Annotated in this window: 186 protein-coding genes, 8 tRNA genes and 3 rRNA genes (2 of these 197 only partly in view); 73 read left to right on the top strand and 124 right to left on the bottom strand. The window is 39.1% G+C overall.

Annotated elements, in window-relative coordinates; translation table 11 throughout:
- The 4 genes in view from ureG to QGN23_RS13920 are tightly spaced (at most 19 nt apart) and all read left to right on the top strand, a layout consistent with a single transcriptional unit that may run on beyond the window.
- Nucleotides 1–178, top strand: the 3' end of a protein-coding gene (ureG, locus tag QGN23_RS13935) for an urease accessory protein UreG (protein WP_282904849.1). The gene continues 461 nt to the left of window position 1, outside the view; the window shows 178 of its 639 coding nt (coding positions 462–639); the start codon falls outside the window, past its left edge; the stop codon is at nt 176–178.
- Nucleotides 121–978, top strand: a complete 858-nt coding sequence (locus QGN23_RS13930; RefSeq protein ID WP_282904848.1) for an urease accessory protein UreD — start codon at nt 121–123, stop codon at nt 976–978. Before ureG ends, QGN23_RS13930 begins: the two co-directional genes overlap by 58 nt.
- Nucleotides 979–982: 4 nt before the next feature.
- Nucleotides 983–1,684: a hypothetical protein gene (locus QGN23_RS13925; RefSeq protein ID WP_282904847.1), complete on the top strand. Its 702-nt coding sequence runs from the start codon at nt 983–985 to the stop codon at nt 1,682–1,684.
- 19 nt (nt 1,685–1,703) lie between these two features.
- Entirely contained in the window at nt 1,704–2,591 is an 888-nt protein-coding gene (locus QGN23_RS13920; protein WP_282904846.1) for an urea transporter, read from the top strand.
- A gap of 527 nt (nt 2,592–3,118) precedes the next feature.
- Here QGN23_RS13920 and QGN23_RS13915 read toward each other — a convergent pair.
- Both QGN23_RS13915 and QGN23_RS13910 read right to left on the bottom strand, forming a co-directional pair.
- Nucleotides 3,119–4,666 carry an IS1182 family transposase gene (locus QGN23_RS13915; RefSeq protein WP_282906372.1) on the bottom strand — a complete coding sequence of 516 codons (1,548 nt, stop codon included), beginning with the start codon at nt 4,664–4,666 and terminating at the stop codon, nt 3,119–3,121.
- A gap of 119 nt (nt 4,667–4,785) precedes the next feature.
- Nucleotides 4,786–6,213 carry an OmpA family protein gene (locus QGN23_RS13910; RefSeq protein ID WP_282904845.1) on the bottom strand — a complete coding sequence of 476 codons (1,428 nt, stop codon included), beginning with the start codon at nt 6,211–6,213 and terminating at the stop codon, nt 4,786–4,788.
- 603 nt (nt 6,214–6,816) lie between these two features.
- Here QGN23_RS13910 and QGN23_RS13905 point away from each other — a divergent pair.
- From QGN23_RS13905 to QGN23_RS13875, 7 genes are all read left to right on the top strand, one after another.
- Nucleotides 6,817–7,953, top strand: coding sequence for an ATP-binding response regulator (locus QGN23_RS13905; RefSeq protein WP_282904844.1), 1,137 nt, complete (start codon nt 6,817–6,819; stop codon nt 7,951–7,953).
- Nucleotides 7,950–11,534, top strand: a complete 3,585-nt coding sequence (locus QGN23_RS13900) for a response regulator (protein WP_282904843.1) — start codon at nt 7,950–7,952, stop codon at nt 11,532–11,534. Before QGN23_RS13905 ends, QGN23_RS13900 begins: the two co-directional genes overlap by 4 nt.
- 11 nt (nt 11,535–11,545) lie before the next feature.
- On the top strand, nt 11,546–11,920 hold the full coding sequence (locus tag QGN23_RS13895; RefSeq protein WP_282904842.1) for a response regulator: 375 nt from the start codon (nt 11,546–11,548) through the stop codon (nt 11,918–11,920).
- 4 nt (nt 11,921–11,924) lie between these two features.
- On the top strand, nt 11,925–12,743 hold the full coding sequence (locus QGN23_RS13890) for a CheR family methyltransferase (protein ID WP_282904841.1): 819 nt from the start codon (nt 11,925–11,927) through the stop codon (nt 12,741–12,743).
- Nucleotides 12,744–12,765: 22 nt separating this feature from the next.
- Nucleotides 12,766–13,311, top strand: a complete 546-nt coding sequence (locus QGN23_RS13885) for a chemotaxis protein CheB (protein ID WP_282904840.1) — start codon at nt 12,766–12,768, stop codon at nt 13,309–13,311.
- Complete coding sequence (locus QGN23_RS13880; protein WP_282904839.1) at nt 13,308–13,694, top strand: response regulator; 387 nt, start codon at nt 13,308–13,310, stop codon at nt 13,692–13,694. The genes QGN23_RS13885 and QGN23_RS13880 overlap by 4 nt, the downstream gene beginning before the upstream one ends.
- Nucleotides 13,695–14,629: 935 nt before the next feature.
- Complete coding sequence (locus tag QGN23_RS13875; RefSeq protein WP_282904838.1) at nt 14,630–15,988, top strand: PQQ-dependent sugar dehydrogenase; 1,359 nt, start codon at nt 14,630–14,632, stop codon at nt 15,986–15,988.
- Between the two features lie 656 nt (nt 15,989–16,644).
- Here QGN23_RS13875 and QGN23_RS13870 read toward each other — a convergent pair.
- From QGN23_RS13870 to QGN23_RS13840, 7 genes are all read right to left on the bottom strand, one after another.
- Nucleotides 16,645–17,223: a YceI family protein gene (locus tag QGN23_RS13870; RefSeq protein WP_282904837.1), complete on the bottom strand. Its 579-nt coding sequence runs from the start codon at nt 17,221–17,223 to the stop codon at nt 16,645–16,647.
- A 50-nt stretch (nt 17,224–17,273) separates the two neighbouring features.
- Nucleotides 17,274–17,936 (bottom strand): NADPH-dependent FMN reductase, encoded by a 663-nt coding sequence (locus QGN23_RS13865; protein WP_282904836.1) that lies wholly within the window; start codon nt 17,934–17,936, stop codon nt 17,274–17,276.
- Between the two features lie 16 nt (nt 17,937–17,952).
- On the bottom strand, nt 17,953–18,561 hold the full coding sequence (locus tag QGN23_RS13860) for an ester cyclase (protein WP_282904835.1): 609 nt from the start codon (nt 18,559–18,561) through the stop codon (nt 17,953–17,955).
- A 104-nt stretch (nt 18,562–18,665) separates the two neighbouring features.
- On the bottom strand, nt 18,666–19,496 hold the full coding sequence (locus QGN23_RS13855; RefSeq protein WP_282904834.1) for a helix-turn-helix transcriptional regulator: 831 nt from the start codon (nt 19,494–19,496) through the stop codon (nt 18,666–18,668).
- 178 nt (nt 19,497–19,674) lie between these two features.
- Nucleotides 19,675–20,619, bottom strand: a complete 945-nt coding sequence (locus QGN23_RS13850) for an NAD-dependent epimerase/dehydratase family protein (protein ID WP_282904833.1) — start codon at nt 20,617–20,619, stop codon at nt 19,675–19,677.
- A gap of 76 nt (nt 20,620–20,695) precedes the next feature.
- Entirely contained in the window at nt 20,696–21,226 is a 531-nt protein-coding gene (locus QGN23_RS13845; RefSeq protein WP_282904832.1) for a MepB family protein, read from the bottom strand.
- Nucleotides 21,227–21,276: 50 nt separating this feature from the next.
- Nucleotides 21,277–22,311: an alpha/beta hydrolase gene (locus tag QGN23_RS13840; protein WP_282904831.1), complete on the bottom strand. Its 1,035-nt coding sequence runs from the start codon at nt 22,309–22,311 to the stop codon at nt 21,277–21,279.
- A 771-nt stretch (nt 22,312–23,082) separates the two neighbouring features.
- Here QGN23_RS13840 and QGN23_RS13835 point away from each other — a divergent pair.
- The 13 genes from QGN23_RS13835 (at nt 23,083) to QGN23_RS13775 (ending at nt 39,000) form a co-directional block, all read left to right on the top strand.
- Nucleotides 23,083–23,850 carry a sulfite exporter TauE/SafE family protein gene (locus QGN23_RS13835; protein ID WP_282904830.1) on the top strand — a complete coding sequence of 256 codons (768 nt, stop codon included), beginning with the start codon at nt 23,083–23,085 and terminating at the stop codon, nt 23,848–23,850.
- A gap of 817 nt (nt 23,851–24,667) precedes the next feature.
- Nucleotides 24,668–26,923 (top strand): heparinase II/III domain-containing protein, encoded by a 2,256-nt coding sequence (locus QGN23_RS13830; protein WP_282904829.1) that lies wholly within the window; start codon nt 24,668–24,670, stop codon nt 26,921–26,923.
- A 20-nt stretch (nt 26,924–26,943) separates the two neighbouring features.
- Nucleotides 26,944–27,294 (top strand): cupin domain-containing protein, encoded by a 351-nt coding sequence (locus QGN23_RS13825; RefSeq protein WP_282904828.1) that lies wholly within the window; start codon nt 26,944–26,946, stop codon nt 27,292–27,294.
- 147 nt (nt 27,295–27,441) lie between these two features.
- A complete protein-coding gene (locus QGN23_RS13820) occupies nt 27,442–30,324 on the top strand; it encodes a SusC/RagA family TonB-linked outer membrane protein (RefSeq protein WP_282904827.1) in 2,883 nt (960 codons plus the stop codon).
- Nucleotides 30,325–30,334: 10 nt separating this feature from the next.
- Nucleotides 30,335–31,768 carry a RagB/SusD family nutrient uptake outer membrane protein gene (locus QGN23_RS13815; protein WP_282904826.1) on the top strand — a complete coding sequence of 478 codons (1,434 nt, stop codon included), beginning with the start codon at nt 30,335–30,337 and terminating at the stop codon, nt 31,766–31,768.
- Between the two features lie 92 nt (nt 31,769–31,860).
- Entirely contained in the window at nt 31,861–32,721 is an 861-nt protein-coding gene (locus tag QGN23_RS13810) for a PKD domain-containing protein (RefSeq protein WP_282904825.1), read from the top strand.
- Nucleotides 32,722–32,733: 12 nt separating this feature from the next.
- Complete coding sequence (locus QGN23_RS13805) at nt 32,734–33,609, top strand: polysaccharide lyase family 7 protein (RefSeq protein WP_282904824.1); 876 nt, start codon at nt 32,734–32,736, stop codon at nt 33,607–33,609.
- 46 nt (nt 33,610–33,655) lie between these two features.
- A complete protein-coding gene (locus QGN23_RS13800) occupies nt 33,656–34,696 on the top strand; it encodes a sugar kinase (RefSeq protein WP_282904823.1) in 1,041 nt (346 codons plus the stop codon).
- 12 nt (nt 34,697–34,708) lie between these two features.
- On the top strand, nt 34,709–35,158 hold the full coding sequence (locus QGN23_RS13795; protein WP_282904822.1) for a YhcH/YjgK/YiaL family protein: 450 nt from the start codon (nt 34,709–34,711) through the stop codon (nt 35,156–35,158).
- 10 nt (nt 35,159–35,168) lie between these two features.
- Nucleotides 35,169–35,828: a bifunctional 4-hydroxy-2-oxoglutarate aldolase/2-dehydro-3-deoxy-phosphogluconate aldolase gene (locus tag QGN23_RS13790; RefSeq protein ID WP_282904821.1), complete on the top strand. Its 660-nt coding sequence runs from the start codon at nt 35,169–35,171 to the stop codon at nt 35,826–35,828.
- A 127-nt stretch (nt 35,829–35,955) separates the two neighbouring features.
- Nucleotides 35,956–36,660 carry a FadR/GntR family transcriptional regulator gene (locus tag QGN23_RS13785; protein WP_282904820.1) on the top strand — a complete coding sequence of 235 codons (705 nt, stop codon included), beginning with the start codon at nt 35,956–35,958 and terminating at the stop codon, nt 36,658–36,660.
- 70 nt (nt 36,661–36,730) lie between these two features.
- Nucleotides 36,731–38,194, top strand: a complete 1,464-nt coding sequence (locus tag QGN23_RS13780) for an MFS transporter (RefSeq protein WP_282904819.1) — start codon at nt 36,731–36,733, stop codon at nt 38,192–38,194.
- A 41-nt stretch (nt 38,195–38,235) separates the two neighbouring features.
- Nucleotides 38,236–39,000: an SDR family NAD(P)-dependent oxidoreductase gene (locus tag QGN23_RS13775; protein WP_282904818.1), complete on the top strand. Its 765-nt coding sequence runs from the start codon at nt 38,236–38,238 to the stop codon at nt 38,998–39,000.
- A 101-nt stretch (nt 39,001–39,101) separates the two neighbouring features.
- Here QGN23_RS13775 and QGN23_RS13770 read toward each other — a convergent pair whose 3' ends face one another.
- Entirely contained in the window at nt 39,102–39,983 is an 882-nt protein-coding gene (locus QGN23_RS13770) for an alpha/beta hydrolase (protein ID WP_282904817.1), read from the bottom strand.
- A gap of 162 nt (nt 39,984–40,145) precedes the next feature.
- Between QGN23_RS13770 and QGN23_RS13765 the strand changes: the two genes are divergently transcribed.
- Together QGN23_RS13765 and QGN23_RS13760 are read left to right on the top strand one after the other, a co-directional pair.
- Nucleotides 40,146–41,033, top strand: coding sequence for a polysaccharide lyase family 7 protein (locus tag QGN23_RS13765; RefSeq protein ID WP_282904816.1), 888 nt, complete (start codon nt 40,146–40,148; stop codon nt 41,031–41,033).
- A gap of 27 nt (nt 41,034–41,060) precedes the next feature.
- Nucleotides 41,061–42,257 (top strand): T9SS type A sorting domain-containing protein, encoded by a 1,197-nt coding sequence (locus tag QGN23_RS13760; protein ID WP_282904815.1) that lies wholly within the window; start codon nt 41,061–41,063, stop codon nt 42,255–42,257.
- Between the two features lie 161 nt (nt 42,258–42,418).
- Here QGN23_RS13760 and QGN23_RS13755 read toward each other — a convergent pair whose 3' ends face one another.
- From QGN23_RS13755 to QGN23_RS13735, 5 genes are all read right to left on the bottom strand, one after another.
- Nucleotides 42,419–44,662, bottom strand: a complete 2,244-nt coding sequence (locus tag QGN23_RS13755; RefSeq protein WP_282904814.1) for a heparinase II/III family protein — start codon at nt 44,660–44,662, stop codon at nt 42,419–42,421.
- A gap of 100 nt (nt 44,663–44,762) precedes the next feature.
- Nucleotides 44,763–47,087 carry a chondroitinase-B domain-containing protein gene (locus QGN23_RS13750; RefSeq protein ID WP_282904813.1) on the bottom strand — a complete coding sequence of 775 codons (2,325 nt, stop codon included), beginning with the start codon at nt 47,085–47,087 and terminating at the stop codon, nt 44,763–44,765.
- Between the two features lie 342 nt (nt 47,088–47,429).
- A complete protein-coding gene (locus QGN23_RS13745) occupies nt 47,430–48,326 on the bottom strand; it encodes an IS3 family transposase (protein WP_282904812.1) in 897 nt (298 codons plus the stop codon).
- A 23-nt stretch (nt 48,327–48,349) separates the two neighbouring features.
- Complete coding sequence (locus QGN23_RS13740; RefSeq protein ID WP_133439681.1) at nt 48,350–48,616, bottom strand: transposase; 267 nt, start codon at nt 48,614–48,616, stop codon at nt 48,350–48,352.
- A gap of 1,182 nt (nt 48,617–49,798) precedes the next feature.
- Nucleotides 49,799–50,194, bottom strand: a complete 396-nt coding sequence (locus QGN23_RS13735; RefSeq protein ID WP_282904811.1) for a helix-turn-helix domain-containing protein — start codon at nt 50,192–50,194, stop codon at nt 49,799–49,801.
- A 1,028-nt stretch (nt 50,195–51,222) separates the two neighbouring features.
- Here QGN23_RS13735 and QGN23_RS13730 point away from each other — a divergent pair.
- Genes QGN23_RS13730 through QGN23_RS13720 form a run of 3 tightly spaced genes read left to right on the top strand, consistent with a single transcriptional unit; the run spans nt 51,223 to nt 58,084 of the window.
- On the top strand, nt 51,223–54,234 hold the full coding sequence (locus tag QGN23_RS13730) for a SusC/RagA family TonB-linked outer membrane protein (protein ID WP_282904810.1): 3,012 nt from the start codon (nt 51,223–51,225) through the stop codon (nt 54,232–54,234).
- A gap of 12 nt (nt 54,235–54,246) precedes the next feature.
- A complete protein-coding gene (locus QGN23_RS13725; RefSeq protein WP_282904809.1) occupies nt 54,247–55,629 on the top strand; it encodes a RagB/SusD family nutrient uptake outer membrane protein in 1,383 nt (460 codons plus the stop codon).
- Nucleotides 55,616–58,084: an alpha/beta hydrolase family protein gene (locus QGN23_RS13720; protein ID WP_282904808.1), complete on the top strand. Its 2,469-nt coding sequence runs from the start codon at nt 55,616–55,618 to the stop codon at nt 58,082–58,084. Before QGN23_RS13725 ends, QGN23_RS13720 begins: the two co-directional genes overlap by 14 nt.
- Before the next feature lie 34 nt (nt 58,085–58,118).
- Here QGN23_RS13720 and QGN23_RS13715 read toward each other — a convergent pair whose 3' ends face one another.
- From QGN23_RS13715 to QGN23_RS13700, 4 genes are all read right to left on the bottom strand, one after another.
- The gene (locus QGN23_RS13715; RefSeq protein ID WP_282904807.1) at nt 58,119–58,397 is read right to left on the bottom strand and encodes a DUF6520 family protein; all 279 of its coding nucleotides are present in this window, start codon (nt 58,395–58,397) and stop codon (nt 58,119–58,121) included.
- 46 nt (nt 58,398–58,443) lie between these two features.
- Entirely contained in the window at nt 58,444–59,937 is a 1,494-nt protein-coding gene (locus QGN23_RS13710; protein ID WP_282904806.1) for a MauE/DoxX family redox-associated membrane protein, read from the bottom strand.
- 176 nt (nt 59,938–60,113) lie between these two features.
- Complete coding sequence (locus QGN23_RS13705) at nt 60,114–60,911, bottom strand: hypothetical protein (protein WP_282904805.1); 798 nt, start codon at nt 60,909–60,911, stop codon at nt 60,114–60,116.
- A gap of 23 nt (nt 60,912–60,934) precedes the next feature.
- The gene (locus QGN23_RS13700; RefSeq protein WP_282904804.1) at nt 60,935–61,546 is read right to left on the bottom strand and encodes an N-acyl amino acid synthase FeeM domain-containing protein; all 612 of its coding nucleotides are present in this window, start codon (nt 61,544–61,546) and stop codon (nt 60,935–60,937) included.
- 131 nt (nt 61,547–61,677) lie between these two features.
- Between QGN23_RS13700 and QGN23_RS13695 the strand changes: the two genes are divergently transcribed.
- Nucleotides 61,678–62,433: a response regulator transcription factor gene (locus tag QGN23_RS13695; RefSeq protein ID WP_282904803.1), complete on the top strand. Its 756-nt coding sequence runs from the start codon at nt 61,678–61,680 to the stop codon at nt 62,431–62,433.
- A gap of 484 nt (nt 62,434–62,917) precedes the next feature.
- Here QGN23_RS13695 and QGN23_RS13690 read toward each other — a convergent pair whose 3' ends face one another.
- Nucleotides 62,918–63,691: a ThiF family adenylyltransferase gene (locus tag QGN23_RS13690; RefSeq protein ID WP_282904802.1), complete on the bottom strand. Its 774-nt coding sequence runs from the start codon at nt 63,689–63,691 to the stop codon at nt 62,918–62,920.
- Between the two features lie 149 nt (nt 63,692–63,840).
- On the opposite strand from QGN23_RS13690, the gene QGN23_RS13685 reads away from it, so the two are divergent.
- The 7 genes from QGN23_RS13685 to QGN23_RS13655 all read left to right on the top strand — a co-directional run bounded on the left by QGN23_RS13685 (nt 63,841) and on the right by QGN23_RS13655 (nt 70,707).
- Nucleotides 63,841–64,680, top strand: a complete 840-nt coding sequence (locus QGN23_RS13685) for an RteC domain-containing protein (protein ID WP_282904801.1) — start codon at nt 63,841–63,843, stop codon at nt 64,678–64,680.
- Between the two features lie 430 nt (nt 64,681–65,110).
- The gene (locus QGN23_RS13680) at nt 65,111–65,314 is read left to right on the top strand and encodes a hypothetical protein (RefSeq protein WP_133439817.1); all 204 of its coding nucleotides are present in this window, start codon (nt 65,111–65,113) and stop codon (nt 65,312–65,314) included.
- Between the two features lie 1,085 nt (nt 65,315–66,399).
- Entirely contained in the window at nt 66,400–67,431 is a 1,032-nt protein-coding gene (locus QGN23_RS13675; protein ID WP_282904800.1) for an IS110 family RNA-guided transposase, read from the top strand.
- Nucleotides 67,432–67,975: 544 nt separating this feature from the next.
- Nucleotides 67,976–68,734, top strand: a complete 759-nt coding sequence (locus QGN23_RS13670) for a hypothetical protein (protein WP_282904799.1) — start codon at nt 67,976–67,978, stop codon at nt 68,732–68,734.
- A gap of 2 nt (nt 68,735–68,736) precedes the next feature.
- Nucleotides 68,737–69,141 (top strand): DUF5675 family protein, encoded by a 405-nt coding sequence (locus QGN23_RS13665; RefSeq protein ID WP_282904798.1) that lies wholly within the window; start codon nt 68,737–68,739, stop codon nt 69,139–69,141.
- The gene (locus QGN23_RS13660; RefSeq protein ID WP_282904797.1) at nt 69,138–69,356 is read left to right on the top strand and encodes a hypothetical protein; all 219 of its coding nucleotides are present in this window, start codon (nt 69,138–69,140) and stop codon (nt 69,354–69,356) included. Before QGN23_RS13665 ends, QGN23_RS13660 begins: the two co-directional genes overlap by 4 nt.
- Before the next feature lie 1,120 nt (nt 69,357–70,476).
- On the top strand, nt 70,477–70,707 hold the full coding sequence (locus QGN23_RS13655; RefSeq protein WP_282904796.1) for a hypothetical protein: 231 nt from the start codon (nt 70,477–70,479) through the stop codon (nt 70,705–70,707).
- Between the two features lie 525 nt (nt 70,708–71,232).
- On the opposite strand, the gene QGN23_RS13650 is transcribed toward QGN23_RS13655, so the two are convergent.
- From QGN23_RS13650 to QGN23_RS13625, 6 genes are all read right to left on the bottom strand, one after another.
- Entirely contained in the window at nt 71,233–72,378 is a 1,146-nt protein-coding gene (locus QGN23_RS13650; RefSeq protein WP_282904795.1) for a glycosyltransferase family 4 protein, read from the bottom strand.
- A gap of 287 nt (nt 72,379–72,665) precedes the next feature.
- On the bottom strand, nt 72,666–73,232 hold the full coding sequence (locus QGN23_RS13645) for an acyltransferase (protein WP_282904794.1): 567 nt from the start codon (nt 73,230–73,232) through the stop codon (nt 72,666–72,668).
- Nucleotides 73,210–74,112, bottom strand: coding sequence for a glycosyltransferase family 2 protein (locus QGN23_RS13640; RefSeq protein WP_282904793.1), 903 nt, complete (start codon nt 74,110–74,112; stop codon nt 73,210–73,212). The genes QGN23_RS13645 and QGN23_RS13640 overlap by 23 nt, the downstream gene beginning before the upstream one ends.
- 227 nt (nt 74,113–74,339) lie before the next feature.
- Nucleotides 74,340–75,521 carry a glycosyltransferase family 4 protein gene (locus QGN23_RS13635; protein ID WP_282904792.1) on the bottom strand — a complete coding sequence of 394 codons (1,182 nt, stop codon included), beginning with the start codon at nt 75,519–75,521 and terminating at the stop codon, nt 74,340–74,342.
- Nucleotides 75,522–75,734: 213 nt separating this feature from the next.
- Nucleotides 75,735–76,379 (bottom strand): DUF6266 family protein, encoded by a 645-nt coding sequence (locus QGN23_RS13630; protein ID WP_282904791.1) that lies wholly within the window; start codon nt 76,377–76,379, stop codon nt 75,735–75,737.
- A gap of 363 nt (nt 76,380–76,742) precedes the next feature.
- Entirely contained in the window at nt 76,743–77,033 is a 291-nt protein-coding gene (locus QGN23_RS13625) for a GIY-YIG nuclease family protein (protein WP_282904790.1), read from the bottom strand.
- A 312-nt stretch (nt 77,034–77,345) separates the two neighbouring features.
- Here QGN23_RS13625 and QGN23_RS13620 point away from each other — a divergent pair, with 312 nt between their 5' ends.
- Nucleotides 77,346–77,633: a MerR family transcriptional regulator gene (locus tag QGN23_RS13620; protein WP_282904789.1), complete on the top strand. Its 288-nt coding sequence runs from the start codon at nt 77,346–77,348 to the stop codon at nt 77,631–77,633.
- Between the two features lie 190 nt (nt 77,634–77,823).
- Here QGN23_RS13620 and QGN23_RS13615 read toward each other — a convergent pair whose 3' ends face one another.
- The 31 genes from QGN23_RS13615 to QGN23_RS13465 all read right to left on the bottom strand — a co-directional run bounded on the left by QGN23_RS13615 (nt 77,824) and on the right by QGN23_RS13465 (nt 113,815).
- Nucleotides 77,824–78,771 (bottom strand): acyltransferase family protein, encoded by a 948-nt coding sequence (locus QGN23_RS13615; RefSeq protein ID WP_282904788.1) that lies wholly within the window; start codon nt 78,769–78,771, stop codon nt 77,824–77,826.
- A 284-nt stretch (nt 78,772–79,055) separates the two neighbouring features.
- Nucleotides 79,056–79,952 carry a glycosyltransferase family 2 protein gene (locus QGN23_RS13610; RefSeq protein ID WP_282904787.1) on the bottom strand — a complete coding sequence of 299 codons (897 nt, stop codon included), beginning with the start codon at nt 79,950–79,952 and terminating at the stop codon, nt 79,056–79,058.
- On the bottom strand, nt 79,949–81,067 hold the full coding sequence (locus tag QGN23_RS13605; protein ID WP_282904786.1) for a glycosyltransferase family 1 protein: 1,119 nt from the start codon (nt 81,065–81,067) through the stop codon (nt 79,949–79,951). Before QGN23_RS13605 ends, QGN23_RS13610 begins: the two co-directional genes overlap by 4 nt.
- A complete protein-coding gene (locus QGN23_RS13600) occupies nt 81,064–82,101 on the bottom strand; it encodes a glycosyltransferase family 2 protein (RefSeq protein ID WP_282904785.1) in 1,038 nt (345 codons plus the stop codon). Before QGN23_RS13600 ends, QGN23_RS13605 begins: the two co-directional genes overlap by 4 nt.
- A gap of 5 nt (nt 82,102–82,106) precedes the next feature.
- The gene (locus QGN23_RS13595; RefSeq protein WP_282904784.1) at nt 82,107–83,198 is read right to left on the bottom strand and encodes an EpsG family protein; all 1,092 of its coding nucleotides are present in this window, start codon (nt 83,196–83,198) and stop codon (nt 82,107–82,109) included.
- A gap of 12 nt (nt 83,199–83,210) precedes the next feature.
- Nucleotides 83,211–84,377, bottom strand: coding sequence for a glycosyltransferase family 4 protein (locus tag QGN23_RS13590; RefSeq protein WP_282904783.1), 1,167 nt, complete (start codon nt 84,375–84,377; stop codon nt 83,211–83,213).
- A 1-nt stretch (nt 84,378) separates the two neighbouring features.
- Nucleotides 84,379–85,434 (bottom strand): glycosyltransferase family 2 protein, encoded by a 1,056-nt coding sequence (locus tag QGN23_RS13585; RefSeq protein ID WP_282904782.1) that lies wholly within the window; start codon nt 85,432–85,434, stop codon nt 84,379–84,381.
- A 6-nt stretch (nt 85,435–85,440) separates the two neighbouring features.
- The gene (locus tag QGN23_RS13580) at nt 85,441–86,523 is read right to left on the bottom strand and encodes a glycosyltransferase family 4 protein (protein ID WP_282904781.1); all 1,083 of its coding nucleotides are present in this window, start codon (nt 86,521–86,523) and stop codon (nt 85,441–85,443) included.
- Between the two features lies 1 nt (nt 86,524).
- Nucleotides 86,525–87,901 (bottom strand): hypothetical protein, encoded by a 1,377-nt coding sequence (locus tag QGN23_RS13575; protein WP_282904780.1) that lies wholly within the window; start codon nt 87,899–87,901, stop codon nt 86,525–86,527.
- Nucleotides 87,902–88,113: 212 nt separating this feature from the next.
- A complete protein-coding gene (locus tag QGN23_RS13570) occupies nt 88,114–89,013 on the bottom strand; it encodes a hypothetical protein (protein WP_282904779.1) in 900 nt (299 codons plus the stop codon).
- 1 nt (nt 89,014) lies between these two features.
- Complete coding sequence (locus tag QGN23_RS13565) at nt 89,015–90,451, bottom strand: MBOAT family O-acyltransferase (RefSeq protein WP_282904778.1); 1,437 nt, start codon at nt 90,449–90,451, stop codon at nt 89,015–89,017.
- Nucleotides 90,441–91,616 carry a glycoside hydrolase family 88 protein gene (locus QGN23_RS13560; protein ID WP_282904777.1) on the bottom strand — a complete coding sequence of 392 codons (1,176 nt, stop codon included), beginning with the start codon at nt 91,614–91,616 and terminating at the stop codon, nt 90,441–90,443. The genes QGN23_RS13565 and QGN23_RS13560 overlap by 11 nt, the downstream gene beginning before the upstream one ends.
- 11 nt (nt 91,617–91,627) lie before the next feature.
- On the bottom strand, nt 91,628–92,746 hold the full coding sequence (locus tag QGN23_RS13555) for a hypothetical protein (protein ID WP_282904776.1): 1,119 nt from the start codon (nt 92,744–92,746) through the stop codon (nt 91,628–91,630).
- 28 nt (nt 92,747–92,774) lie between these two features.
- Entirely contained in the window at nt 92,775–93,674 is a 900-nt protein-coding gene (locus tag QGN23_RS13550; RefSeq protein ID WP_282904775.1) for an FkbM family methyltransferase, read from the bottom strand.
- Between the two features lie 41 nt (nt 93,675–93,715).
- Nucleotides 93,716–94,906, bottom strand: coding sequence for a glycosyltransferase (locus QGN23_RS13545; protein WP_282904774.1), 1,191 nt, complete (start codon nt 94,904–94,906; stop codon nt 93,716–93,718).
- Nucleotides 94,899–96,080 carry a glycosyltransferase gene (locus tag QGN23_RS13540; protein ID WP_282904773.1) on the bottom strand — a complete coding sequence of 394 codons (1,182 nt, stop codon included), beginning with the start codon at nt 96,078–96,080 and terminating at the stop codon, nt 94,899–94,901. The genes QGN23_RS13545 and QGN23_RS13540 overlap by 8 nt, the downstream gene beginning before the upstream one ends.
- 70 nt (nt 96,081–96,150) lie before the next feature.
- Entirely contained in the window at nt 96,151–97,323 is a 1,173-nt protein-coding gene (locus QGN23_RS13535) for a polysaccharide pyruvyl transferase family protein (RefSeq protein ID WP_282904772.1), read from the bottom strand.
- A complete protein-coding gene (locus QGN23_RS13530) occupies nt 97,320–98,264 on the bottom strand; it encodes a glycosyltransferase family 2 protein (protein WP_282904771.1) in 945 nt (314 codons plus the stop codon). Before QGN23_RS13530 ends, QGN23_RS13535 begins: the two co-directional genes overlap by 4 nt.
- 59 nt (nt 98,265–98,323) lie before the next feature.
- Complete coding sequence (locus tag QGN23_RS13525) at nt 98,324–99,262, bottom strand: glycosyltransferase (protein ID WP_282904770.1); 939 nt, start codon at nt 99,260–99,262, stop codon at nt 98,324–98,326.
- Entirely contained in the window at nt 99,255–99,893 is a 639-nt protein-coding gene (locus tag QGN23_RS13520; RefSeq protein WP_282904769.1) for an acetyltransferase, read from the bottom strand. Before QGN23_RS13520 ends, QGN23_RS13525 begins: the two co-directional genes overlap by 8 nt.
- A 2-nt stretch (nt 99,894–99,895) precedes the next feature.
- Complete coding sequence (locus tag QGN23_RS13515) at nt 99,896–100,978, bottom strand: DegT/DnrJ/EryC1/StrS family aminotransferase (protein ID WP_282904768.1); 1,083 nt, start codon at nt 100,976–100,978, stop codon at nt 99,896–99,898.
- 7 nt (nt 100,979–100,985) lie between these two features.
- Nucleotides 100,986–101,864 (bottom strand): GT-D fold domain-containing glycosyltransferase, encoded by an 879-nt coding sequence (locus QGN23_RS13510; RefSeq protein WP_282904767.1) that lies wholly within the window; start codon nt 101,862–101,864, stop codon nt 100,986–100,988.
- Between the two features lies 1 nt (nt 101,865).
- On the bottom strand, nt 101,866–102,747 hold the full coding sequence (locus QGN23_RS13505) for a glycosyltransferase family 2 protein (protein ID WP_282904766.1): 882 nt from the start codon (nt 102,745–102,747) through the stop codon (nt 101,866–101,868).
- On the bottom strand, nt 102,740–103,324 hold the full coding sequence (locus tag QGN23_RS13500) for an acyltransferase (protein ID WP_282904765.1): 585 nt from the start codon (nt 103,322–103,324) through the stop codon (nt 102,740–102,742). The genes QGN23_RS13505 and QGN23_RS13500 overlap by 8 nt, the downstream gene beginning before the upstream one ends.
- A 37-nt stretch (nt 103,325–103,361) precedes the next feature.
- The gene (locus QGN23_RS13495; RefSeq protein WP_282904764.1) at nt 103,362–104,597 is read right to left on the bottom strand and encodes an ABC transporter ATP-binding protein; all 1,236 of its coding nucleotides are present in this window, start codon (nt 104,595–104,597) and stop codon (nt 103,362–103,364) included.
- A gap of 1,027 nt (nt 104,598–105,624) precedes the next feature.
- Nucleotides 105,625–106,470: an ABC transporter permease gene (locus QGN23_RS13490; protein WP_282904763.1), complete on the bottom strand. Its 846-nt coding sequence runs from the start codon at nt 106,468–106,470 to the stop codon at nt 105,625–105,627.
- A 36-nt stretch (nt 106,471–106,506) separates the two neighbouring features.
- Nucleotides 106,507–107,919, bottom strand: coding sequence for a nucleotide sugar dehydrogenase (locus tag QGN23_RS13485; protein WP_282904762.1), 1,413 nt, complete (start codon nt 107,917–107,919; stop codon nt 106,507–106,509).
- A 355-nt stretch (nt 107,920–108,274) separates the two neighbouring features.
- Complete coding sequence (locus QGN23_RS13480; protein WP_282904761.1) at nt 108,275–109,243, bottom strand: SDR family oxidoreductase; 969 nt, start codon at nt 109,241–109,243, stop codon at nt 108,275–108,277.
- 670 nt (nt 109,244–109,913) lie between these two features.
- A complete protein-coding gene (locus QGN23_RS13475) occupies nt 109,914–112,238 on the bottom strand; it encodes a GumC family protein (RefSeq protein ID WP_282904760.1) in 2,325 nt (774 codons plus the stop codon).
- A 6-nt stretch (nt 112,239–112,244) separates the two neighbouring features.
- A complete protein-coding gene (locus QGN23_RS13470) occupies nt 112,245–113,042 on the bottom strand; it encodes a polysaccharide biosynthesis/export family protein (protein ID WP_282904759.1) in 798 nt (265 codons plus the stop codon).
- 80 nt (nt 113,043–113,122) lie between these two features.
- Complete coding sequence (locus QGN23_RS13465; protein ID WP_282904758.1) at nt 113,123–113,815, bottom strand: outer membrane beta-barrel protein; 693 nt, start codon at nt 113,813–113,815, stop codon at nt 113,123–113,125.
- Nucleotides 113,816–116,668: 2,853 nt separating this feature from the next.
- On the opposite strand from QGN23_RS13465, the gene glyA reads away from it, so the two are divergent.
- Nucleotides 116,669–117,934: a serine hydroxymethyltransferase gene (glyA, locus tag QGN23_RS13460; RefSeq protein WP_282904757.1), complete on the top strand. Its 1,266-nt coding sequence runs from the start codon at nt 116,669–116,671 to the stop codon at nt 117,932–117,934.
- A gap of 1,955 nt (nt 117,935–119,889) precedes the next feature.
- Here the strand turns inward: glyA and QGN23_RS13455 are convergent.
- The gene (locus tag QGN23_RS13455; RefSeq protein WP_282904756.1) at nt 119,890–120,366 is read right to left on the bottom strand and encodes a regulatory protein RecX; all 477 of its coding nucleotides are present in this window, start codon (nt 120,364–120,366) and stop codon (nt 119,890–119,892) included.
- Between the two features lie 269 nt (nt 120,367–120,635).
- Between QGN23_RS13455 and QGN23_RS13450 the strand changes: the two genes are divergently transcribed.
- The 3 genes from QGN23_RS13450 to QGN23_RS13440 all read left to right on the top strand — a co-directional run bounded on the left by QGN23_RS13450 (nt 120,636) and on the right by QGN23_RS13440 (nt 122,457).
- On the top strand, nt 120,636–121,130 hold the full coding sequence (locus QGN23_RS13450; protein ID WP_282904755.1) for a Smr/MutS family protein: 495 nt from the start codon (nt 120,636–120,638) through the stop codon (nt 121,128–121,130).
- An 86-nt stretch (nt 121,131–121,216) separates the two neighbouring features.
- A complete protein-coding gene (locus QGN23_RS13445; protein ID WP_282904754.1) occupies nt 121,217–121,627 on the top strand; it encodes a transposase in 411 nt (136 codons plus the stop codon).
- Nucleotides 121,624–122,457: an IS3 family transposase gene (locus QGN23_RS13440; protein ID WP_317622320.1), complete on the top strand. Its 834-nt coding sequence runs from the start codon at nt 121,624–121,626 to the stop codon at nt 122,455–122,457. Before QGN23_RS13445 ends, QGN23_RS13440 begins: the two co-directional genes overlap by 4 nt.
- 486 nt (nt 122,458–122,943) lie before the next feature.
- On the opposite strand, the gene QGN23_RS13435 is transcribed toward QGN23_RS13440, so the two are convergent.
- Entirely contained in the window at nt 122,944–123,246 is a 303-nt protein-coding gene (locus tag QGN23_RS13435) for a DUF6370 family protein (RefSeq protein ID WP_282904753.1), read from the bottom strand.
- 363 nt (nt 123,247–123,609) lie between these two features.
- Here QGN23_RS13435 and QGN23_RS13430 point away from each other — a divergent pair, with 363 nt between their 5' ends.
- Together QGN23_RS13430 and QGN23_RS13425 are read left to right on the top strand one after the other, a co-directional pair.
- A complete protein-coding gene (locus QGN23_RS13430; RefSeq protein WP_282904752.1) occupies nt 123,610–124,332 on the top strand; it encodes a DUF3822 family protein in 723 nt (240 codons plus the stop codon).
- A 343-nt stretch (nt 124,333–124,675) separates the two neighbouring features.
- Nucleotides 124,676–125,278, top strand: a complete 603-nt coding sequence (locus QGN23_RS13425) for an RsmD family RNA methyltransferase (protein WP_282906407.1) — start codon at nt 124,676–124,678, stop codon at nt 125,276–125,278.
- A 405-nt stretch (nt 125,279–125,683) separates the two neighbouring features.
- On the opposite strand, the gene murI is transcribed toward QGN23_RS13425, so the two are convergent.
- Nucleotides 125,684–126,514, bottom strand: coding sequence for a glutamate racemase (gene murI / locus QGN23_RS13420; RefSeq protein WP_282904751.1), 831 nt, complete (start codon nt 126,512–126,514; stop codon nt 125,684–125,686).
- 260 nt (nt 126,515–126,774) lie between these two features.
- Nucleotides 126,775–127,899 (bottom strand): radical SAM family heme chaperone HemW, encoded by a 1,125-nt coding sequence (gene hemW / locus QGN23_RS13415; RefSeq protein WP_282904750.1) that lies wholly within the window; start codon nt 127,897–127,899, stop codon nt 126,775–126,777.
- Nucleotides 127,900–128,122: 223 nt separating this feature from the next.
- Here hemW and QGN23_RS13410 point away from each other — a divergent pair, with 223 nt between their 5' ends.
- Nucleotides 128,123–128,353, top strand: a complete 231-nt coding sequence (locus QGN23_RS13410; protein ID WP_282904749.1) for a hypothetical protein — start codon at nt 128,123–128,125, stop codon at nt 128,351–128,353.
- Nucleotides 128,343–128,639: a type II toxin-antitoxin system RelE/ParE family toxin gene (locus QGN23_RS13405; protein WP_282904748.1), complete on the top strand. Its 297-nt coding sequence runs from the start codon at nt 128,343–128,345 to the stop codon at nt 128,637–128,639. The genes QGN23_RS13410 and QGN23_RS13405 overlap by 11 nt, the downstream gene beginning before the upstream one ends.
- Nucleotides 128,640–128,938: 299 nt before the next feature.
- On the opposite strand, the gene QGN23_RS13400 is transcribed toward QGN23_RS13405, so the two are convergent.
- From QGN23_RS13400 to QGN23_RS13390, 3 genes are all read right to left on the bottom strand, one after another.
- Nucleotides 128,939–129,883 (bottom strand): PorP/SprF family type IX secretion system membrane protein, encoded by a 945-nt coding sequence (locus QGN23_RS13400; protein ID WP_282904747.1) that lies wholly within the window; start codon nt 129,881–129,883, stop codon nt 128,939–128,941.
- Between the two features lie 234 nt (nt 129,884–130,117).
- Nucleotides 130,118–131,176, bottom strand: a complete 1,059-nt coding sequence (locus QGN23_RS13395; RefSeq protein ID WP_282904746.1) for an RluA family pseudouridine synthase — start codon at nt 131,174–131,176, stop codon at nt 130,118–130,120.
- 64 nt (nt 131,177–131,240) lie between these two features.
- The gene (locus QGN23_RS13390; RefSeq protein ID WP_282904745.1) at nt 131,241–132,320 is read right to left on the bottom strand and encodes a PASTA domain-containing protein; all 1,080 of its coding nucleotides are present in this window, start codon (nt 132,318–132,320) and stop codon (nt 131,241–131,243) included.
- Nucleotides 132,321–132,639: 319 nt separating this feature from the next.
- Here QGN23_RS13390 and QGN23_RS13385 point away from each other — a divergent pair, with 319 nt between their 5' ends.
- The 6 genes from QGN23_RS13385 to lnt all read left to right on the top strand — a co-directional run bounded on the left by QGN23_RS13385 (nt 132,640) and on the right by lnt (nt 139,061).
- Nucleotides 132,640–133,497 carry a YicC family protein gene (locus tag QGN23_RS13385; protein WP_282904744.1) on the top strand — a complete coding sequence of 286 codons (858 nt, stop codon included), beginning with the start codon at nt 132,640–132,642 and terminating at the stop codon, nt 133,495–133,497.
- Nucleotides 133,498–133,797: 300 nt separating this feature from the next.
- The gene (gmk, locus tag QGN23_RS13380; RefSeq protein ID WP_282904743.1) at nt 133,798–134,361 is read left to right on the top strand and encodes a guanylate kinase; all 564 of its coding nucleotides are present in this window, start codon (nt 133,798–133,800) and stop codon (nt 134,359–134,361) included.
- The gene (locus QGN23_RS13375; RefSeq protein WP_282904742.1) at nt 134,358–135,089 is read left to right on the top strand and encodes an NAD(P)-binding domain-containing protein; all 732 of its coding nucleotides are present in this window, start codon (nt 134,358–134,360) and stop codon (nt 135,087–135,089) included. Before gmk ends, QGN23_RS13375 begins: the two co-directional genes overlap by 4 nt.
- Before the next feature lie 3 nt (nt 135,090–135,092).
- Entirely contained in the window at nt 135,093–136,112 is a 1,020-nt protein-coding gene (nadA, locus tag QGN23_RS13370; protein ID WP_282904741.1) for a quinolinate synthase NadA, read from the top strand.
- 191 nt (nt 136,113–136,303) lie between these two features.
- Entirely contained in the window at nt 136,304–136,663 is a 360-nt protein-coding gene (gene folB, locus QGN23_RS13365; protein WP_282904740.1) for a dihydroneopterin aldolase, read from the top strand.
- A gap of 736 nt (nt 136,664–137,399) precedes the next feature.
- Nucleotides 137,400–139,061: an apolipoprotein N-acyltransferase gene (gene lnt, locus QGN23_RS13360; protein WP_282904739.1), complete on the top strand. Its 1,662-nt coding sequence runs from the start codon at nt 137,400–137,402 to the stop codon at nt 139,059–139,061.
- A gap of 495 nt (nt 139,062–139,556) precedes the next feature.
- On the opposite strand, the gene QGN23_RS13355 is transcribed toward lnt, so the two are convergent.
- Nucleotides 139,557–141,677, bottom strand: a complete 2,121-nt coding sequence (locus QGN23_RS13355; protein ID WP_282904738.1) for a helix-turn-helix domain-containing protein — start codon at nt 141,675–141,677, stop codon at nt 139,557–139,559.
- 232 nt (nt 141,678–141,909) lie between these two features.
- On the opposite strand from QGN23_RS13355, the gene QGN23_RS13350 reads away from it, so the two are divergent.
- On the top strand, nt 141,910–142,371 hold the full coding sequence (locus QGN23_RS13350) for a hypothetical protein (RefSeq protein WP_282904737.1): 462 nt from the start codon (nt 141,910–141,912) through the stop codon (nt 142,369–142,371).
- Between the two features lie 25 nt (nt 142,372–142,396).
- Here the strand turns inward: QGN23_RS13350 and QGN23_RS13345 are convergent, their stop codons facing one another.
- On the bottom strand, nt 142,397–142,924 hold the full coding sequence (locus tag QGN23_RS13345; RefSeq protein ID WP_282904736.1) for a gamma carbonic anhydrase family protein: 528 nt from the start codon (nt 142,922–142,924) through the stop codon (nt 142,397–142,399).
- Between the two features lie 207 nt (nt 142,925–143,131).
- Between QGN23_RS13345 and QGN23_RS13340 the strand changes: the two genes are divergently transcribed.
- Nucleotides 143,132–144,010 (top strand): NifU family protein, encoded by an 879-nt coding sequence (locus QGN23_RS13340; RefSeq protein WP_282904735.1) that lies wholly within the window; start codon nt 143,132–143,134, stop codon nt 144,008–144,010.
- Nucleotides 144,011–144,230: 220 nt separating this feature from the next.
- Nucleotides 144,231–145,259, top strand: a complete 1,029-nt coding sequence (gene hemH, locus QGN23_RS13335) for a ferrochelatase (protein WP_282904734.1) — start codon at nt 144,231–144,233, stop codon at nt 145,257–145,259.
- A gap of 46 nt (nt 145,260–145,305) precedes the next feature.
- On the opposite strand, the gene QGN23_RS13330 is transcribed toward hemH, so the two are convergent.
- From QGN23_RS13330 to QGN23_RS13320, 3 genes are all read right to left on the bottom strand, one after another.
- Entirely contained in the window at nt 145,306–146,517 is a 1,212-nt protein-coding gene (locus QGN23_RS13330) for a type IX secretion system plug protein (protein WP_282904733.1), read from the bottom strand.
- Between the two features lie 174 nt (nt 146,518–146,691).
- On the bottom strand, nt 146,692–147,813 hold the full coding sequence (gene ribB, locus QGN23_RS13325) for a 3,4-dihydroxy-2-butanone-4-phosphate synthase (RefSeq protein ID WP_282904732.1): 1,122 nt from the start codon (nt 147,811–147,813) through the stop codon (nt 146,692–146,694).
- 247 nt (nt 147,814–148,060) lie between these two features.
- Nucleotides 148,061–149,068, bottom strand: a complete 1,008-nt coding sequence (locus QGN23_RS13320) for an LLM class flavin-dependent oxidoreductase (RefSeq protein ID WP_282904731.1) — start codon at nt 149,066–149,068, stop codon at nt 148,061–148,063.
- A gap of 157 nt (nt 149,069–149,225) precedes the next feature.
- Here QGN23_RS13320 and QGN23_RS13315 point away from each other — a divergent pair, with 157 nt between their 5' ends.
- From QGN23_RS13315 to QGN23_RS13300, 4 genes are all read left to right on the top strand, one after another.
- Nucleotides 149,226–150,602: a DUF4403 family protein gene (locus QGN23_RS13315; RefSeq protein ID WP_282904730.1), complete on the top strand. Its 1,377-nt coding sequence runs from the start codon at nt 149,226–149,228 to the stop codon at nt 150,600–150,602.
- A gap of 29 nt (nt 150,603–150,631) precedes the next feature.
- Entirely contained in the window at nt 150,632–150,835 is a 204-nt protein-coding gene (locus QGN23_RS13310) for a hypothetical protein (protein WP_282904729.1), read from the top strand.
- Nucleotides 150,823–151,062, top strand: coding sequence for an RDD family protein (locus QGN23_RS13305; RefSeq protein ID WP_282904728.1), 240 nt, complete (start codon nt 150,823–150,825; stop codon nt 151,060–151,062). The genes QGN23_RS13310 and QGN23_RS13305 overlap by 13 nt, the downstream gene beginning before the upstream one ends.
- 48 nt (nt 151,063–151,110) lie before the next feature.
- Nucleotides 151,111–151,181: transfer RNA gene (locus tag QGN23_RS13300), tRNA-Cys, on the top strand.
- 675 nt (nt 151,182–151,856) lie between these two features.
- Here QGN23_RS13300 and QGN23_RS13295 read toward each other — a convergent pair.
- The 6 genes from QGN23_RS13295 to QGN23_RS13270 all read right to left on the bottom strand — a co-directional run bounded on the left by QGN23_RS13295 (nt 151,857) and on the right by QGN23_RS13270 (nt 156,277).
- The gene (locus QGN23_RS13295) at nt 151,857–152,138 is read right to left on the bottom strand and encodes a hypothetical protein (RefSeq protein ID WP_282904727.1); all 282 of its coding nucleotides are present in this window, start codon (nt 152,136–152,138) and stop codon (nt 151,857–151,859) included.
- A gap of 45 nt (nt 152,139–152,183) precedes the next feature.
- A complete protein-coding gene (locus QGN23_RS13290) occupies nt 152,184–153,167 on the bottom strand; it encodes a hypothetical protein (RefSeq protein ID WP_282904726.1) in 984 nt (327 codons plus the stop codon).
- Nucleotides 153,168–153,658: 491 nt separating this feature from the next.
- Complete coding sequence (locus QGN23_RS13285) at nt 153,659–153,811, bottom strand: hypothetical protein (RefSeq protein ID WP_282904725.1); 153 nt, start codon at nt 153,809–153,811, stop codon at nt 153,659–153,661.
- A 2-nt stretch (nt 153,812–153,813) separates the two neighbouring features.
- Nucleotides 153,814–154,098 carry a helix-turn-helix domain-containing protein gene (locus QGN23_RS13280; protein WP_282904724.1) on the bottom strand — a complete coding sequence of 95 codons (285 nt, stop codon included), beginning with the start codon at nt 154,096–154,098 and terminating at the stop codon, nt 153,814–153,816.
- Between the two features lie 100 nt (nt 154,099–154,198).
- Nucleotides 154,199–154,912, bottom strand: a complete 714-nt coding sequence (locus QGN23_RS13275) for a hypothetical protein (RefSeq protein ID WP_282904723.1) — start codon at nt 154,910–154,912, stop codon at nt 154,199–154,201.
- Nucleotides 154,913–154,975: 63 nt separating this feature from the next.
- Nucleotides 154,976–156,277 carry a tyrosine-type recombinase/integrase gene (locus QGN23_RS13270; protein ID WP_282904722.1) on the bottom strand — a complete coding sequence of 434 codons (1,302 nt, stop codon included), beginning with the start codon at nt 156,275–156,277 and terminating at the stop codon, nt 154,976–154,978.
- Nucleotides 156,278–156,916: 639 nt separating this feature from the next.
- On the opposite strand from QGN23_RS13270, the gene QGN23_RS13265 reads away from it, so the two are divergent.
- From QGN23_RS13265 to QGN23_RS13230, 8 genes are all read left to right on the top strand, one after another.
- The gene (locus QGN23_RS13265; protein WP_282904721.1) at nt 156,917–157,501 is read left to right on the top strand and encodes a YMGG-like glycine zipper-containing protein; all 585 of its coding nucleotides are present in this window, start codon (nt 156,917–156,919) and stop codon (nt 157,499–157,501) included.
- A 54-nt stretch (nt 157,502–157,555) separates the two neighbouring features.
- Nucleotides 157,556–159,199, top strand: a complete 1,644-nt coding sequence (locus QGN23_RS13260; RefSeq protein ID WP_282904720.1) for an LIC_10190 family membrane protein — start codon at nt 157,556–157,558, stop codon at nt 159,197–159,199.
- 143 nt (nt 159,200–159,342) lie between these two features.
- Complete coding sequence (aroC, locus tag QGN23_RS13255; RefSeq protein ID WP_282904719.1) at nt 159,343–160,413, top strand: chorismate synthase; 1,071 nt, start codon at nt 159,343–159,345, stop codon at nt 160,411–160,413.
- A 323-nt stretch (nt 160,414–160,736) separates the two neighbouring features.
- Nucleotides 160,737–161,300: a thioredoxin family protein gene (locus QGN23_RS13250; protein WP_282904718.1), complete on the top strand. Its 564-nt coding sequence runs from the start codon at nt 160,737–160,739 to the stop codon at nt 161,298–161,300.
- A 21-nt stretch (nt 161,301–161,321) separates the two neighbouring features.
- Nucleotides 161,322–161,873 (top strand): TlpA family protein disulfide reductase, encoded by a 552-nt coding sequence (locus tag QGN23_RS13245; protein ID WP_282904717.1) that lies wholly within the window; start codon nt 161,322–161,324, stop codon nt 161,871–161,873.
- A 72-nt stretch (nt 161,874–161,945) separates the two neighbouring features.
- Complete coding sequence (locus QGN23_RS13240; protein WP_282904716.1) at nt 161,946–162,287, top strand: YkvA family protein; 342 nt, start codon at nt 161,946–161,948, stop codon at nt 162,285–162,287.
- A gap of 803 nt (nt 162,288–163,090) precedes the next feature.
- Nucleotides 163,091–164,038, top strand: coding sequence for a tRNA (adenosine(37)-N6)-dimethylallyltransferase MiaA (gene miaA, locus QGN23_RS13235; protein ID WP_282904715.1), 948 nt, complete (start codon nt 163,091–163,093; stop codon nt 164,036–164,038).
- Nucleotides 164,039–164,130: 92 nt separating this feature from the next.
- Entirely contained in the window at nt 164,131–164,688 is a 558-nt protein-coding gene (locus QGN23_RS13230; RefSeq protein ID WP_282904714.1) for a thioredoxin family protein, read from the top strand.
- 122 nt (nt 164,689–164,810) lie between these two features.
- Here QGN23_RS13230 and QGN23_RS13225 read toward each other — a convergent pair whose 3' ends face one another.
- From QGN23_RS13225 to rpsU, 25 genes are all read right to left on the bottom strand, one after another.
- Nucleotides 164,811–165,449: an MBL fold metallo-hydrolase gene (locus tag QGN23_RS13225; RefSeq protein WP_282904713.1), complete on the bottom strand. Its 639-nt coding sequence runs from the start codon at nt 165,447–165,449 to the stop codon at nt 164,811–164,813.
- Nucleotides 165,450–165,787: 338 nt separating this feature from the next.
- Entirely contained in the window at nt 165,788–166,288 is a 501-nt protein-coding gene (locus QGN23_RS13220; protein WP_282904712.1) for a thermonuclease family protein, read from the bottom strand.
- Nucleotides 166,289–166,450: 162 nt separating this feature from the next.
- A complete protein-coding gene (locus QGN23_RS13215; RefSeq protein WP_282904711.1) occupies nt 166,451–166,762 on the bottom strand; it encodes a DUF3467 domain-containing protein in 312 nt (103 codons plus the stop codon).
- An 84-nt stretch (nt 166,763–166,846) separates the two neighbouring features.
- Nucleotides 166,847–171,112 (bottom strand): DNA-directed RNA polymerase subunit beta', encoded by a 4,266-nt coding sequence (gene rpoC / locus QGN23_RS13210; RefSeq protein WP_282904710.1) that lies wholly within the window; start codon nt 171,110–171,112, stop codon nt 166,847–166,849.
- A gap of 84 nt (nt 171,113–171,196) precedes the next feature.
- Nucleotides 171,197–175,024, bottom strand: coding sequence for a DNA-directed RNA polymerase subunit beta (gene rpoB, locus QGN23_RS13205; RefSeq protein WP_133439740.1), 3,828 nt, complete (start codon nt 175,022–175,024; stop codon nt 171,197–171,199).
- Nucleotides 175,025–175,763: 739 nt separating this feature from the next.
- On the bottom strand, nt 175,764–176,129 hold the full coding sequence (gene rplL, locus QGN23_RS13200; protein ID WP_133439739.1) for a 50S ribosomal protein L7/L12: 366 nt from the start codon (nt 176,127–176,129) through the stop codon (nt 175,764–175,766).
- Between the two features lie 53 nt (nt 176,130–176,182).
- A complete protein-coding gene (gene rplJ / locus QGN23_RS13195) occupies nt 176,183–176,770 on the bottom strand; it encodes a 50S ribosomal protein L10 (protein ID WP_282904709.1) in 588 nt (195 codons plus the stop codon).
- A gap of 13 nt (nt 176,771–176,783) precedes the next feature.
- Nucleotides 176,784–177,476 (bottom strand): 50S ribosomal protein L1, encoded by a 693-nt coding sequence (rplA, locus tag QGN23_RS13190; protein WP_282904708.1) that lies wholly within the window; start codon nt 177,474–177,476, stop codon nt 176,784–176,786.
- A gap of 11 nt (nt 177,477–177,487) precedes the next feature.
- On the bottom strand, nt 177,488–177,931 hold the full coding sequence (rplK, locus tag QGN23_RS13185; RefSeq protein ID WP_133439736.1) for a 50S ribosomal protein L11: 444 nt from the start codon (nt 177,929–177,931) through the stop codon (nt 177,488–177,490).
- A gap of 216 nt (nt 177,932–178,147) precedes the next feature.
- Entirely contained in the window at nt 178,148–178,690 is a 543-nt protein-coding gene (gene nusG, locus QGN23_RS13180; protein ID WP_133439735.1) for a transcription termination/antitermination protein NusG, read from the bottom strand.
- Between the two features lie 15 nt (nt 178,691–178,705).
- Nucleotides 178,706–178,909, bottom strand: a complete 204-nt coding sequence (gene secE / locus QGN23_RS13175; protein WP_282904707.1) for a preprotein translocase subunit SecE — start codon at nt 178,907–178,909, stop codon at nt 178,706–178,708.
- A gap of 13 nt (nt 178,910–178,922) precedes the next feature.
- Nucleotides 178,923–178,993: transfer RNA gene (locus QGN23_RS13170), tRNA-Trp, on the bottom strand.
- A gap of 56 nt (nt 178,994–179,049) precedes the next feature.
- Nucleotides 179,050–180,237 carry an elongation factor Tu gene (tuf, locus tag QGN23_RS13165; protein WP_282904706.1) on the bottom strand — a complete coding sequence of 396 codons (1,188 nt, stop codon included), beginning with the start codon at nt 180,235–180,237 and terminating at the stop codon, nt 179,050–179,052.
- Nucleotides 180,238–180,569: 332 nt separating this feature from the next.
- Nucleotides 180,570–183,677: an efflux RND transporter permease subunit gene (locus QGN23_RS13160; RefSeq protein WP_282904705.1), complete on the bottom strand. Its 3,108-nt coding sequence runs from the start codon at nt 183,675–183,677 to the stop codon at nt 180,570–180,572.
- A gap of 62 nt (nt 183,678–183,739) precedes the next feature.
- Nucleotides 183,740–184,825, bottom strand: coding sequence for an efflux RND transporter periplasmic adaptor subunit (locus tag QGN23_RS13155; RefSeq protein WP_282904704.1), 1,086 nt, complete (start codon nt 184,823–184,825; stop codon nt 183,740–183,742).
- Between the two features lie 2 nt (nt 184,826–184,827).
- The gene (locus QGN23_RS13150) at nt 184,828–186,069 is read right to left on the bottom strand and encodes a TolC family protein (protein WP_282904703.1); all 1,242 of its coding nucleotides are present in this window, start codon (nt 186,067–186,069) and stop codon (nt 184,828–184,830) included.
- 81 nt (nt 186,070–186,150) lie between these two features.
- Nucleotides 186,151–187,518 carry a sensor histidine kinase gene (locus tag QGN23_RS13145; RefSeq protein ID WP_282904702.1) on the bottom strand — a complete coding sequence of 456 codons (1,368 nt, stop codon included), beginning with the start codon at nt 187,516–187,518 and terminating at the stop codon, nt 186,151–186,153.
- Entirely contained in the window at nt 187,518–188,198 is a 681-nt protein-coding gene (locus QGN23_RS13140) for a response regulator transcription factor (RefSeq protein WP_282904701.1), read from the bottom strand. The genes QGN23_RS13145 and QGN23_RS13140 overlap by 1 nt, the downstream gene beginning before the upstream one ends.
- Before the next feature lie 74 nt (nt 188,199–188,272).
- A tRNA-Thr gene (locus tag QGN23_RS13135) sits at nt 188,273–188,344 on the bottom strand.
- A gap of 50 nt (nt 188,345–188,394) precedes the next feature.
- A tRNA-Gly gene (locus QGN23_RS13130) sits at nt 188,395–188,467 on the bottom strand.
- An 86-nt stretch (nt 188,468–188,553) separates the two neighbouring features.
- Nucleotides 188,554–188,636: transfer RNA gene (locus QGN23_RS13125), tRNA-Tyr, on the bottom strand.
- A gap of 19 nt (nt 188,637–188,655) precedes the next feature.
- Nucleotides 188,656–188,729: transfer RNA gene (locus QGN23_RS13120), tRNA-Thr, on the bottom strand.
- Between the two features lie 201 nt (nt 188,730–188,930).
- Nucleotides 188,931–189,221 carry an HPF/RaiA family ribosome-associated protein gene (locus tag QGN23_RS13115; protein WP_133439728.1) on the bottom strand — a complete coding sequence of 97 codons (291 nt, stop codon included), beginning with the start codon at nt 189,219–189,221 and terminating at the stop codon, nt 188,931–188,933.
- Entirely contained in the window at nt 189,211–190,107 is an 897-nt protein-coding gene (locus QGN23_RS13110; protein ID WP_282906406.1) for a tyrosine-type recombinase/integrase, read from the bottom strand. Before QGN23_RS13110 ends, QGN23_RS13115 begins: the two co-directional genes overlap by 11 nt.
- 82 nt (nt 190,108–190,189) lie before the next feature.
- Nucleotides 190,190–190,387 (bottom strand): 30S ribosomal protein S21, encoded by a 198-nt coding sequence (gene rpsU / locus QGN23_RS13105; RefSeq protein WP_133439727.1) that lies wholly within the window; start codon nt 190,385–190,387, stop codon nt 190,190–190,192.
- 87 nt (nt 190,388–190,474) lie between these two features.
- Between rpsU and QGN23_RS13100 the strand changes: the two genes are divergently transcribed.
- A complete protein-coding gene (locus tag QGN23_RS13100; protein WP_396127328.1) occupies nt 190,475–193,633 on the top strand; it encodes a UvrD-helicase domain-containing protein in 3,159 nt (1,052 codons plus the stop codon).
- Between the two features lie 66 nt (nt 193,634–193,699).
- Here QGN23_RS13100 and QGN23_RS13095 read toward each other — a convergent pair whose 3' ends face one another.
- The 20 genes from QGN23_RS13095 to gcvH form a co-directional block, all read right to left on the bottom strand.
- The gene (locus QGN23_RS13095; protein WP_282906404.1) at nt 193,700–194,209 is read right to left on the bottom strand and encodes a ferritin; all 510 of its coding nucleotides are present in this window, start codon (nt 194,207–194,209) and stop codon (nt 193,700–193,702) included.
- 96 nt (nt 194,210–194,305) lie between these two features.
- Entirely contained in the window at nt 194,306–194,719 is a 414-nt protein-coding gene (locus tag QGN23_RS13090) for a hypothetical protein (protein ID WP_282904700.1), read from the bottom strand.
- A gap of 159 nt (nt 194,720–194,878) precedes the next feature.
- Nucleotides 194,879–195,403, bottom strand: coding sequence for a hypothetical protein (locus QGN23_RS13085; protein WP_282904699.1), 525 nt, complete (start codon nt 195,401–195,403; stop codon nt 194,879–194,881).
- 118 nt (nt 195,404–195,521) lie between these two features.
- Nucleotides 195,522–196,493 carry a hypothetical protein gene (locus QGN23_RS13080; protein WP_282904698.1) on the bottom strand — a complete coding sequence of 324 codons (972 nt, stop codon included), beginning with the start codon at nt 196,491–196,493 and terminating at the stop codon, nt 195,522–195,524.
- Between the two features lie 207 nt (nt 196,494–196,700).
- On the bottom strand, nt 196,701–199,358 hold the full coding sequence (locus QGN23_RS13075) for a 4-alpha-glucanotransferase (RefSeq protein WP_282904697.1): 2,658 nt from the start codon (nt 199,356–199,358) through the stop codon (nt 196,701–196,703).
- Nucleotides 199,359–199,594: 236 nt separating this feature from the next.
- The gene (gene cysS, locus QGN23_RS13070) at nt 199,595–201,061 is read right to left on the bottom strand and encodes a cysteine--tRNA ligase (RefSeq protein ID WP_282904696.1); all 1,467 of its coding nucleotides are present in this window, start codon (nt 201,059–201,061) and stop codon (nt 199,595–199,597) included.
- An 18-nt stretch (nt 201,062–201,079) separates the two neighbouring features.
- Complete coding sequence (gene folE, locus QGN23_RS13065; RefSeq protein ID WP_282904695.1) at nt 201,080–201,745, bottom strand: GTP cyclohydrolase I FolE; 666 nt, start codon at nt 201,743–201,745, stop codon at nt 201,080–201,082.
- Nucleotides 201,746–202,314: 569 nt separating this feature from the next.
- Nucleotides 202,315–209,400, bottom strand: coding sequence for a T9SS outer membrane translocon Sov/SprA (gene sov, locus QGN23_RS13060; RefSeq protein ID WP_282904694.1), 7,086 nt, complete (start codon nt 209,398–209,400; stop codon nt 202,315–202,317).
- A gap of 3 nt (nt 209,401–209,403) precedes the next feature.
- Entirely contained in the window at nt 209,404–209,988 is a 585-nt protein-coding gene (ruvA, locus tag QGN23_RS13055; RefSeq protein ID WP_282904693.1) for a Holliday junction branch migration protein RuvA, read from the bottom strand.
- 41 nt (nt 209,989–210,029) lie between these two features.
- Nucleotides 210,030–212,315 carry an NADP-dependent malic enzyme gene (locus tag QGN23_RS13050; RefSeq protein ID WP_282904692.1) on the bottom strand — a complete coding sequence of 762 codons (2,286 nt, stop codon included), beginning with the start codon at nt 212,313–212,315 and terminating at the stop codon, nt 210,030–210,032.
- Nucleotides 212,316–212,398: 83 nt separating this feature from the next.
- Nucleotides 212,399–213,259 (bottom strand): BadF/BadG/BcrA/BcrD ATPase family protein, encoded by an 861-nt coding sequence (locus QGN23_RS13045; RefSeq protein ID WP_282904691.1) that lies wholly within the window; start codon nt 213,257–213,259, stop codon nt 212,399–212,401.
- A gap of 147 nt (nt 213,260–213,406) precedes the next feature.
- The gene (locus tag QGN23_RS13040; RefSeq protein WP_282904690.1) at nt 213,407–213,643 is read right to left on the bottom strand and encodes a NifU family protein; all 237 of its coding nucleotides are present in this window, start codon (nt 213,641–213,643) and stop codon (nt 213,407–213,409) included.
- A gap of 98 nt (nt 213,644–213,741) precedes the next feature.
- Nucleotides 213,742–214,845: an Mrp/NBP35 family ATP-binding protein gene (locus QGN23_RS13035; RefSeq protein WP_282904689.1), complete on the bottom strand. Its 1,104-nt coding sequence runs from the start codon at nt 214,843–214,845 to the stop codon at nt 213,742–213,744.
- 204 nt (nt 214,846–215,049) lie between these two features.
- Nucleotides 215,050–215,157: ribosomal RNA gene (rrf, locus tag QGN23_RS13030) — 5S ribosomal RNA — on the bottom strand.
- 180 nt (nt 215,158–215,337) lie between these two features.
- Nucleotides 215,338–218,102, bottom strand: a 23S ribosomal RNA gene (locus tag QGN23_RS13025).
- Nucleotides 218,103–218,469: 367 nt separating this feature from the next.
- Nucleotides 218,470–218,543: transfer RNA gene (locus QGN23_RS13020), tRNA-Ala, on the bottom strand.
- A 94-nt stretch (nt 218,544–218,637) separates the two neighbouring features.
- Nucleotides 218,638–218,711, bottom strand: a tRNA-Ile gene (locus tag QGN23_RS13015).
- A gap of 223 nt (nt 218,712–218,934) precedes the next feature.
- Nucleotides 218,935–220,451, bottom strand: a 16S ribosomal RNA gene (locus tag QGN23_RS13010).
- The 16S, 23S and 5S rRNA genes sit together here with 2 tRNA genes alongside, the layout of an rRNA operon.
- A gap of 693 nt (nt 220,452–221,144) precedes the next feature.
- Complete coding sequence (locus QGN23_RS13005) at nt 221,145–221,471, bottom strand: VanZ family protein (protein ID WP_282904688.1); 327 nt, start codon at nt 221,469–221,471, stop codon at nt 221,145–221,147.
- Nucleotides 221,472–221,496: 25 nt separating this feature from the next.
- On the bottom strand, nt 221,497–221,874 hold the full coding sequence (gcvH, locus tag QGN23_RS13000) for a glycine cleavage system protein GcvH (RefSeq protein WP_282904687.1): 378 nt from the start codon (nt 221,872–221,874) through the stop codon (nt 221,497–221,499).
- A 267-nt stretch (nt 221,875–222,141) separates the two neighbouring features.
- Here gcvH and QGN23_RS12995 point away from each other — a divergent pair, with 267 nt between their 5' ends.
- The gene (locus QGN23_RS12995) at nt 222,142–223,428 is read left to right on the top strand and encodes an aldehyde dehydrogenase family protein (RefSeq protein ID WP_282904686.1); all 1,287 of its coding nucleotides are present in this window, start codon (nt 222,142–222,144) and stop codon (nt 223,426–223,428) included.
- A gap of 62 nt (nt 223,429–223,490) precedes the next feature.
- On the opposite strand, the gene QGN23_RS12990 is transcribed toward QGN23_RS12995, so the two are convergent.
- Nucleotides 223,491–225,233, bottom strand: a complete 1,743-nt coding sequence (locus tag QGN23_RS12990) for an ABC transporter ATP-binding protein (RefSeq protein WP_282904685.1) — start codon at nt 225,231–225,233, stop codon at nt 223,491–223,493.
- 91 nt (nt 225,234–225,324) lie between these two features.
- Nucleotides 225,325–226,056: a tRNA pseudouridine(38-40) synthase TruA gene (truA, locus tag QGN23_RS12985; RefSeq protein ID WP_282904684.1), complete on the bottom strand. Its 732-nt coding sequence runs from the start codon at nt 226,054–226,056 to the stop codon at nt 225,325–225,327.
- A gap of 259 nt (nt 226,057–226,315) precedes the next feature.
- On the opposite strand from truA, the gene QGN23_RS12980 reads away from it, so the two are divergent.
- Together QGN23_RS12980 and QGN23_RS12975 are read left to right on the top strand one after the other, a co-directional pair.
- Nucleotides 226,316–226,807, top strand: a complete 492-nt coding sequence (locus QGN23_RS12980; RefSeq protein ID WP_282904683.1) for a metallophosphoesterase family protein — start codon at nt 226,316–226,318, stop codon at nt 226,805–226,807.
- A gap of 237 nt (nt 226,808–227,044) precedes the next feature.
- A complete protein-coding gene (locus QGN23_RS12975; RefSeq protein ID WP_282904682.1) occupies nt 227,045–227,521 on the top strand; it encodes a hypothetical protein in 477 nt (158 codons plus the stop codon).
- Between the two features lie 12 nt (nt 227,522–227,533).
- On the opposite strand, the gene QGN23_RS12970 is transcribed toward QGN23_RS12975, so the two are convergent.
- The gene (locus tag QGN23_RS12970) at nt 227,534–228,418 is read right to left on the bottom strand and encodes a Ppx/GppA phosphatase family protein (RefSeq protein WP_282904681.1); all 885 of its coding nucleotides are present in this window, start codon (nt 228,416–228,418) and stop codon (nt 227,534–227,536) included.
- A gap of 101 nt (nt 228,419–228,519) precedes the next feature.
- Nucleotides 228,520–228,999 carry a cytidine deaminase gene (cdd, locus tag QGN23_RS12965; RefSeq protein ID WP_282904680.1) on the bottom strand — a complete coding sequence of 160 codons (480 nt, stop codon included), beginning with the start codon at nt 228,997–228,999 and terminating at the stop codon, nt 228,520–228,522.
- Nucleotides 229,000–229,306: 307 nt separating this feature from the next.
- On the opposite strand from cdd, the gene QGN23_RS12960 reads away from it, so the two are divergent.
- Both QGN23_RS12960 and namA read left to right on the top strand, forming a co-directional pair.
- Complete coding sequence (locus QGN23_RS12960) at nt 229,307–229,864, top strand: YciE/YciF ferroxidase family protein (RefSeq protein ID WP_282904679.1); 558 nt, start codon at nt 229,307–229,309, stop codon at nt 229,862–229,864.
- Between the two features lie 150 nt (nt 229,865–230,014).
- A protein-coding gene (namA, locus tag QGN23_RS12955) for an NADPH dehydrogenase NamA (protein ID WP_282906403.1) crosses the window boundary here: on the top strand, nt 230,015–230,686 show its 5' portion. The gene runs 375 nt beyond the window's last position; 672 of the gene's 1,047 nt are visible here — the first part of the coding sequence; its start codon is at nt 230,015–230,017; its stop codon lies beyond the right edge, outside the window.

Here is a 230,686-nt window from a genome sequence, read left to right as displayed (position 1 = left end):
CGCCCCCTATGTAGGCGCAAGTCTTGAAGTGATGGAAAATGACTCCCGCCGGATGAGAAACGGATCACCGTTCGTTTTTACCAATCTGAAAACCGAAGAAGGTTTAGACAAAGTCATCGGATGGCTCAAAAAATATGCACTGCTGGAAAATACGGAAGAACCGGAATTACTGAGATAAAAATGGAATGCAGACTGAATATCACCGCCGGATATAAAGAAGGAAAATCCTATATCAAAGATCTTTATGTGGGAACCCCTTTCCGTGTAGTTTCTGTAGGACAAAGGAAAAGAGACAACAAACTTTATCAAATGATCATGAGTACGTCACCGGGAATCCTGGACGGCGATCAGTACATTATAGGGATCAGTTTAGAAGAACAGAGCCGCTTGCAGCTGGCTTCGCAGTCATATCAGCGGCTGTTTGATATGGAAAATAAAGCCACCCAAAATCTGACGGTGGATATCGGCGATCACGCTTTTTTCGCTTTCGTTCCGCACCCGGTAGTTCCGCACGAGAATTCAAATTTTGAAAGCCGGGCAAAAATTACATTGGGAAAGGAAAGCAGCGTATTGATCAGCGAGATCATTACCTGCGGCAGAAAACACTATGGTGAAGTTTTTAAGCTGAAAAAATTCCACAACCTGACGGAGGTTTTCCATGAAGGGAAACTGATCGTAAAAGATAATGTTCTCATAGAACCTGGGCGAATACCCATCCAGAATATAGGCATTCTCGAAGATTTCACCCATCAGGGAAGTTTGATTTTTGTGAGCACCAAAAAAGACACCGATAAAACAGAACTTGTCAATCATCTGATAGAAAAATCAAAAGACTTTCCCAAAGTGGAAATCGGAATTTCTGCTCTGGAAAGCGGTGGATTTGTACTAAGGGCATTATCGCACGGTGCCGAAGTGATGTATAATTATTTTCTCGCAGTGCAGGATTTTCTGTGGGAAGAAAAGATTTTAACTCCTTAAAAAAATGAATACAGCTTTGTGGGCATTGGCTTTGAGCGCGGTGTCTATCAGTTTCATCCATACTGCTTCAGGTCCGGATCATTACCTGCCCTTCATCGTTCTTTCGAAATCGAAAAAATGGAGCAAAAGCAAAACCGTTCTTCTGACGGTTGCGTGCGGCTTTGGGCATGTTTTGAGCTCACTGATGATCGGTGCAGTCGGATTATTTTTAGGCTGGCAAATGACCCGTTTTACCTGGTTTCAGGACATTCGCGGCAATCTCTCGGGATGGGCGCTTTTGATCTTCGGCATCGCTTACCTGGCCTACGGATTTTATCAGGCGCTAAGGAATAAACCGCACAAACATTTTGATGTCATGGGCGAAGAAGTATATGTTTTCGAACACAGCCACGGCGAAATGGTACGCCCGCAAAGCCGGATAAAAGTGACACCGCTGGTCCTTTTCATGATTTTCGTGATGGGTCCGAGCGAGCCGCTTACGCCACTGCTTTTTTATTCGGGGATGAACCGTTCGGTACCGGAAATTCTGGCACTGGTAATTCCCTTTTCGCTGACGACCGTCGCCACGATGCTCGGAATGGTGCTGTTGGGCAGATACGGCCTGACTACCCTTTTTAATTCTGAAAAATTTGAAAAATACATGGGACTTATCAGTGGCGCTGTCATCACGCTTTGTGGAGTAGGCATGGTTTTTTTCGGCTGGTGACATTTAAATTCAAGGAGAAATGGAAAAACTTTTTAAACAAATACCATTTGTTGATCAAATACTTAAAGGTGTGGGGCAGGTCATGCTGCAGGAAAACAGGTGGACGGGACTCCTCTTCATCATCGGGATATTTCTGGGAAGCTGGCAATGCGGTACTGCTTCGATACTGGCAACCGCTACAGCGACACAGACTGCCAAGCTTCTGAAATATGATGAAAAAGAAATAAATGCCGGACTGTACGGTTTCAGCGCAGCTTTGGTAGGCGTGGCGCTGGCGTTTCTGTTTCAAACTACCGTTCTGATCTGGGCATTAATCATTGTCGGCGGGTCTTTGGCGGCAATACTGCAGCACTTCTTCATTCAAAGGAAATTTCCGGCGTTTACGTTTCCTTTTATTCTGGTGACCTGGGTATTTACTTTTACGCTGCATCATTTTACTCAGATTCCGCCTTCAGATTTAATGTCTGTAAAATTCGAAGACTCAAAATTCATTGATGTGCTCACCGCGATCCAGGGTTTTGGTGAAGTAATTTTCCAGGGGAGCCCCCTATCCGGATTTTTATTTTTCCTGGGTGTTTTTATCAGTTCGCCTGTTGCGGCCTTGTACGGTCTGGCGGGCTCGTTATTGAGCGCCTATATTTCGCAGCTTAATGGGGAGGCGCTCGAACATGTGCACATGGGACTTTTCGGGTTCAATGCCGTTCTGTCTGCCATCTTTTTTTCCGGGCATAAAAAGATTGATGGATTATGGGTACTCATCGCGGTTGTTATTACTGCCGGATTAAATGATTTAATAGTTGATTACAAGATTTTAGATGCATTCGGGGGTGTATTTACTTTCCCTTTTGTTGCGGCAACTTGGCTAACCTTACTGCTGAAAAAAGTGGTTTTGAAAAAATCAATTTAGAGCATGATTAAATTTAAAAATACAGGAGTTAAAAGAACAACAGGATGAGGAAAAACTCCTGACGTTCAAAATCAACAATTTTCAAAATTTTGGTATTCTTCTTTTGTTGCTGGTTTATGACGGAGTTATCTGTGAAGAAAAAAAGTTATCTGAATAATGATGGTTAATAAGCTTATCACAGGCGATTAAAGTTGAAAAATGGATATTTTTATTAAATAGAAAGAGATATTCATATTCATGATGATGGTTCTGATGCTCAATGCATCTTCTGCACAACATCATTGCGGGCGTACCGAAGTAAACCCGTCAATAGTATTAATCATTCGAAAACTTTTCTCCAATACCCGATCAAATCAAACAATACAAAGAGAGAAAGGAGCAGATCGGTCGGTTATAAAGCAGTAGTAGAATACAAAAAGAAGCCGTCTCAAAATAAAATTTGAGGCGGTTTTTAATTTTCTTTTTTAAGACGTTAAATTTTTAGATGATAATGTGGTTTTTCAGAATAGTCTAAAAAAGTGCTCCATTTAAGCACTTTTCTTTCTTAGATTATGTGCTAAAGCGTGTAATCCGAACTCCAGTTCTGCTTTTTCTATTCCGATGTGCGTAAAACGCTTGAAGTTCCGGTTGGATTTGATATGCGCGAATACAGGCTCTACATCGGCAGTGCGTTGTCTGCGTTTTATTTCACCTAGTTCACTTAAGAGATTTTCCCGAACTCTGTCCTTATGCCGTTCTAAATTTTGGTTCCGTTCTATTACTCTGTTTCCCTGGGCTTTATGGCAAGTCCCTCGCAGCGGGCAACCATTGCAGTTTTGAGCTTGGTAAAGTGAGCTTGTCTGAGCATAGCCGCTTTTGGTTTTTCGATTTCGGTTGGTGATTTTGTTCATTGGTTGTCCCATCGGACAGATGTATTGATCTTTCTCTTCGTTATAATAGAGTTTATCGCGATGGAAGTCCTCGTTGATTTTCTTTCTTTTCGATTTTAAAATCCCCTGTTCCTTATCGAAGGTGTTGTATTTTACGAAGGTTTCTATATTTTTTTCTTCCAGAAAATCATAGTTTTCTTCACTGCCGTAACCTGCATCAGCGGTGAGTTCTTCCGGTAAAAACTGATAAAGATCTTCAAAAGTATTAAGGTGTGGTTTGAGCGTATTTAAATCGTTGGTGGTTTGGTGCAAACTATAATGAATGACGAACTGGGATTCGGAACTTACCTGCACATTGTAGGCGGGTTTAAGCTGCCCATTCTGCATATGATCATCTTTCATGCGCATAAAGGTAGCGTCGGGATCGGTCTTGCTGTAGCTGCCACGACCTGCTAAAAGTTTTTCCTGCTCCTCGTATTTATCCAGGTTCTGAGAAAAATTCTTTTGAATGTATCTCAGTTTTGCCTTTGCTTTAGTAGAAGCCTTCGGGTTTTTGCTGATAATCTCTTCTATTTTCTTGGCGGTCTTCTCTATTTTATCTTTATCGATGGTTTTAAACTCCGGTGGCGTAGGATCGCTGTCTTCTTCATCAGCAATGCTTTGAGCATAGTTCCACATTTGCTCAAGTTGCTCTGCCATCTTTTCTTTTCTGGTTTTAATGGCATTGCCCCAAACAAAGGTGTACCTCCCGGCAATAGACTCTATCTTGGTGCCATCGGTAAAAACTTCTTTCAAACTAACGAGTCCTTCCTCGGCTAATAACAGGACGACCTGTTTAAAAATATCTTTGAAAATAGTCTTGAGTTTCTTGCTCCGAAAACGGGCAATAGTATTATGGTCTGCAACCTGTTGAGCCGATAGCCACATGAAATTAATATTCTCGCGCATCGCTTTTTCGATCTTCCTGCTGGAATACGTATTATCCATATAAGCGTAAACCATCACCTTAAGCATCATCTTGGGATGAAAGCTTGGTTTGCCATCTTTGCTGTATTCTTCAATGAGCAATTTCAGATCCAGTTGCTCAATTATTCCATTGACAATCCGAACCGGATGACTCTCAGGAATCAACTCTTCGATTGATGGCGGGAATAACCAGTTTTGTTGTTGGTTATAATCCTTAAATTTAATATTCATGTCATTGATTATCAATACTTAAAGATAATAAAATCTAATAATTTCACCAAAAAAAATGTAGAAAAAAAACAAAAAAAACCGTCTCAGTATTGAGACGGCTTCCTTTAGAATCTTAAAACTTAAGAATATTATTTTGCTTCAAAATAAACTCTTCTGTTCGCTCTGTTTTTCCATTCCGGACATTTGCCCGCTGGGTTACATTCCGGATATTTAAGGTTGGTTTCACCTCTTCCTATCGCGTCGATTTTACCTGAAGGTACGCCATTTTGGATTAAATAATTTTTAACGTTATTCGCTCTTTTTTCAGAAAGTCTCTGATTATAAACAGCAGGTCCTGTAGTATCCGCTCCACCAATCACATTATACGCTCCTGCAGAGGAATTAATATAGTTAGCCGCATTATTAAGGATTGGGGTATTAGAAGGCAAAATCCGGTCAGAATTAAAATCGAATTCAATCCCTTCCAAAACTCTTGTGTTATCACCCACTACAGAAGTGGAGTTCGTAGGACAACCGTTGTTTTCAACAGGTCCCGGAACGGTAACACACTTGTCATACAAATCAATAACGCCGTCTAAATCAACATCCAAAGCAACACCTGCACCATCAACTCTTGCTCCCTGAGGAGTATCTAACTGTCTGTCCCAGTCATCACAAACTCCGTCATTATCAGCATCACCTGATTTACAAACTTCAATATCCTGGCTTTTTGCAGCCAAAACATCTGCTCTGTAATACATTTCCTGTAATGGATCATGCCAGAATACATGGGATTCGTGTTTGCCCAAATTCAAGGTAGCTCCTAAAGTCAGGTTAATGAAGTTATCAGAATTACTACCACCCTTGGTGCGTGCACCATCGAAAGTATCATCTCCTGTATACACATACATTCCTCTTGCTTCAAGATCCAGTGAACGGGAAGCACGGTATTTTAAACCGGCACCACCCTGACCGAATAAACTGCCTGCCTTAAATGGTTTGATTTCGGTAACCAACTGTTGGTTATAAGAAGCTCCTGCGTTTTGTCTGTACGCCCTGTAAGCTAAAGTTCCTACCCCTGCATACCCGTGCAAAGCCCATCTGTAAGGAGACTTGTTATCAACTCTTCTCAAAAGGTTTGAAAAGTTCAAATCACCTAAAATTGAAATGGCATCATACTGTGTTCTTCCAGCATCACCATTGGGAGAAGCTACATGGTCTTTGGTGTTTACAGCTCCCTGTCTTGTTTCCCCTTTGTCGTACTGTAACTTAAGACCGAACGCATGTGAAATCGCTTTATCTACACTCAGATAGCCAGACCATCCGATAAGGTTTTGACCTGCTCCAAACTCTTTAAGAGAGTTTAAATCCGCTGAATGCATCAATGGAATACCTGCCCCTGCTGAGATAGCCCAGTCATTGAATCTCTTCGATTCCTGAGTGAAAGGTGAAACACTTGCAGACCCGGAGGTATACGAATTGGGATAACTACCTGTAGAACTCTTTATTGAATCCTGTGCAAATACGGCCGTCGGTAAAACTACCGCTAGTGCCAAACATGTTAAATTTAATCTCATATTACAATTATTTATTAATTTCTATTTTACTGCTCTTTTAAAGATCCTAACTTTAAAATTACAAGTCGCCTAACCCAACTTCAACTTTTATGCCAATTTATGTTAATAATGTAAAATAAACTCATAAAAGCATCTTGTATAAAGGGGAATATGGTATTTACATAAGATAAAAAACCGCGGCATGTTTTCCGCTGTACAAAGCCTCTCAACACGCTGTACGCAAAGCTTTGAAGAAATCCGAGACATCAAGATAAGGTCACGGAATGCATATCCACGGCATCAACAGAAGCGGAGCAAGTATAGTAACCATTTGATGTTGATAATCACTGTAGAAAACGTCACGGATTGCAAATCCGCGACATCAGGAATGATTTTTGCTATACGGGAATGATGTGACAAAATCAAACGTTTTGCAGAGCCCAAAAATGAGCAAAACTTCGACCGGCTTGAAAAAGAGCTCCTTAGTTTTCCGGAGTAAAAAACCTTTATCACGCGAACGCAGTCAAAAAAAATTAAGCCGCGATAAGAATACCGATTGTCAAAAGATTCAAAATTTATATATTTGAGGACTTTTATATTAAATTTTAAAATATTTATTAAAAAATGATTCTGATCGTAGATGATGCTCCCGAAAATATAATATCCTTAAAAAAAGTGCTCGAAAAAAACGGTTTTGAGGTAGATACCGCGTCATCCGGGGAAGAGGCACTGAAAAAAATACTTAAAAAATCATATGTCCTGATCATTCTTGATGTTCAGATGCCGGGAATGGACGGGTTTGAAGTAGCTGAAGCCATTTCGGGTTACAGCAAAGCAAAAGAAACTGCCATCATTTTTCTATCTGCTGCCAGCGCCAACGTCAACCTGATTACCCGCGGATATTCCTCCGGCGGACTAGATTATATCAGCAAACCTGTTGATATGAATATCCTGCTGCTGAAGGTGAAAACCTTCTACCGGATTTATGAGCAAAGCCGTGCGCTGAACGAAATGCAGAAAGCTCTGCGCGAAGAAATTGAGTTCAGAAAAGAAGCAGAACGGAAAAAAGATGAGTTCATCAGCATCGCCAGCCATGAACTGAAAACACCGATGACCAGCATTAAAGGCTATATTCAGCTTTTGGAACGGAGTTTGGATAAAAACGATATTGAAACCGTAAGAACCCGGCTGCATAAAGTACAGAATCAGGTTGAAAAATTAAATTTGCTCATTGCGGACCTTCTGGATATTTCGAAGATTGAAAGCGGAAAATTAAAGTTTAATAAAAAATATTTTTCTTTTGATCATCTGCTTGACCATATTCTTGAAATCATGCAGCAATCGAATCCCCAAATAAAACTCGTAAAGAAAGGAAATGTGGAAGGAAATGTTTACGGTGATGAAATGCGGATTGAACAGGTGATTATTAATTTTATGACGAATGCCATTAAATATGCACCCGACACTGAAGAAATCCACATCAGCTCCATGATATGCGGGGATGAAATTTACTTTTCGGTACGGGATTTCGGAATGGGTATGCCGAAGGAGCATCAGCAAAAAATCTTTGACAAATTTTACCGGATCGAGGAAACTTCCGAACGGTTTCAGGGACTGGGCATCGGGCTTTATATCTGTCAGGAAATCATAGAAAGGCATGAAGGAACAGTAGGCGTTAACAGCGCACCCGGTGAAGGATCTGAATTTTATTTTTCAATACCGGTAAATCCTGTGAAGGAAAAAAATCAATATGTACAATGATGAATTTTAAAAATAATCTTCTTTACGGACTTGGACTGTCTTTAGTCCTTTTATTTATAAGCTCTCTGGCATCGTATATCAGCATCAGAAACCTGATCGAGAACTCTGCGATGATAAAGAACAGCAACCGTATCATTCAGGATCTGGACCATGTTTTTTCGCTCGTAAAAGATGCTGAAACCGGCCAGCGCGGATATCTGTTAAGCGGAGACCTGCGGTTTCTGGAGCCCTACAATAATGCGAAGGAAAAAATATCAGATGGTGTTAACGCGTTATCTTCTGAGGTCACCAATACCAACAGACAAAGCAAAAATCTGGAAAAACTTCAAGCCAGTATTGACTCGAGAATAGATATTCTGGACCGAAACCTGAATTATAAAAAAGAGGGTAAGACCGTACCGCCTGAGCAGCTGCTGAGCGGAAAAAAATACATGGACGAAATCCGCAATACCGTGTCGGTGATGCAGAAAGAAGAACAGGCCATCCTGAAGTCCCGCACAGAAAACATGGACAAGTTTGCGTCATTCACCCCATGGCTGATCATTATTTCGGCGATTTTGGCCATTACCATTACCTTGGTATTTTACCGCAAAGTTTCGCAGGATTTCAGTGAAAAAACGCAACTCACGCAGGAGCTTGAGAAAAAGAACGAAGAAACAGAAAACCGCCTGATCGCCATCGAAAACGTGGCGGCGCAAATCTCCGGCGGTAATTATGATATCCTTTGGGACCAAAACGCTCAGGAAACCCTCGGAAGCGTGGCCGGTCCGCTTAACCACATGGCCGAATCGCTTCAGAACTCATTCAAAACCCTGGAAGAAAGAGAATGGCTCAGTTCCTCCATTGCACACCTGAATGACCGCATGATGGGTGAAAAAAACATGGAAGCCCTTGCGGCAGATGTCCTGGGATACCTTACCACAAACACGCACAGCCATGTTGCTGCCATCTACCTGCAGGCAGAAGATAACCAGCTGCATCTTACAGGCAGTTATGCAATGACCGGCAGTGGCGTAAAGAAAATACTGAAAATTGGAGAAGGCATTGCAGGAGAGGCTTTCCGTTCCGAAAAGGAGATTCTGGTTCAGCACATTAAGGATAACGGGAACACCATCAGTTATGCAACAGGAAACACCAAACCGAAAAATATCATTGCGATACCCATTACCAGACACAACACGCCGCTCGGCGTTATGGAATTGGGTGCAATGCACGATTATTCTCCGCGGCAGCTGGAATTCCTTAAAGCGGTCGCCGGCAACATCGGTCTCGCGTTCTATGGAAGCCTGAGCAGGATTAAACTTCAGGAACTGCTGGAGGAAACACAGGCACAGTCAGAAGAACTGCAAACCCAACATTCTGAACTTGAAAACATCAATGCAGAACTGGAGGCACAGTCGCAGAAGCTTTTGGCTTCCGAAGAAGAACTTCGGGTACAGCAGGAAGAACTCATGCAGAGCAACCAGGAACTTGAAGAAAGAACCGGCTTACTGGAAGAAAAAAATATTCTGATTGAACAGCGCAATATTGACATTCAGCAGAAATCAATTGAACTGGAACAGAGCACCAGATATAAATCTGAATTTTTGGCGAATATGTCGCATGAACTGCGCACCCCGCTCAATTCCATTTTACTGCTTTCGAAATTAATGACTGAAAGCGAAGACCTCGATGAGCAATATGTAGAATATGCCCAGGTAATGCAGAGCTCCGGCCAGGGCTTACTGACGCTTATTGATGAAATTCTGGATCTGTCCAAAATTGAATCAGGCAAAATGACTCTGGAAATCAACGAGGTTCCTGTACAGGAAATCACGGCGGATATGCAGATGCTGTTTAAACCTATGGCAAAGGAAAAGAATCTGGCTTTAAATATAGAGACTGATGCTGAGACTACAAAAATTTTACACACCGACAAACTCCGTCTGGAGCAGGTTCTGAAAAACCTCCTTTCCAACGCCATCAAATTTACTTCGGAAGGAAGCATTACGCTGCACGTTTCCAGTGATGACGCGAAAGAAAAAGTATATTTCAAAGTCACCGACACCGGAATCGGAATCCCTAAAGACAAAATGAGAATGGTGTTTGAAGCATTCCAACAGGCAGACGGCTCTACCCAGCGCAAATATGGCGGTACCGGACTTGGGCTTTCCATCAGCCGCGAACTGGCGCGTTTGCTCGGAGGCGAAATACAGCTGAAAAGTACGGAAGGCGAAGGCAGCGAATTCACGCTCGTGGTGCCGGTAAATTTCGAAGAGGCAGCGGCTTTATCTGCTCAGAAGCAGGAAGAAATTCCCGTTTATGCAGTTCAGGAGGCAGAAATACAGCCGGAACGTTTTGTGACCGACCGTATTCCACAACAGATTGAGGATGACCGGGATGATATTAAGCAAGGCGACAAAGTGATTCTGATTATTGAAGACGACACTGCGTTTGCCAAAATACTTTTAGACTTTTCGAGGACTAAAAATTATAAAGTTATCGTGGCGGTGCGCGGCGACGCAGGCATCGAAATGGCGCAGCATTTCAAACCGCTCGCTATTTTGCTCGATATTCAGTTGCCGGTGATGGACGGTTGGCAGGTGATGGAAGCCTTGAAATCCAATCCGGAAACCAAGCCCATTCCTGTGCACATCATGTCCTCCATGAAATTTAAACAGGAAAGTTTATTGCGGGGAGCGGTAGATTTCATTAACAAACCCTTTGCTTTGGAACAGATGCAGGACATCTTCAGTAAACTGGAAAACGCACTGAACCGTTCGCCTAAAAAAGTTCTGATTGTAGAGGAAAATGAGCAGCATGCCAAAGCCTTAAGCTATTTCTTAAGTGCCAATAACATTACGACCGACATCGCCAATAATGTATCTGACAGCATCGAATCCCTGCACAACCGTGAAATCGACTGCGTGATTCTGGACATGGGCGTGCCCGACAGAAATGCGTATGAAACCCTCGAAACCATTAAGCAAAACAAAGGGCTTGAGCAGCTTCCAATCATTGTCTTCACCGGAAAAAACCTTTCCAAAGGGGAAGAAAGCCGGATTAAGAAATATGCAGATTCCATTGTAGTTAAAACCGCTTATTCGTATCAGCGGATTCTGGATGAAGCCGGCCTGTTCCTTCATTTGGTTGAAGAAAAAAACAGGAAAAAACACGAAAGAATTTCAGGATTCGGAAATGAAGGCGAATTGCGGAACATTCTGAAAGATAAAACCGTGCTGATCGCGGATGATGATGTGAGAAATATTTTCTCCCTCACCAAAGCTCTGGAAATGCACGGGATGAAAGTGCTGCCCGCAATGGACGGTAAAGAAGCCCTGAACGCATTAGAAAAAGAGCCTGCTGTCGATGTGGTGCTGATGGATATGATGATGCCCGAAATGGACGGCTACGAAACCATCCGCGAGATCAGGTCTACCTCTGAGTATAAAAACCTTCCGGTTCTGGCTGTCACCTCGAAAGCCATGATGGGCGACCGCGAAAAATGTATCGCGGTGGGCGCGTCAGACTATATTTCAAAACCTGTGGATATCGATCAGTTGGTTTCTCTGTTAAGAGTGTGGCTGTATGATAAAATCTAAAATTTCAGTGTATGAAAAGTGAAAAGGAAATTCTTATCATCGACGATGATAGCAAAAACATCTTTGCGCTGAACGCTGTTCTGAAAGCAAAGAAATACCAGTGCGTTTCCGCACTAAGTGCAAAGCAGGGTCTACAGCTGCTTTCCGACAATAAAAATATCGGCGTGGTGCTGATGGACATGATGATGCCTGAAATGGACGGTTATGAAGCCATCGGTAAAATGAAAAACAACGAAGAGCTGAAAGACATTCCGGTGATTGCGATTACGGCTCAGGCCATGACAGGAGACCGGGAAAAATGCCTGGAAGCCGGTGCTGACGGCTACCTCTCAAAACCGTTGAATGTAGATGAACTGATGCAGGTGCTTCAACAATTAATCCCATAAAAAAGTGAAATCTGAACAAAGCGACGAAAACATGGAAACCCTGCTTTCCGATGTACTGGAAATTTATGGGTACGATTTTACAGGATATTCGCGGGCCTCGCTGAAGCGCCGTATGGTGCGGCTTTATGAGCTGGACCGTTTTGTAAGTTTTGCAGAATACCGGTATAAAATAAGAACGGAACCCAGCTATTTCAAACGGTTTCTGGAACAGGTGACCATCAATGTGACGGAGATGTTCAGGGATCCTGATTTCTATAAAACCCTCAGAACAGAAATCCTTCCCAAACTCGGAACCTACCCTTTCATCCGGATCTGGATCGCAGGCTGCAGTACCGGTGAAGAGGCCTACTCTGTTGCCATCTTTTTAAAGGAACTGAATCTGCTTCATCAGTCGCTCATCTACGCCACCGACATCAACAGTGCTGTTGTAGAAAATGCCGCTCAGGCAATGGTTCCGCTGAGCAAAATAAAACAGTATACGGAAAATTATATCGCAGCTGGCGGCAGTGAACATTTTTCCGATTATTACGCCGCCAATTATTCCCTGGGAAAACTCAGAGATGAGCTGAGGTCGAAAATCATTTTTTCCACGCACAATCTGGTGACGGATAATTCTTTCAACGAGTTTCAACTGATTTTGTGCCGCAATGTCCTTATTTATTTTGACAGGCCGCTGCAGGACAAAGTCTTTGAACTTTTCGACAACAGTCTGGAAAAATTCGGCTATCTGGCTCTGGGGACCAAAGAGACGCTGGACTTTTCAACAGTCTCTAAGAATTATGAACGGCTGAAATCTGCCAAAATATGGCGTAAAATACATTAAGATGGAACATTGCGAAGCATTGGTGATAGGCGGATCCGCCGGCAGCCTCGACGTACTTCTGAAAGTATTACCGGGCATCGATCCATTGCTTGCATTTCCTATTATCATTGTGCTGCACCGCAAACCCGGTAAAGACAGCATCCTGACCGATATTTTAGCCTCAAAGACCCAACTCAGGGTAAAAGAACTCGAAGAAAAAGAAAAAATATGGCCTGCAACCCTCTACATCGCTCCTCCAGACTATCATTTACTCATTGAAAACGACAGGACCTTCTCTTTGGATGCCTCTGAAAAAGTGAATTTTTCCCGGCCCTCGATTGATGTAACTTTTGAAAGTGCCGCTGAAGTATATGGAGAAAATTTGGTATGTTTGCTGCTTTCCGGTGCCAACAGTGACGGTACTGCCGGGCTGCAGAAAGTGAAAGAAAACGGCGGCAGAGCGCTCATCCAGAAACCCTCGTCGGCGGTGGTGAGTTATATGCCTGAATATGCACTGGAACACGTGGCCATTGATGCGGTGCTTGACATCGCGGAAATGCCCAACTATATTAATAATTTAGGAAAATGACTGAAAAAAATCCAATAAAAGAAACCAAAAAAGTATTTATTTTCGATGACAATCTCGAAATTCTCGAACTGTGTACGGAAATTCTTGAAGATATCGGATGCGAAGTAAAAACCTCGCCTTCCACCAACAGCGTTGAACAGCAGGTCGCAGACTATATGCCTCATCTTATTCTGATGGATAACTGGCTGCCGGACATCAGTGGTATTGAAGCCACACGTCTGCTGAAATCCAACGAGGCCCTGAAAAACATTCCGGTGCTGTACTTTTCCGCCAACAGCAACATCAGTGCACTTGCGGAAGAAGCCGGCGCTGATGATTTTCTTGCCAAACCATTTGATATCGACCTTTTTGAAACGACCGTAAAAAAATACACGGACGGCTGAAATCCAACGCTTTAACACTACCAAGTACCATGTCCACCGAAAAGAAACCCCAGGAAAAGACACGTCTTCATCCGGGATCCTTTCGCGTGGGCGCCGCTCCCGCACAAATCCCTTCGTGTGGTCATCACTACCAAACAAATCTTCGAAATCCGATGGCGCGGATTGGCAATCTGTGATCCGCTCCTATTCCCGCCACTCCCGCACGAATCCCTTCGTGTGGTCAACGCAAAATATTCTTCTACCTGGTTCCAAGTCTTTCACATGCTTCCGTAAATAATAGAATGCATTGATGTATTTTTCCGCACTGAATTTCATGATTTTCCGGTGGTCGGTTTTTGTTCCATTCTCAAAGCCATAAGCGTGTTCCAATACTTTAAACGGAACATCCAAGTAATGATTTGTAACTTTATCTTTTCCTATCCAGTGTAATGTGGGCCTATTTTTAATGTCTCAAATTCTATTATTATAGGTTGTAAAGATAAGTTTGGTTTTTGTGTTCAATTGCCGTCCTATAATGAGGCATAATTCTCCCTTACAACCTTGCAGTTCACCGCTCCCGCACGAATCCCTTCGTGTGGTCACCGCAAAATATTCTTCTACCTGGTTCCAAGTCTTTCACATGATTCAGTAACTAATAGAATGCATTGAGGTATTTTTCCGCACTGAATTCCATGATTTTTTGGTGGTCGGTTTTTGTTCCATTCTCAAAACCATAAGCGTGTTCCAATCCGTGACTAAAAAAAGGGTCTTTTAACCCTTTAATAAACAAAACCCCAACGTCCGTCAGGAATATTCATCAATTTTATATTTTTTTATACCGAAAAACGTCACGGATTACAAGTCCGCGACCTCGGGAAATTCCCAAAAAATCATAAATAATATTTAATTTATAAAAATTATGTCTAACTTCACAAGACCTTAAAAACCACCTTATTATGAAAAAAACACTCCTCCTTTCAGGAATTCTTTCTGCAGCATTATTCTACTCACAGAATATTGTACTTGCCGAATTTGCTTCAGGATTAACAAGCCCTGTTGAGATCGTAAATGCCAATGACAGCAGACTTTTTGTTGTTCAGCAGAATGGCATTATCAAAATTATTCAGCCAAACGGAACAGTCAATTCCACTGCATTTCTGAACATCAGCACGAAAATAACTTTCAATGGAGAAAGAGGACTTCTGGGGCTGGCTTTTCATCCCCAGTATGCCACCAACGGTTATTTCTTCGTTTTTTACAACAACACTGCCGGCAATATCACCGTTGCAAGATATTCGGTGAATTCTGCAGATCCGAATACCGCAGATCCTGCTTCTGAAAAAATAGTACTGAACATCACCAAACCTTTTGAAAACCACAACGGCGGCAGCATTCATTTTGCGCCCGACGGGAAATTATGGATTTCTACCGGTGACGGCGGAAGTGCGGGAGATCCCAATAACAACAGCCAAAACAAAAACTCGCTGTTGGGAAAAATGCTCAGAATTGATGTGAATTCTACCGCAGCGTATAACATTCCACCAGATAATCCATTTGTGGGAATTGATGGTGCGGATGAAATCTGGTCTTATGGACTTAGAAACGCCTGGAAGTTTTCTTTCGATTTAGCAACAGGAAATGCAATGATCGCCGATGTAGGGCAAAGTCAGACTGAAGAAATCAACAGAATGCCGGTAACACAGGCCGGAATCAATTACGGATGGCGCTGCTACGAAGGAAACAGTGCTTACAATACAACAGGCTGCGCAAGCTCTTCCACAATGACTTTTCCAGTTGCAGTGTATAATCACACCGGTGGCAAATGCTCGATAACAGGAGGCTATGTTTACCGCGGAACTACCTATCCGGCCTTAGTTGGCAAATATATCTTTGCTGATTACTGTTCCACCCAAATCGGAATTTTAAATGGAGACAATTCCATTGTTTGGACTTCTGCATTTACAGGAAATAATTTTGCAACCTTCGGAGAAGATGCGGGCAAAGAACTTTATGTAGCTGCCGTGAATAACGGCAAAATTTACAAAATAAGCACCACGTCTCTGGCAACCGGAGAAAATACACCGCATTCCTTTAATATGTATCCGAATCCGGCTTCCGGAAAGATCTTTATTGACGGTTTAAAAACCAGTAATAACACTGCAGAAATCAATAACGCTGAAGGAAGAAAAGTTTTGGAAACCAAGGTTAAAGATGATCAAAGCATCGATATTTCGACCTTAAAACCCGGAGTTTATTTCATTACCATTTCAGCAGATCATCTTAAAATTTATTCTCAGAAAGTAATCATTAAATAAGAATAAGCCACCCTGTAAATTTTCTGATTTATATTAAAATCTTCAAACCCATAATTTTCATCAGATTCAACTTTAAATTCAATCAAAATTCTCTGGTATTCAGTTTTGAAAATTTAACACACTTATTAAATTTTCATAGGGCTCACCGAAGCCACGTACAAGGTGATTTCAGCTCCGCTCAATCACCAGGAAGCAAGAATCGAACAAAAAAAGGATTGGTCTTTAGCGGGAAAGTGACCCCACTGTAAAAGTGTTTCTACACGCGCTTTCCCCTAAGGCGATCCGAAGGATAATGTGCTGATGTGTTGATTTGGCAATGTGCTGATGTGGTAATGTGATGTGATAATGTGCTGATGTGATAATTCTGGATCACCCAGCATCCAACGCCTACAACCAGCATCTAAAAAAAATATTCTGTGTGGAAAACGTCACGGATTACAAAGCCGCGCCTTTAGGTCTTACTTAGAAAATTTATAATTATGAACAGAAAATTGAGTGATGTAACCGGGATAAGGAATTACATTGAGTTTTATGTCCTAAAAATATTGAACCGATTAGAAAGGTTAATCGGCTCAAACATTTGAAATATTTTTCAGTGACGATGGAATGTAATTAAAAAAAAGAAGCCTGCGTTTTGAAAACAGACTTCTTCATTTTTACTGTCTGATGAATTCGCCATCCATCTTAATCATCACATCATTGCTGATATCAAATGGGTCAGCAGGGCCAACCTTAAAGTCACTGCGGTTGATAGTGCCCATGATCTGGAAGCCAGCCTTCGTTTTTTTCGACATGGCATCTACATGGGTTCCGCGGTACCACATATCCAGTGTAACAGTTTTGGTTACACCATGAATGGTAAGGTCGCCAATAATCTTAAACCGGTCTTTCATTCCGGTGGTATTGATCACTGAGGTCGATTTGAACGTCATCACCGGATATTTGGCTACCTCAAAAAAGTGCGGACTTCTTAAATCATCATCTCTCATTTTTACTTCTGTATTTACAGAGGCCATATCAGCAGAAAGTGTAAAGACTGCATCACTGAAATCAGCCTTAGAGGTAACAATGCCGATGTCAAATTTTTGAAACAATCCAAAAACAGATGAAAACCCCTGATGGGTTACGGTAAATGTTAATTTAGAATGCCAGGGATCATCTTTCCAGGTGGTTGTTTGGGCAGATAAAAAATTGACCGAAACAAGAAGGGTCAAAATAAAAAATAGTTTTTTCATGGGTAATAGAATTTAAGAGTTATAAGATCGACGGTTGAATTTTTAAGGCTTTATTCTACCCGTTCAGTAGCGGGATCTGGTTTTTCACCTAAAAATTCTATCCATGCTTTTTTCATCCATGGATAATGTTTGGCCGCTTCTACAAGTTGTATGAAGGCAAGAAGATTGGTTTCAAACCGTTTCGCCAATGTTTCGTCTGCAATATTTCCTTCCGGGGTAAATGCATTGTGGGCCGTTGCCAATGAAAACATGGCCGAAAAAACATCAGCACCAAGTCTCACCAACGGGGTTCTTAAAGACCAAAGCCCCTGATTACCGCCGCCCATCGATGGTGAAGCCGACATTAATAGTACATGGCGCTCATTGAAAGGCTGTGGACGGAATCGTGAAACCCAGTCAATGGAATTTTTCAGAATACCGGGCATACTGCCATTATATTCGGGCGATGCAATAATAAAAGCATCATTATCCAAAATGCGTTTTCTGAATTCTTCTGCTCCGGAAGGGTGAAAATCATTAACTTCGAAATCCTGGTTGAAATAAGGACATTCAAAGTCACTTATATTGGCATAATCTGCCTTGCCTCCATTTTTATCAATAACCTCTGTCGCCAATTTTGCCAACCGTGTATTGAGCGAATCATTTCTGAGTGACGCTGAAAAAACAAGAATGCGTATGGGTTCTTGCTGGCCGTGTTGAAGATTCTCATTCATCTGTATTGAAATTTAATTATTTCGCCAGGCCAATCTGTTTCATAAACGACTGATTATCCCAGAAAAGATGCTCTTCGGTCATTTTTCCGTCTGGTCCCCAATGCGCTATGGTCGCCATTGATAATTTAAATTTTTTATTGGTTGGCGGGATCGTTTTTCCGTTTCCTATGGGCATAGGTTTAGAAAAAGTGCCTTCCATTTCGCCGATCACGCAGGTCCAGTCATCGCTGCCAAATTTTACCGGATGTTTTTTAATTTTGGTGTCGGGGGCAAATACAAACTGACCTTTAATAAGATCAATATGTTGTGGGTATAATCCTGTAGAGGTGCTGCCGTCGGGATAATATACTTTGATGTTGTTGGTATGGTTATGGGTAAATTTGTCCCATTTCTGGTTGCTGTAAAAGTCAAAATCCAGAGAGTCAAATTTAGCGAGCCGCATCTCTGTAAGTTCTTTATCCTTCCTGAAATTTTTGAGCTCTTTTTGCAGCGAATCAATTTGAGCCTGCAGGTTCGCAGGATTGCCGCTGTTTTTAGTTTTGGTGCAGCCTCTTGCAAAAATGAGAATGGATATCATGATCAGCAGAACTGCAAATGCCTGAATGGTTGCTGTTAATTTTTTCATTTCTTTGTGAATAAATGTTTTTGAACGCCAATTGATTAGCGAATGTAAAGTTCATTTTATTCAGAAGATGAAGGGTAACACTTTTAGGAAATAGTGTTGTGAAATCAGGAAATAAGCTTCTTCATTTCATCGCGGAATTCGGACGGAGTTTGGCCGGATTTCTTTTTAAATACACTGGTAAAGTACCCTTTTTCGTTGAAACCTAATTCAAAACCTATTTCCGCAATCGTTTTGTCTGAATTGATTAACAGGTTTTTTGCCTCAATGAGTTTTCTTGCTTCTATGGTTTCCGTTACGGTTTGGTGAAGTATTTTTTCGCAAATTAAGTTCAGATTTCTTGCAGACATCGACAGTTTTTCTGCATAAAAGGCAACTCCTTCGTGGCGGTGAAAATTTTCTTCAAGTAATTCTAAAAATTTTTTGAAAACAGTACTCTGTTTTTTTTGTTTTTCCATTTCACCTGCTTCTGCTTTCTTGCTTTCAGATTCCATGACCAAGAGTAACGCGCAGAGTAAATGTCGGATAACGCCTAAATTCGGGATAGGCTGCTGCATTTCAGTAAACATCATTTCAGTAAGTGCCACCATTCTGTCAAAACCGATTCCGTGCTGTATCATCATATTCGCCCGGTTATGATAACAGGAATAAAGCTGAAAAGTGGTTTCCGGAATAAACTCACTTTTGAAACGCAGCACCCACCATTTGCAGAGGCCTTCCTTCTGTGTTGGAAGCAAACGGTGAAGTTTCCCCTTCGTAATAAAACTTACGAAGGGAGCATCCAGTGCGGTCGTTTTATAATCAATAAAATGTTCGGTATTACCTTCTATCCCAATAACCAGCTCTTCAAAATCATGTTGACAGAGATGTGCCGGAAAAGCTTCTTTTTTATGGATTTCTTCTTCAGTTAACTGAAAAATAGAGAAAGGCTGAACCATCTTTGTGTTGCTTTCTAAGTTAAAGATTTGCCGAATTGCGGATGAAGACTTTTGTATAAAGGACTAATATTTAACAAGGAATAAAGTTAATCATTTTTTCAGCACTGCTTATTATCCCATGCCGTATCTTAACACAGCGAAAACTTAAAACAGGAAAACAGACGCTCCAAGTTACGGCTCAGCGTTGAAGGCCTTTTGAAGTCTTTAAATTTTCAACCAGCATTCTGATACCATCTTTAGGCGCTGTTGCAGTAATGCCAAACCGTTTTTCAAATTTACTGCTGTCGAAGATATAATCCTGTTCATATTGGTAATTCATTTCCGGAAGCTCTTTCATGACAGGCATAAACAATCCGAGTATTCGGATCAGCCAGACAGGTACGGTCTGAATTTTAGCTTCTACCTTCAGTTCGTCAGCAACTAACTGAATCCACTGCCGGTTCGTTAGTTTTTCTTTTGTTGTAGGCACATGCCATACCTGGTTATAGGCATCATTTGTGTTTCCCAATAGTGCAGTTGCCTCAGCAGCATCCGGGGTAAACGTATAGGTATGAACTTTGTCGGGATCGCCCAATGCCTGTGCCTTTTTTCCTTTTAAAAGCTGATCAACAACCATCATATTCAAAGCACTGTTTTTATTATCCGGACCGTAGAAATCAGCTGATCTTGCGATAAGTGCTGTAAGGCTGCCTTTCTCTACTTCATTCATAATCATCTCATGTAGCTGTTGCCTTACTGCCCCTTTTTTACTCGGCGCATGGATGGGAGATGCCTCAGTCATCAAAGGTATTGCCGATCGATTGTACATATATACATTATCAAAGAAGACCAATTTGGCATGATGCTTTTTACAGGCATTAATTACTTCTTTCATAAATGGCGGCCATATATTCTGCCATACGCTAAGCTTATATTCGAAGCCGATAACAACATACACTGTTTCGCTCCCGGCTACTGCTTTGTCGATTTGAGACAGATCATTGACATCGATGGGAAAAAGCTCATCAGTTTCATTCACCTTTTTTGGGGTTCTGCTTACCAGACGAATGTGATCCGTATATTTCTTTAATGCTTTCGCCAACGGTATTCCGATAGCTCCTCCAGATCCAATGATTGTCTGCATATTGATGGTTTAAAAAGTTATTTTGATGAATAGTATGACTTGCCTGCCCCCCAAATATAAGGATTATGGTAATAGTTTATATGATTGGATTATCAGTGTCAAACAATTTTCTCAGCAGGTCAGGACCGGCAGAGTTGCCGTTTTTAATGGTGAAGAAATATTTGGTCTGCCAACTTTGAGTTTTTTCTGCCTGTCTACTGGTCGTAATGTCCCACGACGGATAAACTCTAATTCCGCGTTTTCCGCCTTTTCCGTTTTGTGAGATTATTCCTTTGTCAGCCAAAACTGATTTTGGAAAAATAAACTGTCCAATATTATGGTCACTTTTTGAAGTGATTATTATAAAATCAATATCGTCTAAAATGTCAAATGGTTCGGTTACTCCATTCTTGTTCCGTTTCCAGACCGTTACAAACTGCCCTGTTTTTTTCGGGGTAATTTTAGAAACTCTATATTCAACCTTCTTCCCGTTGAGTTCAAATGAACAGGCACTGTATTCAACACTTTCTGAATGTAGTTTAAGGTTTGTCAACTCAAAACCACACTGGTCATCAATCAATTGTTTCACCACTTTCAGGTTGGAATAAAGCAGGTTTTCGGTTTTCATCATTTAGTTGTTCGCTTCTGTTTGGAGTTGCACTGTAATGACCGATAAGTTTACGGATTGGCAGTTAAAAAATCTTTAATGGTATTGATATATAATTCGGGATGCTCTGCGAAAATTTGGTGCCCTGCATTGGGTACTAATTTGAATTTATTATTACTGAAAAGGTCAAGATACTCTTTCGTGTACCCCCAGTCAATGTTGTCATACTGCCCTTTCATTACCAAAACTGAAATTTTACTGTTTTTTAGTTTTATTCTGGGATCTTTTAAACTGCCATAACTGACACTTGTATTCAAATTACAGTAGCCACCTGCGCCTCCTTCTTCTGGCAAAGCATTAGCAGGATCGTAAACATGACTTTTCGTAAACACGTTAGCCATACTGGTTAGAAAACCATCAACCTCTCTGTCGGAAGCAAGTTTTTTTCCGAAAAATCTTGACCAAATTCCTATGGAAACATATCTTGGATTCAGTACAATTGAAAGTACTTTTGCGTTTGGACTTTCCGTATCTTTTAAATTTAAGCTGTCGGGTGCTTTCATTTTCTCTAACGAGGTATTGGCTGGTTTTATCGCGCCCGGACAGGTAAAAACAATCTTATCTACTTTATCTGAATGGTCAGCAGCATATAAAACGGCTAATGATCCACCCCAGGACTGACCTACAAGAATTACCTTTTCTGCACCTATCTTTCTTATAATTTCTTCAAGATCTTTTACATGCCTTAAAGCAGTATATTCATTAACCTTCTCCAGTCTTTCCGAAAGTCCGCAACCTATCTGATCATATAGATATACATCATACCCAGATTCAGAAAGTGCTCCTAGTGTTTCAATATTTTTAGTATACACATATCCGCCTGGTCCGCCGTGCAGATAAATAATTGGATATGGTTTTTTTATTCCTTTGCCTTCAATGTGGGTATAGGCAATTTTTGAGCCTGTAGGCAAATTCCAATATTGCGTTGTTGCACGGGGTTTAATATATGGTACTTCCAACTTTGCTGCGATACATCCTTTAAATATGAATAACGCAAGGCAAATAAGGGTTAACCATTTTGTAATTTTGAGTAGTTTTTTTTTCATAGTTTTCTTTTAATATTTGTTTCTGATGATCTAATTATTGCTTATTTCGCTTGCCGGAACTGTGATATTACATCTGATATTTCACTGCCATACACAGTTGCGGCTCAGGGAACGAGTTGTCCCCATTGATTAAGACAAAAGATCATCGGGAAAAATTCCTGTCTTTTGGTGTCAGTGTTTAATGATTTTAAAGGGGTCAGCGTTGAGTGGTTTTGAATCTTTATGAACGGTAATCAAAGCATCGTTTTGCACTCTTAATTTCGGTCTGCGAAAAACCTCCGAAAACAATTCTGTAGCGATGACAATTAAACAGCAAAAGTCCGCAATTGGTGCTGAATTTTTATTTGAACGCATTTTTTGGAAGATATAATGGAGCCATGGTGGTCTTTTACTATCTGTCAGATAAATTCCACTTTCGTTACATGAAGTTATTGGGCTTCCCGCTTTTATCATGTGTGAAGCTGACCTACTAAATAGGTGAAGCCCGAATTTCAGATTATTCCTCCGCCTAGAGCCAGAGAAATAAGGATCAGCAGACAGGCAACAACAGTTTGTAAAAAGCTCAGGGTTACCTTTTTTAGCAGCCTGTTTCCAATATAGGCTCCCAGAATTCCGGAGATGGTGATGACTGCCCTCCTCTTTTCTGCCTCGGCAAAATAACCGGCCGCCACCCATTAACATCTGTAACCACAAGGATAAAAACCCAAAGGAAGGCAAGGCCACCATTAGATTTTCGCTTTTAAAACTTACCTTTGCAAAAAATGTAAACTGTTGGAAACAGAACTGTTATTTTATCTCTGCGGCGCGGCATTCTGTGCCGGATTTATTGATGCCATCGTTGGGGGTGGCGGACTCATTCAGACTCCTTTGGCTTTGGTTTTTTTACCGCATCTCCCCGTTTCTACGGTAATCGGAACCCTTAAAATTCCCGCTTTCAGCGGTACGGCTATCGCGACGAGCCAATACCTCAAAAATGTAAAAATCAACTGGAAGCTTTTGGGCATCATGGCGCTTATTGCATTTCTTTCTGCATTTTTAGGATCACAGCTTTTAACGGTCGTCAGCAACGATTTCATCAAACCCGTCCTGCTGTTCATCCTGATCGCTCTGGCTGTTTACACGCTTTTCAAAAAAGACTTCGGACAGGCAAAAGAAAAGCAGATTCCCTGGCATACCGCCGTCATCAACGGATGTATCGTGAGTGTTGCAGTGGGGTTTTATGATGGTTTCATCGGTCCCGGAGCAGGCACGTTTTTTATTCTTGGTTTCGTCACCCTCTTAGGCATGGATTTCCTTCATGCCAATACCAACGCCAAACTGATTAACCTTGCCACCAATGCAGGCTCTATTTCGCTGTTCTTACTGAAAGGAAAAATCATCTGGGCCATTGCGCTTCCCATGGCGGTATGTAACGCACTGGGCGGTTTTGTGGGCGCCAAACTGGCGATTAAAAGAGGCAACCGGTTTATCCGCTATGTGTTTATCCTGGTCATCTTTCTGTCGATCGGCAGATTCGGGTATGAGGTGATGTTTAAATAGCTTTTGCCCTTACTTCCAGCATCAATCATCCCAGCACCTATAAGCAATGAATAATCAGTAAGGAGAACAACCAAATCTTTAAAACCATGGTCGGAGGTCACATAGGAATTTTCACGATAAGGTAATGGAGATCGATTTTATGAGAGGCAGCCATCTTCTGGAACTCCTTCAGCTTGGCGCGGTCGGTGGCCGCATTCACTTATCGTTTGAAATGAATTCAAAACATAATCCGCCGGGGAATGAAAGATTCTGCTTCCAGTCTTGCAGACATCAGTAAGAAAATGATTGAAAAATATTTCATAAGCATGGGAACGTTGAAATTATAATAAAGTATTAATAATTTCTCGCTGATCTTCCTTTACTTTAGGATTTAAAAAAAACATTGTCCTTTGCCAAACAAATAATTCGATGCTGAGAAATATAAATAGTGGTTCCCACCGACCACCGTAAATTGTTTCTTCAAATTATCGTTCCGCATTTGGCTCGCATTATCTTATAGCTGTGTAGAAACTCGTTCATATCCTATAAACATATTTGTGATTGAGATTTGGCCCTATTCTACAAAACGATTAATATTTGTGCACACAAAATAATTTTGCGATTTGTTACTGCGACCCGAAAATTCTGAAGTTGCGTTTCATTACAAAAAACTCACCTAATTGAACCTTGCGCCCAGAAAATAGTTTTAGATTTTTATAATACACTGTAGGCCAAAAAATAAATTCAGTACTTGTTGACAACGTCAAACTAAAACACTACATTTGGTAAACCAATTTGGTAAACCAATAATAAAAATGAGATCAAAAATCTTGAAATTATGGCTATAAGTAAAATTCAAAATATTTTCGGCTTCTTTTTTTTGTTTCTATTCGTACAAAATGTTTTTGCACAAGAACATCCATCGTTAATTTTAACAAAGAAAGCGGTTTTAGATATCCGTTCGCAATTAGGACAAGTTCCTCTTTTTGACCAAACATTAGCAACAGTTAAAGCGGAAGTTGATTCTGAAATTCTGCACGGAATAGACGTTCCAATCCCAAAAGATTATTCCGGCGGTTACACGCACGAACGTCATAAGAAGAATTTTTTCATCATGCAGAAAGCGGGCGTCCTGTATCAGATAACAGAAGAAGAAAAATACGCTGAGTATGTAAAAGATATGCTTCTGCAATATGCGGAAATGTACCCTACCCTACCGCTGCACCCTCAAACAAGATCTTATACGCGCGGAAAACTGTTCTGGCAGTGTCTGAATGATGCCAATTGGCTGGTGTATACCAGTCAGGCCTATGACTGTATCTATGACTATTTAAGTAAAGAGGAAAGAAAAAAATTAGAAACCGATCTTTTCAGACCTTTTGCTGATTTTATTTCGGTACAGAATCCACACTTTTTTAACAGGGTTCACAATCACAGTACATGGGGCACGGTTGCCGTCGGAATGATCGGTTTGGTAATGAAAGACCATAAACTGATCAAAAGATCGTTATACGGAATAAAACATGACGGTATAAAACCCGGAGACCGGGACAACGATGGTGGCTTAATCAAAAAACCCGGCGGGAAATCCGGGTTTCTGGCCAATATTGACGAACCGTTTTCTCCCGACGGGTATTTTACAGAAGGTCCTTACTACCAGAGATATGCGATGTATCCTTATCTGATTTACGCTGAAGCCCTGCATAACTTAAAACCGGATCTTAAAATATTTAAATACAAAAACGGCGTTTTACTTAATTCCGTCAATACCCTATTGAATCTGACAGACACCGATGGAGAATTTTTCCCGTTAAACGATGGGCAGAAAGGAATGTCCTACTTTTCCAGAGAATTGGTTTTCGCGGTCGATGCCGCGTACTATTATGGCGGAAAACGTCCGGACCTGCTTTCCATTGCACAGAAGCAGGGTGAAGTTACTCTTGATGAAGCAGGTTTTACGGTCGCAAAAGCAATCAGAGACGGACTGGCGGCGCCCATTGTACAGAAATCCGTGGAATATACGGATGGACCGGATGGAAAACAGGGCGGAATTGGAATATTAAGATCTAAAGGCGCTAAAGACCCGCTGACTTTGGTAATGAAATATACCGCTCAGGGCTCCAGCCACGGTCATTATGACAAATTATCGTTTTCCTATTACGAAGGGGCCAATGAAATTTTTCAGGACTATGGCCTGGTAAGATTTGTAAATATTGAGCAGAAAGGCGGCGGTAATTATTTGAAAGAAAATTCCTCCTGGGCAAAACAGACCATCGCGCATAACACGGTGACCCAAAATGAAACCTCCCATTTTGGCGGCGATTTCGATATCGCCACCAATCACCATTCCGAAAAATATGTATTTGATGATTCAGATCCCAATATCCAGATCGTAAGCGCAAAGGAACATAACGCGTATCCCGGAACGGATATGCAAAGGGTGATGGCCTTAATAAAGGACGGAAATTTTGAAAACCCTTTTCTTTTAGATCTTATAAAAATAAATTCGGACAAAGAAAACCAATATGATCTGCCTTATTATTATTCCGGCCAGATCATATCCACCAACTTTAAATATGAAACGCCAAAAATATTAGCTCCATTAGGGACTGGAAACGGTTATCAGCATTTATGGAAAACCGCGGAGGGGAACCAACCCGGCGGAAACGCGAAGTTTTCCTGGTTTAATAAGAACCGGTTTTATACGCTTTCCTCCATTGTTACCCCAGCCGACCAACTGATATTGACGAAACTTGGCGCGGCTGATCCGAACTTTAATCTCAGAAATGATCCTGGATTCATGATCCGGAAAACGGACACGAAGGACGCTTACTTTATTTCAGTGACCGAGTCTCACGGTAACTATGATCCGGTGACGGAAATTGCGCGTAATTCTTTCAGCAATATCAAAAATCTCAAAGTACTGTATAGCGATGAGTCGCTGATCGCGGTAAGTATTGAACCTGTAAAAGGTGACCCAATGGTATTCCTTTTCTGTTTCGATGATCCCTCAAAAGAAAGTAAACACGAAATAAAAATAAACGGTAAGGAGTACCAATGGACAGGTCCTTATCAATTAATAAAAAATAATTAAAATAATTAAAACAATAGATTATGGAAAGTTTTGGAGCAAGCGAAGAGTTTTTGTTAGACGGAAACCAGGAATGGGAAAAAGTGAACGAAGGTGTTCAACGGAAAATAATGGGTTATGACGATAAGATCATGCTGGTCAAAGTAAAATTTGATGAGGGCGGAATCGGCTATGAACATTCCCATTACCACTCCCAGACCACTTATGTAGCCAGTGGAGAGTTTGAGTTTATGATCGGCGGCGTAACAAAAACGGTAAAAGAAGGAGATTCAGTTTATATGCCTCCTCACGTTCCCCACGGCGCGACGTGTACAAAAGCAGGGATTTTAATCGATGTATTCAGCCCGATCCGCGAGGATTTTATGGTGAAATAGCCCATGTTTTTATTATTAAATAAGGTAATGAAGCAATTATTTTGAATATCTTTTAAATAGTTGTTAAAAAGCTTTCATAATTCAAAAATTAGATCTATTTTTGGTTTACCAGTTTGGTTCACCAGATTGTAATTAAATGATCATCTTATGAATAACAAAATTCCAGTAGCGGTAGTATTCCTATTTGTCGGCACCCTTCTTTCAGCACAGTCTAAAAAATCTGATACGATTTTAAAGGAGCAGAAAATAGATGAAATAATCATGGTGGGTTATGGAACCCAGAAAAAAAGCCATCTTACAGGTTCAATTTCCAAAGTCGAGAACAAGACTTTAGACCAGATCGCGGTATCCCGTGTCGATGATGCTTTAGTGGGACAGGTTTCAGGTGTCAATGTACAGTCAACTGAAGGTGAAGCCGGTTCCGCGCCGACCATCAGAATCAGGGGAACAGGTTCCATCTCGGGTTCATCGGATCCGTTAATCGTGGTGGATGGTCTGGTAGTCGACAATGATTACCTGGGATCTTTGGACATGAATAATGTTGCTTCCTTTGAAGTGCTTAAAGATGCGGCTTCTGCCGCAATCTATGGTTCAAGAGGTGGAAACGGCGTTATCATGATTACGACCAAGCAGGGTAAATCAGGAAAGACCAAATTTTCTTACAATACTTTTACAGGGGTAAAGAAAGCATTTCACAGCGACGCGTATACGTTCTCGACCGCAGAAACGGCGGCCAGAGAAATGGCTGAGACCGGCAAGATTTCGGACCGCACCAAGTACATGCTGTTACTGAATACCAATACCAACTGGCAGGATGTTGTTTTTGACGGCGGAACTATTGAAAACCACAGTATCAGTGCGAAAGGGGGAAATCAGGACACCAAATTCAACTTCTCTCTCGGATATCTTCATGATGAAGGCGTCCTCATTACTGACGATTATAAAAAATATAATTTTACCGCGAAAGTGGATACCAAGGTCGGTCAGAAAATAAAAATGGGATTTAATTTTTCTCCTTCGTATACCAACAGAAGAAGATTTGACGGATCCGTTTATGACGCTTTACGTCAGGCACCGTGGTTACCGGTGTACATCGACGCGGACAATATCCAATTTGTCAACAGACTGAGAGATAACGGCAGATACGCGAATGTAAAAATTGGTGATTACGCGTGGGAAAGAATGTTTGATAATTACAGTTTAGTCACAGGAATGCCGGTGGCCACTGGCGGCACGAGTATCAGTGATACCTCGAACAACAACCCTGTCGCCAAGATCCTTGAAAAAAACAGAACTGAAAAGAAATTTAAAGTGTATGGAAGTATGTACGGACAGTATGATATTACCAAAAATTTAAATTTCCGAACTGTTTTCTCGGCAGATTTCCAGAATACCGCCGCAAGAAGATATCAGGGTATTTTATCAGGCAATATCGGTCCTTCGGACGCGCAGTTAGATCTGGGTTCGGAGAACAGAATACACCTAGCCAATGATAATTACTTATCCTACAGCAAAGATTTTGGCAAAAGTGACCTGAGTGCTGTTTTGGGTGTTTCCGCGGAAAGCTGGGACACGGTGGGAGACGAAACTTCCGCGGCCGGCTACACCTCTGATATTCTACAAACGCTTGATGCCGGGACCGTCTTTTTAGGGAAAAGATCGTATTCCTACAAGCAGACTTTATTTTCTTATTTCGCAAGAGTCAACTATGCCTATGACAATAAATATTTAGCTTCATTCAGCGTAAGAAGAGACGGAAGTTCCATTTTTGGTTTAGATCAGAAATACGGCTATTTCCCTGCGGGCTCCCTTGGATGGGTAGTGAGTAAGGAAGACTTCCTGAGCGGCAACAGTGTTTTAAATAATTTAAAACTGAGAGTAAGCTACGGGTTTACAGGTAATAAAGATTTAAGAATAGGTGGAAATAACGGCTACCTGACAGAAAACTATCCTTCATTATCTCTTCTGTCCACTTCTTCCTCTGTGGTCAATAATACAGTGGTCAATGCCTATAATCCTATTAACATTGCCAATCCGTTCCTGCAGTGGGAACGTAACGCGGAAGTAAATCTGGGGTTTGACTATGGCCTGTTTAGAAATATCATCAGTGGTTCAGTGGACTTTTACAGAAGAGACAGTGACCAGCTTTTATTAAATAATCCGGTTTCGGGGACTACAGGATTCTCCAACGCTTTAGCCAATCTTGGAAAAGTAAGAAATTCCGGAGTGGAGTTAGAGATCCGGACAAAAAATATTGCCAAACAGGATTTCAGATGGACCAGTACCATTCTTGCATCACAGAACATCAACGAATTACTTAATTTTGGAGACTCCAACGGACTGATCCAGAGCGTCGATGACAAGAGAGCCTCAGAATGGATCAACTTGATTGGAAACCCAATTTCATCCTTCTATGGGTGGGTAGTAGACAGAGAAATCCCAAAAGAATATATTACCAATCCTTACTTTCCTGTCGGCGGACAGGCACAGGATGTCTATGTTAAAGATTTAAACGGCGATGGACTTATCGATGATGAAGATAAAACCATTTTAGGAAATCCTTATCCAAAACTGGTATGGAGTTTTACCAATGATTTTGAGATTGGCAACTTTAACGTCAGTTTTATGTTTCAGGGAAGTCAGGGAGGACAGGTAAGAAATATTGCCGATCAGTATTTGTTCAATCACTTCAACAGTGCCCAGGACTACATTATCGCAACAACCCCGGACCAGGGCTTTATTAAAGAAAAAATCTTTACCAACGCCATCATTCAGGATGCGTCCTATATTTCGTGGAGAAATTTAAATATTGGTTATAATCTCTCTAAAACCACATTGGCGAAATTAGGGGTGATTAATTCTGCGAAGATCTATGCTACTGCCCAAAACCTGCTTTATATCAAAGCAAAAGGATATACCGGTTTTAATCCCGAATCCATAGACAATACATCAGCGACTACGTATGGGTATCAGAGAGGTGGTTCTCCAGCATTCAGAACGGTATCTTTAGGTCTTAATTTAGAATTTTAAAATAAAAGTAATGAAAAAATCAACAATACTTTCAGCGTTTATATTGGTATTTCTGACCACCGCGTCATGCAGTCGTGATTTTTTAAATCCTGAACCGGAATCGGCTATTAACGCGGATAATTATTATCAGAACGAATCGCAGTTGCTGGCGGGGGTGCTCAATATGTATGACGGAATACAGGGCGCAAATGCCCTCGAAGGTGATTTAAATGCCAACCAGGGAGTTCAGTTTGAATTTTACCTGACAGAAATGCGCAGCGATAATACCAGAACGAAAAGCAGCGAAGGTGAAGCGGCGCAGTTTGAAAATTATACCATCTCCGCGACCAATGGGATCGTCTCTGATTACTATTTAAGTTATTACAATATTATTTTCAGAGCGAATACCGTCCTGGAACATTTGGATGTGGCCTCGGACAAAACCCGTGCTAAATATGAAGGGGAAGCAAAATTTGTAAGAGCTTATGCCTATTTCAACTTAGTGAGGCTGTTTGGAGATATTCCGTTTGTAGATCATGTACTGTCCATTGATGATAAACCAACCCAGTTTACAAGAGTACCCCAGGCACAGGTTTACGATTTAATAGTAAGCGACCTGAAAACAGCGGTGGCCTCATTGGATAACACCCACAAAAACAGAGCTTCAAAGGCAGCGGCACAGGCACTCCTGGCCAAAGTGTATTTAACCCTGCGCACCAACTACACGGAAGCCCAGCAGTTATGTGAGGCGGTAATGGCCAGTAATTATTCATTAATGCCGAATTTCAAAGACGTATTTTTTACCGAAAACAATAAGGAAGTAATTTTCTCAATTGGCTTTGTACCGGATAATATATTAGACAGCCAGGGGTTCTCCGCAGAATGGCTGAATTCAGTAGGAAGATCAAGCGGTGTGAATTATGTGACCAATGAGGCGGCGGCGGCTCTGGATTTGGCAGGAGGAAACCGAACGGCGTATTCATACAGAATAGATCCGGCACAGCCTTCCCAAAAACAGGTGGTCAAATATTTACCTGTGGCAGACGCAAGTCTTGGCATACCCGCCACATCAGTTAATCCACGCACTGCAGGGAATGACTGGATCGTTTTACGTTTATCAGATGTTTTACTGATGCATGTAGAAGCGATCATGGCAGGAAACAGCAGTACCACAGCTCCAGCCGCGTTGAATTCTTTCAGATTGGTACGCGAAAGAGCCGGGCTGTCTGCTGATGCCGACGGAGATATTACCCGTCAGGAACTGCTGGACGAAAGAAGGGTAGAATTAGCTTTCGAAAATCACCGCTTCTTCGATTTAGTGCGTTTTGGGCAGGCTCAAACTGTTTTATCCGCTTATTCAGCGGCCAATAACTATGCGTTTACAGGGACTGACCTGCTGCTGCCAATTCCTCAGAGAGAAATTAACATTAGCGGAGGTTTGCTGAAACAGAACCCAGGCTATTAAAAAGAATTTTAGGTTATAAATTCTAATAAAGCTGTTAAATCGCTACCAGCCAGTAACTATAGCACAAGATTTTAAAAATTAAATATCTACTCATGAAAAATAAATTCGAAATAAAAAAAATAAGCAAAATTTCAGTTTTACTGTTCCTTTTGTTAGTGATTTTCACCTCTTGTGATATCAGAGGTTACGATATTGCGGGAGAAGGGTCAAAACCGGATCTTACTCCCCCAAGTGCTGATTTCACCTACACTAAAGGGCAAGGTACTGGTGATGATTATAAAACCTATACATTCGCTAATCAATCGATAAGCGCAACAGACTATCTGTGGGATTTCGGTAATGGAAATACGTTTAAAACCGTAGATGCAAAATTCACTTTCCCCGGTGAAGGTTCTTATGTGGTAAGCCTCACCGCAAGTGACAAACTGGGAAAAACGAATACGGTTAAGAAAACAGTTGAAGTGGTAAAACCGGTGGTACCGGCTGCCTTAGTGCCTGTTATTCTGGCACCGGGCTTTGATTTCGGAAATGTAGACGCGAGTAAAGACCCATGGAGAAACAGTGCTCTTGGCGGGGTGATTCAAATCTCTGCTTCATCAGTTTTTGAAGGTGGTTTTGTTGCAAAATTCCCATCGGGATCAGACCGTAGAATCGCCTATCAGGAATTAACCGTAACTCCAAACACGAATTATATGGTTACCTGTAAATATTCTCAGGAAATTGGTCCGGGAAGCATCAGAATGGCGGTTCTTGCAGGCGCTGTAAATGACCCGGCCCTGATCAACTCCAAAATCATCAAAAAGGAAATAGGAACCAATGCGACCGGAAAGGGAAATTTTACCTCTGTAGTATTATCCTTTAATTCGGGTGCCAATTCAACCATTGCTTTATATGTTGATAATGATGGAGGGACCATTTCTTACGTTGACTCTTTTACAATTGCTCTGAATTAAAAAAACATTAAGATGAAATTACCAAACAGATTCATTCCGTTTATTTTGTGTGGAACCCTTTTACTTTCACTGTCATTAAACTGCTCCGCGCAGGGTAAGAAGGAAAAAACCGCTAAACCGGTTTCAATAGATTTAAGCCATTGGAGCGTCACCACACCGGAACTGGATCCGGCAACCGGAAAAGTGACCAATGTGGAGCCGCCGGAAATTCTGGATTACGCCAATAATGAATTGCTTAAAAAGAATATGTATAACGACCCGAAAACGGGAGCACTGGTATTCTATGCCTACCCTAGCGAAGGTAAAACGGCCAATACCTCGTTTTCCCGCTCGGAACTGAGAGAACAGATGGTACCGGGTAATAATAATATAAACTGGACCTTCAAACAGGGCGGTACGCTGAAAGCTGAAATGGCGATGGGCGAAGTAAGCAGAGAAGGCGCAGGGCAATACAGTAAAGTAATCATTTTACAGATTCACGGAAGATTAACCGATGAGCAAAAAAAACTGATCGGTCAGAAAGATCATAATGCACCGCCGGTTTTAAAAATCCTGTGGCAAAACGGTAAAATCAGAATAAAAACAAAAGTGCTGAAAAATCCAAACGCAACTTATGAAGAAATGCTTCAGACCGATGCGTGGACCGATGACGAAGGCTACAATTTTAAAGAAAAAGTAGATTTCAATAAATTTACTCTTGAAGTGAAAGTGAAAGAAGGCAGAATGGCCATCACCCTGAACAACGACGAGACCAAGGTTTATGAAAATGAAAGTCTGAGAAAATGGAACGTTTTTGAAAACTATTTTAAAGCCGGAAATTATTTCCAGTCCAAAGAACCGGGAACTTTTGCAAAAGTTAATATCTATAAGCTGTCGGTTTCCCACTAATTGAATATAAAATTTAAAAAACTAAAGAAGGTTAAAATTAAAAGTAATGAGTAAAGTAGTAACGTTTGGTGAGATTATGTTGAGATTGGCACCACAGGGATTTTTAAGATTTTCACAGGCGGATAATTTCGATGTGGTTTACGGCGGAGGCGAATCCAATGTGGCGGTATCACTGGCCAATTATGGCATCCCTGTAGATTTTGTAACCCGTTTGCCAAAAAACGATATCGGCCAGTGCGCCATGATGGAAATGCGTAAAAGAGGCGTTGGTGTTGATAAAATTGTCTGGGGCGGAGACCGTTTGGGAATTTATTTCCTGGAAACCGGTGCTGTTTCCAGAGGAAGCAAAGTGGTGTACGACAGAGCCCATTCTGCAATGGCTGAAATTCAGCCGGGAATGGTGAATTGGGAAGAGGTTTTTGCCGGAGCGGAGTGGTTTCACTGGACTGGAATAACGCCGGCGATTTCTCAAAGTTCTGCTGATGTTTGTCTGGAAGCTGTAAAAGCTGCAAGCAAACTCGGACTTACCATTTCTACCGACCTTAATTACAGAGCTAAACTTTGGAAATTCGGTGGTGACAGAGAAAAAATCATGACTGAACTTACCTCCTATTGCGACATCATTCTTGGAAACGAAGAAGATGCAGAAATGCATTTCGGTATCAAACCCGATGGTGCGGCAGTTCAGACTCACGGGCACGATGTAAAGGCGGAAGCGTTTTTATCAGTTTGTCAGCAAATGATGGAAAAGTTCCCGAAAGCTAAAAAAGTAATTACCACACTTCGGGGTTCCATCTCGGCTTCCCACAACACCTGGGCCGGAGTTTTATATGACGGAAAACAAATGTTGCAGACCCGCCAGTATCAGATCACCGATATCGTTGACCGTGTTGGTGGTGGAGATTCTTTCATGGGCGGATTGATTTACGGATTATTAACTTATCCTGATGATGACCAGAATGCTTTGGATTTCGCAGTAGCGGCTTCATGCCTTAAACATACCATTAAAGGTGATGCCAATCTGGTGACCGTGGATGAAGTAACCAAACTGATGGGCGGCGATGCTTCCGGACGTGTTGCAAGATAAAATTCTTTAGCAATGATTATAGATTCACTACATAACGCGGAGAAATATTCCGGACTGCATCCTTTATTTTCCAGAGCTTTTCAATTTATTCAGGAAAATGATCTGATGACTTTGCCTGACGGAACCATTCAGATCGAAGAAGGGCTGAAAGTAATTGTCAGCCAGAAAACCGGGAAAAGCGCAGAGGAAAGTTTAAAAAAATTTGAATGTCACGATGCAAATATCGATATTCAGGTTTGTGTAAAAGGTCATGAAACCATCGGGTGGAAACCGCGCGAAACCTGCGTTTCACCGAAAGGCGAATACGATCCGGCAAAGGATGTTCTCTTTTTTGAGGACCAGCCGGATATGTTTTTCAGTTTGAAAGACAGCCAGTTTGTGATTTTTTATCCGGATGACGTGCATGCACCGATGATTGGTGAGGATGAAATCAGAAAATTAGTATTTAAAGTAAAAATTTAATTCAGATCAAATGAGCAATATTCAGAAAGTTTCCGATGCTGTAGTAAAGCAGGGAATCTTACCCTTATATTTCAATGCCGATGAAACGGTAACTATAGAAACCCTCCGCGCGATTTACCGCGCCGGAATCCGTGCCGTAGAATACACCAACCGTGGCGAAGCCGCTTTGAATAATTTCAAAAAAATGGTGGAAACCAGAAATTCCGAAATGCCGGATTTGCTTTTGGGAATCGGTACCATCAAAAACCTTCAGCAGGCCAAAGATTTTGTGGAAGCCGGCGCTGATTTCTTTATCAGTCCGGGATTTGTACCCGAAGTGGCAGATTTCCTGATCAAACAGGACAAATTCTACAGCCCTGGCTGTATGACTCCCACTGAAATTATCGCGGCAGAAAATGCAGGCGTGAAGTTTATCAAACTTTTTCCCGGAAATATGCTCGGACCTGACTTTTTAAGCGGAATAAAAGATATCTTCCCGAATCTGTTATTTATGCCCACAGGCGGCGTGGATACTACCCGCGAAAACATCGAAGGCTGGTACAAAGCCGGCGTGTCTGCAGTAGGAATGGGAAGTAAACTGATCAGTAAAAAGTTAATGGCAGAAAAAGATTTTGCAACCATTGAATCTGAAACTAAAAAAGTGTTGCAGTTACTCGCGGAATTGAGGTAAGTTGATGTTTTAAAGAGGTTTTGCATACTTTTTAATAAATTGATATTAACAAAAAATAATATATAGAGGTAGACCTCCTATTTGCTAAATTTGCAAAACCAATCTGGTTAACCAAAAAAACATCAATATGAAATTAGATTTAATTACAAAAAAGGAAAATCAAACCACGCAACAGGAAATCATCGCTAAAATCAGAGATTTAATAAACTTAAAAAATCTTGAACCTGGCGATAAACTTCCTTCGGAAAGAATGTTATCTGAAAAATTTGAGGTATCACGCAGTAATGTAAGAGATGCAATACAGAAATTAGAATTTTACGGAATTTTAAAATCCATTGCGCAGAGCGGAACCTTTATTGCGAATATCCGTAGAATTGCGATTAACGGGATGATCGATGATATTCTGCGCTTAGATGAGCCGGATTTCAAATCGCTGGTGGAAACAAGAATCCTTTTAGAATTAAAAACCGTGAAACTTGCCGCTTTAAGAAGAACGGATGAAGATATTAAAAATATAGAAGCAGCCTTAAACGCTTATACGCAAAAAGTCTTAGCGGGCGAAGATGCGGTACAGGAAGATTTGCTGTTTCACCTGGCAATTGCGAAAGCCTGTGGCAACAGCACTATTAATACGTTTATGTTAACCATAACACCGGAAATTATTTCCTATTTTAACAGTATGCCGGTGTGCGACGAAAACCAGCAGATTACCGCTATTAAGGAGCATGAGGCTATTTTCGCCGCGATAAAGAACCAGGATCCGCAAGAAGGAAAATTGAAAATGAAAGAACATTTTAAAGTTCTTTATAAATTCTGTTACGATAAAAGTTAAGATTAATACAATCAGGACAGCCGTCTGAACTTTGGACGGTATCAAAACTCCTGCTATAAATAAGAATAAAATGAAAGTTAAAGGATTAAGATGGTGGATTATCGGCTTGATAATGATCATTACTATTATTAATTATTTGGATAGAGGAACGCTCAATTACATGTGGGTTGCCAATATCGAATATCGATTAGTAGATGAGATTAAATTAGATTCCGGCGATAATCAGGCGCGGTTTATAGCAGAAAACAATACCTACGAACTCGTTTCCAAAAGAGGGGAGAAAATTGTGCAGAAAGCTGCTTTCGTTAATTTCAAAAATGACGGTAAAATTGTTGTCAACAGGCAAGGTATTGCTTACGAATTAGGTATTGTGGACAAAGATGCCGCTCCTGAAGAATCATCGAAACAGGCCAAAGATCAGCTGGGCGTCATTACGATCTTTTTTATGATCGCCTACGGAATCAGCCAGCTTTTTTCCGGCAAATTATATGATAAAATAGGAACACGGCGCGGGTTTGTTGTTTCTGTTTTGGTGTGGGGATTTGCCGACGCGCTTACCTCCCTGTCGCAGGGGAAGGTTTCCTTAACAGGATTCAGAATGATGCTGGGTCTGGGGGAAGCCGGTCCGTGGCCCGGTGCTACAAAAAGCAACGCGGAATGGTTTCCTCAGAAGGAACGGGCCTTTGCGCAAGGTCTCTTTGGAGCCGCCGCGTCGATAGGTTCCATTTTAGCTCCCATCATTATTTTATCCCTGTATATGTCCATTGGCTGGAAGATGACTTTTGTCGTGGTAGGGGTATTAGGAATCCTGTGGATCATTCCATGGCTCATTATTAACAAAAAAGGGCCAAAAGTTCATTCATGGATCACCGATGAAGAGCGCGCCTATATTTTAGACAACCAACCGGAAAACCCGCAAAGTAACGGAGTTGGTAAAACGTGGGGAGAATTGCTTTCCAATAAGAAAAATTATTCCGTCATATTGGGCCGCTTCTTTTTAGATCCTATCTGGTGGATGTTTGTCACCTTCTTACCGATGTATTTGGTGGAGGAATTTAACCTTAATATCAAGGAACTGGCCTACTCGGCCTGGGTACCTTATTTGGGTGCGATGATAGGCAGCATCGCAGGAGGCTGGTTTTCAGGATATTTAATCCGAAAAGGAGCCACTGTGGACCGGGCAAGGAAAACGGCCATGATTTTAGGTGGATGTATCATCATTCCCGCTATTCTGGGGTCGGTCATGGTGCCCAATGCAATTCTGGCTGTAATTCTGATGGCTTTTGTATTGGGAGGTTTCCAGTTTACAATGACCAATATTCAGACCTTACCAAGTGATCTGCATGATGGAAAATCAGTAGGCTCATTAGCAGGACTGGGAGGAGCAGCCGCGGTTTTAGGAACCATCATAGCAATCCTGTTTGCGGGTCAGATCGCGAGCTGGCCATTGTTGTTCGGGTTGCTGTCGGCATTGGTTCCATTGTCTCTGATATCCATATTCTTAACTATTGGAAAAATTGAACGAATAAAATAATAACAATAATAATATTAACAATTAAAAATTAAAGAAGTAAAATGACTGATTTAAAAGGAAAAGTAGCTGTAGTAACAGGCGCAACAGGAGGAATTGGTTTTGCGGTATGCAAAAGATTAGGGAAAGACGGTTATACTGTAATTTTAAATGGTATTCAGAAAGATGGCGGGGCTGAACAGGTAGCGGAACTTGTGGCAGACGGGATCACAGCGGAGTATTTTGGCTTTGATGTTACCAACGAAGAGGAAGTAAACTCCAATATTAAAATGATCGGTGAAAAATACGGTAAAATCGATGTTATCGTAAACAATGCAGGCGGTTTAGGCGGCAGACAAAGGTTTGAGGAAATGACGACGGAATTTTACAGATCAGTAATGGCGTTAAATCTTGATTCTACCTTTTTTGTATCAAGAGCGGCGATCCCTTTTCTTAAAAAAGCGGAAAACGCTTCAATAATCAACTATACTTCCAACGCCACCTGGAATGGCGGAGGTCCGGGAGCTGGGGTATATGCCACTTCTAAGGCTGGGGTACAGGCTATTACAAGAGCAATGGCTAAAGACTTAGCTGAATATGGAATTAGAGTAAACGCGGTTTCTCCGGGAACTATTGATACACCTTTTCATGCTCAGATAAAAGAAACTAAACCTGAAGTGTTCGCAAGCTGGAAAAACAATATAATGCTTGGGAGATTGGGAGAGCCTGAAGAAGTAGCGGCAGTAGTGTCGTTCCTGGCAAGTAAAGATGCTTCCTTTTTAACGGCTGAAACAATCCAGATTGGTGGTGGTCAGGCGTTAGGAATTTAGATTTTTTCTATATCAATTGCTTCATCGCAAAAAAAGAAGCCGTCTCAATATTATTTGAGGCGGCTTCGCTTTTTGTACCGTAACTTTTTTATTTAAAGAAGCTAATTTACATATTTTGATAAAAAAGTAATAATGGCAGTATTAATTTCCCTGTTCTTCTCCTGATCAAATTTGCCATGAAGACCTCCGGACACGCTGATAAACTGCGAGTCTACCCCCATCTCCTGAAGTTTCCGGTACAAGTCAACGGATTGCTGGTAAGGAACGGTGGGGTCTGCGTCGCCGTGAACAATAAATACCGGCGGACTGTTTTTAGTGACAAAATTAATGGGCGATACTGATTTTATAAACTCCTTATCCACTATTTTAGAGCCCAGCCACTGCAATGCTGATTTGCTTTTAAGCTTTCCAAAAGACCAGTCATAGACATCAGTAATACCATATTTATCAATAATAGCCGCAACCCTAAGATCTTTTGAAGTCATACAGTTATGATCAAAACGGCGGTCGTTTCCTAGAAGTCCGCCCATTAAAGCCAGATGTCCGCCTGCACTGCCACCCATGATTACGATTTTTTTGGGATCGATATTCAAATCCTTCGCGTGTTCCACCAGATAGACCAGCATGCAGCGGGTGTCCTCTATTGCAGCGGGAGCAGTTGCCTGTTGAGACAGCCTGTATTCCATATTCACCACCGCATACCCCGCTTTAAAGAAAGTATTGAACCCGGTTTGAGATTCCTTTACACCCTTGTTCCATCCACCTCCGTGAATATTGATGATTACCGGAGTTGGGGTCTTGCTGTTTAGATTTACATATAAATCAGCTTTTCCCTCCCAGTCATTAACTTTCGTATAGATCCTGTTTAACTGTGCTGTATAATTAGGGGGGAAATCTACAGGTTTAAATTCACCACCGGTTTCCTGAGAAAAACAGTGGGACCAAAATAAGACGAGGATAAGAACAAACACATTTTTTTTCATAAAATAGAGATTAAATTAGATGAGGTATATTTTAAAAAGAACACCACCTAAAGCGGTTTAATTTATTTAACAAAATAACACAAATTATTTGGTAAACCAATTTGGTAAACCAACATTTTTATTATACATTTGATATGAAACAGATCCCTAATTTTCATTGGTATGAAATCCGTAATTTTTATCGCCTTAGCTTTTATTACTTTAGGCAGTTGCTCCCGGACAGGAAATACTGTTCCGGATGAGATCATTGATCCAGTCGTGGTCAACGGTTTTGCAGACCTGTCCCTTAGCAACTGGAAAGTTACTTTACCTGTGGATGCGAACAACGATGGAAGCCCCGATGAATATGCGGCCGCGCAAATACAGAATGGCGGCTACAGAAACATACCGGCGATTAAGCCGTTTATGTATGATGACACCAGTGATCAGTCCTTAGTCTTCTACGCTTATCCGTCCACCTCCACCAGTAACAGCGATTATTCCAGAACGGAATTACGGGAAATGATGAATCCCACCAGTACTAAAACCAACTGGACCTTAAGTAAAGGGGGAACCATTCAGGGGAAACTGAAAGTCGTTTCTACCACGCCCGATACTTCCAGTTCAGGAAACAGTTTTCACAGGGTAATCGTCATGCAGATTCACGGAATTATTTCACAGGCTGATATGACCAAATATGGTTTCTCTTCTAATGCCGCACCACCTTTATTAAAGATGTTTTGGATAGACGGTCGTTTAAAGGCATACAAAAAAACACTTGTTACTAACAGTACCGCTGGGATGGATCTATACAGTAGTTCCAGCGCAATATGGACAGATATTTCTTATGATTTCGGAAAAGTGGGATATGATCCTTTCGAAATAAAAATTGTAGCCTCCACAGGAAAATTAGAGGTCACCGTAAATGGCAATAACACGCATGTTTTCCAGGATGTAAGTCTTGCAAAATGGCCCTTTGAAAACTATTTTAAGGCGGGGAATTATTTAATCACCACCGATCCTGCAGCAAAGTCCACCGTAAAATATTATAAACTAAATGTTACACACTAAATTATTAACAATTAAAAATCATTTAAAATGAGAAAAAAACTATTCTTTTTAGCAGCATGCGTGCTTACCGTTGCAAATGCAAATGCACAGACAACATTATTTGCAGACAACTTTGATACGGCAGGTTTGCCAAATCCACCTGTATCTCCTAGCCAGTACCAGGCTTTTTCGGGGGCACCGGGAACAACGTCCACCGTATCATCTGCTGGTCATACGTACACCGGTATTAATACCTCATTATGGAAGCTGGATTCCGGAAACGGAACATCGGGCCTTAATGCGATCTACAATGTTGCTTCTACTTCCTACACTACCAATTTAAGTATTCAGGGTACAAGTGTTACAACGGCTGGCCAGGCAAATAAAGCGACTGCTACGGTTGCTGTACCAGTCCCTTTTTCACCAAAATTAAGTGAGAACACCGATGTTTTAACCTGGTCTTTCGCAATGCGTGTTAATAAAAATGGGCAACTCACCACATTACCATCTGCCTTTAAACCGGCTGGTGCACTTGCAGGCGGCGTTATTCTTGCTACCGATTTACCCGCGGGAGGAAACATCAATACAGCAGGTAATGGATACGCAGTTATACTTTCCGGGGATAGTGGCACTTTAAACGCAATTACTTTAGGATCATTTGCCGGCGGATTGTATGATACCGCCACTTCTACTTCCCATTTTACCCCTTTATTACAGGTTGAAAGCATTGCGTTCTCTAACAGCAGTTCAGTAATTGTATCGTATACTCCATCTACTAATACCTGGACGATGAAGGTTAGACAGGACGGTAGCGCCTCATTGCAGGATCCACAGGAAACTACTGAAAACACTTACACAACTTCTACACCCGCAAGTATTGTTGACAGTTCCCAAACAGGAATAGCCAACTCGAATATGATGCTGTATTTCAATTACAGCGGAACAAACGGTATTTATATGGATAATCTGAAAGTGACGTCGGGCGCTGTGCTCGCAACAGCTACTGCCAAATCAAAAAACAGCTTCTCGATCGCTCCAAATCCTGCAAAAAATTATTTTAATATAGAAAATAACGGCAAAAAAATTAATTCAGTTTTAATTTATTCTTTGGATGGTAAAGTTGTAAAAAGTTTGACAAATCCACAGTCAAAGCAGGTAGATGTTTCAGTCTTACCTAAAGGAACATATCTGGTAAAGGTGAACAGCGAAAATTCAGAGTCCACAAAGAAATTAATGGTCAATTAAATTTATCATGACTTAATGTATCAGCTTCTCTGCAGGCTGGTAGATAAAATCAAAACCTGGAGTAGATCCAGGTTTTTTTGTGCTGTTATGCGGGGAAAATTAAACAATATTGTCACTAAAGAATGAAGATGATAGACAAACACATCTTCAAAATTAGAAGTCTATTTGGTATTAACTTTCACCTCTTCTCCCGGTTTAAGTACGATGGTTTTCTTATTTTTAAGATATTGATAATCCAGTATCAGATCATTTTCGCTTAAAGACTGAATAAGAACTGTATTTCCCTTGGTTTTCACAAAAATATCAGCTTCTTCAGACAAATGGAACTGAGTATTTTCTATTGTCAGACTTTTCACCGAAAAGAAGACTGCAAGGTTTTCCTTGGTTAAAGAAATGGCCCGCGTACCTTCAGTTTTCCATTGAAGGTCATTGATGTTCCATCCTTTTAGTGAAGTATTCTCTTGGTACTGATCAATACTCTGATCAAAAGTTTTAAATGGAACAATAGCAGTGATAAAACTGTAATTTGAATTGTTATTTTTAGACACCACATTCCATTGTTTTCCCTGTGTGCCCGAAGAACTTACAGCGTCAGCAGGCTTAAGCTGGTAAATATCATTACCGGAACCATCATCAAATGCAGAACGTAATAAATCGGGTCCCTTCTGCAAAGTGTAGTGTCCCTGCCAAATCTGTTTGTAAGTATGCGGCGCGTTGGATCTGAAATTATCTTTTACAAGCCAAAAATCATTTTTCACATAAATAACCTGTCTGGAATATTTTACGCCAATATTTTCAAATCCGTTATGACTGCCAATATATAAGTCTAAATTTTCGTTAGTATTCCATGCGATGTTTTGCGGTTGCGGTAACGACCTGAATTTCCCAAACCCACTGCCGCCCTGATTTCCGGTATACTCTTTTCCCTGTAATTCATCATCCACCAAAGCCACATTCTTTACCATTGAATTTTTGAAAAATTCATAATCTTTTTGAGAATAACGGACCTGATAATTAGGCAAAATCACATTTCCGTTTGCCACCGCCTGGATACCTAACATATCACCGTGCTGATGATCTGGCTTATATGGATCAAGTCCGTTGGATATGGCCATTACTTTATCGTCTTTTTTCCAGCCTTCACGCATGATGTAATAACCAGTTTCAGGAAAATCAACAGATTTTACTATTGGTGCCTGGGCTTTTAAATTACTCAACGATTTCAGTTGAGCGTCACTTAAATACCAATACACATCTGCTGGAACGTGATCACTTGCAAAATAACCCATTTCAGGATCTTTAAAAAGTAAAAATCCTAATGTTAAAGCACCGGAAATATCATTTTTTTCCGCCCACGGCGCATTCGTGTCATCTGAGAATACAGGAGCGGATTTGTCCGGATAGGCGATTTTTGGCAATGTTTGAAATAAAGACCTTAGTTTTAATTCCAAGATAGGATTAATATTAACATGACTGTTTTTAGCCAACTGATAAACATAGAAATAATTGTCAATGTCACTGATATGATAATGTACCGTCCGTTCAAACTGAAAACCATCTTTATTGATTTCCTTTGATAAATGTTCGTGAAGGAGACTCATCGCACGGTCTTTCCATAAATCCGCATCCTTAAAATCACTGAACAGAATGGAGAGCATCGCCAACGCCGACATTCCTCTGGTTTGATGATTGCCGGGTACAAATTCCGTATTGGTTTCATATAAATTGGACGCGTGCTGAATCAAAGTGGCAACCGTGAGGAGCTGGTCTTCGTCAGAATACTCTTTTTCTCCTAAAAATAAGGTGTGAATCTGAAGCCAGTTTAAGACCCGGTAGCCGGAACGGAAGGCTTCGTAAACTCCATTTCCGTCATCTATCGTTTCATATCGGTTAAGAGCTAAGGCGGTATTCAATGATTTTAGCTGATCTTTAAAATAGTGAAAATATTCCGGCTTTTTATTTTGAAACTGATAATAAAAGGCAATATCTGCCATCTTATGCTGACGGGCCAAATGACGCATGGCATACGCGTTAACGGGCTCGCCGTTTTTATAATTGAATGGCAGTTTCCACGGGGTTACCGCCTCGAATTTTGCGAGATGATCCAACGCATTTTTGGTGTGCGTGCTTTGGGCGTTGGGATAAATCAGAGCATATTCTTTAAATCTTGCATCATTGGTTTTCCAGTCGTAAAAGTAGCGTTCCGAGAATTTATCTCGAAAATACTGCGCTAACTTTGCATTAGTAATCGCTTTTGTACCTCCTAATTCCTGAACGATTTCCGGTTTTAAATAATATTGCAGATCCTTCGCTCCAATTATTTTTTCTGAAGGAATATTTTGCGCGAAAGTTTTCACTGAAAAAACACAGCTGAACAGGAGGAGAAAAAATTTAGAATACTTCATATTATAATTTATTGGTCGGTAACAGAACTTGTAAATACCACGGGTTATGGTGTAAGATTACCCTAGGTAATGTTAATGTTCAATGACATTTCGAGCAGTTCTAATACATCAGTTTCATCTCTAAGTTCTGAACAACTTTAAATTCACCTGAATCTTCAATGGTATTTTTTCCCGGTGTCTGTCCTTTTTCACCCCATAAAACCGCGATAGTTTTCACCGGATTATTTTTAAAAACATTATTGGTGATTGATACATTTACGATTCCTCTGTTTTTAATCAGAATATTTTCCGGCTGTGCTTTTCCTGAGTTGGTAATGGTATTACCTTCCATTTTTATATTTCCTCCAATAGTGGATTCGTCATAGCCGCCGCGGTAATAATCCAGAATAACGCCGCTAATATGATCAAATTTTGAATTGGTGAAAGTCACAAACTCTGCATTATAATCCCCGCCGTCATTTTTTTCTTTGTTAAGCATAAAACCGTTCTCACAATTGCTGATTTTGGAATTTACAAGCGATATATTGTCGGCAAAGGAACCCTTAGAAACTTCCAGCACGCTTTTGAAGTTGGATATTTCAGAATTTTCAATTGAAATATCATAGGCTTTGCTCATTAATTTATCTAACGTGGTAAATGCATTCTGGGTTTTATTTCCCGTAAGAATGATCTCTTTAAGAATCAAATGACCTTTTGGCTGCATTTCAAAAGCCGTTTTTTCAGAAGTGAAAACAAGTTTTGCTTTATTTTTACTGTTAATGGAAGCAATGGTGATTTGTTTGTTGACCGGCAAAGAGGACTTCAAATGATAGGTGCCGCTTCTTAGCAAAATAATATCACCTGAGCTCGCCTTTTCTAATCGTTTAGCCAATTCCCCGGCCGTGGAAACTGTAATTTTATTTGCAGGCGTATTTGGTTGGTTAACTTCATACCAATCTGTTCCGTATTTACTTCTGTCAACCAAGAGCGGATTACCTTTTACAGGATTTACGATTGCGCCAACGCTGTTGTTGGCACCAGTTCTGCTGTTTCCAAAAAGGTCTTTGGTAATATTTTCAAAATCAAACCCATGGTAGACCTCAGTGTTATTTTCTTTTAAAGTAAACAGACCGTCCGATACCTTGGTGACTCCAAAATTGGTGGTAATTAAGCCTGCAGGTTTTACTTCGCTGTTGTTTACATTATTGATAAAATTGTTCTTAAATGTTACACCATCTACTTTGTCATAATTTACAATAGGATTGGTGTCCGGTAATTCATTGTAAATTAAATTATTGGCGAATAGCACTCGCTCAGGACGGGCGGAACGGATTTCAGATTTAGGCAATACTGCACTTTGACTTACATTTGAACCTACGCTCAGTTGCCATGGCGATACGCAGTCAACAAAAGAATTATGTGCAACTACAACATCAGTTACCTGATTGTATCTGTTTAACGATGATTTCGGAATTCCATTCATTATGGAAATGGCGCTGCGGAAGGCTTCACCTCGTATTTTATAAAAATAATTGTTGGTAATCCAATGGCCCGTATTAACCACCCGGATTCCGCCTATTTGGTTTGATTTATCGTTTCCGATAAAAATATTGCCGTCGACCACATTATAATTTCCGTGTCTGATCACCAGGGAACCTTCTGACTCTAAAAATATATTATTTCGGTATTCATTAAAGTTAGATTTATTTGAAATGACCTCTACTTCACCATTACACTGATCAAATAAATTGTTGTAAACGTTAGTATGGGAAGGTGCCATCGAGGTTTCACTGTCTCCTACCTGGATCGTTTCTCCATGAGGACCACCTTTTCTCGGTCTGGGCCCAAAGTAATTGTTGACGATTTGGTGATAGTTATAAATATTCTCGTTACCATCCAGAAAAACGCGGAGTGTAGGTCCGAAGTTAGACTTTCCAGTGATATAAGAGTTGCTCAGTTCATTGTGCCGTCCCCAAAATTCAATCCAGTGATCGCTTACATCTCTGTCCGGCTGTGTAAATTCCTCGATCACGCATTGGGTAAATTTGCAGTTATTGGCAATCGTATTATTATCAATTTTAAAGGATACCACTGAACTGGAAGGCGTGTATCCGTTTCTAAAATGTAAATCCCGTACGGTTAAATAATTTCCCCCAAATTTTAAATCTGAAGCTCCTTCTATAAAAACTTTTCCGGGAGTTTCACCCCTTAAAACGATCGGATTTTCTTTGGTACCTGTCCCATAAAATCTAATCTGAACATCTTTCCAAATACCGTTTGCCAGGACGATCTGGTCACCTGCAGTTGAATTTTTGATGGCGTTATTCAGTTCATCTATATTCTTTACTTTAATATCTTTTGCACTATTAACAGGATTGGCGAATACCATGAGGTTGCATGTAAACAGCAAAATCACTAAACTTAAAATACGAATACTATTTTTCACTTTGTTAAAATTTTTGAAATTACTTTTACTTTTTACTGCGTTTATTTCCATACTTTAAATTTTATGATACTTCTATATCGGTCGTAATTAACTTTGATTTTTCACGCCATTAAACTTCATGCAAACGTCACCGCAATAAAGTTTTTATTTTTCAGAATTCCAGATTATTTAACTGAAACTTTTGACGCTTTGAAACTGGTTATCCAAATTGGTTTACCAAATATAGCAATACTTTACCTTATACACAATAGCTTCATCAGCTCATCTAGGAAGAACTAAGATAATAATCAACTTATAATATTTGTCAAACATGGAACGTTCTACACTGTAATCTTCCCTTGTTTAGGCACACTCAAAAGTAGAGTTTTTTGTTAATATTTTATTGTTGTCGTTGTTGAAATTTTGTTGGAATGTGGGAAACTCATTTGCGCTATTTTGATTGAGTTTTCCATATTTCAATAAAAAATCCCGTGGCGTAAGGTATTGTAACGCACTATGCGGTCTCTCATTATTGTACATCCACATCCATATTTCTGCATAATTTCTCATTTGTCTGATGTTCTCAAAGAGGTAAACACTTAAAAACTCTGTCCGGAACGTTCTGTTAAACCTCTCAATCAATGAGTTTTGTGTAGGTTTCCCTGGTTGAATGAAGCCCAGTTCGATATTTTCTTTGTTGCAATAATCTTTCATCTTTTCTGCAATAAATTCCGGTCCGTTGTCCACTCTTATCTTTTCAGGTTTTCCCCGCCATTCAATTAATTGTTCCAATTGCGAGATTACTTTTGCAGAGGGCAAGCTGCTATCAATAGTGATGTTTAAAATCTCTCTGTTAAAATCGTCAATGATATTAAGGGTTCTCACGCTTTTGCCATTTTCCAAGCTGTCGTGCATAAAATCCATGCTCCAAGTAACGTTCGGATAGATAGGGCGAACCAGTGGTTGTTTTATCCGTGCTGGAAGCCGCTTTTTCCTTTTACTTCGCAAATTTAATCTCATCGACTTATAAATCCGATAAACCCTTTTGTGATTCCATCCAAAGCCTAAGTTTTTCAACCGATTGTGCATCATCCAAAAGCCCCACGTTTGATTAGAATCTGCAAGTAAAATAAGTTCTGCACGGATCTCATCATCTGAACTTTTAAATACCTGACGATAATAATAAACTGAACTTCTTAAACTGAACACTTTACACGCATTGCGCAAACTCATGTTATGGATTTCTTTCGAATAATCCACCAACTCACGCTTCTCACAAGGCGTTAGAGCTTTTTTTCGATCACATCTTTTAAGACGACAATTTCCAAAGTTTGCTCAGCTACGATCTTTTTATATTGCGAAAGTTGCTTTTCCATCTCTTTCATTTTTGAAAGTTGCTGAACATCCAATCCACCATATTTACTCTTCCACTTGTAAAAGGTTGGCTGGCTAATTCCATGCTCCCGGCAAATCTCATTCACCGTTTTTCCTTGATTTTGTTCAGATAATATCTTGATGATCTGAACTTCTGAAAATTTACTGTTTTTCATAGTCTTTCAAATTTAAAAACTATATTTTTAAATGATCCTATTTTTGGGGAAGATTACAAACCCATTCTACAATAATTTTCATGTAATTATCATGAATCAATTCGTCATCTGTTTTAACGATACTTCATAAGAGCTCCTCACATTCATATCAATGCTCTTCAATGGATTTGTCTTTAGCGGGGAAGTATTTCTTTTCTTCATCATTTGTGTTTTGCTTTCCCCTAAGGCGATCCGAAGAATCAATGGTTTGATGTGGTAATGTGCTGATGTGATAATGGCAATGTGCTGATTTGGCAATGTGCTGATGCGATCATTCGGTGCTCTGGTGAGAATGGAGATTGGTGGCAAAACTGTAAATTAATATCCTGCGCAATCCGTTACCATCCAGCGCCCATTATCAAATAACAAAAGGATTTGTCTTCAGCGGGAAAGTGACCCCACTGTAAAAGTGTTTCTACACGCTTTCCCCTAAGGCGATCCGATAAATTACGGTGGCTGAGCGAAGTCGAAGCCAAAAGAGAAAAGAATAAAGAGAAAAGAATTAAGAGAAAAGAATAAAGAGAGAATAAATTAAAGCCTAATGTGAGGAACAATTCCGCACTTAGTCTATCATCTTTTTTCTTTTTTCTATCCTCTAATAAAAAAACGCCCTTTCCCTAAAGTTTGCAGCCGCAGGAAAGAGATCAGTTAATTAATAAGGAGCAACAAAATTTTCGCCTCTTACCAGACCCGTCCCGCTGTCCGCTATATCCCGCTTTGCGGGGATGCCGCTGCCATCGGGGCTAGAATTTCAGGCATTTCTCCTCTTCAAACGCTACCCCTTCGCCACGAATCCCGTCGGGTGGCTTATTTTTAAAACAAACCACCGCTCTCCGAAGTGTCCTCACTTCGGAGCATTTTGATCAATCTGTACGCGAATTGATCTGCCAGAGACCTACTCTCTTCTTAAAAAAAATATACCATCCCAAAACAAAGCTCCGAAGTCGGGAGACTTCGGAGATCGGGCAAAGCAGCTCCGGAAGGATTTATATGAAACAGATGTTCTGCTGCAACAGTGTTCCGATCGGTATTATGAAGCAATTGGGAAGTAAACCCTTACCTACTCTAGGTTTTCCTTAAAAAAAAGCTCCAAAGTCGTGAGACTTCGGAGAGAAATTTGATTTCGTATTTTAGAGGGAGATTTTAATTATTTTCACTCTCTAAATCATTTATCTTTTCATACCATTCTTTATACAATTTTTCACCTTCTATTGAATAATTAGTACTTGAACTTACAACTTCAATTTTATTATTTCTATAAATAGCACACATCATAAAATTATAGTCACATAATTCATATAATGAAATATTAAAAGCAGCTGCTATTTTATTTAAAGAATCTACTCTTGCATTTGTTTTTGCATTCTCTACTTCACCAATAGTTCTTCGTGACAATCCATCAACAAGCACCTCCATAAGTTGTTGCGTAATTCCTATTTTTGACTCGTCAATATTGACAATACTATCTCTAATACTCTTGACATGAATTCCCAACTTTTGCCTCTCTAAAAGCAAATTTAAAGGCTCTTTCTTTTCCATAATTTTAAAATTGCCATTTAAATGCGAAATAATATGCTTCCTTTAGGCTACATTGATATTATTTTATTATATTTGTAAAATAGTTACGATAAAAGTAACTTTGCGATACTTCAAAAATATATAGAAGCTATTGCTTAGAGTCTCGGATCAGAAAATCGCCAATTTTCAAATTTGCAACGAGAGGATAAGTAAAGTAGTTCACGACCATGGCGTGAACTCACTTTCGGAATCTGTTGCACGGTGTTTGGCGATACCTCTGATTCAGATGTTGATGTTAGTGAGTTCCACGCCGTTTTATTTTTGGTCAACTCCAATCCTAAGCCCCGCTTTTCTATAAAAAATAGTAGACGACACTTACAATGGTGTGCACAACCATTGCGGCTTCATTGCTTCGCGGGAAATCCGGTTTAGAAAAACCCTTGCTACAATAATTTTCATGTCCTCATCATGATTCACCTCGTTATCTGTTTTACCGACACCTCATAAGAGCTCCTCACATTCATATCAATGCTCTTTAAAGGATTTGTCTTTAGTGGGGAAGTACTTCTTTTCTTCATCATTTGTGTTTTGCTTTCCCCTAAGGCGATCCGAGAGGATAATGTGATGATTTGGTAATGTGATGATGTGATGATGGCAATGTGCTGATGCGATCATTCGGTGCTCTGGTGAGAATGGAGATTGGTGGCAAATTAATATACTGCACAATCCCTTACCATCCAACGCCGATCATCAAACAACAAAAGGATTGGTCTTCAGCGGGAAAAGTGACCCCACTGTAAAAGTGTTTCTACACGCTTTCCCCTAAGGCGATCCGATAAATTACGGTGGCTGAGCGAAGTCGAAGCCAAAAGAGAAAAGAATAAAGAGAGAATAAATTAAAGCCTATGTGAGGAACAATTCCGCACTTAGTCTATCATTTTTTTTCTTTTTTCTATCCTCTAATAAAAAAACGCCCTTTCCCTAAAGTTTGCAGCCGCAGGAAAGAGCAGAAATAGTAATTAAAATTAATTAAAAACCAATACAAAACTATGAAAAAAATCCTATCAACCATAGGAGTTGTTTCTTGTTGCCTCGTATTTTCTGCGGTACACTCGCAGGTCAAGGCGCAGACCCGTTTAGTCACGGGACAGGTCAACAACGGAGAAAAACCCATCAGCGGTGCAACCATCACGCAGGAAGGAACCAATCAAATGACTACCACGTCTTCCTCGGGAACGTTCAACCTCCAGATTACTGGCGAAAATCCAGTACTCATAATCAGGCATCCGGAGTACAGTGAAAGAAAAATAACAACTGACGGGAAATCCACTTTTACGATTTCTCTTACAGAAAAAGTAAAGTCGATTGAGGAAGTAGTACTCAATGCGGGGTACTACAAGGTGAAAGCCAAGGAAAGTACGGGAAGTATCGCAAAAGTAACCGCTAAGGATATCGAAAACCAGCCTGTGAACAATGTACTGTCCGCCATACAGGGAAGAATGGCTGGGGTAAACATTACCCAGAATAGCGGCAACGCAGGTGGTGGCTATGACGTACAGATTCGGGGCAGAAATAGTTTGCGCAATCCACTGAACAGTGCTACCGATGGAAATCAACCACTTTATGTTGTGGATGGCGTACCGTTTTCCGGTGAACTTTCTTCTACCTATTCTGTAGGAGTGCTGCCTTTAAAAAATATCAGCCCGCTCAACAGCATCAACCCCAATGACATTGAAAGTATAGAAGTTCTAAAGGATGCAGATGCAACAGCCATTTATGGTTCCAGAGGGGGAAATGGGGTAATTTTAATTACCACGAAAAAGGGAAAATCATCACCTGTTCGATTGAACCTGAACACGAGTACAAGCTTCAGCAAAGTCGCCTCTACACTCAAAATGATGAATACTGCTGAATATATTGCCATGCGCAAAAAGGCTTTTGCCAATGTAGGCATAACAACCTTCCCTGCCAATGCATACGACATCAATGGTGCATGGGATCAAACTCGATATACAGATTGGCAGAAAGAACTCATTGGCAGAACCGCCGGGAATACTACCGTGCAACTTTCCCTATCTGGTGGTTCCGAAAAAAACAGCTTTTTAGTAAGCGCTTCCCATAGTGATCAAACTTCGGTATTTCCCGGTGATCATCATTTTAAGACCAATACCGTTTCTACCCATTTTAACCATCAATCTGCAGACCGTAAGTTTTCACTGGGATTAGCGAATGCTTTTTCGGAAACAAGCAATAACAATCTGGATACCGACTATACCAACAAAGCATTGAGTCTGTCTCCAGATGCACCATCCCTTTATGATGACCTGGGTAATTTAAACTGGCAGAAAAACACCTTTAACAATCCCCTTTCTCAATTGAATGCAAGTTATTCAAACAAAACCAAATACCTGAATCAAAATCTCAATGTAACCTACCAACCTTGGATTGATTTTGCCTTTAAAATGAATGCTGGGATCACTTTTCAGGATATAGAAGAATTTTCTCTTACCCCCAACACCGTTTTTAATCCAGCCTCTCCTTCTGGGGCAAATGCCTCTACCTCCTCTGCTTCACGCGGTACGGGATCTGTTTTTTCCTACATAGCAGAACCTCAAATCTCGTGGACCAAAAAATACAGCCGCCATCAATGGAATATACTGCTTGGATCTACTTTCCAGGAAAGCCAGTCCAAAATTTCCGCCATTCGGGGTACCGGCTTTTCAAGCAACTCATTAATCTATAATATTGCTGCAGCAAATACCATTTCGTTCTCCGATTTCAGAACCATACAATACCGATATGCCGCAGTTTTTTCGCGATTAAATTACCAGTTTGCAAATCGTTATATACTTAATTTAACTGCAAGAAGAGATGGCTCAAGCCGCTTTGGTGCTAATAATCGTTTCGCAAATTTTGGTGCGGTGGGTGCTGCCTGGATACTTTCTGAAGAGCAGTTTTTGAAAAACAGTTCCTGGTTATCTTTTGCAAAACTAAGGGCAAGCTTTGGTCAGTCAGGTAGTGATGCAATCGGAGATTACCAGTTTACTGATACCTACACCTTATCCTCCTCTTCTTATAATAATATTCCGGGGCTCTATCCTTCCCGTTTATACAATCCTGATTTTTCTTGGGAAAAAACGAACAAACTGGAAACCGCACTGGAAATTGCTTTCTTAAAAAATCGCATCTCTTTAACAGCCGCTTGGTACAGAAACAGATCTTCTAATCAATTGGTCGGGATTCCTTTACCTGCTACCACTGGCTTTAGCACTATCCTTTCTAATCTCAATGCAACGGTAGAAAACAGTGGATTTGAAGCAGAGACCTCCATCATTCCTTTGAAATCAGAAAACTTCCAATGGAATGCTTCTTTTAACATCAGTGTTCCCAAAAATAAACTGCTTTCTTTCCCCGGATTGGAAGGTTCTACGTATGCCAATTCTTATACAGTCGGTGAATCGATCTATGCGGTAAAATTGTTTGACTACCAGGGCATCGACCCTGCAACTGGCAAATATGTTTTTACAGATTATAATGGGGATGGTAAAATTACGGCTCCAGATGACGCCCGGGCAATTAAAAATTTAGGACCAAAATATTTTGGTGGATTCCAAAATGAAATCTCCTATAAAAAGGTAAAGCTCTCATTTCTGTTTCAGTTCGTAAAACAGGAGGCCTATAATTATATCAGAACCATGAGCACTCCTGGTGTGATTGTAAACCAACCTGTCGAATTTCTAAATGTCTGGTCTGCAGCCAATCCTTCGGGAATTATAATGCCCTATACTCCAGGGACTGATGCAGCAACGAATGCCCTTACAGCAAATTTTAAAAATAGTACAGGGGCGGTTGGGGATGCTTCTTACATCAGATTAAAAAACCTTCAGCTGAATTACGGTATTCCACTTCAAAGCACATTTGTTCGCGAAGCGACTTTGTATATGCAAGGTCAAAATCTTTTGACCTGGACCAATTATTTCGGTCTGGATCCTGAAATGGTGACCTCTGGATATCTCCCTCCCCTTAAAACGTTGTCCTTAGGATTTCAATTAACTTTTTAAAACAAAATCAACATGATTACCAAAAAAATAATCACCAGAAATACAGTGGTACTTGCCCTTTTTCTTTGCATGATACACTCTTGTGAAGAAGCACTGGAAGTGAACCCGCCAATCAACCAGATCAATGCAAATCAGGTGTTTGAATCGACGAGTACCGCAGATGCTGCATTAAGCAGCCTTTATGCAGAACTACAGGCTTATTCACTATTGAGTGGCTCATCGTCGGGCGCAGGAGCACTTCTCGGCTCGTATACCGATGAATTAGTGAACTACAGCACAGCCTCCAATGCTGATTTTGATATCTTCAGCAATAGCATGGTTTCAACGAACACCAAAATAAAATCGGTCTGGGCAAATGCGTACAAAGAAATCTATATGGCAAATGCCATCATTGAAGGGGTTAATAAAAGCACAGCGATTGCAGATCTGGATAAAAAACGGATAAAAGGAGAAGCGCTCTTTGTTCGCGCACTTATTTATTATTATATCAGCCAGATTTTTGGAGCCATTCCTTATGTAACAACCACCGATTACACCGTAAATCAATCGCTCGCAAAAACCAATGAAACAGAACTTTTAGTTAAAATTCAGAATGACCTGTCCGAATCTTCATCGCTTTTAAACGACATTTATAGAAATCCTGACAGAATATATCCCAACAAAAAAACCGCAGACTTACTCCTTGCTTCCGTTTTGATGACCCAAAATCACTGGCAGGATGCTGAAATCTTGTTGAAAGGAATTATTCAAAATGCCCTTTATACCTGGCAACCCGATTTGTCTAAAACTTTTAAAATGAATGGGAAACATATTTTGTGGCAATTAAAGCCTTTGCAGGCAAATAATGCAACCAGTGAAGCACTCCTGTACTATTTCACAACGGCTTTACCAAATACATACACCCTTTCTGATAACTTGTTTGCTTCTTTTGACACCAACGACCTCCGAAAGCAGCAATGGATAAAAACGCTGACCATTAACCAGAAAAATTACTATCGCACAGATAAGTATCGCAATATCTCAGCGAATACGGATGAATATTCGATTGTATTTCGTTTGGAAGAAACCTATTTACTTTTAGCAGAATCCTTGGCACAACAGGATAAAAAAACAGAAGCCTTAACTTATCTCAATGCAGTAAAAGCAAAAGCAGGCATTACTGCAACTCCTGTTTCGGCGACCAAAGAGCAAATATTGTCCGAAATAATCAATGAAAACAGGAAAGAATTTTTTACAGAAAAGGGGATTCGTTTCCTATCTCTAAAAAGAGCAGGAAAACTGAATGGATTGTTGAGCACCAAACCAAACTGGAAAACGTATCATCAAAACTGGCCGCTACCCAATTCTGAACTGTTATTAAATCCCCATTTAAATCCGCAAAATGATGGTTATTAAAAAGAAAACAATTTTTCTGATGGTTATTTATCTGATGGTTGCAAATTTCAGTTTTGCTCAAATGAAAGATTTTAAAGCAAATGAGTTTGCAGGTCACACGTATAACCTCTCCTGGCTTACGTGGTCTCCGGATAAAAAATATGTTTCTTTTCAGAAAAGCTACGAATATTCCAGTGATACGCTGTCTTTAATAAATGTAAAACATCCTGAAAAAATCATATTTCAGTCGGCAGGAATATATCCTAATTTCCTGCATTACTCCAAAAAAGGTCATCTTTTTATGCGCGGAGCCAAGACGGCTCAACTACTGAAATTACCCTCCGTAAAACCCATAATATGGGAAAATATCACCGATGCCTTTTATCTGGAAAAAGAGGAGAAAATTGCAATATTGCAAAAAGACATCCTACGGATTTATAATGAAGATGCGGAGTTAATTGATGAAATTCATGGAGTGAATGCTATCAAAAAGAATAAGGATATTTTGTTTTTCACAGGTCGAAACAAAAATCTGTACGAGCTGATAAAATGGACTGCCAATCTAAAAACTACACTCAACTCTTCCACACATAAGAGAATGAATATTGTTGGTAATGAGAATCCCATTTTTTTCATCGCAGAACGAGATTCAGCAACCACAAAAAATAGGGTTAAGTATATTAACATCACCACCCGCAAAGAAATAATTTTTCAGCCACCTTCTTCTCACCTTTTAAAAAATGTGGTTCAAGTGTCAAAAATTGGTACAAGCAAATTTCTTATGACCTACACAACCACCCTCCCAAAAAATGAAAAATCTACTGTTGACATATGGTATGTCAATGACCGTAATTTGGCGAAGAAATTCCAGAACAACGTCGGACTGGAGAATGTAATTTGGAATCCGGAAAAATCGGAATATGTACTATTGAATAATGATCGTTTTCCGAAACATATTCCTATCGGACACGGTGGTTACGTGCTTGCATTAGACCCCACTGCAAATCAGGATTACACCCATGATAAAATTGAATCTGAGCTTTATCGATATGACGTAAATACTAATAGATACGAGTTTTTAGGAAAAGTAGGTGTAAACTGCTATATGGATGATAAAGGGAAATACCTTCTCTCTTACCTCAATCAAAATTGGATATTATACACGATTTCTACCATGGAAAATAAAGCTCTGACCCTTGAAGCTGACCTCATCCCTTATTTTAGCTTAAGTGGCGAAAAGATTATTTTTGGAGGACATCAAAAAATAGCAGAATACAATATTTCTGCTTCAGAATTAAAAGCGACCAGAATACCCCAAGGATTTAATGCAGAAATAATAAGTGGATCCAGTGAACCACTGGGCATTGACAGCCGGTTTACAAAAAACTCCTATGATGATAGCAAAACAACCCTTATTAAAATATTAAATCCCGAAACTTCTGACCAGACTTTGGGAACCTACCGTAATCAATCATTTCAAGCACTATACCACTCTTCTGATGATTTGGTATCAATTCCTTTAATGAAGGACGCCAATAGCATCTTATACCTTAAAAGCAATTACAACAAACCACCCGTTTTAATCAGAAACACAAACAGCAGAGAAGCAGCTATTTTTCATTCAAATAAAGAAGACGATGCAGTTTTTAACTATAAAAAAACTCGGACCTATTATCGCAATTCGATGGGCATTCCATTAACTGGATTGCTGTATTATCCTGCGCATTATAAAAAGGGCAAAAAATATCCTATGGTAGTAGGGATCTATGAATTAATGAGAAATCAAAGCAATAAATATTTAAGAGATGGATTTATTGGGAGTGTCGAAGGATTTAATATGAGAAACTTTTTGGATCGTGGTTATTTTATCTATTTACCAGATATAACCTATGACGGCAGAGGTCCCGGTAAATCTGCCGTAGATGCGGTAGAGTCTTCGTTGGACGCCTTAGCAAATATTGGAGAGATTGATTTTTCAAAAGTGGGATTAATAGGGCATTCTCATGGTGGGTACGAAACCAATTTTATTGCCACACAGAGCAAACGTTTTGCTGCCTATGTGAGTGGTGCAGGTAATAGCGATTTAGTACGCTCTTTCCATTCATTCAACTACAATTTTTTAAGTCCTTTTTATTGGCAGTTTGAAGAACAGCAATACCGAATATATAAACCGTTTGCAGCGGATAAAAATTTATATCTAGAAAACAGTCCCATATATCATGCAGAACAAGTAAGCCAGCCTATTTTGCTTTGGGCTGGAAAAGAAGATCGAAATATTGCATGGGATCAAAGTATGGAATTTTATCTTGGCTTAAGAAGAAATGATAAGAAAGTCATTGCTCTGTTTTACGAGAAAGAGGGACACAGTTTTTCAGAGCGGCGCAACAGAGAAGATCTTTTTGTGAGAATAAAAGAGTGGTTTGACTTTCATTTAAAAGGAATTAAAACCCCTTGGATTTCTGAAATGTATCAATAAAAAAAGGGATGCCAATTGGCATCCCCATTTCAGCTTATTGTTGTACTCTTTCAAATAGTTTATCCGGACAGCTGGTTCCGTTCAGTTGATAAAGAGGTTCACCACCCATACCTACATCTGCTGTACAGATTATAGTTCCAGTGGTATCACATGTTTTACCAACGTTAATACATTCTTCCTCTTCGCCAAAATGATAAGCATAACCTGGTTGTACCGATTTTGCATCATCTTTTGTAACATGAGACGCATATGCGCTTCCTGCTCCTGCCAATACCATTACAGCTGGCAATAAGAGCGCCTTTAAATTTTTCATAATAAAAAATATTTAAAATGGTGCCTACTCTTGTAAGGGTTTTCGGCTACTCCCTCTGAATGAAACTGCTGGTCAGCGTCTGCGCACAACGGTACCGTACAATTTCATTTCCAGAAATAATGTAAAAATAATGATCAGTCATAAGCATTTGAGACATTTTATTCTTTTTACGATGCTGAACATAAAAACTTCCCCAATAGCCTCCAGACGATGTCATATATACATCGATGACACTATTTTTTTTCCATAAATCTTTAGATTCATACTTTCCTATCAAATTCGCATGATTGAAAAGTAACCCTTTATAAGCCATCATATTTCTATTGATTAAAAGCGAGGGTTGATTCATCTTCGACCGCCCGTCTTTTAATTTTTTAACTTTCAGTGCTGGCTTATCATAAGGATCAATGGTCTTCATCTTCCGAACAATTTTCGCGCTTGCATTCAGTTTAAGGATCGTGTTTTTATAGTAGAACATATAATAGATATCGCCTAAGGCAGTATCATATAAAAGCTTACCGTCTCCCTCAAATCCACCGTCGGCTTTATTGCTCAGAAGGGTCTGATTAATGGCAACCTGTGGTTTTTCAAGTAGTGACAGTGACGCAATTCCCAATCTCTTCGAAGCATAATCTTCCACACGCAACAGATATTGCGAAGGGGAAACAGCGACCAGTTGATCAAAGTAAACTTGATTACTACTCCTTACAACAAGTGGCATAGAAAGAGAATCGAGTGACTGGCTGTAAATAACTGGAACTGTTCCGTCAAAACCATAGAGATTCCCTTGTACAATGCAATACCTTAAATTTTTGAACCTAAAATTAGAGCCTGGATTAAGATTAATCGTATCCATTTTTTGCATAAGAGAATCTAACTTAAAAATTCTGAACGGATTGCTTGGATTTCCCAGATAAAGATCACCCTTATGGTTTCCCGCAAAATAAAACGAGTTTACACCCAGATCGAAAGACTGCTCTTCCAAAATGGGATGATGCGGAAATCTCCTCGTAAAATTATTCTCCTTTTTCATGATATACTCAGAAGAAAGAAACAGGGCGACCATGCTGCCCGCTGAGAACACTGCGATGAGTGCTGCTGCAGCGATACGGCTCCAGCCGTGCGCCCGTTCTTTCCCCATGAAAACACTTGTTGTTAATGCCAAAACAACGCACACTCCATTGAAAATCAAATGTTCATCCCAACTCATCTTCTCCAGAATTCCACCACAGGAGCATGGTATAAAATCACTATAATTCAGAATTAAATAAATATAAACTGTAAAGGCGACCATCAATCCAAATGAAGCGTACAATCCTATCCGTCTTACTTTTGGATCAGCGAGTACTCCTGCAATCATCACTTCGATAATGATGACCGCATAGGAAATAAATCCTGCATATGCACTCAGCAGAGGCGACTGCGCCAACTGAACCTGGAAATTTTCAAAATCCAACATTTTACTTCCCGCTGCATACGTAAAAAGTAAAATAAAAGCGTACGATGCGTATATAGCCAATTTGTTAATTAAGGTTTTCATGTCTGCATTTTTGATAGAGTAAAATTGCGACATCCCTTTTTTAAATACATGCACATTAGAGGCAGAAGTATGTATAATAAAAACATTCTTATGTACAATAATGACGTTCTTATGTATAATAAAGTCGTTTATATGTATAATAGGGTCAACAGAATAATAAAGTCGGTACGGTAAAGTCACTGTTGTAGCGCGATCCGGAGAATGCGGTGGAATGGAAAATGGTAGGTTCTGTGGAATAGAATATAGAGTTGATAGTAATTTGCAAAGCCGTTTTCATAGGCAATTTCCTTATAGCTCAAAGTACTCAACAGGAGGTCTTCGAGTACAGGAATCATTTTGATTTTAAGATAATGATGGTAAAAGGAACTTTCAAAAAACGAAGAGCTGTCTTTTCTAAACTGGCGGTAAGACAGACCTTTGCTGTTCACAAAAGCCTTTAAGGTCCCATGCTCATCAGGCTCATACGTTTCCAGCAGTTTCAGCAGGTACCGGTACCTGCTATTTCCTATCGATGCGGGAGGCCTGGGGTAAACCGTTTGATGGGTCACAACAGAAATGGTGTAGTGGTACTGCTCTTTGGTGACCACCCCTATAAAAATCTGAATTTCCTCTGAACTGATCTGTTGCACATGAATGGGCAGAAAAAAACGGTCTTTGGAAACCGAGCCGGCCATGCGTTGATAAGCTTCAGTGAGCAGTTTCACAATCTCAGCGTACTCCCCATTGGAGGTAAGTTCTTCTTCTGCCTCCTGATAGGTAAAGACAAATCCCTTATGATAATATTCGGTGTGCTGATCCAGAAAATGAATAGCCTGAAACAGCCTGATATACTGCCTGATAATTTCTTTAGTTTGCGAAAAAACAGTCTCACTCGACAAATACTGGCGTTCCGGTGATGAATCACAAAGCACACAATAACGTTCTAATGCTTTTTTCAAATGCTTTTGTAAAAGATCAAGATGATAAGTATTCATGGCTGTAGGTTCATATTAGGAAACTATTGCCAAAATATCCCCAATTCATTACGCAGCAGATCCCTGTTTCTGTTCAGAAAACTTTGATAGCCCGCCCACGGCAACTGGATCGGTATCGTCTCTGATCCCAGATAGTGAATGGGAGCGCCGATGGCTTCAGCTTCTATTCCCAGAAGCCGGATGGTCCGCAATAATTTCAGGTCACATTCCGCGAAAACAGTTCCGCCTTTTTCCCCGGTCGCAACATTAAGAGCCAGTACCATAAGCGTTTTGAAGATACGGAAGCCCCGGTCATCCGACCCTTTGGCAATGGCAAATCTTCCGATATGGTACATCGGCTCTTCTTCACCAACTAATGCATTGAGCTGGATAGGAAAAAGTTTTTCCGTCGGCAGCTGCTGAGAAGCGGTTTTCTTGAAGATTCTGATACTGCCGCAAATGTGGTCTTCTGATACCGCAACAAAAATATGCGAATTAGAGTACTCTTCTTCCTCCGCACAGAGCGCTGATGTTTCAGCCTCAAGATCTTTACTGCACATACCACCACAGTGATGAAGATAATTTTGAAAGAGGACAAACGAAATCAGTGAATGAGTACACTGGCTTGCAAGCTGATAATAATGGATGCTTTTCATGATAAAACAGTATTTTTAGTAAAATTATTCCCCTTTTATCTCATGGTATCTACACTTTTGTGTAGCTTTGATAAGCAGGTCAGAATACTACACAGGAGTGTAGCGGTATTGCGGGGCATGCTCATAATGATATGGATGATATACAGAAGTTCTTTTTCGGAAAGAATACAGTACGTTCTTTATCCGAAGCCGAGTGTGCCCAAAGCCGGAATTATCTCGAAACCCTGCGTGCAGTTTCAAGACTCACTTACATGAGCATGTACGTGATCGACTACCAACTGAAGGAATTTGAATACGTTTCAGACAATCCTTTTTTCCTTTGTGGCCATACTCCTGAAGAAGTGATGAAGCTGGGATATGCTTTTTACTTTAAGCACGTTTCTCCTGAAGACCTGGAAATGCTGATCAAAGTGAACGAAATTGGCTTTAATTTCTTCGATAGGATCCCGCTGACTGACAGGAAGAGCTACAGCATTTCCTATGATTTTCATTTGCTGAATGCAAAAGAAAAAATATTGGTCAATCATAAACTGACGCCAATTTTTATTACTGAAGAAGGAAAAATATGGAAGGCGCTCTGTTTGGTTTCTCTTTCAGCGAACACTTATTCCGGCAATATTATCCTTTCAAAAGAGGGCGAAGATTCTTTTTGGGAATTAAACATATCCAATGCTGAATGGCATAAAATGGAAAAAATGAAATTAACCGACAGAGAATTGCAGATTCTCCGTTTGCATGCGCAGGGCCTAACCATAAGCCAGATCGCATTACAGATATTTATATCCATAGACACCGTGAAATTCCACCGCAAAAAGCTCTTTGACAAATTACACGTAAAAAACATCGCTGAAGCACTCGCCTACGCAACAAACAATAAATTATTATAAACCTGAGCCAGATTGACAAACTGTTATAAAAAATCAATAAAAAAATCAAATTCATTTGCCCCAACCCTTACTTCGGCAGGCTCAGCATAAAAAAGGGAGTAAATTTGATTTTCCTATAAACCTGCGATTATAAAACGAAATTATATCGACTTAGGAGATTTTTGCGTTAAGAAAAATGAAGATTTCTTCCCATCCCACTCTTTCAACTAGCAAAACTTAAAAATTTCCAGTGTTTGAAGTCTCGTCCTCAAGACGAGACAAGTTTGGGGATTTTCTTAGAAGAAATCTTCATTTTTTAGTAAAAAGATCCAGTCTTGACCTTTTTGTTACTTTTTGTGTCAAGACAAACCATTGAAAATGGTTCGCTGATTCCATTGAAAAATATAAAAGATGAAGCAAAAAGTAAAAGAATAAATCACCACTGATCGAGTGGCAATAATTTCCGATATTTAAAAATAATAAATCAATAATAATCGAACACAGATTACAAGAATGCGGTATCCTGTAGAACCTCTTCCGAAAAAAGCGAACAAAGATAAAATTCAGGAAACTTCTTATAAAACTTTCCCGTAGCCATCTTCACCAAAAGATGCGTACACATAGCAGCAGCATACCAGGAACCGATAGCGAGCTGTGGCGGTGGCAGGTCTGAATTCTCCAGTTTATATTGAGAGAGGATCTCTTCCAGCCATCTTTCGGGTTTTTGCCAGAACCTTCGGTAGCTGGCAGCATATTCTACGACTTCAAGTTCGTTTAAATTTTCAGTCTTTCCGATACTGGTTAGCGGTGGACTGTCAGGTGTCAGGACAGTAACCATACTTCCCCATCCTAAATTGTAAGGATGCACAACCGGAAGCCCGTTTTTTAAGCAAAGCTGATCAAAAACCACAGGAATTTCATCTTGGAAATCCAAAGCATTGATCGCTGCCTTAAATTTCGCAACTTCCGGCATTTGATCCCTTGTAATAAACCGGTTCATAAAACTGATTTCAGCCCTACTGTTAATACTTTTCAGCCTGTCATATAGTGCTTCTGCCTTCGGGGTCCCTATTTGAGTTTCCGTGTAGTTTTGGCGGTTAAGGTTAGAGTCTTCAATGAGATCACCATCCACCACGCATATCTTTTCAAATCCGGTGCGGAGTGCGCATTCTGCAATATTGCTCCCAATCCCGCTCCCGGCAATCAATAGAGAATAATTCTTAATCTTTTTCTGGTCAGCGGTACTGATGTAAATCCGGTTTCTTAAATATCGGTTCATATAAAAAACAGTTTATCAAATCTATCCATTTTTCTTCGGTCACACTACTACACAAAGGGGTAGTTTTCCACTCTTTTTCTTCTAACTAATCTGGAGTGTAGTGCAGGCAGAGATACCGACCCATACATTTGAATTTAAAACCGACTGCCATGATGAAGTTCATTATAAATCTTGAAAATGAATTAGAAAGCAAAATCCTGCTTCTGAATTTAGAGCAGGACAGACCTTTAAAAAGAGCGGAAGCCGCAATACTTGAAATCAACATTGCGCTGAAGAAACTCAAATCGTTTGTATTAAGATACAGATTCACTTCTGAAAGCGAAGAAATAGATTTCTTTAAGAACCGAAAACCATTGGTATTGTCAAAATTGATTTATTACAATGACATTTTCAGAATTGAAACCCGGAAGCCCAGCGGTGGCGAGAAGATGATCCGAAAATATTATCAGACTGAACTCAGTAAACTTAAAGGTTTCTTTGAAGAAAATGTCGATTTCTATGGATATTACCGAACCAACAGCACCTACCTTGACCATAAATATTTTATCCGGAAGAAATTGGATATCCGGCTAAGCCTTGATTCCTTTGTTTTTGAAACAGATTCTAGATTCAGTACTTCACATGATTATAAAGTCGCAAAAATAATGGCCAATGATTTACTGGAAGTTTACCTCAATGATGAACTGATAAAACTCAACCGCCAAAGCGAAGAACACTACTCGATCCTGACACCCAAAACAAAACTCGTGTGGTCAGACAACAAAACTGCCCTGATCGAAATAATTTACGCGCTGCATTATAAAGGATCGTTCAACAACGGAAATGCAGATATCAAAGAAATCAGCGCCTATTTTGAAGCCATTTTCAGCATCGAACTGGGCGACGTGTACCGTACCTATCTCGAAATAAAAAACAGATCAGCCCGCACAAAATTTCTCACGGGTCTGGAAGAACTCTTAAACCGAAAAATGGAAGACAGGGATGCCTGATTTTTAATCTCAACCGTAATTTTTACTGCAGACAGTCAATTCTAAAAACACCCTTTTTAGCAAAACATCCCCGTCAGAAAACTGAAAGTATTTTTACTTTTTATGCATCTCCGTAATTAGTAATTAAAAATACTTTTATTCTGCGCCTTTGCTAAGTGAAATCGAAGATTCGACGAAGTCAAACGCCTTTGCACCTTAAAAAAGTGAGAAAAAAAGCCTATTTGTAAATAAAATCTTTGTCTCGTCCACGACGAGTTTAAAAATTTTCCATGATGATTAAAGACGGATATTAATACTTTTTTAAAGAAATTAGTCCGTCAAAAAAGCTTTCTATTGCACTTCATCAAAAAAAAAACCACCCAACTTGGGGGGACCTTGCGTATTGAATACGAATTCCTATCCCAAATTTGTAAGAACAAAACCACCAACCATGAAACCCAGAATCCCACGCCTCTGCATTTATACCAAAGACGTGCAGTGCATCACCGGAAAAAGCGAAAGATACAGCCGCGACCTCATACACACCATCAAAAAATCACTCAACAAAGAACCTCATCAGGTCCTCACCGTGGCAGAATTCTGCACTTACATGGGAATCCCTCACGAATCCATCCAACACCTCATCATCAACTGAACCACAACTCCCTACTACGCACCCCTCCTATAGCTGAAACGCGCGCTCCCCGGTGGCTGAGGCTCTCCCCGGTGGCTGAGGCTCTCGAAGCCACCAATCGCTCAGTAAAAAATGCAAAGTTATAATAAGACTTTGCGGATCCTCCGCCTTCGGGAGCCTCAGGCATCAGTTGCGTACCCGCATGAAAAAGTTTTGAATACGGTGAGCTCCCCGGTGGCTGAGGCTCTCGAAGCCACCACAATGAGCATTCCCACAGATCACACCCATTCGCTTCCTCCTAGCTCCGCAGCCGGTGGCTGAGGCTCTCCCCGCGGTGGCGGTGGCTCTCGAAGCCACCACAATGAGCATTCCCGCAGATCACCCATTCGCTTCCTCGTAGCTCAGAGGCCGGTGGCTGAGGCTCTCGAAGCCACCACAATGAGCATTCCCGCAGATCACCCATTAGCTTCCTCCTACCTCCGCGGCCGGTGGCTGAGGCTCTCGAAGCCACCAATCGCTCAGTAAAAAATGCAAAGTTATAATAGGGCTTTGCGGATCCTCCGCCTTCGGGAGCCTCAGGCATCGGTTCTATACCGCGATCAAAAGGTTTTGAATACGTGCTATTCCGCTCTCCGAAGTCTCCGACTTCCCCAGCTGGCACTAAACCCCGTCTTAGGAGATTTTTGCGTTAAGAAAAATGAAGATTTCTTCCCATCCAAATCTTCAAACGAACATACCGCCTAAAAATCCCCTTTGTCCGAAGCACGGCCATAATCTCGTTTAAAAGCGATATTTTGTTCCCGTGCAAGTTTGGGGATTTTCTAAGAAGAAATCTTCATTTTTTAGCAAAAAGATCCAGTCTTGAACTTTTGGTTCTCGTATGTTTGCAATAGTATAAATATCAGTTACTTTGGAGAATAAAGCTAAGAGACAGAAGAAATATTTTGTGTCAGGTAATTAAGTTTAATATACCGTAAAAAGAAAGATTCTCTGTCTCTAAGTTTCTCCGAATCTGAACAGTACTTAGGGAGTTTAATACATCCCGTATAAATGCGAGAAAAGATTAAAAGGAACTGTGGCTTTTTTCCAATTAAAATTAAAAAATTATGGAGAAACATTGTATAGGGATTGACGTGTCAATGGACTTTTTAGATTGCTGTTTCGCAACTTCAGATGGTTTTCAGAATCACAAAATTGGAAAGAGTAAAAGGTTTGGCAATAACCGTGAGGGTTTTAAAGAACTTTTGAAATGGACAAATCAACAGAAAGTTTTGGCGGAATTAATCTTTGTAATGGAGGCAACAGGAGTTTATTATGAGCACTTGGCGTATTATTTAAGCGAGCATGATTGCAATTTGTCAGTCTTACTCCCTAACATGGTTAAGCATTACTCTAAGAGTTTAAATGTAAAGACCAAGACGGATCAGAAGGATTCTGAGGTTCTATGCAAGTTAGGATTAGAAAGAAAATTAACTCATTGGAACATGCCGAGTAAAATCATGCGGGAATTAAAGTTTTTCAGTCGTGAATATCGTGAATTAAAGTATAAAATCAACCAAATTAAAAATCAATTACACGCACGCCATCATAGCCACGGATGTCCTTCTTCAACAGAAAAAAGGATGAAAAAGCAACTCGCTTTACTTGAAGCCCAGGGCTTGGAAGTAGAGGCAGAATTAAGAATGTTGATCATGTCCGATTCTGAGTTTTATGAGAAGATTCAAAAGATTTGCACTATACCGGGAGTAAGTTTTATAACGGTAGTATGCATCGTAGCGGAAACCAATGCCTTCGCTCTAATAACGAACACAAGGCAATTGGCGAGTTATGCAGGATTAGATATTCAGCAAAACCAATCTGGTAACCGAATAGGCAAAACAAGAATCTCCAAAAAAGGAAATAGTTTTATCCGTTATGCATTATATATGCCCGCCTTGTGTGCCAGTAGATTTAATCCAGTAATGAAAGATTTTTACAATAATTTGAAGGACAGAAAGCCAGCAAAAAAGATAGCAGTAACAGCTGTGGCTAGAAAGTTATTAATCTTAATGTATGTCCTATGGAAAAGCGATGAAGAGTTTGATTCATCTTATGAGCAAAAAAAAGAAGACAGGATTGCGCCTGCCTACACAGGATGAACATAAAGCTCTCCTTAAAATAGTTTAAACAAATATCGAAAAATATTTGGAAATTAACACAGTACCTTTTGTTTCAAGACAAAAGAACGTAAAGAAAAAAGAAATCACCACTGTTCAAGTGGCAAGCAACTGACCCTATTTGCCAATAAGAAACATCAATGAAAAGCGCTCAGTGGCGCAACCACTAGTTCACACGTTCACAAGCCCACAACCCCACCATTCCACACCCTCTCCACCCATTTTTATGAGATGCTCCAAAGATGCTTCATGGATGCTTCATGGATGCTTCATGGATACTTCATGGATAGTTCATGAGGAGTTCATGAAAACTCCTGCGTAGAAACCGGAACAAACAGCACTTTTCGGCAAATTCGGCATAATCCACCCCATTCCGGAAATAAACGGCGTTACCGGCTAAAAACGGCGCAACCGGTATGAACACTTGCTTCGTATGAATTTTATACCAAATTTTGCCCCGTGATCACAACAGGTTTTACCGGATGTACCTCAACATCTGAATCTTTAATTTTTAAAAACAAACAAAATGGCAAGACAAAAAGGTCTTATTAAATTGAAAGGTACCATGGGGGACATCACCTTCTACCGTACCAAAGACGGCTACATGGCCAGAGAAAAAGGCGGAATCACCGCAGAACGGATGCAGAACGATCCCAGATTCCAGAGAACCCGGGAAAATATGGCAGAATTCGGAAGAGCAGGTAAAGCAGGTAAAGTGCTGCGTTCCTCCATTCAGAGTCTGCTCAGAACTTCGGCAGACCGCAGAATGGTCAGCAGACTCACCAAAGAGATGGTCAAAGTCATCCAGCTGGATGCAGTCAACCCACGCGGGCAGCGGAATGTCATCGACGGAGAGGCTGAATTGCTGCTGGGATTCGAATTCAATATTCACGGAAAATTGGAACATTCAATCTCAGCACCCTTTACCGCAACTTTAGACCGGGTTACTGGCGATGCGGTGGTTGAAATTGAACCGTTCATCCCGACGGAAAGCCTCGGAGCACCCGCAGGCAGCACCCATTACAAACTGGCTGCTGCGGCCATGGACATTAATTTCGAAACCGGAACATTTGTTTCCGAAAAGAATGCAACACCCGTGCTACCGATTGATACGGTACTCACCACAGCGGTGCAGCTGAACAACAACCTGCCGGAAAACTCGGTCAACCCGCTCTTCCTGGTGTTCGGGATCAATTTCTATCAGGAAGTCAACGGTACTTTTTACGAGTTGAAAAACGGGGTCTATAATGCACTGCAGATTGTCAACGTCTCAGGTACCCCATAACCATGGAGCTTCAGGTGATCAGAACATGCTATCCCCAAGGAACCAACGGGGTACTGCTCTTCAACGGGATGGAACTCTGCAAAACGGTGGAACTCCCCTGGAAGAACAACCAACCGCGGGTTTCATGCATTCCTCCGGGAAACTACAGACTGCGCAAACGCTGTAGCCCAAAATTCAAATCCCATTTTGAAGTCATGGATGTTCCTGACAGGAAATACATCCTCTTCCATGCCGCCAATGATGCCGGCAGAGAACTCAGGGGATGCATCGCGCCGGTCACAGAGCATACCGGTGAAGGAAAAGGCAGCGCCTCCAGGGCTGCTTTGCAAAGAATGAAAGACCGCCTTTATCCGCTAATGGATAATGGTCACGAAATAACGCTAACCATAAAAAACGCTGAAAAATGAAAAACATCATTCAGAGAATGCAGGAACCCACGCCACGGTTCTTCCGCAAAATCAGAAATGCGGGCCTCCTGCTCACCGCCATAAGCGGAGCGGTACTCACGGCACCGGTAGCTCTGCCCGCGGTGCTCATCACGGCAGCCGGCTATCTGGCCATCGCAGGCGCCATCGCCAGTGCCATCAGCCAGACGGCCATCACCGATGAAGGGCAGCCATGATCCACTTTGACAGTTCACAGCGCATCAGTGCGTTCAGTGGCGTGGCACTCATTGTCCTGATGCAGATTGAAAGCGGGGAAGTCCTCAAAACCGTCGTTTTGGCAGGCCTCGGAGGAATCTCAAGTTACCTCTTCACCCTCGCGGTCAAATTTCTTCTGATCCGTTTCAGAAAGAAATTCAAATAAAACCAAAACGGAACCAGCCTCCCTCCGGGGAGGCTTTTATTAAAACACCCAAAAAACACCCGCAAAAAAAACAAACAGTCTAACCCTAAAAAACAAAGAAAATGGCAACAATTACCCAAATTACAATGATCGAAAAGACATCGCTACATCACGATTACACCGTATCGCCAGTTGGCACTAAACCCCCGACTTAGGAGATTTTTGCGTTAAGAAAAATGAAGATTTCTTCCCATCGAAATCTTTAAACGAGCACAACACCTAAAAATCCCCTTTGTCCGAAGCACGGCCATAATCTCGTTTCGAAACGATACTTGGTTCCCGTGCAAGTTTGGGGATTTTCTAAGAAGAAATCTTCATTTTTTAGCAAAAAGATCCAGTCTTGACTTTTTTGTTACTTTTTGTGTCAAGACAAAAAGTAAAAGAATAAAGAAAAATCAAATTCATTTCTCCAACCCCAAAAGGAACGACTTCGATTTTTCAACAAAACCTGAATGTAAAAACCAAATTAAAATGACTTAGGAGATGTAAAAAAAAGATGCTTTTGCTACGGGAATCCTCATAATCAGATTATTCCCATCGCCCACAATGACACCGCCTTTTTAATGAAAACTGCTTTTCTTGGAGGGTCGACTTAGGAGATTTTTGCGTTAAGAAAAATGAAGATTTCTTCCCATTCAGCTTTTAACCGAGCATACCCGCCTAAAATACCCACTGTTCGAGGGCGGCAATAACTTTAAATCGATAACAAATCTTGTTTCCGCCCGAGTCTCGTCTTAGGGACGAGATAAATTTTGGGGATTTTCTAAGAAGAAATCTTCATTTTTTAGCAAAAAGATCCAGGTCTTGATTTTTTGGTTCTTTTGCATCAAGGCAAAAGAACTAACAACCAACAATTTACATTAAAAGAAACACTCTAACCCTTAAAAACAAAAAAAATGGCAAAAATCACAAACTTCACTAACTTTAGCGGAACAATAAACGGACTCGTATACTACATGGCCAACGGCAAACAATTCGTCCGAATGGACAAAAAAAAAGAAACTTTTACGAAATTACAAGAACTTCCAAAAGAAACCCTGCCAAGTATAGAGGCCTTCAATATCACCAGTGCAATAAAGTCAATGAACCATCTTATAACCGCCCTGAAAAAGAATTCCAGACTTTAAAAACACCAAAACAAACAGCAGCTGACTTTCATACAGACAACACTAAAAACCCTGGCTTAGAAAATGCAGTAAGAGATCATACTGAAATAAAATTCACGGTCAGGGGAACGAAAACCGATCTATACATCATCATCTTACAGATCAATTTCGAAACCGGAGATTTCCGGCGTAAAAAAATCGCCCTTGACCAGGCGCACTGTATCAGAAAAAACACCTATACAGTTGAAACAAAATATAAAGACAGAAAAGGATACGCCGATTTACTGTTCCTGTACGGTCAACATTTCCTGAAGGCGGCCCCTATCAAAGTAAAAAAAGAACAGGAATTCCTGAACTGAGATTTTAAATGAGAGAAAGGTAAAAAATTGGATTTTGGATTCAGAACTCCATTTCTGATTCCCCTCTCATCCCGACGAAGTCAATGACAGCAGCTGTCATCTCGCACGCTGTCATCCCGAGGAATCGAGGGATCTCAAGATGAAAAGGGATATTTTCTTCTGTTTTGTCTTTTCTTTACTTGCCCGCTCATTTTCTGCGCTCACTCATCTCCGAAACCATTCTATACTCCTCCAAAAGGGCTTCCCAGACTACGATTTGTTCATAAGGCAGGACACTCTTTTGGGCATTGCTTTTCAGACCATCATAAAGAGTCGGATCACTGGAAAGATGTTCCATCGCAGTTTGAAGAGCAGTCTCATCTTTTGGCGGAACCACCAGTCCATTATATCCATTGCGGATGACTTCATTGCAGCCGTTGATGTCGGTCACGATTGCGGGCAGTTCCATGGCTAAACTCTGAAGAACGACATTGGGAAACCCTTCGCGGTAGCTGGGGAAAACCAAAGCATTGCTCACTGCAAAATAAGGCCGCACCTCTTCCTGATAACCGACAGAAATAATATCGGGATTCGATTCTATTTCACTTAAAGTTTCTGTACGCAAAGGATCGAGCTCCTGCTCTAAAGGGCCGACCAGCAAGAGCTTTATATTTCCGCCAACCGGCATCACACTCCCGTCACAGAACAGCGGTCGTTGAGCAAAGTCGAAACGGGCGGAAGCGACCTTTTTAAAAGCCGCAACCAATTCATTAATCCCTTTATCGCAAACCAGCCTGCCTACGAAGATGAAAACAAAATCGTCCGGAGAAAGCCCCAGTTCGGTTCGCAGGTTTTGCTGCTCTTCGGCGGTAATTTGGGCCGGGCTGAAATGGTCGGTATCGATGCCGTTGCTGCTTCCTTGACCGATGACTTTCATTTTATGGGGCGCACAGAATTTGGCCCGCATGATTATTTTCTGAAGTTCAAAAGAATTGGGATAAACTTGGGTCGCCAGCCGGCACGTGAGTTTTTCGATGTGGTTCAGTAAGGTTCTTTTCGATCCTCCCCTTTCCAGAAGAGGTAAACCGGCTACGGTATGCAGGCGATGGGGAACACCGGCCAGCCAGGCAGCCATCATGCCGACAATCCCGGCTTTTGGGGTATGACTGTGTACGATATGGGGCTTTTGCTGCCGCAGAAAACGGTAAAGCTGCCAAACGGCTACCATATCTCTCAGAGGGGAAATGGTACGCGTCATTTCCACATGGTGGTGTCGGACGCCATATTTAGCGGCAACCCTTTCGAGCTCTTTTTGATCCGCAGAAACAGCGGTGACTTCATAAAACTGATTCATATACGTCAGCTGCTCCCCCAGAAGCTTGTCCAGGGAGAGAGGAATGGTCGTAATGCGGATCAGTTTTTTCAAGGCTGTTAATTTGTGTTTTTGTGGATGCCCCCCCTTCCATTGAAGAGTGTTAATTTTTTCATCTATATCACTGCTCAATCTTTTAAGAGCCTGTTTACATTTATTTTAATCACATGAGGTACATGAGTTTAAAATAGCTTCCCTAGTAAGAAAATAAAGTAGTAGGAAAATCATAGATTTTCTAAACTCATGGAAACTTTTGTGCCTTAAATGGGCTAAATCGTTTTGACCATTTTGGCAGGAACTCCTACGACGACCGTATTCGGTTCTACATCCTTATTGACAACAGATCCGGCGGCAATAACGCTTCTGCTTCCAACATGAACCCCCGCCAAAATACGGACACCACATCCAATCCAAACATCATCTTCTATAATGACTTTTTCTAATTGCACTGTATTATATTTAATGGGAACCCTCCTATCCGTCCAGTCGTGGTTGGTCGACAAAATACTGGAACCATGTGCTATAGAAACCTCATTCCCAATTTTTATCCCTCCTTTCGCATCGATATAGCACATGGGGTGAATACTCACATTATTGCCAAGATGTAAATTCTGAACATTAAGCAAATACACCCCCGGTTGTACCGAAACATTCTCCCCTACAAATTCTGCCGCATTTTTAAGAAAAACATACCGAAGAACCAGGCCGACTTTCCCAGAGGTATGGCGAAAACCCTTTAAGAGAAAAAGATTTCCCTTTCGGCCGAACACAGAAAAAAACATCCCTAAAACAGCGATTATCGGATGATATTTTTTAAAACTTTCTCGTCCGGTCATAATTTAATTTATAGAGAAGATAAAAATAGTATAAAAAACCCAAAGGCATGACAATAATCGTTAAAAGCTTATTGGTACTGTCTGACCAAAAACGGTGTTTTTTCAGAATGAGCTGAGCGGTGATGAAATGAACGGTATTCTTAAGGCGCTCACCAAAGGTATAAGAGGAGCTCATTCTGACTTTCCTTTCTTCCAGAAACCCCTGAGGATTCCGGAAATACTGCCTGATCAGATTATGGCTGTTCCCATCTGCCCGATAATCAACGACACAAAGGGGCTCATTGAGGAAAAGCATCTCATAATCGTAATCTATCAACAGATATTTATACCCTAATGGCGTAAAGATCTCCCCTTCAAAGACGGGATAAGGCATGTACTTTTTAATGATTTCTGTGCGGTACACAAACTTAATATCACCCGACAGACCATATTTTCCAGCCAGTTCATAATACTTCCCCGATTTGATATTCTCCGGAAATTTGTTCGCAGAAACAATCGTCCCGTCTTTATACACATCCAGCCCTAAAATACCGGCATATTGATCCCCTTTATTTTTGTCCCAAAAGCCATTAATTATTGCCACTGCATCATCGGTCATCTGGTCATCAGAATCAATGCAGACATTCAGTTCGGTTTCTATGTTTTCATAAGCCAGATTGTGGGCAGTATGCATCCCGCCGTTTTCTTTGTAATGATAGCGGATTTCTATTTTTCCCTCTTCCATCCATCCCGCCACCAAAGCTTCTGTACCATCAGTAGAGCCGTCATCGATCACCAACCAAAGGAAGTCGTCAGAGGCCTGTCTGCAGAGACTCTGGTATAAGTCGCCGAGGCAATAGGCACGGTTATAGGTAGGCGTGAAAACGGTGAGTTTTTTCATGTACGGTTCGTGTCAGAAATAGGGATTATTATTCATATTTACTTTTAATCATGCTTTTGTATATCTCTTGCCTGGCTTTTTACATTAACTTCCTGTTTGTTTTTTTTACCACCCCGACCCTCCGGGTCACCCCTCCAGAGGAGGGGAATAGGGCTTCGCCTTTTTGGCTTCGCCTGTTGCTTCGCAATCATCATTCACCATTGACAACATTCACCCCCTTCACTGGTTCACACGTTCACCCCATTCACCAATCGATACTCTTCCAACAGCGCTTCCCAGACTGCTTTTTGTTCGTACAGGAAGATGCTTTTGCGGGTGTTATTTTTTAAAGACTGATAAAGGCTGGTATCCGTGTATAATGCTTCCATGGCGGCTTGTAGGACTTCCGCATTTTTGACAGGAATGATGAGTCCGTTTTCACCAGGGGTGATGATCTCGTTGCAGCCATTAATATCGGTGACAATGGCAGGCAGTTCCATGGCTAAACTCTGTAAAACGACATTGGGGAAACCTTCGCGGTAGCTCGGGAAAACCAAAGCGTCGCTGAGGGCAAAATAAGGGCGTACCTCTGTCTGGAATCCCACTGAAATAATATGGGGGTTGGTTTCTATTTCCTTTAAAGTAGCTGCTTCCAGAGGATCGAGCTCCTGTTCAAAGGGACCGACGAGGAGGAGTTTGAGATTGTGGGGTGTTGGGGTTGCTTCGTCGTGCCTCCTCGCAATGACATTGAGGTTTTTGAAGGCGGTCACGAGTTCGTTGATGCCTTTGTCACGGACGAGGCGGCCAACGAAGATGAAGACGAAATCTTCCTCAGACAGCCCAAGCTGGAGCCGAAGATTCTCCTGATCGCTCTCTGCAATAGTTTCAGGATTAAAATAGGAGGTATCGATGCCGTTTACATTTCCATGGGCTAATATTTTCAGCGGTTTGCGCGAGATGCGGTAGCGTTCCAGATCTTCTTTTACGCCTTTTCCTTCGGGATAAACATGGGTGGCACTGCTTGCCAGGAGTCGGTCCATCCAGATTAAAATGAATTTCAACAGTCCTTTTTTATAAGGGAAAATAAGGCCGGTGAAGGTATGCATCCGCACGGGAACTCCTGCAAGCCGTGCCGCCATCATCGTCAGCAAACCGGCTTTCGGCGTAATGGAATGTACGATATCGGGTTTTTCTTTTTTGAAAAAGCGGTAAAGCTGAAAGAGCGCCACGAGATCTTTTAGAATAGAAATCTCTCTTGACATCTCAATGGCTTCGACTTTCACACCTTCTCTTTCTCTGACTTCCTCCAAATCACTGCCCGCCCCGGAGATAACAGTCACTTCATAAAACTGATTCAAATAACGCAGCTGTCCCTTCAATAAAAGATTGAGTGACATCGGAATGGTGGAAATGCGGAAGAGCTTTTTCAATGGTTGACGGATGCTTGTTAGAGCAAAGATAAAATATTTCTTTCAATGGAGTGTTTTTGTGTGCGTTTTTAAGGGTTGCTTCGTCGTGACCTCCTCGCAATGACGGTGGTGTGCGGCGGTTGATTTGTTGTGCCTTGTTGCAATGAAGTTTTTGTTCAATAAAAAACTCCTGATCGGGGATCAGAAGTTTTGAGGTTTAAGGTGGTTTGATGTTTAGGTGATGAGGACGTTTCCGGCATAGGAGGACGTGGAGACTCTGCTGAAGTCGTCTTCAAGGAAGGCCATCCAGACATGTACGGTTTTACCCTGCAGGTTTGGTGGTACCTGAATGTCTATCGTGGTGTCTGCCCGCATGGCGACATTCTCCATGAAGATCGGTTTTGATTCTCCTTCTGCGATGAAGAGTACCTGTAACTGGTCTATTTCACGCAGGGGAACCGAACCACTGTTGTCATACCACACCAAGGTGAATGTTGAGGGTGTGTCGGATGTTAAGCCCGTAGGTATTGCTCCCGTAAGTGGTCCTTTGGCAAATTCAATTTCTGAATAAGCGGGCGTGATCTCCAAGAGGATGAAGTCGAGCTTAAAGGCATTCATTACATTGGTCATGGCCAAATTGTACGGGGATTTCATGCCGATTCGGACGCCATAATGGCGTTTGGCAAATTCTTTGTAAGGGCCCATGAAGGCATAACTCTTCTTCATGCGGTCCTGGATAAGAAGTTGCTTCGCAGTAGGTGTTTTCTGTTTTCTGCGTGGTCTGTGCTTCAAGATATCATTTCCAAACATGTTGGCTACGACTACCCGGCCTACTCTACCGGAAGATCCTGCTAAAAGCGAATCAATTAATTTTCCCATTGTTTTAAATTTTAGGGGTTAATAAATTATTTTTTAAATACAGGACAAATGTAGATTGGTGATGGTATTGAAAACCAATGATCTTCCGTCATGTTCCGTAATCTTCCCTTTTGGCAGGCGAAAAGGTAAAGTTGGAGTGGCTGGCTTCTGGTTGGCTTCTGGCTGGCTTCTGGTGTTGGGGTGGCTGTGGGTATAGACGGGGGTGGGGAGGGAGTGGTTGTGTAGTGGATGGTGTGCGCGTTGTTGGGGTTGCTTCGTCGTGCCTCCTCGCAATGACGGTGGTGTGCGCATTTTTAAGGGTTGCTTCGTCGTTCCTCCTCGCAATGACGAGTTTGTGCGCAATGACGGTGGTTTGTGCGGGTGTTATTTTATATTTTCATAGAGGTCCAGCCAGTCGGGGTTGAGTTGATTGATTAGGGCTATTTTCTTTTTTCTGGAACCTGCTTTGAGTTGTTTTTCTCTTGCGATTGCCTGAACTATACTTTGGAATTCTTCAAAGTAAACGAGTTTATACAGGTTGTATTTAGTGCTGAAGCTGTGTGGATTTTGTTTTGAACGGTGCTGTAATATTCTGGTGGATAAGTCGGAAGTCACGCCAACGTATAGGGTGGTGTTGTTTTTATTAGTAAGGATGTATATGTAGCTGGTTTTCACGATACTAAGGTAGTGATTTTTTTTTTGCAAGTGGGGGTGAGCTCGTTTTTAGGGGTTGCTTCGTCGTTCCTCCTCGCAATGACGTTGGTGTGCACATTTTTAAGGGTTGCTTCGTCGTGGCTGCTCGCAATGATGGTGGTGTGCACATTTTTAAGGGTTGCTTCGTCGTGCCTCCTCGCAATGACGGTGGTTGTGGGCGGTGACGGTGGTTTGACCCTAAATGATGGGTGGTTTGACCCTAATTTGGGGATTGGTGTATTAATATTGGGAAATCCTTACTAAGTTTATGTTGTCAATTTTTAAAATATAACTATGAAAAGCTTTAATTTCATCACAGACGGGGACTTTCTGGAGTGGTATCAGGAGGTTTCGAGGGTTCACAAGGAGTTGGCAGAAGGGACTATTCCGCTGACTAAGGAGAATATTCTGATGGAGCACGAGGTGTGCGAGCTGCTGGGTGTTACGGCCCGTACATTGCGCAAGTACCGGCAACAGAAGTATCTGGGTTTTGTCAAAATGGAAGGTCTGATTTTCTATCTTAAACCGCTTCTGTATCTGGATTTATTCCTGCTGTATTACCGTCCAAAAATGGAGCGGTAATTTTTGTATCATCCCGGTAAGGGTAATGAACCATCAGTAAGGGTATTGGTGGTTTTTATATTTATGGGTTGCGGCGCTCGTGATGATGGGGGTTGGTATGCGTTGTTTGAGGTTGCTTCGTCGTGTCTCTTCGCAATGACGTGGTTTTTTAGAAACGGGGAAAATTACAACACAACCTGCTATCAGCGTGTTATTTTGTATCGGATTTGCTGTTTGTTGATTTCACTATTGAAAACTTCTTTTTGAGTTTTAAAAATCTTAATTCAAAATGGAAGTAGCTGATATGTGCAATGAATATCGTTAAGCCTATTATAGCAATATACACGAAAACCATATACCAAAACTCAGAAATCGGAATAGTTGCAGGATCAAACTTTAAATAGGTTGAAAACAGCAATATAATCAACGGATGATAAACATAGATCCCGAAAGAAAGTTTTCCCAAATAGGATATCGCTGAATTTTCTAAATTCACTATTCTGTTTTTAATATTGATCTGTCCAATTATTATAACCAAAGTAGCGAAACCTGTCACAAAGATTTCTATAATTGAATTTAAGAACCAAAAAACATTGATTATCATCGAAAAGATAATTAACCAAGCTAAAGTTTGTGTTATTTTATGATCAATAAAAAAGATGATTTTAGACTGATTAAAAAACAGGTAAGCCCCTAAACTTCCCAATAACATGCAGTCAAATCTGTTCACTACTGAAAACAGAGCTACGGTCGAAAAAGGCGCTGTAAACCATATGTAAATTCTGAAAACCGCCAAAATGAGGATGATTACCGATATGATTTTTATAAAATTCCCTTTAAGGGAAAACAAGAATAAAAGAGGCCAAAATAGGTAGAACTGTTCTTCTACCGAGATCGACCACAGGTGATCCATTGCAGGCAAAGCACTCCCTAAAACAAAAGGGATATTAGCAAAAAAAGTTAAATAATATAGCCATGTACTGCTCCATGAAATAGAGGTTAAAGCTAATAAAGCCACCAAACCAATGTAGAGATAATAGAGCGGCCAAATCCGTAAGATCCTTCGAATATAAAAATCCTTAATTTTTATTGTTTTTGTTTTTTGATATTCCTTCAGTAAAAGGTAGGTGATTAAAAAACCACTTAGAACAAAAAACATGGTCACCCATGTTCACCTAAAACCCAGCCATTTGGTTTCCCTTCTTTATTCCATCCAAATAACGATGAATTATGGATGTTCAATTTTAACAAAGACATGTTGATGTGTGAAACAATAACCCCAAAAGCAGCAATCGTGCGGATACCATTCAGGCCTGATAGAAAGATCGGTTTAGATTTGTTAGAGTTCATATTTATCAATAATTACACTTTCTTATTTGAGCAAAAAATGTATTCATGCCCATCACATTGTTATTTTCTAAAAAACAATTGGTCTTTGATCGTCTAAAGTTCACTAGTATCGATAGCACCTCTGTTTTTAAAAAGTACGATTGCATAGAGCACCAAACCTAAAGGAAAGGCCAAAACGGTCATTGCTTTGCGCGGGGATTCTGCAATGAATTTCCTGTTTCCGGACAGCAAACTGCTGGAAACATAATGAACCGCATCTTTAAACCGCTTGACCGGTGACTTTGACATGACCATTCCCTGCTTTCTGATAAAAGCGAAACCGCGGGGATTGTTATAATACTGGCGAAACATATTGTTGGAAGAACCGCCTGCCTGATAATCGACCAGGACTAAAATCTCATTTAAGGTTACCAATTCGAAATCCTGATCTGCGAGTTGGTATTTATAACCCAACCCTACATACTTCTCCCCTGGAAATAACGGGTAAGGCGGATACTGTTGCATCACTGCTGTGCGGTACACTAATTTTTTATCACCGGTACCGCCCTGAAGGTAAAAGTCTTCCAGTGTGGTGGTTTCGGTGCGAAACCGGGAGCCGATGAGGTTTCCTTTCAGATCAGCATCCAAGCCCACAAGCCCACTGTATTTTTCTTTATTCTCAACCATTTCCCATTTGCGCAGAATTTTCCCGACGGCATCAATGGGCATACAATCATCGGAGTCAATACAGGTGTTCAGTGGGGTAATGATATTTTCATAGGCCGTATTGTGTGCCCCATGCATCCCCTGGTTTTCCTGATAAATATATTGTATTTCTATTGTATCTTCCTGAATAAAAGCAGTGACGACCTGTCGGGTATCATCTACGGAACCGTCGTCTATGATTAACCAGATAAAATCCTGACAGGTCTGGTCTTTCAAACAGGTATAGATCCGCGGCAGAAGGTGCGCACGGTTATAAGACGGTGTAAAGATGGTTAGTGCTTTCATGAAAACTGGTCGATTAGATCACTATATTTCTGCTCCAACTTTGAGGCATTGGTTTTTATATCATACCCCACCTTAGTGATGTGGTGCGAAACATCAGTACGGATAAAAGTAAGATGTCTCTTTATCATCTTTTCAGCCCAGTATTTTGCTGAATCCTGCAGCGAACATACCTCGACAATATCCGGCACCAAGACGGCCTCACGAGGGATGGCATCAGAAACAGCGCAGAGGATCCCAGACGTTTGCGCCTCAACCAATGCTACGGGCAATCCTTCAAACCAGGAAGGAAATACAAATACATCCATCGCCTGCAAAAGATCAGCAACATCACTGCGCAGACCTAGAAATTCAACTTTTTCGGTGAGATTCAATTGATGGATTTTGGTTTCTATTTCTTTTTTAAGCTCCCCTTCACCCACTAAAAATAATTTACTCTGTGGATTAATTTTTACGATTTCAGAGAAAATATGGATTAAAAAGCAGTGGTTCTTTTGAATATTGAAACGACCGACATGGATTACATTAAAGCTATTTTCTGCATGCAGTTTTGAACGCATCCGTTCCCGCAAAGAGGGGTTGAAGACAAAATCGTCCGTATTAACAGCATTATTCATTTGATAAGCCTTCGCTGCCATTTTTTTACCGAAGAGCCATTTCGCAGCATCCTGTCCACAGCTAAAATAGGTATTGATGTATTTCCGCATGCCGTGCTTCCACAAAATCCGGAACAATGCTTTTTGATCCCAATCCATCTTGGAATTATGTGCATGAGCAATAATCACCGGGATTTTTCTTTTCTTCGCTTCCCGGTAGATAAAGATTCCCAATTCGGAGCATTGACCATGAATGATCTGATAACCGGGATTATCATCAAAAAACTTTCTGACCGCAGCTTTGTAGTGTTTAATCTGCATGGGATGAAGAGCAGGCAACCGGAAAATCTCACCGCCCATTTTTTTTATTTCCTGTTCGTAAGCACCCTCTTCCTGCCGGTGTACTAAAAAATCAAAATGCACACGATCCCTATCCATCTGACGGTAGTAATTCATCAGATTGGTTTCAGCGCCGCCGCGGTTGAGGACGGTGAAAACCTGAAGGACTTTTAGGGGTTTCATTTATTTTTTCTGTTAATGTAACGGTAAATCAGATCTGACATCAGCGTTACCGCAAAAGCATTTTCAGTCTTTGCAAAGTAATAGAAAATCCTCCATATAACCGGGATATCATTGATCGCGAAAAACCCAAATGCATTGACGTAGAGTGGATCACTAAGAATTTTTTTAATATTTGCTTTTTTCTCTCCGAAAGATTGACTGCTGTTCATCTCATTGAATGCCAGATTAAGTGTTGTAACGCTGATGCGGTTGCGCAATGCCTCCTCAAAAATTTCAGGTTTATCATGCGCCAGGATGAACGTACGAATCCACTCAAATTTATTTTTCCATTTTTGATACAGTTCGGGTTTATAATTTGTGGTGTAGGTGTTTTGCAGTGGCTTTCGATAGTGATATAATGGCTTGTTGATCACCCGCACTTTACGAGCGTTCTCTAATACCTCTATATTAAAAATACCGTCTTCCCATGTTCCAAAATTCGTCAGATCTTTAAAGCGGATTCCTGCGACAGTTTCCTTTTTATACAGCTTCCCCCAACACGTAATTAACGCATCAAACGAGGTTATATCTTCCAGTTCCTCATCAACCAGGCCAATCATCCGTCTCTGGATATAACCTGAATCGAACATCCCTTCTAACCCCAAATCTTTGGTTAACTGTCCGTGCGCGAAATTACGGTAATACGAAAAACAGATCATATCCTCAGAGCAGTCTTTTAAAACTTTCTCAAATGCATCTGTCTCTAACCAGTCGTCAGCATCAACGAAGGCAATATAATCTCCTGACGCTACATTTAATCCTGCATTTCTTGCGGCAGCAATACCGCTATTTTCCTGAGTAATGATTGTAATCCGGTTGTCCTGATCAGCAAATTGATTTAATACATTAAAAGTTCCGTCCGTAGAACCATCATTAATACAGATAATTTCTAAATGCGGATAGGATTGGGAAATGATACTTCCCACACACTGTGAAATATACTGATCCACATTATAGCAGGGAATGATAATTGAAATACTACGCAATTGATTCATATCTATTATTTGATGACGTTCATAAAATAGGTAAACATAAAATAAGCGAATAATATCCCTCCAAAAACTTTATACTGATCCTGCCACATTTTATAGCGGAACATCGGATAAGCAAAAATAATCGGCATTAGAAACCAAGAGAGGTACGCAAAACGATTGCTGAAAGCAGCAGTGATGACTAAGATCCAGAACGCATTAGCGATGCAATAGATCCCGAAAACATGAATATAAAAAGGATCGGTAATTTTCTTTTTAAAAATAAAATAGGCACCGGCAAACACTGCTGAACCGCTGTAGACCAGAAAATCCCAACGAAAACCGGTTTGCGAGAACTCTTTCATACTTTCGTCAGAATTGGTCAAATAACCTGCGGTTCTGTCTTCAAAACCTAGGGTTGCAAATAAGGTTCCCCACGAACTTCCACCCACCAACGATATCGGAATTGCAAACAGCCAAATATAGATGTAAACTTTTGGGTTTTTATAGAAGCCGGAAACGACAAAGGCTGCAATGGGAATAACAAGTGAAGCGTGCATGAAATAGCCCAAAATAAACCAAAAGTACATCCAGTATTTTTTACTGTAAAAATACAGACCCATAATAAAAAAAGAAGTAGCCAAGCCATTTCGTAACCCATTGGTTCCATAAGTCCAGAAAGAATAGGAGCAGATAAACATAAACATGGCGAAAAACCAATACCGCCCGAAGTATTTCTTTGAAAATAAAAAACAAGGCACGATATATAAAATATCTACCAATAAAAAGAAGCTGTGGATGTCCATAAAGCCACTGCAAAACTTCATCAAATAATTAAACAGATAGTCGTCTTTTATTTTAACGTCAACACCCTGTTGCCATAGATCGTATCCTCTTGCATAGTTAAAAGTATCCCCAAAATATGGGGTGTTAATTTTGCGTAAACCCATATAGAAAATCAAAGTAACCACCACCACATACCCAAAGGAATAAAAAAAATTGATGCTCTGTTCATCTTTAACATCGAAAATAATCGCATGAAAAGTGATCAGTAAGGCAATGACGAGCAATACATGATAGTGAATAGCGGTGTAAGATGCTGCGGGGATCCAGTCGAACAAGGGAGTGTGGTGTTAGGTGTTGGGTGTTGGGTGATGGGTAATGGGTGATGGATGATGGATGCTAGATGTTTTGGTGATTAATGAAGTAAATAGATCTTTCCATTGGTGCATTACTTTTTCAATACTGAAGCGCTTTACATTTTCCCGTCCTTTTTGTCCCATTTCATGGCGGAGGTTTTCATTTTGCATCAGTTCTTTGAGTTTCTTTACAAAAATATCTAAATTTTTATAAGGAACAAGAAAAGAATCCTCGTTATTCATTAAAATATGTTTTGGACCCGTGGGACTATCGTAGGAAATTACCGGCATTCCAACGGATAGCGCTTCCAGTAAGACCATGGGAAAACATTCGGTTTCGGAGGTCATGGCGTAGATGCTGTAATGTTGCATTTCCGTTTTCAAATCAGGGGAAATTCCGATGAATTTGATTTGGTTTTGCAAACCGTATTCCCTGATTTGGTGCTCCAGTTTGGCTTGTGTTCCCAAATAATCTTCTCCAAAGAAAAGCAGTTCCCACTCCGGGAAATCTGGAGCCAGTCTGGCGAATACATGAATGAGGTCTCCGAAATTTTTGACGGGAGAAATCCGTCCGGCTGCCATGATTTTTTTTGAAGCGGGGTTTGCTCTAAGGGGTGAAATTTCATTGGGGTTTGGAATCACCGTTATATTTTTATTCTGATAAAAGTGCTGTTCAGCGTCATTAAGAACAACCAACTGATGGTACTTCTTTTCAGTGGTTGCCGTCAGCATTCTCAAGACCTCACCTTTTGCTGAAGAAGAAGTATTATTATAAAAATACCGCGAAGAATGGAACTCCTTTATTTTTGGAATCTGTTTTTCGACGTAAGGCAGAAAATAAAAATCGGGACCAAAACTGCAGCTGATGATTACATCAGGCTGGATGTCCCGGAGTATTTTTTTTAAAGCAGTCCGGTGTTTGGGAATTTTCTTCAGATTGACAGGATGAAAATAACTTCTTCCAATTTCGTAGTTAATCTCCATATCTACAATCCTTATCTTTTCACTCAAGCGATAAATGGGTTGATTTTGCTGTTGGTTGTAGGTGACAATAGAAACTTCATCATTGCTTACATCCGCAAAATAATTGGCTTTTTGGGAGAGCACTTTTTCGATGCCGCCGTGGAGATAAGTTTGATCGGTGAGGTAGAGAATTTTCATATTAAAGTTTAGCTAAAAAAGCACCAATACTGCGATAAATAAGTCTTTTAAAACGCAAACGATTGGCTTCGGTAGAAATATGCTTATAACAAAGTTCTTTATTTCTTAAATTTAAAAAAAATGTTGCACTTGTTAAATTATATTTAGTGGAAATTTCGATACAGTGTTTAAAAACAGGAAGCACTTTTTTATTTTCTAATTCGATATTGAACTCATCTGAACTCCATCTCTCAATAATTAATCCGTTTAAAAAATAACTGTAGATAGTATTTATATACTCTAGATTTGAATAATTTTCCTTTTCTGAATCAGAACATTTATCTAATAAAGAAGATCTATATTGATATAGTACATCTAAATCAGGTAGAACGAGTTTATTAAATTTACTAGTTCCACCACCATAACGGTAATCTATGATTGGATCTTTAATGAAAACAATCTTATTTACCATTTCAAAAAGTAATAGATTTAATAATGTATCATCAAATGAATGAATTGCCTTAAAGTTAATTGCTTTAATATCATTAAATAATGACATGTGATACAACTTTGCACAAGAACTGACAAATATTGAATGACATCCCCAGAATGCCAATCTGAATTTAGATTTCACAAATATAAATTCACCCTCTAAACATTCCTTCGGCACAACGTTTATAGGCTTACTACGGGACCATCCCAACCGATCGTAAACTTTACAGTATGAACCTAATATAACATGGGGCTGCTTAGCTGTTTGCTCATAAAGCTTCTGAAGCGCATTAGGATAAAAGTAATCATCTGCATCAACAAATGTTACCCATTCTGCTTTTGCTATTCGTACCCCATCAATTCTTCCTATGAATGGCTTTTCATTTTTTTGCTTATCAATAATACGTATTCGTTTATCATGGGATGCTACTTTTGTTAAAATATCTAGTGTCCTATCTGTACTTTTATCATTTACAATTATTAATTCAAAATCTGTAAATGTTTGACTTAGAACATTTTTAATAGTATTAAGAATTGTTTTTTGACCGTTAAATACTGGTATAATAACTGAAATTTTAGGAGACATAAACCTTTATTTTGTTAGTTCATTAAATAACTTATTCCACTTGAAAACAATTTTTTTTGCAGAATACCGTTGGACATTTTCCTGGGCTTTCTCGCCCATTTTCTTTCTTAAATATGTATTTTCAATCAATGCAATAATTTGGTTCGCAAATGAAACAATATCACCATTTTCTATTAAAAAGCCATCCTCATTATCGGTTATGATATCGGACGGACCGTAATTACAATCGAAAGAAACACAAGGCACGCCAAATTCCATCGCTTCGATTAAAACCATGCCGAATCCTTCAAAACGCGATGACATCACATAGATTGAACTATTACTATAGATTGATTTAAGATTTTTTGTTGCAGGAAAATAACTAACATTATCTGGTAACCGGTCTGTGTTTAAAAACTGCTTATTCTCGTTGCCATATAAATGGAGTTGCCACTCCGGATGTTTCGCTGCTACTTTTTCCCAAATTTGCAGTAATAAATCCTGCCCTTTCTGGTAAGAAATTTTCCCAACACAAATTACAATTTTCTCCTCCAGATCAGCAGCTTTTTCAGCAGTAAAAGGCAATGGATTACCGATGACTATTAAATTTTTCAATGTTGACCACTCGGCGCAATTTCCTTCGGTTAATACGACGAATTTGCTAAAGTTTTTGGCGAGGTATTCCATCATTTTCCACTTCGATTTCATCTTCAATGACAAAAAAATATTTTGTTCTCCAGAATTTTCAATCAATTTAGAAACGTGTCTTTCATAAATCCATTTTGCATTTGTGGAAATAAGTCTTGGTACGAAAAAACCTTTAAGGCCATCATCACATACGGAAATCAAATCGGGTTTAAATTTATCAACCACCTTCTGAATTCCTTTTTTATAGTGTAAAAAATATTGGATTGGATTCCCTGTCACTGTGATGGAATGTTGCTGTACTTTATTTGAAAAAGGAAAGAAAGGTTCTTTTCCTACTTCGTTTAAACTTAAGACATGAACTTCATATCCAAAATCTTCTGCAAGCATCGATGCTTTGACCGACAGAACCCTTTCGAGTCCGCCGGAACCGGTGATGCCGTTGGTGATGTAGAGGAGCTTCATGTTATTTGGTAAAAGTCTTATTATTTATCATTTCCGTCCTATTAATTGGCTTTATATTGACCAGCTCCGATTCCAGTAAAATGGAGTCAAATTCCATAGACATATACTGGTCTTTTGTAAGTACTTTCACTTCTGGGTTTAACGAAAAAAGGGTAAAAAAATTACTGGTATTCGCACCACCGCTTTCTGTTGGTATCCGACCAATATCATTAAAATAATAGGTTCTTTTTTTTGATTTCATGACATACTTTTTAACATTTTCTCTTTTTTCCAGGTAATCAAATGATTCAAAATAGGTAACAGAAAAGTTAACCATTAAAGAAAGAAGAACGATAGGGAAAAGAAACCTCTTTCCGGAATAAGAAATTAAAAGCACAAAATAACTACAAAAATATACGGGAAGCGCAAGACGTATATGCAACCCATCAATTCCCGTTGAAAAAGAAGAGTAAACAAGCCCAAGAAAGATTGAAAAAGAGATGTATATCAGGATAATCCTAAAAGGTTCAAGTTGTTTTTTCAATATTAATTTGAATATAAAAAAAGTTACTGCAATAAATGAGGTCAGTGAAATGAGCACCGAAATAATAAAAGTCAGAAAATTTATTCTTATCACATTTAGAATGGGATTCATGGCATTTAAAAATGAGAAAAATATGTTTTTAAGTATAAAACCACCGATTCCTGTTTTTGAAAAGTTTGAACTATTTCTATTATTTTCGCCCATGAAGCCTCCTGTAAAATAATAGTTGAAAAATAGAAAAAGGGAAATACCTATACCTGTTAACAGGATAATTGTTGTTAAAGATTTAATTAATCTAAAATCTTTTTGTTTTTTAATTAATTCAAAACCAAGCATGAAAATAAAACCGCCTATAATAAAAATGGATGAATATCGAATGATGCAAAGGATTATCAGCAATGAAGAAATTGTAAAAATTAGGGATTTCTTTTTATAATCTGACCTAAAAAACTGATATAACAGATAAATTAAAACATAAAAAAAAGGAAGAAATAATGTTTCTGAGTATGAAAACATAAAAACAGTAAAGATCTTCATTCCCATTAATAGGGAAGTTTCTTTAAAGTAGAACTTTTTAGCATACGAAAACAAAACGATAAATAAATAACTTAGACAAGCAATAATTCTTGTTGAAATGTAATAGTCATTTGAAAATATATTCGTCAATTTTATAAAAAGTGGATAGCCTAATGGAAAGACGCTTGAAATTAAATCCGGCAAATAATATGCAATCTTCACATAATTATAGGTATCATCAGACACACCACCGTCAACTCTAAAAAAAGGAGTAATAATAATTGAAATAAAGATTACAATGTTCAATAAAACATAAGGGATGTTATTGTTTCTAGTCATAAGATGCTGATTAAGTAATATTTAGCAAAATTAAAAAGCATTAAATAAAAGTTATGTATTGACTTAGAAATGCCGCTTGAATCATGTTATGTTGGCTATACCAATAAACTTTTGTGTTACCCAAAGAAAAATCGAGACTTTATCTATATTTATAATTTGTTAAAAAACACTGGATTACTGATAGATTCCATCATAAAATTATTATTAAATAGTTACCGCTGAATAACTTGTTTATTATGATTTATTATTACTCGTTTCAAAGCCACAGTAAAATGGGCTGCCCCTTTTGCATTTAAATGGGAATTGTCTGCAAAATTATCATTTTTTAAGGGGTAACCCGAAAAGTCTATATATGCTGCTTCTTTTAAGTGGCTATTCCGAAAGGCGACCTGTTTACTATTTTGGCCAGAAATAGAATGATTCTGTGTTGGGGTAGCAATTAATATTAATTTCACATTTTTAGTTGTACACAAGTCATTAATTTTTTTCAAATAAAGGATGTCTATTTCGCTTTGTTTCCACGTCGTATTGATATTCTTGTTATTTACTGATTTTTCTTTGTTTTCCATCTGTTTTTCCAAAGCCAGAAAGCCACCAATTCCAAATTTATTTATTTTTTCTTTAGCGAAAATACGATAAAGATGGGAGAAATTACGTTTAAAAATGGTTCCTGAAAATTCTAACAGTTGCGTTGGATTAATTTTTATAAAATCACTAAAATCATCCTGATCGAACAGAAAAAAATAAATGGGGAGTTTAAAACTGTTTATGTTTTCACTTCGCAGCCAGCGATCCTGGTTATCCGTAATATTAAAGTCCGCATATCCCAATATAAGGGTATCAATTTGTGGGTTGGCCTTAAACATGCGTTTCAATTTCACATAACTATAGAAATAGGTGTCGGCACTTTCACTAAGGTTCAATGAATGAGGCAATAAAGCATCATCGATACCGCACTGTGTATGGGAATCGCCTAGAATTAAAACATGTACACTTTCCTGCTTAAAGGGAAAATGAGCGAGATCAAAATATTTTGTGCTGATGATCATCCCTGTTACAAAACAGATGATGATCACCATAAAGATCCCTAATCTTTTGAAAAATAGCTTCATATTAAAATTGAAAATAAATAAATTGCTGTTCCTGCCCTCTAAAAACAAAGATTAATATAATCAAAGTATAATAGAATCCCCATCTGATATAGCGTGGGAATTTTAATCCTAAGGACTCGATGGCAAAATGATCTTCGCGGCCTAACCACTCTACAATGAAGAAAAATATGGTCAGAGCAATAATGGGCAGCGGGAAAAGAGTTGGAAAGGTAAAAATTGATTTTGAAAACAGACCGTTAATATACGAAAACGCATGGGTAAGATTCTCTGCACGGAAAAAGATCCACGCAAAAACCGTCAGAGAAAAGGTAAGTAAGATCTTAAAAAAATCTTTTACGGAGGGAAGCAGTTTGCCCATCGCCGCTACCTCTAAATGATTACGGTTATTATTAGTCAGCAATAAAGGTAAAAAATAGAGGGCATTAAGAAATCCCCAGACAATAAAGGTCCAGTTCGCGCCATGCCAGAATCCACTGACGATAAATATAATAAACGTATTTCGTATTTTCATCCAGGTTCCGCCTTTACTTCCCCCCAGAGGGATGTATAAGTAATCCCGGAACCACGTAGAAAGGGAAATATGCCACCGTCGCCAGAATTCTGCGATATCCCGGGAAAAATATGGGAAGGAAAAGTTTTTCAATAGCTCAATTCCCAAAAGCCTTGCGGTACCTAAGGCAATATCACTATACCCTGAAAAATCACAATAGATCTGAATCGTAAAAAACAAGGCACCCATGACCAGATTACTGCCGGACTGATGGGCAGAATCATTGAAAATCATATTGGCATATTCTGCACAGTTGTCGGCAATGACGATTTTCTTAAAGAGCCCCCATAAAATTTGCCTCAGGCCATCAACCGCTTTGTTATAATCAAAAGTTCTTGCTTTTTGAATCTGAGGAAGCAAATGCGTTGCTCTTTCAATCGGACCTGCAACGAGCAAAGGAAAAAAGCTGACGAAGACCGAATAATCTACAAAATTCTTTTCGGCTTTTATTTTCTTTTTATAGATATCAATGACGTAGGAAAGACCGTGAAAGGTATAGAAAGAAATTCCAACAGGCAGGATTATTTTTAAAGTCCATGTATCAATATGTAATCCTAATTCTTCAAAAAGCTGAGCAAATGAATCTACAAAAAAGTTATAATACTTGAAGAACCCTAAGAACCCCAAATTTATTCCGATGCTCAGCCAAAGCCAAAACTTCCTCCAAGTTGGGCTTTTCGCATTTTCTATTTTTAATCCCGAAACGTAATCCAATACGGTGGAGAAAATAAGAAGGAACATAAAATGCCAGTCCCAGTTTGCATAGAAATAATAACTGGCAATTAAGAGCAGAAAATTCTGATATTTATAATTTTTCCTGCAGAAAAACCAATAGAGTATAAACACTATTGGAAAAAATATGGCAAATGCGAGGGAATTAAATAGCATCTGGAGAATAATTTAATGTTCTCAAAACAATTCCCTGTGTAAAAGGTAATATATCAAAATTCTGGGAATACACGCCAATCCCTTTCGTGTCGCCCTGAGAAAAATCAACAGCTCCTGATCTGCGGGTGACCGTCATCAGATAATCCAACGCTTTTTCTCTGGCGAAAAGACATTCTTCTGCAATTTCAGGAATTTCGGAAGCAACCGTGAAAAACCAAGCTAATGTAGCTGCGCTGCTCGAATCCAAATGGGAACCTTTATCAAAAAGCAGCCAGTGAAAGCCTCCGTTCTCTGACTGAAATTTTATCGTGGAGTTTGCCGTGGCCACGACCAATATTTCCAGTTTCTTTTTGTGGGGATGGTTTTCAGGCAGGCCATGCCAGGTATCGGCGAGACCAATAACGTACCATCCCAAACCTCTCCCCCAGCCAAACAGCCCTGCAGGGATTTTAGTCGCGACATGATACGTATGACATGGAATGTTTTCCTGCGGCATCATGCCGTATTTTTGGTATTCCGTGATCTGGTTTACCGCTAAATCAACGGCTTCAGGAACATTGAACTTCAAACCATAACTTACCAAAAAAGGACATATAAACCCAATCGTATCAACAAACCGATATTCACGGACATGGTTTTTGTAAGCCACCGTACCATCTGTCCCTTTTAAAGAAAGAATCATTTGGTAGGTTTGGTCAAAAGCCGCTCTGTATTTTTGATGATCGATAAATTCTGCATTTAAAAAGGCATAGGCCAGCATTGCGTGATCGCTTTCGGTGGGTATAATTTTCCAGGCACCCGAAGTCTCTGTTTTTGAAACGAAGAAGTCATTGATTTCCTTTTGGATCTCGTGACTAGGAGCTTTTTTTATTGATGCCGTCAAGCCCAATACCAAAGCTGCTTCCTGCCAGCATTGAATCGCAGATCGCTTGTATTTACCTTTGATCATGTCAATAATTATAAGCCGATCGTTGTCAGTTAGGGGCACAGTAGGGGTGTTTTTAAGCCATCTCCGTGAAAGCGTAAGCACTTTCATGCGCCAGTCTTCTAGATGCTGAAAACGCCCGATATTAATACGGCTTTGCCAAGTGGTAAACTGGGAAATAGCATCAATCAGGAAAATGATGAGAAATAAAATTAATATAAAATATAGATTCCAGACCATAAAAATTATTTTTATAAAAGTCCAATTTTGGTTAAAGTGTTCTCAATAAGTACGTCTGGTCTTAAGTTACTTTCGTAATATTCACGGTTATTTTTTTCCATTTTGTGAATCATATCTACATTTTCTATTAAATCTGAAAGCGTTTTTATCATCATTTCTGTTCCTTTGAACTCCAAATAATTTTTGTCTTTACGAAATTCGCCCGGAGTTTCATAACTCAATTTGTCTGAAACAATTGCTTTCCCTGCTGCAACATATTCCGCAAATTTCCAACCTATTGAATCATGTAACCCTTTGGTTGAAACGCAGATATTATTTTCTTTGATTGTTTTCAGATAGTTATATTTCATCGAAACATCATCATGAATTAACAATTTCGAAGCAATTTCTTGCGAATAAGGATCTCTTGAAATTCCACCGATAAACCTATCGCCGAAGTTGTCTTTTAACACCTTCACTGTTTCAATTCTTTGTTCAGTAACCTGCTGTAGATCCGCTTTCCATTTTTCTACCACTTCTCGAACTCCATAATCCGATAAGTCAGGGTAGGCAACTCTTATATTTTTATATTCTACAGTTCTGCTGTCATAAAGACGGCAACTGAACAAAATATTATAGTTTTCGTAGCTTTTTCCGTTGCTTTCAAAATTTCTATAATAATATTTATTTTGGAATCTCTTATTGGACCTTAGATAAAAAAGATAATCTTTGATAAGGTCTATTCCTTTCAGACGTTTCGAGTTGTAATATTTGTCATAGGGATTTCCTTTGCAGGAAACATGGTAGTTTAAACCAAGAGAGAACATCTTGTTGCTATTATCAAGATTTGAATTAAGTTCCGGATTATTGCTTCTTTTAAAATAATAATTTACTGAATCAAGTATATTATCTAACTTTCTATAATTGTGCACATTGTGATAACCGTCAGTCAAATCATAAACAATCACCTTTCCTCCAGAAGTGGCTTCAATAATTGCTCGATGACCATAATTTTGCTTAATATATTGTGGGTCAAATGTGATTCGGTAATCCAATTTTCCTTGCATTTTCAGCATTTGAAATCCAGCCAAAATTTGAGCAAGGTGATCTTCAGTAACAATTCCAAAAATTAAATTAAAAAATATTTTCATTTTGCTATTAGTTTTGATTGATAACAAATCAAACTCTTTTAGAATTTTGTTGCAGTTGCGGTTTCAATAATCTTCTATTAATTCCAACGGTCGTCTCTTTTTCATGATACAAAGAAAAACCATAATCATCCAAAATCTTAAGTATTTGTTCTCTACAGTGGAATTCGTCATGAATTTCGATGGCAATACATTTGGTTCGGTTGAGAAAATCCAAATTATTGTTATTTGTTGTGAAAATTTCTTTTTCGGCACCTTCGATGTCAATTTTTAATATATCCACATTTTCCAGATGGTATTTATCCAACAGAAAATTCAGAGTAAAAGCTTCGATTGATCCATTTTCATCTTCTTCTACGCGAAAAGCCCAGTCGGATTTGTCCCGAAAATCATTTAGAATATTGAGCTTGCCATTTTTTTTCCAAAGTGCACCGTTAATTTTTATGATATTCTGATATTTTTCCAGATTAAATTTTAATACCTCAAAGTTCTCCTGTGCTGGTTCGATGATGACAATATTTGGCTGAACAAAATTTTGTAAAAAATAAATAGATGAAATTCCTATATTTCCACCGGCGTCGATAATATTTACACTTTCGGAATCAGAACCAAAATTCTGTTTATAAATACGAACAACCGGTTCATATTCTCTGTAACCGTAAATCTGATTATAAACCAAAATATCGCTGGACGGAAATTTTCTTAGTCTCAGCGTGTGCTGAAAGTTTTTGTTAAATTGAATGTTAAAAAATTTGTCTTTTTCTTGTTTCACAATGCCGTTCTCACTAATAAGCAACATATAGAGAAAGTAAATCTCATCCTCAATCTTTGATGGCTTTATTTTAAAAACTCTCTTAAAGAGATAGCGAATGATGGCGAGTTTACTTCGGTAGTTTACCCTGTACAGATTAGTGATTTTATCTATTGGCATCGATGTTAGTTTTTTTTACTGTATAATTTTTTTGGCCATACTTATTCTTCCATCAGCTGATACAGCTTTTTAATTTCGGATTCTGTACCAAAATTCTCCCGATGCAAATTAGCAGCGAATTTTTCCCGCAGACATTTGTTACATAGCAAATTTTCTACTGCATCAGCAACCTTTTGCGGCTGCGCTTCTACAATTATCCCGTTCATGCCATCCTTAATATGAGAAAAAGCTGTTTCAAAATTAGTTAAGACCATAGGCAGCCCTAATACTTTTGCTTCCGTTATGGACATGCCATCCCCTTCAAAGAGGGAGGTTTGTAAAAATACATCTGCACGAGTGATATAGGCGTAAGGATTTACAAGTGTTCCCAAAAGGAAAACATTTTGCTCTAAACCGTAACTTTTGATATTACCTTCCAATTGGGAACGAAGCTCACCCTCTCCCAAAATAAGCCAAGTAAAGCTAATATTTCTTTCCTTTAAAATTCTAAATGCTTCTAAAGACAAATCATATCCTTTTACAGGTGCAAGTCTTCCAACTGATACTATAACATTTTTATATTTAAAATCAAAAATCTCCTCGGCTGCTAAGTGCAATATATTTTTTTTTGAAATTATATTTTTAAAAATTAAAAATTTTTTGCGCAAATCCGGGAAAACACGCTCCACAGTTTGTAAACTTTCCTGTGAGACCACTAAGATGTTATTAAGTTTGCTAAAATAATAAGTATCCAACTTCCTGTTCATCTTCAACATCTCATAATCTGTATGAATAAAGCCAAACTTCAGATGCGCATTTACTTTATCCACAACAAAGTAGTTCGGTGTCTTCTCCAGAAAACCAATTGCAACATGATACCTTTTCTGTATTGATTTAAGCGTTTTGGAAATAGGTTTCCAGCCAAATTGCTCAGCTTCCGCCTGAGTGCCTGCTTTACGGGTAACCCATTTATACTGTATCCTCCGATAAATAATATTCCACCTGCCATTAAATAAATTTTCTTTAAACATCTGCGAAAATGGCATATCAAAATACTTATAGGTTTCAGGTACCGGTAATATGCATACTTGTGGTGGCACCTGTTTAAGAAAAAGCCCCTCTTTTCTGAACAGCAAAAGGTCTACATTGTATTTGTCATAATCCATTACCTGAAGCAATGAGACCAGCGCTTTTTCTGCGCCCCCCACGTTCAGGTTGTTCATGACAAACAGGATGTCTTTTTTCTTATTCATTGATCAGCTGATAAAATTTTTCTATTTCATGCTCGGTTCCAAAATAATCCGCCCGCAAATTAGCAATTATATGCTCCGTAAAAGAAGCGTCCTCTAAATATTTTATAATTCCTGCCGCAATTGCATCAGGAGTCATCCCAACGATGAGACCGTTCACGTTATTTTCAATCTGGTCTTTCGCGGTGGTAAAATTGGTTAGAATAATAGGCTTTGCCAAAATTTTCGCCTCATCTACGGCTATGGATTTTCCTTCATACCGGGAGGATTGCACAAATATTTTCGCTGTTCTAATGTAGGGATATGGATTATCTTTTAATCCAATAAGAGTAAAATGATTCTGTAAATCATAACGATCAATCAGATTCTGAAGATTCCCACGTTCAGTCCCTTCTCCGATGATGGACCAGTGAAACGCAATATTTTGCTCATTTAAAATCCGGGCAGCCTCAATGGCCATATCAAAACCTTTTACACTTTCTAACCGACCCACCGAAACCAGAGAAGTTTCGTAAACGTCTTCGGGGCTTTCCTGTGCCAATTTATTGATCAGACGCGGCGAAACGATGTTGGGCATCACGTAGACCTTATCCGCAAATTCCGGAAATACTTTTTTAAAATTAGCTGCACAATCGGGTGACACGACCGCAATGTTTTTTGTAACATCGAAATACTTCAAATCGAATGATACATCCATGTTCAGTTCAGAATAAGTAGTATGAATAAAAGCAATTTTCGCTTTTGCTGCTACGCAGTCTACTACAAAATAATTGGACGTTTTTTCGAGGAAACCTATGGCCACATCGTAGTGCTCAGTTGGAGTTTCGCAGGCGCTTCGCAAATGTTTCCAGGCATACTGTTCGGCAATGCCAGGATTTTTTATAAACTTGTTCTTTACATAAAAGAACAACCGGTCTTTTGCGGCTGATAATTTACCTTTCTTAAGAAAGGTAAGCAGCGAATAAAAAAGAGGTTTCTGAAAATTCGCCAGTTCTGCATTCTTTGGGATAACACGAACCCAGTTCGGAATCTGCCCCATAAATAAACCCTCATGAGAAAACATAAAGAGGTCTACCGAAAAACGGGACTCGTCCATCGCGCTGAGAAGGTTAACAAGACTTTTTTCAGCGCCGCCCGCATCCAGGCCTGGAATTACAAAAAGCAGTTTTTTTTTCATCGAGTTTACTATCGTTTTAGATAAAACCCTGTCAAGGTTTCAAACCTTGACAGGGTTGAACTAGATCGTGCTATTTTAGCTCTAAAAGGAATTCTTTCGCCTTCATTGCCCTCCTCTTCAGTTCCGGAACTTTGGCGGAGAGGATTTCCCGCAGCTCTTTTTCTTCCGCTTTCATCTCCTCGAACCTTGCAATGAGCTTAACCGGATCTGAAATTTCAGACAGATCCAACACCAATCTTTCTGTGCTAAAAATGTCTTTTGCAATGCCTTTGGATTTCACACTGTATCCCAGTACCATAGTAGGCACAAGACATGAGTAGGCAGCAATAGTGGCATGCGTTCTTGCCCCAATAAAGAATTTCATTCTGCCAATGTATCCTTTATATTCAGTGGCGTTAAGGTCATTCGGCAGGAGGAGCGTCCGGCGAGAATCTTTGAAATGCGCTTCAAACTCCTGTAATATTTCGTAATCATCATTTCCCGATATGATGACATGTGGAACGAAACAAACAGTGAAATCCGTAGTATCCAGAATATGCTGAACCAGTGCAATGGCTGCATTTTTCGATTCAGGATTTTTCTTAATGACGAGGGGAGAAAAATTGAATCCGACGGTCTTGCCTTCCTGCCAACCCGGAGGGAGGGGGAGTTCGGTTTTTTCCATGAGAAAAGCACCGTCGGCTACGAGTTTGACATTCCGGATGCCTGCTTTTTTAAGCGTTCTTTCTGTAATGGATTCGCGTACCAACAGCAGATCGAAAGATTTCAAATCCTTTAATTTTGCTTCTGACAGATCTTCTTCACCAATGGAAGCACCCCACAGCACAAGCTTTTTCCCTGCTTTTTTAATCTGTCTGTCGATTTCATAGATGCCGGGCTGTTCACCATAACAGTAATTGTCGCCTCCAATCGAAAGAAAAATATCGTACTGAGGAATCAGTTTAATAATGCTTTCGTGGATTTTCCGGTAGGCCAAACTTTCATCCTTAAAAAGTTTTACTTTCACTGCACTGAGAAGTCCCTGAACAGAAAACTTCTTTAAAGTAGCAGGTTGATCCAAATGAATGACATCAATGTGGGGGATAATGCGGTCAGAATTCAGGTCACTGGAGGAAAGAGCAAGTTCCTGAATCCGTTCGTCCGATTTCAGGAGTTGTGCAGCGGTCCTTACGATGGCTTCGCAGCCACGGTTTCTGCTTCCGCCGTGGAAAAATAGGAGTATTTTTAAGTTCTTGGATTTCATTTGCTGCGATAATAACTATAAAGGGAAAGCAAATATAACTTAATTACCGATTTACTATGAATTCCCTTGTAAATTTGTTTTTTATATTCTGGAAAAGAAGCTGTAATTAATTCATTATTCTCATTAAAAAGTTGCTTCACCACATCATGATCTACAATTTTCAGAAGCCTGCTGATCCTAGCTCTTAACGGCAGACCGTTTTCTGGATTGGAATAAATATAAATTAGTGAGATCACATTGTTTATAAATCTTTCTTTCTTCAGTTTGTACATCGTATCGGGAGTGATGGTTTCTCCCAAAACTAGAGTCCAATCTTTAAAAAAGGTTTCCAGTGCAAGCTGAAGGTAATCGAATTTGGATGAATTCCGGGTGGCACTGCCTTGCGTTTCGCGGTAGTGATATCCAGAATAATCAATGACGTACAAATTGATGGCATGCATTAAAAAATGGATATTGAATTCCGCATCTTCGCCGTGTGTTTTGCCGACCGGAAAATAAATGCTATATTTTTTAATGATGGCATTGGAATAGAGTTTATTCCAAATAGCATTATGCCCGTCTTCTTTAAAATAGAGTGGTAGAATTAGTTCGCGTATCTCCTGTTGACTATACGACTTATTATGGCTAATGACCATTGAATCAGAGAGACCTTTTGAAAGGACAACATCTGCGTGATGGTTTTCGGCAGCTTTAAAAAGTATCTCAAAGAAATCAATCTTCACGGTATCATCACTGTCCAAAAACCCAATGTATTTGCCAGTTGCCAGCCTTAATCCGGAATTTCTAGCGACAGCAACGCCCATGTTTTTTTGGTCAATAATCAAAATCCGTCCGTCTTTTTGCTGGTAACTGTTTAAAATTTCCAGCGAATCATCCGTCGAGCCATCATTGATGCAGATGATTTCAATATCGATTAAAGTTTGTGAACATATGCTTTCCAAGCATTCATGTAAATATTTGGAAGTATTGTAAACGGGGATGATTATGGTCACTGAAAAATTCACAGCAAAACCTTATTTTTAAAAAGAAACATATAATATTTAATATATTGTCGTAGAGAATTTACGATAATTTTGGTGTTAATTCTATAATTATTGATTAGATAAATTAACCTCTTCAAGACAGTCTTAGGATTAGTATATAATAAGAATAAATCATTTAATAAAAGTTTAATGAAAAACTCTTCTTTCAGTTCGTTTTCTTTTAAGGAATTTTCACTTATTACTTTAAAAAATAACAATGATTGTGTTATATGTAATCTATATTTTTCATCTGAATTATATTTTGACCAAATGCCGCCATTATGAATTCTATAAGCAGCGGTAACATCTGATATTGAGATGATTTCACCTTGTAATGAAAGAAAATAAGCATAAATTTTATCTGAACCATAAGAATAGGGATGGTCTTTCATAAATTCTTCAAATTCTAATGCGAAATTTTTAGAAAAAACGGATTGTAAAGGTGGAATCGTACCCAAAGCAATCTCATTACTAGTCCAAAGTTTTTCTGGGACATGATTTCCTGATAATAATGCGCCATATTGATCTACAACTATTCTTGAAGTATAACAAAGGCTTATATCATTATTACTATCAAGGAGGTCAAACTGTTTTTGCAGTTTACGGTCGTCCAGCCAGTAATCATCTCCCTCACAAAAAGCGATATATTGACCTAATGCTTTTTTTTGTACAAATATAAAATTGGCATTAGCTCCGATGTTTTTGTCATGATTATAATAGGTAATTCTCTTGAATGGATTGCTACTAATGAAATTTCTTATTATATCACCAGTAATATCAGTGGAACAATCATTAGAAATTATTATTTCAAATGGAAATCCGGTTTTCTGCATTACAATGCTAGAAAGTGCTTTTTCAATAAATTTTTCGTGGTTATAAGTGATAATACAAACACTTACTTTTGGACAATCAATCATGATTCATTCTAATAATTTTTGCCGGAATACCCACTGCAACGCAGTGATCCGGTAGATCTTTTGTTACAACGGCACCTGCGCCTACAATTACATTTCTTCCCACTTTAACATTAGGTAATATTACAGCATTACTTCCAATGCTGGAAAAATCGCCCACTGAACATCTGCCCAAAAGTTTTGCACCGGGTGAAATTTCAACATAATCTCCTGTGATTACATCATGGGTAATAATTGCATTGTAATAGATCATATTTGCATTCCCAATATAAACACTGTTTGACACTATCGCGCCAGAAAGGATATTACTCCCTTCTCCTATTTGAACTCCGTAACTGCCTATATCGGAAAATTTACTTACCGTTGATTTTAATTTACCACCAAATGCTTCAAACTTTTCCAGCATTTTTTTTCGGAGTAATGGGCCTCCAATTCCGATGGTAAAATCGTTTCCAGAGTTTTGGAAATGTTCTTTAACCTGCTTTTCATTTTTTAAGATAGGAAACTGATTGTACAATACATCGGGAAGATCGTGATTCACATCATCATAAAAAGCCACACCTTCCAGCTGATTATTCTGATGCAGTATTTCAAGTACTTCTTTGGCAAAACCTTTCACTCCGATAATGATCATGGTTAATTATTTTGAATTCGTAATAATAACCGACAAATCATATCCACTTCTTCAATGGTTAAATCATAGAAAAGCGGTAGACATAAAACGCGTTTTGCAATATCATCGGTTACGGGAAAATGCTGTGGTTCGAGATAAGGAAGCGCAGTGGCTAAACTGGGGTAGAAATACCGTCTCGTTCCAATTTCATTGAGCTGCAAATGTTCTCTGCATTTTAACATCAATTCTTCGGTGTCGAAAATAATGGGATAATAAGCGGCATTATTTTCAGAATCAATATGCCAAATCGGACGCCGGGCTTTTAAGTTCTTTAATTTATCGTCGTACCTTGTGGTTAATGCTTTTCTCTTTTTAGAAATCTCTTCGATGTATTTCAAATTCGCCAATCCCATGACGGCATGAAACTCGGAGTTCTTTCCATTCAATCCCAATTCATCAAAACTCTCAAATCCAGAGATACCGAAATTCCGTACCGAAGCTAATTTCTTTAAAAGGACTGGATCTTTAGTAATTAATAAACCGCCTTCAATGCTGTGGTATAATTTGGTAGCATGAAGACTGCATGTGGAAATATCGCCAAATTCAAAGATTGATCTTCCCTTGACTTCAACACCAAAAGAATGGGCTGCGTCGTAAATAACTTTCAGATTGTGCTTTTTTGCAATCCGGTCTATTTTTTCCACCTCGCAGGGATTACCATAAACATGGGTGGCGAGAATCGCTGAAGTGTTTTCCGTAATGGCTGCTTCAATTTTAGCGGCATCAATATTTAAACTTTCGGGATCGATATCTACAAAAACAGGAGTGCAGCCTTCCCACACGATACTGGAAGTTGTTGCGACAAAAGAAAAAGGCGTGGTAATGATTTCGCCTTTTAAATCCAATGCTTTAATCGCCATTTGCAAAGCAACAGTTCCGTTGGTCACAAACAGCAAATGATCAACCTTTAAAAATTCTTGAAGCCGCAGTTCTAAATCACTGGCTAATGGACCCATATTGGTGAGCCAATTTCTTTTCCAAATTCCATCCAGATAAGACTGGTAAATTTGTTGGGGCGGTAAAAAAGGTTTTGTAACAGGAATCATATTATTACTATGTTAATTCTAAAATTATGGAATTTCTGTAATAAATAACATCTTTTTCATCTAAATCATATCCCTCGGAATTATTAGACTCATTAACAAATCTACCTTTTATCGCAGTCCTTTGATTAGCGCCCATAAGCATCCACATATATTCTACATCAATATGACCAATATCTAACGCCCAATATCCTGCCGTACACAATTCAGAACTCAACACTGTGGCTGTGGGACCTAATGCACATAGTATCAATTTTCCCTCACCGTATTTAAGAGCATTATTTTTTATATCGTCATACTTTGTAAAGGCATTTTTGTTTGAACTGATAATTCTTTTTATACTTTTTGCATTATCCAAAAGATCATTGCCAACCCCCAGTCGGGATAGTTCGCCTTCCACAATTAGTACATCTTGATTATTCCAAATTGTTTTTATTTTAGCGAAATATTCACTGGACTTTGTTTTATCTTTCATCCCCGCATACAGCCTGGTCATATTTGAATTTCCATAATAATAATTTTTATCAATGATTTTTGAAAGCCTACCACCGTAATTATTTATAAACATCAACCAATGAACTTTTACAAATCGTTTATGAGTTTTTCTTCGTGCTAAGCTATCTGGTATAGCAACAATTAGTTTTTCATTTCGATTGACAATTGTTTCTATGAGTTTGTTAGATAATAGTGAATCAGGATCTTGAAATGGTAAACCTCTTTCTTTTAACATTAAAATAAACTCGCCATCTCCAAATCTGCAAATACTTTTCTTATTAAGCACAATATCATCAATGGTTGCCTCAATGGTCATGATCTTATATTTTGGAAAACTCCAGCGCATAGGCCATGTCCGAATAAGCCAGAAAAGGAAGTAGAGGTAATTTTTCATTCTATCTCAAAAATTTAAGCAGAGCCTTGTATCCATAAACGCTAAAAAATTCAGTCAATCTATTTGGTATTTTCACCTTAATATTCTTTTCTTTTTCATGCCATTCGATAAGGTCAAACAACTGTGCTTTTTGCGCTTTGTTAAATTTAGATAAATTATAACATACGCTGTCAAAAAACATTTTGGTAGCCCCCCATTTTTCTTTTTTAAATTTCTCAGGGTTGCCACTTATACTTTCTGCTGAGATCCTTACAAAACATTTAGCTTTTTCCAAAAACATAGTATTTGCATATTCAGAAAACTCAAGTACGGCAAGGTCGTCTGCATGCCAGGCTAAAGGCAGATTTTTAAAACAGTACAGATCATACTGTGATTTTTTAAAAATATGTTCTGATAAACTGCTTCTACCTTCAAATATAAACTTATCGAAAAAATGATCAATGGATGATTTGATAAATGGTTCCGGTTTTTTTTCTGATGTAATAACGCTATTTTCATTCACAGTCGCAGAATTTAGCTTCATGACATTTACGTTTTCTCTTTCTGCAAAAACAATGTTTTTATAAAATTCCTCGATAACATTGGAACTAAAATAATCATCATCACCTAAAATCATAAACCATTCTTCATCTTGCATCATCTCAATACACCGATTCCATTGTTTGGTTAACGAAGTGCCACCCAAATTCTCTTCAAAATTTTTGTAAACAAAATTAAATTTTCCTTCAAATTCTTCTAACAAGTCTTCGGGATTTTCGGGAGAAGCATCGTTGCCGATATAAACCGTAAATCTTTGATCAGTTTGCGCCGCCAAAGAATCCAGGGTCTCCCTCAAGAAAGTGATTTTATAGTATGGGATAATTATGGCGAGCAAATTACTCATTAATTGATTTTATTATTTTGGCTGGAATTCCACCTATTACGACATTTGCCGGAAAGCTCTTTGTAACTACCGAATTAGCGGCGACAATACAGTTTTCACCGATTGTTACACCCGACAATATAGCTACTCCTTCTCCAACCCACACGTTCTTTTTTATTGTGACGTCCCCTTTCGATTGCAATGGTCGTTTTGCGGGTGGTAATTTAAGTGATTCTAAATTTGTCGCACCATGATCGTGATCAGAAATATAAACCCTGCTTGCAAATAGACAATTATCTTCAATCTTGACTTTACTTATACACCCTATATGACAGTCATTATTAAATGTTACATTATTACCTATTATTATCTCCGGCGTAAATTTCTGATCCTCATAAGTTATAATTGCTTCCATTCTGAATCGCTCTTTCGCTGCGAATGAATCACCTAATCTTATATATTCCGGATTAAGTATTTTATAATCTTTTCCCAAATACAATGAATCTCCGGCAGTTAAAAACCTATCTTTGAACTTGTATAAATTATCATAGTCCTTTTGTTCCTGCATATTAGTCATATGTAGGAATATATAATTCATTATAATATTTTTGATTTTCTTTAACATGAACTGAAAATTACCGGATATCCCAAATTAAATTGCCGTTAAAAACATTTCCAATATTGAAAGTCTCTAAATGCGCGAATTCAGAATTATTATTTAGGATAGTAAAATCGCAACATCTCGGAACTACATCCAGAGGCGGACTCCCTGGTTTATAAATAAAAACACTTAGATGATAAAACCCTTTAACCAAAAAGCCATTTTCAATTGTCATTGATAATTTATTCACGTCTGCACTAATCAGGTGCTGTGAGGAAAATATTGGCTGCTCGTTAGAATCCATAACCCGAACAAGAGCATATACATTTTCGATTTTCATCCCTGTATTTTCAATCTCAAACGAAAAGTGGATGTCTTCATCACTATAAAATTCCGCTGTATCATTATTAATTTCAGCTCTTTTTACATATAATTCTTTGCTTTTTGATACAACATAACTTTTGCTTGTTACAGCACCAGAATTTCTATAGGTTTCCGCTACATCCTCAATCTCACCAAATCTTTTTAAAATTCCACTTTCAAGTAAAATACCTTTGGTGCAAAGCGTTTTTACCGCAGCTATATTATGACTCACAAAAAGCACGGTTCTGCCCTCACCCTTACTCACATCACCCATTTTTCCAAGGCATTTTTTCTGAAACTCGGCATCGCCTACCGCCAGAACTTCATCTACAATGAGGATCTCTGATTCCAGATGCGCGGCAACGGCAAAAGCCAGCCTCACATACATCCCGGAAGAATAGCGTTTCACCGGGGTATCGATATAGCGTTCTACGCCTGCAAAGTCCACGATCTCATCAAACTTTCTTTTGATCTCCTGGCGGCGCATTCCTAAAATCGCGCCATTCAGAAAGATGTTTTCACGGCCTGTCATCTCGGGGTTAAAACCGGTGCCTACTTCGAGCAAAGAAGCGATCCTGCCCTGCACTTCAAAATGCCCGGTCGTGGGTTTGGTCACGCGGCTGAGTAATTTTAACAGGGTAGATTTTCCCGCCCCGTTTCTGCCGATAATGCCTACCGCATCGCCTTTTTCAATTTCAAAATTGATATCTTTTAAAGACCATACATAATCACTGTTGCCTTTGCTGGAACGGTCGTTGCTTTCGCCAATCTTTAGGAAAGGGTCTTCTTTGCCGCGGAGCTTCGCCCAGGCACGGTTCAGGTCATGGGCAATGGTGCCGGTGCCTACCTCACCGAGGCGGTACTGTTTGGAGATGTTGGAGGCGCGGATGGCGGTATTTGGGTTCAAGGATGGGGGTATTAGACGGATAGATGATAGACTGATAGATGATAGATGTGGGTGTTGCGTGCTAGGTGCTAGGTGATGGGCGTTGGGTGTTGGGTGTTGGGTGTTGGATTTAAGTGTTTTATGAAATTATTTACAAATTAAGCATTTAGTTTTTAATTAAGCAATGGTGTTGATGAAGATTTGTTGTGGAAACCGGAGTTTATGTTCTTTGCGAAGTGCCCATTCCCCTCCCCTGGAGGGGTGTCATTCCGCTTGCGGAAGGACGGGGTGGTTTCGCTGCCGGAAAAATAAATCGTGGATCACCTGTCGTGCATCAGTAATTTTCATTTTTGGTTATATCATGTGGAGACCACCCCCATTGCATCGTGTAACTTCCTACACACAGCCACCACAATACCCAACCCATTCACAGCAATTGCAAAAAAAGATTCGGCACCTACGGAGCCGTACCATTGTTGGTTAATTAATTCTACAGAGATACCGCTCCTACGGAGCACATTCGCCATACCAGGTATCCATCTGAAAATGATAAAATAACGATGTGGTTACCACCCCAACCCTTCGGGGCACCCCTCCGAAGGAGCGGAATTGAGGCTTTCGCCTTTTTGGCTTCGCCTGGTGCTTCGCAGATTGTGGCAATCGGCAGTTATCCAAAGGGTGCATGGTGAAAGGGTGCATGGGTGCAAGGGTGCAAGGGTGCAAGGGTGCAAGGTGACAGCTTTTCGCTTCGGCTCCGCTCAGCGACCGGATTCACCATTCACCATTCGCGAAATCAGCAAATCATCCCATCACCGCATTACTTTCGCCTTTTTGGCTTCGCAAATTGTGGCTCTCCAAACAAAAACCCCGTTATTCACCATTGACAATTCACCATTCACCAAATCATCACATCACCACATTATCACATCAGCAAATTAGCAAATCATCCCATCACCACATCAGCAAATCATCCCATCATCACATCACCACATTACCGCATCACTATTCACCCAATCACCCAATCTCACGTCTCACGTCTCCCTGCCCCCTACACCGTATCCATAAAACTCTTCTCCACCTTATTGAAAATCACCGTGCCGATGATGAGGATTACCGTGATGAAAATGCTGCTCCAGAGGATGCTCATCAGGTCGAAACTGCCGGAGCCCAGAAAGGCATAGCGGAAACATTCGAAAATGGAGGACAACGGATTCATATAGACCAGAAACCGGAATTTCTCGGGTAATGCCGAAATAGGATACACCACCGGGGTGATATACATGAAGAGCTGAACGCCAAAGGTTAAAAGAAAAGTAAGGTCTTTGTATTTGGTCGTCAGGGACGAGAAGATCATCCCCATTCCCAACGCAAACATCGCCATGAGCAGTATTAAAACCGGCGTAAACAACATCCAGATATTGGGGTGCACCTCATCGGTAAAAATAACGAAGTACAGCAGCACAATGGCGAAGATGCCAAACTGCACCGCAAACTTCATGAGCGATGAAGCTACAATCGACAGCGGCATGATCAACCGCGGGAAATACACTTTCCCAAACATCCCGGCATTCGCGGTAAAGACGGAAGAGGTCTTGGTTAAACTTTCGGAGAAGTAATTCCACACCGTAATTCCGGAGAGGTAAAACAGCACCTGCGGCACCCCGTCGGTCGATAATTTGGCAATATTTCCAAACAGGATAATGTAGATCACCGTGGTCAGCAAAGGCTGCACAATAAACCACAGCGGCCCTAAAACCGTCTGTTTATAGAAAGTAATAAAATCTTTTTTCACCAACATCAGCAACAGATCACGGTACTCCCAGACTTCTTTTAAGTTCAGAGAAAATACGGACTGTTTGGAGTGGATGTAGTAGGTGGGTTGGTCTGTTTTCATTTTTGAAAGGTAAGAGACTTTTGGCAGTTTATTATTTTATAATCTTGCATCTGCATTTTGCAAAACGCCTTTCACGTCATAAATCAAGGCATTGTCTTTCAGGTGGAGACCCAAATCGAGATCGAGGAATTCCCGGTGGGCGACCCCAAGAATGATGGCATCATACTTTCGTGCGGTATCGCTCTGCATTTCTGCCGTCGCCTGAGATTTCCCTACTTCACCGGCAATTGTGCTGGAGTCGCCCACCATGTCATATTGCGGTTGCTTCGCTCTGGCAATGACGAGGTTGGCAACAATCTCCAAACCGTATTCATTTTTTACTTCGGCAGGATTTGCCCAGGGATCGAAAATCGTGACGGTGATGCCATAATCGTTCAAAGCAGCCACAACATCCACAATTTTGGTGTTGCGCACATCGGGACAGTTTTCTTTGAAGGTAATTCCCAGCATCAAGACATGAGCATCTTTAACAGGGATGTCTTTTTTTATCATGGCTTTCACCACTTGTGAGGCTACATAAGCACCCATCGAATCATTCATTTTTCTGCCCGCTAAAATAATTTCAGGATTATAACCAAATTTCTGAGCTTGCTGCGCCAGGTAATAGGGATCAACCCCGATGCAGTGACCGCCCACCAATCCCGGCTTAAAAGGAAGAAAGTTCCACTTCGTTCCTGCAGCTTCTAACACGTCCTGGGTATTGATATTCATGAGGTTGAATATTTTTGCCAGTTCATTGATAAAAGCAATATTAATATCGCGTTGTGAATTTTCAATCACTTTCGCAGCTTCCGCTACTTTGATAGACGGGGCAAGATGCGTTCCTGCGGTGATAACCGATTGGTACAAATCATTTACAAGCTGACCAATTTCCTCCGTAGAGCCCGACGTTACTTTTAAAATTTTTTCTACCGTATGTTCTTTGTCTCCCGGGTTGATTCTTTCCGGGGAATAACCCGCGAAGAAATCTTTATTGAACTTCAAACCAGAAATTTTTTCTAAAACAGGGACACATTCTTCTTCTGTTGCTCCCGGATAAACTGTAGATTCGTAAATGACTGTATCGCCCTTTTTCAAAACGGTTCCTACGGTTTTACTGGCTTTATAAAGGAGGGTAAGATCAGGTTTTTTATTGTTGTCAACAGGTGTTGGAACGGTGATGATGTAAATAGTGGCACTTCTGATATCCTCCACCGAAGAAGAACAAAACAATCCTTTTGATGGCCTTACGGTGCCGCCGGATTCTGCTTCTAAAAATAGATTTTCTGCGACGAGAACGGCTTTCAAAAGTCCCTCTTCTACCTCTAAGGTAAAGTCGGTTCCGCGGTTCAGTTCTGCAATTCGTTTTGAATTGATATCGAACCCTACCACCGGATATTTGGTAGCAAACAGTCTTGCCAGTGGCAGGCCTACATATCCTAATCCGATGACTGCAATTTTATGATTCATTCTATTTCTGATTTTTGTGTTCGATCATTATATTTCAAACTTTCAATATGGCACTCCTGGGAAGTACGTCTTTTGGGGATGCTTTTTTTCCGTGCTATTTCTGCTTCTTCGGAGCAATTCTCAACCTTCCTGGCTTCTGTACCACCTTACAGCCTGTTTAAAAATGATAAAAATATTTAAACCACAAAAAGAAACCAAAAGAGCAAAGTAGGTAACTTTTCTGACCACTCCCCTATTTTTTTTTGAAAACTAAAAAAAGGGGATCGCTTTTTTTTGATACTATTGCGGTCTTTAAAACAAATTTAAACAGGCTCTTGCTCTTTCACCCAATGATCACCTCGACCCCATCATCAGATCATCTCAAATTCTCCCAGTACCACTCCACCGATTCCTTTAATCCGGCTTTAATACCATGAGAAGGCTGATAATTTAATAATTTTTTTGCTTTATCGATGGATGCCAAAGAATGGGGAATATCGCCAGAACGGGCGGGACCATGAACGATTTCAATATTTTTAATTTCCGGGTCAAACTCCGCAAGATTTTCTTTGAGATATTCCACTAAAGTATTGAGCGTGGTTTGGTCACCAACTGCCGTATTATAAATGGTATTTACCGCCTGGGGATTTTCCGCAAGCATTGCTTTTTCATTCATCTGAATGACATTGCCGATATAGGTAAAGTCTCTGGAATAATCTCCCGTCCCGTTGATAACAGGACTTTCATGATTGATGAGCTGAATGACAAATTTAGGAATTACCGCGGCATAAGCACCCTCTGGATTTTGTCGTTTGCCAAAAACATTGAAATAGCGCAAACCGATGGACTCTACCCCATAAATCTTACTGAAGACATCGGCATACAACTCGTTCACATATTTAGTGACCGCATAGGGAGATAGTGGTTTACCAATCACGTCTTCCACTTTCGGAAGCGTTTCGGAGTCACCATAGGTAGAAGAACTTGCTGCGTACACTACTCTTTTCACCTTAGCATCCCGTGCAGCAACCAATATGTTTAAAAATCCGCCAACATTCACGCCGTTACTTGTTATCGGATCATTGATGGATCGCGGAACAGACCCTAAAGCAGCATGATGCAGCACATAATCGATACCGGTACAGGCTTTCCTGCACGTCTCGAAATCGCGGATATCCCCTTCGATCAGCGAAAAATGGGGGTTTCCGAAATGGTGCTCAATATTATGGCGAAATCCGGTAGAAAAATTATCCAGCACCACTACCTGCGCGCCTTCCGAAATAAAGTGGTCGCAAAGGTTGGAACCGATAAAGCCTGCTCCCCCTGTTATTAGAATTTTATACATTTTGTTTTTCATGAAATGGCCAATAGTGAAAAAGGTTTTGGATTTATTGTTAATTTCAATTCAAAATAAGTTCCCGTTTTGTATGTGCGTACTGCTTCACTTCGCCCGCAATCATCCTGCAAAGAGCCCGCTCCTGATAAAGTCTTTATACTTGTTTCATTCTCAATTGCTTTTAAAGGTCATTCGTCTATCCGACTGGCAGCGCTCTAAGCCTAAACACTTAAAAAACCAATCACTCCATCCCTCAAAAACCCAGTCACCAATCTCTTGCGCCTTTGTTAAGTGAAATCGAAGATTCGACGAAGTCAAACGCCCTTGCGCCTTAAAAAACACCCGCAAGACAGCATGCATGTCAAATACTTCTTGCGCCCTTGCGTTAAAAAAAAAGTATAAACAGATTGCTTCGTCGTTCCTCCCCGCACAATGACGCCGCCTTTTCAAATCACTCAAAAACCTGATACAAAAAAACCACCCCGGCACTCCGATTCAAGCTTGGTGCACCACCCCGGCACTCCCCTTCGGGTCTGGTGCCACCCCTCCAGAGGAGGGGAATAGTACGGTTTTTTTTATGAGATTTGGTTTATAATCGATTCTTTATCAGCATCTCTCAGACAAAATGTCTCTCAGTCTCGCGTCTCTCAGTCTAGTGTCTCTTAGTCTCATGTCTCTTTTAAACAAACCTCTCCCACCATTTCTTCTCTATCTCATGCGTATAAGAATAATACCCATACCCATACTTCTTGCCGTAGCGGGTATTTTCGGGTTTTACACTGTTCAGCACAAAAGCCATGTTGCTGATTTGATTTTCGATCTGGAAGCCGGCAGCAAAATCGATCATGCCCTTTTCTGTGAATTCGGATCTTACGACATAGAGCAGGACATCGGCTTTCTCCACCAGCTGGAGGGTGTCACTCACCAACATGACGGGTGCGGAGTCTAAAACGATGTAGTCGTATTTGGTTTTGAGATAGCTGATCATTTCTGCAAACTTCTCCATATCCAGAAGGTCATTGGGATTGGGGGCGATCTGACCGCTGAAAAGCACGTCGAGATTGTCATTCACTTTGGAAGGGACGATATAAGAATCGGGCACGGTCTTATCGGAGACCAGATAATCGGTCAGCCCAATATTTTTTCCGTGGACAAAACGGTGCAGCTGTGGATTCCGGATATCGGCTCCGATGATGATCACTTTATTTTTTCCGGCTAACGTCAGGGCGGTATTGATGGATACGGTGGTTTTTCCTTCGCCTTTAATGGAGGAAGTGACCAGGACGACATCTCCGAGTTCGGTCTTTTTAGCCTTTAACAGGTATTTGAGATTGGAACTTAAGATCCGGAAAGATTCGGCAAAAGTGGAAAAGTCATTGGGATGAACGACCGCGTTCTCTTCACTGTTGACCGGGATTTCTGCAATGACGATGGCAGACACGGGCATCAGAGCCATGATATGTTCCTTGGTGTGTACTTTGGTATCCAGGGAGTTCCAGACAATCAGAAAGAGCAGCGGCAGTAAAAAGCCGGCCGTAAGTGCTCCGTTCATAATGCGTTTGGAATTGGGCTGTACAATGCCGGTGGTGAAGGCGGGATTGATGATCTTCGCTTTCGGTGCCGTCACTGCCAGGGTAATGGCATTTTCTTCTCTCTTCTGCAAAAGATAGAGGTAGAGTTGTTCTTTCAGCGTTTGTTGCCGGTCGATGCTCCGGAACATTTTTTCCTGGGTGGGAAATTTGCTGATGTTTCCTTTGGCCAGATTGAGCTGGGCATTGGCCTGAGCAACCTGAAGCTGCAGGATTTCGCGCGCTTCTATTAAGTTTTTCCGGATTAAATTTTTGGTAACGGCGATCTGTTTGTTCATTTCAATCACCGATGGGTTTTCGCCCGTCGCCTGCTTTAAAACCCGGTTCCGGGTGAGCAGGAGATTGTTGTACTCGGTAATATTGCTTTCGGCACCGCCAGGCAAGCCCATTCCCGTAGGCAACAGCTGTTCTGTCGCGCTGGCTGCCAAGACTGAATTGACCAGATCCAACTGCATCGACTGTGTCAGAATGATTTTCGTATTCTCTTCCGCTTTGCTTAAGGCCATGCTCCCCTGTGCCTCCAGACTGGTCATCTGATTGGACTGTTTGAACCGTTCTTTCTGCCCTTCAATACCGGAGAGGTCATCGGTAATTACTTCTAACCGTTCATTGATGAAATCCTGGGTATTTTGTGCCTCCTGGTTTTTATCGTTCACACCATCAATGATATACTGTTTGGCGAGTTCATTTAAAATATCTTCTGACTTTTTCGGGACAGGTCCTACCATGGCTACTTCCATGAGCAGTCCTTTGTTTTCCGGCAAACTCACCGAGATGCTGCCTTCCAGATTCGCTACCGCGCTTTTGATACTTCTGAAGACCACTTTGATGGGATCGGTTAAAATGACCCCGGGTTTTGCATTGATCTGCACGGTTCCGAAAGGAAAACGGGCAGGAACCCCAAAACGGTAAACGGTCTTTGAATCGTTGAGCTTAAAGGAATTACGGCCCACGGGATTGATCGTATAGGTTGCTCCGGAAAACTGATCCGGCTGACTGATGCTGATGATTTTTCCCGATAAAGGGCTGTCATTATAAAGTTCCACTTCTTTAATTTTACCCAAACTAAAAAAACTGACGCCCAAATTAAGGTTTTGGGCAACCGTTTCTAAAATAGGCTTCGAAACAATAATCGTGGTTTCGCCCTGCAGCTCATTGTCACCACTCACGCCCATTCCAAGGTTTTTCAGGTCACTCAGTGCAGCGGAACTGTTTCCTTTGGATTCCCGGAGTTTGAGAGAAGTCTTGCTGCTGTACTGCGCCTGTGTATATTTAAGGTAGACTTTAACGCCCCCATAAAACAGGGCGAGACTGAGCAAAAACCAAGGCCATTTCTTCAGATACTTCCCAATTTCTTTCTTGATATTAACCGTCTTCGTTCTTTTCAGCGGTTCCGAATTTTCCAGCAGTTCCATCAATATCTATTTTCGGGTTAAGGTAAAAATTAAAGTGATAAGCCCCAAACCGATTCCGCCATATTTGATCCAGTTATCAACATTAGAATTGGTATTGACCGACATCTGCTTGTTCCGGTCGGGTTCCACATAAAGAATATCATTCTGCTGCAGATAATAATAAGGCGAATTCACGATGGAAACTTCTGAAAGGTCAAGGGAAATCACTTTATCCCGGGCTTCTTCTTCGGAATAGCGGATCAGCTTGACATTGGTTTTGTTGGCGTCGTAAGTAAGATCTCCAGCCAGGGCAATAGCCTGAAAGAGATTAAGCTTTTCGGTAGGACTTGTTTTCTGTCCCGGCCCTTTTACCTCGCCTAAAACAGAGAAATTAAAATTGGACAGGGTGACCGTCACCATAGGATCAGTAAGGAACCTTTTTAAGCGGCTTTCTAAATCCTGTTTGAGCTGCTGCTTGGTCATGCCTTTGCAGTAGACACTTCCCAGAACCGGGAATACTATCGTCCCGTCGGTAGTAACGGTATATTCTGTTGCGCCGGAGGAGCCGCCGGAACCGCTTCCCATGCCCGCTGTTCCCGTCCCAGCCATGGTAGAGAGATTGAACGGGCGCACCGCAATCTCTTCGAAAGCGGAAACTAAAATCTGCAACCGGTCGCCTTCCTGAATATGAAGCCCCTCATACCGGGCTTGTGAAACTTCCTGTTCAAAGTTATTGTTCGAAAGATAAACGATGTTTTTCTTCGGTTGACACGACTGAAATACAAGGAGCGCAACGATTATAAATACTGAAAAGTATTTCTTCATTTCTTATTTTTAAGACTACAAATGTAAAACTATTTTTAGCAGACCGGTCCCCGTTGTCGGTGGATGGATCATCATGTTGATTACCACCAGTTCTCTTTCCAGTAATAATTAAGGCCTACCCCCAACATCCTGTTATAGGTATTGCGGTTGTCATTATTGGGATAGACTTTGCTGAAACCACGGTCATACCTCAGAAACGCTTCAAACTGTTGGGATACTTTTAAACCCACCCCGAAAGAAACGCCATACCCGAATTTTTTAACCTCATCGTCCTTATTGTATTTAAAATAGGCCAGATCATACGCCGGATCTACCTTTCTTTCCTGTCTAACTAAATATTCAATACGCGGGCCGGCAAATAAAAAGACATCCCGCTTCATGTTTCCCTGATGAAAAAACCATTTCATATACACCTGCATGGCCACATAATCATGATGGAATTTCTGTACCCCGAATTTATCCTCTTCTGCTTTCGCAATTTCACCACCCATATGGTATTCGATCTGAGGGGTAATAAAAAGCCAGGCCGAATCGAAGACATCATTTTCTACGAGTGACCACTGTCCGAAAAACCCGAGACCGCCGCCATACGCTCCTTTGGAAACGTCGTGCACGCCCACGATAGACCCTTTGTGGAAATTGCCGGTAACACCGTATTTGAAGGTTTGCCCGTTCACCATAATCAAAAGGAACACGGCAATAAGTATATTAATTTTCTTCATATCATTAGAATCGATATTGATGAACTGTGTTTTTAAAGAATTCTTATGCAAATTAATTAAAATTATTTCAATTATACTGTTTTTTTTATGAAGGGTGGGATATTCGGTGGGGTGTTTAGTTCTGGATGATGGATGTTGGGTGTTTGAGTCCTTGAGTGATTTATAAGGCGGCGTCATTGCGGGGAGGACCGAGGGAGAAATCTGGTAATACTTTTATTTTAACGCAAGGGCGCAAAAAGTATTTGACATGCATGATGTTTTTCGGGTGTTTTTTAAGGCGCAAGGGCGTTTCACTTAACAAAGGCGCGGGATGAGGGATGAGGGATGCCGCTGTCTGAGTGTTTTGATTTCTATTTTACATCCCGATTTCGTTGAAAAATTAAATTCACTCCCTTTAGGGTTGGGGCAAATGAATTTGATTTTTCTTAACGCAAATAGCTCCTACGTCGACCCTCCAAGAAAACAGTTTTTCATTAAAAAGGCGGCGTCATTGCGGGGAGGAACGACGGAGAAAATCTGTTAATACTTTTCTTTTTAACGCAAGGGCGCAAAAAGTATTTGACATGCATGCTGTCTTGCGGGTGTTTTTTAAGGCGCAAGGGCGTTTCACTTAACAAAGGCGCAAGAGGTTGGGTATGGCTGCCATTGTTTGAATGTTTGAGTATTTGGGTATTTGAGTGGATGATTAAAACGCTGTGTCACGGAGCGGAGAAATCTGTTAATACTTTTCTTTTTAACGCAAGGACGCAAAAAAATATTTGACATGAATGCTGTCTTGCGGGTGTTTTTTAAGACGCAAGGGCGTTTCACTTAACAAAGGCGCAAGAGTTTGGATGAGGGATGCCGCTGCTGAATGTTTGAGTACTTGATTACTTGGGTACTTGGGTATTTGAGTGGATGATTAAAAGGCTGTGTCACGGAGCGGAAAAATCTTTTAATACTTTTCTTTTTAACGCAAGGGCGCAAAAAAATATTTGACATGAATGCTGTCTTGCGGGTGTTTTTTAAGACGCAAGGGCGTTTCACTTAACAAAGGCGCAAGAGTTTGGATGAGGGATGCCGCTGCTGAATGTTTGAGTACTTGATTACTTGGGTACTTGGGTATTTGAGTGGATGATTAAAAGGCTGTGTCACGGAGCGGAAAAATCTTTTAATACTTTTCTTTTTAACGCAAGGGCGCAAGAAGTATTTGACATGCATGCTGTCTTGCGGGTGTTTTTTAAGGCGCAAGGGCGTTTGACTTCGTCGAATCTTCGATTTCACTTAACAAAGGCGCGGGATGTTGGATGAGGGATGCCGCTGTCTGAATGTTTGGGCGTTTGGGTGTTTTGATTTCTATTTTACATCCCGACTTCGTTGAAAAATCAAAATTCACTCCCTTTAGGGTTGGGGCAAATGAATTTGATTTTTCTTAACGCAAATAGCTCCTAAGTCGACCCTCCAGGTAAGACAGTTTTTCATTAAAAAGACGGCGTCATTTCGGGGAGGAACGACGGAGAAAATCTGTTAATACTTTTCTTTTTAACGCAAGGGCGCAAAAAATATTTAACATGCATGCTGTTTTTCGGGTGTTTTTTAAGACGCAAGGGCGTTTCACTTAACAAAGGCGCAAGAGGTTTGGTATGGCTACCATTGCTTGAATATTTGAGTACTTGGGTATTTGAGTGGATGAGTGGATGATTAAAAGGCTGTGTCACGGAGCCGAGAAATCTGTTAATACTTTTCTTTTTAACGCAAGGACGCAAAAAAATATTTGACATGAATGCTGTCTTGCGGGTGTTTTTTAAGGCGCAAGGGCGTTTCACTTAACAATGGCGCAGGTTGCTGGATGAGGGATGCCGCTGTCTGAGTGTTTTGATTTCTATTTTACATCCCGATTTCGTTGAAAAATTAAATTCACTCCCTTTAGGGTTGGGGCAAATGAATTTGATTTTTCTTAACGCAAATAGCTCCTACGTCGACCCTCCAAGAAAACAGTTTTTCATTAAAAAGGCGGCGTCATTGCGGGGAGGACCGAGGGAGAAATCTTGTAATACTTTTATTTTTAACGCAAGGGCGCAAAAAGTATTTGACATGCATGATGTTTTTCGGGTGTTTTTTAAGGCGCAAGGGCGTTTCACTTAACAAAGGCGCGGGATGAGGGATGAGGGATGCCGCTGTTTGAGTGTTTGAGTATTTGAGTCATTGGGTACTTGGGTGTTTGGGTATTTGGGTATTTGGGTGGATGATTAAAACGCTGAGTCACGGAGTGGACAAATCTGTTAATACTCTTCTTTTTAACGCAAGGGCGCAAGAAGTATTTGACATGCATGCTGTTTTTCGGATGTTTTTTAAGGCGCAAGGGCGTTTCACTTAACAAAGGCGCGGGATGTTGGACGAGGGATGCCGCTGTCTGAGTGTTTTGATTTCTATTTTACATCCCGATTTCGTTGAAAAATTAAATTCACTCCCTTTAGGGTTGGGGCAAATGAATTTGATTTTTCTTAACGCAAATAGCTCCTACGTCGACCCTCCAGGAAAACAGTTTTTCATTAAAAAGGCGGCGTCATTGCGGGGAGGAACGACGGAGAAAATCTGGTAATACTTTTCTTTTTAACGCAAGGGCGCAAAAAGTATTTGACATGCTGTCTTGCGGGTGTTTTTTAAGGCGCAAGGGCGTTTCACTTCGTCGAATCTTCGATTTCACTTAACAAAGGCGAGAGAGATTGGGTATGGTGCCATTGTTCGAACATCCAGCATCAAGCATCATCTGATCCCTCAAATACCCAAATACTCAAATACTCAAATACTCAATCACCCAACACCCAGCATCCAACATTTTCCTCCCAATCAGAATTCTTCGCAAAAAATTCCATAAATTTGAATTCTTTATTAACGAGAATTTTAAAACATTATTTATACCCTATGGATCCAATTTTTGACCTTATAGAAAAGGAAAGACAAAGACAGACACACGGCATCGAACTCATCGCTTCTGAAAATTTTGTTTCAGAAAATGTAATGAAAGCCGTAGGAAGTGTTCTGACCAATAAATACGCGGAAGGCTATCCCGGAAAAAGATACTACGGCGGTTGCGAAGTCGTAGATGAAATAGAAACTTTAGCCATCGAAAGAGCGAAACAGCTTTTTGGTGTAGATTATGCCAACGTTCAGCCACATTCCGGGTCGCAGGCCAATGCTGCCATTTATCTCTCTGTCCTCAAGCCGGGCGATCAGATTTTAGGACTCGATTTATCGATGGGTGGCCATTTGACCCACGGTTCTTTTGTGAACTTTTCGGGAATTCAGTACAGCGCCAACTTCTACGGCGTAGAGCGCGAAAGCGGGTTGATCGACTATGAGGCCATGCGCCAGAAAGCTTTGGAAGTAAAACCGAAAATGTTAATAGCCGGGTATTCTGCCTATTCCAGAGATATCGATTTCAGGAAATTCCGCGAAGTGGCGGATGAAGTGGGAGCGACCCTTTGGGCAGATATCGCGCATCCAGCGGGATTGATTGCCAAAGGACTGCTGAGCTCACCATTCGAACATTGTCATGTGGTCACTACCACTACCCATAAAACCCTTCGCGGCCCAAGAGGTGGACTGATTATGATGGGCAAAGATTTTGAAAATACTTACGGTCACAAAACGCCAAAAGGAGAAACCAAAATGATGAGTCAGGTCCTAAACGGTGCTGTATTCCCGGGAATCCAGGGCGGACCACTGGAGCATGTGATTGCCGGAAAAGCAGTGGCGTTTGCAGAAGCCATCGATCAGAAATTCGAAGTCTATGCAAAACAGGTGGTAGCCAATGCCCGTGCGTTAGCAAAAGCCATGATGACCCGGGGATTCGATATCGTAAGTGGAGGCACCGATAATCACCTGATGTTGGTTGATCTCCGAAATAAAAACGTCAATGGTAAAGAAACCGAGAAAGCGTTGGTAAAAGCCGACATTACCTGCAACAAAAACATGGTTCCTTTTGATGACAAATCTGCATTTACCACTTCAGGGATCCGTTTGGGAACTGCAGCCATTACGACCAGAGGTTTAAAAGAAGCCGATATGGAAGTCCTTGCCGGCCTCATCAACGACGTTGTCATGAACATCAACGATGACCACAAAATAGCTGAAGTCCGTAAAAAAGTCAATCAAATGATGGAGGGAAAGGCTTTGTTTAATTATTAGATGATAGACGGAGAGATGATAGACGGAGAGATTATAGATAATAGACTAATAGGTGATAGACTATTAGATTATTGCCTTTAAATATAGGAAAACCAATAGATGATAGATAATAGACTAATAGATGATAGACGATAGACTATTAGATTATTGCCTTTTAAATATAGGAACACCAATTTCAAATTCACTGCCGCGATAAAGGCAGTGAATTTGTTTTTTATACAAGGTGGATCTACGTGTCGCCTCACTGTTACGTTTCCCTTTTTGGTGATTGAGCGGGGCCGAAATTACCGTATTGGGAAAACTGACATCAAGAGGAGCACCAATTTCAAATTCACTGCCGCGATAAAGGCAGTGAATTTGTTTTTTTATACAAGGTGGATCTACGTGTCGCCTCGCTGTTACGTTGCCCTTTTTGGTGATTGAGCGGAGCCGAAATCACCAAAAAGGGAAAACTGCTATCAAGGGGAACACCAATTTCAAATTCACTGTCGTGATAAAGGCAGTGAATTTGTTTTTTCTACAAGGTAGATCTACGTGTCGCCTCGCTCTTTCGGTGCCTTTTTTGGTGATTGAGCGGAGCCGAAATCACCAAAAAGGGAAAACTGCTATCAAGGGGAACACCAATTTCAAATTCACTGTCGTGATAAAGGCAGTGAATTTGTTTTTTCTACAAGGTAGATCTACGTGTCGCCTCGCTGTTAAGTGCCCTTTTTGGGTGATTGAGCGGAGCCGAAATCACCGTAGCGAGTCGGCAATGAAAAACTGTTTTTGCTTTGAGGGTCGACTTAGGAGGTTTTTGCGTGAAGAAAAATCAAATTCATTTGCCCCAACCGAAAAGGAGACATGAGACTTAGAGAGAAGGAGACATGATAATTTATTAATCGCCAATAGCAGGCTACCTAACTTTGCCAAAGTTCCAAACTTTGGTAAAGTTGATTACCGAAAGATTAGAAAACCTTTTCATCATGTACGATGAAATAACCCGGAAGGATACGGAAATAAGAAAAATCAAATTCATTTGCCCCAACCCTAAAGGGAGTGAATTTGATTTTTCAACGAAATCGGGATGTAAAATAGAAATTAAAACGACTTCGGAGATTTTTGCGTTAAGAAAAATGAAGATTTCTTCCCATCCAAGTTTTTAAAAGAACATACCTCCTAAAAATCCCCTTTGCCCGAAGCACGGCCATAATCTTTGTTTAACAGCGATATTTTGTTCCCGTGCAAGTCTCGTCTAAGGGACGAGATAAATTTTGGGGATTTTCTTGGAAGAAATCTTCATTTTTTAGCAAACCGACGAAGGAGGTTCGCCGATTCCATTAAAAACAAAAAAAAAGGGATGAGGCAAAAAGATCCAGTCTTGAACTTTTGGTTCTCGTATGTTTCAAGACAAAAGAACTTAATAAAAGAGAAAAAACTAAATTACTTTGCCCGACTATTGAAAAGTGATTGTTTTGATGGGTTTTTGAGTTAAAGTCGGGAATAAGAAAAATCAAATTCATTACCCCAACCCTAAAGGAGTGAATTTGATTTTTCGACGAAATAGGGATGTAAAATAGAAATTAAAACGACTTAGGAGATTTTTGCGGTAAAAAATCTTGAAGAGATTCGCCGATTCAAACAAAAATATAAAAACAGGAGGCAAAAATGAAGATTTCTTCCCATCCAACTTTTTAAACGAGCATAACGCATAAAAATCCCCACTGTTTGAGGGCGGCAAATAACTTTAATCGATAAATAAATGGGGATTTTCTAAGAAGAAATCTTTAAACAAGCATAACGCCTAAAACAATAAATAAGAGGAAGCAAAAGAACTTAAAAAAAAGATATTCTTGCTACGGGAATCCTCATTAACACACTGCTTCCCTGCATCCGCAATGACGCCGCTTTTTTAGTCATCCAAAAACCCAAATACCCAAATACTCAAACATTCAAACAATGGCACCCCTCAGCAATCAGCCCTTCTCTTCATCCTCCATAACCTGCAGTATTTCCTCATATTCAAACCCTTTACCCATCAAATACTTAATGGTTTTGGAATTTTTCTGGTAAGCCTGCAGGCCTTTTATTTTGGAGTGGTAACTCAGGAATAATTTAGCTAAGGTTTTGTGATAATCATCCCCATCAATTTCGTTAAAACAACTGTTGATGAGTTTTTCCGTTACTCCTTTGAATTTAAGATGATTCCGGATTTTGTTCCGCCCCCAGGATTTCATGTAGAATTTTCCACGGATATAGCTGCGGGTAAATCGTTCTTCATTGAGGTAATTTTCCTTCATCAGATAAAGAAGGATCTCCTCTTTGGCTTCCGGAATCAATAGATAATCCCACATCTTCTGCTCCACTTCCTGGTGACAGCGGTCCTGATAAACGCAGTAGTTGACCAGCTTTTGTTTGATTTCCAGAAAGGTGTATGATTTTTTTTCATTCATGGGTTATAAAATGAAGTGGGGGTTAGTATTGATTTTTCTTATTTCTTTTATATTGTTCTGATGCAAAAGTAACAATCCGGAACGGTCGGGACAAGACTGTGAATTTTGATGAGGTGGTTGATTCAAGAACAGAAATCCTTTACCGTAAACACATCCGCAACTGAACACCCCTTTTACCTGTATTCTGAAAAACCTTCAGTGAATTAAATTTTCACCTCCCTGGGGATTCTCTATTTCAATTTCCCTAATTTTGCAAAATAAGGAAAAACATGAAAACAGGCGACCCCGTTTCGGTAATCGATGACAACCTGAAAGGGAAAATCACAGGCATCAAAGGAAAAAAAGTGACCATCGAAGATGAACACGGCTTCCGGTATGAATACAATGCTGATGAACTCGTTCTGCAGCAGGCGGAAATTTATGAACAGATAAAAACCGTGCAGAAAAAAGAACTGTCAAAACCCGTTTCTAAAAAGCATCACAAGAAACCTTTTGTGCTGGATCTGCATTTCGAACATCTGGTAAAGAATCCTGCCGGTTACAACTCCTTTGACCGGCTCTTCCTTCAAAAAGAAAAACTACTGACCACGATCGACTACTGCCGGAAAAACAACCTGAAAAAGCTGGAGATCATCCACGGAATCGGCGACGGTGTTTTGCAGCAAATGGTTCACGACGTGCTGGAAAGCCAAACCAAACTGGAGTTTCAGAACAAAGAAATACTGCACCATCAATCGGGCACCGTAGTGGTGTATTTTAGGTAGTTGGACGATAGACGATAGACATAGACGATAGACGATAGACGATATGTCCGTCCCTGATATAGGTTGACATAAATAAGTCAACAAATATGAAAGCAAACATTAAGAAACTTCAGAAGCATCGGGTTTTCAGTGAGGAATTTAAGAGGGAGATTGTCTCTCTATTTGAGAGTGGAAAATTCAGTGTATTACAGCTTGAAAAACTTTATGGAGTTTCGGACTCTGCTATTTACCAATGGATCTATAAATTTTCTACCTTTAACGAGAAAGGAATTAGAGTTGTAGAAATGAAAGAAAGCAGTGTACATAAGCTAAAAGAACTCGAGCAGAAGATTAAAGAACTTGAGCAAGCCGTTGGTCAGAAGCAGATTATGGTCGATTATCTGGAAAAAATGATTGATATAGCCAAGGAAGATCTGGACATTGACATAAAAAAAAATTACGGCAACCAACGCTCTGCTGGTTCAGGCAACATTCCGAAGAAAAAGAATTCTCCCTGAATGCTTTATATCGGGCAGTAGGGATCAGCAGGCAGGCGGTGCAACAATATGAGTATCGACAGAACATTTTTGATGAAAATGTACGTGCTCTAATGTTGGAAGCCCACGAACTCCGGAATGAGCACCCAGGCTGCGGAGTAGAGAAAATGTATTATGCCTTAAAGCCGGAATTCATGGGCAGAGACCGCTTCATAGAACTTTTTATGGAATTGGGCTTCAGGCTGGAGCACAAGAGGAATTACCGCAAAACGACCCATTCCGTCGCCTCCGAATATCCCAATCTTATCAAAGGTATGGAGGTAAATGCACCTAACACCATCTGGCAGTCGGATATTACGTATATTTACGTTAACGATAGGTTTTATTACGCAGTTTTCATCATTGATGTATACACGAAAAAGATTACAGGATACAAAATATCCAATAATATGAGGGCAACCGCGAATGTAGAAGCCTTGAAAATGGCGGTAAGAGACCATTGTTTTCCTAAAATCCATCACTCGGACAGAGGAGGGCAATACATTTATAAAGAATATGTCAAGTTGCTGAAAGAAGGGTCTACTCAAATAAGCATGGCCTTGTCTGCACAGGATAATGCATATGCAGAGCGGATAAACAAGACCATAAAAGAAGAATATCTGGATCGATGGAAACCCATGAACTTTGAACAGTTGAAGAAATTTACGAAGCGAGCGGTTGATCAATATAATAACCGCCGACCACACAATAACCTTGGCCGGTTATCGCCTGTAGAATTTGAAAGAAGATGGCAGGAAAAGGGATTTTCATCCCAACCCATTATCACCATCAATGATAATAATGAGCCGTAAAAAAAAAGAGGTTACCCAATGTGGAAAGCTATTAAAATATGGATAAATTTAGAAAATGATTGCACTTAAAATTTACCCACATTTTAACAGCCACATTCAACAACGACCATGAAAATAATTATATAAAAACAAGTCAACACTATTCAGGGATTGGCAATAGACGATAGACGATAGACGATAGACGATAGACGATAGACGATAGACGCAAAATTAACTACTCGCTATTACAGCCTGCATCCTGCACCAATTATAAACATCCTGCACCACACATTTAATGAGTGAATTTGGTCAATGAGTGAATTTGGTGAATGCGTGAATAACTTTTTATGAATTGATGATTGATTATTAGCATCAAAACTCCTGCATCCTTGCACCCTGCATCCTTGCACCTTTGCACCCTGCATCCATGCACCCTGCACCCAACATCCTGCACCAAGCATTCTACATCCTACATCAAACACCTAACATCCCGGACCCAGCAGCGCCCTACTCTACATACTTAAAACTGGTTGCGTAGAATTTCCCTTTCTTAACTTCTCCGCTCACGACCGCCTTTTTCATGATTTTGCAGTAGCCGTCTTCGGCGTGAGCGTCACCGTACGTTTTTTTATCTAAACCTTCGACGTGATAGACTTTGCCCTCAATTTTTACGGCCATGGCGCACCCTTTATCGGATTTGATTTTGAACTGACACATTCCGCAAGCTGCGTCAACCGTCTGGTTCTGAACTTTCTGGGCAAAAACACTTACTGAAACTAACAGCAAGAATACCAATAAGACTCTTTTCATACTATTTAATATTGATTAAAAAATTCGTTTAATGGATTTGGTTTCAATCTTGAGATTGCTGTATTTTTTCACCGCAAAAGGTGCAAAAGTTTAATTTTAATAAAAGTGAATCAATAGTCTGCAAAAGAACCCCTGTTAAAAGTGGTTCAATTTTCGGCATTCTTTTGAAGAACTTTTTCTGCAATGATCTTTTGTCCCTTTTGCGGTTAAAACCTGATGGTTTGAAATCTCAGATCCTTTATTAAAAACCTTTGTAAAAGTAGCAAATCTCTTTCATCCGGACTCATGACTTTGCTCATAACCGTTCAAAAATAAGAAAATTTCAAAAGCCGATTAATTTTAATAAATTTGCGCTCGTAAAGCATGGAACAACTCAAATTACTTTTTACCAAAGACGGCGTACAATATCAGGTTTCCAGAAACAGGACTGTTTCTGAGGAAAACTCTTTTTTTGTAACCGAAGAATCGCCTGAAAACGCCCTCAGCCAAAAGATCGATGAGATTTTAGCGCTGAAAAAATTTAAAGAAATTACGGTGATCTCCGCCTTAAATCATTTTACTTTAATGCCCGAAGGTTTTAAGGAACACGATTTGGGCTACAGTCTGATTTCTTATAATGCGCCTGTGGATCAGGATCAGGAAGAATTAATGCTTTCAGTGAATAAGAAATTTGGCGTTCAGTTTTATTATACTTTTCCGAAATCTATTTATCAGAAAATAAAAAATACCGCCGTTCCTGCGAAATTCAATTTCTCGGGCGAACAGTTTTTGAATCAGATATCGGCCAAAAACCAAAAAGAAATTCATATTAATTTATACCATCAGCAATGTGAGTTTTTTGCTTTAGATCATAAAAAAGTAATCCTTTACAATAATCTGGATGTGAATTCGGAAGTTGATTTTCTTTATTTCATTATGTTTACCATCAGTAAAATCGGATTTGGAATTGCGGATACCCAGTTTTTTGTTTACGGCGAAACGACCGAAAATGAAACATTTATTTCAGAACTAAAGAAGTTTGTGAAAAGCCTAAAAATCGTTTACGATAATATTCCGAACAGAAATTTTATTTTGAATGCACGATAAAAGTATTAAGAGCCAGGGAAAAAGTAAAAAATAGCCAGGTGAAGTGAATAGTCAATGGTGAATAGTGAATTTTTTAACTCTTTTTATTCAATCACAAAAGACCCAACAACTTCAGGCATTTGAAGTAAATTAAAAGATCGAAAAAGGTAAATCTTGAAATCCCCTTTGCTGAGTGAAATCGAAGATTCGACGAAGTCAAACGCCTTTGCGACCGTAATTTTTGTAATGCTATTTTTTCAAAAACCTTTGCGCCTTTGCGTTAAAATAAAATAATAGATATACATTTAGAAATAAATTGACTTAAATTGCACTTCTTGTGCACCAAACATCCAGCACCTACACCATGTACAGAATAATCAGTGGCCAATGGAAAGCCAAAAGAATTTCCGCTCCGAAAAACTTCGATGTAAGACCGACGACCGATTTTGCCAAAGAAGCCCTGTTCAGCATTATCGAAAACCGTTTCCGACTGGATTACGCCTCGATTTCTGTACTCGATCTCTTTGCCGGAATCGGATCGATTTCACTGGAATTCGCTTCCAGAGGCTGCAAAGACGTGACTTCAATTGAGATGAATGCCCGCCATGCCGGTTTCATCAATGCTACCGCAACAGAGCTTGAAATGAACACGCAGGTGAATGCCATCCGTGGCGACGTTTTTGAGTATTTAAAGAAAAACAGAAACCGCAAAACCTACGATATCGTGGTTGCGGATCCACCTTTCGAAATGGAGGTAGAAAAATACCAAGAACTCATTTCTCTGGTATTGAAGAATAATTACCTCAAGGAAAACGGCGTCTTTATTTTGGAACACCAAAGCCGTACAAAACTGGAACATCCGAATATTACCGACACCAGAAAATATGGAAACGTAAGTTTTTCTTTCCTAAAACCCAACGAACCACAACCGGAAGAAACGGCTGAAAATGGAGAGATCGTGGAATAGATGATAGACGGATAGATGATAGACGAAATACTGTTTTCAGAGTTATATTGCCACGAATGCACGAAAAAATGTTAGCAGTAACATAGGAATTCGTGTATTCGTGGCATTTTTTTTTAAGAGAAGTTTACCTTTTGAAAACCATTATTCCAGGTTGCTTTTGCAATTTTTTAAATGACTTACCCAATAAAACTTTGCGCCTTTTGTGGTTTAAAGAAACTCAGACCTCCTTTTATAATTGGTTATAAAACGTTTTGCCTTTGCTAAGTGAAACGCCTTTGCGTCCGTAATTTTCATGAAGAATGTTAAGTAAATCTTTGCGTCTTTGCGTTAAAAATTTTCAGTATTTTTATAAGTCTCCTTAAAAAAACTGCATCTTTTTCAGTATAAGAAAACCAGCACCAACTCTTACAATACTTTCAATTCCAGATTGATGGCTTTACCAAAGAATTTTTTGGATATTTTTTCAAAGTTTTTGGTGATGTCTGAAAGGAAAAACTGATAGGTAGGTTTTGGATTATCTTCATTCAGCAAATGATGCTTTTCCAGAATAATTCTCAGTTGATTCGCCACGATACTCGGTGAATCGATTACCCGAACGCGGTTTCCGTAATATTGTTTGATTTCGTTCAGCAAAAGTGGATAATGGGTACAGCCTAAAATCAGGGTTTCAATATTTTTCAATTTACTGTTACTCAGGTAATTATAAATGATCGAATGCGTAATCGGATGATTCCTAAAACCCTCCTCGATGGCGGGCACCAAAAGCGGGGTCGCCAGTTCATCGACTTTAATAAACTTATTGTGCTTGCGGATCGATTTTTTATACAATCCTGAATTGACCGTTGCTTTGGTCGCAATCACCCCCACATTATTGTGTATTTCGTAGGACACTTTTTCAGCAACCGGATTAATCACATCGATCACCGGAACTTGATTATTAACCAATGCCAACACTTCTGTTAACGCATTTGCAGTGGCAGAATTACAGGCAATTACAATGGCTTTACAATTTTTCTCCAATAAAAATTCGGTGATTTTCGTACAATATCCCACGATCGCTTCCCTGGATTTTTCACCGTACGGAAGATGTTTGGTATCGCCGAAATAGATTAAATTTTCATGAGGAAGTAATCTTTTAATTTCTTTGGCAACGGTTAATCCGCCCACACCGGAGTCGAAAATCCCGATGGATTGATTGGCGGAAAGATGGCTGAAATCTGGTTTTATGGTTTTCAAGGGGAAGAAATTTCTGCAAAAATACGAATAAAGAGCTAAGTAAAAAGTGAAAAGGTTAGTAAAGTGGATGGTCAATATGGGTCAATGGTCAATAGTGAATGGTGAATTTCTTTAAAAGCATTTACCGCCAAAGGGATGCTGCCAGTAAAACCATTTGTGCTGTTTGAATTAAAAAAACTCCTCGTACCTCAAACCAGAACCCCCAAACTCGTACCACGTAACCCGAAACCGGCAACTCGTACCTCGTACCTCGCAACCCTCTACACCATAAACAGATCCGACGCAATTCCATCTGCCAGAAACCAATGCTTTTCAGGAATAATAAGATGGTTATTTTCGATCATCAGCAGGCCGTCATCGAGTTTGGTTTTGATTTGATTTTGAAAATAGTCCAAAAGTTCCGCGCTGAATTTTTCCTTTAAGGCAGACAAATCTACGCCCCAAGTTGTTCGCAAACCAATCATCAACATTTCATTGAATTGGTCTTTTTCGGAGAGCAGTTCCGTTTCTTTGGGCAAGATGTTTTTATTTAAAGAATTGATATACAATTGATTATTGGCAATATTCCAGCTTCTTTCGTTTCGGCCGTTATAAGAATGTGCGGAAGGTCCGATGCCCAGATATTCCCGGTATTTCCAGTAAGCAGAATTGTGTCTGGAATGAAAACCGGGTTTTCCAAAATTGGATATTTCGTAATGATCGAAACCGTGATCTTTCAGAAAATCCGTCATGTAGAAAAACTCCTCATGTTGCTCCGCTTCTTTTGGAGCGGCGATTTTTCCCTGAGAGATCCAGGCATTCAACATTGTTTTGGGTTCAACCGTCAGTGCGTAAGAAGAAATATGCGGCACCTGAAGTTCAATCGTTTTATCGAGATTCTGTTTCCAGATTTCGAAACTTGAAGTCGGCGAACCGTAGATTAAATCGATGCTGATGTTTTCAAAACCAAAATCCTGGGCCCGCTTAATTGAACTTTCAGCTTCACCTGCATTGTGCGCGCGGTTCATTAATTTTAAATCTTCATCAAAAAAACTTTGGGTCCCGATTGACAAACGGTTGAAAGGCGTTTTTGATAATTCTTTGAGAAAGTTTTTATCCAAATCATCGGGATTGGCTTCGAGGGTAATTTCAATATTGGAATCAAAAGAGAAATGCTTTAAGACCTCATCAATAATCGACTGAAGTTCATCTGCTTTAAGAATAGAAGGAGTTCCGCCACCGAAATAAAGGGATTTTAAATCTTGGGTTTGCAACTCATTTTTTCTTAAAGAAATTTCTTTTTTTATCGCAGAAATCATCTCCTCTTTATATTTTAAAGAAGTGGAAAAATGAAAGTTGCAGTAACTGCATTTTTGTTTGCAGAAAGGGATATGGAGGTAAATCATTTTAAATAAGAGCCAGGCAAAAAGTGAAAAGAGCCAAGGTTAAGAAGTGAAAAATTTCTGTAATGTACTTAATTTTCAAAGGTAAAAATTATTCAGTTGAATATCTATTTTTTCTTTTCATTGTTTTAAATTTATAATGCATTAAATTTGTACTCTACAATTTTTCTACTTAAATTTATTTTTTTTAAAGTAGAAAACTCATTAATCTTTTAATTGGAATACCATGAACTTACAATACATCAATGATTCACAAGGAAACCCAACTGGTGTTTTTATCCCAATTGAAGACTGGAAAAAATTGGAAAAAAAATATCAAATAAATGATAATTCAGACCTTTTTCAACTTTCGGATCTGCAGAAAAAAAACCTTGCTGAAAGAATAAAATCCGATAAAAAAGATTTTATTCCTGCAAGAAAAGCTTTGGATAAACTGCGTCAAAAACATGGGTTATAATCTCGTTATTCTTAATCGTGCTCAGGAAGAAATAGATCAAGCCTATGAATATTATTCAGAGATTTCTTATTCGGTAATGAAATCTTTTGATGAACAATTAGAACTGGCTTATCAATCTTTGGAAATAAATCCTTTCTTCCAATTTCGATATAAAAACTTGAGAGCGATTCCTTTTAAATCGTTTCCTTATATACTATTTTTCACGATTGACGAAGAGGAAAAATTGGTTTACATTTATTCTGTTTTTAACACCAACCAAGATCCGCAGAAATATCCGAATTTATAAATAACAAAGCCAACACTTTCAGGAGTTGGCTTTTAGATTATTTATTACTCTTATTTGGCTTATATATGGCAAGAAGTCTTTTGGCAGTAAGTATTAATGCTAAAGGTATACTTATAAATAATGAAATTATAATGTTCATATCCATAATAATCATTGTCAAAATATTCTATAATTGCTAAAAAAAATAGAATTCATTATGATCAAGCATATAGCATACAATAAAAAATCTTTCTTCTAATTCTTGAATAATCATTATAATTAGTGATTATAAAAAAAATTAAACAAAAAGCATATAATAATTAATACCGGTACCCTCTCGTATTGATGAAATTTTCTAATTTATATCCGATACTGAGCATGAAACTGCTGCCGGCATACTGTTGAATATCAGACAGCCCGAAATTATAAGTGGCACCGAAAAAGAAATTATTCACCGTTCCTTTGATAACCGGAGAAAATCCTAAACTTTGATTACCGAATTTATTGATTGCTGTTCTAAAACTCACCCCGGCTGAAAAGGAGTTTTCGTCTCCGTTAACGGTTCCCATAACATTGAGATCCACCAGTTTAGATGAATTGGTATTAAAGTTGGCCAGGACAGACGGCGTTACATAAACCTCATCGGTCAGATACCAGTCATAACCCGTGTGGATCAGAACTTTGGTCGGTTCCGGTTCAATACCGTTCACAATAGGAATATCATTGCTTAAAGCGATATCGTTCACAGAAACTCCCGCGAAAAAATTACGGTAACTGAGCGCCATTCCAAGATTGGCATAGACCAGAAAGAGGGAATTCGAACTTAAAACCGGGTCGCCTGGATTCTGTGGATTCAGCATACCCAGGTCGATATTCATATTATAGAAATTCACATTCGTTCCAAAAGAGAACTGGCTTTTTCGCTCGCCATCATCATCCATAGGAATAAAATAAGCAGCACCTGCCGAAATACCATTGGAAGAAATCGGCCCGTTTTGATCTCTGAAAAAAGACAATCCGGCTCCCACCCTGTCAAATACGTTGGCGTGCATCCCGATCGACTGTACATTGGGGGACTGATCGAAATTCGAAAACTGTTTCTGGTAGTTTAAATTCAATACAACATCATCGGTACTTCCATAGAGCGCGGGATTAAAAAGGAAATCGCCGCCAAGCAGATACTGTTGATAAAAAGGCAATGTTTCCTGGCTTTTGTAGCTTCCGAGAAAGACCACCACGAAAAATAACGTATATATTTTTCTCATAATAAGAGTTGCGTGAATTTTCAGCAAAGATAAAAAGTTTTTATGGAACTAAGATTCTATTTAGAACCTGTTTAAATTTAACAATAAATTAACCACAAAGTCACAAAAGCTTTAGGTAAAAACTACTTCTAAAAGTTCACATCAGTTCTTAAAATCAAGATTTTCTAAAGTGTTCTAAATATTTTCAAAGTGAAAACTAATTCTTATGTGGTTTTATTACAACTTAAAAAGGCTCTAAGATTCTAAATATTTTCTCCATTTATTCAGGGCATCGTCCATATCTTTCGGCATTGGGCTTTCAAAATACATTTCTTTCCCGGTCGTGGGATGGATAAATCCAAGCGTGTGGGCATGAAGGGCATGACGGGGCAAAATTTCGAAAACGTTTTTTACAAACTGTTTGTATTTCGGCATATTGATTCCTTTTAGAATCTGATTTCCTTCATATCTTTCATCATTAAAAAGAGTGTGCCCGATATGTTTGAAATGCGCCCTGATCTGATGCGTTCTGCCTGTTTCCAGTTTGCATTCTACCCAGGTGATGTACCGGAAACGCTCGATAACTTTATAATGAGTAACAGCATGTTTCCCCAAAGTTCCGTCTTCGAAAACGGCCATCTGCATTCTGTTTTTCAGATGTCTGCCGATGTTTCCGCGAATCGTTCCCTGCTCTTCTTCCACATTTCCCCAGACAAACGCCCAGTATAATCTTTTGGTCGTACGGTCAAAGAACTGTTTGGCAAGAAAACTCAGGGCGTATTCATTTTTGGCGATGACTAAAAGGCCTGAAGTATCTTTATCAATCCGATGCACCAACCCAACGCGGTCTAAATCTGATTTCACCCCGTTTTTTTCAAAATGAAAAGCCAGGGCATTGATCAAAGTTCCGTCATAATTCCCATGACCGGGATGCACCACCATTCCTGCTGCTTTATCCACCACGACCACATCGTCATCTTCATAAACGATATTAATGGGAATATCTTGTGGAATGATGATATTTTCCCGTGGCGGCTTGGTAAGCAGGACGGAAATTTCATCCCCGGGTTTTACGCGGTAATTCTGCTTAACCGGCGAACCATTGACCACGACGTTCCCCGCGCGGCAGGTTTGCGAGATTTTATTTCTTGAAGAATTTTGCCGGAAATTCACCAGAAATTTATCGATCCGTACCGATTCCTGGCCTTTATCAACGGTGAGGGAAAGGTGTTCAAAGAGTCCGTCCGATTCAGTTTCGTTGGAATCCTGAGTCAGAAAATCTTCTTCCGCGAAATTTTCGTTGTCTTCTATCATTGTATTTTTGAAAAATAAAGCTCCAACATTTCGGTTGAAGCTTTAGTGAGAGGTGTATTAAAAACTATTCAACAATTACCTTTTTAACTTTGGGTTTTTCTTCGGTTTTCGCAGGACTTACCTTTGCCGGTACCGGAGTTGTTGTCGTTTTTGGTTTCGCTTCAGCGGCTTTTGGTTTTTGCTCCGGCGCTGTTTTTGGCATTTCCTGCTTTTTCACTTCCTGCTTTGGAGTTTCTACTTTTGGCACAACCGCTTTTGGCGTTTCCTCTAAAGGGGGTTCACTCCGGTTGGGAACAGGTTCATTATAAACAGGGGGCTCTTCATAATTCCGAGGCTCATAGTTATCTTTGATTCGATACATGGAATTCAACTGTGAGATTTTTCCACGCATTTCCGCCGGCGTTTTTTTACTGGCCCAAAGGTCAATCTGCATTCCCTGATCCCTCACATCAAATGCTGCCGGATCCTGGTAATACACAATATCTGATTCATCGCCACCGCCATCTTCATGTTCGATTAATCCTACTTCGAATAAATTTTGCGCAATAATTAATTTCGCTTCCTGTACGGTTAAGCCCACCAGATTCGGTACGCTGATATTTCGTTTTGGCCCCGCACCAATGACCAGATCAATCGTTGTGAATCTCGGCAACAGGGTACCCGGCTTCAAAACCGACCCATTGTAGAGCATTCTCAAAACAGCATCACGCTGAATACTCGGCTCATAAATGGTATCGCCAATTTTCAACCCAACCTGCTCCAGTTGCCTGAATGCCAATCCTTTGTAACGGTCTAAAATATCCGGTACAGAAACCTGTGCATAGGTTCTCGGATTCACTTTCAGCACGATAGTTCTGCCATCTTTTACGCGGGAACCCGGTGAAGGATAAATTTGTAAAACCTGAAAAGGTTTGAATTTTGGGTCGTATTTAAAACTGTCGACTTCGTATCCCAAGCCTGAATCATCTAAAATTTTAATGGCTTCATGCACCGATCTATTCATCACATTGGGTACTGCGATTTCTTTTCCGTGATTCGTATGTATTTCTAACCAGCGAAATGTCAGCCAAACTGCCCCTACGAAAACGGCAGCCGCTAGAAGTATATTAACCAGGACTTTCCAGTGGAAGAACGATTTAAGCATATTTCTCAATCTTTTATTAAGTGCAAATATATAAAATAATCTTTTCTGTCATTATTATAAATTTCAGAGCGCTCCCGATTTATAAGTTGATTGGCATTTTAATGAGTGACGGATAATGCGCAATGGGTGATATTGGGTGGCTTATTTAAGCTGAAAATCTGTGAAACTGGCGGTGTTTTTTTTAATGACGTGGTTAAGGAAAGAGTTATTCCGACCGCGATCTTCAGAATAGTATTTTTAAGATTTAAAAAGACTTTGATCTTTCTTTTTTAAGTTTAAAAGATTTGAAATAATTATCTTTGTAAGATAAAGCAAATACATGATTTTATCCATGACCGGCTTCGGCAGAAGCGAAGGAGTTTTCGAAGGCAAAAAAATAACCATCGACATTAAATCCCTCAACAGCAAATCTTTTGATTTAAACATCAAAATCCCATTAAGATATAAAGAGAAAGAATTCGAAATGCGCAAAATACTCAACGACAGAGTTCTCCGTGGGAAAGTTGATTGCTACGTGAATATCGAATCCCTCAATAACGCCAGTGATGTGAATATAAATCACGATCTGGTGCAGGCGTATATGCAGGAACTGAAAAAGGTGGCCGGAGACGGTCCCGATTTCGAATATCTGAAAATGGCGGTGAGAATGCCGGAAGCCATTTCTTCTAAAAGCGATGAACTCAATGATAACGAATGGATTTTCTTAATCGAATTATTAGAAGAAGCTTTAACAAAATTTGACAATTTCCGACGGATAGAAGGTGAAATCCTGCAGGAAGAACTGCACCGGAATATCAACAAAATTGAGAATTGCCTCCATCAGATAAAACCTTACGAAGAAGTGAGAATGGATGCGGTAAAAGAGCGCTACCGCAATTCACTCAACGAATTTGACCAGATCGACGAAACCCGTTTCTATCAGGAAATGGCGTATTATACTGAAAAACTAGATATCGCTGAAGAAAAAGTACGGCTCACTCAGCATTTAAAATATTATCTGGAAGTGATGATCGAAGAAAGCTGCAACGGCAAAAAACTCGGGTTTATTTCCCAGGAAATCGGCAGAGAAATCAATACCCTTGGCTCCAAAGCCAACCACGCAGAAATCCAGAAACTCGTGGTCATGATGAAAGATGATCTGGAAAAAATAAAGGAACAAACGCTGAACGTATTGTAGACTAAAAGATAATAGACGGATAGAGGATAGACGGATAGATGATAGACCAAAGAGTTGATTGATTATCTAAATGCAGATCCATAATTAGAAGTAATTGTAAAATCCTTGCGAACTTTGTGCTAAGTGGACATCAACTTTTCGAACTTAAAAAAGCTGAAACCGCGAGTCTATAGATAAAACCTTTATATTACTTTGCACTAAAAAATTAAAATCATGAATCGGAGATGCATAATTATCTTTTATCTCTCCGTCTATTATCTATCCGTCTATTATCTCTCCGTCTATAAAATTAAAAAACCAATGAACAAAGTAATCATATTCTCCGCTCCGTCCGGAAGTGGAAAAACCACTCTGGTAAAACACTGTCTGGAACATTTTTCGGAACTGGCATTTTCAATTTCCTGTACGACGAGAAATCCGAGAGGCGAAGAACAACACGGTATCGATTATCATTTCATCACTCCTGATGAATTTCGCCAGAAAATTACTAAAGGGGCTTTCGTAGAGTTTGAAGAAGTATATACCGACAAATATTACGGGACCTTGAAATCAGAAGTCGAACGCATCTGGGCCAGCGGAAAAGTCGTTATTTTCGATGTGGATGTGCAGGGCGGAATTGCCCTGAAAAAATATTTCGGCGACAAAGCACTGTCTATTTTCATCATGCCGCCTTCGGTGGCCGCTTTGGAATTAAGATTGATCGCAAGAGGAACCGATGACCTGGAAACGATTCACATGCGCGTTGCAAAAGCGACAGAAGAAATCTCTTTTAAAAATGAATTCGACAAAATTGTAGTCAACGATCAGTTGGAAGTGGCTAAAATTGAAATCGACAATTTAATAACGCAGTTTTTGAAATCATGAGAATCGCCATTATCGGTTGCGGTTGGGTTGGAGAAAAATTAGCCAAATACTGGACTGATAAAAAGCACCATGTCATCGCCACGACCACCACACCCGATAAAATAATTCCGCTGAAGAAAGTGGCGGCAGAAGTTCATTTGCTGGACTTTCGCTCAACGTTTGATTTTGATTTTTTAAACGATGTCGACGTTGCCATTTTCAGTATGCCGATTTCGAGAAATGACTGGCATGAGGGTTTTGAAAAACTCGACAAACAATTTCCAAAAACCATCTTTTTCAGCTCGACCGGAATTTATCCGCAGGAAGACAAAGTATTCACTGAAAGCGACACCGGAAATTTACGGCCAGACATTGTCTCCTCAGAAAATCTGGTGCGAAAGAAATATCCACAAACCACTATTTTGCGTTTTGGCGGATTAATGGGTGACGAACGGTCGCTTCAAAATTTCTTTAAAAACAGGTTGCCGGAAAATCCTGACAAGCTTACCAATTATATTCATTACGAAGATATTTTGTCTGTCGCAGAACAACTGATTCATTCTGAAATAAAAGCGGAAACTTACAATCTCGTGGCTCCGGAACATCCGTCAATCGCAGAGATTCTGAATCTGGAAAATAAAAGCAGCAGCGATAAAAAAGAAATTCAACCCCAAAGAATCATTTCTTCCCAGCATTTAATTCAAGATTTTAATTATACATTTATACATCCCAATCCTAAATATTTTTAACCCATGAGCACAGAAAATTTAGAAACCGCAAAAGACAACCTTCCCGTAAGGGGTTTTTTAAATATTAAAGATTTAATCATTCCACAGGGTGAAGATTTGGTAAAAGCCATTTTAGATCTTAAAAAAGAAAAAAACGCCGTGATTTTGGCGCATTACTACCAACCTGCAGCCATTCAGGATATTGCCGATTATTTGGGTGATTCCCTCCAGTTAGCGCGTGCGGCAAAAGATACCGATGCGGATATGATTGCTTTTTGTGGCGTTCATTTTATGGCAGAAGCAGCAAAGATTCTGAATCCTACAAAAAAAGTCGTCCTGCCAGATACGCAGGCTGGCTGTTCACTGGCAGACGGTTGCAGTGGTGCAGGTTTGCGGGCAATGCGGGCAAAACACCCGAACGCTTTAATCGCGACTTACATCAACTGTAACGCCGAAACCAAAGCAGAATCAGACATCATCGTTACCAGCTCCAATGCCGAAACCATCATTCGGTCGTTACCGGAAGACCGACCTATTATTTTCGCACCGGACAAGAATTTGGGGAAATATTTAATGAAGAAAACCGGCCGCGAGATGATTCTCTGGGACGGAAGCTGTATCGTTCATGAAGCTTTTTCTATGGAAAGAATCGCCCAACAAATGGCCGATCATCCTCACGCAAAACTCATCGCACATCCGGAAAGTGAAACGCCTGTTTTAGATTTGGCTCATTTCGTGGGTTCCACTTCTGCACTCTTAAATTTTGTGGAAAAAGACGATGCTCAGGAATTCATCGTAGCCACCGAAGAGGGAATTCTTCACGAAATGCAAAAACGTGCTCCGCACAAAAAACTGATGCCAGCCTTGGTTTTCGATGAATCATGCAACTGCTCGGAATGTTTTTATATGAAAAGAAATACGCTGGAAAAACTCTATCTCTGCATGAAATACGAGCTGCCGGAAATCACCATGGATGAAGAGTTGCGCCTGAAAGCACTGAAACCGATTGAAGCGATGCTGGAATTATCGACGACGATTAAATGATAAGTTGACGGATGCTTGGGTATTTGGGCATATTTTTTTTAAACATTAAGGCATTAAGATGAATTAAGATGACTGAAAACAGCCGTTAATAATTACTTTAATTTTTGCTATGTGAAATATTCACGTCCCTTTTTAAACAGTATTTTTGTTTAAAATCCTGGCGTCTTTTGCGGTAAAATAAATCTAAAAAAATGACTTCAAAAATAATTATAGAAGACCTGAAAATTTACGCTTACCACGGCGCACTTCCCGAGGAAACGCTCATCGGAACGTTTTATCTTTTGAATGTGGAAGTTCAGGCCGATTTGTGGAAAGCCGTAGGAACGGATGATTTAAACGACACCATCAATTACGCAGCCATCAACGATATCATTCATCAGGAAATGAAAATTCCCTCCAAATTGATGGAACATGTGGCGGGCAGAATTCTGAAAAATATCAAACTGGCTTTTCCGCAGATTTCCTTTATTAAAATTAAAATCACCAAAACCAATCCGCCAATGACGGGCGAAATGCACGGCGTAAGCGTGGAGATCGAAAATCAGTTTTAGCTTTAGACGACATTAGCCACGAATGCACGGATCTTTCTAAAATCATTTCAATTCCCATCAAAATAATGGAGTATTTGATGAATAATTTTATTCCTCCAAACAGAAATAAATTCGTGCATTCGTGGCAAAACTAAATAGCACGAATATTTCCTCAAATCATTAATTTCCAGTAATTTGACGATTAATTTCATTCCTCAAAACAGTAAAAAATTCGTGCATTCGTGGCAAAAATAAACAAGGCCACGAATGCACGAATCTTTCTCAAATAATTAATTTCCAGTAATTTGACGAATAATTTCATTCCTCAAAACAGTAAAAAATTCGTGCATTCGTGGCAAAAATAAACAAAGCCACGAATGCACGAATATTTCTCAAATCAGTAATTTACAGTAATTTGAAGAACATTTCCACTCCTCCAAACAGTAAAAAATTCGTGTATTCGTGGCAAAAATAAACAAAGCCACGAATGCACGAATATTTCTCAAATCATTAATTTCCAGTAATTTGACGAATAATTTTATTCCTCCAAACAGTAAAAAATTCGTGTATTCGTGGCAAAAATAAACAAGGCCACGAATGCACGAACATTTCTTAAATCATTAATTTCCAGCATTTTGACGAATACTTTTATTCCTCAAAACAATAAAAAATTCGTGCATTCGTGGCAAAAAGATTACATTTCAATGCAGAAACAGAAATCCTTATCTTTGAAAATTAAATTCGTTTTAAACAACTTATGAAATATATTATTTTGTCCTTACTCTCGGCGGTTCTGCTGAGTATTTCATGGCCCACGTACGGCATTCCGTTTTTTATATTTTTTGCGCTCGTTCCTTTATTAATAATCGAACATGATATTTCTAAATTTTCTAAAATCAAAAAGAAAGGCAGGGCAATTTTCGGACTGACTTTCCTCTGTTTCGTGATTTGGAATATCGTCACCACCGGGTGGTTATACGGAGCGAAAAATCCGGACGGCACCAATTCTTTATTAGCCGTTGTGGTCCCGGTTTTATTGAATTCTCTCTTTTATTCCTTTATTTTTCAATGTTATCATTGGTATAAAAACGCGCAGGGAACTTATTTCGGACTGACCTTCTTGGTTGCCGTCTGGATGGTTTGGGAAAAAATCCATTTGAGCTGGGAATTCACCTGGCCGTGGTTGAATTTAGGAAACGCATTTGCCGATTATCCGCAGCTGATTCAGTGGTATGACACCTTTGGGGCAACAGGCGGAAGTTTCTGGATTTTACTGGTGAATGTTTTTGCTTTCTACACATTACGAATTTGGGAAGCCGGCAGAAAAAGAAAATCCTTAATCATCAACTCCTCCATTCTTGTTGCGGGAATTGCTTTGCCCATGATCATTTCAGTGGTGAAATACCAAAACTTTGATTTAAAACCCATTGGGTCGGTCAATGTTTTAATGCTGCAGCCGGACTTAAACCCCTACACCGAAAAATATTCAAAGGACAGTTTAACCATTTTAAATGATTTACTGACTTTAGCCGAAGAAAATTCAAACGGACAAATCGATTATTATATCGGTCCCGAAACTTCACTTCCCGGCTTTGGTTCGATTTCTGAAACGGGTTTTGAACACAGCGAACTTTTAAATAAAACGAAAGAATTTTTAACGAAACATCCGAAATCTGTTTTTGCCACGGGAATTTCATCCCACCGTTTTTACGCCAATGAAAATGAAAGATCAAAAACCGCGTACCAGACTTCGCAGGGAATGTACGTGGACAGTTATAATTCTGCCATTCAAATCATCCCTAACCAAAAAATAGAAGTTTATCACAAAGGTAAACTCGTGCCGGGTGTAGAGATTTTCCCTTACATCAATATACTGAAACCCATTCTCGGAAATGCGATGTTGGATCTGGGCGGAACAACTGCTTCTCTGGGAATTGACGAAGAAAGAAAGGTGTTCGACAATCCTTTTAACAAAGGAAAAATGGCGCCGATTATTTGCTACGAAAGTATTTACGGGGAATTCGTTACAGATTACGTTAAAAAAGGCGCGAACTTTTTAGGAATTATGACGAACGATTCCTGGTGGGGCGTTACACAAGGTCACAAACAACTTCTGGCTTATGCCAAAATGCGCGCCATAGAAACCCGGCGTGAAATTGCGAGATCTGCCAACAGCGGGATTTCTGCGCATATCGATGTGAAAGGTGATGTGGTGGCAGATACCTTTTATGGCGACAAAACAGCTCTTTTTGCGAAAATTGATCTGTATGATCACCAGACTTTTTATACCCGAACGGGAGATTTATTATCGCGGCTTTCTATTTTCGTTTTCGGCTTTCTGATTTTTTATAACTGGATTAAAAAATATCAGAACAGAAAACCGCAGGAACCGATAAAGAAAATTGTGATTAAAAGGTAAAAAGTGCGCTCACGGATTTCACGGATTGAGATTATTGTAAGTTTTTATTAAAATAGCTTGAAGAATTGAATGAAATTTTTTCAACATTAAGGCATTAAGGAAGATTAAGAATTGACCGCTAAAAGGAGTGCTCTCTTAATTATTCTTAATCTCTTAATGGTTCAATTTCTGCTTTTAATTTTCAATTTTTTTTAACCGCAAAAGGCGCAAAAGTTTGATTTTAATAAGTCTTTCAAAAGATGGCAAAAGTTGCTGTAAATTATTTTTTCAACCACACAGTCACAAAGTTGTGTTGAAGTTTTTAAGCTGCTGAAAAGTGCATGAAGATTTGTGCGCAGTAATTTCCGAAGGAGTTCTTAATGAACTTAATTTCTTCATTAAATCTTAATGGTGAAAATTCACTATAAGATTCATTGAAAATTTTGTAAACTTTTCAGAAGAATTATATTTACTTGAGTGATAATAAAACTTTTGTGACTTTTGGGGTTTAACTTCTTACTTAGAGTTCTTATGGGTAAAGTGATTCAGCAACAAACGGATTTCATTGAATTCAAAATCGTTCGGCAATGCTTTTTTCCAATCGTTTAAGGTTTCGTAGGAATTTTTCTTGAACTCCTTTTCAAAAGTTTTGATCTTTTCTTTATCAAAAATTCTGGATAAATCCAATAATCCCTGCTCGGCGAATTTGGCAAGATGACCGAAAATGGTTTCGGTAACCAACCCTCTTTCTTTCGCGATTTCAGGAATGGTTTTGCCGTCTTCAAACAACTGGAAGGTCAGGATATGAGAAGGGATTTTGGCAACTTTCGTAGAAATGGTAATATTATTTTCGGTATTGAAAAGGGGCGCTTCCAATAAATACACTTTTTTCAGGTCATTCAGATAATCTTCTAAATCATCCAGAAAAACACGAAAATCTTCGTTGTATTCTTTGAGCCCTTTCGTGCCTTTGTTCTCAGAATAAAAATCAAGCAAAGGCTGAAATACTTCTATATTTACTTTCGTAAAAAAGAAATTCACCGCTCCTTTTGCTTTGGTTTCGATTTCGCTCCACTCTTCATCACCATTGATGAATTTATGGGTTTTCTGAACCATTATTTTTTCAAACTTCTGGTAAACATTGCCAAAGTTTTCAATCTTCGGTTTAATGCTTTGGTATAAAAAAGTGGCTTTATTTTTATCAAGTGCTTTGCTGGTTTTGGTGGTTTGAAACCATTTCTCCAGGGAATGTTTGAACCACAGACAGTCTAAACTGCTGATCACTTTTTTGATGCTGTAATCGTATTTTTCAGCCTGAAGAATCTCTTCAACTTTTTCGTTCGCGTTGGTTTCATCCTGAAACTTTGACACCCGGCGGTCGGCAAAAATAACATTCGGTGTGATTTTAGACTTTAACACAATTCCTTCTAAAGTCCGGCACCGCGAAAGCGCCACATAAACCTGCCCTGAAGCGAAAGATTTTCCGGCATCAATAATCAGACGGTCAAAAGTCAGCCCCTGCGATTTATGAATGGTCACGGCCCAAGCCAGGCGAACCGGATATTGCTGGAAACTCCCTAAAACATCTTCTGTAATGTTTTTATCGGCATCTAAACCGTATCTTTTCTGTTCCCAGGTTTCTTTTTTTATTTTAAAGACTTCCTCGTCACCATCGATGAGCACGGTAATTTCTTTCTCATCTAACCCCATTACTTCAGCGAGCTTACCATTGAAATATCTCTTTTCACTGCTCGCATCGTTTCGGATAAACATGACCTGGGCACCGACTTTCAACTGCAGTTCTTCTTCGTTGGGATACTGGTTTTCATTGAAATTTCCAATAATATCTGCACGGTATATATAAGGTTTTCCTTTCAGTTCGGCCAGTTTTTTCTGGTTGATTTCGTCGGCCATTCTGTTGTGTGAAGTCAGATAAACATAAGGTTCATCGGTCGGTTCGAAGTCGGGAATATATCTTTCATTTAAAGTTTCAAAATCGATATTACCTACCGCACCGTCGCGGATATCATTCAGAATATCCAAAAACTTTTCGTCGGTCTGCCGATAAACGGTAGTCAGTTCTATGGTGATTAAAGGCATTTCCTTCAATGCATAACTTTCGAAGAAAAAAGGAGATTTATAATACTGGCCTAAGAAATGTTCATCGCGAACCACTGGCGGAAGCTGGTAGAGATCACCGATAAACAACATCTGAACGCCACCGAATTTCTGCTGATTGCGTCGTACAAAACGCAGCGAAAAATCCATCATATCCAAGACATCGGCACGCAACATAGAAACCTCATCGATGATGATAATTTCTATTTCCCGCAACAATTTGAGTTTGTCTTTTCGGTATTTGAAATGCTGCATCAAATCGGAAATATTGTTTCCCAGATTGCTGTCGATCCGGTCGGTCGTCGGAATAAAAGTTCTCAATGGAAGTCCGAACATGGAATGAATCGTCACACCGCCAGCGTTGATGGCGGCGATTCCGGTTGGCGCTACGACAATGTGTTTCTTCTTGGTTTTCTTTACAAACTCATTCAGAAAAGTCGTTTTTCCTGTCCCCGCTTTTCCCGTTAAAAAAATACTGCGGTTCGTGTGTTCGGCTAAATTAAAGAGAGATTCGTCCATCGGTCAAATTTAAGAAAATTGAATACAATTACCATGGTGAAAATCAGTGCATCTGGTTTTTAGCCACTAATACACGAATTTCATTTAAAAATGACAAATTGAATACATAAAAAAAAGCTTTTTTAAAGAGGAAAAAATTGAATTTTAATACATTTGAACTCCGATAATGTCACTGTTCCTTTAACATTGCAAAAAAGGCTGTATTTTTGTAATGCAGAAGAAAACATTTACAATGAAACATTTATTGATTATTACCCTTTCAGTTTTGACCTTAGCCTCCTGTTCGTCCAAAAAAAGAGTGACGGACGTGGAGACCTTGCCTAAAGACATTGCGCTGAAACCGGAAAATCATTTTTCACAGCAGGCAGACCAGCTTGAAATGAAAAACCTCACCAAAGAGATAGATTCCCTCATCAGCACTGAAATATGTGCGGATTCAAAAGACTGGAAATTCACTGCCATTGGTTCCAAGGCGTGTGGCGGACCAAGTTCCTATATCGCTTATCCCATTAAACTTGAAGATCAAATTTTACCTAAAATAGCGCAATTCACTTCAATGCAAAGTGCTTTCAATCTCAAATATGGCCTCATGTCCGATTGCGTAATGGTTCTTCCTCCTGTGGAAATTCGCTGTGAAGACGGAAAAGCTGTTTTGATTGGTAATCATTCTGAAAAAGAAAAGGAAGCTGAATAATCAACTTCCCTGTTATTTTACGTAATTAAAGAACCGCTTCGTTAGTATACCATGAAGAATATTTCACATAATTATTAGCGATTCTGTTAACTTCACCTTCCAATAAATCTGCCGACATATCTTTGATTTTCCGTGCCGGTGCTCCCGCCCAAACTTCACCGGATTTAATATGTGTCCCCTGGGTGACCACTGAACCGGCACCGATAATCGAGTTGCTTTCAACCAAACAGTCGTCCATTACAATCGCGCCCATTCCGATTAACACATTATCGTGAACAGTGCAGCCATGAACGATTGCGTTGTGCCCGATCGACACATTATTTCCAATGACCAGCGGGAATTTTTCATACGTGCAGTGCAACATTACGTTGTCCTGAACATTCACTTTGTTACCCATTTTAATGTAATTCACATCGCCACGAATGACGGCGTTGTACCAGACACTGCATTCTTTGCCCATAGTGACATCGCCAATAATGGTTGCTGTTTCTGCCAAAAAAGTGTCTTCTCCGATTTGTGGAGTTTTTCCTAAAAGTTCTTTTATAAGTGCCATATTATTTTTTTTAAAATTATAAGAGAATAGAAAAAAGAGAATAGACTTCCATTCATTCTGTTAACTATTCAACGCTGTAGTTTTCTGATTTTTTTATTCTCAGTCCTTTCTGTGATTACTGATATTACTCATTGACAGCGTCTAAAACCTGCATGATGAAATCTAAATTGTTATCCGTATTTTTGTACTCAAATTTAAGAAATTAAAATGAGACCAATTATTATAGAGCCCACAGAAAACCCAAAAGTAATGAAGTTTGTAGCCGATTACAACTTAATTCCCGGTTCTCTGGAACTCGACCGCAATTCTGATATCGCAGAAATCCCTTTAGCCCAGGAACTTTTCAAATATCCATTCGTAGAACGAATTTTTATCACCGCGAATTTTGTCGCTGTCGCAAAACAGGACGGTATCGACTGGGAAAATCTTGTTGATCCTCTGAAAAATGTGATCCAGGATGAACTGGCGGCGAATCCCCGAATTTATCTTCAGAAAAAAAATGATGAATATCTTATTTATGCAGAAATGACTCCCAATCCTATGGTGATGAAATTCGTTTCCAACAAAGCATTAATGGACGGTTTCATCGAAGTAAAATCCCGTGAAGAAGCCGACAATGTTCCTTTGGCCAAAGCGATTTTCGATGAATATGATTTTGCGAAAGAAGTTTTCATCTCTGATAATTTCGTGGCGGTTACCAAAAATGTATCAGTTGAATGGCATGAGGTGATGGTTGCAGTAAGAGCATTTGTGGCGGATTATCTTCAAAGCGGAGGCGTTATTTCTAACGTGACCCCGCAGAAACATGAAAGTCCGGCAGCGGGCATCATGAACAGAGAATACAATGAAGACGAACAGAAAATTTCTGATATTTTAAATGAATATATTACGCCAGCCGTGGAAGGTGATGGTGGTAAAATTTCGTTAATGGAATATGACGCAGACACGAAAACTGCGAAAATGCTATTGCAGGGAGCCTGCTCGGGTTGCCCAAGTTCTACCGCGACTTTGAAAGGAGGAATTGAAAATGTTCTGAAACAGTTTTTACCGGAATTGGTAGAAAACGTGGAAGCGGTAAATGGGTAAGTAATTAACCACAAAAGTTATGTTGTAAGCATTCTAAAAGTTCCAGAAGAAATTTTAATTAATTTTAATGTAAAAAATAGATACCACGAAGGACAGGAAACGCTTGTAAATGAGCATTACACTAAGTTGCTGTAAATTATTTTCACTTTAAAACGAAGTCAATTCCATCTTTATAGGAAAGTTTTGTGACTTTTGTGGTTTATAAAAAAAAATAAATATTTTGTCAAAAAAAGGAATTTTATTGGTGAATCTCGGTTCGCCCAAATCGACGAAAGTTGAAGATGTAAAAGAATATCTCGACGAATTTTTAATGGATGAAAAAGTCATCGATTACCGTTGGTTTTTCCGGACTTTATTGGTGCGCGGAATCATTTTGAATACCCGTCCGAAAAAATCGGCTGCCGCTTATGAAACCGTGTGGACTGAAGAAGGTTCGCCTTTAATTTTCATTACGGAAAGAATTCAGAAAAAACTGCAAAAGTTGGTTGATGTTCCTGTAGAAATCGGCATGCGATATGCAGAACCAAGCATCGAAACAGGCATCCGAAAACTGACAGAACAGGGCGTTACTGAAATCGTACTCTTCCCACTCTATCCGCAATATGCGATGAGCACGACAGAAACAGTGATTGAAAAGGCAGAAGATGTTCGCAAGAAACATTTCCCAGATATTAAAATCAATTACGTTCAGCCTTTTTATAACCGCGAAATCTATATCGATTGCCTTGCAGAAAGTATTCGGGAGAAATTACCTGAAAATTTTGATGCTTTGCAATTCTCTTATCACGGCGTTCCGGAAAGACATATTTTTAAAACAGACCCAACCAAAACCTGTAATTTAAACGACTGTTGTTCCCGAGACAGCAATCCAAGCCATCAGTTTTGCTACCGACACCAGTGTTTTAAAGTAACGGAAGAAGTCATTAAAAAATTAAATTTACCGAAAGAGAAAGTTCTGGTCACCTTCCAGTCCCGTTTAGGAAACGATAAATGGATGGAACCTTACACCGATGTAACTTTAGAAAATTTAAGCAAAAAAGGAATTAAGAATCTGGCAATTGTTTGCCCGGCTTTTGTATCAGATTGTCTGGAAACTTTAGAGGAAATCTCCGTAGAAGGTAAAGAACAGTTCATGCATGGTGGTGGCGAAAACTACCATTACATCCCCTGTTTAAACGACGAAGACCGCTGGATTGATGTGGTGAAAACGTTGTGCGAGGAAAGATTGCATGAGTTTTATTTGGTATAAAGAAAAAAAAAAGACCTTCGATAAACATTGAAGGTCTTTTTTTTCTTTATCTCAAAGGCGTTCTAAACTCGCCGTAACCCAGCAATCCATCGTAGTTCCTACCAAAAGGCTGGTAATACAAAAAGGCCTGATAGAGGTTTTCTGTCTGCCAGAAATTACCGTTGATTTCGCCCAGATTTAAACTTCCATCCGCGTTTTTGGTGGCTAAAATATAATTGTAGAATCCCTGTTTCAAATAAATTTTTGCGATGTATTTTTTTGCAGTTTCATCGTAGAACATTTGATTTTCTTTGCTTGCTTTAAAATCATTAAAACCACCGACTACATAAATCTCTTTATTGGTTTTTTCGGAATCTAAAGCAAAATACACCCAGGAATAATCCGCTTCCCGATCCGCATTTCTTTCAATACCCAAATCATTTCGACGGAAATAAAAAGCACCGTTCACATCCGGCTGGTATTGATAATTCATCGGAAACGCCCACACCGAATGCAAATAGGTATAATTTATTCCATTGACATTTTCTGACTGAGCAACCATATCAAACGGTTGGTTCATATTCTTGTTATCAAAATAATAAAACTCATTATTCCCGGGAAACGCTAAATTCATCTGTTGAAAAAGAATTTTATTTCCCAAAGAGGAACTTTGCTTTTGATTGTAAACTCCCAAGTTCCAATTATTATTTTGGATGACATTTAAAGTCAAAGAATTCAGATTGGAATTCATTGCCGAACCGTTCCCGATTGCCTGAACTTCTACCCTTTGATTGATTTGCGGTTTTCCCGCGTCAGAAATTCGGGAAATATTCAAAGCCAAATTAGCGCCGTCTTCAACCACACAAAATCTTTTCGTGAAAAGCGGTTTGCTGGCTGAATGCTGATAAACAACGAGTTCAAAATTCCCGGAGATTTTAGGCTGAATTTTATCGTTCGGAATCGTTAATGTGTAATTGGTGTACGCCTGCAAAGTATTGAACGAATACTGAAACTGATCGATCATTCCGTTTAAACTTCCGGTGGCATATTCGGTAAAAAACAAGCCGTCATCTTTCCAGTTCCGGTCGAAATGTTTCAAAGTATAGCGGTAAATCGTACTGGAATTCGACAAATCATCGAAACGCAAAATCAACTGTTCATTAAACCCAATGACCGGCGTTTCATCATTGGTCTGCGGATTAAACAGTTGAACGCTGCGGATATCCTGTGCAGTGAAAAATGCACTGAATAATAAAAAGAAAAATGGTAGATATTTCATTGAAACGAAGATAACAATTTTTAGCGAGGTGATAATCTGTTGATGTGTTGATTTGCTGATTAAAAAGAAAACCCTTTCAGCCTTTAGAAGGCCGAAAGGGTTTAGCGTTGGCAAAAAAATTGCCCAAAATATTTAATGCCTACTTGGCTTTTTTACCTTTTTACTTGGCTCTTATTATAACTCAACCATTTCTGTCACTTCCACATCATAACCGCCTACCAAAGGTTTTTGGTTAACATTTTGAGAAATGACACGGAATTTATTAATTCCTAAGTTTTTTAAAATCTGCGTTCCTATTCCATAATCATGGAAGTTGGAGGCCAAAGTCGGACGTTTTTCCTGACCGTCCTGAAAATCCAAAAACTGCTGCAGTTTGCGCATCGTGTTTTCGGAATTTGAGACATTATTAATGAAAATTATCGCCCCTTTTCCTTCGTCATTAATCATTTTAGTTACTTTTTCAAGCAACGGTTTTTCGCCCGTCGTCAGTCTGCTCAAAACATCGAAATAAGAATTCGAAGCCTGAACTCTTACCAAAATCGGTTCGTTTTCCGCCCATTTTCCTTTCGTTAATGCAAAGTGAATCTGATCCGTACTCGTTTCTTTAAAAGCGTAAAAATCGAAATCTCCGTAGAATGTTTTCACTTTCCTTTCTTCCAAACGCTCGATTAAATCACCTTTTCTTAACTGATATTGAATTAAATCCTCAATAGAAACCAGTTTCAAATCGTGTTTTTTCGCCAGTTCATATAATTCGGGAAGTCTTGCCATAGAACCGTCATCATTCATAATTTCGCAAATTACACCGCCTTCCTGCAGGCCGGCTAATTTGGTTAAATCAATCGCCGCTTCGGTATGACCCGCTCTTTTCAAAACACCTCCTTTTTTTGCTCTCAATGGGAAAATATGTCCCGGGCGCATAAAATCCGCCGGTTTGGTGTTTTCGTCCATTAAAGCTAAAATCGTTTTACTTCGGTCGCTGGCAGAAATTCCGGTAGAAACTCCGTCTCCCAACAAATCCACAGAAACCGTAAAAGCAGTTTCTTTCGGATCGCTGCTTCGCGTGACCATAATGTCGAGACCAAGTTCGTCACACCGTTTTTCAGGAAGTGGCGTACAAATCAAACCGCGACCGTGAATGGTCATGAAATTGATGATTTCCGGCGTGGTTAATTCTGCCGCAGAAAGAAAATCTCCCTCATTTTCCCGGTTTTCATCATCAACTACGATGATTATTTTTCCGTTTTTTAGATCCTCAATCGCTTCAGGAATCGTATTAAGTTGAATATCTGACATTTTACTTTTAGATTTTTGCAAAGATAGTTAGATTTATGGCAATCGACAATTCTTATTTGGGCGTCTTTTTCCGTCTGGATTTATCCTGAGCTTGTCGAAGGGCTCCCGCTTTTTTTGATTTCCGCCTTGCTTTTCCCTTCCCGGAGAAATCCAAAAAAGAGCTCCGTTCAAGCCGGGACGCAGGTTAGGAATCCGCTTCACTTCCGGTTTCGACTAACTCAGCGCAGACTTGTACAAAAAGAAACAGTTACAGCCCCGCATTCAAAGCGTCAGTCGCCTTTCTGATAATATCGTATGATTTTAAACGGGCTTCATGCTCATATATATGAGAGGTAATCATCAGCTCATCCACCTGAAATCTTTTCTGAAACTGCGCTATCTGTTTTTGAATGGTTTCTTTTCCTCCGACAAAACTATATTGCAGCATTTGCATGACGTGGGCTTTTTCCATAGGATTCCAGATTTCATCCATATCATCCACTGGCGGTGCATAGGGTTTTCTGTCATTTCGAATCAAATTAACAAATGCCTGATAAAGGGTTGTAGAGAGTTTTTTCGCTTCTTCATCGGTTTCTGCCGCAATTCCGTTGACACAGGCGATAGTATAAGGCTGCGGGAATTCTTTACTCGGTTGATAATTCTGATGATAAATTTCAAAAGCAGTTTCCATCATTTGAGGCGCAAAATGTCCAGCAAAGGCGTAAGGCAAACCCATCTCCGCCGCCAACCAGGCACTGTCTGTACTGGATCCCAACATATAAATAGGAATATCGCAACCTTCACCCGGAATTGCTCTCACCAAACTTTCTGAATTTTCCACCGAAAAATATCTTTGCAGTTCCTGAATCTGCTGTGGGAAATACTGGTTAATATTCATTGGATTTCTGCCCAAAGCTTTTGCTGTAATACCATCAGTTCCAGGAGCTCTGCCCACGCCGAGATCAATTCTGTTTGGGAATAAACTTTCCAATGTACCAAACTGTTCTGCAATAACCAGCGAACTGTGATTAGGCAACATAATCCCTCCGGAACCCACTCTGATTTTCTGCGTTCCATTGGCGATAAATCCAATTAAGACCGAGGTTGCGGAACTCGCAATGCTTGCCATATTATGATGTTCCGCCAGCCAGAATCTTTTGTAATCTAATTTCTCGACCATTCTTGCTAAATCCAGACTGTCATTAAAGGTGTCGTGAATGGTTTTATTTTGTTTGACCGGTGCTAAATCCAGTACAGAAATTTCAAATTTTTTCATTGCGATAAGATAAGGAATAGAATTAAATTTTAAGCCTTAAAATTATTTAAAGAACCAATCCCTTTAATAGAAAAGAAGACATTCATTAAAGCTCTAAAAATATTTATTCTACTTATCCAAATTTTATGCAAATTTGCGTTTCACTGAAAACATAAAAATGCGAAACTTTCTCATTCTGATGATTCTACTTCTGGCTCCGAAATTATTTTCTCAGCAAAACAGCTCGTATTCTTCAGTTCCCGTTTACAATTTCCCAAAAATCAAATCATCTGTTACCATGCCGGTGAAAATTCCGCTGTCGGAAATTGGGAATATGATCAATAACTCTTTGCCTGCTCTGATTTTTCAGGATGATTCCTATACCGATAATGACAACGATCAGTTCAAAGTAAAAGTCTGGAAAACGCGACCAATCCGACTGGTTGGCGGAACAAAACAGAATCTTCTGATCGAAGTTCCTTTAAAAATATGGGCCGAAAAAGGAATCGGAACCTTGGGGCTTTATCATTATCAAAACACCACTTTTGAAACGGTGATGTATTTCAATACCCAGCTCACCTTTAATAATAACTGGAAAATGGTGACCAAAACTTCGCCGATGGGTTTTAAATGGATTACAAAACCAGTTCTTGATTTTGGAAGAGTTAAAGTGCCAATCACTTCATTAGTAGAATCGAGTTTGAAAAAACAACAAGCCGACTTCTGCAAAACCATTGATGAAATGATGCTGGATCAGTTGAACTTTCAGCAATATGCCATCATGGCCTGGAATCAGTTTTCAGAACCTTTTGAAATTTCGGAAGAATACCGTACCTGGCTGAAAATAACGCCAATAAGCGTCAATATTACGCCACTTACCTTTCATGGAAACCGTATCGATGCCAATATCGGAATTGATGTGTATTCTGAAACTTTTACAGGCACGAAACCTGCTTCTTCACCTTTGGTAAACAGCATTGCCAATTTTAATTCGGCACCGCAACTTCCAAACAATTTTCTGTTACAGACCACCGTTAATATTCCGTTTTCGGAAGCAACAGCGATTGCAGAAAAATTATTTTCAGGGAAAGAATTTGATTTTAAAGAAGGAAAATCGAAAGTGAAAATCACTTCCATTAAAGTCTACGGAGAAAATGGCCGAATCATCATCGAAGCGCAGACAGAAGGGGCAATCGAAGGCGTTTCTTACATCACCGGCATTCCGGTTTACGATGAATTCAAAAGAAAAATCGTTTTGTCTGACACGAAGTTTAAACTGAAAACGAAAAATATTTTTTACAAAACGGCAACTCTTTTATTTCAGGGAAAAATCGTGAAAATGATTGAAGACGAATACGGAATCCCGACCGCGGACCTGGAAGATTCTTCCAGAAAAAGCATCGAAGAAACCTTTAATAAAGAATATTACAAAGGCTTAAAAATGAAGGGGAAAGCAGTTAAACTCACGCCTTCGAATATCATCCTTAATCCTTACGGAATCACCGCAGTTATCGATACTCAAGCACAGTTGGAAGTTTCCGTAAAGGGAATGTGATTCATTAAAATAAAATAAATTGATTAAATATGGCAAGAGTTTTACAAGTTGTGGAGAGAAATGAAGCGGATAAAGGATACCGCTTTCTCAATCTCATTATTGATTTTGGTTTTTCAGTCGTCATCATTTGGGTTTTGGTCTTTCTGTTTGTTTTCGCGCAGTATTTAATTACTGGCAACAATATGGAAGAAGCAATAGATGACATTACAATGGCAGAAGTTTGGGTAAATTAATCACCGGAACCAAAGTGGTAAAAGCCGATGGAAGTGATCTCACAACTGATGATTTACTGAAAAGAAATTTCTCGCGTGCCGTTCCTTTTGACAAGCTTTCATTTTTAGGAAATAGCGGCTGGCACGACAACTGGTCGAATACGCGCGTGGTGAGAGCTAAAGATTATGATCTTGCGAGAAACATGCAAAATGACATCAAAAGTCTTGGTAGTAAAGAAAATCTTTAATAAAATTTTCTCTGAAAAATAAAAAGTCCTATATTTGCAAACCGAAATGGTTCTTTGGCCGAGTGGTTAGGCAGTGGTCTGCAACACCATCTACAGCGGTTCGAATCCGCTAGGAACCTCACAGATAATCCCTATTTGACTATTTACTAAGTCTTTAGGGGTTTTTTGCTTTTAGATGTGTCAATATTTGTGTCAATAATCCTACAAGTGATCTTTTTCTTTATCATCGCATTTGGATTGCGTTTTGCAGATAAGTGAAGTTAAAATATTCATCTTTCTTAGTGACTTGTCGATACTTTAAGTATTATTGGTAGTCTGAGACCTTTACATTTCGATTTTAATAGTAAAAATTATTTTATTCTTTAATAGGTACAGATGCCATCTATCAAAGAGAATAGAATAAATAATTTGCAAAGGATGGCAATTTATAAAGTTATGGATCAACTCGTCATCCTATTATAAAATAACTCTAGTTGAGTACTTGTTGATTAAGTATAGTAGTACAAGGGGTCATGCGATTTTTGATTCCTGTGGAGAATAATTAGCCCCGCCCCCTATCTGTTTGCAAATCTAATTTCAAATTTCAAACTCGTTTTTAGTATACTTGCAGATATGTCACCATCAATTGCTCGCCTGACTAATAATCAGGAGCGTTCCGGACGATTGAGAGAATGGGTGGTGCTTAAAATTAGAATCAATAGCAAAACCTTATCGGATTATACTCCAAAGCATTTTTGGTAAGTTGGAAGATGGTTATTGGTTCTTTTAATATCTTTTTAATAAAGTATAAAATTTTATTCTCCTAAAAGATATTCATATAGATTCTGCTCATCAAATCCGGCATTATCACTCTTTAGTTTCTTGATCGGTATTAATTTTCTTTCTCCTGTTTTTAAATTTATTACGATAAAATCTTTACCACGAAAAATATAAAGAATCCCTTTCTTTGTATCAGTAGTTAAAGACATGTCGGTGGTTTGGAATCGTCCATTTTGATTCATCTTACTTCCAATGATTAATCCAGAAATGAAGATTAAAAAAACGATTACTGCGTAAATTAAAGATTGTTTGTTCATAATTAAAGTTTACCAAATTTACCGAAAATATACTTTTGTTTTTTTTTAAAATTGAAAATTAAACTGCAACTGATCATTATGATAGTTTCTCCGTTCAAATGATTTACGATTATTCCTTGCATTGCTATCTATATCTCTTATGTTCTTGCATATGAGGTACAGCTGTCGTTGTTCCGATTCTTTTTGATTTTCTATTTTCAGATATTTTTTTTCTAAAGTTTTGTATAGATTTGGCGAACAAACTTTAATTAATTTCAAATTCTTTTCCCTCAAAAACCTACTTCCTTTTTTCTGTGATGAAATATCCAATCCTGTTATCACGCAAAATCTTTTTCTTTGATTCTCAAACTGGGAAAACTTTGTCGCTTTTCCTATACCAATGTATGCAGATCGCAAACAAAAACCTGCATTTTCATTGATAGATATTGATTTTTCAGGTCTATAAATCCTTAAATATTTGGTTAGGAATAACGACCTATATTTTAACTCATTTTCGTTAGGAATTCCGACATAGTTTTTAAGTTCCAAATGGTTCAATATTATTTCTGTAAGTTCTTTTTTCAGGTGAATTTTTTTTGGTATTTCTACATTGAAATATTTCTTTTCCTGATTTAATTTTCTTGTGTTTAGGTTTTCCCAAAATCCCCTTACTTGGTATTGATAATATTTTTTTTGTTGAGGTTTTGTTAAGTTATTTCGGTTGATGTTTTTTACTGAAAAAAAGAATATCTTATCGAATTCCTTTAAAAGTTGTTCCGATAATATTTCTTCTGCATTCTCTAAATACAATGATTGTAAGTTTCCAAAATCTATAAATTTGAATTTCTCAGCTCTTTTTAGCTTTGTTTCAAATCTTAGAATATTTTGGTCACAATATCCTAACTCAAAATAATTGCGATCGCATTCCTCGTTACGTTGTTCGGACTTGATGTAAAACTTTGTTTTTAAATACTTCCCCTTTCCTGGATCACCTGTAAACCTATAATGCTTGAACTTTTGATGTGTGACGAAGTAATTTCTTCCGAACATTAAAGCAGAATTTAAAATAGGAAAGGCATTTTCTTGCACCTTGAAATTGATTCCTATTTCGATCGATGAGATGTAAAATTCTTTAAATAGTTCATAACTGATCCCAAATGTTTCAAAAGTTTTTAAGATCTGTTTTTGTGCCTGTTTATGGGTGAAATAATTAGCGTTATGAAGATTGTTGTTGTATTGCTTATGCGGACTGAATGCTAACATTATTTTATAACATTCTCCGTACTTATTAAAATGTGCGTATAATTTCACACCTTTTCCATTGCTGAAAATAGTTGCTTTTTCCCAACCTCTTTCCTTCGCAGAAAGAGAATAAGTGTCCTTAATTTTGTTAAGGATTAGTTGCATTGCTTTACGGTTGTAGGTACCAAAAAGAGAATAATCTATCAATTGATTTAGTTAGAAGGTGATGGAATAAAATGCGTATCTTTGAATATTGTAATGGTTGCCACTATTACATATTTGAACATTAAGGGAACAATTTATTTGCTCCCTTTTGTATTCTTAAAAAATTCTGTGGTAATGTTGGCAAAAGAGTCAACTAAACCGTAGTTGTAAGCAATGGTGAAAACCTCATCAAAAGTTAGATGACACGCTTTTGATATCTCTAGAAGTTCTGTGATCAAAGATTTCATTATTATGACAATTTATTTTGGTTAATAACTGCATCTATGTCACTTCGTTTAAAATACACTCTGTTGGAAATTCCAAAAGACGGTATTTTTCCCTCTTTGCGCCATCTGTGTAAACTTGACAAATCGATTTTAAGAAGTTTGCAGACTTCAGAACGTGTAAGGTATTCCGTTGGTTGGATAGGTTGGAACTGTGCGGATAGTTTTTCCGTAAGTTTCGGGATTAAAGAATTTTCTAATTTTTGAATTAGAATATCATCCGATGTAGCGATAAATTGAATTGTACTCATAGTTTGTATACTTTGAAATATTATAATGCAAAACTAAGGCACGATAAAACCCCATTCTTTCAAAATGGGGTAGATTGGAGTAACTGTTTGGGGTGGTTTATTAGATGGTTTTGGAATTAATGAATTCCTGTGCTGCTGTTTTATTTCCACTTGAAACTCCAGCAATCATTACTTTCTTTATGTTGCTATAGTCTCCACCAATTAGTGCGTGAATAAATCTATATCTATCTTCAATGATCGGGAATTTATTTAAAGTTGTTTCAATTCCTGTTGCATATAAAACTGCTATTTTTTCAGGATTTGATAGTTCGGTTTTTATTTTTGGTCTTAAGTTATTTCTACTCTTTTCGAATAAGTATGTTTTGAAATCGAGAAATACTTTATATCCATAATTCTCAATGAGTTCATTTCTTTCGTTAGAAGTTTCTACTTCGTATTTACTGTCAGTAGTAAATTGAAATTTATTGGTAATTAATAAGGTCAAATTCTCAGCATTGGATAGATTAAAATTTGGGTCTTTATAATTTAATTTTAAACCCACATTTGCAATCGCTAGTAAATGGAAATATATATCTTTTTTATGTTCTTCAATCACATCATATCTCCAGTCTAAATCTGTATGAATTTTTTGAATATACTTGGAGAATAGGTTTTGAATTTCAGTTCTCAATTTATAACTTCGCAAATAGTCTTTAAAATCATCAATGGAAATTTCTAAATTATTTTCCTTTAAAAATTCGGGAAAAGAAATTATTTTTTCCGCATAATTGCTGTAATCTGTTCCTATATATGCATTCGATAAGTTTATTTCCATAATTTGAACATTTTATAATTAGTTGACATTGCACTGGATATGATAAATTATTTACATTCTATTTTAAGAAACTTTTGTTTTTTGATTCTCGATTTCTTTAAAAGTTTTTGCGGTGGTCATTGCGTGATCAGATGAGGATTTCCCAATATATCCTAAAAACATACTCTCCGAACCGTGTCCAGTGATCGCCATAATTTGCGGAGTTGTAAACCTTTTATCTCCGTAGAAATTCGTAGCGAAAGATCTCCGGCAAACATGGGATGAGGTTAACCTCCATTTATCGGTTTCCTTTATCTCATTGCGTTTTTCTTTATTATCGTAAACTTTACCTTTCACAATGTCATTGATCTTTGATATCTCGCAAACCTTTTTTATATACCGGTTAAATAAAGTAAATTTTGAGTCTCCTGTCTCCCCAAATGCGGGTGGAAAATTTCCATCATATTTGCTAATGATTTTTAAAACCTCATCGTGTAACGGGATTGTAACCTCTTTGCCTGTCTTTTGTTGTGTGAGTTCGATAAACTGAAAACTCTCTCCGTTTGAGTCTGTTTTGGTGAAAACCATCTCTTTTGTCATTCTTAACAAATCGGAAACTCTTTGACCAGTGTAACAACCTATAATTAACCAATCTTTTGCGTGTATCAAATCATTTCCTATAATGGTTGATTCTTTGATTTTTTTAATCTCATCAAAATTCAAAAATACTTTAGTTGAGGGAACCGTTTCAATGCTGAAATTATTTATTTGATGACTGATTGCTTTGCCGTTGTCTCGCGCATCCAATAAGACCGTTTTAAGGTTCTTTAAAGTTCGGTTCGCTGTGGATTCCATTATTTTGAATTGATCAATTAAATGCTTCCGAAACACCAACATAAATTTTTTGTCAATCTCCGAAATCAAATAAGTCTTTTTTTTCGTTTTCTCAAAATCTGTGAATTTCGTCTGCAGTTGAACAAACTTTTGATCAGTTGTTGATTTGGTGCGAGAGTCCAGTTTTCTCAATTCAATGTTATTCTTAAGATAAACCGAAAAGAAGTTATCATCCTCCACGATTGATGTCTCACGATCAAAATATTTATTGATTTTACTTTTTAACCATTCATTTGAAAATACGACTCCATTTGTGAAATCGATATTAAATTCTTTTAAAACTTCAAGTTCAAGTTCTTTAAGTTTTGTAATTGTATTTTTGATTCCGGGGTCTTTTCCCTGTTTGGGGAAATTGGTCTCTTTGCTCCAATCATTAGAATTTATTGTCAATCCTGTTGAAGTTCTCATTTTAAGAGTTTGTGAAATGGAAAGTTGCATTTGAATTGCGCAAGACTTCCCCTTGGAACGGAGATAGAATTTTGTGGTTGCCATCGTATAAATTTTTGAACAAACCAAAGATATAAAATATTTACCGTGTGTCAATATTTGTGTCAACTTAATTACAATCTAATGCAATTTACTTCAATTTAATAACACTGTAATAAACAAATTAATCTTCGTAAAACACTATCAACAAAGAGTTAAATGGTATATTGTAATGAGTTTATTAAATCTTGTATATTGCATTGTTCGGGTTCGCTAGGAACCTCTAAAACCCTATTAATCTGCAAGTAAGATTTTTAGGGTTTTTCTTTTTGGTGCGTTTACCGGGGAGTTATCTGTCCGAAACACTACACTTTTAAACCTTCGGTTCGAGAAATGAAAGAAATGAAAGAAAGAGGAGGTTTGCAAATAAAATCTGTGAACCTTTGCCTGAAATTTTTCGCTATCATTTAAAACGGAAATACCTACATTTTTAAACGAGAGTTTGAAAATTTTAATTTTTTAAAAAATAATTAAATAATCACAAGTCACGATTATCGTTATATAACAAGCAATTACATTGATAATTATTTTTTTTCAAAAACTTTAACATTTCATTAACACAAGATTGGTTCTCTTTTTGGCGTTAACATGTTAAGAAAGATTACCCGCTAATCTGCTTATCAAACCGTATTAAAATTTATCATTATGAAATCAACTTATTCAATACCCCAAGCAAATAGAAAGAACTTTACTTTAAAGACAATCTTTTTAACAGGAGTAACTGCAGCACTTATGCTGACGGCGTGTAAAAAAGAAAACACGGTAGTTGAAAAATCATTAGATCAACAGAAAATAGAATTCCAACAAAGACAACTGGAAATTGAGCAACAAAAATTAGCGATTGAAAAAGAAAAAATTGCTTACGAAACTCAAAAGAAAGCCGATAGTGTTGCAGAAAGAAAAGCAGCCATTGCGGCACAGCCAAAACCGCAGGTGATTAGAGAAACCAAAACAGTGTATGTAAATAATACGCCAAGACGAAGTTCCTCGTCAGGCTCCAATTCAGGAGTTTCACAGGGAACAAATCAAACCGCTCAGAAACAGGGAATGAGCAAAGCCGCTAAAGGAACCATTATCGGTACCGTAGGTGGAGCCGCTGCCGGAGCGATTATCAGTAAGAAAAACCGTGGTCTGGGTGCAGTTATTGGCGGAGTTGTAGGTGGAGCAACCGGTTACACCATCGGTAGAGCCGGCGACAGAAAAGACGGTCGCGTACAGCCGAAAAATTAAAAATTTCAAATTGACAGTATAAAAAGATTGCTTATTTTTAAGCAATCTTTTTATATGCTGTATATTCTACTGATGGTGATTTTGCTGCTTCCGGCGATGGCAGGGTTAGGAGCAATTTTCAAAAACATTTTCGGAGGTTTTTCCGCCGGAATTGCTTTGCAAATTCTTGCAGGTATTTTCTTTACGACCATCACCTTGACAATTCTTGCCTATTTTATTCCACTGAATATTTATGTAGAAACAGGAACTTTAGTTATTGGACTCTCCGCTCTTTTCTACTTTAAAATCTATCTGAATTTTTGGAATTTCATCACCCGGAATTTCATTTTATTTTCGGCTATTTCAGCAGTGATTATTTTCTTCGGTTCTTATTACCCGTTTATTTTAGACCACTTCGGTTATTATGTTCCGACCGTAAAATGGTTTGCAGAAGTTGGTTTGGTGAAAGGAATTTCAAATCTCGATTTACTTTTAGGGCAGAGTTCTTTCTGGCATATTTTCCAGGCGGGATTTTCCAATTTTACGGATCCTTATTTAAGATTAAATTCCTTCGTAATGATTGTTTATTTAATTTACATTTTAGAAAAAAAATCATGGATCCATTTAATATTTTTACCCGTTCTGTTTCTTTTTATCCAATCGCCTTCACCGGATTTACCCGCGATCGTTTTCTCATTAATTATTTTAAACGAAGTTTTTAATTCCAATAAAAACGCAGGATTTCTATTCGCACTTTCCGTTTTTGTATTTGCAATAAAACCCACCACGATCTGGCTGCCTATTTTTGTTTTTTCCTATAATTTCTTTATTGCAAAAAGCAATTACAAATTCCTTTTCGGTGGGACAGCCATTTTGTTTCTTTTCTTTTTTAAAAATATCTGGACTTTCGGCTTTCCCGTTTTCCCGGTTCAATTCCCCGACCTTGGATTTTCCTGGAAACCCAATGATGAACTTTTGCAAAACTCCTCTCAATTAGCCCTTCTAAAAACCTACGACATGCAATATTCCTATGGCGAAATCCAGCGGTTTTCAAGATTAGATTATGTCAGAAACTGGTTGTTTTTAAATGGAATAAAAAGTAAAATCCATCTTTTATTTGTTTTAAGTTTGGCCGCATTTTTTGTTTTTGCAATGATCAGGAAGTCAAAACTAATTTGGATGCTATTTATTTCTATTTTAATAAAAAGTGTTTTAGTTCTATTATTCTCCGCACAATACCGATTTTTCTTTGATCTGTTTTTTGTGATTTTCTTCGTTGTTTTTTATAAGGTTATTTCGAAAAAAATTTCTCTCATTTACTTTACCGCATTATGTGTTTTTATTGCCGGATTTCTATCTTTTCCAAGTTTGCCTCAAACCTATCTGCCCAGTTTCAAACTCGGAAATTTCATGACGGGTTTTAATAAAAATCAATTTATAAAACCTTCTTCTTTTGAATTAAATAAATATAAAACCCATCAGATCGGCAATCTCAAATTCAATATTGTTGACGGATATATTTTCAGTTTTGACACTCCGATACCGGCGGTTTCACCACAATTTATTCAGGAAGATCTGGATGCCGGCATTTTCCCTCAACTCAAAGGAAAAACTTTAAAAGAGGGTTTTGTCTGGCGTAAAATTTCAGACGAAGAAAAGATGAAAATTGCTGAAATCCTGAAAGAATATTCAAAAACAATTCCCGCAAAAGATGATTAAAAATAAAATATAACTGTGTAAAATACACTCCCGAACTTTACGGAACACGAATTTTGCCCTAAAAATATGATGATGTTATTTCATTAAAAAATATTCGTGAATTTGTGGCAAAAAAATTCACAACTAATAAGTAACTTTGTCTTATGTTCAATTTAGGAAATTTTCTCACGCTTTCTACCTTTGGCGAAAGTCACGGCAAAGCGTACGGCGGAATTATCACCAATTTTCCTGCCGGCTTACCCATTAATTTAGAAGAAGTTCAACACCAGCTGGACCGTCGGAAACCGGGTCAAAGTCCGATTGTTACCCAACGGAAAGAAAGCGACACGGTGACGTTTCTTTCCGGTATTTTTGATGGAAAAACGACAGGAACTCCGATCGGTTTTATGATTGAAAACGAAAATCAGAAATCGAAAGACTATGATCATATTTCGAAATCTTACCGGCCAAGTCACGCCGATTTCACCTACGACCAAAAATTCGGAATCCGGGATTATCGCGGTGGCGGAAAATCTTCTGCCCGTGAAACCGTCAATTGGGTGGTGGCCGGAAGTATGGCAAAACAGATTCTCCCAAAAAATGTAGAGATCAACGCTTACGTTTCTTCTGTTGGAGAAATTTTTTGTGAGAAACCTTATCAGGATCTAGATTTTTCAAAAATCGATTCCAACGATATTCGCTGTCCGGATGCAGCAACAGCCGAAAAAATGATTGCCAAAATAAAGGACATTAAAAAAGAAGGAAATACCATCGGTGGAACCATTACCTGCGTCATCAAAAATTTACCCATCGGAATCGGCGAACCTGTTTTCGGCAAACTTCAGGCAGAATTAGCAAAAGCAATGCTGAATATCAATGCCTGCAAAGGATTCGAATACGGAAGTGGATTTTGCGGTGCAAAAATGACCGGCAAAGATCACAACGATTTGTTCAATGAAGATTTCACCACCAAAACCAATCTCTCAGGCGGAATTCAAGGTGGAATTTCCAATGGAATGGATATTTATTTCCGCGTCGCTTTCAAACCAGTCGCGACCATTTTACGTCCGCAAGAAAGTTTTGACAGCGATGGAAATCCAATTACCGTAGAAGGAAAAGGAAGACACGACCCTTGTGTTTTACCAAGAGCCGTTCCTATTGTGGAGAATCTGGCAGCATTCGTTTTGGCGGACCTGTTCCTGATCAATAAACTCCGCAAGTATTCAGAAGGTTAAACTTTCCTGAAAATTAATTCCTTTCAATGATTAAGAATTAAAATACTTTTATAATCACTAAAGTATTTCAAGTTATGTTAACATTAGCCACAAGAGTTTAAAATGAAAGATCAGATATTTTCTAAACTGAAATACTGTGACCCTTTTTAAAATTTTAAACAACTCATGCGTTAAAAATAAAAATAGTTTTAAAATTCAACAAAGGCTCTCATTAAAATTAATGAGTTAAACTGGGTTAAATTACCGTTAAAATTTGTTTAATGTGATAGAGATCACTGAATAATAGAAGATTTATACTGAAATTTGTAAAAATAAAAAAAAGAATGAAAAATTACTGGCACAACGCCATCACTTTCGATGAGTATCTGAAAATCGCAGAAGAGCGCTTCCACAACAACCCTAACAAAAATGATGAATATCAGGAATATTATGAGTTAGGTTTACAAAGAACCAACCGGACAGTTAAAACGTATAAAGTTGAAAATGAGCACATTCAACAATTAGAACCGAAAAATTTTAACGGTAAAATTTTAATTATCTCCGAACCTTGGTGTGGCGACGCAAGCGCTACTGTGCCAGCGGTTTCCAAATTTTTCGAAGCAGCCGGAATCGAGGTGAGAATTTTCTTAAGAGATACCGATCTCTCCCTGATTGACCAATTCCTGACCAACGGAACACAGTCGATTCCTAAAATAATTATCGTGAATGACGATTTTTCTGTAAAAGCAGATTGGGGTCCAAGACCACAATTCGGAAATGATCTTCTGAAAAAGTTTAAAGAAAACCCAGAAACTTATCCCAGAGAAGATTTCTATAACGACCTGCAGATTTATTATGCGAAAAACCGTGGCAAAGATGCAATTGAAGAAATTATATCTTTGCTGTAATATTTAATGAAAAAACCACTCATGAAATTCTTAAAGAAAAACGCATTTTTTATTTTGGCTATGGCCTTTTTGGCGGTGCTTTATCTTTTTCCGTCGGTAAAATTAAAACTGAAAGACCTTTTTTTCCCGATTGCAGCCATCGAAAACGCAATCACTTTAAACGATGAAGATTACGATATCCAGCTTAAAGGAATCAATGTTCCCGACACCAATCTTAAGAGTTTGAAGGGCAACAAGCTCATCCTGCTTAATTTCTGGGGAACCTGGTGCCCGCCGTGTCGCGAAGAATGGCCTACCATTGAAAAATTGTATCTGGCCAGAAAAGACAAAATCGATTTCGTGCTGATTGCGATGCAGGACAAAGAGGAAGATGTGATCGCCTTTATGAAGAAAAATAATTATACCGCACCGGTTTACATCGCCGAAAGCCCGATTACCAGTCACGTATTGCCGAAGGTCTTCCCGACCACTTTTCTACTGGATAAAAACGGACGAATTCTTCTGAAAGAAGACGGGTCCAAAGACTGGAATTCCAAGTCAACTAATGATTTCATCGATAATGTCACGCAGTAATTTTAACAAAATTTACGAAATGGTGGTATGGATTTTGCGAATTAGATAGCGTTTTAAAAATCAAAATACACAATGAAAGTATCAAAAATTCAGTTGGCCAAAGAAGCATTTAAACATAAAGGATTTATTTCGAAAATTCCTGTAATCATTCGGATGATCAAATCAGCAACAAAAAAAGGAGGCTATAAACCGCATTTCAAAGACGTCATTCTGCCGGGATTGGTGTTGCTTTATCTCATCTCTCCCATCGACATAATCCCAGACTGGATACCGGTTATCGGCGTTTTGGATGATTTGGCTCTGCTCGCGTTTGCTATTCCGTTATTGGTGAAAGAAGCTGAAAAGTTCATCGCCTGGGAAGCTGCCAGACAGTCCGATGATCCGATGATTGAGGAAGCCGAGGTAATAGGATAACAATATATTTCAAAACCGTTCCCGAAAAGAACGGTTTTTTTTATGAGAAGCAACCGGATTATCGTTGCTTACAAAAGCGGTTCAGATTTGCACTGTCGCTTTTACGAAGATGCTGCTTCTATAAAAGTAAAATACTTGAGATTTATAATAAATTTATTCTGTGAGAGATATATTCACAAATACGATTTATTTTAAAACATTAAGATATTAAGAATAATTAAGAGCGCACTCCTTTTAGCATGCAAATCTTAACCTTCCTTAATGCCTTAATGTTGAAAATTTTCCATTCAATTTATCAAGCTATTTTAAATTAAAGAACAAATTCCATTAACTTAAAGTTTATAATAATCCCGATCGGTGAAATTCGTGAGAGATATCCCGACCAGAAAGATTTATTTTAAAACATTAAGATATTAAGAATAATTAAGAGCGCACTCCTTTTAGCATGCAAATCTTAATCTTCCTTAATGCCTTAATGTTGAAAATTTTCCATTCAATTTATCAAGCTATTTTAAATTAAAGAACAAATTCCATTAACTTAAAGATTATAATAATCCCGATCGGTGAAATCCGTGAGAGATATCCCGACCAGAAAGATTTATTTTAAACATTAAGGCATTAAGAATTCATTAAGAAAACAGTATGATATCATTAATCATTACAAAATTTTAATTTACCTTGATATTAGAATTTCCAATTTAATTCAAAAAAAATAAAGACACTTACTTAAAGTTTTTCCGCAAATACCACTCTGCAAAATCGGCGGGAGAAAATCTAGTCAAATACCGCACTTTTTAAAATCCATGATTAAAAATCTATTATTCAAAAAAAATCAGGAAATTTGCAGTGTGAAAAAACTCATCTCCATTATCGGAACAACAGGAATCGGCAAAACAAAACTCGCCATCGAAATCGCCAGACATTTCGGGACCGAAATTATTTCCGGTGATTCCCGACAGTTTTTCAAAGAAATGAATATCGGAACTGCTACGCCTTCAAAAGAAGAATTAGCCGAAGTTCCACATCATTTTATTGGAAATCTTTCTGTACAGGATTATTATTCCATCGGACAGTTCGAGAAAGACGCCATTCAAAAAACCGTCGAACTTTTTCAGAAACACGATGTCGTGGTTTTGGTTGGCGGAAGCATGATGTACGAAAAAGTCGTGATCGAAGGACTTCACGACTTACCCGAAGCCAACGAAGAAAACCAAAGCAAACTCGAGCAGCTGTTAGAAGAAGACGGCATTGAGAAACTTCAAAACATCTTACAGATTCTAGATCCAGACTATTTCAACAAAGTAGATAAAAACAATCCGAGAAGACTGTTTAGGGCAATCGATATTATCTGGCAAACCGGAAAAACGTACACCGAAAATATTTCGGCACAAATGAACCACCGGGATTTTGAGGTGATCAGAATCGGATTACAGGCACCGCGGGAAATTATTTATGACAGGATTAATCAGCGCGTAGATCTGATGGTAGAAAACGGATTGTTAAAAGAAGCAGAATCATTAATTCCGTATAAAAATAACCTGGCCTTGCAAACCGTTGGCTATTCCGAACTTTTCAACTATTTCGACGGAACCTGGACTTTGGATTTCGCGTTGGAAGAAATCAAGAAAAACTCCCGACGATTTGCAAAACGCCAACTGACCTGGTATCGGAAAGAAGAAAATATCAACTGGGTGAATTTTGAAAATCCGGTGGAAGAATCCTTATCTATTTTAAATGCGATGATGCGATAATTTGTTAATTTGAAGATTGTTTCTTTCTTTGCCGTAGTTTATCATTATATTTGTATCATCATTTTATCACATTAACTCATCAAAAAATCATCATGGCAAATACTCCCTCAAATATGCTCGCACTCGGAACCAAAGCACCTTTCTTTGAACTTCCGAACCCTTCCCAAAGCAACGAAATGCAGTCCTTGGAAGATTTAAAAGGCGAAAAAGGAACACTTGTTTTTTTCATGTGTAACCATTGTCCGTTTGTGCTTCACGTGATCGATAAATTAACGGAACTGTACGAAGATTATCAGGAACAGGGAATTGAATTCATCGCCATCAATGCCAACGACGCAGAAAAACAACCAGCTGATTCCCCGGAAAAAATGGTTGAATTTCAAGTGGAAAGAAAATTCGATTTCCCTTATTTATACGATGAAAGCCAAGCGATTGCAAAAGCCTACGATGCAGCCTGCACGCCGGATTTTTTCTTTTTTGATGAAAAATTAGATTTAATTTACCGCGGACAAATGGATGATTCCAGACCGGGAAATCAAAAAGAAATTACTGGTGAAGATTTGATAATCGCCTTCGAAAATCTTTTGGCGGGCGCCCCTCAGGAAGAGATCCAGAAACCAAGTATAGGCTGCAATATCAAGTGGAAATAAATGATCCGCTAAAAGATAACAGACCGCTTCGCTGATAGAAAAAAGAAAAAAGACAAGAATTCCGGTTCTTGTCTTTTCTGTTTATTTTGCACTTTGTCAAGGGTAAAATTTTTGACAAAATTTTATCTGAAATAAGGACTATAATTTTTCTCAAATCCGATTGTGGTGGGATTTCCGTGGCCGCTGTACACTTTTGTTTCTTCATCAAGAACAAAAAGTTTCGACTTGATATTGGTAATAAGTTGGTCGTGATCGCCTTTGTACAAATCGGTTCTTCCGATGCTTCCTTCAAATAAAACATCGCCCGAAATCATGAATTTCTGAGTTTCATTATAAAAAGCGATACTCCCTGGTGAATGTCCGGGAACATGAATAATTTTAAATTCATCTTTTCCTAAACTGAGGATTTCGTCTTCTTTGACATAAGAAATCTTTCCTTCAAAAGCTTTAAAGAAAAAGCCAAACCTGTTTGCGTCTATAGGATTGCGATCCAGCATTTCCTGTTCAAGTGGATGCACCAGAACAGGAACACTGTATTTGTCAAATGCTTTCTGCAGACCCAAAACATGATCGATATGAGCATGAGTTAAAAGAATATGCTGAACTATCAGCTGATTGTCGGAGATGAATTTTTCTAAAACACCGGTTTCCTCATCAGAAAAATTTCCAGGATCGATGATGTAAGCCTCTTTATCTTCATTAAAAACGACATAGGTATTCTGTGAAAAAGGATTAAAAACAAAGGATTTGATTTGCAACATTGATTTATTTTTTACAAAGTTAAGGGCTATTTTTTTTATAAACCTCAAAAGGCTCAAAAGTTTTATACTCTCTATATGGAGTACATGACAAAAAATTTCGACCGCAAAAGTGACAAAAGAAAAGACAATGCTTTAAATAATTCAATGGTGTGCTATATAGTATGGATAAGCATTTCACTTTTTTACACCATTGAAGATCTTTAGATTGTACTTTTGCCTCTTTTGCGGTTAAAAATATGTTTTTTTGAATTTTTGTCCTTCAGTAATCACTTTACAACTCAAAAGTTTGCAAAGGGAAAAAGAGAAAAAGATTCCAATCCGATCTATTTATCCATAAACTATTTTCTAAAATCCCACGGAGCAACGGGAAGTTTGTCAGACCACATGCCTACTCTATTTTTTCTTGCAGCATTTTCCAACTGCGCATATTCCTCACTTTTGGAATATTTTTTATAATGCCAGGCTAAACCTGATTTCACCATTTCTTTGTTGGCGCAGATTTTATCGTCAACATAAATTTCAGCGATCATACGGCCGCGTCCATCGTAGTTTCCTTTTTTTCCTTTGCTGATGATGGTCACATTTTTTCCGAAACACAAGTCTGAAAGTTTCTGTTTTGAAACAGTCCCGAACGCCTGTTTCTTTTCGGGTGCATCGATATGTTCGAGCCGAATGACAATGGGAAGTTGGTAATACAAAACCTCAACCGTATCGCCGTCTTTTACACCGATCACTTTTACTTTTAGAATAAGCTGATTAATTGGTGGAGGTAGGAAAGAGGCCGGGATAATGCTATTTCCAAAGAAAATACATAGAAAAAGTAAGATTGAATTTTTCATGGCTGAGACTGAAATATTTTCGCTGAAGATAGAGGTTTCAAACCGTTGTTCCAAAAACTTTGCCGTTTTTTAGAATGGTAGAAACTTGCTATTTAACATTAAAATTGAAAATCCCGATTCAAATGAATGAATCGGGATTTATATTTAAAAACGTTCTGCTAATTAAGCCTGTACGTTGTTTTGTCCTAATACGAAAGGTTCAACTTCTTTGATTTCGCCGAATTGTTGTTCGTAGTTCGTGATGTTTTGCTGAAGAGCAGTTAATACTCTCTTTGCGTGAAGCGGAGCCAAGATTACTCTTGATCTTACGTTCGCCTGCTGAACTCCCGGCATCATTTGGATGAAATCTACTACGAATTCTGATGGAGAATGGTTTACTAAAGCTAAGTTACAGTAAACTCCCTGAGCAATCATCTCGTTTAACTGAATGTTAATGTTGTTTGGATCTTGATTTTGATTTTGATTGTTGTCCATTTTAAATTTTGATTATAAGTTAAAAATTATAGACTACGAATATAAATTATTTAAACTTATATCCGCAATCTAAAATTAAAATATTTAGTTGATATCTTCGAATTCTTTTTTAGAACCCACGATCACGTTTTGATAGTCTTTCAGTCCAGTACCTGCAGGAATTCTGTGTCCTACAATTACGTTTTCTTTCAGACCGCTCAGGTAATCTACTTTTCCTGAAACTGCTGCTTCGTTCAATACTTTCGTCGTTTCCTGGAAAGAGGCTGCAGACATGAATGATTTGGTTTGTAGCGCCGCTCTTGTAATTCCTTGCAATACCGGTGTTGCGGTTGCAGGAAGTGCGTCACGAACTTCTACTAAAGCCTGGTCCTCGCGTCTCAGTTTAGAATTCTCGTCTCTTAATTCTTTGGTGGTAATCATTTGACCTGGTTTGAATTCTTTCGAATCACCGGCTTCTGTTACTACTTTCAGACCGAACACTCTGTTGTTTTCTAATAAGAAATCATATTTGTGTTCCAGTGCTCCTTCTAAGAACTGAGTATCTCCACCATCTACAATTGAAACTTTGGTCATCATCTGACGCACAATAATTTCAAAGTGTTTATCATCGATTTTCACCCCTTGCAGACGATATACTTCCTGAATTTCATTCACCAAATATTCCTGTACGGCAGTTGGTCCTTTGATTTTCAAGATGTCATCCGGTGTGGTAGATCCGTTCGAAAGTGGTGATCCAGCTCTTACGAAGTCATTTTCCTGAACCAAAATCTGGTTGGATAATTTTACTAAATATTTAGTGATTTCTCCAGTTTTTGCTTCTACGATCAACTCACGGTTACCTCTTTTGATTTTACCGTAAGATACAACTCCGTCGATTTCTGTAACTACCGCTGGGTTTGAAGGATTTCTCGCTTCGAACAATTCGGTAACTCTCGGTAGACCCCCTGTAATATCTCCAGATTTGGCAGATTTTCTTGGGATCTTGATCATTACTTTACCAGACTTAATTTTCTCACCATCGTTTACCATGATGTGTGCTCCTACCGGTAAGTTGTATGCTTTTTGCTCCACTCCTTTAGAATCCACAACTTTCAAGGTTGGTACTGCTTTCTTGTTTCGGGATTCAGAAATTACTTTCTCTTCGAAACCGGTCTGCTCATCAATCTCCAGTGAGAATGAAACCCCTTGGATAATATCTTCGTATTCAATCTTACCTGCAGATTCAGCGATGATTACCGCATTATACGGATCCCACTTACAGATCAGATCTCCTTTTAGTACTTTATCACCCGGTTTTACAGCCAATTCAGATCCATAAGGAATGTTGGCAACCATTAACGGCGTTCTTGCAGCATTGTCTGCTACCAAACGGAATTCCGTTGAACGGGAAACTACGATTTCCGCTTTTTTACCGGCTTCGTTTTCTGAAGTTACCGTTCTGATTTCATCCATTTCTACGATACCATCACGTCTTGCAACGATTGATGGATTCTCAGAAATATTTCCTGCAGTTCCCCCTTGGTGGAAGGTTCTCAATGTTAACTGAGTTCCCGGTTCACCGATGGATTGTGCTGCGATAACTCCTACTGCTTCACCCATGTGAATAGGTTTACCTGTTGCTAAGTTACGACCGTAACATGCTGCACAGATTCCTTTTTTCGCTTCACAAGTTAATGGAGAACGAACTTCTACACTGTCAATTCCAGCTGCTTCAATTGCTTTCGCATAAGCCTCATTGATCAGTTGATCTGCTTCAACGATCACCTCATCGGTTTCTGGATCGTAAACATTATGTAAAGAAACTCTACCTAAGACTCTTTCAGAAATACGTTCAACGATCTCATCATTTTTCTTAAGTGGTGTAATTTCTGTTCCTCTTAAAGTTCCACAGTCGTTTTCAGTAATGATCACATCCTGTGCAACATCTACCAATCTTCTGGTCAAGTAACCAGCATCGGCAGTTTTCAGTGCGGTATCCGCAAGACCTTTACGGGCACCGTGAGTAGAGATAAAGTACTCTAAGATGGATAAACCTTCTTTAAAGTTCGCTACAATCGGGTTTTCAATAATCTCTGCTCCAGATGAACCGGCTTTTTGTGGTTTTGCCATCAATCCCCTCATTCCTGAAAGCTGACGGATCTGCTCTTTGGAACCCCTTGCTCCGGAATCAAGCATCATGTATACAGAATTGAATCCACCTTGGTCGACTTTCATTCTGCTCATAATCATTTCAGTTAATCCTGCATTGGTATTAGTCCAAACATCAATTACCTGGTTGTAACGCTCTGTATCGGTGATCAATCCCATGTTATAGTTAGCCTTGATCTCATCTACTGTTTCTACAGCCGTTGCGATCATGTCTTTCTTTTCTGCAGGAATTACAATATCCCCTAAACTAAAGGATAATCCTCCACGGAATGCGTGAGAATAACCCAAGTCTTTCATATCATCCAGGAAGGTTACCGTCGTCGGGAAATCGGTATCTGCTAAAATTCTACCAATAACATTTCTCAATGATTTTTTGGTTAGAAGTTCGTTAACAAATCCTACCCCTTCAGGAACAATTTGATTAAATAGTACTCTACCAGCAGTTGTTTCTACCAATCGGGTAACTAATTCTCCTTCTTCTTTTACAGGAACTCTACATCTAACTTTTGCATTCAGGGAAACTTTTCCTTCTGCATAAGCAATTTCTACTTCTTGTGGAGAATAGAAAGCCAGGCCTTCACCCAATACTTTCATATCATCCGTTGATGCTAATTCTTTGGTCATATAATACAGACCCAAAACCATATCCTGAGAAGGTACGGTAATCGGAGAACCATTTGCAGGGTTCAGGATATTCTGAGAACCTAACATCAGAAGTTGGGCTTCTAAAATCGCTTCAGGACCTAAAGGTAAATGCACCGCCATCTGGTCACCATCGAAATCCGCATTAAATGCAGTGGTACACAATGGGTGAAGCTGGATTGCTTTTCCTTCGATCATTTTCGGCTGGAATGCCTGAATACCCAGTCTGTGCAAAGTAGGCGCTCTGTTCAAAAGAACCGGGTGACCTTTGATGATTCCTTCCAGGATGTCATAAACAACCGGCTCTTTTCTGTCGATGATTCTTTTTGCTGATTTTACGGTTTTTACAATTCCTCTTTCAATCAGTTTTCTGATGATGAACGGTTTGTATAATTCCGCTGCCATATCTTTTGGAATTCCACATTCGTGAAGTTTCAAGTTTGGTCCAACGACGATTACGGAACGGGCAGAATAATCCACACGTTTCCCCAGTAAGTTTTGACGGAAACGACCTTGTTTACCTTTCAATGAATCAGAAAGTGATTTCAATGGTCTGTTGGATTCCGATTTTACTGCAGAAGATTTTCTGGTGTTATCGAATAACGAATCTACAGATTCCTGTAACATTCTTTTTTCGTTTCTAAGGATTACTTCCGGAGCTTTAATTTCCAAAAGTCTTTTTAAACGGTTATTTCTAATGATTACTCTTCTGTAAAGGTCATTTAAATCCGAAGTCGCAAAACGACCACCATCCAATGGAACCAAAGGTCTCAATTCTGGTGGAATTACCGGAAGCACTCTCATAATCATCCATTCCGGACGGTTAACCATTCTGGTATTTGCTCCTCTGATCGCTTCTACAACGTTCAGTCTTTTTAATGCTTCTGTTCTTCTTTGTTTTGAAGATTCGTTGTGCGCTTTGTGACGCAGGTCGAATGATAAGGTATCAAGATCAATTCTGCTTAATAATTGCTCAACCGCTTCAGCACCCATTTTGGCGATGAATTTGTTCGGATCAGCATCATCAAGATATTGATTGTCCGCAGGAAGAGTTTCCAGAATATCTAAATATTCTTCCTCTGTTAAGAATTCTTTATCGTCGAAATCAGCACCATCTGCTCTTTTAGCAATACCTTGCTGAATCACTACATATCTTTCGTAATAGATGATCATGTCTAATTTCTTAGACGGCAATCCTAAAAGATACCCGATTTTATTTGGTAAAGAACGGAAGTACCAGATGTGAGCCACAGGAACAACCAGACCGATATGCCCGATTCTTTCTCTACGTACTTTTTTCTCAGTAACCTCTACTCCACAACGGTCACAAACGATTCCTTTGTATCGGATTCTTTTGTATTTCCCACAGGCACATTCATAATCCTTTACAGGACCGAATATTTTTTCGCAAAAAAGACCATCTCTTTCCGGCTTGTGCGTACGGTAGTTAATTGTTTCGGGCTTTAAAACTTCGCCTCGTGAATCCTGTAAAATAGATTCCGGTGAAGAAAGACCAATTGTAATTTTACTAAAATTACTTGTATTATTTTTGTTTGACATTTGTTTAAATTTAGATTAAAAGATTGAGAGAGTGGAGAATAGAGACTATAAAAATCTCTAATCTCACGTCTAAAAGTCTCTATTCTATTCTTCCAGTCTTACATCAAGACCAAGACCTTTCAACTCATGAAGTAATACATTGAAAGATTCCGGAATACCTGGTTCAGGCATTGCTTCTCCTTTCGCAATCGCTTCGTAAGTTTTTGCTCTACCAATCACATCATCTGACTTCACGGTCAAGATTTCTCTAAGGATATTCGAAGCACCAAATGCTTCCAATGCCCAAACCTCCATCTCTCCGAATCTTTGTCCACCGAATTGCGCTTTACCTCCTAACGGCTGCTGCGTAATCAATGAATATGGTCCGATTGAACGTGCGTGCATTTTGTCATCTACCATGTGCCCCAGTTTCAACATGTAAATGATTCCAACCGTTGCTGGCTGTGCGAATCTTTCACCTGTTCCACCGTCATATAGATAAGTACTACCATATTTTGGTAAACCTGCCTGTTCTGTATATTCGGTAATCTGCTCTAAACTTGCACCGTCGAAAATTGGAGTTGCAAATTTCAACCCTAATTTTTGTCCAGCCCAACCTAAAACGGTTTCGTAAATCTGACCGATGTTCATACGGGAAGGTACCCCAAGTGGATTCAATACGATATCTACCGGAGTTCCGTCTTCTAAGAACGGCATGTCTTCTTCACGAACGATTCTTGAAACGATCCCTTTGTTACCGTGACGTCCCGCCATTTTATCACCTACGTTCAGTTTACGTTTTTTAGCAACATAAACTTTCGCTAATTTGATGATACCTGCAGGAAGTTCGTCTCCAATAGAGATTGCAAATTTCTCACGGTTTTTAACACCGTTCAGGTCGTTGTATTTGATTTTGTAGTTATGAATTAACTGCTTAACCAATTCATTACGTTCAGCATCAACAGTCCAATCAGCACCGCTTACATTTACATAATCTTCTACAGACTGAAGAAGTTTTGTTGTAAACTTCACGCCTTTGCCAATAATTTCTTCAGCCAAGTCGTTGTTCACTCCCTGAGAAGTTTTACCGTTTACTAAAGTTCCTAATTTTTCAAGAAGTGTTCCTCTTAGTTCGTCGAATTTCGCTTTGTACGTGTTTTCGATTTCTTCAAGTTTTAATTTCTCTTCGGATCTTTTCTTTTTGTCTTTGATATTTCTTGAGAATAATTTCTTGTTAATAACAACTCCTCTTAATGAAGAATCTGCTTTTAACGAAGCATCTTTTACGTCTCCGGCTTTGTCACCGAAAATTGCTCTCAATAATTTCTCTTCCGGTGTTGGATCTGATTCTCCTTTTGGCGTAATCTTACCAATCATGATATCACCAGGCTTCACATCAGCACCGATTCTAATCATACCGTTTTCGTCTAAGTCTTTGGTTGCTTCTTCAGAAACGTTAGGAATATCTGCAGTCAATTCTTCCATACCCAATTTGGTATCACGAACTTCAAGCGTATATTCATCAACGTGAATTGAAGTAAACCAGTCCTCACGAACTACTTTTTCGTTAATTACGATCGCATCCTCAAAGTTGTATCCTTTCCATGGCATAAATGCTACAGTAAGGTTTCTACCGATTGCCAATTCACCGTTTTCAGTTGCATAACCGTCGCAAAGAACCTGACCTTTTTCTACTTTGTCACCTACTCTTACGTTTGGTCTCAAAGTAATCGTGGTACTCTGGTTGGTTTTACGGAATTTGGTTAATTTATAAGTTTTTGTCCCTGAATCGAAAGAAACTAAATTCTGGTCATCAGTTCTATCATATTTAATGGTGATTTTATCAGCATCAACATATTCTACGATTCCAGTTCCTTCAGCATTAATCAAGACTCTGGAGTCACTCGCTACCTGTTTTTCTAAACCTGTACCTACGATTGGTGCTTCCGGTTTCAATAATGGAACTGCCTGACGCATCATATTCGATCCCATCAATGCTCTATTCGCATCATCATGCTCCAGGAAAGGAATCAATGAAGCAGAAATACCGGAAATCTGATTTGGTGCAACATCAATCAAATCTACCTGCTGAGGCTCTACAACTGGATAATCACCATCCAAACGAGCGATAACTCTGTCTGTAAGGATGGTACCGTCGTCCTTCATTTCGATATTTGCCTGAGCAATTACTCTGTCTTCTTCATCTTCAGCATTTAAATAAATCTGAGTTCCTTTTAAATCAACTTTACCGTTTTCTACTTTTCTATATGGAGTTTCGATGAAACCTAAAGTATTGATTTTTGCATAAATTCCTAAAGAAGAAATCAAACCAATGTTTGGTCCCTCTGGAGTTTCAATCGGACAAATACGACCGTAGTGCGTATGGTGAACGTCACGTACCTCGAAACCTGCTCTCTCTCTTGATAAACCACCAGGTCCCAGGGCAGAAAGTCTACGCTTGTGCGTGATTTCTGATAGCGGGTTGGTTTGGTCCATGAACTGAGACAACTGGTTGGTTCCGAAGAACGAGTTGATCACTGAGGTTAAAGTTTTCGCATTAACCAAATCAATTGGCGTAAAGATTTCGTTATCTCTAACGTTCATACGCTCGCGGATTGTTCTGGCGATTCTCGAAAGACCTACCCCGAACTGTCCTGATAATTGCTCACCAACAGTTTTAATTCTTCTGTTTGACAAGTGGTCAATATCATCAACTTCCGCTTTAGAATTTACCAACTGGATCAAATGTCTTACGATCGCGATGATATCATCTTTGGTTAAAACTTCAGTTTTTTCAGGAATATTTAATCCTAATTTTTTGTTCAGTCGGTAACGGCCAACTTCACCTAATGAATAACGTTGCTCAGAGAAGAATAATTTTTCAATAATTCCACGTGCTGTTTCTTCATCGGGCGGATCTGCATTACGCAACTGACGGTAAATATACTCTACCGCTTCTTTTTCTGAGTTGGTAGGGTCTTTTTGTAATGTATTCTGGATGATCGAGAATTCATTAGCATTTTCCTTGTGAATCAAAATTGATTTCACACCGGAATCGATAATCATTTCAACATGTTCTTTTTCAAGAACGGTTTCTCTATCAAGGATGATTTCATTTCTTTCGATAGAAACGACTTCACCGGTATCCTCATCAACGAAATCTTCGAACCAGGTGTTCAAAACTCTCGCTGCAAGAACTCTTCCTTCTACTTTTTTCAACGCTGCTTTAGAAACTTTCACTTCTTCGGCAAGGTCGAAAATCTGTAAAATGTCTTTATCGGATTCGTATCCGATAGCTCTTAACAAAGTTGTTAATGGTAATTTTTTCTTACGGTCGATATACGCGAACATTACATTATTAATGTCGGTTGTAAATTCCATCCAGGATCCTTTAAAAGGAATAATACGGGAATAGTACAGTTTGGTTCCGTTGGCGTGATACGTTTGACCAAAGAAAACCCCTGGTGAACGGTGCAACTGGGTTACGATAACCCGCTCAGCGCCATTAATAATAAATGATCCAGACGGCGTCATATAAGGAACTGGCCCTAAATAAACGTCTTGTACTACGGTTTGGAAATCTTCGTGTTCCGGGTCGGTACAATACAATTTTAGTCTGGCTTTAAGAGGAACCGAATAGGTTAAACCTCTTTCTACACACTCGTCTCTCGAGTATCGGGGTGAATCTACCAAATAATCCAAAAATTCTAAAACGAAATTGTTTCTAGAATCGGTAATTGGGAAGTTCTCTTCAAAGGTTTTGTACAAAGATTCTTTGAGTCTCTGCTCCGGAAGGGTATCCAACTGGAAAAATTCTTTGAAAGATTGGATCTGAATGTCCAAAAAGTCAGGGGTCACAATTTTTCCTTTTGCTTCGGAGAAATTGATTCTTTCATTGGCCTGAGTTTTAGCGACTGCTTTAGATTTACTCATAAAAAAATTAAAGAATGAGGGTTAAAAAATATTTTGTTTTCAAAATATCAGGTTTAAACAGGAAACGAAAAGATTGGTGATTAGCGACAAATTCAACAAGAAAATGATATAGAAAACTTTGGCGCAGTTATCCGAATAATTCTTATTATAAGTCTCTGATCGATTACCTATCAGTCTTTTATCTAAACCTAACTGCAACATCGGTATATCTTTTCACGACGTAGTGCAAAATATTTTCACTGTAATTTTGGCGGTAACTTTTGTTTGACATAGCTATAAACACGAAATCCCTTTCAATCGATGAAAGAGTTGATATTCAATATTTTAAAGTCAAGTAAACAATTATATGCGCCAAAATTGAGTGCAAAGTTACATATAATATCTGGAATCAACAAATAAAAAAGCCACTCCACGGAGTGACTTAAGCAATTGACTGCTCGTTTTTTAGGGTTTCCAGAAAGTCCATTTTGAGCCGTTAAAAACAGCAAGCCTTTTGGCAGAGGCCTTATTAACATACTTTCAAAAAAGGTCTTTTCGGTGCCTTCTCAGAATTAATGTACCACCTCCAATGGAACGATCCTTTACTTTTCTGTAGCAATATCCAAAAAAACCTTTAAAAAAGACAAAACAAGCAAAGAATCTACCGATCAAAGCATTACTTACCATCATCCGCTTTAAGAACACAACAAAAAAAGCCGGTTCCAAAAGGAAACGGCTTTATTATAAGGTTGAGGAAGAATTATTTCAATTCTACTTCAGCACCAGCTTCTTCTAATTGTTTTTTCAAAGCTTCAGCTTCGTCTTTAGAGATACCTTCTTTGATTGCAGTCGGAGCTGAATCTACCATATCTTTAGCTTCTTTAAGACCTGCACCAGTTAAATCTTTAACTAATTTTACTACTGCTAATTTAGAAGCACCTGCAGCTTTAAGGATTACATCGAATTCTGTTTTTTCTTCAACAGCTTCACCTGCACCTGCAACAGCAGCTACAGCTACAGCAGCTGGTTCGATTCCGTACTCATCTTTAAGGATAGTAGCTAATTCATTTACGTCTTTAACGGTTAAGTTTACAAGCGTTTCCGCTAAGTTTTTTAAATCTGACATTTTAATAATGTTTTAATTGTTGAACGATTTATTTGATTTTTTTTTGAGTCTAATTACTCTGCACCAGGTGCATCGGTTGCTTCAGTGCTTGCTTCTGGAGCAGCTTCTTCGGCTGGGGTTTCTTCTGCAACTGGAGCAGCTTCTTCAGCGTTTCCGTTTGCTTCATCTTTATTTTGAAGTGCAGAAAGTACATTTCTAAGTGGAGATTGAAGTAATGTGATGATTTCACCGATCATTTCTTCTCTAGACTTGATGCTTACAAGTGTAGCCAAGTTTTCGTCACCAACATAGAATGTTTCTTGTAAATAAGCAGATTTCAAAGCTGGAACTTCTGCTTTTTTTCTGAATCCCTGAATCAACTTTGCCGGAGCATTTGCTGTTTCAGAAATCATCAACGCTGAATTTCCTTTGAAAGTAGGGAACATTTCAGAGTAATCTACTCCTTCGATTTGCTCCAATGCTTTTTGTAGTAAAGTGTTTTTTACAACTTTTACAGTGATATTTTGTTTGAACGCCTGTCTTCTAAAATCTGAAGTCGCAGCAGCATTCATTCCTTCTAGACTTGCTACATAAACAACTTTCGCGTCTTGTAACACTTCTTTTAATTCTTGTATTACTAATACTTTATCTTCTTTTGTCATTGTCTTACAGATTTTAGTTTACAGATTTAGTATCAATTGCAATACCCGGACTCATGGTAGAAGACAAGTAAATGCTTTTCACATAAACACCTTTTGACGCAGTTGGTTTCAATTTAAGTAAAGTCTGAATTAATTCAGAAGCATTTTCTCTGATTTGAGCAGCATCGAAAGATACTTTACCAATTCCTGCATGGATAATACCGTATTTATCAACTTTAAAATCAATTTTACCTGATTTTACTTCAGATACAGCTTTACCGATTTCCATGGTTACAGTTCCTGATTTTGGATTTGGCATTAAACCTCTTGGGCCTAAAATTCTACCCAAAGGACCTAATTTACCCATAACAGCTGGCATCGTAACGATAACGTCAACATCAGTCCAACCGTCTTTTATTTTCTGTAAATACTCATCAAGACCTACATAATCAGCACCAGCTTCTCTTGCTTCTGCTTCTTTATCAGGTGTTACCAAAGCCAATACTTTCACATCTTTACCAGTACCGTGTGGAAGAGAAACTACTCCTCTTACCATTTGGTTCGCTTTTCTAGGATCAACTCCCAAACGAACTGCGATATCTACAGATGCGTCAAATTTTGCAAAGTTTACTTCTTTCACCAAAGCAGATGCTTCATCAAGGGAGTAAATTTTATTTTTTTCTATTTTGCTTAAAGCTTCTTTTTGCTTTTTTGTCAATTTTGCCATTTCTATAAGTTTTAAGCGTTAGTTGGTTTAGTTCCTGTTACTCTCAATCCCATAGATCTTGCAGTTCCGGCAACCATAGTAAGGGCACCATCAATAGTAAAGCAGTTAAGATCTACCATTTTATCTGCAGCAATTTTACCAACTTGATCCCAAGAAACAGCACCAATTTTCAGTCTGTTCGGCTCTCCTGAACCTTTTTTCTGCTTACTAGCTTCTAAAAGTTGGATTGCAACTGGTGGAGTTTTAATAACGAATTCAAATGATTTGTCTTCGAATACTGTAATTACTACAGGTAAAACTTGTCCTGGTTTGTCTTGAGTTCTTCCGTTGAATTGCTTACAAAACTCCATAATGTTCACCCCGGCAGAACCCAAGGCTGGACCTACTGGTGGAGATGGATTAGCTGCTCCTCCTTTCACTTGGAGCTTCACCATTTTAAAGACTTTTTTAGCCATTTTGATTTTTTATAAAATTAAATAATTTATGAATGTGGAAGCATTTATAAATCTGCAAAGAAGTAATATAAAATCACAACTCTACATTTCGGATTGCAAAATTAAGAATAATTTTTAATTACACAAGTGTAAAACATTGATTTTTAATGATAATTTGAATTAAATAAAAAAAGAACCAATCAAATTGGTTCTTTCTATAATTTATGTATAAGTTTATTATACTTTTTCCACTTGCATAAAACTTAGTTCCATTGGAGTTTTTCTTCCGAAAATCATTACTGAAACTTCTATTTTCTTTTTGTCTTCGTGTAGTTTTTCTACCGTACCGTTGAAACCATTGAAAGGTCCGTCGATTACTTTTACGTTTTCACCTACTACGAAAGGAATAGCAGTTTCAACTGCGAACTCAGAAAGTTCATCCATTCTACCGAGCATTCTGTTTACCTCTGATTTACGCATCGGTACAGGATCACCCCCTTTGGTTGAACTCAAAAAAGAAATTACTCCTGGGATATTTTTGATAATGTGAGGAACTTCTCCTACAAGATTAGCTTCTACCATTAAGTATCCTGGGTAATAAGGTTTTTCTTTCGGTACCTTTTTACCATTTCTAATTTGGATTACTTTTTCCATAGGAATGACTACTTGAGTTACAAAATCCTCAAGGCCATAATGCTTCATTTCGTTCTCAATATAGGCTTTCACCTTATTTTCCTGTCCACTGATGGATTTCAGAACATACCACTTCAAGTCACTCATTTTGGGAAAATAATTTTAATTGAACAGATTGATAAAGAGCGATATCATATTCGCAATAGATTTACTGAACAATGAATCTACACCAAAAGTAAAAATAGCCATTAACACGGTACCAATAGTTACTACTATGGTAGATGATTGCAGCTCCGGCCACTTTGGCCACTCTACTCTGTCTTTGAATTCGGTATAAGAACCTTTAATAAAATCTACTAAACTCATTATCTTTTATTTGCACGGGCACAAGGACTCGAACCCTGATCAACGGTTTTGGAGACCGGTATCCTACCATTGGACGATGCCCGTAGATTAAAAAAGGTTCCGTAAGTTTCCCTACGGAACCTTTATTATATTTTCAGAAATTAATCAGTGATTTCAGTTACCTGACCAGCACCAACTGTTCTACCACCTTCTCTGATCGCAAATCTAAGACCTACGTTAAGAGCGATTGGCTGTAACAATTCTACAGTAATAGTTACGTTATCACCTGGCATTACCATTTCTACACCTTCTGGTAAGAAAATCTCACCTGTTACGTCTGTAGTTCTTACATAGAACTGTGGACGGTATTTGTTGTGGAATGGAGTGTGACGACCACCTTCTTCTTTAGAAAGGATATAAACCTCAGCTTTGAAGTGTTTGTGTGGTTTCACTGAATCTTTCTTAGCGATTACCATACCTCTTTTGATGTCGGTTTTTTCAATACCTCTCAACAATAGACCTACGTTATCACCAGCTTCACCTCTGTCCAAGATTTTTCTAAACATCTCAACACCGGTAATAGTAGAAGTTAACTTCTCATCACCCATACCTACGATATCTACTGGATCTCCAGTGTTAATTACACCAGCTTCAATTCTACCAGTTGCAACAGTACCTCTACCTGTAATAGAGAAAACGTCTTCAATTGGCATCAAGAAAGTTTTGTCAACATCTCTAACTGGAAGTTCGATCCAAGAATCAACAGCATCCATTAATTCTTCGATTTTTGCTACCCATTTAGCATCACCATTCAGTCCACCTAATGCAGATCCTTGAATTACCGGAGCATTATCACCATCATAGTCATAAGAAGAAAGAAGGTCTCTTACTTCCATTTCTACTAATTCTAATAATTCAGCGTCATCTACCATATCTACTTTGTTCATAAAAACAAGTACATTAGGTACATTTACCTGACGACATAGAAGGATGTGCTCTCTTGTTTGAGGCATTGGTCCGTCTGTAGCAGCTACTACTAAAATAGCTCCATCCATTTGTGCAGCACCAGTAACCATGTTTTTCACATAATCGGCGTGACCTGGACAGTCTACGTGAGCGTAATGTCTGTTTGCAGTTTCATATTCAATGTGTGAAGTATTAATTGTAATACCTCTTTCTTTTTCTTCTGGTGCAGAATCAATTGTAGAGAAATCTCTAGCTGTTCCGAATCCTTTGTCAGATAATACTTTACTGATTGCTGCAGTAAGTGTAGTTTTACCATGGTCTACGTGACCGATGGTACCAATGTTCAAGTGTGGTTTGTTACGATTAAACGTTTCCTTTGCCATGATTTAAATATTTATTTAATTAATTATTCATTTTTTCGGTGCGCAAATATAGTCATTTTTTGAATATTGAAAACCTTTTTTAAGAAAAAAAAGTTGAACATTCAAAAATATTGATTTACACCATCTTATATAAGCGAAATACCGGAGTGCAAATTTACGGAAAAATATTTATGTGAGAAAATCTATAAATAATTTTATAAGAACATTTTTCGTTTTAGATCAATTTTAATAATAATTGATAACTGTTTAACACTCTTAATCCCCCTTTATCAGCCCTGATTTGTTCGAAAAATATCCTTCATAAACTAAAGAATTAAATTTATGTTAAATTTTTAATTCTCATAAAATTGATCTGATTTTTTAGTTTTATTAAAAATCCAGAAGATAATTGGGAAAATTAATAAAGTCAAAACGGTCGCCGTAACCAATCCGCCAATGATCACAACCGCCAGTGGTTTTTGGGATTCTGACCCGATTCCAGTGGAAAGTGCAGCAGGCAAAAGCCCCACAGACGCCATCATCGCTGTCATAACCACCGGTCTGGTTCTTACTTTTACGCCTTCTAAAATTCCGGCAGCGACATCCATTCCCGCTTTAATATTCTGGTGAAATTCTGAAAGAAGAATCACTCCGTTCTGAATACAGATCCCAAAAAGAGCGATAAATCCTACTCCAGCGGAAATTCCAAAGTTCATACCCGTCATGTGCAAGGCGATGATTCCGCCGATTAATGCAAAAGGTACATTCGCCAAAACCAACAGAGAATCCTTTAAATTTCCAAATAAAATAAACAAAAGGAAGAAAATCATCACCAGACTAATCGGCACTACTTCCGCTAAACGTTTGGTCGCCCTTTCCTGATTTTCAAACTGCCCGGTCCAACCGATTGAATACCCTTGCGGAAGCTCAATTTGATTTACTTTTTTCTGTGCATCAGCAATAGTGCTTCCCAAATCCCGATCCCGGATCGAAAACTTCACTCCAATATATCTTTGAATATTATCGCGATAAATAAATGCCGCACCATCGTCCTGATGAATCTCTGCGATCTCTTTCAGTGGAATCAGGGATCCTTCCTGAGTGGGAACCATCAGTAACGCAAGATCATTTTCATCTTTTCTGTATTCTTCGGCATACCTGATTCTGATATCGAACTTCCGTTCACCATCAAAAAGTTCGGAAGCAGTTTTCCCACCAAATGCCGTTTCCAAAACAGATTGTGCATCGGCTAGCGACACGCCGTATTGTGCCATTTTATTTCGGTCCAACATAACACTCAGTTCTGGCTGACCAATATTTTTAATGATTCCCGGCTCTTTTACTCCATCTACCTCTTTTAAAATATCATAGACCTGTTTGGCATATTTGTCCAAAGTATTCAAATTGTCACCATAAATCTTCACTCCGTTTTCGGCCTTGAAACCGGCAACAGCTTCTGCCACGTTATCGGAAATCGGTTGCGAGTAATTATAAGTGATTCCTTGATATTGTTTTAATTTCACGTCCATTTCTTCAATAAGCCCGTCCATTGTAATTTTTCTGGTCCATTTTTCTTTTGGTTTAAGGCTTACCGAAAACTGTGCAAAACCAAAACCATTAGGATCGGTACCATCATTACTACGGCCGGTTTGCGACAATACATCGGTTACCTCAGGAAAACTTCTCAATGTTTTTTTAAGTTGCTCTGTTTTTTTCAAAGACTCTTTTAAACTGATACTCATAGGCATTTCAGCAGTTACCCAAAGGGCGCCTTCATTTAAAGGTGGCAAAAATTCGGTTCCTAAAAACCGTGCAGAAAAAAGTGTTACTGCCAGAAATGCCACAGAAACCAATAAACTCAATTTTTTATTTCTAAAAGTAAAAGCAAGACCTTTTCCGACAATCCGTTCCCAAAACGAGACAAAAATATTTTTCTTTTCGCGCACATTTTTATTCAACAACAAATGAGAAAGAACAGGCACCAGGGTAAGCGTCAACAGCAGTGCGCCCAGCAATGCAAATCCCAACGTAAAAGCCAAAGGCGAGAACATTTTCCCTTCTACTTTTTGAAAAGCGAATATGGGAATAAGAGAGGTAATGATAATTAATTTGGAAAAGAAAATCGCTTTGCCTAAACCGATTCCGGTGGTTTTGATCCAACCTCCTTTCGCCATTTTATTAAACCGTTCCATGCCGTATTTTTTGGCTTTATGATCCAGCATTACAAAAATCCCCTCGACCATGACGACGGCTCCATCAATGATGATTCCGAAATCTACGGCGCCTAGCGACAGCAGATTCGCACTCATTCCCGCGATCTTTAAACATAGAAAAGCAAACAACAAGGACAGCGGAATAATAATCGACACAATAAAAGTCGTCCGCCAATCTGCCATGAAGAGAAATACGATTACTGTAACGAAAACAATTCCTTCGATCAGGTTATGCATAATGGTTTTGGTGGTGAAATCCATTAAATTCTCCCGGTTGTAAACGGTGATGATTTTCGTGTCTTTGGGTAAAATCTTGGTATTGAGTTCTTCAATTTTCTCTTTAACCAAATGCAAAACCTCGACAGGATTCTCCCCTTTTCGCATGACAATGATGCCCGCAACCACATCATTCTGATCATTGAATCCCGCCTGACCGACTCTTGGCAATGAACTTTCATGTACCGTTGCGACACTTTTAATTAAAATAGGATTGCCATGGTCATTTTGAATGGTCACATTTTCGATATCGGCAATGGATTTCAGTAAACCGATTCCCCGGACGACATAAGACTGCCCGTTCTTTTCGATGACATCTCCGCCGACATTTAAATTTCCCTGATTAATGGCATTGTAAACCTGGGAAGTCGTCAGATTATATTGCTCCAACTTTCTGGGATCGATGCTTAATTCAAATATTTTTTCCTGACCGCCAAAAACATTTACATCCGCAACACCCGGAATTCCCCGCAAAGCACGGTCTACAACCCAGGTTTGCAACGTCAACAATTCGCGCGAATCTTTCTTCGGACTTTGCAGAATATAGCGGTATATTTCTCCGGTTGGTCCGTACGGTGGCTGAACTTCCGGCTCTGCGCCTTCAGGAAACTTCACAGTTCGCAGTTGATTATTCACCTGAATTCTGGCAAAAGCATCATCTACTCCATCATCAAAAATAATTTTAATAATGGAAAGTCCAAACATGGTCGTACTTCTGATACTGGATTTTTTCTGAACGGAACTCATCGACAATTCTACCGGAGTGGTCACGAAACGTTCTACTTCTTCTGCACTTCTGCCATTCCACTGGGTGATGATGACCATCTGCGTATTGGTAACATCCGGAAATGCTTCAATCGGCATATTTTTAAAACTGATGTAACCGCAGATCGCCAGGAGCGCCACCCAAATAAAAGTAAAGGCTTTATTCTTGAGTGAAAAAGCGATGATATTTTTTATAAATTTATTCATGAATTTTTTATTTGCTAAAAACCAATTTTTGTGGATTTCATTTAATTAAAACAGAGCTTAAATTATTCGTTCAACGATCTGTAAAACAACAGTTGATTATTGGTTACCACTTTGTCGCCTTCTTTAAGTCCATCAGAAATGTAAGAAACATTCCCAGTTTGTTTGGCTACTTTTACTTCCTGCACTTTTACATTACTCTGGCTTTTAAAAAGAATGACGTAATATCGGTTATCATCGAATATCAAGGCGTTCGACGGAACAGAAAGCGCGGTGGTATCTTCTGTCTTAAAAACTTTGATGGTGGCTTTGCTTTCAGGAATCAGCTCACCGTTTGCGTTATCCAAAACCACTCTTGCCTGCATGGAATTGGTTTCGGGATCAATAATTTTAAAGATTTTATCGATTTTCCCGTAGAAAACTTTATCAGGGGCCGCCAAAGTAGAAACCTCCGCTTTCATCCCCAAAGAAATTTTATGTATATCACTTTGATTAATATTCAGAATCGCCCAAACATTCTTCGTGTTGGCAACATCGAAAATATTATCTGAACGGTCGCTTCTCAGCTGCATGTCTTTATTAATGTTTTTCTGAACAATATACCCGCTGATCGGCGAAACCACCGAATACACATTTCCTTTGCTCATATTGTAAACCTGATTCACCGACTGTGATCTGCGCAGCTCATCTTCCGCTTTTTGAACCTGGCTTTTGGCTTCCAGAACTTCTCTTTCGGTACTCAATTTCCCGTTGTACATATCCTGCGCCACCCGAAGGTTTTTCTGAGCAACCACTAAATCTGTTTTCGCGTAACTCAAATCTTTTTGATAACCTGCAACTTCAGTACTTCTGATGGTCGCCAGCACCTGCCCTTTTTTCACATAATCACCCAGCTCCGCATGGATGGAAATCACATTCCCGCCGACCAGAGGAAAAATATCGATGTATTGATTTTTATCGGCTGCGATTTTTCCGAAAAAGCTTATTTCATCTTTAATGTAATCGCTCTTAACTTCCACAACTGTGGTGGATTTCATCATCAGATTACTAATAACAAAACCTTTTGCAGCTTCAACATCTTTTTTATCGTCCTCTTTTTTACAGTTTATCAAGGTAAAAAGGGCAAGTAAAATGATTAAATTTTTCTTCATGGTTAATTGAAAATGGGAGTTTGTATAAGTTGATTTAATTGTTCAGCCGAAATCACGACCTGCTTTTTTATTTCGTCGATTTGTAAAACGGTTTCTTTATAACTGTTGCTAAAATCAGTAAAGTCCATCAAAGTGATATTTCCTTTTCTGAAATTATCCTGCATTCCTTTATAAACCGCATTCAAATTATTGAGGTCGGCCAGCTCGATACCAAAATACTGGTTATAATTATTTTGCCAGTTTTGATAAGCCGCCGTTATTTTATTTTCGAGCTCTTGTTTTTGGTAGTCGGTATTTTTCTGACTTTGCTCCATTAAGATCTGCGCTTTCTGAACATTTCCCTGATTCTGCTTCCACAAGGGAATTGGGATTGCAACGGTGAAATTAATTTCGTTTTTGAAAATACCATTGTTTTGATTCCATTGTAAACCACCGGTAACATCGGGAGTGTTCAGGGATTTTTGCCATTTGTAATACGACTTGCTGTTTTCAATGGATTTTAAACTGTATAAATAATCAGCATTGTGCTCTAAGGCGATTTTCTTTAATTCATCTAAAGAAATGAGAGGCTGATTTTTAATCAATGCCTGAACTACGTCATCGCTCATTTCGGGAATAAAATCGTCGTTGATTCCCGTCAAAGTATGAAAATTCTGAAGTTGAGAAAAAACAGCATTTCTTATTTGAAATTTCTCATTATTGAGGTCCAAAACCATTGCCTGCAACCTCACTTCATCTTTAAGCGCGATGTTTCCTTTCGCAGTTTGTACTTTGTATGCTTTGACCAAATCGGTTAAAAAACTCAACTGACTGTCAATATTCTCTAATTTTCTCTGATCAAAATAAATGGAATAAAAAGTTTCCCGCAGTTGGGACTTAAGTTCAAATAATAATTGATTAAACTGAAGCTGGCTCAGCTCTTTATTGGATTTTGCAAACTCAACCTCATTTTTTCTTTTCCCACCCAACAGGAAAAGCTGTTGTACCGCCAAACTTTTGCTGGGTCCAAGATTAAGAAAGGTGTTTTTTTCCGGATTAAAAACGTTGGCTTCAAAAGATGCTTGTGGAAGTTCCCAAATTTTCGCCTGTACAATATCTGCGTCTGCGGCAGAAATATTGTATTGTTGCGCGATGAGCTGCAAATTGTTTTTAACAAAAGATTGCTCCGCTTCCTGCAGTGTAATTTTTTTCTGTGAAAAAGCGCAGGTAGAAATCAGCAGAGCGATCACGAGTATTCTATTCATATCAGTCCTTTTTAAGAAGGGCAAAAATGAAGAGATAACCTTAAAAGGAACTTAAGTTTAGCTTAAAAAAAACTTAAAAAGCTACAAAGGAAAGTTAATCGTAAAGATATTTTGGTTGGTTGACGCGCTCTGATAAGCAATTGTTGCTTTATGATATTCCAGAATCCGTTTTACAATTTTCAGTCCCAGACCAGACCCGGAAGTCTTCTGAGAATTACTTCCTCTCATAAATGGGTCGAATAAACGCTTTTGTTCTTCCGCGGAAATGGTGCTTCCAAAACTAAGAACGTTTACTATTAAAGTATCCAGAGACTCTTCAATAGTTACATTGACAAAATCGTTATCGGTATAAATCGCGGCATTTTTGAACAGGTTAATGAATACAATCTCCAATAAAGACTTCACTCCCCGCACCGACAGTTGGGCACTTTCTACGCTCTGTTCAGAAATTTGAAAATCCATTTTCAGTTTCGGGAAGTTTTTTTCCACTTTTTGGTAAGCATCAAAAATAACTTCATCAATTCTTACCTCTTCATAAATAGTCTTTATATTTTCTTTATCAAATTTGGTGAGCACCAAAAGCGAATTCGTAAGATCCGACAGCTGGAAAATCTCTGTTGAAATCTGCGACAGTACCGCTAATGTTTTTGGGGAATGTTGTTCTGCCTTTTTTAAATTTTCTAACTGAAAAGCCATTCTCGTTAAAGGAGTTCGGATTTCGTGAGAAGCACTGGCTGTAAAATCTTTCTGAGACTGAAAAACATCATTTAACCGGACAATCATCGTATTAAATGACTCTGCTAAAACACCGATTTCGTCATTGGAAGCTTTCACCGGAATCTGAGTGGTCAGTTTATGCGCCGTAACTTCTGAGATCTCTTTCTTCAGTTTTTCTAAAGGCTGCAAAAACTTACCTATAATATAATAACAGAAAAACCAAATAAGCGCAATACTCAGCAGGTAAGAAAAAATCAACAGATATTTGAGATAAGCCAGTTTAGACTGACCCGAGGTGTCGATTGCGCTGGTAATGATATAATAATTTTCACCATGTATGCTTCGTAAAGCAGCGTAGGTCTCAGGTTTTGTATTTTCAGTATAAATGGTCTTTTCACGATCCAACCGGTCGAGCAACTGATTCTCCCAGCTTATATTTTGATCTTTAACCGTACTGTACAGCAAATTTTTGTGGGAGTCAAAAATAATAATATTTTCATTGAACAGGATATTATCTGCATTTTCACTGAAAATGATTGGACCTTTCTCATTAAAACCCTCAGATTGGGAAATGAAATTCGTTGTAAAATCAAGTCTCTTTACAAACCGGTCTTTAAATTCCTCTCTTCTAAAAGAATTAAAGGAGATATAGATAATAGTCATTACAATACCAAAAAGTAATGAAAACGCAATACTCAGATTTAAAGCAATTTTACGTTTCAGAGACCTCATTATAATGCATTGAGATAATAACCGTATCCTGAGCGGGTATGAATTAATTTTACGGCAAAATCCTTATCAATCTTCTTTCTCAAAAAATTAATGTAAACTTCCACCGTATTGGTATTGGTATTAAAATTCTGCTCCCAGACATGTTCAGTAATCTGTTGTTTAGAAACCGTTCTTCCCTGCGCTTCTGCCAAAAAAACCAAAAGTTGAAATTCCTTCACGGTCAGTGCGATTTCCTGTTCGCCTCTGAAAACTTTCTGGTCCGTTTTATTAATCGTGAGATCTTCAATCGAAAAAATATCGTCAACGGTCTTTTCTTGCGTATTCTTCCGTCTGATGAGCGACTGAATTCTCATCAATAACTCTTCGAACTGAAAAGGTTTTACCAGATAATCGTCAGCAAGCCGATTAAAGGCATCTTTCTTATCGGATAAATCACCGTAGGCAGAAATCATGATGATTGGGGTGCGTTGATCCACCAGTCTTATTTTCTCACAAACATCCAGGCCGCTTATTTTAGGTACATTGATGTCGAGTAAATAAATATCATAAGTGTTTTGCTGAACTTCCTGCAAAAAGAGATCACCATCATACACTTTTTTCACCTCAAATTCACTGCCCTCCAAAAACGCAGCCAGTTCGGTTGCGAGGATAAGATCATCTTCTAACAAGAGAATTTTCATAATAAGAATTGAACGTAAATTTAGGAAAAAAAAAGCAAAAAAAAATCTCCCTTAAAAAAGAGAGATTAAAACAGAGCCAACTATGAGATTTGAACTCACGACCTCTTCCTTACCAAGGAAACGCTCTACCCCTGAGCTAAGTCGGCGAAAATTTAAAAAAAAATCACAAGCCGCTGTATTGGTTGTGATTTTTTAGAGCGGAAGACGAGGGTCGAACTCGCGACATTCAGCTTGGAAGGCTGACGCTCTACCAACTGAGCTACTTCCGCATTTTTGTTTCCAAAAACTGTTGGTAAACGGTTTGCAAATCTACTATAAAATTTACAACTACGCAAAATAAAATTAGAAAAAAATGTGGGGAGGGTAGGATTCGAACCTACGAAGTCGTAAGACAGCAGAGTTACAGTCTGATCCATTTGGCCACTCTGGAACCTCCCCAATTTTATTTTTTTCAATGAGCCTCCAGAGGGACTCGAACCCACGACCTGCTGATTACAAATCAGCTGCTCTAGCCAGCTGAGCTACGGAGGCAAATATTTTAAAGAACTTCTTATCTGTTTTTGCGAGTGCAAATATAAGGTAGTTTATTTTAAATCCACAAGTATTTTGATACTTTTTTTAAAAAAAAATTTGTAGATTTTAAAAGAACTTCTTATCTGTTTTTGCGAGTGCAAATATAAGGTAGTTTATTTTAAATCTACAAGTTTTTTGATGCTTTTTATGAAAAAAAATTTAAGCAAGTTCTTTCTTCTTGATTAACAGTTTTTTAGCTGCATCAGCACAAAGATCAATACTCTCTTCAAAAGAAGCAGAAGTCTTTTTAACTACAATATCATCGCCCGGAACCTCCAGTTTGATCTCTGCTGTCTTATTATCTTTTCCTCCGGTATTTTCCACTTTCAGAAAAACCTGGCAGCCATGGATCTTGTCATAAAAAGTTTCTAACTTATTGAGTTTCTTGTCTAAATACTCTTCAAGTGGTGCATGTGGAGTCAATCCCATTGACTGAACTTTAATTTTCATAATCTACATTTTTTATCGCTCTAGGATGAGCATTGTTAAACACTTTTTTTAGTTGTTCAATATTCGCTGTGGTATAAACCTGGGTTGAGGCTAAAGACGAATGTCCCATTAATTTTTTCAGTTTAGAAATTTCAGCCCCATTTTCTAAAACATGAGTAGCAAAACTGTGCCGTAAAATATGAGGGCTCTTTTTCGCCTTCGAAGTAACAAGACCAAGGTAGGAATTTACAGCAGAATAGACAAATTTATCATTGAGTTTTTCTCCTTTTTTACTTACAAAAAAATACTCCTCACTCGTTTTCAGTGGTTTTCTTGTTGGTAAATACTGTTCAAAACCTTTAATAAGTTTATCGGATACAGGGATAATCCGTGACTTATTTCCTTTACCGGTTACCTTGATTTCTTTTTTGCTAAAGTCAACATTATCAAACAGAAGACCTGTTAATTCTGCTCTCCGCATACCGGTTTGGTACAAGGTTTCAATAATCAGTTCTTTCAGGAAACTTCCGGCTTTTGGCTTCCCTTCAATTCCTTCCAATTCCGACATTTCCTCTTCTGAAAAAGGAATTTGTTTTTCGGCAAAAAATTTTAAGGACTGAATACTTTCAAGCGGCGAGACTTTCACTTCTTCTATCTTGAGCAGAAAGAGAAAAAAGCTCCGCAAAGAAGAGAGCTTTCTATTGATACTCCGTTTAGAAATCCCAGATAAACTCATCTCTGTCATGAAATTTTTAATGACCTTTTTATCGACTTTTGTAAAATCCTGATGCGATTCTGTCTTTAGCAGAAAAGCTGAGAAATCAGTTAAATCTTTGCGGTAACTCGTCACCGTATGTGGCGAATATCGTTTTTCTACTTCAATATATTCTAAAAACCGGTCTGTCATCATATTATAACCAACAAAAAATCACTTTTCAAATATAAGTATTTGAAAAGTGATTGAGGTATTTTCTGAAAGAAATGTTTCTTTAAGCTTGTTCTTCGATGCTTAAGTTTCTTTGTTTGTAAGCTGCTTTGGTATTAGCTGCTCTCTTCACAACAGAAGGCTTATTGAATTGTTGACGACTTCTAAGAGCTCTGATAGTTCCTGTTTTGTCAAACTTTCTTTTGTACTTTTTTAAAGCTCTGTCGATGGATTCACCATCTTTTACTGGGATTATTAACATAATTTACATCTCATTTTGGACTGCAAAAGTAAGATTTTTTTCCGAATTGACAAATTATTTTAGTATTTTTAAACTCAATAAAATATAATGATGCAACCCGACTATAAAGTAATCAACGCCTCTGCAGGCTCCGGAAAGACTTATGCGCTGGTTCAGAACCTGTTAGCCATCTGTTTAAAGTATCCTTCTCAAGCAGATAAAATCAGAAATATTCTGGCACTGACTTTTACCAATAAAGCAGCCAATGAAATGAAACACCGGATCATCGATTGGTTGAAAAAGTTTTCCCTGGACACTTATGAATCGAATAACGACCTCATCAATATTCAGGAGAAATTAAAAAATGAAGGTTTTACTATTCCGCTGAAAGAATTACACGAGCGTTCCAAAAAAATGCTGGATTACGTTCTTCACCACTACTCTACCCTAAATATCGGTACGATTGATAAGTTTAATTCGAAGCTGGTGAGAAGTTTCGCACAGGAACTGGGTTTAGCGCAAAACTTTAATCTGGAAATTAATGCGGAGCCGTTTCTTATCGAAGCCGTAGATAAAATGCTGGAAGATATCGGTGAAGAAAATAAAATTTCTGAAGCATTTATGGATTTCGTGAATTATACCCTGGATAATAATGACCGGATCGACCTCAACAAAACTTTGTATAATTCCGCAAAAGAATACGTGCAGGACAAGCATTATTTCCAGTTGAATGAAAACAGAGACTTTGATTGGGAAGTTTACGAAAACACGAAAATAAGTCTGCGCAAAAGCATCAAATACTTAAGGGAAAACTCCCTGGAAATCGCCGAAGAAGTAATGGTTTTGCTACAGGAAAAAGACCTGGAAATTGGTGATTTCGCTGACGGAAAAAACGGAATCGCCGGTTTTTTCGAGAAATTCCTGCATAAAAAAATTCCGCTTCTCTATGAAACTATAGAACAGGAAACTGGCAGAGAAGAGAAAATCCGAAAAGGAGCCTCTTCGAAATCCAAACATAAAGAAAGTGAAATTTTTGAAATTCTGGATCACCTTTTACAGCACCGAAAAAACATCATTAACAATCACGTTGAAGCGGAAAAGAAACAAAAAATTCTCAATGCGCTTTTACCTTTAAAAGTAAATAAAGATATTCAGGACAAATTAGCCGAAATCGAGCAGGAAAACGATTTGGTTTTACTGTCGAAATTCAATATTATGATTCATGAAAATCTTCGGAAAGAACCTACTGCATTCATTTATGAAAAAATAGGGACGAAATTTTCTCATTATTTCTTTGACGAATTCCAGGACACTTCTTTACTGCAATGGCAAAATTTTCTACCGTTAAGAGATCATGCTGTTTCACAGGAACACATGAGTTTCACCTTGGTTGGCGATCCGAAACAAAGCATTTATCGCTTTCGTGGCGGCGATTCTCAACTGATGCTGGATATCATTAATCAAAAAGAAAACTCACCCGTTAAAGCGAAAGTTGAAAACCTGGAAAACAATTACCGGAGCGCAAAAAATATTGTTGATTTCAACAATCAACTGTATCAGTATATGTCGCAGTTTACTGAAGAAGAGCATCAGGAAATCTTCGGAAACGGGTCGCAGCAGGCGGCTAAATCCGATATGGAAGGTCGGGTAAGAATTAATCTTATCGAAAATGCCAGTAAGAAAATTTTGTTTTATGAAGAGGCCTCCGAAAAAATGCGCGATGATATTGAAAACTGTTTAGCGAACGGTTACCGATTTTCAGACATCACGATTCTTTGCCGCGGAAATTTTGACATTTTCACTTTTTCTCAATTATTAGGGAATTTAAAAGTGAACTATAAAGGTGAAGAAGTTTACATCAAAACGATTTCAGAATCAGGATTAACTTTGAATTTATCGCTGACTTTATTAGCATTAACTGAGTTTTTAAAATGGGAAGAAAATCCAAAAAACTTTCAGTTTGTCGTGAAAATGCTTTATTACTTAAAGGTTTTAGGACGAATAGAAATGGAGGATTTCAGCAATGAAATCATGGAAATATTGGCTTTGAAAACGAAATCAAAAATGGAAGTCCTGATTGCAGAAAAATACGGTCTTCAACTTCAGTCAAAGGATTTGCTGCAACTGAATCTGTATAATTTCATTGAACATTTCTTACATGAATTTTCAGTAAAAGACAAAGAAACCGATTTTCTTTTCAATTATTTAGAAATGCTTTATGGGTATTCTCAAAATGCGGGTTCTACCTTAAAAGAGTTTTTGAAGTATTGGAATGAAGAAGCGAACAGTAAAACGATTCAGGCTTCTGAAAACGTCGATGCGGTTCAAATTATGACCATTCACAAATCAAAAGGTCTGGAATTCCCGGTTGTTCTGTTACCGATGAAAAATGCGGCAGGTTCTAAAAAAAGCAGCTATTGGTTTGGTACCAGTTCCGAGGAGCAGCTCAATTCTGTGAATGTGAATTTCTTCGATTCGTCGCTCGAAATTTATGATTCTGAAATCGCAGACTTTAATTATGAAAATTCTTATCAGGAGAAAATTGATCAATTCTGTTTACAATATGTGGCGACCACCAGAGCGGCAGAACAACTTTTTTTCTATATCGAACAACCTAATAAATCGGCCAACCATTTAGAGATTTACGAGTTTCTGGAAGGTAAAATCCCCAGAGACGAGGCCGGAGAACACACTTCCTCATTTGATTTATATCCTGTTTCGGATGAAAATCTGAGCAAGAAAACGGAGAAAAAAAATGCGGAATTTACAACAAAAGCCATTCATCTTACGACCGAAAAAGAGAAATATCCGGATGCGATTAAGATTGCAACACCCACGAAAAACTACCAAAACAGGGTTGAAAAAGTAAGAATGGGAATTTTCACGCATGAGGTTTTAGCTCAAATTAATACGGCAAAAGATGTGGAAAAAGTATTGGAAAGCTATCTTCTGGAAGGAACGATTACCGATGAAGAAAAATCGCAAATCAATGATCGGATTTTCAATATCATTACTCATGAAAATTACTCAAAATATTTCAAAGAGAATCAAACCGTCATTAATGAAAAAGATATTATGATTTCGGAAAACGGGACTTCAACCGTATACCGGCCGGACCGATTGATTGATACCGGAAACGGGTTTATCATCATTGATTTTAAAACCGGTGACGAGCAGGAAAAACATCAACTGCAGCTCGATGAATATCAGTTGGTTTTGGAAAAACTCGGAAAAAAGGTAATCGAATCGCAAATCGTTTATGTCTAATAAAAAAACCTGTCTCTTTAGCGAGACAGGTGTATTCATGGTAGAAAATATATTCTAAAAAATCGATTAATTCGCTGATAAAGGAGCCAAAACGCGCTGAGCTAATTCCTGATCGAAAAGATACAAAGCAGATGGGTTTTCGCAAACCATTTTGATTTTCGTTACCAATTGAGAAGCATTAGCCTCTTCTTCTACCTGTTCGGTAACAAACCATTGCAGGAAAGATACGGTTGCAAAATCGCCTTCATCATTGGCATTTTTTAAAATATTAAAAATACTTTTGGTTACTATTTTTTCGTGTTCCAAAGCTTTTACAAATATATCGGTTGCGTTTTCAAATTCATAAGGAGGCTGTTCAATTGCACCCATTCTGATTTCGGCACCTACATCGTTTAGGTAATCAAACATTTTGTCGGCGTGCAATAACTCTTCTTTACTCTGAATACGGAAATAATTGGCAATCCCATCTAAATCTCTGGCAGAAAACCAAGCAGACATTGATAAATAATATTGTGCGGCGTACTGCTCGTTGGTAATTTGGTCATTGAGCAAGTCTGCTATTTTTGTACTGATCATCATAAATTCAATTTAAACAAATATAATTAAAAATTGAACATTAAAAAAGCGGAACATGTGTTCCGCCTAACATTAAAAAATAAAATTATGAACCAGTTATTTCGCTTTCTGCATTTCCATCATTCTTTTCCCTTTCATCATTTTTCCTTCATGCTGCATTTTTTGTTTTTTATTGGCTTGCCATTTTTGGTATTGTTCCGGCGTTAAAATCTGTTTCATTTCCGCTTCGTGCTGCGCTCTCATTACGTTCATCTTCTCCATTTTGGCTTTTCTTTCCGCCTGCATTTGTGGAGCATTCTTCATTCGTTCAGCCATTTTCTTATCCTGTAAGGCTTTGATTTTAGAGACCTGAGCATCAGAAAGATTTAATTCTGACTGCATTTTTTTCAGGTGTTCTGCTCTTTTCTGTTCCATTTTCACAGGGTCCATTTGCTTCATTTTTTCTGTTTGTTGCGCCATTGCAAATGTTCCTATTGCTAAAAAGGCTGCACTTAAAATAAATTTTTTCATAGTATAATACTTTATTGGTTTGTTGCTATACATGGTTTTGATATGGTTTTTAACAGATAGTTAAACTGAAAAATCATAAACTTTTGTTAAGAAAACCACTCAATAAAAAAGGAGAACAAAATATTTGCTCCCCAGTTTTTTTTGCCAGTCGTAACTAAATTATTTATGACCTTTTCCGTGTTTATTTCCGTTATTATGATGGTTTACATTTGCTTTTCCGTGCGATTGTTTGCCGTTTTTATATTTATAGGTCCGATTAGGATTGTGCTCATTTGTAAATCGCAGCTCTTTATTGTTCTTAATATTGCTGTATTTTTTTACCTGAGCTTTTTTATGATTGTTTTTGTTCCTGTTATAAACTGCAACAGGGTTTTGTCCTTTGTAATACTTATTTTTAAATTTCACATATTTATCCTGCCCCATTATTCTTTGAATAGATGAATACCGATCTGTCCTCCACTGGTCTGGATTATTCCCATACTTATTATTCCAGGAATTGTAGTCGGTATACTGATTGTTTAACGAAAACAAATCTGATTTTTGCTGTGGGTTTAATAATAAGTTGGCTGCGACAGTCTCCCAATTTACATCGGTAATACTTCGCTGGTAATCGCTGTAAGATGCAGATTGAGAATAACCTAAAGCAAAAGCGCCTAAACTTAAAACGGTGATTAACTTTTTCATATTGATTGGTTTATATTGTTCATGAACCTCCATAACTGTGCCACAAAAACAGGTGGTATGAAAAAGAGCAGTTTCTTTCAAAACTGCTCTCCATCATTATTAACATTAAAATCTAAAATTATCGGGCTGTAAAACGCTGACCCGAGTTTCTTGAACTTGAACTTGGCGTTCTGGATTCGGTATTTTGATTTCTGCGATTTCCAGAATTACTTTCCATCTTTCTGGTAGGCGCAACATTTCCTGGGCTTTCCTGTCTGTTACCTGAATTGTTTCGAAGACCTCCATTATTTTGTCGCGGTTGCGATTCCGGTCTTACGTTGTTATTTCTAATATCAGCCTGTTGATTTCTAATTACATTATCCCCCTGATTTTTATTTTCAGGTCTAATGGAATTATTTCTGATATTATTCCCAGTGTTAATTCCATCATTTCTAAAGCCATTATCTCTGGTTCCGTTCGGCGCAACAATTTGTGCCGCTCTTTGGGTTGGCTGAAAACCTATATTCTGTCTCGGATTACTTTGATGATAGGCAACCCTGTTCACTTTATAAAGATTGATGTTGACATTTCGGTATCGGGGAACCACGTAAACATTTCTCGCATAATGTCTCCGGTTATAATTCTGATAATACACCACCGGATTGTAACCGTGATAATAATTATTCTGGAACACAACGAAAATGCTCGGCCCTAAAATTCTTTGTATCGCATAAAATCGATCGTAATACCATCTGTCTGGATTATATTGGTAATAAGAACTCCATGATGCGAAAGAAGGATAGCTGTTATTCAACATTACAATTTGTTGCACTTGCCAAGGTGACAATCTGTGCGCAGCAAAAAACTTATTCCAGTTTACATCATAAATACTTTTTCTATAGTCATTATAATAATCATAATACAAATCACTGGTATAATAATCGGCTGGATATTGATAATAATAATCATCAGGAAAATAATATTCATCTTCATTATCACCATAATTATGAATACCGGAACCGTAATTACTATTTGAATAAGTATCCGGATAATGCTGAGCGGAAACCAATGCCATCATCAACACTGATAAACCGAGTAGTATCTTTTTCATTAAAAATCTTTATATTAAATTAATCATCCAACTCATTGATTCATAGTGTTTTCATTATTTTGAGTCTGAGTCAAATTAAAAAATAAACAACTATTTCTTCACTGTTATATTGTTTGGATAGCAAAACAAAAAAGAAGTTAAACCCTAAGTCTAACTTCTCATATAAAACACTGATTACCAGTGCCTAAAATTCAAAACTGTTTTTTTTTAAATTCGATTCGTCTCCGCAATCCAACCTGCAATTTTTTGATTAAAATTATCGTGATTCAAAAGTTCCTCTACCTTCAAATGCATTCTGTATCTCCAGTAATGTGGGAAGACTGCGGGATTATTAATTCTCTCCTCGTCCATATTTGGATTCGTCAACTCTTTTTCCGTTGCCAAAAACTCCTGAATTGGAAAAATCGCTAACATGGCATTATTAAAAAGATGCTGCTTCATAATCATCTCTGCCAACTGAGGTTCCAAATTCCAGGGCGCTGTCCCATACTGACCAAGTTGTTCGTGAAAATATTTCTGCGTTAAATCCTGATCTTCGTGCCACCACTGGCGCAGCGTAGAACTGTCGTGGGAACTCGCCGTGACCACATTCATATAATCGGCGTTTTTCGGATTGTACCACGGAATATTATCCGACGGCATTCTCTGTACTTTCAGAGCGGTAATTCCCAAACGGTCCATTACCACAGGAACTGACTCTGGAACCAAGCCTAAATCCTCACCGCAAATCAACATGTCTGTCGCATTCAAAATCACCGGAAGTTTTTCCATCGCTTTTTCATACCACAAACCATCCTGCCTTTTGAAGAAATAATCGACGTATAAATCAGAAATTTTCCTTTTTTCGGCTTCGTTTAAATATTGATAAGATTCTGTTTTTTCAATATTAAATCTTGGGTGATAAACCACTTCGTTTTCACTTAATTGCTCTTTTAAGAACAGAACATTCGCGGCCAGCGAAATCAAACGTTCTTCTGACGAACCCAACGGATTTGTTTTAAAATAATCTGCTAATTTCCGTTGCGTATCAAACTCTTCTTTGAAACTATACGTCCCGTCGAAATGACTGTTCATAAAGCGGTTCCGGATTCCGTCTCTCTCTTCCCCAAAATAATCCCACAGAATCTGATCGTTGATAAATGGCTTGCAATATCGGTCTTCATTAAAAGAAATTGCTCTTGCTGAAAACTCTTCAGTTTTTACCGGAACGGCTGGATAAAAATAGCCCAGAATTCCCTGTGTTGCGCTCATCGGCATCCTCCATATTCTGAAAAAACCAAGAATATGATCAATCCGCATCGCATCGAAATATTGCTCCAAAGCTTTGAAACGGTTTTTCCACCAGCGGTAACCATCTTCTTTCATCGCTTCCCAGTTATAAGTTGGAAATTCCCAGTTTTGACCTAAATCTGTGAACTGATCCGGCGGTGCTCCGGCCTGAAAATCCATACCGAACAATTCCGGTTCTGCCCAGGCTTCTACCGAATACCGGTAAATTCCAATCGGCAAATCTCCTTTCACAGAAATCCCTAAATCATGGGTATAATCGATGGCATCTTTTAATTGTAAATGAAGTTGATACTGCACCCACGAATGCAGCATCGAAGTTTCATACTCTTTGCTTTTTGGCAGGAAAAAAGGAGCGATTTTCCCTGCAATATATTTCCTATGCGTTTTCCAGTCATTAAAGTTGGGTGTTTTATATTTATCTCTTAAAACGCAAAAAGCCGCATAAGGAATCAACCATTCTTCATTTTCTTTGATGAACTTTTTAAAGTTTCGGTCTTTTAAAATTTCTTCTTTATTGGCTTCAAAAATAATGGTAATGTATTTCCATTTTCCGGAAATCATTTGCTCGTAATCGATCAGACTTAAAGCATTCAAAGCTTCTTTTTCAACTTTAAATTCCTGAACTAAATCCTTTGATAAAGGATACTCCAATTTTTCAACCGACAAATATTGAGGATGAAGTGCGTAAACCGAAATCGCAGCGTACGGATAAGAATCCGTCCAGGTATAATTGGCAGTCGTATCATTAATCGGCAAAATCTGCAAAATGGACAGATTTGTTTTCTTCGCCCAATCTGCCAGATTTTTCAGATCCGGAAATTCTCCAACTCCGAAACCGTTTTCTGTTCTTAAAGAAAAAACCGGAACTGCTACGCCGGCTGCGTGATACATTTCATGGGATTTGAATTTGAAAAAATGATCCGCTTGAATCTGCAGGACATTTTTTTCAGTATTAGGCAGTGCCCAACGGTTATCGCCATATTCGATATCGAAAACTTCACCGGAATCGGTATCCATCAATCCATATTTGTACTGGATCATTTGATCTTGCTCAATATCCACGGCCGCTTCCCAAATCCCGAAATCAGTCTGCGACATTGGTACGGTCTTTAAATATTGCCAGTTGCCAAGTTCTTCGCAATTTCCAAGAATTACTACTTTCCAGTTTGGATGATAAACCGGTGCTTCCAGACGGAAAAGATGGGTGTGTTTTTTTAAGACGGAAATCTTTTCAGCTTTAAAGTGGCGGAGTTTATTTTTTAAGATTTTATTATTGAGGTAATTCTCGGGGAAATTTTTAGCATTCCAGAAATCACAAATAACGAACTCGTCGTAGTTATGAGGGAAATTCAAGTGATGCAAAGAAAATTCCTCATCCAGAATTACCCCTTTATTATCGATCAACTGATATTTATAGGAAATCGATTTTGAAAAATAATCCAGTTCGGCAGACCAGTTTCCGTTATCGGTGTATTGTAAAGGATGAATTTTTTCTTCAGCTCCGTGTTCAGAAACGCAAACTTGCAGATTCTCACCTACTTTCGTTCGGAAATTGATATTAAGATATAGTTTCATGAAAATTATTCTTTAGTGCCTGCAATTTAGGAAATTTTTGCTGAATTACTGATTAAAAAAGGTTTGTATAGATTTTCTTAAACAGAGCTTACAGGCTGAAAACCATTAAGTTACAAGAACAACTTGTAAACATGCTATAAATCATTAAAAATGAAGGAAATGAAATTTGTCAAATGAAAAAAACCTTCCGAATTTTCGAAAGGTTTACTATTTAAATATGGCGGTAAATTAATTACCTACGAAATCGAATAAGTCGTTCCTTCTCTTCCGTCTTTCAGTTCAATTCCTTCTGCAAGCAAACGATCGCGGATCTGGTCAGAAAGGTCAAAGTTTTTGGATTTTCTGGCTTGATTTCTTAAGTCGATTAAAACCTGTAAAGTCTGGTCTAATTTCTCATTATTGTTTTCTTCGATATTCTGCAAACCGAGAACATCAAATACAAAATCATTCATCAATGTTTTTAATTCCTGCAAATCATTTTCGGTAATGGTTTCTTTTCCATCCTTTAATTTAAAGATGAAATTTACGGCTTCAAAAAGATGTGCAATCAGGATCGGCGAATTGAAATCGTCAGTTAAAGCAGCGTAGCATTTTTCTTTCCAGGCTTTTACATCAAAACTTGAAACCTCTGTAGTCGGAAAATCATTATTTGAAGGCACTTTCAAGGCTTCCATTAAACGCTGGAATCCTTTTTCACTGGCAACCATCGCTTCATTGGAAATATCTAAAACACTTCTGTAATGCGCCTGCATAAAATTGAAACGCACAATCGTAGGATGAAAAGCTTTTTCAAAGAAATCATTTTTGCCGGAAACCAGTTCCATAGGCAGAATATAATTTCCGGTGGATTTACTCATTCTTTGGCCGTTCATGGTCAGCATATTGGCGTGCATCCAGTAATTCACCGGTTCTGTTCCGTTGCATGCTTTTCCCTGCGCGACTTCACATTCGTGGTGCGGGAATTTCAAATCCATTCCGCCGCCGTGAATATCGAATTTTTCACCGAGATATTTGGTTGACATCGCGGTACATTCCAAATGCCAGCCGGGAAAACCTTCGCCCCAAGGGGAGTTCCAGCGCATAATATGGGCAGGTGAAGCGGCTTTCCAAAGGGCAAAATCCTGTGGGTTTTTCTTTTCATTCTGACCATCCAGATCTCTGGTATTGGCAAAAAGTTCTTCAATATTTCTACGGGAAAGTTCACCGTAATTTAAACCGCGTTTATTGTATTCTAAAACATCGAAATAAACGGAGCCATTGCTTTCATAAGCAAATCCTTTCTCGATTAATTTCTGAGCCAATTCAATCTGTTCTAAAATATGCCCGGTTGCGGTAGGCTCAATCGTTGGAGGAAGAAGATTAAACACTTCTAAAACTTTATGAAAATCGACCGTATATTTCTGTACAATTTCCATCGGCTCCAGTTTTTCCAAACGGGATTGTTTGACGAAACGGTCATTATCAACATCTCCGTCATCGGTTAAATGTCCTGCATCGGTAATATTCCGAACGTAGCGAACTTTGTAACCCAAATGAGCCAAAGACCGGTAAATAAAATCGAAAGACATGAAGGTCCGTACATTTCCCAAATGCACATTGCTGTAAACGGTCGGTCCACAAACGTACATCCCGACATTATTATCGTGAATAGGTGTGAATATTTCTTTTTCGCCGGAAAGGGAGTTGTATATTTTTAAAGTCATTTTTTGTGAAATTTGATGTTAATCCAAATTCGAACGATTTCCCACATAATGCAGGAATTCCTGCCGGGTAATCGGATTGGTTCTGAAAAGGCCACTGAGCTCTGCAGTAGTGGTTGAACTTGCGGTATCTTTTATACCGCGACAATTCACGCACAGATGTTTCGCTTCGATGATACAGGCAACATCATTCGTACCAAGCGCTTTCTTTAAAGCATCTACAATCTGCATGGTTAACCGTTCCTGGACCTGTGGGCGTTTTGCATAATAATCTACAACTCTGTTGATCTTCGAAAGACCGATCACCTCGCCATTCGAAATATAAGCAACATGCGCTCTGCCAATAATCGGTAGAAAGTGATGTTCGCAGAACGAATAGACGGTAATGTCTTTTTCGACCAACATTTGGCGGTACTTGTATTTATTTGAAAAAGTAGAAATCCGTGGATTATTTTCCGGAAGAAGACCGCCAAAAATTTCATTTACATACATCTTTGCAACTCTTTTGGGAGAATCTTTCAGGGAATCATCGGTCATATCCATTCCTAAAGTTTCCATAATCTGATGGAAATGGTTTTGGATAATTTCAATTTTTTCTTCGGTAGATTTTTCAAAAGCGTCAGGTCGCAAAGGAGTATGCTCCTTTCCGATAAATACATCGTCATCGTTATCGATATTTTGATTCATAGGTTTGTATTATGAATAGCAAAATTAAGGATTTAATTTCTGTTTTCGCGAGGTTGGAAAATCTTAAGTGAGAAAATAGTGAATATCTGAAAGATGAGATTTTTTTAATACAAGGGCGTAAAAGATAATAAAAAATGTTTCTGAAGCATTGCGGGCGCAAAAGCGTTTCTGAAGAAAAATTATTTTAAATGTCAATTCTATAACCTGTAAAAACCATTAATACTATTAAAACTTTGAGAAACAATAATTTAACCATTTAGGAATTAGGATTAATTAAGAAAAATATAAAAAACTTATGGAGCATAGTATTACTATTTGTTTGAAAAATTCTTAATTCTCCTTAATTTTTAATGGTAGACTTTTAACATGTTGAAATTATAGCATTTAATAATGAAATTGATATTTTAAAATAATGGTGTAAACAATAATAAAAATTAATTGTACAAAATACCGCGTACAATGGCGCTTTGCTTCACAATACCTTTAAATGTAATTCAAGAACGATTTTAATTGTAAACAAAAAAACTCAGAATTGAAATCCTGAGTTTTAATTTTAGTTTTACAATTGATTAGAAACCGCTGCTTCCACCGAAGGTAAATGTTGCCGTTAAACCTGCCCGCACCGTTGAAAGTGGGAAGGCGGTCGAAATTTTATATTTCGTCATCAACTGATCGTAGAAAAATCTGATATTAAAATTCTGAGACATATTATAATCTGCAGATAATTTAACGCTCATCAATTTCTGTCCTCCAGTGATCTGCGAATCATCCTGTAAAATATTGGTGATTCTGGTTTGGCTGTCTCTTAAAGAGAAATCTCCACGGATATTTAAATCACTTTTAATGGTTTTTTCTTTTCCTTTGAAGTTCATCTTCATTTTTAAATCTTTCAGAATATATCCAAATCCAAGAATGTATTCTTTGCCCATATCTTCCGTTAAAGTATGGTTTACCAATCCCAGCATCAATAAGCGGTCAACATTATATTGTGCGCGGAACTGCATGTTGTTTCTCATCGTAACATCGGCTCCGATTAATGGTGCAAACGCTTCTACATAACCGACCTGAGAGAAAGTGTAAGGATTATAAATATCACCAAACGCATCTCTGTCCGAAGCTCCGTTCTTCTGAACATTAAAATAATCAATACTCGACTGAATTCCCGACGCTGTATAGGTAGAAGTATAACCGTGAAGAAGATCAAACTTAGAAAACTGACTGTTGACCAACGGGATGTTTTTCAAACCAGAATAAATTACTCTCCAGTTTGGAAGTGGGAAGCCTGATTTCTTCGGATTGGTTAGTGGTCCATTTGGTGTTTTTCCTTCGACCGCCGCTTGGAAAGCCGGCACTAAAACGTAGGCATTGGCTAAGGAATGTCCATCTGTAAATCCATTAGCATCAAGAGTACCACCCATTTGCTGGGAGATAATTCTTGCATTCGAAATGATATTATCATAAATATTTTTACCATCGGTAAATGAAGTTCCGAAAGTCCACGCTGTTCTGGAATAGGTAATCATATCTGTTCCGAAGGCAAAATCATGATTCGGATAGTCTAAGTTTTGTCTTACGTTGTAGCCTGACTGCGTGAAATTACTGGTGTAATTTTTTAAGAAATTAATGTCAATTCTAAATTCATTCACCGGCACGATCTGCACATTCGCCAGGAAATTCTGGTTTTTCATCTGCATGTACGGATCGGTCATATAATCTGAATCAGAAATCCAGCCCCGCTCCAAAACTGTTCTGCGGATATCTGCCTGTGAGCCTAAAAGAAAACCGTAAGTTGGTCCGCCGAGAGTTTGTCCGTAACCGTACCAATTGGGCGCAGAAAGCAATCCCGGCAACACGGTACCATTATTTTCATTATAAGAAACATCCATCTGCTTGATTGAAGTTAATGCATAAGCAATACTCTGCATCGGATTCAGTTTATTTTTGAATTTATAACTTTTGAATGTTTTTTTCTGATTGGTCTTTTGCCAAGCCAGATTGTACACATTATTCAGGGAATCGATTTCCTGTTTGCGCTTCTGCATTTTGGAACTGATGTTTTGGAAATACTTAAATTTTCCAAAGAATTTCGGCACATCAACGGAGGAAGTCGCAATGATATTACTGGTATTTTGACCAATGCTACCCAAACTTTCTGCACGGTTGGTTTCCGGATTTACGAAATTGGTCATCACGGTACTTCTGGCATTCCAGTTATAGGTAAAACCGTAGCCCAATTCAGCATTAATAAAATCTAAATAAGGCAAATATTCAAACGGCAATCTGTAATTCAGCTGAACACGGTGGTTGTATAAAACAGGGCGGCCTGCTCTGAAAGGATCAGCAAAAATCGATTTGTTGTTCATTTTATAAACACTCAGATTGTCATTTAAAGTTCGCATAGAAGAATTAATTTCCAACTTCAGTGATTTGGTAAAATTAAATCCTAAACCATATTGCCAGCCGAAATAGAAGTTTCTGTTTCTAATGACATCAAAGTCCTGACCGGCATTTCCGCCAAGAACAGCATCGATATTTCTGAACTCCAATTCGTTATAATTACGGTCGATTTCTGTTCTGAAAGATAATCTCGTAGGAACCGGATTAATGTTTACTTCTTTCAGCCATCTTAAATATTTATAAGATTTTGCAGTGTCACTTACCATTTTATTGAACGGTCTGATGACAAATGGCTTGAAAGAATAGTTATAATCTGCGTATCCTCTCAAATATTGTCTGTAATTCTTTTTCGTATAAACATCCCGGTAATAATCGTCATTATAAATCGCAGTTACCGACACGTTTTCTACGTCGTAGAACTTCGCTTTCTTATTTGGATTCATCCGGTCTTTACGCATATTCACCACGCCCAAACTTCTTTGTTGCGTATAAGTTCTGGCCACTTTTTTCAGTTCTTCCCGGTTTGGTGCATTTTCGAAAGTCACATCATTATCCAGTGGATTATACTTCGGATCTTCGATCGTTTGCGTGTAAGAATAGTTTACCGGAATTTTCATACCTGCTTTTTCCGGCAAGAATTTATCAACATTTACCGTAGCGTTAATGCTATACGCAGAATGTTCCGCCTGCGATCTTTCAGAAGGTTTTTCTGCAATTCCACCGAAACCGATTGTTGAATAAGAAGCATTCGCATTGACTAAAGCAAAATCTCCGAGGTTGAAATTCACGCTTGCATTTCCGGCATAACCGCCTTTATTTTCAATTTCTGAGAGACGGATTTCATCTACCCATAAAACCACTTCTTTATTAATCAGGGTATTTTTATTTCGAACTCCCAGCATAATCGTGGTCACATTTCCTAAACTTGGGCGACCTTTGATATAGATTTTTTTGTTAGGATCCTGCGAGCCATATTCCACATCTTCACGACGGATATCTATTCCCGATGGGAAATTCTGATCTCTTCTTAATTTCGCCTCCACAAAATTCTGAATGGCAAGATTCACTGTATTTTCAGATGGCCAAATTTCCAGTGGCGATCTTGCGTTTTTAGAGGTGTATTTTAAAGATGCTTCGTATTCATAATAGTTATCAGTAGCATCGCTTCCGAAACGGATAAAGAATTTTGCATCTTCATCATAGTCCGATGAATTCACATTTTTCAAATCTTCTGCGTGAACGAATAATTCTAAATTCTTATAACGGCGCATATCCAATGCCACATTTTTGAAAACTCCACGGGAAGAATTTTTCTCCAATGGCTGCGCTTTCATATATAATGACGCTTCGTTTTGTCTTTGTGCACCTGCATTTCCGCTGAGAATCTGTCTTTCGATTCCGGGAGGAAGTACATAAGGAGGTTCGTTTAAACCATTTTCTTCTAAATTTACACTTCCAACATCCAAATTCTGATCAGTCACAAAATTAGTTCCTTCATCGTTATCGGTTGTATTGGTTGCAATATTTTTGGTGTATTTTCTCCAGTCACTTCTCACCAAATCCAAGGTTCCGAAACGAATGGTTGAAGCCTGGTCAAATCCTGTCAATAACATTCTGGCATAACGGACATTATTTAAAATAGAAGCATCTGCCTCGCCACCAATACTTGACGGATCAAACTGCGCCACAGGAACACGGAATAAAAACCACTTGTTTTTTCCGGTTTGCCCGTTCTGGAATTTAGCTTCTACTTCCTTGACATCAACAATGAAATTCTCGCCCAGCACCATCTTATTCTTGTCAAGTTCAATGGTATATTGGTTATAATTTTCATTTTGATCTAAATTATAATCCCGGTTGATGTCCTCGGCATCCGGCATTTGAGTGGCAACTTCCAAAGTATTGCTTTTCGAATTTCCTTCCGGTCCACGGAAATATTTATAGCGCTCCGTTAAAGAAGACGCTTGATTTCCCTGAAATTTATCCGACAGATAAAACACGAAATCATCGGAAGCAGGATCCATAACATTGGTCACCGGATTCACAAAATTTGTTCCGAATTTCGCTGCTTCACCTTCAGCATCTAAACCATCATATCCTAAATCCTGTGCCGCTCTATCTTCATTTTCTGAGGAGAAAGCGTAAAGAACAGGAAACTGACTGGGCTGAACTCCCCAATTGGTAGTCGTGGTATTTGCCGGAGTGCTCGGCGTAGGCAATCCGTTTTCGTACATCAGTTTACCGTCTTTCAAAACATCTTCAGAAACATTTCCTAAATGTAAAAGTAATTTCGGATTGGTTCCCAAAGGATTTCCATCAGCATGCGGATCCATCATCCAGAATTCTACATACTCAATATTGGAATTCACGAAATTAGAAACCGAAACCGGTCTCATTAAACCTGCCCATCTTTCTTTTGTTGTTTCTATATTTTTATTGATGTTATAAGGCCCTCTTTCATTGGGAAAATAACTGATATCAAAGGTATTGGTGTATAATTGCTCCCCCGCCACGAAATCCCTGCTGTTGTACAATTCCGACATTTGCACGCGTCGTGAAGCGTGATTAGAAACCGCAGCCGCATTAATTCCGTTCGGAGCTTTCCCGCCAATTCCGTAAAATCTCGGGTCGATGTTATACCAGGTTAATAATCCCCTACCGTTTCCGGAAGCAAGATTATCATTTAATCCTCCATTTAAAAAGAAAGGTTCAGGATTTTTTTCCGGCTTTGAAGCCAAGCTCCACATCGCCGGTTCTTTCAGTGAGATCTTGGAAGTACTTTGTTCGAAATCATCGATATATGACTGGTCGCCAATTCCTTTATTCTGTCCCGGAATTAAATAAGCACCTTCTGCAAGGAAACTCAAATTCGACGGCGCTTCTGTATTTATAAAAGGAATTTTATCGGTTAATCTGGTTAAAAACGGCAATTCATTATTATATAAAATATTGAATCCTGCCATGGTATTATTCACCGCTTCCTGGCCAAAGTTTACTTTCTGAGTTAATGGAGTTTCGGCATAATTAACAACAGTTGCACCTGCGGTAAGGTGTTCATTGAATTTTCTTTCCAGGTTTAAACCTAAAAATCTTTTTCTTTGGGTATTAAAAATCAATTGATTTTCCAGAGAAATACTTACCGCCTGGCCGGATTGTTTCACCGTTTCATTAATAATGTTTACCGATCCCAACATGTAATCTACCGTATAGTCCACCCCTTCCTGAAGCTGAACACCGTTGGCAGAAACTTTTACAGAACCTTGCGGAACATTGATCGCGCCAAGAGAAATACCGGAACCCTGAGTTCCTTTAAACCGACCTTCCATCGTGTAACGCAGCGCCAAATTGCTTTGAGAAGCTACCTGTTTCTGTTGGTCGTATAATTCATTAAAAACAAATTTAGGATCACTTGTTCCCAAAACATTTTGCAGATAGGCACCGAAAGGTTTTGCTTTGGTGAAAATCACTTTTCCATTTTCAGGATCCACCGTTATTCCCGGCACGAAGTCGAAAATACCGTCTCCGGTTTCTCCGCCACCTTCCTGTAAATCGTTATTCATATTCAAACGGTCCCAGTTGAATAATTTCAAAAGGTTAGGATTAATCTGCGTTGTTGGGGAATTCACAGTTGTTGGCAGATAATTTACTTTTCCGCCATTTTGTGGATCACGGTAATACACATTTAATAAAAATCCGTCCGGATTGATTTGATTGGTATTTAATGGATAAATATTCTTCATCATCAAATCCCACATTGGCGAAGTGGTTTTTACGGTACTGTTTGGTTTCAAAACTTTGGTTATCAAAACCGGACTTTCTTCTGAAAACTCTCCGACTTTGTACACCTTATTATCTCCATTCAACGTAAAACTGTAAGAAACTGCCAGAAGCTGGTTGTCATTTAATCTTTGGTTAAGCGACATATATCCCAACTGCGGATTAAATGTAAATTCGTTTGGATTTAATTTCCGGGCTTTTCTGTTGAAAATATATTGCTCTCCGTCAGAATATGCTTCCGGCGAACCGTTTGCATTGGGAAAAAGCTGACCTTTGATGATGTTTCCATAATCTGTTCCTGCATCCCTCGGAATCCCGATAGCAGTGGAAATACTTTGATATAAATTATTTTGAGAATTATCCGGATAACCGGAAATCCCTTCACCTAAATCCCGAATTCCCAAAATCCCTTTTTGATCCTGAAGGCTTCCTGAACCCTGGTCCAAAACCCAGGCTTCAATTCTGGTAATGCTGATTCTTGAATTGATCTGTGGATAATTCAGAAGTGCTTTGTCGTAATTATTTAAGAAATAATGGTCTAAATAATAATGCTGATTATCTTCATAATCAATTGCATTTAATTTAAAGGAATTCATTACGCCGCCACCTTGCGCGATGATGGTCCGTGCCTCACCCTGCTGTTGGGAAAACACCAAAGTTCCGTACGTTTTGCCTAACTGAAATTCGGTCTTTAAACCAAACAAAGATTCTGACCCGCGAATTAAATTGGTAGAAAGCGGCATATTAACATTTCCGAATTCTACTCTTTTTATAATTTTATCTTCGCCGCCTGTGGTTTTATCGGTAAGACCTTTTGACTGTAAATCTTTCCAAGATCCTTTTGCCTGCCACACCAGATTCATTCTGTTCTCAAAAGCGAAACCACTTTGGGTATCATAGTTGGCTTTAAGCTGCAGGTTTTCACCAACTTTACCGATTAATCCCATTTGGATTCTCTGCTGGATATCAACAGCGAAATTGGTTCTGTTTTGAGGTAAAATTAAAGGATTGTCGATTTTTTGGTAAAGGCCGCCGATATCGAACGAGGCGAAACCTTGCGGAATAATCTCGATTTTATTACCACCGAATAAACTCTCGAAAATCTTATTTTTAATATCAACACTTGGGAGCAATCCTTTTTTAATGGCTTCGGTTTGGTCTTTTCTATAACCTAAAGCATTTGTTGCAGATTTTTCTTTGTAATATTCACTCAACTGATTCTTGAGCATGTACTGATGATATTCCGCAGAGGTCATGGACATGGGATTTCCGACGACCGTATTTCCGATTTTTGGATAGAGAATATACATTCCGCTTGACACATCGTAAAATGCATCATATCGCATCGGGTTGGGCAAAGAAAAATCTGTCCTAACTGATGAACTGTCGGTCGGCTTCTCTTGAGCAAAACTGCTTACAAAAGAGAAACACGTCAAAATAAAAACTAAAAATCTATACTGAAAAAAACTATTCTTCTCCAAATGTTAAATATTTTTTAAAATTTGCTTCACCAGATCTTCTACCCGAAGATCAGGATTCTGCTTTAGAATTCGGTCTGCAATTTTCTCACTCATCTTCTTGGAAATGCCCAAAACCTCTAATGCAGATAACGATTCTTCTTTCACTTTATTATTCACATATATAGAAATATTTTCATCGGAAATGCTGAATTTTTGGACTTTGTCTCTCAAGTCGACCACGATTCTTTCCGCAGTTTTAACACCGATTCCTTTTACTTTTTGCAACAGGGCACTATTGTTTGAAAGGATGCCTGCCGCAATCTCTGTAAGGGACAAAGAAGAAAGCATAATCAGGGCAGAAACCGGCCCCACTCCATTAACACTTATTAACAGATTAAACATTTCTTTCTCTAAAATTGTGTTAAAACCGAAAAGCAGATTGGCGTCCTCCCGGATAATCTGTTGAATGTTTAAAAATGTTTCTTTTCCTAACACTAATTTCTCGGAAGTTTGCAAACTGACCCCAACCAAATACCCAACTCCCTGTACATCAATAACAATGGAAGTTGGATTAAGTTGTTGAACAATTCCTTTTAAAGAATAAATCATTTTGTGTTTTTTATACTGAAGTTTATAGTTTTGATATAAATTTATTTCTTTTCTCTCATCTGGGCATCCAGCACAGCAATGGTCGCCAGATTCACAATTTCATCTACACTTGCGCGCATCTGCAATACGTGAACCGGTTGTTTCAGTCCCATTAAAATAGGTCCTACTACCTGCGCCACTTTCATGCCGCGGATAATTTTGTAGGAAAGATTCGCGCTTTCAAGATTCGGGAAAACAAAGACATTCGCCGGTGTAGTTCCTAATTTCGAGAACGGATAATCTGAAAGATGATCAGCATCCATCGCAAAATCGGGCTGAATTTCTCCGTCTACAATCATGTTCGGGAATTTTTCATGAAGCATGGAAACCGCTTTCGCTACTTTTTTCGACGTTTCGGAAATCCCTGCAAAGTTTTCAAAAGAAAGCATCGCAATTCTTGGTTCAATAGCAAAAGATTTCACCACCATTTCCGACATTTTAGCAATGTTCACCAAATCTTCAGAGGTAGGATTCTGAATGATCGAAGTATCGGCAAAGAAAATAGGTTTTTTCTCGGTGAGAATCATCATCATCGACGCCACTTTGTCCACGCCTTTTTCTTTTTCAATCACCTCCAGCACGGGTCTCAGCGTAGAAGAATAGTTTTTGGAGAACCCAACAATCAGCGCATCGGTATCACCGTTTCTCAGCATCAAAGGGCCGAAATAATCTCTCTGGCGGACATATCTTTTGGCTTTATATTCGTTCATGCCTTTTCTCTGGCGGAGTTTCCAAAGGTCATCCCGGTATATTTTACGGTTTTCTTCCTGATCGTCATCTGCAGGATCCACAATCGGAACGTTAAGTTCAATCCCGAATTTCTTCATCTGCTTCTGGATGTATTTTTTATCACCCAACAGAATCGGCTGTGCAATTCCTTCTTCATAAAGAATCTGCGCCGCTTTCAGCACGTTGTATTCTTCTGCATTTCCAAGGGTAACTCTTTTTGGATTGGCTTTTGCACGGTTCTGCATCATTCGGATGAGTTTTTCGTCACGGCCCATTCTGTCGAGAAGCGTATTTTCGTATTCGTCGAAATCTTCAATCGGTTTGCCTGCGATTCCACTGTCCATGGCGGCTTGGGCTACTGCTTTTGAAACTCTTGTAATCAATCGGTTATCAAAAGGTTTTGGAATGAAATATTCTCGGCCGAAACTCAAATTCTTTAAATTATAGGTTAGAACTACCGCTTCAGGAACGGGTTCTTTGGCCAGATTTGCAATGGCATGAACTGCCGCCAGTTTCATAGCTTCATTAATTCCGGTTGCCTGAACATCCAGCGCACCACGGAAAATATACGGAAAACCAAGAACGTTATTCACCTGGTTAGGATAATCGCTTCTTCCGGTCGCCATGATGGTGTCTTTTCTGGTTTCCATGGCCAAATCGTATTCGATTTCAGGGTTTGGATTTGCCAACCCGAAAACTACAGGATTGTCTGCCATGGTCAAAAGCATTTCTGCCGTCATGACATCTGCTTTGGAAAGTCCGATGAAAACGTCTGCGCCTTTTAATGCATCTGCTAAGGTTTCGATTTCGGTATTGGCTACAAAATCAATTTTTTCCGGAGTTAAATTTTCTCTTTTGTGATTGATGACTCCTTTGGAATCGCACATCAACACATTTTCTTTTTTCAGTCCGAGTTCCAGATAGAGTTTGGTACAGGCAATTGCGGCAGCTCCAGCACCATTAACAACTACTTTTACCTCCCCTATATTTTTCCCCGCGATTTCAAGGGCATTTAATAATGCCGCCGCAGAAATAATCGCAGTTCCGTGCTGATCATCGTGCATCAACGGAATATTGAGTTCTTCTTTTAATCTCTGTTCGATGTAAAATGCTTCCGGAGCCTTGATGTCTTCCAGATTGATTCCTCCAAATGTTGGGGCAATTCCTTTAACGATTTCGATGAATTTATCAGGATCTTTTTCATCAATTTCAATATCAAAAACATTGATGTCGGCAAAGATTTTAAACAAAAGCCCTTTTCCTTCCATCACCGGTTTTGAAGCTTCTGCACCGATATCTCCCAATCCCAAAACAGCCGTTCCGTTTGAGATTACCGCTACTAAATTTCCTTTCCCGGTGTATTCGTAAGCTAATTTTGGATCTCTTTCAATTTCCAAACAAGGGATAGCGACTCCGGGAGAATAAGCAAGGGACAAATCTCTTTGTGAAGTATGTGGTTTGGAAGGAACTACTTCAATTTTTCCTTTTGGTTCAACGCTATGATAATCAAGTGCTGCCTGGTTAAAGTTTTTTTCGTCTCTATTATTTTTACTGGACATAATATATTGATTTTATATAAAGGTACGAAACCTCTATTGATGTATGTTTTAAATAGTTTCTTTTAATACTGTTTGTAGAAAAATCAGTGGAGGTTTAAGATGTATTTCTTATGATAACCGACCAGGCTTTCTATCGGTTTCTGAACCACTTTTCCGATGGTTAAATTAAGTTCGGCAGCGGCGGCGCGCAGAATATCTTCATAAATATAAGCGATATAGCCAATGAAATTTATTTCGATTTCTCCCGATTCCGGATAAGGCAAAACCTGGTAATCGAGAAAATTTTTCATTTCATCGAAAACCATATTTTGAAAATAAGGATGGCTTTTATGGTCAGCAATAAATTTATTAAATTCTCCCAGGTACGCATTTGCCCGAGGATTATGGTACATCATTCTGATGGCCTCTTCAATCGTCAGATGATAAGTTTTATTAAACTCGCGCTCTAAATCCGCCGGCAGTTTTTTCATAAAAAAACGACGCAGCAAATGTTTTCCTAAAGCACTTCCGCTTCCTTCATCACCAATTAAAAATCCGAGGGAAGGCAAATCTACCCTAATTTTTTCGCCATCGAAGAAGCAGGAATTAGAACCGGTTCCCAAAATGCAAACGATTGCTGGCTTACCATTGTAGGCGGCATAAGCAGCCGCAGTTAAATCTTCTTTAATCCGAACCTCTGCCTGCGGAAAAGCTTTTGCAAACTCACTTTCCACCTTCTTAACATTGGCGGGAGTTCCACAACCTGACCCATAAAAAAACACTTTCTCGATGTGATTTTTTACAAAGAACAAGTCTTGGTTTCTATCGATTTCCTGGCCGATAAAATCGGGATTTATAATATTGGGATTAAAGCCCAAAGTTGTTGTTTTCAAATGAGGTTTCCCTGCGTTATCGAGGATCACCCAATCACATTTGGTAGAACCGCCGTCTATTATGGCAATCATATACTAATTCGTTTAATCTGCTAAAATATTAATTTAATTTCAAATCCATTTTACATTTAAAGAAATAATTGAATGTCTTGCTGTGAAAAGCACTTCAAATAAAAAACGGACAAAAGTCCGTTTCCCAATTGTATCAAATCTTTAAAATTACTCTATTGCCAACACTTCCAGAATTTCCGGAGCAAATTGTTTTACAGTGGTCTCCACGCCCAACTTCATGGTAGAAAAACTCATTGGGCAACCGTTACAGTTCCCATGAAGCTTCACCAAAACGGTTTGTCCCTGTACATCGATGAGTTCGATATCTCCGCCATCTTTATTCAGAAACGGACGAATACTTTCGAGGGCATCCATCACTTTGGTTACTGTTTCTTCGTGTTTCATTTCTTTGTTCATCGTTTTAAATCATGATTTGTTATTGTAAACCACCCGTCAAAAAAAATTCTTAAATTTTTTTTTTTGACACTCCGAATTATAGTTTCCTATTTTTTAGGAGAACAACCTGCCATGGTTGTGATTTTTACTGCTTCCGTCGCGGGAAGGTTTTTATTTCTTTCGACCAGACTTTCAATCATATTCTGAGTGGTCTTCTTATAAATTCCAGAAATCAGCGAGCCTTCCTGCAAAGCAGCAGGTCTGCCAACATCACCCGCTTCACGGATACTTTGAATTAAAGGAATTTCTCCTAACACAGGAATTCCTAAATCTTCTGCTAAATATTGTGCTCCTTGATTTCCGAAAATATAATATTTATTATCTGGTAATTCTTCGGGGGTAAAATACGCCATATTTTCGATTAAACCTAAAACCGGAATATTAATGCTTTCCATTTGGAACATTGCGATTCCTTTTCTCACGTCGGCAAGCGCAACATGTTGTGGTGTACTTACGATAACCGCTCCTGTTACCGGCACTTCCTGGATAATAGACAAGTGAATATCGCCTGTTCCCGGAGGCAAATCGATTAAAAGGAAATCTAATTCTCCCCAAGCTGCATCACGAATCATTTGATTCAAAGCTTTAGAGGCCATTGGCCCACGCCAAACTACGGCTTGGTTAGCTCCTGAGAAATAGCCAATAGACAACATTTTGACGCCGTAATTTTCAACGGGTTTCATTAAATTTTTACCGTCAATTTCTACCGAGATTGGTTTTGCGCCTTCCGTATCAAACATCGTCGGAACAGATGGTCCGTAAATATCGGCATCTAAGATCCCAACTTTGAAACCCATTTGTGCTAAAGTTACCGCGATGTTTGCTGCAACCGTAGATTTCCCAACACCACCTTTACCGGAAGCAATTGCGATAATATTTTGAATGCCTTTAATCTGCTTTCCTTTGATCTGACTTTGTTGAATTTCGGACGGTTCCGGAGAAGCGATTTTTAATTTCAAAATGATTTCTTCTCCAAATTCAGAAGCAAAGGCCTGTTTCATGGCAGCTTCTAATTTTTTCTTTTCGTGCATTGCAGGTGAATGCGCTGTCATATCGATATATACATCATTCCCCATAACCTGGAAATTCTGAACCAAATCATCTACTTCTATTTCTTTCAGAAACGCCTGAACTTTATCTTTTGTCAACATAATTCTATATAATAAATTGAATGTCAAATTTACGGAATTTTTGCTATTTAGAATCAATAAAAGTTATGACAAATGTTTGATTCCAAAAACAGAACTTTATAAAAAACGTATAATTTATTGCCCTACTTTTGTATTTCAGTTTTTTTCCTGGGTTTAGGTCACAAAAAAAACCTCAATCAAATAAATGATTGAGGTTTTAAAAAAAACTGGCGGCGACCTACTCTCCCGCGTTAGCAGTACCATCGGCGCTAGAGGGCTTAACTTCTGTGTTCGGAATGGGAACAGGTGAGCCCCTCTGCTAAAACCACCCTAAAGGTTGTTTTGTACAAAAGGATGTACAGTATATGTTATTAGTAGATAAAAGATGATAGAAGAAAGATAAAAGACATTACAGTCTTGCTTCTTTAATCTTGGTTCTTTCAGTCTAACTAAAAAATCGATAAAAACGTTCACAAAGAGCAAACCTTGTTGCACTTCCAAGTACCTTAATTAGGCAATAAATCTACGGGTAATTAGTACTACTCGGCTATGACATTACTGCCTTTACACCTATAGCCTATCAACGTTGTCATCTCCAACGACCCTTAAAAGATGTCTCATCTTGAGGCAGGTTTCGCACTTATATGCTTTCAGTGCTTATCCTTTCCAAACGTAGCTACTCAGCGGTGCTCCTGGCGGAACAACTGATACACCAGAGGTTTGTTCAAATCGGTCCTCTCGTACTAGATTCAAGCCCTCTCAAACATCTAACGCCCGCAATAGATAGAGACCGAACTGTCTCACGACGTTCTGAACCCAGCTCGCGTGCCACTTTAATGGGCGAACAGCCCAACCCTTGGGACCTTCTCCAGCCCCAGGATGTGACGAGCCGACATCGAGGTGCCGAACCTCCCCGTCGATATGAGCTCTTGGGGGAGACTAGCCTGTTATCCCCGGAGTACCTTTTATCCTATGAGCGATGGCCCTTCCATACGGAACCACCGGATCACTATGTCCTGCTTTCGCACCTGATCGACTTGTAGGTCTCACAGTCAAGCACCCTTATGCCATTACACTCTACGCACGGTTACCAAGCGTGCTGAGGGTACCTTTGAAAGCCTCCGTTACTCTTTTGGAGGCGACCACCCCAGTCAAACTACCCACCACGCAATGTCCTTCCGTTAGGAAGTTAGGCTCCAAATAAACAAAGGGTGGTATTTCAACGTTGACTCCACCGACACTAGCGTGCCAGCTTCAAAGTCTCCCACCTATCCTACACATTGTTTATTCAAAGTCAATACGAAGTTATAGTAAAGGTTCACAGGGTCTTTTCGTCCCATTGCGGGTACTCGGCATCTTCACCGAGACTACAATTTCACAGAGCTCATGGTTGAGACAGTGCCCAGATCGTTACACCATTCGTGCAGGTCGGAACTTACCCGACAAGGAATTTCGCTACCTTAGGACCGTTATAGTTACGGCCGCCGTTTACTGGGGCTTCAGTTAATTGCTTCGCATTGCTGCTAACAACCTTCCTTAACCTTCCAGCACCGGGCAGGTGTCAGACCCTATACAGCATCTTTCGATTTAGCAGAGTCCTGTGTTTTTGATAAACAGTCGCCTGGGCCTCTTTACTGAGGCCAGCATTGCTGCTGGCGTCCCTTCTTCCGAAGTTACGAGACTATTTTGCCTAGTTCCTTAACCATGATTCACTCTAGCACCTTAGGATTCTCTCCTCGACTACCTGTGTCGGTTTTGGTACGAGTTGCTTCACTTCGGCTTTTCTTGGAAGCACTTTCCCTACAACAACTTCGCCCGAAGGCTAGGTCTTGACTATTCCGTCAGTCTCCAGTAAGTACGGCACTCCGTCCCCTTTTTAGTGTGAGCAAGTATGGGAATATTAACCCATTATCCATCCACTTCCCCTTTCGGGTTCGCGTTAGGTCCCGACTAACCCTCAGCTGATTAGCATGGCTGAGGAAACCTTAGTCTTTCGGTGAGGGGGTTTCTCGCCCCCTTTATCGTTACTTATGCCTACATTTTCTTTTCTGTCCGCTCCACAACATCTCACGACACTGCTTCGGCGCAAACAGAATGCTCCCCTACCAGATATAATTCAAAAATTATAAATCCATAGCTTCGGTACTATACTTATGCCCGATTATTATCCATGCCGAACCGCTCGACTAGTGAGCTGTTACGCACTCTTTAAATGAATGGCTGCTTCCAAGCCAACATCCTAGCTGTCAATGCAGTTCAACCGCGTTATTTCAACTTAGTATAGATTTGGGGACCTTAGCTGTTGGTCCGGGTTCTTTCCCTCTCGGACATGGACCTTAGCACCCATGCCCTCACTGCTGCGAAACATTTATTAGCATTCGGAGTTTGTCAGGAATTGGTAGGATTTGACTCCCCCGCATCCAATCAGTAGCTCTACCTCTAATAAACTTGTCGCAACGCTGCACCTAAATGCATTTCGGGGAGTACGAGCTATCTCCCAGTTTGATTGGCCTTTCACCCCTACCCACAAGTCATCCGAAGACTTTTCAACGTCAACCGGTTCGGTCCTCCACTTTGTGTTACCAAAGCTTCAACCTGCCCATGGGTAGATCACAAGGTTTCGCGTCTAATACTACTAACTAAGCGCCCTATTCAGACTCGCTTTCGCTCCGCCTCCGTACCTGAAGTACTTAAGCTCGCTAGTAAAATTAACTCGTAGGCTCATTATGCAAAAGGCACGCCGTCACCCAACTTGTGGGCTCCGACCGCTTGTAGGCGTACGGTTTCAGGTTCTCTTTCACCCTTCTATTCGAAGTGCTTTTCACCTTTCCTTCACAGTACTTGTTCACTATCGGTCTTTCAGGAGTATTTAGCCTTGGAGGATGGTCCCCCCATATTCAGACAGGATTTCACGTGTCCCGCCCTACTCATTTATCATCTATGTATGCCTTTTAAATACCGGGCTATCACCGTCTATGGCTGTTCTTTCCAGAACATTCTTCTAAACATATAAAGACTTTTGGGCTAATCCGCGTTCGCTCGCCACTACTTACGGAATCTCTTCGATTTCTTTTCCTCCGGGTACTTAGATGTTTCAGTTCTCCGGGTTTGCTCTCTAATAAATTAGAGTGACTGGTCTTCAACCAGCCGGGTTGCCCCATTCGGACATCTGCGGATCAATTCGTGTGTGCCGATCCCCGCAGCTTTTCGCAGCTTACCACGTCCTTCGTCGCCTCTGAAAGCCTAGGCATCCGCCATACGCCCTTAACGATTTCTTTCCTAATAATATATTAGTTCAGTTTTGTTGTCTAACATTGCTGTTAGACTAGTTTTATTTAAACTCGGCACTCGAAAGTGCTCGGTTTTCTCTTTGTGATGTTCTTATCGTTAATGTCAATGATCTTGTATCTTATTACTTCCCTGATGAACAGAAATTGTTTTTGGCTCTTTCCGTAACTTTTAAATCAAAGTCATAATATGTGAATAATATAGGTATCGATCCTATCAAACTTACTAATTACTTAGTCCGCTCTGCCTCCTGGCATAATTCTTAAATCTGTAATGTAATTATCTTCTATGCTTGCTTCTTTTTTGAAGCTTTTCGTTACATTTCTGTAACTATTCCCGTTATATTCCTATAACTTGTGGAGAATAAGGGAGTCGAACCCTTGACCTCCTGCGTGCAAGGCAGGCGCTCTAGCCAACTGAGCTAATTCCCCGCTAGTATGAGACTTTGAAGAGTAAAGAATAAAGAGTAAAGACTAATAAATCGTCTTTTATCTTGCTTCTTTTACCTTCCCGTCTTATTATTAGTAGTCTCGGGCAGGCTCGAACTGCCGACCTCTACATTATCAGTGTAGCGCTCTAACCAGCTGAGCTACGAGACTTCATTTAGATTTGAGATTTTTAGACTTTAGATATTAGACTTTATGTCTCTCATCTATTATCTACCCATCTCTGGTCTCTCTTTCCCTGATTACTAATCCTAGTGGGTATATTTTTAAATAATCAACCGTCCAAATAAGAAAAAACTGAAGCTAACTTTGAGCAAGTGCTCTGATACTTGCGTATCGTGTTGTTTGTTTATACTCTCCTAACGAAGAGTCTCAAAAATGAGATGTTCCAGCCGCACCTTCCGGTACGGCTACCTTGTTACGACTTAGCCCTAGTTACCTGTTTTACCCTAGGCAGCTCCTTTTACGGTCACCGACTTCAGGTACCCCAGACTTCCATGGCTTGACGGGCGGTGTGTACAAGGCCCGGGAACGTATTCACCGCGCCATGGCTGATGCGCGATTACTAGCGATTCCAGCTTCATAGAGTCGAGTTGCAGACTCCAATCCGAACTGAGACCGGCTTTCGAGATTTGCATCACATCGCTGTGTAGCTGCCCTCTGTACCGGCCATTGTATTACGTGTGTGGCCCAAGACGTAAGGGCCGTGATGATTTGACGTCATCCCCACCTTCCTCTCTACTTGCGTAGGCAGTCTCACTAGAGTCCTCAACTGAATGTTAGCAACTAGTGACAGGGGTTGCGCTCGTTGCAGGACTTAACCTAACACCTCACGGCACGAGCTGACGACAACCATGCAGCACCTTGAAAAATGTCTTGCGAAAGGTCTATTTCTAAACCGGTCATTTCCCATTTAAGTCTTGGTAAGGTTCCTCGCGTATCATCGAATTAAACCACATAATCCACCGCTTGTGCGGGCCCCCGTCAATTCCTTTGAGTTTCATTCTTGCGAACGTACTCCCCAGGTGGCTAACTTATCACTTTCGCTTGGTCTCTGAAGCTTGCGCCCCAAAAACGAGTTAGCATCGTTTACGGCGTGGACTACCAGGGTATCTAATCCTGTTCGCTCCCCACGCTTTCGTCCCTCAGCGTCAGTTAAATTATGGTAACCTGCCTTCGCAATTGGTGTTCTAAGTAATATCTATGCATTTCACCGCTACACTACTTATTCCAGCTACCTCTAATTTACTCAAGACCGACAGTATCAACGGCAGTTTCATAGTTAAGCTATGAGATTTCACCACTGACTTATCGGTCCGCCTGCGGACCCTTTAAACCCAATAAATCCGGATAACGCTTGCACCCTCCGTATTACCGCGGCTGCTGGCACGGAGTTAGCCGGTGCTTATTCGTATAGTACCTTCAGCTTTCCACACGTGGAAAGGTTTATCCCTATACAAAAGAAGTTTACAATCCGTAGGACCGTCATCCTTCACGCGGGATGGCTGGATCAGGCTCTCACCCATTGTCCAATATTCCTCACTGCTGCCTCCCGTAGGAGTCTGGTCCGTGTCTCAGTACCAGTGTGGGGGATCTCCCTCTCAGGACCCCTAAAGATCATCGACTTGGTGAGCCGTTACCTCACCAACTATCTAATCTTGCGCGTGCCCATCTCTATCCACCGGAGTTTTCAATATAAGCAGATGCCTGTTCATATATTATGGAGTATTAATCTTCCTTTCGAAAGGCTATTCCCCTGATAAAGGTAGGTTGCACACGTGTTACGCACCCGTACGCCGCTCTCTCTATTCCGAAGAATAAATACCGCTCGGCTTGCATGTGTTAGGCCTCCCGCTAGCGTTCATCCTGAGCCAGGATCAAACTCTCCATTGTATGTTTGTCTGACTCACTCAAAGTTATTATCGCTTTAGTTTTTCCTTACTTTTTTGGTTGTTATTTGTATGTCAATGATCTATTGTTCTTTTCGCTTATATCCGGAAACTCTTTCTGTCGTTGGTTCCGAATTGCGAGTGCAAAAGTATAAAGTTTTTTATTAATGACCAAATGTTTATCGAAGAAATTTAAAAGTTTTTTAAGTAACCATTAATACCCTCTCATCCTCATTCAATCCGCTTCTACTTCGCTCCCCACTCTTTCGATTTGGGATTGCAAAGATAAGAAGTTTTTGTTAATCCACAAGCTTTTTTTAAATTAAATAAAAGAAGTTTAATCCTTTATTCTTTCTATATATATTACCTGTCCTGTCTACTTCGCTACTCTGTTTTTTAGAGTGGTGCAAATGTAGACTTACTATCTATATCTTGCAACTCTTTTGTGAACTTTTATTAATATTGAAGAAAATGTTTTTACAATGCTATGATTTACAGAATACTACAGCTTCGTAAAGTTATCCACTTTATCTATAGCATCCTTTTTGCGGTAGGGATAGAAGTGGAAATCCCGCAGCAAGCATCGGCTTTAGCCACGGCGCGAGGAATTGCAACGGATAGCCCGACCCGAAAGTGGGAAAACGATATGGTGCTTGGCGAGCCCCGCAGAGGGGACCGCCCTAAATAAAAAAACGCACTATATAATAGTACGCTGTAATTTTTTAAAGATAAAGTATCCGATAAGGACTCCAATAATGTCTGCTACTAAATCCAGACCTTCCAGGGAGCGGCCTAAACCCATTTCGTCCTGAAGAATTTCGGTGAGCAAACCATAGATAATCATAATCTGAATAAAATAACCAAACTTGATTTTCGGAAACGCTGCGATGAAAGAAAACCCCAGGAACGTGAAAATACTTAAATGTAGAACCTTATCTATACCCTCAAACATAAAAGGATATTCGACATTTTCTACACCGGGTTTCAGGAGCATATAAGTAAGAAATGCCCAGTAAATGGGCAATATCTTACGAAATATTTTTAATATCTTATCCAAGTGATGCTTGGTATTCTTCTGCAGAAAGGAGTTCTGAATGATCAGCGTCCTCTGCTATTTCTAATTTAATAATCCATCCGTTTCCGTAAGGATCGGTATTTAGAAGTTCCGGCTGATCTTCCAGGTCTGTATTGAATGCTGAAACAGTCCCTTTCAACGGTAAGAATAAATCTGAAACTGTTTTCACGGCTTCCACACTTCCGAAAACATCTCCTGCAGAAAGTTCATCGTCTACGGAATCAACATCTACAAAAACGATATCACCCAGTTCGCCTTGTGCAAAATCTGTAATTCCTATGGTTGCGGTGTTTCCTTCAATCTTCACCCACTCGTGATCTTTGGTGTACTTTAATTCAACTGGTAAATTCATTTTTTTAATTTTATTCTTCAAAAATAATTAAAATAATGTGATATTCAAAAGTTTCTCTCGTTTTTCGCAAACACATTTCTACGATTCAGTACGTGCGTTGTTGTAATTGAACCATCTTACCATTTGAAAATGATGATTATTGTCCACATCAATACTTTAATTTATCTTGTTTTCTTAAATTTGCTCATTCTAAATTAATATATTGTCTTGTGCTGCCTTTTACTTTTTTACTAAGAGCACGTTGCAATTTCAAAAAATTTTAAAAAAATGAACATCGAAAATAAATTAAAAATCTCCCAAAAAGCTTTTAACACGTGGAAAACTGTTCCATTTAAAGATAAGCAACAACTGCTCAAAACTTTAGCAAAACTTCTGGACGATAATGCTGAGAAATTCGGAAAAATCATCACTAAGGAAATGAACAAGCCGATCACGCAGTCCATCGCAGAAGTTAAAAAGTGCGCTTCGATGGTTAGGTATTATGCCGCCGCGGAAAACATCCTTAAACCGGAAAAGATAAAAACAGAATTCAGAGTTTCGAAAATCCATTATATCCCTAAGGGCGTTATTTTGGGAGTAATGCCGTGGAATTTTCCCTTTTGGCAGGTTATCCGTTTTGCAGTTCCTGCGATTTTGGCAGGAAATACGGTAGTATTAAAACATGCTTCCATTTGCTTCGGAAGTGGAAATGAAATCGAAAAGATTTTCTTGGAAGCCGGCTTTCCGAAAGGAGTTTTCCAGAATTTAGAAATTGGACATGCAGAGGTGAAAATGGTATTGGAAAATCCAATTGTTAGAGGTGTAAGTTTAACCGGCAGCGAAAAAGCCGGTGGAGAAGTCGCTTCAATTGCCGGAAAAAACATTAAAAAATCATTGCTGGAATTGGGTGGAAGTGATGCTTTCATCATTTTGGATGATGCAGATTTTAAAGCCGCCGCAAACAGTGGTGCAAAATCAAGATTGATGAATTGCGGACAAGCCTGTAATGCTGCGAAGAGATTTATCATCCAGAAAAATATTGAAAAGGAATTCCTTCCAATCTTTGTTAAAGAATATCAGAAGTTCGTCGCTGGTAATCCTTTAAAAAAGAAAACCAATATGGCGGGAATGGCGCGTCCGGACTTGGCTGATGAGTTGGAACAGCAATATAATAAAGCACTTGCAAACGGTGCCGAAATTATTTTGCCGCTCGTAAGACTTTCAGCAAATGAATTTATACCGGGACTAATTAAAGTAAAATCTGGAAATCCCATTTTGCAGGAAGAACTTTTCGGACCACTCGGAATGGTGATGATTGCTAAAGATGACCAACAAGCCGTGAACTTGGCGAATGAAATCCCGTTTGGATTATCTGATTCGGTTTGGACTAAAGATAAAAAAAGACAGCAATTCTATATCGACAATTTGGAATCTGGAACGGTAAGCATTAATAAAGGAACCAGTTCAGATCCGAGACTGCCATTTGGCGGCACGAAATCTTCCGGTTATGGAACAGAACTGTCATTGGTTGCGCTGAAGGAATTTGTAAATGTAAGAACTGTAGTTGGAAATTAAAAGCCAATTTTAATCATCAGAAACCAGAACCTTCAGGATTATAGACATCTTGAAGGTTTTTTTTACAATGTTTTCGCTTCAACTTTTAATTGTGATCTATGTAAAGTAGCGTAATAACCGTTTCTTTCTAAAAGTTCGGCATGCTTACCTTCCTCGACAATTTTCCCGTGTTCCATCACAATTATTTTATCTGCATTTTCAATCGTGGAAAGCCGGTGTGCAATAATAATTGACGTTCGGTTTTTGGTAATTTTTTCAGTAGCACGCTGGATTAATTTTTCGCTTTCGTGATCGATGGAAGATGTTGCTTCATCAAGAATTAAAATCTTCGGATCTGAAAGATAAGCCCTTAAAAATGATAATAACTGCCTTTGCCCCAAAGAAATCGAAGAACCTCTTTCGCGGACAACGTAATCGTAACCACCTGGAAGACTTTCAATAAAATCATCAACTTCAATATCTTTCGCAATACTTTTTATCTTTTCTAAAGTAACGGTCTCGTCACCGAAAGCAAGATTCTCAAAAATACTTCCGTGGAATAAAAAGACATCCTGCAAAACAACGCCGATATGACTTCTCAGGTTATAAAGTTCATATTCTTTTAACTCAACATCATCCAATAAAATTTTACCGGAATTAATATCATATAATCTTGTAATCAAACTGATAATCGTAGATTTTCCGGCACCGGTCGCGCCAACAATAGCAACGGTTTCACCCGGATTTACTTTAAAACTGATACCCTTTAAAACCTCCTGTTTTTCGTCATAAGAAAAGTGAACATTCTTAAATTCTATTTTTCCTTCAAAATGAGATTTAGCAATTGTACCGTGATTCGGCATCGCGAAATCTTCGTCCATGACCCCAAGAACTCTTTCTGCACCAACAATTCCTCTTTGTATATTATTAAAACGATCCGCAATTTGCCGCAGCGGACGGATCAACATCGAAATATATTGAATAAAAGCGATTACCGCTCCTGCTTTAATGGTAATAAATCCGCCGTAGAAAAGGATGAATCCTATAAATAAGGAAGAGATTAATTCGACAACGGGAAAAAACAGCGAAAAAATAAAAACCGTTTTCAGCAAAGCCGACTTCAAGATAATATTGATATCATCGAATTTTTTGAATTCTGCCTGCTGTCTGTTGAAAACCTGTACAATCGACATTCCCGAAAGTCTTTCCTGTACAAATGAATTCTGGTTAGACGTCCAGGTTCTTTCATCGCCAAAGGCCTTCTTTAATCTTTTCTGAAAAAATCTCGTAATCAAAACCATCAGCGGAAGAATCGCCAAAGAAATATAACTTAAATGAACATCCACCTGAAACATCATAATCAGCACGAAAACAATGCGCAGAATGTCACCGAAAACCATCAGGAATCCATCGGTGTAAACCGTGGCAATCGTTTCTACATCGCCAACTGCTCTTGTTACCAACTGCCCGATCGCGGTTTTATCAAAGAAAGAAGTCCGGAAGTAAATCAGTTTATGATACAGTCTTTCACGGATATCGCGAATTACGTTTTGAGAAATAAAGTTGGAAAAATAAACCAGGAAGAAATTCAAAACCGTTTCACCAAAAACCAGCGCCACCAAAATGTAAATATGTTTCATCATCAACCCCTCATCGCGAAGCTGAATGATGTCTGTATCTACAATCTGCATCGTCAAATACGGTCGATAGGTCGAAATGACCGACAGAACGATGGAAATAATCAGCGTCAAAATAAACCAGAAACGAAATTTCATTCCGATTACAAACAGTCGTTTAATAATATCCCAGGTCGATTGCTTCTTCATATTTTATTTAAAAATTCTTTGCAAAAATACAGAATTTTGCAGGGATGAAGGACGCTTAAAGATTGAGTTTTGAAATTATCACAGTCGAAAATTAAAAATCATAGCCCACATCCACCAAAAACAAACCTTGCGCCGGTGCCGATGTTCCCGCAGAATTTCGGTTTTTATCTTTTATAATTCTATGCAGATCCTGCGGTGCCAATTTTCCGTTTCCGATTTCAACCATAGTGCCCACAATTGCCCGAACCATATTCCGTAAAAAGCGGTCCGCAGAAACGGTGAATTTCAGTTCAGAACCATTCTGCTCCCAAAAAGCCTTATAAATTTTGCAGTTATTGGTTTTATTTTCGGTGTGTAATTTAGAAAAACTCGTGAAATCTTCGTACTCAAACAGAATTTTGCAGGCTTCATTCATCCGGCTCATGTCCAAATCCCGTTTCCAGATTTGCCACGAAGAATCCTGCGTAAAGGGATTTTTCTCTAGAGAAATATAATATTCATACGTTCGAAAAGTCGCATCGAACCGGGCGTGGAAATCATTTTCTACCGCAAATATTCTTTTCACCGCTATATCTTGCGGCAAAAAACTGTTCAGCTGATAAGCCAGATTATCACCGATATTTTTTTCAGTATCGAAATGCGCAAATATTTTCTTCGCATGCACGCCGGTATCGGTACGCCCCGCACCGGTCGTTTTAATAGGCTCACGAAGAATGGTAGATAAGGCTTTTTCCAAAACTTCCTGAACAGAAATTTGGTCCGGCTGAATCTGATAGCCAAAATAATTTTTACCCGAATACGAAAACTCTATAAAATACCTCATCGCCTGCAAATTTACTGAATTTTCAGGAGCCACAAAATGGGAAATATGTTTGGAAAGCAGTCCCGCTATCCGCTATATCTCTGCCTTTTTTTCAAAAAAGCCAGAGGATGCCGCTTCTATCGGGGCTAAAGTATAAAGCAGATTGTTTTTCACAATTTTTTAGGATCAAAAATTAAAGAAATCGTGCGAGCAATTGAATATCACCGGAAAATTTCTAATTGATAGATTACCTTTTAAAAAAAATTAAGAAATTTACAACATGAAAATACTCCTCCTCTCCGACTCTCATTCTTATATCGATGACCGAATTTTAGATTACGCCAAAAGCGCAGACGAAATCTGGCATTGCGGAGATTTCGGAAATATGGAAGTCATTGAGAAACTGGAAAAAATAAAACCTTTACGCGGCGTTTACGGCAACATTGACGGAACAGAAATCAGGAAAATATTCCCCGAAGTTTTAAGATTCAAATGCGAAGATGTAGAAGTTCTGATGATTCACATTGGTGGTTATCCCGGCAAATACACGCCTCTGGCCAAAAAAGAAATTGAAGAAAAAACGCCGAAACTCTTTATCTCCGGACATTCTCATATTCTGAAAGCAATGTATGATCAGAAAAACAAACTCCTTCACCTGAATCCTGGTGCGATGGGAAAAGTCGGTTGGCATCAGATGCGCACCATGATGCGTTTTGAAATCAACGGCGATCAAATCGAAAATCTGGAAGTGATTGAACTGGGGAAAAAGTAGAAAAGTTTCATTTTTATTAAATTTACGGATACCTAAATGATAAAAAATAATTAAACCACAAAAGAAAAATTGAAAGAGAAACCGCCAAAAAAGCAACTTTTTAGACCACTTCCCTTTTTTTGATCTTTTGAAAAACTTAAAGTATCGCTTTTGTGACTGTTGTGGTTTTTAAAACAAATTTAAAACAGGCTTTTAACTTATTTTGATGAATATTATCACTCTAATTAATAATGTAAAATGATGCAAAAATACCGCAATACGCAGATCTTTAAAAAATCGCAGGAAATCTTTGACACTTTACGGATTATCACCGACTTAATTCCTGAGGAAAACGAACATTTAGAATTTACCAAACAGCACATTTTAGAAAACATTTACACCATACAGGCAAAACTGGTGGGTGCTGAAGCCGTAAAATTGTGGGATTTAAAAATGGAAAATGCCGCTCTTATCAGAAAGTGCGCGAGAGAATTAATGGTTCTTCAGCATTCGCTGAAAGCATTTGGCTTTTCCGACGCAGATTATTACCAAATTGTGCGGGTACAATTGGAAGAATTCCGTTTGCTGTTCAGAGATTGGGTAGCGAGCTTTAATCCTAAACATTTCATTGTAGATGAATGGGGCCTTTTTAATCCCCCGGGAATTCCACAGGATTACGAACAAAGAGATGATGAACTCAATTTTTTGGACGAAGATGATTATGGGGAATTCTAGAATATACTGAGCCTATTTCTGTCGTAACTCTTCATAAATACTGTGAATCAAACCGTCGGCAACAGAAATTTTCGGAACAAATATTTTATCGATATCACTCCAGGACATCACATTATTGAAAATCTGCAACGCCGGAACCAAAACATCGGCCCGGTCTTCGCGGAGATTGAATTTGCTCATTCTTTCGGTTACCGAAAGACCGTTCATTTCTTTGTAATATTTTTTCAGAAAAGCAGTTGACATCGGTTTACCGTCTTTTGTTTTGCTCATCGAGAAAATTTTATTGATGTTCCCGCCGGAACCAATGGCAACAATCTGTTTTTTACTGTTGATGTTTTTGCGGATTTCCTCTTTTAACTCCTTCCACAAGTCGTCTTTTACCAAACCATTCAGCAACCGGATGGTACCGATGTTAATGGATTTTTCATACTCCATCTTGCCGTTTTCATAAAACATGAGTTCTGTAGAACCACCGCCAACATCGATATAAAGATAGGCATTGTTTTTATCGAGCGCGTCTGCCACGTGATTTTCGAAAACCAAAGCAGCTTCCTCATCGCCGGTAATAATTTCGATATCAATCCCGCTAGATTTTTTAACCTGTCTGATGATTTCTTTCCCGTTTTTTGCATCGCGCATCGCACTGGTCGCGCAAGCACGGAAATGCTCGACTTTATAAATTTTCATCAAATTACTGAAAACAGTCATGGAATCAATCACCATCTGTTCTCTTTCCGGACCAATTTCACCGTTGGTAAAAACATCCATTCCCAAACGCAGTGGAATCCGGAGAAGATTGAGTTTGGTAAATTGCGGTTTCCCTTTTTTGGGTTCCGTTACTTCATTAATCAACAGTCTGGCTGCATTACTTCCGATATCTATCGCTGCTATTCTCATTCGTTTTTAAAAATAAATTTTATAAAATTGCTCTTAAAATCCACAAAAGATAATGCCAAAACCCGGGTAAATTCAGCGATCGAAAATTTTATTTTTGAGTTTTAAAGGTAAGAAGCGTCGAAAGAAAACGGTAACAATTCCCGAATCGACTTGGTTTTGTAAATTTCGCCACCAAGTGAAGCAAAATAGATTTCTATTTCGTCCTTCTGTTTCGCTTCATATTCCAGAATCGACTGTCTGCAAGCGCCACACGGCGGAATTGGAATAGAAGAAGTTGCTTTTCTCGGTGCACCGATTACAAAGAGTTTTTTAATTTTCACTTCCGGAAAATTAGCTCCGGTATAAAAAATTGTTGTTCTTTCTGCGCACAGTCCCGAAGGATAAGCCGCATTTTCCTGGTTGCTTCCGGTTATAATTTCGCCGTTCTCCAGCAAAATGGCACAACCAACGGTGAAATCAGAATAGGGTGCGTACGCTAAATCGCGGATTTGCATTGCTTTATCAAAGAGCGTTTTCTCCATCGCATCGAGGTGGTCGTAACTTTCGATGGCTTCGAAATTAATTTTAAATTGTTTTTCCATTTATTAAAAATCGGAGAGTAAAGATAAGGCTTTTTTTTAGATTGCCTGTATTCTCTTTTAAAAGCAACAGCTGCTTAATGGGTTCTTTAAAAAAATATCATTTACCAATTATTACTTTGGGCATGAATCTCTTATGCGTTTTTGGGAATAAATTATGAATTTCATACATTAGGTCTGGATTTTGATTATAAATTCATTATTTTGAGCTAAAAAATAAGTGTACAGAAAAAACGTTATGTAATAAATATTCATTTTCAAGTACGCGATTTCTGATTTTCTGCATTGATCAACCCAATAAATAAGACTCATGCCAAATTTACACCACCCTCTTCAATCAGCGAAAAAAGATGAACTTGCCTATTCCAGATCTCTGTTGGAAACCTTTTTTACTCATTCTTTACAGGAAATGTATTTTGCAGAAACTGCGATAGCAGAAGAATTCGGTCTTATAAAGCATAAAATTGTCTCTTTAAAGTTAAGGGAAATTCTTAAAACCCATTATGAAATTCACCTGAAACATAAGATGCGGCTCGAAAAAGTTTTCCAACTGAGAAATGAACCTGTAAAAAGTAAGACTTCTCCAACCTTTAATGCTTTACTTTCTGAAGGAAAAAATCATCTTTCCATTTTTTCAGCTGATATCGTCAACTGGGAAATTGCGCTTATTCTTTTTTCGCAAAAACTTGCTCATTATAAAACTGCTTCTTATAGTGGTTTGGCTCATTTAGCCATCAATCTGAACTATTATAAAGCGGCCACTTTACTGGCAATCAGTGTCCAGGAGGAAGAAGAGTATATTTCCAACAACTTAGATGACATCATCAATACTTTTCTGGCGTCTCATGTGGAGGGCTTCAAAAATTAAAGCTGTTTTTTTTCGCCCTAATTTACACATTGAAATTTTTCTTTGTGATTGCTTTTTTGTGTTATCATAGGCATTATAAATAATGTAAACTACATTGTCCACTACCCTTTTCGTAAATTTGGAACTTTAATAAAAATAATAAGAAATATGATTTTATATTCTCCGCTAAAACTTAGAAATCTCGAACTCAAAAACCGTTGGGTGATGTCGCCGATGTGTATGTACTCCTGCGAAAACGGCGTTGCCAATGATTTTCATTTTGTACATTACGGTAGCCGCGCACAAGGCGGAACAGGTTTGCTCATTGTAGAAGCAACCGGCGTGGTTCCCGAAGGTCGGATCACGCACAAATGCATGGGACTTTGGAATGATGAGCAGGCGCAAAGCCTGAAAAAAATCGTGGATTTCGTGCACCAAAATTCTCAAAGTAAAATTGGAATCCAGTTAGGTCACGCCGGAAGAAAAGCTTCAACCTGGAATGGTCAACAACTTTCTCTGGAAGAAGGCTGGGAAACGGTTGCGCCTTCAAAAATCCCTTATGCTGAAGGGGAAAGAATCCCACATGAATTAACGGTTGAAGAAATCAAACAACTGGTTCAGGACTTTAAAGCGGCTGCCCAAAGATCAATCGATGCCGGTTTTGACTTGATTGAAATTCACGCTGCGCACGGTTATCTCATTCATGAGTTTTTATCTCCATTATCCAATGTAAGAACCGACGAATACGGTGGAAGTTTTGAAAACAGAATTCGTTTTTTGGTAGAAATCGTGGAATCTGTGAATGAAGTACTGGACGAAAACCATCCGTTACTGGTCAGGATT

The organism is Chryseobacterium gotjawalense (genome assembly GCF_030012525.1).
GTDB lineage: Bacteria > Bacteroidota > Bacteroidia > Flavobacteriales > Weeksellaceae > Kaistella > Kaistella gotjawalense.
This window is presented reverse-complemented; position numbering and strand designations above follow the sequence as displayed.

What these genes read in the sequence shown, in the direction of transcription:
- QGN23_RS13825 (WP_282904828.1), top strand. Translation starts at nt 26,944, where the DNA reads ATGGAAAGTTTTGGAGCAAGCGAAGAGTTTTTGTTAGACGGAAACCAG.
- QGN23_RS13485 (WP_282904762.1), bottom strand. Translation starts at nt 107,919, where the DNA reads ATGAATCATAAAATTGCAGTCATCGGATTAGGATATGTAGGCCTGCCA.
- cysS (WP_282904696.1), bottom strand. Translation starts at nt 201,061, where the DNA reads ATGACTTTAAAAATATACAACTCCCTTTCCGGCGAAAAAGAAATATTC.
- QGN23_RS13605 (WP_282904786.1), bottom strand. Translation starts at nt 81,067, where the DNA reads ATGAAACCCCTAAAAGTCCTTCAGGTTTTCACCGTCCTCAACCGCGGC.
- QGN23_RS13895 (WP_282904842.1), top strand. Translation starts at nt 11,546, where the DNA reads ATGAAAAGTGAAAAGGAAATTCTTATCATCGACGATGATAGCAAAAAC.
- QGN23_RS13265 (WP_282904721.1), top strand. Translation starts at nt 156,917, where the DNA reads ATGAAATCAACTTATTCAATACCCCAAGCAAATAGAAAGAACTTTACT.
- QGN23_RS13355 (WP_282904738.1), bottom strand. Translation starts at nt 141,677, where the DNA reads ATGGACGAATCTCTCTTTAATTTAGCCGAACACACGAACCGCAGTATT.
- QGN23_RS13290 (WP_282904726.1), bottom strand. Translation starts at nt 153,167, where the DNA reads ATGTTCGGAAGAAATTACTTCGTCACACATCAAAAGTTCAAGCATTAT.
- QGN23_RS13245 (WP_282904717.1), top strand. Translation starts at nt 161,322, where the DNA reads ATGAAATTCTTAAAGAAAAACGCATTTTTTATTTTGGCTATGGCCTTT.
- cdd (WP_282904680.1), bottom strand. Translation starts at nt 228,999, where the DNA reads ATGGAAAAACAATTTAAAATTAATTTCGAAGCCATCGAAAGTTACGAC.
- QGN23_RS13455 (WP_282904756.1), bottom strand. Translation starts at nt 120,366, where the DNA reads ATGAATGAAAAAAAATCATACACCTTTCTGGAAATCAAACAAAAGCTG.
- truA (WP_282904684.1), bottom strand. Translation starts at nt 226,056, where the DNA reads ATGAGGTATTTTATAGAGTTTTCGTATTCGGGTAAAAATTATTTTGGC.
- QGN23_RS13855 (WP_282904834.1), bottom strand. Translation starts at nt 19,496, where the DNA reads ATGGTTCAGCCTTTCTCTATTTTTCAGTTAACTGAAGAAGAAATCCAT.
- QGN23_RS13555 (WP_282904776.1), bottom strand. Translation starts at nt 92,746, where the DNA reads ATGAAAATATTTTTTAATTTAATTTTTGGAATTGTTACTGAAGATCAC.
- QGN23_RS12995 (WP_282904686.1), top strand. Translation starts at nt 222,142, where the DNA reads ATGAACATCGAAAATAAATTAAAAATCTCCCAAAAAGCTTTTAACACG.
- QGN23_RS13775 (WP_282904818.1), top strand. Translation starts at nt 38,236, where the DNA reads ATGACTGATTTAAAAGGAAAAGTAGCTGTAGTAACAGGCGCAACAGGA.
- QGN23_RS13505 (WP_282904766.1), bottom strand. Translation starts at nt 102,747, where the DNA reads ATGAGTAATTTGCTCGCCATAATTATCCCATACTATAAAATCACTTTC.
- QGN23_RS13450 (WP_282904755.1), top strand. Translation starts at nt 120,636, where the DNA reads ATGAAAACAGGCGACCCCGTTTCGGTAATCGATGACAACCTGAAAGGG.
- ribB (WP_282904732.1), bottom strand. Translation starts at nt 147,813, where the DNA reads ATGTCAGATATTCAACTTAATACGATTCCTGAAGCGATTGAGGATCTA.
- QGN23_RS13650 (WP_282904795.1), bottom strand. Translation starts at nt 72,378, where the DNA reads ATGAATCAGTTTTATGAAGTCACCGCTGTTTCTGCGGATCAAAAAGAG.
- rplL (WP_133439739.1), bottom strand. Translation starts at nt 176,129, where the DNA reads ATGTCAGATTTAAAAAACTTAGCGGAAACGCTTGTAAACTTAACCGTT.
- QGN23_RS13620 (WP_282904789.1), top strand. Translation starts at nt 77,346, where the DNA reads ATGAAAAGCTTTAATTTCATCACAGACGGGGACTTTCTGGAGTGGTAT.
- QGN23_RS13350 (WP_282904737.1), top strand. Translation starts at nt 141,910, where the DNA reads ATGAAACATTTATTGATTATTACCCTTTCAGTTTTGACCTTAGCCTCC.
- QGN23_RS13140 (WP_282904701.1), bottom strand. Translation starts at nt 188,198, where the DNA reads ATGAAAATTCTCTTGTTAGAAGATGATCTTATCCTCGCAACCGAACTG.
- QGN23_RS13560 (WP_282904777.1), bottom strand. Translation starts at nt 91,616, where the DNA reads ATGGTCTGGAATCTATATTTTATATTAATTTTATTTCTCATCATTTTC.
- QGN23_RS12990 (WP_282904685.1), bottom strand. Translation starts at nt 225,233, where the DNA reads ATGAAGAAGCAATCGACCTGGGATATTATTAAACGACTGTTTGTAATC.
- QGN23_RS13315 (WP_282904730.1), top strand. Translation starts at nt 149,226, where the DNA reads ATGCGAAACTTTCTCATTCTGATGATTCTACTTCTGGCTCCGAAATTA.
- folB (WP_282904740.1), top strand. Translation starts at nt 136,304, where the DNA reads ATGACTTCAAAAATAATTATAGAAGACCTGAAAATTTACGCTTACCAC.
- QGN23_RS13580 (WP_282904781.1), bottom strand. Translation starts at nt 86,523, where the DNA reads ATGAAGCTCCTCTACATCACCAACGGCATCACCGGTTCCGGCGGACTC.
- QGN23_RS13880 (WP_282904839.1), top strand. Translation starts at nt 13,308, where the DNA reads ATGACTGAAAAAAATCCAATAAAAGAAACCAAAAAAGTATTTATTTTC.
- QGN23_RS13480 (WP_282904761.1), bottom strand. Translation starts at nt 109,243, where the DNA reads ATGTATAAAATTCTAATAACAGGGGGAGCAGGCTTTATCGGTTCCAAC.
- QGN23_RS13545 (WP_282904774.1), bottom strand. Translation starts at nt 94,906, where the DNA reads ATGAATAAGAAAAAAGACATCCTGTTTGTCATGAACAACCTGAACGTG.
- rplK (WP_133439736.1), bottom strand. Translation starts at nt 177,931, where the DNA reads ATGGCTAAAAAAGTCTTTAAAATGGTGAAGCTCCAAGTGAAAGGAGGA.
- QGN23_RS13875 (WP_282904838.1), top strand. Translation starts at nt 14,630, where the DNA reads ATGAAAAAAACACTCCTCCTTTCAGGAATTCTTTCTGCAGCATTATTC.
- glyA (WP_282904757.1), top strand. Translation starts at nt 116,669, where the DNA reads ATGGATCCAATTTTTGACCTTATAGAAAAGGAAAGACAAAGACAGACA.
- QGN23_RS13570 (WP_282904779.1), bottom strand. Translation starts at nt 89,013, where the DNA reads ATGAAGCTATTTTTCAAAAGATTAGGGATCTTTATGGTGATCATCATC.
- QGN23_RS13090 (WP_282904700.1), bottom strand. Translation starts at nt 194,719, where the DNA reads ATGAAAAAATTTATTTTAAGTGCAGCCTTTTTAGCAATAGGAACATTT.
- QGN23_RS13760 (WP_282904815.1), top strand. Translation starts at nt 41,061, where the DNA reads ATGAGAAAAAAACTATTCTTTTTAGCAGCATGCGTGCTTACCGTTGCA.
- QGN23_RS13425 (WP_282906407.1), top strand. Translation starts at nt 124,676, where the DNA reads ATGTACAGAATAATCAGTGGCCAATGGAAAGCCAAAAGAATTTCCGCT.
- QGN23_RS13075 (WP_282904697.1), bottom strand. Translation starts at nt 199,358, where the DNA reads ATGAAACTATATCTTAATATCAATTTCCGAACGAAAGTAGGTGAGAAT.
- QGN23_RS13045 (WP_282904691.1), bottom strand. Translation starts at nt 213,259, where the DNA reads ATGATTGCCATAATAGACGGCGGTTCTACCAAATGTGATTGGGTGATC.
- QGN23_RS13660 (WP_282904797.1), top strand. Translation starts at nt 69,138, where the DNA reads ATGAAAAACATCATTCAGAGAATGCAGGAACCCACGCCACGGTTCTTC.
- QGN23_RS13040 (WP_282904690.1), bottom strand. Translation starts at nt 213,643, where the DNA reads ATGAAACACGAAGAAACAGTAACCAAAGTGATGGATGCCCTCGAAAGT.
- QGN23_RS13680 (WP_133439817.1), top strand. Translation starts at nt 65,111, where the DNA reads ATGAAACCCAGAATCCCACGCCTCTGCATTTATACCAAAGACGTGCAG.
- QGN23_RS13645 (WP_282904794.1), bottom strand. Translation starts at nt 73,232, where the DNA reads ATGACCGGACGAGAAAGTTTTAAAAAATATCATCCGATAATCGCTGTT.
- QGN23_RS13400 (WP_282904747.1), bottom strand. Translation starts at nt 129,883, where the DNA reads ATGAGAAAAATATATACGTTATTTTTCGTGGTGGTCTTTCTCGGAAGC.
- QGN23_RS13285 (WP_282904725.1), bottom strand. Translation starts at nt 153,811, where the DNA reads ATGAAATCTTTGATCACAGAACTTCTAGAGATATCAAAAGCGTGTCAT.
- QGN23_RS13805 (WP_282904824.1), top strand. Translation starts at nt 32,734, where the DNA reads ATGAAATTACCAAACAGATTCATTCCGTTTATTTTGTGTGGAACCCTT.
- QGN23_RS13900 (WP_282904843.1), top strand. Translation starts at nt 7,950, where the DNA reads ATGATGAATTTTAAAAATAATCTTCTTTACGGACTTGGACTGTCTTTA.
- QGN23_RS13100 (WP_396127328.1), top strand. Translation starts at nt 190,475, where the DNA reads ATGATGCAACCCGACTATAAAGTAATCAACGCCTCTGCAGGCTCCGGA.
- QGN23_RS13655 (WP_282904796.1), top strand. Translation starts at nt 70,477, where the DNA reads ATGGCAAAAATCACAAACTTCACTAACTTTAGCGGAACAATAAACGGA.
- QGN23_RS13510 (WP_282904767.1), bottom strand. Translation starts at nt 101,864, where the DNA reads ATGAAAAATTACCTCTACTTCCTTTTCTGGCTTATTCGGACATGGCCT.
- QGN23_RS13735 (WP_282904811.1), bottom strand. Translation starts at nt 50,194, where the DNA reads ATGGAAAAGAAAGAGCCTTTAAATTTGCTTTTAGAGAGGCAAAAGTTG.
- QGN23_RS13615 (WP_282904788.1), bottom strand. Translation starts at nt 78,771, where the DNA reads ATGTTTTTTGTTCTAAGTGGTTTTTTAATCACCTACCTTTTACTGAAG.
- rpoB (WP_133439740.1), bottom strand. Translation starts at nt 175,024, where the DNA reads ATGAGTAAATCTAAAGCAGTCGCTAAAACTCAGGCCAATGAAAGAATC.
- nusG (WP_133439735.1), bottom strand. Translation starts at nt 178,690, where the DNA reads ATGAGTGACTTGAAGTGGTATGTTCTGAAATCCATCAGTGGACAGGAA.
- QGN23_RS13710 (WP_282904806.1), bottom strand. Translation starts at nt 59,937, where the DNA reads ATGAAAACCTTAATTAACAAATTGGCTATATACGCATCGTACGCTTTT.
- QGN23_RS13155 (WP_282904704.1), bottom strand. Translation starts at nt 184,825, where the DNA reads ATGAAGAAAAATTTAATCATTTTACTTGCCCTTTTTACCTTGATAAAC.
- QGN23_RS13740 (WP_133439681.1), bottom strand. Translation starts at nt 48,616, where the DNA reads ATGAAAAACAGTAAATTTTCAGAAGTTCAGATCATCAAGATATTATCT.
- QGN23_RS13715 (WP_282904807.1), bottom strand. Translation starts at nt 58,397, where the DNA reads ATGAAAAATTTAAAGGCGCTCTTATTGCCAGCTGTAATGGTATTGGCA.
- QGN23_RS13500 (WP_282904765.1), bottom strand. Translation starts at nt 103,324, where the DNA reads ATGAATTATATATTCCTACATATGACTAATATGCAGGAACAAAAGGAC.
- QGN23_RS13475 (WP_282904760.1), bottom strand. Translation starts at nt 112,238, where the DNA reads ATGGAACTGCTGGAAAATTCGGAACCGCTGAAAAGAACGAAGACGGTT.
- QGN23_RS13785 (WP_282904820.1), top strand. Translation starts at nt 35,956, where the DNA reads ATGAAATTAGATTTAATTACAAAAAAGGAAAATCAAACCACGCAACAG.
- rplA (WP_282904708.1), bottom strand. Translation starts at nt 177,476, where the DNA reads ATGGCAAAATTGACAAAAAAGCAAAAAGAAGCTTTAAGCAAAATAGAA.
- QGN23_RS13095 (WP_282906404.1), bottom strand. Translation starts at nt 194,209, where the DNA reads ATGATCAGTACAAAAATAGCAGACTTGCTCAATGACCAAATTACCAAC.
- QGN23_RS13610 (WP_282904787.1), bottom strand. Translation starts at nt 79,952, where the DNA reads ATGAAAGCACTAACCATCTTTACACCGTCTTATAACCGTGCGCACCTT.
- QGN23_RS13730 (WP_282904810.1), top strand. Translation starts at nt 51,223, where the DNA reads ATGAAAAAAATCCTATCAACCATAGGAGTTGTTTCTTGTTGCCTCGTA.
- QGN23_RS13240 (WP_282904716.1), top strand. Translation starts at nt 161,946, where the DNA reads ATGAAAGTATCAAAAATTCAGTTGGCCAAAGAAGCATTTAAACATAAA.
- QGN23_RS13295 (WP_282904727.1), bottom strand. Translation starts at nt 152,138, where the DNA reads ATGAACAAACAATCTTTAATTTACGCAGTAATCGTTTTTTTAATCTTC.
- QGN23_RS13405 (WP_282904748.1), top strand. Translation starts at nt 128,343, where the DNA reads ATGGGTTATAATCTCGTTATTCTTAATCGTGCTCAGGAAGAAATAGAT.
- miaA (WP_282904715.1), top strand. Translation starts at nt 163,091, where the DNA reads ATGATTAAAAATCTATTATTCAAAAAAAATCAGGAAATTTGCAGTGTG.
- QGN23_RS13810 (WP_282904825.1), top strand. Translation starts at nt 31,861, where the DNA reads ATGAAAAATAAATTCGAAATAAAAAAAATAAGCAAAATTTCAGTTTTA.
- QGN23_RS13340 (WP_282904735.1), top strand. Translation starts at nt 143,132, where the DNA reads ATGAGACCAATTATTATAGAGCCCACAGAAAACCCAAAAGTAATGAAG.
- QGN23_RS12980 (WP_282904683.1), top strand. Translation starts at nt 226,316, where the DNA reads ATGAAAATACTCCTCCTCTCCGACTCTCATTCTTATATCGATGACCGA.
- QGN23_RS13790 (WP_282904821.1), top strand. Translation starts at nt 35,169, where the DNA reads ATGAGCAATATTCAGAAAGTTTCCGATGCTGTAGTAAAGCAGGGAATC.
- QGN23_RS13225 (WP_282904713.1), bottom strand. Translation starts at nt 165,449, where the DNA reads ATGTTGCAAATCAAATCCTTTGTTTTTAATCCTTTTTCACAGAATACC.
- QGN23_RS13930 (WP_282904848.1), top strand. Translation starts at nt 121, where the DNA reads ATGGCTCAAAAAATATGCACTGCTGGAAAATACGGAAGAACCGGAATT.
- QGN23_RS13925 (WP_282904847.1), top strand. Translation starts at nt 983, where the DNA reads ATGAATACAGCTTTGTGGGCATTGGCTTTGAGCGCGGTGTCTATCAGT.
- QGN23_RS13375 (WP_282904742.1), top strand. Translation starts at nt 134,358, where the DNA reads ATGAGAATCGCCATTATCGGTTGCGGTTGGGTTGGAGAAAAATTAGCC.
- QGN23_RS13470 (WP_282904759.1), bottom strand. Translation starts at nt 113,042, where the DNA reads ATGAAGAAATACTTTTCAGTATTTATAATCGTTGCGCTCCTTGTATTT.
- QGN23_RS13765 (WP_282904816.1), top strand. Translation starts at nt 40,146, where the DNA reads ATGAAATCCGTAATTTTTATCGCCTTAGCTTTTATTACTTTAGGCAGT.
- QGN23_RS12975 (WP_282904682.1), top strand. Translation starts at nt 227,045, where the DNA reads ATGATGCAAAAATACCGCAATACGCAGATCTTTAAAAAATCGCAGGAA.
- QGN23_RS13150 (WP_282904703.1), bottom strand. Translation starts at nt 186,069, where the DNA reads ATGAATAGAATACTCGTGATCGCTCTGCTGATTTCTACCTGCGCTTTT.
- QGN23_RS13080 (WP_282904698.1), bottom strand. Translation starts at nt 196,493, where the DNA reads ATGAAAAAGATACTACTCGGTTTATCAGTGTTGATGATGGCATTGGTT.
- QGN23_RS13770 (WP_282904817.1), bottom strand. Translation starts at nt 39,983, where the DNA reads ATGAAAAAAAATGTGTTTGTTCTTATCCTCGTCTTATTTTGGTCCCAC.
- QGN23_RS13390 (WP_282904745.1), bottom strand. Translation starts at nt 132,320, where the DNA reads ATGCTTAAATCGTTCTTCCACTGGAAAGTCCTGGTTAATATACTTCTA.
- QGN23_RS13920 (WP_282904846.1), top strand. Translation starts at nt 1,704, where the DNA reads ATGGAAAAACTTTTTAAACAAATACCATTTGTTGATCAAATACTTAAA.
- QGN23_RS13330 (WP_282904733.1), bottom strand. Translation starts at nt 146,517, where the DNA reads ATGAAATATCTACCATTTTTCTTTTTATTATTCAGTGCATTTTTCACT.
- QGN23_RS13270 (WP_282904722.1), bottom strand. Translation starts at nt 156,277, where the DNA reads ATGGCAACCACAAAATTCTATCTCCGTTCCAAGGGGAAGTCTTGCGCA.
- QGN23_RS13085 (WP_282904699.1), bottom strand. Translation starts at nt 195,403, where the DNA reads ATGAAAAAGTTAATCACCGTTTTAAGTTTAGGCGCTTTTGCTTTAGGT.
- rpsU (WP_133439727.1), bottom strand. Translation starts at nt 190,387, where the DNA reads ATGTTAATAATCCCAGTAAAAGATGGTGAATCCATCGACAGAGCTTTA.
- QGN23_RS13250 (WP_282904718.1), top strand. Translation starts at nt 160,737, where the DNA reads ATGAAAAATTACTGGCACAACGCCATCACTTTCGATGAGTATCTGAAA.
- QGN23_RS13220 (WP_282904712.1), bottom strand. Translation starts at nt 166,288, where the DNA reads ATGAAAAATTCAATCTTACTTTTTCTATGTATTTTCTTTGGAAATAGC.
- aroC (WP_282904719.1), top strand. Translation starts at nt 159,343, where the DNA reads ATGTTCAATTTAGGAAATTTTCTCACGCTTTCTACCTTTGGCGAAAGT.
- QGN23_RS13850 (WP_282904833.1), bottom strand. Translation starts at nt 20,619, where the DNA reads ATGCAGACAATCATTGGATCTGGAGGAGCTATCGGAATACCGTTGGCG.
- QGN23_RS13540 (WP_282904773.1), bottom strand. Translation starts at nt 96,080, where the DNA reads ATGAAAAAAAAACTGCTTTTTGTAATTCCAGGCCTGGATGCGGGCGGC.
- QGN23_RS13600 (WP_282904785.1), bottom strand. Translation starts at nt 82,101, where the DNA reads ATGAATCAATTGCGTAGTATTTCAATTATCATTCCCTGCTATAATGTG.
- lnt (WP_282904739.1), top strand. Translation starts at nt 137,400, where the DNA reads ATGAAATATATTATTTTGTCCTTACTCTCGGCGGTTCTGCTGAGTATT.
- QGN23_RS13320 (WP_282904731.1), bottom strand. Translation starts at nt 149,068, where the DNA reads ATGAAAAAATTTGAAATTTCTGTACTGGATTTAGCACCGGTCAAACAA.
- secE (WP_282904707.1), bottom strand. Translation starts at nt 178,909, where the DNA reads ATGAGTTTAGTAGATTTTATTAAAGGTTCTTATACCGAATTCAAAGAC.
- QGN23_RS13870 (WP_282904837.1), bottom strand. Translation starts at nt 17,223, where the DNA reads ATGAAAAAACTATTTTTTATTTTGACCCTTCTTGTTTCGGTCAATTTT.
- QGN23_RS13575 (WP_282904780.1), bottom strand. Translation starts at nt 87,901, where the DNA reads ATGACTAGAAACAATAACATCCCTTATGTTTTATTGAACATTGTAATC.
- QGN23_RS13345 (WP_282904736.1), bottom strand. Translation starts at nt 142,924, where the DNA reads ATGGCACTTATAAAAGAACTTTTAGGAAAAACTCCACAAATCGGAGAA.
- QGN23_RS13705 (WP_282904805.1), bottom strand. Translation starts at nt 60,911, where the DNA reads ATGAATACTTATCATCTTGATCTTTTACAAAAGCATTTGAAAAAAGCA.
- QGN23_RS13840 (WP_282904831.1), bottom strand. Translation starts at nt 22,311, where the DNA reads ATGAAAAAAAAACTACTCAAAATTACAAAATGGTTAACCCTTATTTGC.
- QGN23_RS13115 (WP_133439728.1), bottom strand. Translation starts at nt 189,221, where the DNA reads ATGAAAATTAAAGTTCAGTCAATGGGATTGACTCCACATGCACCACTT.
- QGN23_RS13860 (WP_282904835.1), bottom strand. Translation starts at nt 18,561, where the DNA reads ATGAAAAAATTAACAGCAACCATTCAGGCATTTGCAGTTCTGCTGATC.
- QGN23_RS13590 (WP_282904783.1), bottom strand. Translation starts at nt 84,377, where the DNA reads ATGAAAATTCTCTACCTCACCGATCAAACTTATCTCCACGGCGGCATC.
- QGN23_RS13050 (WP_282904692.1), bottom strand. Translation starts at nt 212,315, where the DNA reads ATGTCCAGTAAAAATAATAGAGACGAAAAAAACTTTAACCAGGCAGCA.
- QGN23_RS13160 (WP_282904705.1), bottom strand. Translation starts at nt 183,677, where the DNA reads ATGAATAAATTTATAAAAAATATCATCGCTTTTTCACTCAAGAATAAA.
- rplJ (WP_282904709.1), bottom strand. Translation starts at nt 176,770, where the DNA reads ATGACAAAAGAAGATAAAGTATTAGTAATACAAGAATTAAAAGAAGTG.
- QGN23_RS13695 (WP_282904803.1), top strand. Translation starts at nt 61,678, where the DNA reads ATGGATGATATACAGAAGTTCTTTTTCGGAAAGAATACAGTACGTTCT.
- QGN23_RS13865 (WP_282904836.1), bottom strand. Translation starts at nt 17,936, where the DNA reads ATGAATGAGAATCTTCAACACGGCCAGCAAGAACCCATACGCATTCTT.
- QGN23_RS13310 (WP_282904729.1), top strand. Translation starts at nt 150,632, where the DNA reads ATGGCAAGAGTTTTACAAGTTGTGGAGAGAAATGAAGCGGATAAAGGA.
- QGN23_RS13585 (WP_282904782.1), bottom strand. Translation starts at nt 85,434, where the DNA reads ATGTCTCCTAAAATTTCAGTTATTATACCAGTATTTAACGGTCAAAAA.
- QGN23_RS13525 (WP_282904770.1), bottom strand. Translation starts at nt 99,262, where the DNA reads ATGATTGATTGTCCAAAAGTAAGTGTTTGTATTATCACTTATAACCAC.
- rpoC (WP_282904710.1), bottom strand. Translation starts at nt 171,112, where the DNA reads ATGTCAAACAAAAATAATACAAGTAATTTTAGTAAAATTACAATTGGT.
- QGN23_RS13725 (WP_282904809.1), top strand. Translation starts at nt 54,247, where the DNA reads ATGATTACCAAAAAAATAATCACCAGAAATACAGTGGTACTTGCCCTT.
- QGN23_RS13910 (WP_282904845.1), bottom strand. Translation starts at nt 6,213, where the DNA reads ATGAGATTAAATTTAACATGTTTGGCACTAGCGGTAGTTTTACCGACG.
- QGN23_RS13755 (WP_282904814.1), bottom strand. Translation starts at nt 44,662, where the DNA reads ATGAAGTATTCTAAATTTTTTCTCCTCCTGTTCAGCTGTGTTTTTTCA.
- QGN23_RS13640 (WP_282904793.1), bottom strand. Translation starts at nt 74,112, where the DNA reads ATGAAAAAACTCACCGTTTTCACGCCTACCTATAACCGTGCCTATTGC.
- QGN23_RS13565 (WP_282904778.1), bottom strand. Translation starts at nt 90,451, where the DNA reads ATGCTATTTAATTCCCTCGCATTTGCCATATTTTTTCCAATAGTGTTT.
- gmk (WP_282904743.1), top strand. Translation starts at nt 133,798, where the DNA reads ATGAACAAAGTAATCATATTCTCCGCTCCGTCCGGAAGTGGAAAAACC.
- QGN23_RS13260 (WP_282904720.1), top strand. Translation starts at nt 157,556, where the DNA reads ATGCTGTATATTCTACTGATGGTGATTTTGCTGCTTCCGGCGATGGCA.
- QGN23_RS13675 (WP_282904800.1), top strand. Translation starts at nt 66,400, where the DNA reads ATGGAGAAACATTGTATAGGGATTGACGTGTCAATGGACTTTTTAGAT.
- QGN23_RS13215 (WP_282904711.1), bottom strand. Translation starts at nt 166,762, where the DNA reads ATGGACAACAATCAAAATCAAAATCAAGATCCAAACAACATTAACATT.
- QGN23_RS13820 (WP_282904827.1), top strand. Translation starts at nt 27,442, where the DNA reads ATGAATAACAAAATTCCAGTAGCGGTAGTATTCCTATTTGTCGGCACC.
- QGN23_RS13435 (WP_282904753.1), bottom strand. Translation starts at nt 123,246, where the DNA reads ATGAAAAGAGTCTTATTGGTATTCTTGCTGTTAGTTTCAGTAAGTGTT.
- QGN23_RS13410 (WP_282904749.1), top strand. Translation starts at nt 128,123, where the DNA reads ATGAACTTACAATACATCAATGATTCACAAGGAAACCCAACTGGTGTT.
- QGN23_RS13230 (WP_282904714.1), top strand. Translation starts at nt 164,131, where the DNA reads ATGGCAAATACTCCCTCAAATATGCTCGCACTCGGAACCAAAGCACCT.
- QGN23_RS13780 (WP_282904819.1), top strand. Translation starts at nt 36,731, where the DNA reads ATGAAAGTTAAAGGATTAAGATGGTGGATTATCGGCTTGATAATGATC.
- QGN23_RS13800 (WP_282904823.1), top strand. Translation starts at nt 33,656, where the DNA reads ATGAGTAAAGTAGTAACGTTTGGTGAGATTATGTTGAGATTGGCACCA.
- QGN23_RS13490 (WP_282904763.1), bottom strand. Translation starts at nt 106,470, where the DNA reads ATGAAAACAGACCAACCCACCTACTACATCCACTCCAAACAGTCCGTA.
- QGN23_RS13385 (WP_282904744.1), top strand. Translation starts at nt 132,640, where the DNA reads ATGATTTTATCCATGACCGGCTTCGGCAGAAGCGAAGGAGTTTTCGAA.
- QGN23_RS13905 (WP_282904844.1), top strand. Translation starts at nt 6,817, where the DNA reads ATGATTCTGATCGTAGATGATGCTCCCGAAAATATAATATCCTTAAAA.
- QGN23_RS13035 (WP_282904689.1), bottom strand. Translation starts at nt 214,845, where the DNA reads ATGTTGACAAAAGATAAAGTTCAGGCGTTTCTGAAAGAAATAGAAGTA.
- folE (WP_282904695.1), bottom strand. Translation starts at nt 201,745, where the DNA reads ATGAATCAAAATATCGATAACGATGACGATGTATTTATCGGAAAGGAG.
- QGN23_RS13280 (WP_282904724.1), bottom strand. Translation starts at nt 154,098, where the DNA reads ATGAGTACAATTCAATTTATCGCTACATCGGATGATATTCTAATTCAA.
- tuf (WP_282904706.1), bottom strand. Translation starts at nt 180,237, where the DNA reads ATGGCAAAGGAAACGTTTAATCGTAACAAACCACACTTGAACATTGGT.
- QGN23_RS13670 (WP_282904799.1), top strand. Translation starts at nt 67,976, where the DNA reads ATGGCAAGACAAAAAGGTCTTATTAAATTGAAAGGTACCATGGGGGAC.
- QGN23_RS13445 (WP_282904754.1), top strand. Translation starts at nt 121,217, where the DNA reads ATGAAAGCAAACATTAAGAAACTTCAGAAGCATCGGGTTTTCAGTGAG.
- QGN23_RS13685 (WP_282904801.1), top strand. Translation starts at nt 63,841, where the DNA reads ATGATGAAGTTCATTATAAATCTTGAAAATGAATTAGAAAGCAAAATC.
- QGN23_RS13145 (WP_282904702.1), bottom strand. Translation starts at nt 187,518, where the DNA reads ATGAGGTCTCTGAAACGTAAAATTGCTTTAAATCTGAGTATTGCGTTT.
- QGN23_RS13795 (WP_282904822.1), top strand. Translation starts at nt 34,709, where the DNA reads ATGATTATAGATTCACTACATAACGCGGAGAAATATTCCGGACTGCAT.
- QGN23_RS13520 (WP_282904769.1), bottom strand. Translation starts at nt 99,893, where the DNA reads ATGATCATTATCGGAGTGAAAGGTTTTGCCAAAGAAGTACTTGAAATA.
- QGN23_RS13830 (WP_282904829.1), top strand. Translation starts at nt 24,668, where the DNA reads ATGGCTATAAGTAAAATTCAAAATATTTTCGGCTTCTTTTTTTTGTTT.
- QGN23_RS13815 (WP_282904826.1), top strand. Translation starts at nt 30,335, where the DNA reads ATGAAAAAATCAACAATACTTTCAGCGTTTATATTGGTATTTCTGACC.
- QGN23_RS13700 (WP_282904804.1), bottom strand. Translation starts at nt 61,546, where the DNA reads ATGAAAAGCATCCATTATTATCAGCTTGCAAGCCAGTGTACTCATTCA.
- QGN23_RS13720 (WP_282904808.1), top strand. Translation starts at nt 55,616, where the DNA reads ATGATGGTTATTAAAAAGAAAACAATTTTTCTGATGGTTATTTATCTG.
- QGN23_RS13275 (WP_282904723.1), bottom strand. Translation starts at nt 154,912, where the DNA reads ATGGAAATAAACTTATCGAATGCATATATAGGAACAGATTACAGCAAT.
- QGN23_RS13550 (WP_282904775.1), bottom strand. Translation starts at nt 93,674, where the DNA reads ATGCCAATAGATAAAATCACTAATCTGTACAGGGTAAACTACCGAAGT.
- QGN23_RS13690 (WP_282904802.1), bottom strand. Translation starts at nt 63,691, where the DNA reads ATGAACCGATATTTAAGAAACCGGATTTACATCAGTACCGCTGACCAG.
- nadA (WP_282904741.1), top strand. Translation starts at nt 135,093, where the DNA reads ATGAGCACAGAAAATTTAGAAACCGCAAAAGACAACCTTCCCGTAAGG.
- QGN23_RS13630 (WP_282904791.1), bottom strand. Translation starts at nt 76,379, where the DNA reads ATGGGAAAATTAATTGATTCGCTTTTAGCAGGATCTTCCGGTAGAGTA.
- QGN23_RS13665 (WP_282904798.1), top strand. Translation starts at nt 68,737, where the DNA reads ATGGAGCTTCAGGTGATCAGAACATGCTATCCCCAAGGAACCAACGGG.
- QGN23_RS13535 (WP_282904772.1), bottom strand. Translation starts at nt 97,323, where the DNA reads ATGAAATCCAAGAACTTAAAAATACTCCTATTTTTCCACGGCGGAAGC.
- ruvA (WP_282904693.1), bottom strand. Translation starts at nt 209,988, where the DNA reads ATGATTTATTCTTTAAAAGGAATTGTTCAACAACTTAATCCAACTTCC.
- QGN23_RS13515 (WP_282904768.1), bottom strand. Translation starts at nt 100,978, where the DNA reads ATGATTCCTGTTACAAAACCTTTTTTACCGCCCCAACAAATTTACCAG.
- hemW (WP_282904750.1), bottom strand. Translation starts at nt 127,899, where the DNA reads ATGATTTACCTCCATATCCCTTTCTGCAAACAAAAATGCAGTTACTGC.
- QGN23_RS12970 (WP_282904681.1), bottom strand. Translation starts at nt 228,418, where the DNA reads ATGAGAATAGCAGCGATAGATATCGGAAGTAATGCAGCCAGACTGTTG.
- QGN23_RS13110 (WP_282906406.1), bottom strand. Translation starts at nt 190,107, where the DNA reads ATGACAGACCGGTTTTTAGAATATATTGAAGTAGAAAAACGATATTCG.
- QGN23_RS13845 (WP_282904832.1), bottom strand. Translation starts at nt 21,226, where the DNA reads ATGAAAACCGAAAACCTGCTTTATTCCAACCTGAAAGTGGTGAAACAA.
- QGN23_RS13430 (WP_282904752.1), top strand. Translation starts at nt 123,610, where the DNA reads ATGGAACAACTCAAATTACTTTTTACCAAAGACGGCGTACAATATCAG.
- gcvH (WP_282904687.1), bottom strand. Translation starts at nt 221,874, where the DNA reads ATGAATTTACCAGTTGAATTAAAGTACACCAAAGATCACGAGTGGGTG.
- QGN23_RS13395 (WP_282904746.1), bottom strand. Translation starts at nt 131,176, where the DNA reads ATGATAGAAGACAACGAAAATTTCGCGGAAGAAGATTTTCTGACTCAG.
- QGN23_RS12960 (WP_282904679.1), top strand. Translation starts at nt 229,307, where the DNA reads ATGCCAAATTTACACCACCCTCTTCAATCAGCGAAAAAAGATGAACTT.